169 protein-coding genes, 1 tRNA gene and 11 pseudogenes are annotated in these 218263 nt (G+C 71.2%); 82 read left to right on the top strand and 99 right to left on the bottom strand.

Annotation, left to right across the window (positions count from 1 at the left end):
* The first annotated feature begins 417 nt into the window (after positions 1-417).
* The 4 genes from ACZ4Z5_RS21465 (at position 418) to ACZ4Z5_RS21450 (ending at position 5880) form a co-directional block, all read left to right on the top strand.
* Positions 418-1182 (top strand): IclR family transcriptional regulator, encoded by a 765-nt coding sequence (locus ACZ4Z5_RS21465; protein WP_468265026.1) that lies wholly within the window; start codon positions 418-420, stop codon positions 1180-1182.
* 731 nt (positions 1183-1913) lie between these two features.
* Positions 1914-2702 carry an MIP/aquaporin family protein gene (locus tag ACZ4Z5_RS21460; protein ID WP_468265024.1) on the top strand — a complete coding sequence of 263 codons (789 nt, stop codon included), beginning with the start codon at positions 1914-1916 and terminating at the stop codon, positions 2700-2702.
* A 37-nt stretch (positions 2703-2739) separates the two neighbouring features.
* On the top strand, positions 2740-4266 hold the full coding sequence (gene glpK / locus ACZ4Z5_RS21455) for a glycerol kinase GlpK (RefSeq protein WP_468265022.1): 1527 nt from the start codon (positions 2740-2742) through the stop codon (positions 4264-4266).
* Between the two features lie 6 nt (positions 4267-4272).
* Complete coding sequence (locus tag ACZ4Z5_RS21450) at positions 4273-5880, top strand: glycerol-3-phosphate dehydrogenase/oxidase (protein WP_468265020.1); 1608 nt, start codon at positions 4273-4275, stop codon at positions 5878-5880.
* Positions 5881-6383: 503 nt separating this feature from the next.
* On the opposite strand, the pseudogene ACZ4Z5_RS21445 reads toward ACZ4Z5_RS21450, so the two are convergent.
* Positions 6384-6830 (bottom strand): annotated as a pseudogene (locus tag ACZ4Z5_RS21445) (phospholipase); the annotation flags it as partial.
* Positions 6831-7306: 476 nt separating this feature from the next.
* Between ACZ4Z5_RS21445 and ACZ4Z5_RS21440 the strand changes: the two are divergent.
* The 7 genes from ACZ4Z5_RS21440 to ACZ4Z5_RS21410 all read left to right on the top strand — a co-directional run bounded on the left by ACZ4Z5_RS21440 (position 7307) and on the right by ACZ4Z5_RS21410 (position 15489).
* Positions 7307-8614: a VWA domain-containing protein gene (locus ACZ4Z5_RS21440; RefSeq protein ID WP_468265018.1), complete on the top strand. Its 1308-nt coding sequence runs from the start codon at positions 7307-7309 to the stop codon at positions 8612-8614.
* A complete protein-coding gene (locus tag ACZ4Z5_RS21435) occupies positions 8614-9393 on the top strand; it encodes a hypothetical protein (RefSeq protein WP_468265016.1) in 780 nt (259 codons plus the stop codon). Before ACZ4Z5_RS21440 ends, ACZ4Z5_RS21435 begins: the two co-directional genes overlap by 1 nt.
* A gap of 174 nt (positions 9394-9567) precedes the next feature.
* Positions 9568-9780: a hypothetical protein gene (locus ACZ4Z5_RS21430; RefSeq protein WP_468265014.1), complete on the top strand. Its 213-nt coding sequence runs from the start codon at positions 9568-9570 to the stop codon at positions 9778-9780.
* Positions 9781-9856: 76 nt separating this feature from the next.
* A complete protein-coding gene (locus ACZ4Z5_RS21425) occupies positions 9857-11422 on the top strand; it encodes an ATP-dependent DNA ligase (protein WP_468265012.1) in 1566 nt (521 codons plus the stop codon).
* Between the two features lie 344 nt (positions 11423-11766).
* Positions 11767-13149, top strand: a complete 1383-nt coding sequence (locus tag ACZ4Z5_RS21420) for a pyridoxal phosphate-dependent decarboxylase family protein (protein ID WP_468265010.1) — start codon at positions 11767-11769, stop codon at positions 13147-13149.
* Positions 13150-13547: 398 nt separating this feature from the next.
* Positions 13548-14633, top strand: coding sequence for an ADP-ribosylglycohydrolase family protein (locus tag ACZ4Z5_RS21415; protein ID WP_468265008.1), 1086 nt, complete (start codon positions 13548-13550; stop codon positions 14631-14633).
* A gap of 61 nt (positions 14634-14694) precedes the next feature.
* Entirely contained in the window at positions 14695-15489 is a 795-nt protein-coding gene (locus tag ACZ4Z5_RS21410) for an N-formylglutamate amidohydrolase (RefSeq protein ID WP_468265006.1), read from the top strand.
* 124 nt (positions 15490-15613) lie between these two features.
* Here the strand turns inward: ACZ4Z5_RS21410 and ACZ4Z5_RS21405 are convergent, their stop codons facing one another.
* Positions 15614-15772 (bottom strand): hypothetical protein, encoded by a 159-nt coding sequence (locus ACZ4Z5_RS21405; RefSeq protein WP_468265004.1) that lies wholly within the window; start codon positions 15770-15772, stop codon positions 15614-15616.
* 500 nt (positions 15773-16272) lie between these two features.
* Here ACZ4Z5_RS21405 and ACZ4Z5_RS21400 point away from each other — a divergent pair, with 500 nt between their 5' ends.
* From ACZ4Z5_RS21400 to ACZ4Z5_RS21375, 6 genes are all read left to right on the top strand, one after another.
* Positions 16273-18222: a M20/M25/M40 family metallo-hydrolase gene (locus ACZ4Z5_RS21400; RefSeq protein WP_468265002.1), complete on the top strand. Its 1950-nt coding sequence runs from the start codon at positions 16273-16275 to the stop codon at positions 18220-18222.
* A 15-nt stretch (positions 18223-18237) separates the two neighbouring features.
* Entirely contained in the window at positions 18238-21324 is a 3087-nt protein-coding gene (locus ACZ4Z5_RS21395) for a hypothetical protein (RefSeq protein WP_468265000.1), read from the top strand.
* Between the two features lie 624 nt (positions 21325-21948).
* On the top strand, positions 21949-23832 hold the full coding sequence (locus ACZ4Z5_RS21390; protein ID WP_468264998.1) for an FHA domain-containing protein: 1884 nt from the start codon (positions 21949-21951) through the stop codon (positions 23830-23832).
* 297 nt (positions 23833-24129) lie between these two features.
* Positions 24130-24456 carry a hypothetical protein gene (locus tag ACZ4Z5_RS21385; RefSeq protein ID WP_468264996.1) on the top strand — a complete coding sequence of 109 codons (327 nt, stop codon included), beginning with the start codon at positions 24130-24132 and terminating at the stop codon, positions 24454-24456.
* 93 nt (positions 24457-24549) lie between these two features.
* Entirely contained in the window at positions 24550-27372 is a 2823-nt protein-coding gene (locus tag ACZ4Z5_RS21380; RefSeq protein ID WP_468264994.1) for a SpoIIE family protein phosphatase, read from the top strand.
* Between the two features lie 276 nt (positions 27373-27648).
* On the top strand, positions 27649-28737 hold the full coding sequence (locus tag ACZ4Z5_RS21375; RefSeq protein ID WP_468265060.1) for an ABC transporter substrate-binding protein: 1089 nt from the start codon (positions 27649-27651) through the stop codon (positions 28735-28737).
* Between the two features lie 200 nt (positions 28738-28937).
* Here the strand turns inward: ACZ4Z5_RS21375 and ACZ4Z5_RS21370 are convergent, their stop codons facing one another.
* The 5 genes from ACZ4Z5_RS21370 to ACZ4Z5_RS21350 form a co-directional block, all read right to left on the bottom strand.
* Entirely contained in the window at positions 28938-29195 is a 258-nt protein-coding gene (locus ACZ4Z5_RS21370; RefSeq protein ID WP_468265058.1) for a transposase, read from the bottom strand.
* 55 nt (positions 29196-29250) lie between these two features.
* Entirely contained in the window at positions 29251-30168 is a 918-nt protein-coding gene (locus tag ACZ4Z5_RS21365) for an RNA polymerase sigma-70 factor (RefSeq protein WP_468264992.1), read from the bottom strand.
* A complete protein-coding gene (locus tag ACZ4Z5_RS21360) occupies positions 30165-31358 on the bottom strand; it encodes an NAD(P)/FAD-dependent oxidoreductase (RefSeq protein ID WP_468264990.1) in 1194 nt (397 codons plus the stop codon). Before ACZ4Z5_RS21360 ends, ACZ4Z5_RS21365 begins: the two co-directional genes overlap by 4 nt.
* A 100-nt stretch (positions 31359-31458) precedes the next feature.
* Positions 31459-31863, bottom strand: coding sequence for a helix-turn-helix domain-containing protein (locus ACZ4Z5_RS21355; protein ID WP_468265056.1), 405 nt, complete (start codon positions 31861-31863; stop codon positions 31459-31461).
* A gap of 106 nt (positions 31864-31969) precedes the next feature.
* The gene (locus ACZ4Z5_RS21350) at positions 31970-32878 is read right to left on the bottom strand and encodes an aldo/keto reductase (RefSeq protein ID WP_468264988.1); all 909 of its coding nucleotides are present in this window, start codon (positions 32876-32878) and stop codon (positions 31970-31972) included.
* A 722-nt stretch (positions 32879-33600) separates the two neighbouring features.
* Here ACZ4Z5_RS21350 and ACZ4Z5_RS21345 point away from each other — a divergent pair.
* The 5 genes and pseudogenes from ACZ4Z5_RS21345 to ACZ4Z5_RS21325 all read left to right on the top strand — a co-directional run bounded on the left by ACZ4Z5_RS21345 (position 33601) and on the right by ACZ4Z5_RS21325 (position 40249).
* A complete protein-coding gene (locus ACZ4Z5_RS21345; RefSeq protein ID WP_468265054.1) occupies positions 33601-33939 on the top strand; it encodes an ArsR/SmtB family transcription factor in 339 nt (112 codons plus the stop codon).
* An 82-nt stretch (positions 33940-34021) separates the two neighbouring features.
* Positions 34022-34796, top strand: a pseudogene (locus ACZ4Z5_RS21340) (IS5 family transposase); the annotation flags it as partial.
* Positions 34797-35897: 1101 nt separating this feature from the next.
* Entirely contained in the window at positions 35898-36563 is a 666-nt protein-coding gene (locus ACZ4Z5_RS21335; protein ID WP_468264986.1) for a hypothetical protein, read from the top strand.
* An 878-nt stretch (positions 36564-37441) separates the two neighbouring features.
* A pseudogene (locus tag ACZ4Z5_RS21330) lies at positions 37442-37991 on the top strand (helix-turn-helix domain-containing protein); the annotation flags it as partial.
* A gap of 65 nt (positions 37992-38056) precedes the next feature.
* On the top strand, positions 38057-40249 hold the full coding sequence (locus ACZ4Z5_RS21325) for an MMPL family transporter (protein ID WP_468265052.1): 2193 nt from the start codon (positions 38057-38059) through the stop codon (positions 40247-40249).
* A gap of 136 nt (positions 40250-40385) precedes the next feature.
* Here ACZ4Z5_RS21325 and ACZ4Z5_RS21320 read toward each other — a convergent pair.
* Positions 40386-40523 (bottom strand): annotated as a pseudogene (locus ACZ4Z5_RS21320) (ABC transporter ATP-binding protein); the annotation flags it as partial.
* A 391-nt stretch (positions 40524-40914) separates the two neighbouring features.
* Here ACZ4Z5_RS21320 and ACZ4Z5_RS21315 point away from each other — a divergent pair.
* On the top strand, positions 40915-41085 hold the full coding sequence (locus ACZ4Z5_RS21315; RefSeq protein WP_468264984.1) for a hypothetical protein: 171 nt from the start codon (positions 40915-40917) through the stop codon (positions 41083-41085).
* Between the two features lie 438 nt (positions 41086-41523).
* Here ACZ4Z5_RS21315 and ACZ4Z5_RS21310 read toward each other — a convergent pair whose 3' ends face one another.
* Both ACZ4Z5_RS21310 and ACZ4Z5_RS21305 read right to left on the bottom strand, forming a co-directional pair.
* Entirely contained in the window at positions 41524-44415 is a 2892-nt protein-coding gene (locus tag ACZ4Z5_RS21310) for an ATP-binding protein (protein WP_468264982.1), read from the bottom strand.
* A gap of 284 nt (positions 44416-44699) precedes the next feature.
* Entirely contained in the window at positions 44700-47390 is a 2691-nt protein-coding gene (locus tag ACZ4Z5_RS21305) for a LuxR C-terminal-related transcriptional regulator (RefSeq protein WP_468264980.1), read from the bottom strand.
* Between the two features lie 1060 nt (positions 47391-48450).
* Between ACZ4Z5_RS21305 and ACZ4Z5_RS21300 the strand changes: the two genes are divergently transcribed.
* On the top strand, positions 48451-49044 hold the full coding sequence (locus ACZ4Z5_RS21300) for a DUF1349 domain-containing protein (RefSeq protein ID WP_468264978.1): 594 nt from the start codon (positions 48451-48453) through the stop codon (positions 49042-49044).
* A gap of 323 nt (positions 49045-49367) precedes the next feature.
* Positions 49368-49979, top strand: a complete 612-nt coding sequence (locus ACZ4Z5_RS21295; protein WP_468264976.1) for a hypothetical protein — start codon at positions 49368-49370, stop codon at positions 49977-49979.
* Between the two features lie 179 nt (positions 49980-50158).
* Here the strand turns inward: ACZ4Z5_RS21295 and ACZ4Z5_RS21290 are convergent, their stop codons facing one another.
* The 4 genes from ACZ4Z5_RS21290 to ACZ4Z5_RS21275 form a co-directional block, all read right to left on the bottom strand.
* Complete coding sequence (locus ACZ4Z5_RS21290) at positions 50159-51397, bottom strand: IS256 family transposase (protein WP_468264974.1); 1239 nt, start codon at positions 51395-51397, stop codon at positions 50159-50161.
* A gap of 416 nt (positions 51398-51813) precedes the next feature.
* Positions 51814-52182 carry a hypothetical protein gene (locus ACZ4Z5_RS21285; protein ID WP_468264972.1) on the bottom strand — a complete coding sequence of 123 codons (369 nt, stop codon included), beginning with the start codon at positions 52180-52182 and terminating at the stop codon, positions 51814-51816.
* Positions 52183-52548: 366 nt separating this feature from the next.
* Positions 52549-54303 (bottom strand): serine/threonine-protein kinase, encoded by a 1755-nt coding sequence (locus ACZ4Z5_RS21280; protein WP_468264970.1) that lies wholly within the window; start codon positions 54301-54303, stop codon positions 52549-52551.
* 1254 nt (positions 54304-55557) lie between these two features.
* Positions 55558-58248, bottom strand: coding sequence for a LuxR C-terminal-related transcriptional regulator (locus tag ACZ4Z5_RS21275; protein WP_468264968.1), 2691 nt, complete (start codon positions 58246-58248; stop codon positions 55558-55560).
* Positions 58249-58355: 107 nt separating this feature from the next.
* On the opposite strand from ACZ4Z5_RS21275, the gene ACZ4Z5_RS21270 reads away from it, so the two are divergent.
* Positions 58356-58898 carry a recombinase family protein gene (locus tag ACZ4Z5_RS21270; protein WP_468265050.1) on the top strand — a complete coding sequence of 181 codons (543 nt, stop codon included), beginning with the start codon at positions 58356-58358 and terminating at the stop codon, positions 58896-58898.
* Between the two features lie 383 nt (positions 58899-59281).
* Here ACZ4Z5_RS21270 and ACZ4Z5_RS21265 read toward each other — a convergent pair whose 3' ends face one another.
* Together ACZ4Z5_RS21265 and ACZ4Z5_RS21260 are read right to left on the bottom strand one after the other, a co-directional pair.
* A complete protein-coding gene (locus ACZ4Z5_RS21265) occupies positions 59282-60205 on the bottom strand; it encodes a hypothetical protein (RefSeq protein WP_468264966.1) in 924 nt (307 codons plus the stop codon).
* A 260-nt stretch (positions 60206-60465) separates the two neighbouring features.
* Complete coding sequence (locus tag ACZ4Z5_RS21260; protein ID WP_468264964.1) at positions 60466-61422, bottom strand: proline dehydrogenase family protein; 957 nt, start codon at positions 61420-61422, stop codon at positions 60466-60468.
* A gap of 133 nt (positions 61423-61555) precedes the next feature.
* On the opposite strand from ACZ4Z5_RS21260, the gene ACZ4Z5_RS21255 reads away from it, so the two are divergent.
* Entirely contained in the window at positions 61556-62560 is a 1005-nt protein-coding gene (locus tag ACZ4Z5_RS21255) for a GlxA family transcriptional regulator (protein WP_468264962.1), read from the top strand.
* A gap of 102 nt (positions 62561-62662) precedes the next feature.
* Positions 62663-62743, top strand: a pseudogene (locus ACZ4Z5_RS21250) (transposase); the annotation flags it as partial.
* A 63-nt stretch (positions 62744-62806) separates the two neighbouring features.
* Here the strand turns inward: ACZ4Z5_RS21250 and ACZ4Z5_RS21245 are convergent.
* The 4 genes and pseudogenes from ACZ4Z5_RS21245 to ACZ4Z5_RS21230 all read right to left on the bottom strand — a co-directional run.
* Positions 62807-62983: pseudogene (locus ACZ4Z5_RS21245) on the bottom strand (DUF1349 domain-containing protein); the annotation flags it as partial.
* Positions 62984-63052: 69 nt separating this feature from the next.
* Positions 63053-63250, bottom strand: a pseudogene (locus ACZ4Z5_RS21240) (helix-turn-helix domain-containing protein); the annotation flags it as partial.
* A 31-nt stretch (positions 63251-63281) separates the two neighbouring features.
* The gene (locus tag ACZ4Z5_RS21235) at positions 63282-65258 is read right to left on the bottom strand and encodes a right-handed parallel beta-helix repeat-containing protein (protein WP_468264960.1); all 1977 of its coding nucleotides are present in this window, start codon (positions 65256-65258) and stop codon (positions 63282-63284) included.
* A gap of 176 nt (positions 65259-65434) precedes the next feature.
* Positions 65435-66532, bottom strand: coding sequence for a S1 family peptidase (locus ACZ4Z5_RS21230; protein WP_468264958.1), 1098 nt, complete (start codon positions 66530-66532; stop codon positions 65435-65437).
* Positions 66533-67570: 1038 nt separating this feature from the next.
* Here ACZ4Z5_RS21230 and ACZ4Z5_RS21225 point away from each other — a divergent pair.
* Positions 67571-67729: pseudogene (locus tag ACZ4Z5_RS21225) on the top strand (IS256 family transposase); the annotation flags it as partial.
* 58 nt (positions 67730-67787) lie between these two features.
* Complete coding sequence (locus tag ACZ4Z5_RS21220; RefSeq protein WP_468265062.1) at positions 67788-67973, top strand: hypothetical protein; 186 nt, start codon at positions 67788-67790, stop codon at positions 67971-67973.
* 152 nt (positions 67974-68125) lie between these two features.
* Here the strand turns inward: ACZ4Z5_RS21220 and ACZ4Z5_RS21215 are convergent, their stop codons facing one another.
* The 3 genes from ACZ4Z5_RS21215 to ACZ4Z5_RS21205 all read right to left on the bottom strand — a co-directional run bounded on the left by ACZ4Z5_RS21215 (position 68126) and on the right by ACZ4Z5_RS21205 (position 71346).
* Positions 68126-69544, bottom strand: a complete 1419-nt coding sequence (locus ACZ4Z5_RS21215) for a DEAD/DEAH box helicase (protein ID WP_468264956.1) — start codon at positions 69542-69544, stop codon at positions 68126-68128.
* Positions 69545-70142: 598 nt separating this feature from the next.
* A tRNA-Leu gene (locus ACZ4Z5_RS21210) sits at positions 70143-70227 on the bottom strand.
* A gap of 174 nt (positions 70228-70401) precedes the next feature.
* Positions 70402-71346, bottom strand: a complete 945-nt coding sequence (locus ACZ4Z5_RS21205) for a beta-ketoacyl-ACP synthase III (RefSeq protein WP_468264954.1) — start codon at positions 71344-71346, stop codon at positions 70402-70404.
* 293 nt (positions 71347-71639) lie between these two features.
* On the opposite strand from ACZ4Z5_RS21205, the gene fdhD reads away from it, so the two are divergent.
* Positions 71640-72533, top strand: a complete 894-nt coding sequence (gene fdhD / locus ACZ4Z5_RS21200; protein WP_468264952.1) for a formate dehydrogenase accessory sulfurtransferase FdhD — start codon at positions 71640-71642, stop codon at positions 72531-72533.
* A 184-nt stretch (positions 72534-72717) separates the two neighbouring features.
* Here fdhD and ACZ4Z5_RS21195 read toward each other — a convergent pair whose 3' ends face one another.
* Together ACZ4Z5_RS21195 and ACZ4Z5_RS21190 are read right to left on the bottom strand one after the other, a co-directional pair.
* Complete coding sequence (locus ACZ4Z5_RS21195) at positions 72718-73119, bottom strand: (2Fe-2S) ferredoxin domain-containing protein (RefSeq protein WP_468264950.1); 402 nt, start codon at positions 73117-73119, stop codon at positions 72718-72720.
* Positions 73116-73637, bottom strand: a complete 522-nt coding sequence (locus tag ACZ4Z5_RS21190) for an isochorismatase family protein (protein ID WP_468264948.1) — start codon at positions 73635-73637, stop codon at positions 73116-73118. The genes ACZ4Z5_RS21195 and ACZ4Z5_RS21190 overlap by 4 nt, the downstream gene beginning before the upstream one ends.
* A gap of 327 nt (positions 73638-73964) precedes the next feature.
* On the opposite strand from ACZ4Z5_RS21190, the gene ACZ4Z5_RS21185 reads away from it, so the two are divergent.
* Complete coding sequence (locus tag ACZ4Z5_RS21185; RefSeq protein WP_468264946.1) at positions 73965-75785, top strand: AMP-dependent synthetase/ligase; 1821 nt, start codon at positions 73965-73967, stop codon at positions 75783-75785.
* Between the two features lie 265 nt (positions 75786-76050).
* Positions 76051-76878: an aldo/keto reductase gene (locus ACZ4Z5_RS21180; RefSeq protein ID WP_468264944.1), complete on the top strand. Its 828-nt coding sequence runs from the start codon at positions 76051-76053 to the stop codon at positions 76876-76878.
* 57 nt (positions 76879-76935) lie between these two features.
* On the opposite strand, the gene ACZ4Z5_RS21175 is transcribed toward ACZ4Z5_RS21180, so the two are convergent.
* Positions 76936-79002: a SpoIIE family protein phosphatase gene (locus ACZ4Z5_RS21175; RefSeq protein ID WP_468265048.1), complete on the bottom strand. Its 2067-nt coding sequence runs from the start codon at positions 79000-79002 to the stop codon at positions 76936-76938.
* 468 nt (positions 79003-79470) lie between these two features.
* Between ACZ4Z5_RS21175 and ACZ4Z5_RS21170 the strand changes: the two genes are divergently transcribed.
* On the top strand, positions 79471-80622 hold the full coding sequence (locus tag ACZ4Z5_RS21170; RefSeq protein ID WP_468264942.1) for a DUF1266 domain-containing protein: 1152 nt from the start codon (positions 79471-79473) through the stop codon (positions 80620-80622).
* Positions 80619-81764 carry a DUF1266 domain-containing protein gene (locus tag ACZ4Z5_RS21165; RefSeq protein ID WP_468264940.1) on the top strand — a complete coding sequence of 382 codons (1146 nt, stop codon included), beginning with the start codon at positions 80619-80621 and terminating at the stop codon, positions 81762-81764. The genes ACZ4Z5_RS21170 and ACZ4Z5_RS21165 overlap by 4 nt, the downstream gene beginning before the upstream one ends.
* A 30-nt stretch (positions 81765-81794) precedes the next feature.
* Here the strand turns inward: ACZ4Z5_RS21165 and ACZ4Z5_RS21160 are convergent, their stop codons facing one another.
* Positions 81795-82100, bottom strand: coding sequence for a 4a-hydroxytetrahydrobiopterin dehydratase (locus tag ACZ4Z5_RS21160; protein WP_468264938.1), 306 nt, complete (start codon positions 82098-82100; stop codon positions 81795-81797).
* 180 nt (positions 82101-82280) lie between these two features.
* On the opposite strand from ACZ4Z5_RS21160, the gene ACZ4Z5_RS21155 reads away from it, so the two are divergent.
* Positions 82281-83588: a polysaccharide deacetylase family protein gene (locus ACZ4Z5_RS21155; RefSeq protein ID WP_468264936.1), complete on the top strand. Its 1308-nt coding sequence runs from the start codon at positions 82281-82283 to the stop codon at positions 83586-83588.
* Between the two features lie 30 nt (positions 83589-83618).
* Here ACZ4Z5_RS21155 and ACZ4Z5_RS21150 read toward each other — a convergent pair whose 3' ends face one another.
* Positions 83619-85562 (bottom strand): transglycosylase domain-containing protein, encoded by a 1944-nt coding sequence (locus ACZ4Z5_RS21150; protein ID WP_468264934.1) that lies wholly within the window; start codon positions 85560-85562, stop codon positions 83619-83621.
* A 355-nt stretch (positions 85563-85917) separates the two neighbouring features.
* Here ACZ4Z5_RS21150 and ACZ4Z5_RS21145 point away from each other — a divergent pair.
* A pseudogene (locus ACZ4Z5_RS21145) lies at positions 85918-86243 on the top strand (helix-turn-helix domain-containing protein); the annotation flags it as partial.
* A 186-nt stretch (positions 86244-86429) separates the two neighbouring features.
* Here the strand turns inward: ACZ4Z5_RS21145 and ACZ4Z5_RS21140 are convergent.
* The 3 genes from ACZ4Z5_RS21140 to tdh all read right to left on the bottom strand — a co-directional run bounded on the left by ACZ4Z5_RS21140 (position 86430) and on the right by tdh (position 89700).
* A complete protein-coding gene (locus ACZ4Z5_RS21140) occupies positions 86430-87344 on the bottom strand; it encodes a LysR family transcriptional regulator (RefSeq protein WP_468264932.1) in 915 nt (304 codons plus the stop codon).
* Positions 87345-87348: 4 nt separating this feature from the next.
* On the bottom strand, positions 87349-88542 hold the full coding sequence (locus ACZ4Z5_RS21135) for a glycine C-acetyltransferase (RefSeq protein ID WP_468264930.1): 1194 nt from the start codon (positions 88540-88542) through the stop codon (positions 87349-87351).
* Between the two features lie 129 nt (positions 88543-88671).
* Positions 88672-89700: an L-threonine 3-dehydrogenase gene (gene tdh / locus ACZ4Z5_RS21130; protein ID WP_468264928.1), complete on the bottom strand. Its 1029-nt coding sequence runs from the start codon at positions 89698-89700 to the stop codon at positions 88672-88674.
* A gap of 277 nt (positions 89701-89977) precedes the next feature.
* Between tdh and ACZ4Z5_RS21125 the strand changes: the two genes are divergently transcribed.
* Together ACZ4Z5_RS21125 and ACZ4Z5_RS21120 are read left to right on the top strand one after the other, a co-directional pair.
* Positions 89978-90862: an SIS domain-containing protein gene (locus tag ACZ4Z5_RS21125; protein WP_468264926.1), complete on the top strand. Its 885-nt coding sequence runs from the start codon at positions 89978-89980 to the stop codon at positions 90860-90862.
* A gap of 157 nt (positions 90863-91019) precedes the next feature.
* A complete protein-coding gene (locus ACZ4Z5_RS21120) occupies positions 91020-91745 on the top strand; it encodes a maltokinase N-terminal cap-like domain-containing protein (protein ID WP_468264924.1) in 726 nt (241 codons plus the stop codon).
* 127 nt (positions 91746-91872) lie between these two features.
* Here ACZ4Z5_RS21120 and ACZ4Z5_RS21115 read toward each other — a convergent pair whose 3' ends face one another.
* The 3 genes from ACZ4Z5_RS21115 to ACZ4Z5_RS21105 all read right to left on the bottom strand — a co-directional run bounded on the left by ACZ4Z5_RS21115 (position 91873) and on the right by ACZ4Z5_RS21105 (position 96532).
* On the bottom strand, positions 91873-93381 hold the full coding sequence (locus ACZ4Z5_RS21115; RefSeq protein ID WP_468264922.1) for an amino acid permease: 1509 nt from the start codon (positions 93379-93381) through the stop codon (positions 91873-91875).
* Between the two features lie 74 nt (positions 93382-93455).
* Entirely contained in the window at positions 93456-95636 is a 2181-nt protein-coding gene (locus ACZ4Z5_RS21110) for a phage holin family protein (protein WP_468264920.1), read from the bottom strand.
* A gap of 491 nt (positions 95637-96127) precedes the next feature.
* Positions 96128-96532, bottom strand: coding sequence for a hypothetical protein (locus ACZ4Z5_RS21105; protein WP_468264918.1), 405 nt, complete (start codon positions 96530-96532; stop codon positions 96128-96130).
* 311 nt (positions 96533-96843) lie between these two features.
* Between ACZ4Z5_RS21105 and ACZ4Z5_RS21100 the strand changes: the two genes are divergently transcribed.
* Both ACZ4Z5_RS21100 and ACZ4Z5_RS21095 read left to right on the top strand, forming a co-directional pair.
* Positions 96844-97626 (top strand): MBL fold metallo-hydrolase, encoded by a 783-nt coding sequence (locus tag ACZ4Z5_RS21100; protein ID WP_468264916.1) that lies wholly within the window; start codon positions 96844-96846, stop codon positions 97624-97626.
* A gap of 29 nt (positions 97627-97655) precedes the next feature.
* Positions 97656-98273: a DedA family protein gene (locus tag ACZ4Z5_RS21095; protein WP_468265046.1), complete on the top strand. Its 618-nt coding sequence runs from the start codon at positions 97656-97658 to the stop codon at positions 98271-98273.
* Between the two features lie 227 nt (positions 98274-98500).
* Here ACZ4Z5_RS21095 and ACZ4Z5_RS21090 read toward each other — a convergent pair whose 3' ends face one another.
* The 4 genes from ACZ4Z5_RS21090 to ACZ4Z5_RS21075 all read right to left on the bottom strand — a co-directional run bounded on the left by ACZ4Z5_RS21090 (position 98501) and on the right by ACZ4Z5_RS21075 (position 102484).
* Positions 98501-99559: an MBL fold metallo-hydrolase gene (locus tag ACZ4Z5_RS21090; protein WP_468264914.1), complete on the bottom strand. Its 1059-nt coding sequence runs from the start codon at positions 99557-99559 to the stop codon at positions 98501-98503.
* Between the two features lie 64 nt (positions 99560-99623).
* Complete coding sequence (locus tag ACZ4Z5_RS21085; protein ID WP_468264912.1) at positions 99624-100841, bottom strand: aminotransferase class I/II-fold pyridoxal phosphate-dependent enzyme; 1218 nt, start codon at positions 100839-100841, stop codon at positions 99624-99626.
* Positions 100842-100938: 97 nt separating this feature from the next.
* Positions 100939-101733, bottom strand: coding sequence for a SigB/SigF/SigG family RNA polymerase sigma factor (locus ACZ4Z5_RS21080; RefSeq protein ID WP_468264910.1), 795 nt, complete (start codon positions 101731-101733; stop codon positions 100939-100941).
* A 160-nt stretch (positions 101734-101893) separates the two neighbouring features.
* Positions 101894-102484 carry a TIGR03086 family metal-binding protein gene (locus ACZ4Z5_RS21075; protein ID WP_468264908.1) on the bottom strand — a complete coding sequence of 197 codons (591 nt, stop codon included), beginning with the start codon at positions 102482-102484 and terminating at the stop codon, positions 101894-101896.
* A 154-nt stretch (positions 102485-102638) separates the two neighbouring features.
* On the opposite strand from ACZ4Z5_RS21075, the gene ACZ4Z5_RS21070 reads away from it, so the two are divergent.
* The 3 genes from ACZ4Z5_RS21070 (at position 102639) to ACZ4Z5_RS21060 (ending at position 104530) form a co-directional block, all read left to right on the top strand.
* Positions 102639-102809 carry a hydrophobic protein gene (locus ACZ4Z5_RS21070; protein WP_468264906.1) on the top strand — a complete coding sequence of 57 codons (171 nt, stop codon included), beginning with the start codon at positions 102639-102641 and terminating at the stop codon, positions 102807-102809.
* Positions 102810-103004: 195 nt separating this feature from the next.
* Positions 103005-103814, top strand: coding sequence for a class I SAM-dependent methyltransferase (locus ACZ4Z5_RS21065; RefSeq protein ID WP_468264904.1), 810 nt, complete (start codon positions 103005-103007; stop codon positions 103812-103814).
* Positions 103815-104110: 296 nt separating this feature from the next.
* Positions 104111-104530 carry a CBS domain-containing protein gene (locus tag ACZ4Z5_RS21060; protein WP_468265044.1) on the top strand — a complete coding sequence of 140 codons (420 nt, stop codon included), beginning with the start codon at positions 104111-104113 and terminating at the stop codon, positions 104528-104530.
* A 109-nt stretch (positions 104531-104639) separates the two neighbouring features.
* Here the strand turns inward: ACZ4Z5_RS21060 and ACZ4Z5_RS21055 are convergent, their stop codons facing one another.
* Positions 104640-105200 carry a GNAT family N-acetyltransferase gene (locus ACZ4Z5_RS21055; RefSeq protein WP_468264902.1) on the bottom strand — a complete coding sequence of 187 codons (561 nt, stop codon included), beginning with the start codon at positions 105198-105200 and terminating at the stop codon, positions 104640-104642.
* A 318-nt stretch (positions 105201-105518) separates the two neighbouring features.
* Here ACZ4Z5_RS21055 and ACZ4Z5_RS21050 point away from each other — a divergent pair, with 318 nt between their 5' ends.
* Together ACZ4Z5_RS21050 and ACZ4Z5_RS21045 are read left to right on the top strand one after the other, a co-directional pair.
* Positions 105519-106277: a GntR family transcriptional regulator gene (locus ACZ4Z5_RS21050; RefSeq protein WP_468264900.1), complete on the top strand. Its 759-nt coding sequence runs from the start codon at positions 105519-105521 to the stop codon at positions 106275-106277.
* 146 nt (positions 106278-106423) lie between these two features.
* Positions 106424-107512 (top strand): adenosine deaminase, encoded by a 1089-nt coding sequence (locus tag ACZ4Z5_RS21045; RefSeq protein ID WP_468264898.1) that lies wholly within the window; start codon positions 106424-106426, stop codon positions 107510-107512.
* Between the two features lie 25 nt (positions 107513-107537).
* On the opposite strand, the gene ACZ4Z5_RS21040 is transcribed toward ACZ4Z5_RS21045, so the two are convergent.
* The 5 genes from ACZ4Z5_RS21040 to ACZ4Z5_RS21020 all read right to left on the bottom strand — a co-directional run bounded on the left by ACZ4Z5_RS21040 (position 107538) and on the right by ACZ4Z5_RS21020 (position 113804).
* On the bottom strand, positions 107538-108488 hold the full coding sequence (locus tag ACZ4Z5_RS21040) for a S66 peptidase family protein (protein WP_468264896.1): 951 nt from the start codon (positions 108486-108488) through the stop codon (positions 107538-107540).
* On the bottom strand, positions 108485-110476 hold the full coding sequence (locus ACZ4Z5_RS21035) for a dipeptidyl-peptidase 5 (protein ID WP_468264894.1): 1992 nt from the start codon (positions 110474-110476) through the stop codon (positions 108485-108487). The genes ACZ4Z5_RS21040 and ACZ4Z5_RS21035 overlap by 4 nt, the downstream gene beginning before the upstream one ends.
* Positions 110477-110487: 11 nt before the next feature.
* Positions 110488-111834, bottom strand: a complete 1347-nt coding sequence (locus tag ACZ4Z5_RS21030; RefSeq protein WP_468264892.1) for a M20/M25/M40 family metallo-hydrolase — start codon at positions 111832-111834, stop codon at positions 110488-110490.
* Positions 111827-112660 carry a M55 family metallopeptidase gene (locus tag ACZ4Z5_RS21025; protein WP_468264890.1) on the bottom strand — a complete coding sequence of 278 codons (834 nt, stop codon included), beginning with the start codon at positions 112658-112660 and terminating at the stop codon, positions 111827-111829. Before ACZ4Z5_RS21025 ends, ACZ4Z5_RS21030 begins: the two co-directional genes overlap by 8 nt.
* Before the next feature lie 700 nt (positions 112661-113360).
* Positions 113361-113804: an SRPBCC family protein gene (locus ACZ4Z5_RS21020; RefSeq protein WP_468264888.1), complete on the bottom strand. Its 444-nt coding sequence runs from the start codon at positions 113802-113804 to the stop codon at positions 113361-113363.
* Between the two features lie 149 nt (positions 113805-113953).
* Between ACZ4Z5_RS21020 and ACZ4Z5_RS21015 the strand changes: the two genes are divergently transcribed.
* The 4 genes from ACZ4Z5_RS21015 to ACZ4Z5_RS21000 all read left to right on the top strand — a co-directional run bounded on the left by ACZ4Z5_RS21015 (position 113954) and on the right by ACZ4Z5_RS21000 (position 117805).
* Positions 113954-114982 carry an Rv2578c family radical SAM protein gene (locus ACZ4Z5_RS21015; protein ID WP_468264886.1) on the top strand — a complete coding sequence of 343 codons (1029 nt, stop codon included), beginning with the start codon at positions 113954-113956 and terminating at the stop codon, positions 114980-114982.
* A 202-nt stretch (positions 114983-115184) separates the two neighbouring features.
* Entirely contained in the window at positions 115185-116762 is a 1578-nt protein-coding gene (locus tag ACZ4Z5_RS21010; RefSeq protein WP_468264884.1) for an alpha/beta hydrolase, read from the top strand.
* Positions 116763-116822: 60 nt separating this feature from the next.
* Positions 116823-117224 (top strand): RidA family protein, encoded by a 402-nt coding sequence (locus tag ACZ4Z5_RS21005; RefSeq protein ID WP_468264882.1) that lies wholly within the window; start codon positions 116823-116825, stop codon positions 117222-117224.
* A 2-nt stretch (positions 117225-117226) separates the two neighbouring features.
* On the top strand, positions 117227-117805 hold the full coding sequence (locus ACZ4Z5_RS21000; RefSeq protein ID WP_468264880.1) for a GNAT family N-acetyltransferase: 579 nt from the start codon (positions 117227-117229) through the stop codon (positions 117803-117805).
* Here ACZ4Z5_RS21000 and ACZ4Z5_RS20995 read toward each other — a convergent pair.
* Positions 117754-118335, bottom strand: a complete 582-nt coding sequence (locus tag ACZ4Z5_RS20995; protein WP_468264878.1) for a HEAT repeat domain-containing protein — start codon at positions 118333-118335, stop codon at positions 117754-117756. The two genes, ACZ4Z5_RS21000 and ACZ4Z5_RS20995, sit on opposite strands and share 52 nt — an antisense overlap.
* A 393-nt stretch (positions 118336-118728) precedes the next feature.
* Here ACZ4Z5_RS20995 and ACZ4Z5_RS20990 point away from each other — a divergent pair, with 393 nt between their 5' ends.
* The 9 genes from ACZ4Z5_RS20990 (at position 118729) to pssA (ending at position 129899) form a co-directional block, all read left to right on the top strand.
* Entirely contained in the window at positions 118729-120510 is a 1782-nt protein-coding gene (locus ACZ4Z5_RS20990) for a 3-hydroxyacyl-CoA dehydrogenase family protein (RefSeq protein WP_468264876.1), read from the top strand.
* 115 nt (positions 120511-120625) lie between these two features.
* On the top strand, positions 120626-121471 hold the full coding sequence (locus ACZ4Z5_RS20985; protein ID WP_468264874.1) for a TetR family transcriptional regulator: 846 nt from the start codon (positions 120626-120628) through the stop codon (positions 121469-121471).
* A gap of 645 nt (positions 121472-122116) precedes the next feature.
* A complete protein-coding gene (gene ccrA, locus ACZ4Z5_RS20980; protein ID WP_468264872.1) occupies positions 122117-123454 on the top strand; it encodes a crotonyl-CoA carboxylase/reductase in 1338 nt (445 codons plus the stop codon).
* Between the two features lie 8 nt (positions 123455-123462).
* Positions 123463-125475 (top strand): protein meaA, encoded by a 2013-nt coding sequence (locus ACZ4Z5_RS20975; RefSeq protein WP_468264870.1) that lies wholly within the window; start codon positions 123463-123465, stop codon positions 125473-125475.
* Positions 125472-126500, top strand: coding sequence for an HpcH/HpaI aldolase/citrate lyase family protein (locus ACZ4Z5_RS20970; protein ID WP_468264868.1), 1029 nt, complete (start codon positions 125472-125474; stop codon positions 126498-126500). The genes ACZ4Z5_RS20975 and ACZ4Z5_RS20970 overlap by 4 nt, the downstream gene beginning before the upstream one ends.
* Before the next feature lie 5 nt (positions 126501-126505).
* Positions 126506-127018 (top strand): MaoC family dehydratase, encoded by a 513-nt coding sequence (locus ACZ4Z5_RS20965; RefSeq protein ID WP_468264866.1) that lies wholly within the window; start codon positions 126506-126508, stop codon positions 127016-127018.
* Positions 127019-127020: 2 nt separating this feature from the next.
* Positions 127021-128226, top strand: a complete 1206-nt coding sequence (locus ACZ4Z5_RS20960) for an acyl-CoA dehydrogenase family protein (RefSeq protein WP_468264864.1) — start codon at positions 127021-127023, stop codon at positions 128224-128226.
* Between the two features lie 169 nt (positions 128227-128395).
* Positions 128396-129043 carry a phosphatidylserine decarboxylase gene (locus ACZ4Z5_RS20955; RefSeq protein ID WP_468264862.1) on the top strand — a complete coding sequence of 216 codons (648 nt, stop codon included), beginning with the start codon at positions 128396-128398 and terminating at the stop codon, positions 129041-129043.
* A 67-nt stretch (positions 129044-129110) separates the two neighbouring features.
* Positions 129111-129899: a CDP-diacylglycerol--serine O-phosphatidyltransferase gene (gene pssA, locus ACZ4Z5_RS20950; RefSeq protein WP_468265042.1), complete on the top strand. Its 789-nt coding sequence runs from the start codon at positions 129111-129113 to the stop codon at positions 129897-129899.
* 326 nt (positions 129900-130225) lie between these two features.
* On the opposite strand, the gene ACZ4Z5_RS20945 is transcribed toward pssA, so the two are convergent.
* Together ACZ4Z5_RS20945 and ACZ4Z5_RS20940 are read right to left on the bottom strand one after the other, a co-directional pair.
* Positions 130226-131377: a glycerate kinase gene (locus ACZ4Z5_RS20945; RefSeq protein WP_468264860.1), complete on the bottom strand. Its 1152-nt coding sequence runs from the start codon at positions 131375-131377 to the stop codon at positions 130226-130228.
* Positions 131378-131499: 122 nt separating this feature from the next.
* Entirely contained in the window at positions 131500-131727 is a 228-nt protein-coding gene (locus ACZ4Z5_RS20940; RefSeq protein ID WP_468264858.1) for a hypothetical protein, read from the bottom strand.
* 100 nt (positions 131728-131827) lie between these two features.
* Between ACZ4Z5_RS20940 and ACZ4Z5_RS20935 the strand changes: the two genes are divergently transcribed.
* A complete protein-coding gene (locus tag ACZ4Z5_RS20935) occupies positions 131828-132925 on the top strand; it encodes an ADP-ribosylglycohydrolase family protein (RefSeq protein ID WP_468264856.1) in 1098 nt (365 codons plus the stop codon).
* Between the two features lie 14 nt (positions 132926-132939).
* The gene (locus tag ACZ4Z5_RS20930; RefSeq protein ID WP_468265040.1) at positions 132940-133443 is read left to right on the top strand and encodes an NUDIX domain-containing protein; all 504 of its coding nucleotides are present in this window, start codon (positions 132940-132942) and stop codon (positions 133441-133443) included.
* Here the strand turns inward: ACZ4Z5_RS20930 and ACZ4Z5_RS20925 are convergent.
* The gene (locus ACZ4Z5_RS20925; protein WP_468264854.1) at positions 133418-133618 is read right to left on the bottom strand and encodes a DUF2191 domain-containing protein; all 201 of its coding nucleotides are present in this window, start codon (positions 133616-133618) and stop codon (positions 133418-133420) included. The genes ACZ4Z5_RS20930 and ACZ4Z5_RS20925 overlap by 26 nt on opposite strands.
* 308 nt (positions 133619-133926) lie before the next feature.
* Here ACZ4Z5_RS20925 and ACZ4Z5_RS20920 point away from each other — a divergent pair, with 308 nt between their 5' ends.
* Positions 133927-134715 carry an SIR2 family NAD-dependent protein deacylase gene (locus ACZ4Z5_RS20920; RefSeq protein WP_468264852.1) on the top strand — a complete coding sequence of 263 codons (789 nt, stop codon included), beginning with the start codon at positions 133927-133929 and terminating at the stop codon, positions 134713-134715.
* A gap of 312 nt (positions 134716-135027) precedes the next feature.
* On the opposite strand, the gene ACZ4Z5_RS20915 is transcribed toward ACZ4Z5_RS20920, so the two are convergent.
* Together ACZ4Z5_RS20915 and ACZ4Z5_RS20910 are read right to left on the bottom strand one after the other, a co-directional pair.
* Positions 135028-135525, bottom strand: coding sequence for a methylated-DNA--[protein]-cysteine S-methyltransferase (locus tag ACZ4Z5_RS20915; RefSeq protein WP_468264850.1), 498 nt, complete (start codon positions 135523-135525; stop codon positions 135028-135030).
* 12 nt (positions 135526-135537) lie between these two features.
* Entirely contained in the window at positions 135538-137007 is a 1470-nt protein-coding gene (locus ACZ4Z5_RS20910) for an AlkA N-terminal domain-containing protein (RefSeq protein ID WP_468264848.1), read from the bottom strand.
* Positions 137008-137252: 245 nt separating this feature from the next.
* On the opposite strand from ACZ4Z5_RS20910, the gene ACZ4Z5_RS20905 reads away from it, so the two are divergent.
* The gene (locus ACZ4Z5_RS20905) at positions 137253-137951 is read left to right on the top strand and encodes a hypothetical protein (RefSeq protein WP_468264846.1); all 699 of its coding nucleotides are present in this window, start codon (positions 137253-137255) and stop codon (positions 137949-137951) included.
* 96 nt (positions 137952-138047) lie between these two features.
* Here the strand turns inward: ACZ4Z5_RS20905 and ACZ4Z5_RS20900 are convergent, their stop codons facing one another.
* The 11 genes from ACZ4Z5_RS20900 to ACZ4Z5_RS20850 form a co-directional block, all read right to left on the bottom strand.
* Complete coding sequence (locus ACZ4Z5_RS20900; RefSeq protein WP_468264844.1) at positions 138048-138557, bottom strand: O-acetyl-ADP-ribose deacetylase; 510 nt, start codon at positions 138555-138557, stop codon at positions 138048-138050.
* Positions 138554-139975, bottom strand: coding sequence for a phytoene desaturase family protein (locus ACZ4Z5_RS20895; protein WP_468264842.1), 1422 nt, complete (start codon positions 139973-139975; stop codon positions 138554-138556). Before ACZ4Z5_RS20895 ends, ACZ4Z5_RS20900 begins: the two co-directional genes overlap by 4 nt.
* 333 nt (positions 139976-140308) lie before the next feature.
* Entirely contained in the window at positions 140309-141130 is an 822-nt protein-coding gene (locus ACZ4Z5_RS20890; RefSeq protein WP_468264840.1) for an inositol monophosphatase family protein, read from the bottom strand.
* A 136-nt stretch (positions 141131-141266) separates the two neighbouring features.
* The gene (locus ACZ4Z5_RS20885) at positions 141267-142742 is read right to left on the bottom strand and encodes a type 1 periplasmic-binding domain-containing protein (protein WP_468264838.1); all 1476 of its coding nucleotides are present in this window, start codon (positions 142740-142742) and stop codon (positions 141267-141269) included.
* Positions 142743-142746: 4 nt separating this feature from the next.
* The gene (locus ACZ4Z5_RS20880; RefSeq protein WP_468264836.1) at positions 142747-144747 is read right to left on the bottom strand and encodes a hypothetical protein; all 2001 of its coding nucleotides are present in this window, start codon (positions 144745-144747) and stop codon (positions 142747-142749) included.
* A 453-nt stretch (positions 144748-145200) separates the two neighbouring features.
* Positions 145201-146199 (bottom strand): TIGR03842 family LLM class F420-dependent oxidoreductase, encoded by a 999-nt coding sequence (locus tag ACZ4Z5_RS20875; protein WP_468264834.1) that lies wholly within the window; start codon positions 146197-146199, stop codon positions 145201-145203.
* Positions 146200-146210: 11 nt separating this feature from the next.
* A complete protein-coding gene (gene hydA / locus ACZ4Z5_RS20870; protein WP_468264832.1) occupies positions 146211-147611 on the bottom strand; it encodes a dihydropyrimidinase in 1401 nt (466 codons plus the stop codon).
* A gap of 20 nt (positions 147612-147631) precedes the next feature.
* Complete coding sequence (locus tag ACZ4Z5_RS20865) at positions 147632-148882, bottom strand: aspartate aminotransferase family protein (protein ID WP_468265038.1); 1251 nt, start codon at positions 148880-148882, stop codon at positions 147632-147634.
* Positions 148883-148920: 38 nt separating this feature from the next.
* Positions 148921-149763: a nitrilase-related carbon-nitrogen hydrolase gene (locus ACZ4Z5_RS20860; protein ID WP_468264831.1), complete on the bottom strand. Its 843-nt coding sequence runs from the start codon at positions 149761-149763 to the stop codon at positions 148921-148923.
* A gap of 179 nt (positions 149764-149942) precedes the next feature.
* Positions 149943-151229 (bottom strand): hypothetical protein, encoded by a 1287-nt coding sequence (locus ACZ4Z5_RS20855; RefSeq protein WP_468264829.1) that lies wholly within the window; start codon positions 151227-151229, stop codon positions 149943-149945.
* 226 nt (positions 151230-151455) lie between these two features.
* The gene (locus ACZ4Z5_RS20850) at positions 151456-151860 is read right to left on the bottom strand and encodes a PPOX class F420-dependent oxidoreductase (protein ID WP_468264827.1); all 405 of its coding nucleotides are present in this window, start codon (positions 151858-151860) and stop codon (positions 151456-151458) included.
* A 137-nt stretch (positions 151861-151997) separates the two neighbouring features.
* Here ACZ4Z5_RS20850 and ACZ4Z5_RS20845 point away from each other — a divergent pair, with 137 nt between their 5' ends.
* Complete coding sequence (locus tag ACZ4Z5_RS20845; RefSeq protein ID WP_468264825.1) at positions 151998-152738, top strand: PP2C family protein-serine/threonine phosphatase; 741 nt, start codon at positions 151998-152000, stop codon at positions 152736-152738.
* 660 nt (positions 152739-153398) lie between these two features.
* Positions 153399-154067 (top strand): TetR/AcrR family transcriptional regulator, encoded by a 669-nt coding sequence (locus ACZ4Z5_RS20840; protein ID WP_468265036.1) that lies wholly within the window; start codon positions 153399-153401, stop codon positions 154065-154067.
* A 308-nt stretch (positions 154068-154375) separates the two neighbouring features.
* On the opposite strand, the gene ACZ4Z5_RS20835 is transcribed toward ACZ4Z5_RS20840, so the two are convergent.
* Both ACZ4Z5_RS20835 and ACZ4Z5_RS20830 read right to left on the bottom strand, forming a co-directional pair.
* Positions 154376-155038, bottom strand: a complete 663-nt coding sequence (locus ACZ4Z5_RS20835; protein ID WP_468264823.1) for a response regulator — start codon at positions 155036-155038, stop codon at positions 154376-154378.
* Entirely contained in the window at positions 155013-156185 is a 1173-nt protein-coding gene (locus ACZ4Z5_RS20830; protein WP_468264821.1) for a sensor histidine kinase, read from the bottom strand. Before ACZ4Z5_RS20830 ends, ACZ4Z5_RS20835 begins: the two co-directional genes overlap by 26 nt.
* 175 nt (positions 156186-156360) lie before the next feature.
* On the opposite strand from ACZ4Z5_RS20830, the gene ACZ4Z5_RS20825 reads away from it, so the two are divergent.
* The gene (locus ACZ4Z5_RS20825) at positions 156361-158631 is read left to right on the top strand and encodes an MMPL family transporter (protein ID WP_468264819.1); all 2271 of its coding nucleotides are present in this window, start codon (positions 156361-156363) and stop codon (positions 158629-158631) included.
* A gap of 176 nt (positions 158632-158807) precedes the next feature.
* On the opposite strand, the gene ACZ4Z5_RS20820 is transcribed toward ACZ4Z5_RS20825, so the two are convergent.
* Positions 158808-159458 (bottom strand): serine hydrolase domain-containing protein, encoded by a 651-nt coding sequence (locus tag ACZ4Z5_RS20820; protein WP_468264817.1) that lies wholly within the window; start codon positions 159456-159458, stop codon positions 158808-158810.
* A gap of 243 nt (positions 159459-159701) precedes the next feature.
* Positions 159702-160019 (bottom strand): DUF6191 domain-containing protein, encoded by a 318-nt coding sequence (locus ACZ4Z5_RS20815; RefSeq protein WP_468264815.1) that lies wholly within the window; start codon positions 160017-160019, stop codon positions 159702-159704.
* A gap of 231 nt (positions 160020-160250) precedes the next feature.
* Between ACZ4Z5_RS20815 and ACZ4Z5_RS20810 the strand changes: the two genes are divergently transcribed.
* Together ACZ4Z5_RS20810 and ACZ4Z5_RS20805 are read left to right on the top strand one after the other, a co-directional pair.
* A complete protein-coding gene (locus tag ACZ4Z5_RS20810; RefSeq protein WP_468264813.1) occupies positions 160251-160607 on the top strand; it encodes a hypothetical protein in 357 nt (118 codons plus the stop codon).
* A 277-nt stretch (positions 160608-160884) separates the two neighbouring features.
* Positions 160885-163050, top strand: a complete 2166-nt coding sequence (locus ACZ4Z5_RS20805) for an FUSC family protein (protein WP_468264811.1) — start codon at positions 160885-160887, stop codon at positions 163048-163050.
* Here ACZ4Z5_RS20805 and ggt read toward each other — a convergent pair.
* Positions 163047-164855, bottom strand: a complete 1809-nt coding sequence (gene ggt, locus ACZ4Z5_RS20800) for a gamma-glutamyltransferase (protein ID WP_468264809.1) — start codon at positions 164853-164855, stop codon at positions 163047-163049. The two genes, ACZ4Z5_RS20805 and ggt, sit on opposite strands and share 4 nt — an antisense overlap.
* A gap of 103 nt (positions 164856-164958) precedes the next feature.
* Between ggt and ACZ4Z5_RS20795 the strand changes: the two genes are divergently transcribed.
* The gene (locus tag ACZ4Z5_RS20795; RefSeq protein WP_468264807.1) at positions 164959-165684 is read left to right on the top strand and encodes a hypothetical protein; all 726 of its coding nucleotides are present in this window, start codon (positions 164959-164961) and stop codon (positions 165682-165684) included.
* Here the strand turns inward: ACZ4Z5_RS20795 and ACZ4Z5_RS20790 are convergent.
* A complete protein-coding gene (locus ACZ4Z5_RS20790; RefSeq protein ID WP_468264805.1) occupies positions 165647-166909 on the bottom strand; it encodes a cytochrome P450 in 1263 nt (420 codons plus the stop codon). The two genes, ACZ4Z5_RS20795 and ACZ4Z5_RS20790, sit on opposite strands and share 38 nt — an antisense overlap.
* Complete coding sequence (locus ACZ4Z5_RS20785) at positions 166906-167679, bottom strand: alpha/beta fold hydrolase (protein WP_468264803.1); 774 nt, start codon at positions 167677-167679, stop codon at positions 166906-166908. Before ACZ4Z5_RS20785 ends, ACZ4Z5_RS20790 begins: the two co-directional genes overlap by 4 nt.
* Before the next feature lie 446 nt (positions 167680-168125).
* On the opposite strand from ACZ4Z5_RS20785, the gene ACZ4Z5_RS20780 reads away from it, so the two are divergent.
* On the top strand, positions 168126-169718 hold the full coding sequence (locus ACZ4Z5_RS20780) for a CocE/NonD family hydrolase (RefSeq protein ID WP_468264801.1): 1593 nt from the start codon (positions 168126-168128) through the stop codon (positions 169716-169718).
* Positions 169719-169846: 128 nt separating this feature from the next.
* On the opposite strand, the gene ACZ4Z5_RS20775 is transcribed toward ACZ4Z5_RS20780, so the two are convergent.
* The 12 genes from ACZ4Z5_RS20775 to ACZ4Z5_RS20720 all read right to left on the bottom strand — a co-directional run bounded on the left by ACZ4Z5_RS20775 (position 169847) and on the right by ACZ4Z5_RS20720 (position 181177).
* Entirely contained in the window at positions 169847-170590 is a 744-nt protein-coding gene (locus tag ACZ4Z5_RS20775; RefSeq protein ID WP_468264799.1) for an amino acid ABC transporter ATP-binding protein, read from the bottom strand.
* Between the two features lie 154 nt (positions 170591-170744).
* Positions 170745-171194, bottom strand: a complete 450-nt coding sequence (locus ACZ4Z5_RS20770; RefSeq protein WP_468264797.1) for a DUF6278 family protein — start codon at positions 171192-171194, stop codon at positions 170745-170747.
* 96 nt (positions 171195-171290) lie between these two features.
* Positions 171291-172070 (bottom strand): exodeoxyribonuclease III, encoded by a 780-nt coding sequence (locus ACZ4Z5_RS20765; protein WP_468264795.1) that lies wholly within the window; start codon positions 172068-172070, stop codon positions 171291-171293.
* A 30-nt stretch (positions 172071-172100) separates the two neighbouring features.
* Positions 172101-172739 carry an MBL fold metallo-hydrolase gene (locus tag ACZ4Z5_RS20760; protein ID WP_468264793.1) on the bottom strand — a complete coding sequence of 213 codons (639 nt, stop codon included), beginning with the start codon at positions 172737-172739 and terminating at the stop codon, positions 172101-172103.
* Between the two features lie 12 nt (positions 172740-172751).
* Complete coding sequence (gene pcaDC, locus ACZ4Z5_RS20755; protein WP_468264791.1) at positions 172752-174026, bottom strand: bifunctional 3-oxoadipate enol-lactonase/4-carboxymuconolactone decarboxylase PcaDC; 1275 nt, start codon at positions 174024-174026, stop codon at positions 172752-172754.
* Positions 174027-174062: 36 nt separating this feature from the next.
* Positions 174063-174653, bottom strand: coding sequence for a hypothetical protein (locus ACZ4Z5_RS20750; RefSeq protein ID WP_468264789.1), 591 nt, complete (start codon positions 174651-174653; stop codon positions 174063-174065).
* Positions 174653-175807, bottom strand: a complete 1155-nt coding sequence (locus ACZ4Z5_RS20745) for an ROK family glucokinase (RefSeq protein ID WP_468264787.1) — start codon at positions 175805-175807, stop codon at positions 174653-174655. The genes ACZ4Z5_RS20750 and ACZ4Z5_RS20745 overlap by 1 nt, the downstream gene beginning before the upstream one ends.
* 140 nt (positions 175808-175947) lie before the next feature.
* Positions 175948-176862, bottom strand: a complete 915-nt coding sequence (locus tag ACZ4Z5_RS20740; protein ID WP_468264785.1) for an ATP-binding cassette domain-containing protein — start codon at positions 176860-176862, stop codon at positions 175948-175950.
* Positions 176859-177899, bottom strand: coding sequence for an ABC transporter permease (locus ACZ4Z5_RS20735; protein ID WP_468264783.1), 1041 nt, complete (start codon positions 177897-177899; stop codon positions 176859-176861). Before ACZ4Z5_RS20735 ends, ACZ4Z5_RS20740 begins: the two co-directional genes overlap by 4 nt.
* Before the next feature lie 82 nt (positions 177900-177981).
* Positions 177982-178995: a sugar ABC transporter substrate-binding protein gene (locus ACZ4Z5_RS20730; protein WP_468264781.1), complete on the bottom strand. Its 1014-nt coding sequence runs from the start codon at positions 178993-178995 to the stop codon at positions 177982-177984.
* Positions 178996-179106: 111 nt separating this feature from the next.
* A complete protein-coding gene (locus ACZ4Z5_RS20725; RefSeq protein ID WP_468264779.1) occupies positions 179107-180099 on the bottom strand; it encodes a sugar ABC transporter substrate-binding protein in 993 nt (330 codons plus the stop codon).
* A gap of 358 nt (positions 180100-180457) precedes the next feature.
* Positions 180458-181177 carry a GntR family transcriptional regulator gene (locus ACZ4Z5_RS20720; RefSeq protein ID WP_468265034.1) on the bottom strand — a complete coding sequence of 240 codons (720 nt, stop codon included), beginning with the start codon at positions 181175-181177 and terminating at the stop codon, positions 180458-180460.
* A 143-nt stretch (positions 181178-181320) separates the two neighbouring features.
* Here ACZ4Z5_RS20720 and ACZ4Z5_RS20715 point away from each other — a divergent pair, with 143 nt between their 5' ends.
* Positions 181321-182325 carry a Gfo/Idh/MocA family protein gene (locus ACZ4Z5_RS20715; protein ID WP_468264777.1) on the top strand — a complete coding sequence of 335 codons (1005 nt, stop codon included), beginning with the start codon at positions 181321-181323 and terminating at the stop codon, positions 182323-182325.
* A 79-nt stretch (positions 182326-182404) separates the two neighbouring features.
* Here the strand turns inward: ACZ4Z5_RS20715 and ACZ4Z5_RS20710 are convergent, their stop codons facing one another.
* From ACZ4Z5_RS20710 to ACZ4Z5_RS20700, 3 genes are all read right to left on the bottom strand, one after another.
* The gene (locus ACZ4Z5_RS20710; RefSeq protein ID WP_468265032.1) at positions 182405-183568 is read right to left on the bottom strand and encodes a cytochrome P450 family protein; all 1164 of its coding nucleotides are present in this window, start codon (positions 183566-183568) and stop codon (positions 182405-182407) included.
* Between the two features lie 225 nt (positions 183569-183793).
* Positions 183794-184972 (bottom strand): cytochrome P450 family protein, encoded by a 1179-nt coding sequence (locus ACZ4Z5_RS20705; protein WP_468264775.1) that lies wholly within the window; start codon positions 184970-184972, stop codon positions 183794-183796.
* Positions 184973-185248: 276 nt separating this feature from the next.
* Positions 185249-185866 (bottom strand): dihydrofolate reductase family protein, encoded by a 618-nt coding sequence (locus ACZ4Z5_RS20700; RefSeq protein ID WP_468264773.1) that lies wholly within the window; start codon positions 185864-185866, stop codon positions 185249-185251.
* A 219-nt stretch (positions 185867-186085) separates the two neighbouring features.
* Here ACZ4Z5_RS20700 and ACZ4Z5_RS20695 point away from each other — a divergent pair, with 219 nt between their 5' ends.
* Together ACZ4Z5_RS20695 and ACZ4Z5_RS20690 are read left to right on the top strand one after the other, a co-directional pair.
* The gene (locus tag ACZ4Z5_RS20695; protein WP_468264771.1) at positions 186086-186865 is read left to right on the top strand and encodes a lytic polysaccharide monooxygenase auxiliary activity family 9 protein; all 780 of its coding nucleotides are present in this window, start codon (positions 186086-186088) and stop codon (positions 186863-186865) included.
* A 149-nt stretch (positions 186866-187014) separates the two neighbouring features.
* Positions 187015-188202, top strand: coding sequence for a pyridoxal phosphate-dependent aminotransferase (locus ACZ4Z5_RS20690; protein ID WP_468264769.1), 1188 nt, complete (start codon positions 187015-187017; stop codon positions 188200-188202).
* 392 nt (positions 188203-188594) lie between these two features.
* Here ACZ4Z5_RS20690 and alc read toward each other — a convergent pair whose 3' ends face one another.
* Positions 188595-189707 (bottom strand): allantoicase, encoded by a 1113-nt coding sequence (gene alc, locus ACZ4Z5_RS20685; protein WP_468264767.1) that lies wholly within the window; start codon positions 189705-189707, stop codon positions 188595-188597.
* A 4-nt stretch (positions 189708-189711) separates the two neighbouring features.
* Complete coding sequence (gene allB, locus ACZ4Z5_RS20680) at positions 189712-191055, bottom strand: allantoinase AllB (protein ID WP_468264765.1); 1344 nt, start codon at positions 191053-191055, stop codon at positions 189712-189714.
* A 544-nt stretch (positions 191056-191599) separates the two neighbouring features.
* Between allB and ACZ4Z5_RS20675 the strand changes: the two genes are divergently transcribed.
* Entirely contained in the window at positions 191600-192397 is a 798-nt protein-coding gene (locus tag ACZ4Z5_RS20675) for an IclR family transcriptional regulator (protein WP_468264763.1), read from the top strand.
* A 10-nt stretch (positions 192398-192407) separates the two neighbouring features.
* Here ACZ4Z5_RS20675 and ACZ4Z5_RS20670 read toward each other — a convergent pair whose 3' ends face one another.
* Both ACZ4Z5_RS20670 and ACZ4Z5_RS20665 read right to left on the bottom strand, forming a co-directional pair.
* Positions 192408-193094 carry an ABC transporter ATP-binding protein gene (locus ACZ4Z5_RS20670; protein WP_468264761.1) on the bottom strand — a complete coding sequence of 229 codons (687 nt, stop codon included), beginning with the start codon at positions 193092-193094 and terminating at the stop codon, positions 192408-192410.
* On the bottom strand, positions 193091-194182 hold the full coding sequence (locus tag ACZ4Z5_RS20665; protein WP_468264759.1) for an ABC transporter permease: 1092 nt from the start codon (positions 194180-194182) through the stop codon (positions 193091-193093). Before ACZ4Z5_RS20665 ends, ACZ4Z5_RS20670 begins: the two co-directional genes overlap by 4 nt.
* A gap of 112 nt (positions 194183-194294) precedes the next feature.
* Between ACZ4Z5_RS20665 and ACZ4Z5_RS20660 the strand changes: the two are divergent.
* The 3 genes and pseudogenes from ACZ4Z5_RS20660 to ACZ4Z5_RS20650 all read left to right on the top strand — a co-directional run.
* Positions 194295-195467: pseudogene (locus tag ACZ4Z5_RS20660) on the top strand (sensor histidine kinase); the annotation flags it as partial.
* Positions 195468-195781: 314 nt separating this feature from the next.
* On the top strand, positions 195782-196408 hold the full coding sequence (locus ACZ4Z5_RS20655) for a response regulator (protein WP_468264757.1): 627 nt from the start codon (positions 195782-195784) through the stop codon (positions 196406-196408).
* A gap of 191 nt (positions 196409-196599) precedes the next feature.
* Positions 196600-198339 (top strand): ricin-type beta-trefoil lectin domain protein, encoded by a 1740-nt coding sequence (locus ACZ4Z5_RS20650; RefSeq protein WP_468264755.1) that lies wholly within the window; start codon positions 196600-196602, stop codon positions 198337-198339.
* 147 nt (positions 198340-198486) lie between these two features.
* Here the strand turns inward: ACZ4Z5_RS20650 and ACZ4Z5_RS20645 are convergent.
* Together ACZ4Z5_RS20645 and ACZ4Z5_RS20640 are read right to left on the bottom strand one after the other, a co-directional pair.
* Positions 198487-198762: pseudogene (locus tag ACZ4Z5_RS20645) on the bottom strand (DUF5955 family protein); the annotation flags it as partial.
* A gap of 142 nt (positions 198763-198904) precedes the next feature.
* Positions 198905-200785: a serine/threonine-protein kinase gene (locus ACZ4Z5_RS20640; protein WP_468264753.1), complete on the bottom strand. Its 1881-nt coding sequence runs from the start codon at positions 200783-200785 to the stop codon at positions 198905-198907.
* Positions 200786-200879: 94 nt separating this feature from the next.
* On the opposite strand from ACZ4Z5_RS20640, the gene ACZ4Z5_RS20635 reads away from it, so the two are divergent.
* Positions 200880-201491, top strand: a complete 612-nt coding sequence (locus ACZ4Z5_RS20635) for a nucleotidyltransferase family protein (protein ID WP_468264751.1) — start codon at positions 200880-200882, stop codon at positions 201489-201491.
* 291 nt (positions 201492-201782) lie between these two features.
* Positions 201783-203405 (top strand): malate synthase A, encoded by a 1623-nt coding sequence (aceB, locus tag ACZ4Z5_RS20630; RefSeq protein ID WP_468264749.1) that lies wholly within the window; start codon positions 201783-201785, stop codon positions 203403-203405.
* Between the two features lie 123 nt (positions 203406-203528).
* Here the strand turns inward: aceB and ACZ4Z5_RS20625 are convergent, their stop codons facing one another.
* The 4 genes from ACZ4Z5_RS20625 to ACZ4Z5_RS20610 form a co-directional block, all read right to left on the bottom strand.
* Positions 203529-204764, bottom strand: a complete 1236-nt coding sequence (locus ACZ4Z5_RS20625; protein ID WP_468265030.1) for an AI-2E family transporter — start codon at positions 204762-204764, stop codon at positions 203529-203531.
* A 239-nt stretch (positions 204765-205003) separates the two neighbouring features.
* Positions 205004-205411 carry a hypothetical protein gene (locus tag ACZ4Z5_RS20620; RefSeq protein ID WP_468264747.1) on the bottom strand — a complete coding sequence of 136 codons (408 nt, stop codon included), beginning with the start codon at positions 205409-205411 and terminating at the stop codon, positions 205004-205006.
* A 324-nt stretch (positions 205412-205735) separates the two neighbouring features.
* On the bottom strand, positions 205736-206191 hold the full coding sequence (locus ACZ4Z5_RS20615; RefSeq protein WP_468264745.1) for a transglycosylase SLT domain-containing protein: 456 nt from the start codon (positions 206189-206191) through the stop codon (positions 205736-205738).
* 49 nt (positions 206192-206240) lie between these two features.
* A complete protein-coding gene (locus ACZ4Z5_RS20610; protein WP_468265028.1) occupies positions 206241-206783 on the bottom strand; it encodes a fibronectin type III domain-containing protein in 543 nt (180 codons plus the stop codon).
* A 536-nt stretch (positions 206784-207319) separates the two neighbouring features.
* Between ACZ4Z5_RS20610 and ACZ4Z5_RS20605 the strand changes: the two genes are divergently transcribed.
* A complete protein-coding gene (locus tag ACZ4Z5_RS20605; protein ID WP_468264743.1) occupies positions 207320-208504 on the top strand; it encodes a GDSL-type esterase/lipase family protein in 1185 nt (394 codons plus the stop codon).
* 58 nt (positions 208505-208562) lie between these two features.
* Here the strand turns inward: ACZ4Z5_RS20605 and ACZ4Z5_RS20600 are convergent, their stop codons facing one another.
* Both ACZ4Z5_RS20600 and ACZ4Z5_RS20595 read right to left on the bottom strand, forming a co-directional pair.
* Positions 208563-208781, bottom strand: coding sequence for a hypothetical protein (locus ACZ4Z5_RS20600; RefSeq protein WP_468264741.1), 219 nt, complete (start codon positions 208779-208781; stop codon positions 208563-208565).
* Positions 208782-208916: 135 nt separating this feature from the next.
* The gene (locus ACZ4Z5_RS20595) at positions 208917-211127 is read right to left on the bottom strand and encodes a hypothetical protein (protein ID WP_468264739.1); all 2211 of its coding nucleotides are present in this window, start codon (positions 211125-211127) and stop codon (positions 208917-208919) included.
* A 297-nt stretch (positions 211128-211424) separates the two neighbouring features.
* Between ACZ4Z5_RS20595 and ACZ4Z5_RS20590 the strand changes: the two genes are divergently transcribed.
* Together ACZ4Z5_RS20590 and ACZ4Z5_RS20585 are read left to right on the top strand one after the other, a co-directional pair.
* Positions 211425-212009, top strand: coding sequence for a hypothetical protein (locus ACZ4Z5_RS20590; RefSeq protein WP_468264737.1), 585 nt, complete (start codon positions 211425-211427; stop codon positions 212007-212009).
* A gap of 95 nt (positions 212010-212104) precedes the next feature.
* Complete coding sequence (locus tag ACZ4Z5_RS20585) at positions 212105-212710, top strand: 3'-5' exonuclease (RefSeq protein ID WP_468264735.1); 606 nt, start codon at positions 212105-212107, stop codon at positions 212708-212710.
* 141 nt (positions 212711-212851) lie between these two features.
* On the opposite strand, the gene ACZ4Z5_RS20580 is transcribed toward ACZ4Z5_RS20585, so the two are convergent.
* From ACZ4Z5_RS20580 to ACZ4Z5_RS20565, 4 genes are all read right to left on the bottom strand, one after another.
* Positions 212852-213220 (bottom strand): DUF742 domain-containing protein, encoded by a 369-nt coding sequence (locus tag ACZ4Z5_RS20580; RefSeq protein WP_468264733.1) that lies wholly within the window; start codon positions 213218-213220, stop codon positions 212852-212854.
* 3 nt (positions 213221-213223) lie between these two features.
* Entirely contained in the window at positions 213224-213646 is a 423-nt protein-coding gene (locus tag ACZ4Z5_RS20575; protein ID WP_468264731.1) for a roadblock/LC7 domain-containing protein, read from the bottom strand.
* A complete protein-coding gene (locus ACZ4Z5_RS20570; RefSeq protein WP_468264729.1) occupies positions 213639-216410 on the bottom strand; it encodes a sensor histidine kinase in 2772 nt (923 codons plus the stop codon). The genes ACZ4Z5_RS20575 and ACZ4Z5_RS20570 overlap by 8 nt, the downstream gene beginning before the upstream one ends.
* Before the next feature lie 226 nt (positions 216411-216636).
* Positions 216637-218040 (bottom strand): nucleobase:cation symporter-2 family protein, encoded by a 1404-nt coding sequence (locus tag ACZ4Z5_RS20565; protein ID WP_468264727.1) that lies wholly within the window; start codon positions 218038-218040, stop codon positions 216637-216639.
* Between the last annotated feature and the right edge of the window lie 223 nt (positions 218041-218263).

Here is a 218263-nt window from a genome sequence, read left to right as displayed (position 1 = left end):
AACTGCTCGAAATCCTCCAACGACGGATCCTGCGCCTGCAACATCGTGCCCATCGCACCATCCGCCACCACCACACGCGAAACCAACGCCTCGCGGAGTGCTGCGGCTCGGGTCCTGCTGTCCGCGGACGCAGAGGCGGATACGGAAGGGGTCGGCAACGAGGCCATGGATGTGCTCCCTGGAGTGCGACGGCTGTCGGCTTTGCGGCTTCCACGAGGAAGGCGCACGTCGCCAGCCTAGCCAGAAGAGGGTCGGCCCCGCGCGGGCGTCCCACGGGCCGGACGGCATCCTTACTCCCGGAGGGCGGCCCCTCCCGCTCCGATCCCACTCCGCCATCGTGTGCACAGGGAGCAGCGCGGGTCGGCATCGACCGATAGTGTTCAGCATTGTCGAACTGATTGGGAGGTGGGCAGAGCGATGGCGAAGAACATCCAGTCGCTCGAACGGGCGGCTGCGATGCTGCGACTACTCGCGGGCGGGGAGCGCCGGCTCGGACTGTCCGACATCGCCTCCGCGCTCGGCCTGGCCAAGGGCACCGCGCACGGGATTCTCCGGACCCTCCAGCAGGAGGGATTCGTCGAGCAGGACTTCACGTCGGGGCGCTACCAGCTGGGTGCGGAGCTGTTGCGCCTGGGCAACAGCTATCTGGATGTGCACGAGCTGCGGGCCCGGGCGCTGGTGTGGACGGACGATCTTGCGCGGTCCAGTGGCGAGGCGGCGTACCTGGGTGTGCTGCACCAGCAGGGCGTGCTGATCGTGCACCACGTCTTCCGGCCGGACGACAGCCGCCAGGTGCTGGAGGTCGGTGCCATGCAGCCGCTGCATTCGACCGCACTGGGCAAGGTGCTGTCGGCATTCGACCCCGTCGCGCACAGCGAGGTCATGGAGGTCGAGCGGGACGCGTTCACGCCGCGCACGGTCACGGGGCCGGACGAATTCGAGGACGTGCTCGACCTGACCAGGGCGCGCGGCTGGGCGGCGGACGTGGAGGAGACCTGGGACGGCGTGGCGTCGGTCGCCGCCCCGATCCACGACCGGCGCCGGATGCCGGTGGGCGCGGTGGGCATCACGGGTGCGGTGGAGCGCGTGTGCCCCGGCGGAGAGCTGCGGCCGGAGCTGGTCGCCGCGGTACGGGACTGCGCACGCGCGGTGTCCAGGGACCTCGGCGCGGGACGGTTCTGAGCCGGGGGAGTCCCGAGGCAAGAGGTGCTTCGACCGGGCCGGTTCCGACCGGCCCGTTCCCGTCTCCGTCTCCGTCTCCGGGGAGCCCGGAACGGCTTGACCACGGACCCGGCGCGGCTTGACCACGCGCCCGGAACGGCTTGACCACGGGCCCGGCGCGGCATGACCACGTCCGGAGCGGCATGAACGCCGTACCGCGCCGACTCGTCGAGCCGCCCCCGGAGCCGTCCGGTCAGCACTCCGCAGCCGTCCACCCCGTGCGGGAGCCCCGTACGCCCCCAGGCGCCCCCGGGAGCGGAAACGGCCGGACGCGGCCTGTCGACCCCCTGAACGATCCGCTGCCGTGCCGGTACCCGATCCGGCCCGCCCGGCTCGTTTCCGTTTTGCCCGCCGACCGCACGTCCACCGAGGGCGGGCATCTCCGGCACACCCCTTCCGACCTGGGCTTTCCCTGCACGGATATGGCGGTGAGCGGACCCGTATGTCCGCTCAGCGAGTCTTCCGGTTCCGGCGCCGCGATAACGATAGGGATACCGGGGCCACAACTCTTGACGGGCTCCTTACGGCGAACAAAACTGCCGTTCACCGGTCGGCATTGTCGAACACCTAACGGCAATACGCGCTAGAGTGTGGCGACGCCAAGGGCCGGCACCGCCCTCAACCGAGGGCACGAACCACCGGTGGGACCCGGGGGTTCGCCTTCCCCTGGAAGAAGGACAAAGGAGTCGCGCGTGTCCAGCTCCGACATCTTCATCGGCGAGACCATCGGCACCGCCGTACTGATCCTCCTCGGCGGCGGCGTCTGTGCCGCCCTCACCCTCAAGAGCTCCAAGGCACGCAACGCCGGCTGGCTCGCCATCACCTTCGGGTGGGGTTTCGCGGTCCTGACCGCGGTCTACATGACCGGCTCCCTCTCCGGTGCCCACCTCAACCCGGCCGTAACCGTCGGCCTGGCCCTCAAGGACAACGACTGGAGCAACGTCCCGGTCTACGTCGCCGGACAGATGCTCGGCGCCATGATCGGTGCCGCGCTGGTCTGGGTCACGTACTACGGACAGTTCCAAGCACACCTCAGCGACCCCGAGATCGTCGGTGACATCGCCGACAAGCCGGCCGAGGGCCCGCACGAGGGCAACGGTCACGCAGGCCCGGTCCTCGGCATCTTCTCCACCGGCCCGGAGATCCGTAACGTCTGGCAGAACCTTGCCACCGAGATCATCGGCACCGTGGTGCTCGTGCTCGCCGTCCTCTCCTTCGGTCTGAACGACGGAGGCAAGGGACTGGGCACCCTCGGTGGTCTGATAGTCGCACTGGTCGTCGTGTCCATCGGTCTGTCGCTCGGCGGCCCGACCGGATACGCGATCAACCCGGCCCGTGACCTGGGCCCGCGCATTGTGCACGCCCTGCTTCCGCTGCCGAACAAGGGACGCTCCGACTGGGGCTACGCCTGGATCCCCGTCGTCGGCCCGCTTGTCGGTGCCGCCATCGCCGCGGGTATCTACAACATCGCGTTCGCCTGAGCCGTACGTCCTTCCACCAGACTCCCAGGAGCACACTGTGACCGACGCACACACCGCCGGCCCGTTCATCGCCGCCATCGACCAGGGCACCACGTCCAGCCGCTGCATCGTCTTCGACCGGGACGGCCGCATCGTCTCCGTCGACCAGAAGGAGCACGAGCAGATCTTCCCGAAGCCGGGCTGGGTGGAGCACGACGCCTCCGAGATCTGGACCAACGTCCAGGAGGTCGTGGCGGGCGCCATCGAGAAGGGCGGCATCACCGCCGCCGACGTCAAGGCGATCGGCATCACCAACCAGCGCGAGACCACCGTGCTGTGGGACAAGAACACCGGTGAGCCCGTCCACAACGCCATCGTCTGGCAGGACACCCGTACCGATGCGCTCTGCAAGGATCTCGGCCGCAACGTCGGTCAGGACCGCTTCCGCCGGGAGACGGGCCTGCCGCTCGCCAGCTACTTCTCCGGCCCCAAGGTCCGTTGGCTGCTGGACAACGTGGAAGGTCTGCGGGAGCGCGCCGAGCGCGGCGACATCCTCTTCGGCACCATGGACAGCTGGGTCATCTGGAACCTGACCGGCGGCGTCGACGGCGGCCACCACGTCACCGACGTGACCAACGCGTCCCGCACCATGCTGATGAACCTCCACACCATGGAGTGGGACGACAAGATCCTCACCTCCATGGAGGTCCCGGCGGCGCTGCTGCCCGAGATCCGGTCCTCCGCCGAGGTGTACGGCCATGTGAAGGGCGGCGTCCTGGACGGCGTCCCGGTCGCCTCCGCACTCGGCGACCAGCAGGCGGCCCTGTTCGGCCAGACCTGTTTCTCCGAGGGCGAGGCCAAGTCGACCTACGGCACCGGCACCTTCATGCTGCTGAACACCGGTGAGAAGGTCATCAACTCCTACAGCGGCCTGCTGACCACGGTCGGCTACCGGATCGGCGACCAGAAGCCGGTCTACGCGCTGGAGGGCTCCATCGCCGTCACCGGTTCGCTGGTGCAGTGGATGCGCGACCAGATGGGCCTCATCAACTCCGCGGCCGAGATCGAGACGCTCGCGTCCTCGGTCGAGGACAACGGCGGCGCCTACTTCGTCCCGGCCTTCTCCGGACTGTTCGCCCCGTACTGGCGCTCCGACGCCCGCGGTGTGATCGCCGGCCTCACCCGGTACGTCACCAAGGCGCACATCGCCCGCGCCGTGCTCGAGGCCACTGCCTGGCAGACCCGCGAGATCACCGACGCGATGACCAAGGACTCCGGCGTCGAGCTGACCGCGCTCAAGGTCGACGGCGGCATGACCTCCAACAACCTGCTGATGCAGACCCTCTCGGACGTCCTGGACGCACCCGTGGTGCGCCCGATGGTCGCCGAGACCACCTGCCTCGGCGCCGCCTACGCCGCCGGCCTGGCCGTCGGCTTCTGGCCGGACACCGACGCCCTGCGTGCCAACTGGCGCCGGGCCGCCGAGTGGACCCCCCGCATGGACGCTGACAAGCGTGAACGCGAGTACAAGAACTGGCTCAAGGCCGTCGAGCGGACCATGGGCTGGATCGAGGACGAGGAGTAAGACGAAATGAGCACCCTGCAGAGCGTCCCCGCCCTTGGGACGCACCCGGCTGCCGGTTCCCTCCCGAGCCGCGCCGAGACCAGAGAGCGGCTCTCGAAGGCGACGTACGACCTCCTGGTGATCGGCGGTGGCATCCTGGGCATCTCGACGGCCTGGCACGCCGCGCAGTCCGGACTGCGGGTGGCCCTGGTGGACGCCGGCGACTTCGCCGGCGCCACCTCCTCCGCCTCCTCCAAGCTGCTCCACGGCGGACTGCGCTACCTGCAGACCGGCGCGGTGAAGCTGGTCGCGGAGAACCACTTCGAGCGGCGGGCGGTGTCCCGGGACGTCGCACCCCACCTGTCCAACCCGCTCACGTTCTACCTGCCGGTCTACAAGGGCGGACCGCACGGCGCCGCCAAGCTCGGCGCGGGAGTCTTCGCGTACTCGGCACTGTCGGCGTTCGGTGACGGCATAGGCCACGTCATCAGTCCGGCCCGTGCCCAGCGCGACGTCCCCGAGCTGCGCACGGACGATCTGAAGGCCGTCGCGGTCTACGGCGACGACCAGATGAACGACTCCCGTATGGCGCTGATGACCGTACGAGCCGCGGTCGACGCGGGGGCCACGGTCCTCAACCACGCCGAGGTGACCGGGCTGCGCTTCACGCGCGGCCGGGTCACCGGAGCGGACCTCAAGGACCGTACGGACGACACCGAGTTCGGTGTCGACGCCCGGCTGGTGCTCAACGCCACCGGTCCGTGGGTGGACCACCTGCGCCGGATGGAGGACCCGGATGCGGCCCCCTCCATCCGCCTCTCCAAGGGCGCCCACCTGGTCCTCAAGCGCACCTCCCCCTGGAAGGCGGCGCTGGCGACCCCGATCGACAAGTACCGCATCACCTTCGCCCTCCCCTGGGAGGACATGCTGCTGCTCGGTACGACGGACGAGGAGTACGAAGGCGACCCGGCGGACGTCGCGGTCAACGAGAAGGACATCTCCCAGATCCTGGACGAGGCCGCCTTCTCCATCCGCGACCAGCAGCTCAGCCGCGATCTCATCACCTACTCGTTCGCGGGTCTTCGGGTGCTGCCGGGCGGTCCCGGCGACACCTCCAAGGCCAAGCGCGAGACGGTGGTGACGGAGGGCCGCGGCGGCATGCTGTCGGTGGCGGGCGGCAAGTGGACGACCTTCCGCCACATCGGCCGCACCGTCATGAACAAGCTGGCGACGCTGCCCGGCCGTCCGCTGGGCGAGGACATGGAGCCGATCTCGCAGCTGCCGAGGAAGCTCCCGCTGCCGGGTATCGCCAACCCGCGTGCGGTCGCCCACCGGCTGCTCGTCGACGGTCCGGCTCCCGGCCCGCGCATGGCCGCGGACACCGCGCGCCACCTCGCCACGCACTACGGCTCGCTGTCCTTCGACATCGCGCGCCTGGCCAACGAGGACCCCGCGCTGGCCGAACGCGTCCACCCGGACGCGCCGGAGATCTGGGCGCAGGTCGTCTACGCCCGTGACCACGAGTGGGCCGAGACGGTGGACGACGTACTGCGCCGCCGTACGACCCTGACGATCCGCGGCCTGGCCACGGACGAGGTCCGCGCCAAGGTCCAGGGCCTGCTCGACCGGCGCTGACGCAGAGACCGAGAGGGCCGGCTCCTGGAGGGAGGAGCCGGCCCTCTCACTGCATCCGGCCGCGCTCTGAGGCAGGGGCGGCCGGGGACAACGCCCATTGCCGACGATGGCCCTCAGCGGTCGGCGAGGACCTTTTCCAGGCGCGGGAGCACGACTTCCGCGACGCCCGGGACGAGGGCTGCCGCGCGCTTCGTCCCTGCCTCCGCCGTGGCGGCGTCCGAGGCCGCCGTGGCTGCTTCCGTCGCCGCCGTGAGGGCCTCCGACGCCGGCGCGGGGAGGATCGCGACGTCGGGTGCGGGGAGGATCGCGGCGTCCGGCGCAGTCCCCGGAACCGGCAGGATCGCGGCGTCCGGCGCGGGCAGGACCGGGGAGTCCGGCGCCGCCTCCGGAACCGGCAGGATCGCGGCGTCCGGCACCATCTCCGGCGCGGGCAGGGTTTCCGGCGCGGGCAGGGTCAAGGCGTCCGGCGACGTCGTCGATCCGGGTGCCGTCGGCGAAGGCCGGCCGAACAGCACCACCGCCTCGTAGTACATCCAGGCGGTTCCCTCGCAGGACGTGCGCTCCGACCCCGAGTAGGCGGTGCACACGCGCAGCAGGTCGGCGTGGAACGCCCTGTCCAGCCGGTCCTTGTGTGCGGCGAAGGTGCCCGCCGCGTGGTAGTTCCGGTATCCGAAGTCGTGCCGCGCACAGGCGGAACCGAACGGGAACCCGAACGGGTCGTCCGGGGAGGCCGTGCAGTTGTCGGTGGACCAGTCGAACCCGTAGGCCCGCCAGGCGTCCTGATGCGTCCGGGCGGCGTTCCACGAGGCGTAGCTGACGGCGCCGACGTCCGTCCACGTCCGCAGCACGGCATCCTTGTCGGCGGGCACGGCGGCCGCTTCGGTGACGGGGAGCGCCCCGGCGACGAGGGCGATCAGAGAGACGGCGAGCGAACGGGCGCGACGGCGCATCGGTACCTCCGGGGGCAGGTCGGGGATGACGGCCCGCCGGAGGATTCCGCTCGCGGACGGACCGGCCACAGCCTGCCCTTCCGTCCCCGTCGTCCCCGCCCGTAAGGGCGCACGCCACGCCGCATTCGCCCGGACGGGGCAGACCCGCCCCGGACCAAGGGCGGATGACGCCAGGGGTCCGGTCCGTCGCGGCATCCCCTTGCGACGAGGGCGAGTCGGCCGCCACGCCCGGGAAAAATCCCCGGGCCGGGCCTGTTCCGCCGAGCGCACACAAGGGGACGGGACAGGAACGCGACAGCCGCCACGGCACCACGCGCCGCACCAGAACCGGCGTCGGCGTCGGCGTCGGCGTCGGCGTCGGCGTCGGCGTCGGCGTCGGCGTCGGCGTCGGCGTCGGCGCACGATGACACGGTGCACGGACCACGCTCGCGGTGGCCGGGTTGGGGAGCCCGCGGAACGGTCACTATGATCCGCCGATGATCACACGAAAGCGACTGGCGGCCGGACTCTGCGGCCTGCTGGTCACGTTGAGCGGTGGGCTCGCCCCGGCCACGGCGGTGGCCGACGACGAGCCGGCCGCCAAGAAGGAACCGCCGAAGGTCGAACTCGTCCTGGATGTCAGCGGCTCGATGCGGGCCCGGGACATCGACGGACAGTCACGCATGTCCGCCGCCAAGCAGGCGTTCAACGAGGTGCTGGACGCCGTGCCGGAGGAGGTGCTGCTCGGCATCCGGACGCTCGGCGCCAACTACCCCGGCAAGGACCGGAAGACCGGCTGCAAGGACACCCGGCAGCTGTACCCGGTCGGCAAACTGGACCGCACCGAGGCGAAGACCGCCGTGGCGACGCTCGCGCCCACCGGATGGACACCGATCGGTCCGGCCCTGCTGGGCGCGGCAGACGACCTGGAGGGCGGGGACGCCACCCGGCGGATCGTGCTCATCACCGACGGCGAGGACACCTGCGCACCGCTCGACCCCTGCGTCGTGGCGCGGGAGATCGCCGCGAAGGGCATCCACCTCACCATCGACACGCTCGGGCTCGTCCCGGACGCCAAGACCCGCGCACAGCTGATCTGCATCGCCGAGGCGACCGGCGGCACCTACACATCCGTACAGCACAAGGACGAACTGTCCGACCGGGTCAGCCAGTTGGTCGAACGGGCCGCGGAGCCCGTGGTCACGCCGGTGGCGGCCAAGGGCGCGGACCGTTGCGCCGACGCGCCGCAGCTGAAGGCGGGTCTGTACACCGACCGCGAGTCCTTCGGCCAGCACCGCTGGTACCGGGTCGACGTCCTGCCCGGCCAGGAGCTGCGCGCCTCGGTGAGCATCGCGGCGGACCGGGCGGTCAACCGGGACCACGGGGTGATGCTGCGGGCATCGACGGTGCACGGCCGGGAGATCGTGCGCGGTGAGGCGACCGGCGCGGGCCGCACGGACGTCCTGTCGACGGGCCTGCGGTATCCGAAGCCCGACACCGACGGCGCGGGCGGGGATGCCGTCCTGGATTCCGGCTCCGGTGACGACAAGCCGGCCGCCGAAACCGTCTGTCTGCGGGTCAGCAACGCCTTCTCCGCCCCCGCGTCCGTCAAGACCACACCCGGCCTGCCCCTGGAGCTGACGATCGACGTCGTCGACGGACCGGACGAGGCGTCAGACGCGGCGTTCCTCGGTCTCGGCCACGGCTGGTGGCTGCTGATCGTCCTGGCAGTGGTCGGCTTCGCGGCCGGTCTGCTGTGGGGCTGGATCTCGCGCTGGCGCATCTCCGTCTGGAGGACCACCTGATGCGTACCGTCCGTATGCTCACCGGCCTGCTGCTCGCCGCCGCGGCCCTCGTCGCCGTGCCGGGCACGGCGGCGGCGGCGCCCAGCCCTTCCCCGAGTCCGACGGACGACGGGCCGTCCGCCGCCCCTACCGAGGCCGGTACGTCGTTCCGCACGGCCACGGTCGTCCGCCCCGGCCAGCGGGCCACCGCGAACGCGTCGACCGGTGACTACCTGTACTGGCAGTTCCCGGCGGACGCGGGTGAACGGGCCACCGTGCGGGCGACGGTGAAGCTCCCCGAGTCGTCCGCCCGGCACGGCGGCCACACCTGGCAGCTCGACGTCTACGACGGCCTGCGCCGCCGCCAGGCCTGCCGGTACGGCAGCAACACCGTCACCGCCCGGCAGGACGCCACGTCCGTGGAGCTGTCGTGCGCGCTGCGCACGGTGCGGTCCTGGTCCGAGCCCTGGGCCAACGACCCGCTGCCGGGCACCTACTACATACGTCTGACCGTGACGAGCGCCCCCACCGAGGACCTCGGCCAGCCCGTCGACGCGGCGGTCGACGTCGTCACGTCCGACGCGGGCGGCGCGCAGGCGGTCGACGGCTCGCTGTCCGAGCCGCTGGTTCCCGCGGCGGGCCCGTCCGTGGAGCCGGAGGGCGGCTGGTCCTCCGGCTGGTGGTCGTCGCGCTGGCTCTGGACGGCGGGCGGCGCGGTGGTGGCGGCGCTGGCCGGCATCTGGGGCCACAGCCTGACGCGCGGCCGGGGACGTCCGGCGCACGTGCCGCCGGGCGTCTGACGGGCACAACGGCGGCGACGGCAGGCGACGGCCGTCCGCGGGCCATGTCGGATCCCGTGGGCGGCCGTCCCGGCCGCAGACCGTTGCCAGTGTGCTCGGCAGGAACGGACGGACACCGCCCGTCCGTTCCCCAATGCCCACGCGGGCCTTCCGCAGGCCGAGCGGCGCAAGGCGGTGAGCCGCGCCGCGGGCTGGATCTCCCCGGTGGTGGTGCACCGGGGCCGGGTGGACGGCGTAGGGGACTTCACGCCCGACGGGACCGTGGACGTGCGGGTTCTCTGCTCGGAGAGCCCCGAGGTGCCGAAGGAGGCTCCGGCGGCCGAGGCGGCCCATCCGGCCCTCTGCACGGGCCGCCCGGCGTACGGGCTGTCCATACGGACGGACTGAGGCCCGCGGGACGGCGGGCGTTCCGCTCACCGGGCGATCGCGCGCACCCGGACCCCCCTCGGGGAAGGATGGGGCCATGAGACTCGCCGAGCTCGCCCGGGCCTCCCGGGACATCGCCGCCGCGTCCGCGCGGACGGAGAAGATCGCGCTGCTGGCCCGGCTGTTCGGCGCCGCCGAGCCGGCCGAGGCACCGGTGGTGATCACCTATCTGGCGGGGCGGCTGCCGCAGCGCCGCATCGGGGTGGGGTGGAGCACGCTCAGGGAGCGGCAGGCACCGGCGACGGAGTCCCGGATGGAGGTGCTGGAAGTCGATGCGGCGCTGAGCCGGATCGCAGCCGTCTCGGGCAAGGGCGCCCAAGGCGAGCGCAGGCGGCTGGTGCGCGAGCTGATGGCCTCCGCCACCGAGGAGGAGCAGGTCTTCCTCATCCGGCTGATCAGCGGCGAACTGCGCCAGGGCGCCCTGGACGCCGTGGCTCTGGAGGGGCTGGCGGCGGCAGGCGGGGCACCACCGGCGGACGTGCGGCAGGCCGTCATGCTGAGCGGTTCCCCGGCCGCGGTGGCACAGGCTCTGCTCGCCGAGGGCCCGGCGGCCCTGGGACGGTTCCGGCTGACTCTCGGCCGGCCCGTGCTGCCGATGCTCGCGCACACCGCGAAGTCGGTCGGGGAAGCGCTCGACAAGGCGGGCCCGTGCGCGCTGGAGGAGAAACTCGACGGCGTGCGCATCCAGGTGCACCGGGACGGCGGCACCGTGCGGGTCTTCACCCGTACGCTCGCCGACATCACGGCACGGGTTCCCGAGGTGGTCGCCACGGTCCTCGCACTGCCGGTCGAACAGGCCGTGCTGGACGGGGAACTGCTGGCCCTCGACGCGCAGGGGTGGCCGCGGCCGTTCCAGGAGACGTCCGGCAGGGTGGGCTCCACGCTCGACGTGACGCTCGCGCGGTCCGCGGTGCCGCTGTCCCCCGTCTTCTTCGACGTGCTGTACGCCGAGAGGCAGGACCTGCTCGCCGCTCCGACGGCCGACCGCCACGCCGTGCTCGACCGGATGCTGCCCGAGGCGCTGCGGGTGCGGCGCCTGGTCGTCGGCGACCCGTCCGCGGCCGGGGACCGGCACGCCGCGGAGGAGTTCGCCGCCGCCGTCCTCGCCCGAGGCCATGAAGGCGTGGTCGTGAAGGCACTGGACGCGCCCTACAGCGCGGGCCGCCGCGGCGCGGCGTGGCTGAAGGTGAAGCCGGTGCACACCCTCGACCTGGTGGTGCTGGCCGCCGAGTGGGGGCACGGGCGGCGGACCGGGACGCTCTCCAACCTGCATCTGGGCGCCCGCCGTCGCGACGGCGGATTCGCCATGCTCGGCAAGACGTTCAAGGGCCTGACGGACACCATGCTGGCCTGGCAGACGAAGCGGCTGCGGGAACTGGCCGTCGCGGAGGAGTCCTGGGGCGTACGGGTACGTCCCGAACTGGTCGTGGAGATCGCCTTCGACGGAGTCCAGCGGTCCAGCCGCTACCCCGAGGGTGTCACCCTCCGATTCGCGCGCGTGGTGCAGTTCCGTGAGGACAAGCCGGCGGCGGAGGCGGACACCGTGGAGAGCGTGACGGCGCTTCTCGACGGTCCGGACACCGCAGGCGATCACCACCCGTAGCAGCCGGTCCACGGAGTGGAGATCCGACCGGACGCCGCCGCCTGTCAGGGAGCGGTGGTCGCACTGCACCCGGGCTCGCGGTGGGGCGGGCCGGACTCCGGGGGCCGGCCCTGGGGGGCAACGCCTCATGGGTGCGGGCCTGCCCGGGTCCGCCGTGCACAGCGAGGACCGGCACGGTGTGTGCCGGCTCGCGACGCACCGTGCCCGCCCCGGGGCGCCCGCCAGGGCGGGGGTCGTTGCGCTGCGGGCCCGCCGTCCGGGGGACGACGTCATTCACCGGGGAAGGCCGGGGCAGGGCCCGGAGCGTGTTGCGCGGCCCCGGCGGGGGGTTCATAGTCCGAAGCATGGACGCGCGCGAGGCGGCGCTGCAGCGGGCGCACGAGCATGCCGTCCGCTGGCTCGCGAGTCTCTCGGACCGGCCGGTACCGGCCCGTGCCTCGGTCGACGAGGTCGTACGGGCGCTCGGCCCGGAGCTGCCGGAGGAACCGAGCCCGCCCGCGGACGTCATCGACCTGCTTGCCACCGCCGGCGAGCCCGGCCTGACCGCCTTCCCCAGCGGCCGGTTCTACGGATTCGTGGTCGGCGGCAGCCAGCCGGCCGCCCTCGCCGCCGACTGGCTGGTGAGCGCATGGGACCAGAACTGTGTGATGCGTCTGGTCTCCCCGGCGCACACCGCCGTCGAGGACATCGCCGGGGCCTGGCTGCTGGACCTGCTCGGCCTTCCCCCGGAGAGCGCCGTCGGATTCACCACGGGCGCCACGATGGCGAACTTCACCTGTCTCGCCGCCGCCCGCGACACCGTCCTGCGGCAGGCGGGCTGGAACGTCGTCCGTGACGGTCTCACGGGCGGGCCGGGCGTACGGGTCCTGACCGGTGAGGCCCGCCACATGGCCGTCGACCTGGCGCTGCGCTATCTCGGTCTGGGCGAGCCGCAGCTCGTGGAGGCGGACGACCAGGGGCGCATCGTCCCCGGGGCGCTGCTGCACGCCCTGGACACCGGTGGCGCCCGGCCGACCATCGTGGTACTCCAGGCGGGAGAGATCCACTCGGGGGCGTTCGACTCGTTCGGGGAGACGATCGGGGCCGCCCACCATGCGGGCGCCTGGGTGCACGTCGACGGTGCCTTCGGGCTCTGGGCCGCCGCGTCCCCCGCGTACGCGCACCTGACGGCAGGCTGCGAGCACGCCGATTCCTGGGCGACGGACGCCCACAAGACGCTGAACGTCCCGTACGACTGCGGCGTCGCCGTCGTACGGGACGCCTCGACCGTCCAGGCGGCCATGGGCCGTCAGGGCGAGTACCTCATCCACCACGAGCACGGCGATCCGTTCGACAAGGTGCCGGAACTCTCGCGCCGGGGCCGGGCCTTCACCGTCTGGGCGGCGCTCCGTTCCCTGGGCAGGTCGGGCGTCGCCGCACTCGTCGAGCGTCTGTGCCGTCATGCCGCGGCGTTCTCGACGGGCATCGCGGACATCCGCGGGGCGCGGGTGCTCAACGACGTGGTGTTCACCCAGGTCTGCGCCGACTTCGGCGACGACGAGCGCACGGACCGGGTGCTCGCCCTGCTGCTCGCCGACGGCACGGCCTGGATCAGCGGCTCCACCTGGCACGGTCACCGGGTGATGCGCATCTCGGTGAGCAACTGGTCCACGACCGAGGAGGACGTGGCCCGCACCCTGGACGCGATCCGCCGCGCCGCTGCGGCGGCCGACGTCAGTGTCCTGTGACCACGGAACCCTCGCGGCTTCCGACGGCGCGTCCGGTGTCCCCTTTTTCCGGCGGCCCGTCGAGCCGCGTACGGCGAAGGGGCCGGTCCCGCCCTCCGTCGTCCCGGTTCGTGAAGGGCGCCCACCTCCCCCACGGGTGAGCGCCCTTCACCGGGGCCTCGCGACGCACCACCATGCGGCTCCCCCCTGGTGCGCCGCGACGCATGACGATCGTCCCGCCCGCCGGAGGGCCGCCGCATCGTTCGCCGGAACGAGCCGCCTCCGCCGGACAGCGGAGTCGACATCACGCCACATCGGAGCGCCCCGCGCCCGTCCTCCCGCGCCCGTTCTGCTGCGCGTTGCCGGTTGTCGTCGCCCCCGGGTTCCGGCTCACCGCCGCCGTGATGTTTGCTGATCACATGAACTACCTGAAGGCAGACCCGGACAAGGTCCGCGCCGGCAGGACCTCGTCCGGCACCCGGGGGCTGTTCGTCGGCCTGGCGCTGGGCGAGACGCTGGGAGCCGCACGCGGCGCGGTGCCGGCTGCGGGACCGCTGCAGGCCGGTGTCTGCACCCAGTTGGCGTGCTTCACGGCCGAGGGCCTGGTGCGGGCAAGCGTACGCGGGAACCACAAGGGCATCTGCCATCCCCCTTCGGTGCTGTGGCACGCCTACTGCCGGTGGGCGGCCCTCCAGGGCATCGAGGCCGAACGCCTGCGGGAGCGCTGGACCATGGGGCTCGACCGGCCGTGGCCGACCGGCTGGCTCGCGGAGGTGCCCGCGCTCGCCGAGCGCCGTGGTGACGCACCGGCGACCGTGGCCGCGCTCTCCCGGATCGAGCAGGGCACCGTGGCCGAGCCCGCCACGAACAGCGGTGGCTGGCACGCACTCGGACGCACGCTCCCGGCCGCCGCGGTGTCCGGTTGCCAGGCCCAAATGCTCCGGGACTTCGCGGCGCTGACGCACGGCGCCCCCGCTGCGCAGTCCGCCACGGTTCATGCCGCGCTGCTGGTCCGCCGGTGTCTGGCCGGGGGCGGCGTCCACGAGACGCTCACGGCCGCGGTGTCCGCCCTTCCCGGCCTCGACGAGAACACCACCGCAGAGGACACCAGGCGCCTCGCCGCGGTGCTCCGCCTGGCGGTCGAACGGCCGGGGGACCAGGCCGAACTGATCCGCCTCGCTCCCGGCCCGACCGCCCTCTCGGCCCTCCACGGCGGCCTCTACGCCGCCGCCTCCTTCCCCGGCCGCGAACACGTCGAAGCCGCGCTCCGTTTCGCCTCCGGGGCCCCGGAGGGCACCGCGGTCGCCTGTGTCGCTGGGGCGTTCCTGGGCGCCCTCCACGGGGTGGAGGCGCTGCCGGTCCGGCTGGTCGGCCGCCACGAACTGTCCTGGGTCCTCGACGCCCTGGCGCGCGATCTCGTACAGGAGTTCACGCACTCCCCGGGCGGGGGCGAGTACCAGGAGGCGTGGGACCCGCAGTGGTGGTACCGCTATCCGGGCTACTGAGCCGTATCCGGCGCCCCTCGCCCACGCCCACACCTCCGTTCCCGCTCGGCAGAGGATCACCGTGAACCGCTCCCCCGAGTCCTTCCAGCTCGTCGCCGGCGCCGATGAGTCCCCCGTGATCCTGCACGTACCGCACTCGTCGCGGATGATCCCGGAACACGTCCGGGCCGGCATCGTGCTGGACGACCGGGCCCTCGAGTCGGAGCTCGACCACATCACCGACTCCCACACCGCTCGTATCGCCGCGGCCGCCGCGGACGCCGCCCGGGTGACGCCCTGGCGGTTCGTCAACCAGCTGTCCCGGCTGGTCGTCGACCCCGAACGCTTCCCGGACGAGCGGGAGGAGATGCTCGCCGTCGGCATGGGCGCGGTGTACACCCACACCACTCACCGGGAGCGTCTGCGTCCCGCCGGGTTCGATACGCGGCCGCTGGTCGACGGCTTCTTCCACCCGTACGCGGAGGCCGTGACGCGGGCCGTGGAGGAACGTCTGGCGGCCGTCGGGCGGGCGGTGGTCGTCGACGTCCACTCGTATCCGACGGCGGCCCTCCCCTACGAGCTGCACGGGGACGGCCCGCGCCCGCCGATCTGTCTCGGGACGGACGCCTTCCACACCCCCGCCGGCCTTCTCGCCGCCGCGGAGCAGGCCTTCGCCGGCTTCGGCGGCACCGGGATCGACAGCCCCTTCGCCGGCACCTACGTGCCGCTGCGTCACTACGGAAAGGACGCTCGGGTCGGAGCGCTCATGGTGGAGATCCGCCGGGACGTCTACATGCGGGAGCCGGGCGGTGCCCCGCACCAGGGACTCGACGCCCTCGCCGGTGCGCTCGCGGCGCTGGTGGACGCGGTGGGGTGAGCGACCCGCCCGCCGGGGCCCTCGCTTCAGGACGGCAGACGCTCCACCTCTCGCCAGAAGGCGTCGACCCTGGCGTTGAAGGCCTCAGGCGCTTCCTGGATGGCATGCACCTCCGCCTCCATGGTCACGTCCTGGTGCTTCCACTGCCACGGCAGAGGGCGGACTTCCTCGCGTCGGCGACGGAGGCGAACGGGAGGCCTCGGGCCGGGGTGCTCGTACCGGCGAGGGTGACACCGGCCGGAGCGAGGAGCACACCCATCACACGTATGCGCATCGTCACCATGCGCCCCGACGTCCTGACGTCACGTCAGGACGTCAGCGGGGCGGCGGCGGACCGCCGTCTCGGGCGGACGCCGTTCACCAGCGGACGCCCCTCACCGGTGGACGCCGATCACCGGCGGCCCGCGCGTCACCGGTGGCCGTGGTCACCGGCGGACCGCTCTCCCGCGCGTCACCGGCGGCCGGCACGTCCCGGCGGCGGGCCCTGACCGGGCCCGGGCCGGCCCGGGGTCCGCCGGCCACAAGTTGCAGCGGCCACGTTCCTGGTTCATGGTGTTGCTCGGAGAACCACGTCGAGAGCACTCCGTGAACAGCGCCGGATGAACCGCACGCGCGCACCGCGCGCAGGTCGCGTCATCGACGCCGCGCCATCACCGGGTGCGCACCGCATGGACTGTATCGGAGCCCGATCCGGCTTCGCGGAACGGCGGCCGTGCGGCTCGTTTCCCTGATCAGCCGGCTCATCGCCGCGCCTTCGCGCGGCTGCCCGGGAGGACCCTATCCATGGCTGAGCATTCGGGCAGTGTCGCCTTCTTCGACATCGGGAACACCCTGGCCTCCGTGCGGGTATCCGCGGACGGGACGGACATCGAGAGCATGACGGTGTTCCCGCACGTACCACCCGTGCTGGAGGAACTCCGCGAGAAGGGGGTCCGGCTCGGCATCATCTCGCACCGCGGCTCCATCCCGGAGGAACGCGTCGACGCGGCCCTCGACCGCGCCGGCCTGCTGCCGTTCTTCGAGCGCCGGTTGATCCTCTACGGGCCGAAGGACTCCACCCTGATCTTCGAGCAGGCGGCGGCGGAGGCAACGGAGCGGAACGGCCCGGACGGCCGGAGACCACGGCTGCTGTTCGTGGGCGAGGACGCCACCGAGCGTTCCTTCGCCCTCCTCGCGGACTTCCTCGTCGCGCCGCATCCGGACCTCGCGGCGAGCGTGCTGGACCAGCTCGCGCCGCTCAGGTTCCTGCGCATCGGCGTCGCTCCCTCGACGAACGGATCCGACTGGCGGGCCGTCCTGCGGGAGCAGCCCCTGGTTCCGCTGCACATCGCCGCGGACCGCGGGAGTCCCGGGTCGGTCGAGGTGTACGCGGTGGCGGACGCGGCGACCGCGCTGCGGCTGGACGACCTCGGATTCTCGGTGGACCGGCTGGGCGAGGAGGACGAACCGCTCACCACGGACCTCTACCTGCTGCGCGACGACCGGCAGAGCGAGAGCGGTTTCGGATCGGCGGCCGGCAACGCCTTCGACCTGTTCGCCGGTGACCGGTCGGCGCGGCGGGTGCTCAGCTCCACCAAGGAAGGGCTGTTCGTCGCGATCCCCGCGGGGCGTTCGGTGGAGAGCTACCACTTCGCCGGAGCCCGCCACGGCCACAATCTGAAGCTGCAGGCCTCACCCTCCCTGCTGGACCTGCCCGGCAACGGCTCCGGGAGGCCGTCGGCGGCCGCACCCGCGCTGCTCCGCGAGGACGGGGCGTTCGCCCCGGAACTGACGGCCGCGGAGAAGGACGTCATCGCGTCGAACATCACGACCGAGCGGATGGGCCGCGAGGTCGCCCGCTACTCCGGAGCGCATCCGGCGTCCGGGGACGTCACCATCCGCAGCCGCCACATCCACCACCCGGACAACGCGGTGGCCGTCCGCGCCCTGGTCGACGACCTGACCGCCGCCGGGGCCGGCCGGCTGACGGTCCGTACCCACCCGTTCGTCCACGAGGGCCGACTGCTCCAGAACGTGGAGGCCGTCCTGCCCGGTTCCGGAGTCGACGGCGTCGTCCTGGTCACCGCGCACATGGACTCGACCGGGGCACGGCAGGCCGGATACCGCGCGCCGGTCGACCCGGCCCCCGGCGCGGACGACGACGGCAGCGGTGTCGCGGGCGCCCTGTGCGCGGTGCGGGCGGTCCTGGCGCTCGCGTCCGAAGGCGCCGCGCCGCGGCGGGAAGTGCGGTTCGTCTTCTTCAACGCGGAGGAGCACGGACTCGTGGGCAGCCACGCCTACGCGCGGGACCAGGCCATGCTCGGTACCGACATCGTGGCGGTGCTGCAGATGGACATGATGGGCTTTGACGTACAGCCGCCCGCCGCCTTCGAACTCCACGCCGGATTCACGCCGTCCGCCGACGTGGAATCACGTTCGGTGCGGCTCGCCCGGCTGATCGCCGCCATGACGGAACAGGTCTCCCCGGGGCTTCCGGCCCCGCAGATGTATCCGGGCCCCAACGGCGACGGCGACCCCGCCGAGGAACGCAGCGACCACTACAGCTTCCAGCTCCACGGCTACGCGGCCTGTCTCGCCTCGGAGGACTTCTTCGCCGGGCCGGGCCCCACGGCGCCGGGCCACGAACCCAATCCGAACTACCACCTGCCCGCCGACAAGAAGATCAACGAGGGCTACGCGAGGGACATCGCACGGGCTGTGACCGCGGCTGCGTGGGTTTCCGTCACCCGCTAGCAGGAAGGAACCATCGTGGTGTTCGAGCTCACGGAGAACGTCCACAGCGAGAACAACGGCAAGGTGCAGCACCTGGAGCACTTCCAGCAACCCTACGTGGCGGTGTCACCGGCGAGTCCGGAGCTGGCGGAGCGCGACGGCATCTCCCGGGTGCCCGCGGCGACGGCCCAGGTCCTCGCCGAGAGCTATCTGCGCGAGGTCGCCCCCGTCTACGGCATCAGCGAGTCGATGCTCCCGGGGAACGGCAGCGGCGAGTCGCTCGCCGGCCGCGGCGCCGCGGCCCCGGCACAACCCGTCCACAGCCGACTGGAGCTGACGGAGGAGAAGGAGGTGATGGGCACCACCATCGTCTCCTACCAGCAGAAGTACGACGACCTGCCGGTGTGGGAGGCCGGGGTCAGCGTCACCATCCAGCCGGAGCCGATGCGGGTGACGGCGTCGCAGAGTTCGGTCCGCCCGGAGGTCGCCCTGCCGGAGGAGTCCTTGCAGGCCGGGCCGTTCGGTCCCGGTGACATCACGCCGGGAGTGCTCAAGTCCCTGCTGGGCCTGCGGGCCCAAGAGAACCCGACGCTCAACGGGACACCGCGGCAGCTGGTGTACCAGTACGATCCGGACCGGAGGTTCGACCCCGAGGCGCGGACCACGCCCGACGAACGCCTGGAGGAGTCGCCTCCCACCCTGCCGCTCCCACCCGTACCGGCCGCCGTCGTCCCGCAGGGGTTCTACCGGGTGACCGAGGTGCTGTTCACCCTGTCCGTCCCCGGATTCGAGGGCCTCAACTGGCGCGCCTTCGTCGAGTCCACGACCGGGGCGGTCGTCTACCTGCGGGCGCTGACCGCCTGTGCCACCGCGCTGGTCTTCCGCAGGGACCCGCTGACCGCGGGAGCCCCCGCAGCGCCGCCGACCGGCCCGGCAGCCACCCTCAACCCGTTCCGGTCCTCCGTGGTCCTGCAGGGACTGACGAACGGGAACCCGCAGAAACTCAAGGGATCGTTCGTCGAGCTCGTCGACACGGCTCCGCCGACGATCGCACCGCCGGGTGCCGCCAACCCCCCGGCGAACTTCTTCTTCGACGCGCCCGCCAGGGAGTTCGCCGCGGTGAACGCGTACCACCACTGCGACTGGCTCTTCCGCCAGATGCAGGGGATGGGCTTCAACCTCGCGACCTACTTCGACGGGACGGACTTCCCCGTCCCCGTGGACGCGTGCGGCTTCAGCGACGCGATCAACGCCCGGGCGCCGGGCAATGTGACGGGCACGGGTTCCGGCGGATTCGAGTTCGGTCTGGCAGGCGCCCCCTTCCCGGCCGTGAGCATCGCCGCCGACCTGCGTGTCGTCCTGCACGAGTTCGGCCACACCGTCCTCTGGGACAGCGTCCACTCCCCGAACTTCGGCTTCGCCCACAGCGCCGGGGACAGCCTGGCCGCGGTGTTCATGGATCCCGAGTCGTTCCTCAGGACCGACCCGGTGCGCCGGTTCCAGACCTTCCCGTGGATCCTCCCGGACCGCAACCACGGCCGTGACGTGGCCACGGGCTGGGCATGGGGCGGTACGAACGACCAGGGCGGCTACAAGAGCGAACAGATCCTGTCCACCACCCACTTCCGGCTGTACCGGTCCCTCGGCGGGGACTCGCCGGACGTGAACCGGCGGAAACTGGCGGCCCGCCAGACGATGTTCCTGATCTTCAAGGCGATCGGCTCCCTGGCGAGCAACCCCGTCACTCCCACGCCGAACCCCAAGGTGTTCGCCACGGCCCTGATGAACGCCGACATCGGCACCGGCGACTTCGAGGGCCATCCCGGCGGGACGTACCACAAGGTGATCCGCTGGAGCTTCGAGAAGCAGGGGCTCTACCAGCGGCCCGGCACACCCGGTCCCGTGACGGCGCCCGGAGCACCGCCGGACGTCGACGTCCACATCGACGACGGGCGCCACGGCGAGTACGCCTTCCAGCCGTTCCACTGGGAGTGCACCGACATCTGGAACCGGCTGGCCCCGAGTCCCGGCGGCGCCGGCGGAGCGCACGAGACGCCCGTCGTCGGACAGGTGAACCACGCCTACGTACGCGTGCGGAACCGGGGCACCAAGCCCGCCCGGAACGTGGTGGTGCGGGGCTACTCGGCCGCTCCCGGCGTCGGCATGTCCTGGCCCGGGGACTGGCTGCCGATGGACACGGCGCAGATCAACCCGCCCCAGGAGATCCCGCCGGGCGGCAGCACGGTCGTCGGCCCGTTCCGCTGGCGGCCCCGGGCGGTCGGGCACGAGTGCATGTTCATGGAGGTCAGTGCCACCGGCGACCTCAGCAACATCGACCCCGGCACGTTCTTCCCGTGTGCCACCGGCCCCACCGCGGAGTGGCGCCTCGTACCCTTCGACAACAACCTCGCCCAGCGGAACGTCGCACCGGTTCCGGGCGGCGGTGGCCTGCGCGGGCTGCTGTCGGGCTTCGTGGACCGCCGGTTCACGGTGCGCAACCCGTTCGGCGGACAGGTCCGCGTCGCGCTGAAGGGCGAACTGCCGCGGTTCCTCGCCGACCGGGGCTGGCGGATCCTCATCGACAACAACGAGTCCGAGGTGGCCCTCGGGCTGGCGCCCGGTGCAGAGCGCGAGGTCGACGTGAGCCTGCGCGGCGGGCGGGACTTCACCCGGGAAGAGGTCCTGCAGGCGGGCAAGGCGCTGTCGATCCGCGTCCTCGCCTCGGCCGACGGGATCGCCATGGGCGGCATGACGTACCGCCTCGACCCCGACCTGACCCGGGCACCTGCCGAGACGGCGGGAGGCATGCCCGTCGCCCTCGACGACCCGGAGATCGAGGCGGCGATCGACGACTCCCGTCCGCACGACGCCGAAGCCTCGGCCACCGGCGGCCCCGCCGGGGCGCCCGCCGCCACCGGTGCGACAACGCCGCCGACGGGACACCCGGAGCAGCCGGCCGTGGACGGTGACGTCAAGCACCTGCTCGACCAGCTCGGCTCCTCCGAGGCGCTGCACGACCGGATCCACCGGGTCACGCTGCGGGAGATCGACATCGAGCTGGACGCGCCGCAGGAGCGGGACCGGGGCCACGAGCGAGGCATGGGCCACGACGGCACGCCGTAGGCGCAGGCGTCGCCCCGCCCGAAGACCGCACCGTGCCGGCCGGGGAGTCCCGGCCGGCACCACCTCGGGCGGCCGCACGTCCGGGAACAGCCCAACGGCCCCGTGTTGAGAGGTTTTGCGCCCCTGCCGGGTGGAGAGTACTCCATCCGGTGGGGTCTCGCTCACGCTGAGCAACGGTGGGCGGGAGGCGGCTGCACCGGGCTCGGCCCGGCTCCGGTGCCAGGTCGGAGCGTGACGGCGGACGGCATGGGCGGGGGGCGACGAGATGCGGTCGAACGGACTCCGGCTCCGGACTTCGTGGGCGCACGGGGTGGCATACGCACAGGGGGGCGTGCGCGCCCAGGACAGGTACGGGGTGCCGGGCGCGCCCCTGCTCGTCCGCCACAGGCCTCCGTATGCGTATGCGCCGCACACCCGCGGACGTGCCGTCCCCTCGTACACCGGCACACACCGACGGCACACACGGCTGGGTGACACAGGGTCAGGTGCTCCCCCGTGCGGCGTCCGTGTCCCGGCACGTCGTCGCGGTGCCGGCGGGCCGGCCGTCCGGGCGCGGACGACCTGACGGCCGGACAACGGCCCGTGGCGCAGACGATCGGTCGCGAGAGAAGGGGTGGGTGACCCATGCCGGCTGAGATTGTGGGGCGTGAAGGTCCACTGGCCGGAAGACGATTCCCGGTCGACGACACACCGGTCACCCTCGGCCGCAAGAGCGACTGCAGTGTGGTGATCGCCAGCCGGCGGGCTTCGCGCATCCACGCGGAGGTGCGCCCGGAGCCCGAGGGGTTCGTCCTCCACGACCGGGAGAGCCGCAACGGGACGCTGGTCAACGGGGAACGCGTCACCTCGCACGTGCTCCGGCCCGGTGACGTCATCACGATCGGCGACGAGACGTTCTCCTTCGAGACGACCGACGTGACGGAGACGATCAGGGACCTCACCGTGATCGGCCCCCTGGAGCGCTCCGGCCTCCGGCCCGCCCCGGCGCCCGAACCCGGGCCGGTCCTGAACGTCACGGTGTCGGGTGGCGGCCCGGTCGGGCTGAGCTTCGCGCTGCTGCTCGACCACCTCATGGGACCACGCGTCGCGATCACCATGTACGACGAACGCTGGACAGAGGACGGGTCGCGGGTCGTCTGGAAGAACGAGTCGCAGGGCAACGTACGCCGGCAACAGGTCGTGACGATCCAGAGCCGGCAGTACCTCAACCTCCCCGCGGCGGTGCAGGCACGGCTGTTCACCCCCGAGGCGTACACCGAGATGTGGCCCGCCGGCCCCGATTCGATCCGTGGGCAGAAGCCGCGGAACATCCGGATCGCCTACATCGAGGACGTCCTGCTCGAGATGGCGAACGAGAAGTCGGACCGTATCCGCCTCGTCCCGGCCCGGTTCGATCCCGTCGAACACCGCGAGGCCGCGGCGCAGAGCCATGTGCTCACCATCTGCGAGGGAGGACGCTCCCGCACCCGGGAGCACTTCATCGACCGGTTCGGCAAACCCGATACGTCCATCTACTCCCTGGACGGTCACCATCTGCAGGACGTCGTACTGGGGTTGCGGGTCAAGTCCGCCCTCCCGGACGCCATGACCGTGCTGTTGACCGTGGCGCAGAACCGGTTCCTGCTGAACTCCCTGCGCGGCGAGGGATTTCTGAACATGCGCCTCACCGACGCGGAGGCCAGGGAGGTCATCGGCATCGATCCCGTCCGGCAGGTGTTCGAGCAGTGCATCGCCTCCCGCCCGTGCGTGATGGCGCGGGACGACCACGGGGACTTCCACTGCTCGACCCACAGCACGCTGTTCCTGCCCGCCCTGGTCAGGAGCTCGGCACTGTGGAAGCGCGTCAAGGAGGGGCTGGTCCTCTTCGGTGTGGCCGAGCAGGACCTGAGCGCCGTCACCGCGTTCCGGCTGGACATGGTGCAACGGCCGCGGTTCACGGCCCAGTTGCACTCCGCGACGTCGTCCACCCCCGGGACGTACGGTTTCCTGCTCGGAGACGCGGCCAACGCGATCCACTTCTGGCCGGGGCGCGGCCTCAACAGCGGACTCGGATCGGCCATCTCGCTGGCCCGCTCCCTCAGCAGGACCTGGAGCGGCAGACCGTTCCGCGATGCCGACTTCAGCCGCCACGAGGCGGCCATGTCGATGCTCCAGTACCGGCACAAGAGCCGTGCGTGGAAGGCGATGGTGACCACCGACGTGCAGGGGGTGAGCTTCGCGATCAAGGAGAAGATAGCCCACAGCATCGAGGACGCCGCGAAGGAGGAACCGGACAGGGACGCCGACATCGACGCCCTCATGGAGCAACTGCGGAACATCCGCGGCCGTCTCGCACCGCGCGTGCCGGGCATGCCCGACGACGCGACCCTCAGGAACCACCTGCGGACGCTGCAGAGCGAGACGGTACGGACCCTGCTGGCGAGCGGGGCGTGGGACACGCTGGTCGTCGGCGGCGAGGAGGTCGACATCGACATCTTCTACCGGCAGGACTCGCCGGTGGCGCGGTAGCCCGGTCCGCGGCCGTCCGGGTGGTACGCGCACGGGGTCACGGGGAGCGCCGACTATGACCGACACCTCACGGGCCGCCCCGTGGCCCGACGGGGTGCTGTTCGTCGACGAGGCGTACGCCTTGATCAATACCGGCTACCACGGCGGCGACGCCTTCGGGAAGGAGGCCGTGCAAGTCCTCCTCAAGCGCGCCGAGGACGAGCGCCACCGGCTGGTGACGGTGCTCGCCGACCACCCGACGAGATCGCCGAGCTCCTGTCCAGCAATCCGGACCTCGCTTCGCGGTTCGTCACCCGGGTGGACCTCCCCTCGTACTCCGCGGAAGAGCTTCCGCTCATCGCCCAGCGGTTCGTCGACGCCCAGGGCGACGTCCTCGCTCCGGACGCGGCGGTGGCGCTGAGGACCTGCTGCGACCTCGTGGCGAGCGACGGACGGATCGACGCACCGGACACCGGGCGGTCCGTACGGGAACTGTGCCGGAAGGCCGCCGCCCTCCGGGATCTCCGGCTCCACGAGCTCCGGCAAGAGGTCCGGGAGCTGACCCGCGAGCAGATCACGAAGCTCGACATGGGCGAGGTCATGGATGCCTGCCGGGAGCTGGTGGCCGCCGCGGATCCCGCCTGAGCGGTGGGCGGTGGCGTCGTACGAGCAGCCCTTCGACACAGTCCGTGTCCCCGCTCCCCCGCACTCGGGCGCCAGGGGCGATAGAAATGCGTTATGCATGGCGTTTCGCCCCATCGCGGAAAAGTGCTGCGGCTGCTGCGGTACGTGGCCTCTCTGCTGAGCGTGCGCACCCTCGCCGGACAGGTGTTCCTTCTGCAGCTGGGGATCGTGGTGCTGCTCGTCAGCGCGGCGCTGGTCGCGCTCGTGGTGCAGGCCCGGCGCGACAGCATGGAGGACGCGCGGAACCGGACGCTCTCCGTCGCGCAGACGTTCGCGAACTCCCCGGGGGTCCTGGAGGCCCTCCGCAGCGACGACCCGACCTCGGTGCTCCAGCCGAGCGCCGAGGCCGCACGGAAGGCGGCGGAGGTCGACGGCCTCATCGTGTACGGGCTGAACGGCATCACCCTCACCCACAGCGACCCGGAGCAGATCGGGAAGCACGTCGTCGGCCCGTTCGCCGAGGCGGCGCGGGGCAAATCCTTCACCAGGACCTTCGAAGGCTCCCTGGGCCGCTCCGTGATCTCGGCGGTCCCCGTCAAGGACGCCGACGGCGAGGTCGTCGCCATCGTCTCGGCGCCGGTCAGGGTCCAGAAGGTCGTCGGCGCGGTCAACGAGCAGCTGCCGGTCCTGTTCGGGAGCGCGGCCGGGGCGCTCGTGCTCGCCGCGGGCGGGGCGGCACTGGTGAGCCACCGGTTGAACCGGCAGACGCACGGTCTGGGCCCCGCCGAGATGACCCGGATGTACGAGCACCACGACGCCGTGCTGCACGCGGTGCGGGAGGGCGTACTGATCACCGAGAGCGACGGACGGCTGGTGCTGGCCAACGACGAGGCCCGGCGACTGCTGGATCTCCCGGCGGACGCGGAGGGCCGGCACGTCACCGGCCTGGGACTGGAGGAGGGCCTCGCCGGGCTGCTGGCCTCCGACCGCAAGGCCACCGACGAGGTGCACCTGGCCGGCGACCGCCTGCTGGCGGTCAACAAACGGCCCACCGCCCCCTACGGGCCCGCCAGCAGCGTGGTGACGCTGCGGGACACCACCGAGCTGCGTGCCGTCGCCGGCCGCGCCGAGAGGGCCCGGGAGCGGCTGAGGCTCCTCTACGAAGCCGGAGTGCGGATCGGGACCACGCTGGACGTGACGCGCACCGCCGAGGAACTGGCGGAGGCGGCGGTCCCCCGGTTCGCCGACGTCGTCACGGTCGCGCTGATGGATCCGGTCCTGCGCGGTGAGGAGCCGTCCGGTACGGGCACCGAGATGCGCCGCGCCGCCACCGTCGGGCTGGAGGAGGACCAGACCCTCTTCCCGGTCGGCGAGCGGGTCCGCTCCGCACCCGCCGCGCCCGCCGGCGCAGCGGCGGCCGACGGCGGCCCGGTCCTCCAGGCCGAGCTCGGCGCTGCCGACGGCAACGCGTGGTGGGCCGGGGAACCCCGTCCGGAACGTGCCCGGCGGATCCTGGACCACGGCATCCGTTCCCTGGTCATGGTGCCCCTGCGGGCCCGCGGGATGGTCCTGGGGACGGCCGCGTTCTGGCGGACCGAGACCTCCCCCCGCTTCGACGAGGAGGACGTGTCCTTCGCCGAGGAGCTGGCCGCCCGGGCGGCGGTGTGCATCGACAACGCCAGGCGCTACACCCGCGAGCACGCCATGGCCGTCACCCTGCAGCGCAGCCTGCTGCCGCGCGCGCTGCCGGAGCAGACAGCCCTGGACGCGGCGTACCGCTACCTGCCGGCCCGGGCCGGTGTGAGCGGCGACTGGTTCGACGTCATCCCGCTCCCCGGCGCCCGGGTGGCCCTGGTGGTCGGGGACGTCGTGGGCCACGGACTGCACGCCGCGGCCACCATGGGCCGCCTGCGCACCGCCGTCCACAACTTCTCCGCCCTCGACCTGCCCCCCGAGGAGCTGCTCGGCCATCTGGACGAGCTGGTGACCCACATCGACACCGACGAGGCCGCAGGCGAGGACGACGGGCCGGGGATGGTCACCGGGGCCACCTGTCTGTACGCCGTCTACGACCCCGTCTCCGGCCGGGTGACCGCCGCGACCGCCGGACACCTGGGGCCGGCCGTGGTCCGTCCCGACGGGGTGGTGGCCTTCCCCGAGCTGCCGGTCTCCCCGCCCCTGGGCCTGGGCGACAGCATGCCGTTCGAGAGCGCCGAGCTGACCGTGCCCGAGGGCTCCCGGCTGGTGCTCTACACCGACGGGCTGGTCGAGGACCGCGACCGCGGACTGGACACGGGCCTGGAGGAGCTGCGCAGTGCCCTGGCCGGGCCGGACCGCACCCCCGAGGAGACCTGCGCCGCGGTGATCGAGGCACTGCTCCCGGCCCGCCCCAGCGACGACATCGCGCTGCTGGTCGCGCGTACCCGCCGACTGGACCCCGAGCGGGTGGCGGAGTGGGAGGTGCCGCGCGATCCGGCGGCGGTGGCCCCTGTCCGCAACTCCTGCGTCCGCCGGCTGACGGAGTGGGGACTGGAGCACATCGCCTTCACCACCGAACTCGTCCTCAGCGAGCTGATCACCAATGCGATCCGCTACGGTGCCGAGCCGATTTCCGTCCGGCTGCTCCACGACCGCACCCTGATCTGCGAGGTCTCGGACGGCAGCAGCACCTCACCACGGCTGCGCCGGGCGAAGAGCACCGACGAGGGCGGGCGCGGTCTGTTCCTGGTCGCGCAGTTCACCCAGCACTGGGGGACCCGCTACACCCCCAACGGCAAGATCATCTGGGCCGAGCAGGCCGTCTCCGGCGCCGCCGCCCCCGGCTGGGAGGGCCTCGGCGAGCTGCTCCTCGACATCGACGAGGACACCGCCGACGGTCCCGCGGGGTCCGCCGGCCCGGGCGACACCCCCGGAGGAGGGGAGGACGGGTCCTCGTGACGGTGATCGCCGCGGTCGCCCAGGACTCCCCCGCAGGCCCCGGGTACGCTGGCATCGAAGGGCGTTTCATCGACACCGTAGACCCGAGGACGCACGGCGACTGCGCGCCGCCCGACCTGCGTGGACGTCCGCCGCACGACCTCCGCAGACCTTTCCGCAACGGCACAGGCGCCCGCCGGTGGTGACGACTTGTCCCGACCACCCTCACATCTCCCCGCCACCCCCGGGACCGCGCCCCGGGTCCGCGCCGCGGCCGTCCTCGGCTGCCTCGCCCTGATGGCGGTGGCACCGGTGGCCTGTGGCGGCACGCCGCCCGCCGCGCCCGAGAAGCCGTCCGTGGCCACCTCCGCGGAGCGTGCCGGGGGCATGGACGCACTGGTCGCCGCGGCGAAGGCCGAGGGCAGGCTCAACGCGATCGCCCTGCCGCGTGACTGGGCCAACTACGGCGCTCTGATCGACGGCTTCGAGAAGAAGTACGGGATCGAGGTCACGGTCGAGAACCCCCAGGGTTCCAGTCAGGACGAGCTCGACGCCGTCCGCAGGAGCGGGGCCCGGCCGAGCGCCCCCGACGTACTCGACATGGGCGACACGTTCGCCCGGACGGGCGCCCGGGAGAATCTGCTCGCACGCTACGAGGTCGCCGCCTACGACGCGATCCCGGAGAACCAGAAGGACCGGCATGCCCGCTGGGCCGACAACTACGGCGGCTACATCTCGATCGGCTGCGACGCCGCACGTGTCAGGACCTGCCCCCAGACCTTCGCGGATCTGCTGAAACCCGAGTACAAGGGCAAGGTCGCGCTCGACGGCGATCCCACCCAGTCGAACTCCGCGTTCTCCGGCGTCTACGCGGCCGCCCTCGCGAACGGCGGATCCTTCGACGACATCCAGCCCGGCCTCGACTTCTTCTCCGAACTGCAGAAGACCGGCAACTTCAACCCCGTCCACTCCACCGCGGCCACGATCGAGACCGGCGAGACACCGATCAGCATCGACTGGGACTACATCAACCTCGGCTACGCCGGCCAGCTGCGCGAGAAGGGCGTGAAGTGGCAGGTCGCGATCCCCTTCGACGGCAACTTCGCCCAGTACTACGCGCTGGCCGTCAACAAGAACGCCCCCCACCCCGCTGCCGCCCGCCTCTGGCAGGAGTACCTCTTCAGCACCGAGGGCCAGAACCTCCGCCTTCCGGGCTACGCCCGCCCCGTCCTGATGCAGACCATGGCGGAGGAGGGCACCCTCGACAAGGCCGCCGCCGCGAAGCTGCCGACGGTCGAGGGAACACCGGAGTTCCCCACGGAGGCGCAGCTGGAGCTCGCGCGGGAGACGGTGAACGAGGGCTGGCCCAGGGTCATGTCGGGCTGACCCCGGGTCGGGCTGACCCGGGTCGGGCGGCAACCGGCGACGCGTTGGCCCTCCGTCGAGTTGTCCGTCCAGTCGGGGCCGTCAGGGTCCGCGAGCGCTGGGCTCACCGCGCTCACGGGCACGTCATGACCCGTGCCCAGGTGGTCTGGGCCTCTTTAACCTCTTTAAGTGGTCGACGCTCGAAGTCCTTCGGGGGTTGATCAAGCCGCCAGTGCGACGGAGGATTCTACGGGCCGGCACGTCACCGGGAAGTCGTTGGGTGAGACGACTTTGCGCTGCACCACGGAGAAGAAGATCTCCACCTGGTTCAACCAGGAGGCATGCACCGGGGTGTGGACCAGCATGGCGTTCGGGAACGCGGCCACAAGACGGTCCGCTGCGGCCTTGCCGCGGTGGGAGGAGCCGTTGTCGACGATCCAAAACACGCGCTTCGCGCTCGCGTAGGGCTCCTGGCGCATCACCTGGGCGACCAGGGCCAGTGATTCCGGAGTGCGTCGACAACGATCAGGCGGCTCAGGAGAGTTCGTGCCGAGTTCCGTCGGCGACTGCGTGGAGCTTGTCGGGGTTGGCCACGTTGTGGATGGTCGAGATGCGGCCTTCCGGATCGAAGTCGAAGGTCAGCGTGGCGACCACGCGGTCCGGGCCGCGGAAGACCACGCCCGGGCCGCCGTTGATCCAGGTGAGCTCTGCACGCATCCGCCCGGGCTCGATGCCCTGGTAGGTCGCGGTGCCGAGCGCGGCGAACCACCGGGCCACGGTCTCCAGGCCGACGACCGGCTTGAGGGCCTGGCGGACCTTGCCGCCGCCATCGGTCCACAGCGTCACGTCCGGGGAGAGCAGCTCCATGAGGGTGTTGATGTCGCCGCCCGCCGTCGCCGCGAAGAAGCGCTCGGTGACGTCGCGTTGGCGGGCGCGGTCCGCGGTGAAACGGGGCCGGCGGGCCTGGACGTGCTCGCGGGCGCGGTGCGCGGCCTGCCGGACCGCAGCCTCCGAGCGTTCCACCGCCTCCGCGATCTCCGCAAGGCTGAAGGCGAAGACCTCCTTCAGCACGAAGACGGCGCGCTCCAGGGGACTCAGCGTCTCCAGCACAACCAGCAGGGCCATGGAGACCGAGTCCGTCGTGGCAACACCGTCAGCTGTGTCCGGGCCGGTGAGGATCGGCTCGGGGAGCCATGGCCCGACGTAGGTCTCGCGCTGGTGGCGAGTCGAACGAAGCCGCTCCATCGCCAGGTTGGCGACGATCCGGGTCAGGTAGGCCTTCGGGTCGACGACCTGGGAACGGTCGGCCGCCGACCACTTGAGCCAGGCGTCCTGGACCGCGTCCTCGGCATCGGCGGCGGTGCCGAGGATGCGGTAGGCGACGGAGAAGAGCAGGGTGCGGTACTGCTGGAAGGCAAGCTGGTCGGGGCCCGCCTGCTGCGGCTGGGTCACTTGGCGCTCCGAATCCGGGTGTAGCGGCCGCCGTGCGGCCAGAACGCGCCCGAGGCGGGCATCTTCTTCATGCGGGCGAAGGTCGGCCACGGCGCGGCGGTGACCGTCTCCTTGTACTTTGCGGCTCGCTTGCCGGTCAGCACGATCCGGCGCGGGCTGTCGTCGGGGTGGGTGAACTGCACGACGGCGTCGTTCCGGCCCAGGCTGACAGGTGTGTGGTAGTAGCCGAAACGGAAGGGCTTGGGCTCCTTGCCGGCCAGCACCCGCAGGATCGAGAGGGCCGCGTGCACGCCGGTGGGCATACCCCCCTGACAGGTCCCGTGCATCACGCCGTAGCCCTGACGGATCGCCGCCGCATCGCCCACGGCGTAGACGTCCGGGTGGGAGACCGAGCGTAGCGCGCTGTCGGTGACCACACGGCCGCGCTCATCGACGGTCAGGCCTGCGGCGGCAGCCAGCGGCGAGACACGAGTGCCGCTGGTCCACAGCACCGCGCCCGCCGGGATGCTGGAGCCGTCCGCGAGCTCGACACTGTCCGGCAGCACCTTGGCCACCTCGACGCCGCTGCGCACCCGCACGCCGAACCGGGCGAGCGCCGCGTCCAGGTAGGCCTTGGCCTTCGGGTGCATGCTCGAGCCCGGCTCCTGCCGGCCCAGCAGCACCACCTCGAGCTCCGGGTGCCGATCGGCGATCTCCGCGGCGGCCTCGACGCCGGTGAGGCCGCTGCCGCCGACCACGACGGTCCCACCGTCGAGCCGGGTCAGCCGGTCGGCGAGGATGGCGGCGTCCTCCGGGCTGTTGAGGGTGTAGGCGTGGTTGTCCACGCCGGGGACGGCGACGGTGTCCGCGATGCTGCCCAGGCCGTAGACCAGGGTGTCGTAGCGCAGGACCCGGTCGTCGTCGATCCGGACGGTCTTCGCCTCGGCGTCCACGGCGGTGACCCAGCCGCGGACGAAGCTGGCGCCGGTGCCGTCCAGCAGCTCCGGGATGTTCATCTCGGCCGTCTCCTGACCGGTGGCGGTCATGTGCAGTCGGAGCCGCTCGGTGAAGGTGTCGTAGGGGTTGACGAGCGTCACTCGCAGGTTTCCGCGTTTCCTGGTGCGGGCCGCGAGCTGGATCGCGGCGGAGAGCCCGGCGTAACCGGCGCCCAGGATCAGGACCTTGTGCTGCTGCGCTGCTGTCGCCATCATCGCTCTGCTGTCTCTTTCGTGTCGGTCGTTCCCGCCGTGCGGACGACCACCAGACGCAAGCTGCCCTTCCGTTCGTGACATGGCGCCGACGTGACTTGCATCACGACTGCCAAGGCTTGAGCGCGTCCTGACGAAGCCAGCGACGCACGGTGGACGCCGAGACGGTGTCGGTAACGCCGCGCGCTGTCAACTCGGCGGCCGGTTCCGGGCACGACCAGCGGGCCAGCGGTACCCCAGTCTCGGCCGGGGGTTGGCAGGCCAGGGCCTTGGCCTCGGCGACCTGCACGGGGGTGAAACGGGCCGGGCGCCCGCTGCGCCTGCGGTCGGCCAGGGCCGGCAGGCCGCCGTCGGCGAACCGGCCCCGCCAGGTGCGCACGGTGTCCACGTGCACTCCCACCTCGACAGCGAACCGCGCGTTGGACCTGCCCCGAGCCGCCAAGAGCACGATCTGTGACCGGATCCTGATCTGGCGCGGAGTCTTGTGACCGTAGGCCGCCCTCTTCAACCGTTGCCGCTCGGCGGCAGTCAGGGTTATGGGGCGGGCGGCAGAAACTGGCAAAACAGACAGGCCGATCAGCAGAAGTGGATCACATTGCCAAAGGAGGTCTTGGTCATGCGGTTTCGTGGTGGAGTGCGTCCAGGGCAGTGAGTTCGTCCTCGGACAGGCGCAGGGAGCCGACAGCGACGTTCTGGGCGAGGTGGTCGAGGTCGCCGGTGCCGGGTATGGCCAGGACATGAGGGCCCTGGTGGAGTGTCCACGCGAGCCGGATCTGGGCGGTGCTCACGCCGTGGGTGCGGGCGATGGCGTGCACCTCCGGGCTGCGGTCGGTGGTTGCGCCTCCTTCGCGTCCGGTGCCGGCGATCGAGTAGAACGGCACGAACGCGATGCGTTGTTCTCCGCAGAGGTGCAGAAGCTCCTTCTGCTCTGGGGATGCGCCGATGCCGTACATGTTCTGCACGCAGACCACGGGCGCGATGGCCTGTGCCTCGGCGAGGTGGTGGGGGCGGACGTTGGACAGGCCCAGCTGCCGGATAAGTCCGGCCTCACGCAGTTCGGCAAGTGCGCCGAAGCGTTCGGCGATGGAATCGGTGCCCACGATGCGCAGGTTCACCACGTCGAGGTGGTCGCGACCGAGCTGGCGCAGGTTCTCCTCGACCTGGCCGCGCAGCTGCTCGGGGGTGGCGTGCGGCAGCCACTGGCCCGAGGGATCACGACCGGGTCCAACCATGGTGGTGATGACGAGGTCGTCCGGGTAGGGGGCCAGGGCCCGGTTGATCAATTCGTTGGCGGAGCGCAGCGGGGAGAAGTAGAACGCGGCGGTGTCGACGTGGTTCACACCGAGCTCGACCGCTCGGCGCATCACACTGATGGCCTGGTCGCGGTCCCGTGGGACGGCATCGGCCGCAAACGCCTCGCCGTGCTGTGACAGGCGCATCGCACCGAAACCGATTCGGTTGACCGTGCGGTCGCCGAGTTTCCAGGTGCCTGATGCCGGCGCGGTGATCGTCTGTGAGGTCATGGCGGGATGATCTGCGCACGGTAGGCTGGCGTGCTATTGATTCATACATGCGTGAATCCATTGAGGAGTGGTCGTTCTGGCAGAGCTGGCGTTCTCGGCGGGTGATCTGGCTCAGGTGCGGTTCGCCGTCTCGCCGATGTGGGAGGTTGCGCCCAGCTTCCGGCTCTTGAGATCCGACACCGCGCATCCCATCCACCGCGCCTGGGTCGACCAGGTCCGCCCGCGCCTGGTGGCCGCCGGGCTGGACCGGGGCTGGCTCTCCGAATTGATCCCGCCCACCGGCTATGTTCCCGACTTCCTCAACCCGGCCCCCGCCGGGCCAGCCCCCACGCTGGCGGCGGAGCGGGATGCAATCCTCGCCGCGCCCGTCGACCGGGTACGCCAGGACCTCCACCACCTGGCCCGCCACCAGGGGAATCTCGGGCCCCGGATACGGACCTTGCACGCCGACCCACAGACCCGCCTGTCCAAGGTCACAGAAGAGATCGAAACGTACTGGGAACTGGCGCTCGCCTCCTACTGGGCACGCATCCAGGCAGTATTGGACACAGACATCCTCTACAGGGCCCGCGCGATTACCGAGCACGGCGCGGGCCGTCTCTTCAACGACCTGCACACGTCGGTGAACTGGGACGACAACGTGCTGCAGCTGCACCGCCGCAAACAGCCGCTGACCCGTACCACGGCAGGCACAGGACTGCTACTGATCCCCTCGGCCTTCACTGGTCCAGGACTGCGCACCCGGACGACGCCACCGGACCCGCCCCAACTCGCCTATCCCGCACGCGGAGTCGGCTCATTGTGGAGGCGGCCCTCCCCCCCGGGCCGACACCCTCGCCGCCGTACTGGGCCGCTCACGGACCCTGCTGCTGACCGAACTGGAGACCCCAGCCTCAACCACGCAGCTGGCCCACCGCACCGGACTCTCCCCGGCCGGGGTATCCCAATACCTCACCGCGCTACGCAACGCGGGCCTCGTCAGCGCCCATCGTGCCGGCCGCTCCGTCCTCTACGCCCGTACCGCCGCGGCCGACACCCTTCTCCAAGCCGCCTCCGTCTGACCTCACGTCAACCCCCGAAGGACTTCGAACGCAGACCGCTAAGACACCGTTTCTGATGGCGTGATCGCTCGTTGAGCCGTGCATGACGGATCTGGTGGAGCGGTTGGTCCCGGACGAGTTGTGGACGCTGTTTCGGCGGGTGGTCCCGCCGACAGAGGTCATACGCCCGCAGGGCGGCGGCAAACGGAGGGCCGGTGACCGCGAGTGCCTGGCCGCGATCATCTTCGTGGCCACCTCGGGCTGCACCTGGCGGCAGCTGCCGCCGGTGTTCGGGCCGGCCTGGCCCACGGTCTACCGTCGCTTCGCCCAGTGGAGCCGACAGCGGGTCTGGGCCAGACTCCACCGGGTCGTCCTGGACGAACTCGGCGCCCGGGGCGAACTGGACTGGTCGCGATGCGCGATCGACTCCGTCAGTGTTCGCGCGGCAAAGGGGGGCCACTGACCGGACCGAATCCGACCGACCGCGGCAAGTCGGGATCGAAAATCCACCTGATCACCGACCGGAGCGGACTGCCCCTGTCACTGGCATCTCCGGCGCCAACATGCACGACAGCCTCGGCCTGAAGCCGCTCGTGCGCGGCATTCCGCCCGTCCGCTCCCGCCGCGGCCCACGCCGCCGACGCCCGGCCAAGCTCCACGCAGACAAGGGATACGACTACGACCACCTGCGCCGATGGCTGCGCAAGCGAGGCATACGCCACCGTATCGCCCGCAAGGGCATCGAGTCCTCCACACGACTGGGCCGCCACCGCTGGGTCGTCGAGAGGACGGTCTCCTGGCTCGCCGGATGTCGCCGCCTGCACCGCCGCTACGAACGCAAGGCCGAACACTTCCTCGCCTTCGTCGGCATAGCCGCTGTTCCAACACACCGCCGTCCGGTGAGTACACCGCCGTGTACTCACCCTCCGACACGTCAATCGCCTCGAGGTAGTTCGCGGCATGCTCGATGGACTCGAAGACACTCAGGTCCTCGTCCCGGTCAAAGATGAGCACGGTGTCCGAAGGGAGGTCCATACCGATCACTGTGACAGCCGCTCTCCTCATGCTGCACCAAAATAAACGACGTCTAAGTTACCGGTATTGAGGTTAGCCCTTACCGGCGCGAGAATGTGCTCCGCTTCGGCGACTACACCACCGACCATCTCCACGTACCCCCAGCCGCATACAACCCCGCTCTGTACCTGGAGCCATGAGCTCGGCCCTATCTCTGGCCAGAAGATCTTCAACGAAAGTTTTGCGGGATGACAACGATTGCAGTAACAGGCCATGTGAACATCACTCAGGCGAGTATCCCGTTGATCAGAAGGGATTTGCTAGCGCTGCTTGCCCATTACCCAGCATCAGAGCTTACCGGGGTTTCCTGCCTGGCTGCAGGAGCGGATGCGGTGTTCGCAGACGCTGTTCTCATCGCTGGTGGGCGGCTGATAGGGGTGCTCCCATCGGCGGACTATCGACAGCGCATGGTGGATGCTGGTTATGCCGCTGAGTTCGACCGCCTTTGTCGAGCAGCTGCGGAGGTCAAAGTCATGCCGTACCAGAGGGCCACCACGAGTGCTTACGCTGCCGCCAACCGTTTTCTTCTCGGCCGTGCTCAACTGCTGGTAGCGGTTTGGGACGGTCAACTGAGCAGTAGGCAAGGCGGGGCGGCCGAGCTTGTAGCTACAGCCCGCGCTGAAGGGCTCCCTGTGGAAACTATCTGGCCTGCCGGCGCCGCTCGACAACAGCAGAAACGGGACCGGACACGGAAGCGGCGCTGTTAATCAAGCACTCGAACCTCCTTGAAAGCAGAGGGGATTCAAGGAGTTGCCGGATTGACCAGTGGGCTGCACTCCGGTTGGTGTCGGTCTGGGAAGACCGGCAAGCATAGTGCCGTCCGGAAGGCGATGGCCGGGCTGAGGAGATCCGGGGCAGCAAGGGGTCAGCGGCTCGGCGGCGGCAAGGCGCCACAGGCGCACCCCGTGGTCGTACTCGACGACGGCCGTGGTTCGGTGGGGGCTGATCGTGATGCCGTTGACGAGGCCGTCGTCGCGGCCCGCGACATGCAGAATCTTGAGCGGTTCCAGGCAGTACCAGACGAGGCGTCGCCGGTAGGCGATCATGCAGGTGCTGCCGGTGTCGTCGACGGCGATGGCTTCCGGCCACCCCCAGGCCTTGAAGTCGGTTTCAAGCTGCCCGAGCACCAGCGGGTGCTTTTCGGTATTGGGATCGGCAACGCGGAGGACCCACCCGTGGGTGTCGTCGCAGTCGTAGAGCAACAACTGCCCGTCCGGCAGGCTTCGGTGGAGGGGATCCGCCACTGGCGCCCGTGGGTGATGCTCATCGTCGTGACGCCGTCGGTATTGACCGCGATGTGCGTGCCGTCGGGCGACCAGGTCAGGGTGGGACAGGACAAGACGCTCGACCCGCTGAGCAGTAGCCGCCATGGTCCGTCGTTCACACGGCCGACGAGGGACCACCGGCCGCCGTGGTCGACGTGCACGACCATGCAGCGTGACTGGCCGTGCCAGGTGATCTGTCTTGGAGTGGTCGCGCCGGGCCGGGCCGCCGGCACTGTGCCGGTCAGGGCGGAGAAATCCGTCAACGCCGCATGGAGCCGCGGGTGCTTGAGCCGTATGCGCGGATGACGCGCACGTACAGTACCTGCCGAACGCTGGCCCTCGAAGGACGCCTTCGAAGCCTTGTGGACGGCCACCGGCTGCCGCCTGTGCACCTGACCGCCCGATGCCCTACCCGCCCGGGGACCCCGGAGACACGCGCCACCGGGACGGCCACCCGGCGATCACCCATGCCCACCACCGATTACCAGGAAACACCCACCGGAATCCACCCGGTGGATCCAAGCTCAGGACACGAACCGCTGCTGGAGTATGAGCCACACGGTTCCGCCTCTATTCGGTGACGGCACTGATGTGTGAGTAACTCCTACTCTGTGGATGTCTCCGCAGGGCGGACACAATGAGTTGAGCGCGAAAGCAGAGCTCGGGAATGCTCGGAATATCCGGTGGAAGATCAGTACCGCAAATCACTGCGGTTCACTTACCCAAGGAGAATCATGCGACCACTTGTCAGGCGTTGGGCCACAGTCCTCGGCACGATGATACTGGCTGCCGGGTCCGCCCTCGCCCTCGCACCCTCGGCGTCGGCCTACACAACGCCCAGCGGTGCCCTCAACTGCACCGAGTCGTCGTTCAACACCAATGGCGGGGCCTGGGGGTACAACTTCGGGTCGGCTACCTGCAGCGTGAATCCCGGATACATCGGACACAAATGGAGGGTTGCGGTCTCCTGCACGGCCGGCTTCACGTACCGAAGCGCGTACACGACTACCTGGTACCCATACAGGGAGTCACTCACGGCACCCAATTACGGCAGCGGCTGCTACTGGGGCGTTTCAGATATCTGGATAGAAGAAGCCGATTTCTGAACCTGGATCCACCGATCGGTGACCACAGCCACCCGGCGATCACCCATGCCTACCAGCGGAAACCCGCACCGGAACCCCGTCACTCGTGAGGGTGACCGCCGCTGCAAGCTCCCGCCGCACCAGCGGGCTCTCGTCGGTCTGGTCTACCTCCGCAGGCACGACACCCTCGCACAGATCCCCGTCGGCGTCGGCTTCGGCATCTGCGTCGGCACCACACACGCGAATGCCACCGCCGTCATCGACCACCTCTCCCGCCGTGCACCTGGCCTGCACCGCCTCCTGAGGCCGATCCCGATCACTTCCTAGCTCGACGGAACACTCGCGGAGTGCGACCGAGTCGGCGACAGCCGGGCCGACAACTCCCACAAGCACCGCCGACACGGAGTGAACGTGCAGGTGGTGACCGACTCAGCCGGACATCTGCTGTGGATCTCACCCGCACTGCCCGGCCGCGCACCTCACACCGACCCAGAGATCCGTCAACTGAGCGCTGTCCGCTGCATTGCGCACCGGTCGGCACGGCGTCGCGCGACTGAAGGCGTGGCGGATCTTCCGCAGGTGCCGGTGTAGCCCGAATCGAATGTCGTCAATCTCCGCCGCCGTCCTCACTCTGGAGCGGCAGCGCTGAAAAGGCTCATTGCTAACGCCGTAAACATCGGCGGGAACGCAAGGGGAGGACCCCCGTTGACCAGTATCGCCGCGCTTGCATTGCGCCGCGCGCGCCTCGTACTCGTAGTGGCCGCGGCAGCGGTCGCCGTCATGGCCGTGCTCGGGACCGGAGCATTTGGCAAGCTGCTCGGAGGCGGCTTCGACGACCCCGATGCGCCTTCGACACGGGCCCAGGCCCTCATCGACAAGGAGTTCGGCGGCCAGGCCGACCTCGTCTTCCTGGTCTCACCCGACGGATCGGCGGACGCGCGCCTGGCGTCCCCCGCCGTCGAGGCGCGCGGGCGCGCCATCGCCGAGGGGCTCAGGAACGACCCCACGGTGACCAATGTGGTCTCGTACTGGGACGCCCGGAGCCCGCAGCTCGCATCCGAGGACGGCGACGAGGCGCTCGTCGCCGCTCATGTCACCGGCACGGAGGACGAGCGCACCGACCGTGCGCGGAAACTGACCGACACGTACGCGGGTGACCGCGACGGGGTCTCGGTGCGAGCGGGCGGGCTGGCCGCCATTGGGAACGACGTGACCCGCCAGGTCGGCAAGGACCTGGCGATCGCCGAGGCCATCGCCGTCCCTGTGACCCTCGTGCTGCTCGTGCTCGCCTTCGGCAGCCTCGTCGCCGCCCTGCTGCCGCTGGTCATCGGCCTGATCGCGATCGTCGGGACCTTCGCCGAGCTCGCCGTCCTCGGCTCGCTCACCGATGTGTCGGTGTTCTCCATCAACCTCACCACCGCGCTCGGGCTCGGGCTCGGGATCGACTACGCACTGCTGCTCGTGAGCCGCTTCCGCGAGCAGCTTGCGGCCGGTGATGAGGTCGAGGACGCCGTGGTGACTACCGTCCGAACGGCGGGCAGGACCATCGTGTTCTCGGCCGCCACCGTGGCCGGGGCACTCGCCGCGCTGCTCGTCTTCCCGCCGTTCTTCCTGCGCTCCTTCGCGTACGCGGGCATCGGCGTCGTCGTGGTCGCGGTGCTCGCCGCCCTCTTCGTCGTACCGCCGCTGCTGGTGCTCCTCGGACACCGGGTCAACAAGGGTCGGCTGCCGTGGACTGCGCCGGTGCAGCGGCCCGACGCGCCCTTCTGGGGACGCCTCGCGGGCGCCGTCATGCGCAGGCCCGCCCTGACCGCGCTCCCGGTGCTCGCCGTCCTGCTGGTGGCCGCGAGCCCGCTGCTGGGCGTCACCTTCGGTACCCCGGACGAGCGGGTGCTTCCCGAGAGCGCGGCGAGCCGTCAGGTCGCGACCGCCGTCCAGCGGGACTTCGCGGGCGACGACACCGGCTCCGTACAGGTGGTGACGACGGGGCCGGTCGCGTCCGGGCAGCTCGCCGCGTACGCGACCGAGCTGTCCCGGCTCGACGGCGTCGTCCGCGTGGACGCGAGCAGCGGTACGTACACGGACGGCGCGAGTGGGCGGGCCACCCCGCAGAACGCGCCACTTGGCCGCCCCGACGCCGAGCGCCTGGTCGTCGTCACCTCACTTGCACCGAAGTCGGACGCGGTCCAGGACCTCGTCCGCGACATCCGCGCCGTGCCCGCGCCGGCGGGCACCGACGCCCTGGTGGGCGGCGACGACGCGCGGCTGGTCGACTCCAAGGCGGCCATCTCCGACCGGCTCCCGCTCGCCATCGGCATGATCGCGGTGTCGACCTTCGTGCTGCTCTTCCTCTTCACCGGCAGCGTCGTGCAGCCGCTGCGGGCGCTGCTACTGAACATGATCAGCCTTTCCGCGGCCGTCGGCGCGATGGTGTGGGTCTTCCAGGACGGCCACCTCGACTCGCTGCTCGGCTTCACGCCGATGCCGCTCGACACCTCGATGACCGTCCTGCTCTTCTGCGTCGCGTTCGGTCTCTCGATGGACTACGAGGTCTTCGTGACCAGCCGGATGAAGGAGCTGCATGACACCGGGGCGGACCGTACGACCACGGTGACGGCAGGCCTGTCGCGCACCGGGCGGATCGTCAGCATGGCTGCCGGGCTGCTCGCGGTGAGCTTCTTCGCCTTCGGGACCAGCAACATCAGCTTCCTGCAGATGTTCGGGATCGGCAGCGGGCTGGCCATCGTCATCGACGCGGTCGCGGTGCGCGGGGTGCTCGTCCCTGCGGCGATGCGTCTGCTGGGGCGGCATGCCTGGTACGCCCCCAAGGCGCTGCGCAGGCTGTACGCACGGGTGGGCCTGCGCGAGGCCCCCACGGAGGAGCCGCGGACCCCGGTCGCCGTCTGACGCCTCGATCGCCTGACGGGGCTCGTTCGTTCTGAGCCCCGCCGGCGATCGAGGACGGATACACGGGTGGACGGTACCGGTCACGTCCCCCGGGGCCTGGGCCCCAGATGCGGGCCCACGAGAACCGGGAGTTACTCCCGGTCTCCTTCTCCCACGCCTTGATGACCTCGTCCGTCGGGCCGTCCATCAGCAGCTCGCCCTTCTTCGGCCACAGGACGCGGTCGCAGGGGCCCCTGGTCGACTTGTTGCTGTGGCTGACCAAGAAGACCGTGCCGGGCGGGCTTCCTCCGATGAATGTCCGGGCTCCGGGAGACACGCTTTCACTGCCGCCGGGGATCGGCCACAGTCTTCGATGAGGGTGGTATTGCTCACCCACGAGAGCATGGCGTCTGTCGGAGTGCCCTTCGTGGATGCCCGGGCCCTGCTGATCGCGGAACTGCCGGAAACCGTCGAGGTCGCCACGGTGATCGCGCCTGCACTCACCTACATGGAGAATCTGGCTGCTTCCTGGTCGGCCCCGCGGGTGGGTGCCGGGGAAGTCGCCTACCCGCTGCCCGCAGAACAGCCGGTCCCCTGGGTGGCACTGGATGACCTGGGCGCCGCCATCGCCGAGCTCAGCACAGCCGTTGCCCCGCCGACCCTGCAGATCGTGGGGCCCTCAAGCCATGACCGGGGAACAAGTCCCCACCGAACTCGCCGCCGCGCCGGGGCGCGAGCTGCGATGGAGCAGCATCGACCCCGGCGAATACGAACAGATGCTGGCCCGCACCTCGGAGCCGAAGCCGCCGCTGGCATCGCTGCTGCCTACACCCCACCCCCGCAGGAAGCACCACTAGCTCCGGCACCGAACTCGGCCGTGGTCAAGGTGGGGACCACGGCCTTGCGCGACTGGGCGATGCGACAGGACTGGCACCGCCCTTGACCGACCAGCTGCCCTCAACTGAGAGTGGCCCGTGCTGCCCGGACGGGGAACGCGACGGCCCCGCCCGGACACCCGGCCGCGTTCACCGACCCAGTCGTACGCCTCCGTCCTCCGGCGGGCAGCCCTCTCATCGCCGCTCAGCAGGTCACTCACCTCCCCCCGCCCTGCGGCGCCGCCGACCTGTCGGCGGTGCGCAGTCAGATGACGGGTGATGTGGCGCCGGTCCTCTGCGGAGAGATGGATCGGAACGGTCGGACGAGCGCACAACAGGTCCGAGAGGGCTCACTCCTACCCTGCGGAATGCAATGATTGCGGCAGCGGCTTCGGTGTCACATGCAACGATCTGGCACTGCTAGGCTGGGGGGTGCGTGCCGCCATGGCGCAAGTCCTTGGCAATGAGTTGCCGCCGTGTGACGTGCAACTTGCGATACACCGCCGCCAAGTGTGCCTCGACGGTCTTGGGTGTGATGAATAGCAAAGCGGCTATTTCCTGATTGCTCAAGCCTTCAGCAGCCAGTTCGGCGACCCGCCGCTCGCGCGGTGTCAGGGACGACAGGCCGACAGACGCCACTCGGGGTGGGCGCCCGCCGGCGAGCCGCAGTTCTCGCCGGGCCTCCTCGGCCAACGCCGAGGCCCCGCAGGACTGGGCCTCTTCCAGTCCCAGGGACAGGAGGCGGCGTCCTTCCTTGCGCCATCCGCCGTCACGCAACGCAATTCCTCGTGCCACGTGGGTTCGGGCCCGCTCCAATCGTGCAGCTGAGCCTGTGAGTACGCGTTCGGACTCTTCGAGGAGCTCCAGGGCCTCTTCCTGCGGTCGCAGGGCTGCAAGGCGTCGCAGAGCGCGCCCCGACGGCCCGGGGGCGCCCCAGCGGTGCGCGGCCTTTGCTTCTTCCTCGCCCAGGTAGCGGGCTTCCTCAAGGCGCCCCAGCTCACGCAAGCATTGGGCTGCGGCCGAACGCCAGGGGAGTACGGCGGGGTTGGCACCGCCGACTGCGGCGTATGCGGCACCCAGCGACTGCCAGGCTTCGGCCGAGGCCTTCCATTCCCGGCGTGCCTGCAGCACTCTGCAGTGAGTCCCCTTCACGAGAGCGGTGTAGATGGTGAACGGAGAGGAAACGGCGTCGCTCACCGGCGGGGCGGACAGCAACTGCGTCTGATCCAGCTGTCCTCGCTCAATGGCGGTTTCCATGCGCACGTGTGCGGCGAGCAGGTACATGAAGGGGCTTTGGGCGGAAGTCGCAGCGCGCATCGCCTCTTCGGCGTCGCTCTCCGCCGCGATTACATCTCCCCGGAACAGCGCAGCCAGGGCTCGCGTGGCGCGGACGGCCGCCATCGTGCGTACCGCTCCGTGACGAGTGGCCTCGCGCAGTGCCGTCTCGAGGTGGAGGGACACGCTGGGGTCCTCGGCGACGATGAGAGTGAACCAAGCGGCATACACGGCACCGTCGCCTCCCCACTGGAGGAGTTCCCTTCCGCGGAGCGCGCGCTGAGCGCGTTCGATGGCCGCCGGGGACCCTGTGTGAGCCTCTACGGCCGCCAGGACGGCGTCCAGCGCTCGCCCGCCCCATCCGGCTCGTGGAGGTTCCTGCTGGAGCAAGGCCAGCGAGCGCCGGTGCTGCGGTTCGCTCTCCCCGAAGAAGGAGGCGGCGACCACGGCTGCCTGGAGGGCATCACGGAAGGGACGGACCTCTGCTGGGCAGCCCGCGAGTTCGTCCACTGCCTGCTGAGCCATGCTTCCGAGTTCGCACCACTGACCGAGGCTCGACAGCGCGTTGCTGGTACGGCATGCGAGAGTGGCCCGCTCGACCGGGTCCCTGGTCATGGCGAGCAGCTCCCGCAGGTAGTGGATGGCAGCAGAGACATCAACGAGCTCGGCTGCGGCAACGAGCTGCCTCAGGAGTGCTGGCGTGTCCTCATCCGGGGAGGATGCGGCCCGGCAACGCCTGAGATACTCCAATGCGGCGTGCGGAGATCCCCGACGCATTGCGTCCGCGGCGGCGGTGCGCAGAATCTGCGCGTGGGCCGGTGAGCCGGTTCCGGCGGTCAGGAGCAGGTGAGCTGCCGCACGCTCCGCAGGCGTGCCTTCGCGCTGCAGGACGTCAGCGGCGTCCAGGTGCGCCTTCGTCCGCGGTCCGAGCGGGATGCTCTCATACACGGCGGCCTGGACCAGCGGATGGACGAACTCGATCACCGGGGCGTCAAAGCCATACGAAGGGCGAGCGGGAGCCTTCGTCAGCTCGGCGCGCTGAAGTGCCTCCGCCCCGTTCATCGCCTCGGTGACGTCCACAGCGGCCAGGGTCTCGACCCGGCTGAGGGTGGCATCACCTCCCAGGATCGCGGCGGCGTGGGCGACACGGGTGGCCGCCTGGGGCAGTCGGGCAAGCCAGAGTTCCACCCGGCGGCTCACCGCTGAGGCTCCGAGCCTCATGGCCGCCTGGGCGTTCTCCTCTGTCGGCGCCAGGCCTTCGGCCTTCAGCACGCGTCCGAGTTCCGCAAGCAGCAGTGGGTTGCCGCCCGTCGCCTGGTGGCAGAGCTGCATGAAGCCGGCCTCGGGAGCATGGCCCACAGCCTGTTGCAGCAGCGCGGTGGCGGCGCTGAGGCTGAGCGGGCGGGGCCGCAGGACCTCGCAGACGGGGTCGCTGATCAGGTGCGCGAGCACCGTGTCATCCGTGTCGCTCGCGGGCCGGGTGCTGAGGATGATCAGGGCAGGGACGGAGTCGATGCGAGGCAGGAGGTAAGCGAGGAACCGCTGCGATGCGGCGTCGGCCCAGTGGAGATCATCGATGATGAGTGCTGTGGTTCCCTGCGTGGCCACGAGTTGCTGGAGGAGCAGGTAGAGCGAGTGCATGACGGCGAAGTCGCCTTCGGCCCCGTACCGCTCGTTGGCCATGGCCAATGCCGCGAGGGCCGGCTTCAAAGCATCTTCATGGATCCAGGGCTCGTCGGTCGCCCGTCGGTGCCCACGTGGCCGCTCCAGTAGCTGGCGGACTACTCCGAACGCATAGTTCCGCTCGAGGTGCGTGCTGCGTGCTCTGAGGATCTGCACCCCTGATGCGGCCGCCGTGCGAGCCGCCTCCTTGAGCAGTTCTGTCTTGCCGATTCCGGCAGCGCCCTCGACGACCACGACGCGACCTTCGCCGGCACAGGAGGATTCGATGGCCTCTCTCAGCGACTCCATCTCGGTGTCGCGTTCCCACAGCGGCATGCTGCCTTCCCAGGACGGGCGCTTGGTCTTGCTCGACATGTTCAGCCTCTCCACCATCGAGGCAAGGGGATCCGGATGCCGTGGCGCTGGGCTGCTCCGCGACTCGAAGCAGTGGGCGAGGGCGTGGGCAGCGGCTTTCGGCGGTGACTCTGAGGTCGACCCACGGGTTCAGTGTATGGACTCGCATGAGCACGGCAGCCCTGAACACACTCCGCAATGGACGGTGCGCGATCTGGCACGACGGTCAGTGCCGGGGCGTGGCGGGTGCTGATGCCTCGCAGGAACTGTGGCGGCAGGACGGCTGCCTTATCCGCCGTCGCTGCTCAGGCACCACGCTTGTCCGGGGCGACGCAGGCTCGCTCGAATCGGCCGAGCGCTCCCACGAGGTCCCGCCGACGCGTGACGCCCAGCTTGGTGTACACGCGCGAAAGGTGATTGTCGACGGTGCGCACCGACAGCACCAGGCGCGCCGCGATCTCCTTGCTCGATACGCCGTGGGAAGCCAGCAGCGCGATCTCGCTTTCCCGCTTGGTCAGGGCCACCGGGGTTCCCGCCATGCGCAGGAGCGGAGTGAGGGCGCCCTGACAGCGGTCGGCAAGAGCACCGGCGGTGCCCGCGGCTGCAGAGGCCTGTCGGGACCAGCCTCGGGTACGCAAGACCTGAGCGGCCCTGGCCGAGGCCTCAGCTGCGAGGAGTACGGCGCCGATGGCTTCCAGCTCCCGCGTTACGGCGATCAGCGCATCGGCGTCGGCCATGGCCAGACCGGCGACGAACCGGGCTCGTGAGGTGGTGAAGGGCCCGTCACACTGGTCGGCCAGCTCGTCCATCCGCTCCGTCACCGCGGTGGCTCCACCGAGACGTGCGACATCGGTGAGCAGCATGGCCTCCGAGGTGACGTTCTGACTCTCACGGGCTCGCACGGCAGCCTCGAGCAAGACGGAGCGAGCCGCCCGGAGATCCCCTTGCGCTGCCTGGAGCCACGCTGCGCCCAGACAGTCCTCACCTGTGAGTAGGGCAAAGGAAGGATGCGGGGCGAAGTTGTCCACGACCGACTCGGCGGTGGTGATGTCCCCGGCCAACGAAGCCGAGGCGGCGAGACCGGAGGCAGCGAGGGCAAGCACGATCGACATGCCCAGATCCTCGGCGACAGCGAGCGTTTCGGCGTACCAGCGACGTGCGTCAGCCGCCCGCCCGGCCAGCAGGTGGGTCCTGGCAAGCACGTAGGAGAGCCAGACCCCTGACTGGACTGCTCCCGCCGAGACGGCCATGGCATGACCACGCTCCGCGGTCTTGCGGGCCTGCTCGAGATCTCCATGGGCGGCGAACGCGAGAGTGAGCGCGGAGAGCGCTGCCGCCGGCTGAGGACGGACGGTCGCCTCCCAGGTGGGCACGTGTGCCTCGCAGATCTGCCTCCCCAGGTGTACAGCTGCGGTTGTACGGCCCATCGTCCCCAGCGCCAGGACCTTCAGGCACAGTCCGTACGACCGGATCTCTTCCTCTTGGATCTGCCCGGCGTCGGTCAGCAGGGCGAGCCCGTGCTGTGGCCGACCCGCGATGACCTGTATGGCGCCCTCGTTGACGGTCAACGCTCGCCGTATGGTGGGGTCGGCCGTCTGGGCACGTGCTTCGGCGTTGACGTCGAGCGCTTGCCGGATGCGGCCCGGGCCCCACAGAAGGTTCTGGGTGCGCCTGATCGTCAAGACGAGTCGAGACTCTTCTCCTACCGTGTGCGCGGATGCGTCGGCGAGGAGGACTTCTGCTTCCTCAAAGCGACCGAGTTCGCACAATGCCTCCCCGGCGAGCAGTTGAGTAGCCACATTGCGCTGCTCCTGGGGGAGCATGTCCAGAAGCGTCAGCGCCTTGGCGTGGTCCCGGCTGTGATGGGCCGTCACGGCAGCTTGTGTGATGCTCTCCGGATCTGCGGTACCCGTCGTTGCCATTTGCCAGGTCGCCTTGCGCACCGGGTCCTCTCGCCGCCGCGCTCCGCAGGTGCTGACCCGTTCGGTGAGAGCGGACAGCAGCGTGTGGCGCACGGCGGTCGGCAGGTGCTCCCGGAGCACCTGTCCGAACAGGGGCTGGGTCAGTGACACGGCGGTTCTGCGACCGTCAGACCGCACCCTGACGATGCCGGCGGCCTCGAGCTCATCCAGGGCTTCAGCATGGGCCAGGCTTGTCAGGTCATTCAGGCTGAGCGGTTGTCCAAGGGCCAAGAACTCCAGGATGCGCCGCCCTTCTGCACCGAATCCGTCCAGCTGCTCCTCGATACGGTCGGCAAGCCATGGCGTCCCGGTGAGCGGTCCCGTGAGCCGCCAGACTTCACCGCTGCGCGTGAGACGTCCGGCTTTCAAAGAGCTGCACACCAGTTCCCGCAGTATCCGCAGATCGCCCCCACTCGTCTCGTGCAGCAGGAGACTCGTACGATGCTCCACGGGGCCACCGAGAGCGGCGGTGACAATCGACTCGCTATCGCGGTGATCCAGAGGCGCCAACTCGATCCGCGTGGTGCTGTCCACGTTGTCCAGAGCCGAGACCGCTGCAGACGGGCCTTCTCCGGTGCGCGCGGTTGCCACAAGGAACAGCGCTCCCGCGTGGCACAGGCCGGCGAGCAGTGTCGCAGACGGCGAGTCGAGGAGATGGAGATCGTCAAGCAGCAGAACGTATCTGCCGCGACGCCCTCCGCCGCCCAGCGCGGCAGATGCATGATGAACGGCGGCTGGAGCGTCGGAGAGGTCCAGGCCGGGCGGGAGAAGGTGGGCGATCGCGCCCAGCGGGATGGCGGCAGCCGCCCTCGTCGCCGTCGCTCTGCCACCGCGACGGCCGGACTGCATGGCCCCGGCCCAGACCACCTCAGCCAGTCGTGACTTTCCCACCCCGGCGATGCCGCGGATGACGATTCCTTGGCATCGTGGCGAACTCAGTGCTGTGCGAGCGGCGTCAAGCTCTGCTTCACGGCCGACATAGGGCCACTGCCCTGTCACCGGATCCGACTGAAGCCGTGCGGACAAGGTTGCCATGCTCCTTGGATTGATTCGGCTGAGTACGTTCAGAGCGCGGCGCGATCTCCGTTGGACGCTTCCCAGGCTTCCGGTGGCGCCGATGACCAAGACGGTCTTCCTCGTGGTGAGTCCTCGTGAGGCTGCGGCTCTTGTGCGCCCTGCACGGGTGGGACGAAACAGAGGACGGCGATGTGACAACCGTCTGTCCCGGTCCGTGCCGCGGCCCCACCCCGTCGACGAGTCCTCGTGCTTGGGCGTATCGGCGAGGCGGAGGAATGTCTCCCTGCCGACAGAGGCGTTTCATTCGTCTCGGTGGGTCGCGTGATGGATTCGGGGGAGACGCTCCCAGCCTTCGGCGCGGACACTATGAAGCGTGATCGACAGGTCGTTCGTGGCGAAATCGTCGGCATGGCTCTCAAACGCGGGGCTCATTCTTCATGATCCTTACAGCAGTTCTCCTGATTCGGGTGAGGCATCAAGTCGGTGGTATTCAGGCGAAGCGTGCCAACTGCTCGGCGAACGGTTCCCACGGTGGCCTGAGGCGGCGTGGCAAGCATCAGGGAAACCCCCAACACTGACCCCGAGGTCTCGTGGCTGCCGTCCCCATGCTCTCGGCGCCCCAGATCGTGCGTCCGTCGCGGACGCACGTCCGAGTCGGGAAGAGCCATATGCACACCCGCCAGGCGCACGCGCAGGTGGGTCAGTGAAACGAAGAGCGTCACCTACGTTACTCAACGTAGCGCAGCGTGAAAGCCGCCATGCGTCGAGGCGACAGGCACATGTTGGGGGTGACCCTGATGCCTTGCATCCCCTGGGAGCGCAGGGTGTGGACGGCCGACAAGCCGGCACGGACTCGGCCCCTGGTTGAAGTCGCCTTCCTTGTCGTCTCTGAGATCGTGACCGACCCCTGCCGCAAACGCGGAAGGCCTCGAGGGCCTGAGGGAACTGGTGCGGCGGAACACTCCTGCGCGGGGCGATGACGACCCCACCGGAGAGGCAGGGGCTGTAGCGCCGGAGGATCGGCGGGGCGTAGCGGGCGTCATGCCGGCCCCAACGACTGACTCGAACCGGAGACGAGATGACTGGAATACGGCGGGTGGCCTGGACTCAAGGGGCATGGCTGAACCGCCCCCCGTTCGTGGCCGAGGACGACGGCGATCTGATTGTCAGCACGGCCAGTGGCGGCGACTTTTGGCGTCACACGTCCTACGGATTCGTCCGGGACGACGGGCATGCGCTGCTCAGGGATTTCCCTCTTGACACGGCCGTGGAAGTCACCTTCAAGACTGACCTCGAAGCTCTCTACGACCAGGCTGGGCTCATGATTCGCGTGAACGACGAGGTGTGGACAAAGGCCGGACTGGAGTTCACGGACGGTCTGGTCCATGTTGGGGCAGTGGCTACCCGCGACGTGTCCGACTGGTCATTGGCTCCTGCCCCTGATTGGGCGGGAAAGTCAGTGACCGTCCGCGCCAGCCGTTCTGGTGACGCGCTGATCATTCGAGCGCGCGCTGCGAACGAACGTTGGCGACTCATACGGGTGGCGCCCCTCGAGCCCGATGCCATGGCGGCGGCGGGTCCGTTCTGCTGTTCACCGCAGCGCGGCGGGCTGACGGTCCGATTCACCGGCTTTGACGTGGGTCCGGCCGACAGGGCGTTGCACAGCTCCTGAGCGCGCCTGCGCTGCCCGGCATCGCCGGGCAGGCGCATTCTCATTCGCAGGGCCCGTCGTGCTGTCGTGTAATCAGCGTCATCCCGTTGAGCGGGTGCACGGGCTCCAGTTGAGTAACACATGCTCATCAGTTCGGGATTGGTCTCCGGCAGGCTCGTCACTCAGCAGAAGCGCGTCAGGGATCGCTTCTGTATCAGGCAAATCAAACCTATGGAGGAGCCTTGAGAACCCGTGTCATGGCCACCGCAATGGGGGCCACTGCCGTCCTTTGTGTCGCAGGCGCTCAGCCGGTCCTGGCTGCAGACCAGCCTAGTGACAGGGAGGTGGCCACTGCCATCCAGCATGCCGTCAACGGCAAGGCCACGGCGGCCGACCTTGAGATCATCAAGAACGATGCGCAGCTGTCCAGGTCTGTTCCGGTTTCGCTGGAACGGGGAACGCCGACGGTCACGAAGGCCGCAGCGCCGACCGGGAAGACTGCGGCAGCCACCCGAATGTCCGCGACCGTGAACTCAGCTGATCTCGCGAGCTTCCAACAGATGTGTCGCTCGGTGGACTATCCGCTCACACTGTGGAGCTACCTGGGGACCAAGATCTACACCTGGCACCACAAGTTCTCATGGTGCACGGCGAACCAGGTCTCCGGGAACGAGGCGACTCGGGTCATCACCTACGGTCCCTACGATCGACTGGATTACTTCACCGACAAGTCCTCCGTCGTCTACCCGCAGGGCCTGCTCACCGACGCGGTGTTCGCGCCTGTGGGCAGCCCGGTGAACTCCTGGAGCGGCTACGGATCTCCCTACTACTCGCACATGGCGCGCTCCGTGAATCTCTGCTTCGCGCAGTGGTCGTGTTACGCCAGCAATCTGCCGCAAAGCAAGCTCGCCATCGGAAGGGACAGTGTGTGGCCTCAGATCGCTTCCGCGGGGTGATCTTCTAGCTCTGTCGGAATGGGCTTTCCGCCGTCGGCTCCAGCACGCCTAGCAGCCCCTTTCACCTCTCATCGGCCCACGGGCGGCCGCCCCTGTAATCGTCCTGCGGGGCCGGGGGCATCCAGGTCACGTCCGCTGGAGTGGTGTATCGACGGCCACTCGGTGATCTCGTTTTGAGGCTATGCGGTGAGTTCGGTCGGGATGGTGGGTTCGTCGGTTTCTGACTCGATCGGGTGGAGTCGGGCCTTGGCGAGGAGCTCGCGGCCCATGTAGCGGCGGGCCTCGGTCCACTCGTCGTTCTGCTCGGCCAGGACTGCCCCGACGAGCCGGATGACGGCGGTGCGGTCCGGGAAGATCCCGACCACGTCGGTGCGGCGGCGGATCTCCTTGTTCAGCCGCTCCTGCGGGTTGTTCGACCAGATCTGCCGCCAGATCTCCCGCGGGAAGGCGGTGAAGGCCAGCAGGTCGTGCTGGGCGGCGTCCAAGTGGGCAGCGGCCTTGGGGAACTTGGCCTCCAGCGCGTCCAGGACGTGCCGCATCTGTGCTTGGACCGCGTCGGTGTCGGGCTGTTCGAAGACCGTCCGCAGCAGCGTGGTCACCCAGGGCTGGGCCGACTTCGGCTCCTGGCTCAGCAGGTTCCTCGCGTAGTGGGTGCGACAGCGCTGCCACGACGCACCGGGCAGCACTGCGCCGATCGCATCCACGAGGCCGGCGTGGGCGTCGGAGATGACGAGCTGGACGCCGGAAAGGCCGCGGGCGATCAAGGAGCGCAGGAAAGCGAGCCAGCCGGCGCCGTCTTCGGCGGTAGCGACGTCCAGGCCGAGGATGTCGCGGTGGCCGTCGGCGTTGACGCCGACCGCGATCAGCGCGTGGACGTTGATAATCCGGCCGCCCTCGCGGACCTTCTGGGTGAGCGCGTCGACCCGGACGAACGAGTACGGGCCGGCCTCCAGGGGCCGGTTGCGGAAGGCGGCGACCTGCTCCTCCAGGTGCTCGGCCATCGCGCTGACCTGGGACTTCTTCAGTTGTGTCACCCCAAGGGACTCGGCGAGCTTCTCGACCCGGCGGGTGGAGACGCCGAGCAGGTAGGCGGTGGCGACCACCGAGATCAGGGCCTGCTCGGCCCGGCGGCGGCGCTCGAGAAGCCAGTGCGGGAAGTAACTGCCCTGCCGCAGCTTGGGAACGGCGAGCTCGACGGTCCCGGCGCGGGTGTCCCACTCGCGCGGGCGGTAGCCGTTGCGGTGATTGACCCTCTCGTCGCTGACCTGCCCGTATTCGACGTTGCAGAGGGCGTCAGCCTCGCCGGACATGAGGGCGTCGGCGAACGTCTTGATCATCGCGCGCAGCAGATCGGGACTCGCCGCGGCGAGATTCTCCTCGGCGAGGGCGTGCAGGGGCAGACTGTCGGGTGCGGTCATCGTGCTGATCTCCTTCGAGCTTCGACATCTCGAAGATCAGCCGGTGGCCGTTCTCATATCCGAGCCCTCACTCCGACGCCAGGCCAAACGCCCGGATCAGGTGGGAACCCGTAGACCACTTCCCAAGACGCAACCCACCCCGAACCGACAGCAGCGGAGTGCCGACCAGTGCCTGGCCACTTCAGACCAGAGCCCGTTCATCCGCATGGAGCCGAGCACCTTCCCCCGGGTACGCCGACGAGGGACACTGCGGCCGACGGGGGAATGGGGGTGGGCCGCACAGGTCGCGTGGCCGCCGCCCCGCACGGGTCACGGGATGGCGCTGCCCCGCGGGGCGGTGCGGCCTCACAGCCAGACCAGCCAGCCGCATGGCGAACGGCGGCTCGGTCCCCTGAACGCGGCGAGAGACACGGGTCTCAGCGGCAGCGGTAGGCGAAGGATGCCGAGGCCGTGTGCGGTGTGGGGGACAGGATGTCGACGACGGCGCGGGCCTGCTGTGTCCCCCGGCCGTCGAAGCTCCAACGCAGGATGAGCCGCGCTTCCTCTTGGCCGGTTGAGACGGACTGGGACAGCGCTCCGGACACGGTGCCGTCGCTGCGCACCCAGCGGTAGCGGATCACGCCGGGGGCACCGTTGGTCCTCGCCGTGGCGACGACCTCGGCGGTGCCGTCGCAGCCCACCTCGGTCGGCTCGGCATGGACGGTGACCCCGGTGACAGCCGGCTCCGGCGAGGCGCGCAGCCAGAAGACGAGCGCGGTCACGGCGCCGGCAAGCAGGATCGGCACTACCCACCGCCGTATCCTCGAGCTTTTGGGGCGCCGATGCGCAGGGCTGACCGAAGGCCCCTCCCGCCAGACAGTGGTGACCGGGTCGTTGCCCCGTTCCTCGTCGGGCAGGCGCAGCGTCGGCCCCTCTCCGTGGCCGTCAGGGTTCAGGGGGTACACACCCGTCTTCCACACCGTCGTGGCTGTCGAGACCTCGACGTTGGGCGGGGCGGCGGAGCCGCTGGAGCCGATGCTCCAGCCGGTCGTCAGGTACTCCGGGCCGTCGTCGGAGGGGCCTTGCGGCGGCGGATGCGCCGGACAGAGACCAAGGCGCTGTGTGGGCCAGTCGTGGGAATCTTGCATCGCAGCCAACTCCAGGTACGGCGTTCAGCCCAGCTCGGGCAATTCGATGATGCAGGCGAGTGCGTCCGTGTCCTGATACGCCTGGCCCGATGCGGCCCCTGGTGTGGTGGATACCCGCAGGCCCCAATGCCGCGGGCATCTGTCGGAACGGAACGTGTGCTGATAGGAGAGAGTGTAGGAGGTGCGTCCCGAAAGGACGTGGGTCTCTGTGACGCCGTCCTGCTCCCCCGGGGTGCCGCTCACGTCGCTGTTGTACCAGGTCAAGGCGAGGGTGACCGGTTCGGTGCTGGTCGTGGTGACGGTGAGCCCGGCGTCAGCCGCCCGCCCCGAGGCCGCTCGCAGGGAGGTGATCTCCGCACCCGTGACGGCCAGGGAGTCCCTCTCTGGCGTCGGCTGTCCCGTGGTGCTGCTCGTCTCTGCCGGAGCGGTGGTGTCCGTGGAGGATGCCGAGGACTCTCGGGGTTGGGCCGCCTCGTCGGGGATGCCTCCCCCCACGGGGACCGCACCCGCTGCGCCCGAGGAAGACCCGGAAGGAGCGGATACGGAGGGGGACGTCGAGGAGGTGGTTCCTGATGCCTCCGCGGAGGGGCCCGTACCGGACGGCGACGGGTCCTCGTCGGTCACCGGCGCGGTAGAGGACTCGGGTGGCGACGACGACGCCACCTGCGTGGAGGAGCCACCGCCCACCACGACGGTCGTCAACGCGGCCACCCCCAGAAGCACCCCGGCGCCCACGAGCGCGGGGACACGCAGGCGACGTCCCGTCATGGCGCTGCGGCCGGGAAGGACGCTGTGATCCTCGGCCGGGTGTCCGGGATACCTGCCGAACCGCCGGCCGTCCCCACCATCCTCCGGCCCCTCGAGTTCGGTGGTGGCAAGCGACGTGGTCGCTGTCTCGCCCCCGCCCTGGTACAGCTGGGACAACCCCAGCGCCAACCCGGCGGTGCACAGCGCGAGCGTGCGGCGACCCCGCTCGTGCCAGTCATCCCCATAGGCCGCCGCGGCCAACTCCTCCAGTTCGGCCAGGAAGTCCGCCGCTGACGCCGGCCGGTCCACCGGCCGCTTGGCCATACCGCGCACGACCAGGGGACGCACCGGCTCGGGGGCGGCATGGGCTGGTACCTCCGCAGACAGGTGCTGCACGGCTACCTCCGCCAGATGCCGACCGTGGAAAGGCCGCGACCCCGTCAGGCACTCGAAGAACGTGACGGTGGCGGCGTACACATCCGTGGCCGGGGAGGCCGCCTGCCCCTGCCACTGCTCGGGCGCCATGTACATCGGGGTACCCGCACCCGCGGGGGTGCTCCCATCGCGGGCCGCGATCCCGAAGTCCACGAGCTTTGACACGCCATCGACCGTGACCAGCACGTTCTCGGGCTTGTAGTCACGGTGTACGATCCCTGCGTCGTGTGCGGCCGAGAGACCGAGCAGAGAGCCCTTGAGTACCGCCAGGGCGGCTTCTGGGCTGGTGGCTCCCTCCTGCCGGAGCAGCGTTCGCAGTGACGGGCCGTCAATCAGCTCCATCACCAGCGCGGCGCCGTCCTCGCTCTCCACATACTGGTGGAAGCGAACCACGTGCGGAGACCGCAGATCCCTGAGCAGTCCCGCCTCGGCGCGGAAGGCCTCGAGAAAGTGGGCTTCCTCCGCCAGGCGCGCATCGAGATACTTGATCGCCACCAGGCCACCCGTGGACTGGTCGACGGCCATCACGACGCGTCCGCTGCCACCGGACCCCAATTCACGAGTCCCGACAAACCCGGGGATGGACCAAGAGTTCACGATGTGCCTTCTGCCTTTCTTCACTTCGCCCCGTGGCGGGCGCGGCGGGCCCCCTGGTCCCGTCGCGGTGATGGAGGCCGACGGGCACAGGGAACCGGATCAGTCTCATCGCCTGCCCGCGGGATCACATGAGTGATCGTTACTCACTTTTCGGCGAGCCGGACGGTAGGTAGCCGGCGCAGCCAAGGGTTGGGGCCGGGCATGATGGGAAGAGGGCGCTTCTGGTGCAGCCGCCCAAGGCGCCGGCCCGTCACCAGATCAGGAAGCGGCGGTGCACGGTCGACTTCGATGCTCCTGGAACACGGTGGAAGGGCCGGCAAGGGCCAATGCCGTTGCGTTATGGGTCCGAGGCGGCTGGGGTGTGGATGACGATGGCTTCAGCCGGTGTCGTGGTCGGCTGGGGCTGGTGTCCCTGCTCGGGTCTCTTGAGTCGGTGGTGGGACATTTTGCTTTTCACCACGCGAGGCTGGCTGTGGAGTCGGCGTTGTGGCAGAAGCGGTGCCAACAGGTCGTCGCGGAGCCGCACCAGCGCGGTAACCGGTTGCTCAGGCGGAAGATCCCTGATGAAGCGGTAACGCTGCGGCGGGCGGCCCGCAGGGTGTCGGTGAACCTCGGCGCGCCTTCGGGCGCAGCCGCCACTACCCCGTCCATCGCACGGAATGCATACCCGAATCTCCGGTAACCAAGGATGGGGAACCCGTATCGGGACCGGACGATGGCTGGTCCGAGCTGAGTGCGTCTGGAGGCCGCTCTACGCGGTGAGTTCCGGCGGGGGACGCCGTACCGGACGTCGCTGAAGACGTCGTATTGGCCTGCGGGGCCAGCCGGGTACGGGCGGATGGCCGGACCCGAAAGGGTGCTGACGGAGGCCAGGTGAGCTTGTGGAGAGACGAAGAGAACGATGCCGGAACCGAAGGACAAGTTAGACGCCATGGCGAACGTGCAGGCGCAAGCCGACGCGGACGAGATGGCGAACGGACCGGAGGGCGACGTTCTCGAATGGCGCGACATCAACTGGCGCGCCACATCGAGTGGCCCGGACATAGCTGTAGTCGATCACGCCCGGGACCAAGTCCAGCTGCTTGGCGAACCGAAGCTTCGCCAGCAGGACGGCGTGAGGTCTGTCTCACACGCCGGCCTCGTTCCACGTGGCAAGCCGCCGCCAGCAGGTCATCCCGGACCGGTCTCTACCGCAGGGTGGAGGTGGCCGTACCCAACGCGGGGGCACTGCTTGTGATCGGGTGCGCGATTCAGTCACCGACGTCGGGCCCCCGCGGTCTTCCCCAGCCGTTCCGCGAGCTCCCGGCGGTTCGTGATGCCAAGCTTCGCGTAGACACTCTGCAAGTGGTTGTCCACGGTGCGGACCGAGAGGGTCAGACGGGCCGCGATGTCCTTGCTGGTGAGGCGCTGGGACGCCAGCAGGGCGATCTCCATCTCCCGGGAGGTCAGCGGCGTTGGGGTCTGCGCCGCCAGGAGTGCTGGTGTCCTTGCACCTTGGCATCGCTCTGCACAGGCCGCTGACGTGGCGGAGGCTGCGGCGGCGCGGCGCAGGTCTCCAGCCCGTTGCCACAGCGTTGCTGCGGTGCTCGCCGCTTCGGCGGCGAGCAGGTCCGCGCCCTGTTGCTCGAGATCCGCCGCCACATCGATGAGCGCGGCCGGGTCCTCGGCGGCCAGTGCCGCGGCGAACCGGGAGCGGAGGGCGACGAACGGAGTGTCGTGGCCCGATCCGGCCAGTTCCTTGAGCCGGCCCGCTGCCTCCCACGCCCCATCGAGCCGGGCCAGCTCGGTGAGGAGAATGGCCTCGGTCCCGTGGAGGCGTCGTTCCTCGGCGTCACCGGCGGCCGCCCTGAGGAGCGCGCGCCCCCGGCTCAGCTCGCCTTGGGCGATATGCACCCAGGCTTCGGCGATGCGCTCCTCCGGAAAGTCCACCTGGCGCGGGATACCCCGGTACTCCTCCAGGGCCGAGTGGGCGGCCTCGACATCGCCCTGCATGGCGGCGGACGCGGCCAGTCCCGCCGTCGCGATGGACCGGGAGATCATGGTGTACGAGCGGAGTGCCCGGAGGACCTCTGCGAACCACCGGCGTGCGGATGCCAGGTGACCGGCGAACAGCTCGGCGCGGCCCATGTGCAGGGCCACGAGCGTGCGCTGGAGGTACGCAGGGGTTCTGGTGAGCTCTTCGTACACCCGCTCGCCGAGTGCGCGAGCCTCGGTCAGCCGGCCGCTCTCCGCCAGCGCGAGCACACGCAGGGACTGGATGGCTGAGGGGTCCGTGGCCAGCGAGTACTGCTCGCTGTCGGCTTGCTCGCACACGACCAGGGCTCGTTCCGCCCAGACCAGTGCCTCGGGACCGCGCCCGAGGAATGACAGCACCATCGACTTGGTGGTCGCGGCCATCAGCCACCTCGGCAGGTCGGGCACCGCTGTGCCGTCGCTCTCCACGTCTCCCAGCAACGCGAGGCTGCCGTGGAAGTCGAGCCCGCTGAACCTGATGCTGGCCTCGTTGGCCGCCAGCATGCGCAGGCCGCACCGGCCGGTCACCCGATCGCGAGCGGCGTCGTTTGCGGCCAGCGCGCGGTCCATGGCCGACCCCAGACCCCAGATCAAGTTCTGGGTGCGGACCAGCGCGACGGCCAGCGCCTCGTGCTCACTGTGGGCGAGGGCGTCGGCCCGCGCTAGAGCGGTGTCAGCCTGTGCCGCCTCGGCCATCTCGAAGAGCGTCTTGCCGAGCAGCAATTCGACCTGCCAGGTGCGGTGCTCCTCCGGCACCGCGTGCAGGAAGTCCAGCGCCCGGGGGTGGTCGCGGGCGTGGACGGCGATAGCGGCCGCCTGCACCAGCAACAAGGGATCGGCGGTACCGGTCGCCGCCAGCCGGTACGACGCCAGGTGCATGGCATCCTCCCGGCGGCGGGCCCCCGACTTCTCCAGCATCTCCGCCTGACGCAGCAGGATTTCCCGGCGCCTCAGCATGGGCATGTCGGCGCGCAGCACCTCTCCGTACAGCGGATGCGCAAGCCTCACCGAGGTCCGCCGCCCGTCCCGGACCGCAACGATCAGTTCGGACCGCTCCATCGAGTCCAGGACGCCCGGCTCCACGTCGACCGTCAGACGTTCGAGGGACAACGGCTCGCAGAGCGCGATGGTGTCCAGCACCTGGCGGCCGGAAGGGGAGGCTCCGCAGAGCCGTCGGCGGATGAGGTCCGTCAGACGGCTGCCGACCGGTATCTGGTCGCAGGGCGTCATCGCCCAGAGTTCGCCATTGCGGACGAGCTGGCCGGCGGCCATCATGCCCTGCAGCAGCTCCCGTAGGTAGAGGGCGTTCCCACCACTCGCGTCATACAGGGACTGGAGGGCGAGCCGCTGCACGGGCCCGCCGAGCACCGTCTGGAGCAGGATCTCGACGTCGTCCCTGCCGAACTCCGCCAGTTCCACCGGGTGCGCCGCATCGCCCTGAGCCAGCGCCTCCACTGCGTCCCCGGCAGGCGTTCCTGAGCGCACCGTTCCCAGCAGGAAGATCACCCGGGCGTCGATCATCTGCCGCAGCAGCATCGTCGACGCCCGATCCAGCAGATGCAGGTCGTCGACGAGCACGACGAACCGGGAAGGAAGATGGGAAGGTTTCGCACAGGTCTGGGAGAGCAGTCGGGCCGTCGCCGTGAAGCCGGACACGGGATCGGACAGATCCACCCCGTCGGGCACCAGGTGGGCGATGGCCCCCAGCGGCACCTCGGCCCCGGCGGCCGTGGCCACAGCCCTGCGGGTCGCGTACCCGGCGGCCTCCGCACGTGCCAGGCACTCCTCGGCGAGCCTCGTCTTCCCTACCCCGGCCGCACCAAAGACCACGAACCCGGAGCACCCAGGGTCCGCCAACACCTTGTCGAACTCGGCCAGTTGCCGCTCACGGCCCACCAGCGGCCACCGCCGTGGCTGCACCTGCGCGCTCATCGTCTCCCCCCGCTGCCGCAACGCCCATGCCGCGGACACTGCCGGTCGCGTCGAGGAGTGGCCGCTGAAGGCCGGCACCAACGGTTCCCGTACGTCTCGCTACCGGGATCTTCTTCGAGAAGATCTCCACCCGCGCCACCCAGCGCCCCGAACTGGACAAGGCCGTCGCGCTCGCCAGCGAACTGCGTGCCTCCGGGGTGCGCGTCACGCTCGTCGTCCACAAGGACAAGCGGCTCGGCCGCGGCATCGAACTGGCGACCCTGGCCGAGGAACTGAAGGCGAGTGACGTCGGCGTGGGGTTCCTCACCGGTGAGCTCCAGGGCTCGCACGACCCCTCCGTCATCGTGTACACCGTGCTGGCTGCCCTGCCCGGCATGGAACGCGAGTACATCCGCGACCGCCACCCTCGAAGGCCACGAGTCCGCCCGCAAGCGCGGCAAGACCATCAGCGGCGCGGGCGTCACCAACGACCAGATGCTCTCCATGGCCCTCCACCTGCGCGAGCAGGAGATGAGCCTGCGCGACATGCCGCCCGGCTCGTCATCACCACGGGCAAGAAGAAGGGACAGCAGCCCTCGCCCGCAACCGTCATGCGCATGCTGCGTGAACACGACGGGCAGACGGCCGCAGATGGAGCCAACCCGCGGTGAACTACGGCTCCAAGACATGCTGCTTACGCTTCCGGCTGCACCTCGGCCCCGGCCCTCATCAGGCGACGCCGGATCATGATCGTTCATTAGCGTTCAATCCAGCAGCATTACCGGCGGACCCGCTCACCACCCACATGCGTAGCGGCGTAGCACCAAGAGCAGGATTAAATTTCCTCCTGCCATGCAGTCGAGGGCTCCGGCCATCGCCACATCACCCCGCCGCACACAGCGCAATCCACGAGCGCATCCTCACACGCTCACGCACACAGCCACTAACCCCTGACCGGCCGCGACTTACCAAACCCTCCCGCCGGGACAAAACACTCTTTTAGGGATCATTGACGAAGAGTCGCGGCCCTCATCGTCCGGACTTTCTGATCCCGTCAGCTGTTCCGGGCTGCGGCGAGGAGCCCACGGAACTCCGAGATGAGAAATCGGGTTGAAGGGCCGTCATCGACAGAGAGGTTCAAGGTTGACGCTTCGGCAGAACCGAGCCAAGCTGAGAAGATCCCGAGATGCGGACCCAGTACTTCCTCACCGAACCGAGATTCGTTCAGAACTGTTTGCTGGAGGCTTGCGACGTATGCCCTCGCCTCACCGCTGCCGGTCACATACAGGATCAAGACCAGTTTCTCAGTAAGGACGCACACCTCGATGAGTGACTGATACTGAGTCTCGCACCTTTCAAAGCGTGTTTCGAAGCAGAGTTTGGCCTGATTGCGGAGATCTCCTAGCGAATACCTGTGTACTGCATCTTCCAACAGGGTGAGCACGCTCCCGTCAAAATCCGGAAGCTCGCACAGTCGCGAGAACCGCTTCCTTGGCTTCCCTGCCGCCTCAGTGGCAGGAATACCGGACAACAGTGCTTCAATCCCCATTATTGCCAATTCCCGGTTGTATCGCAGCTTAAGGAAAGTAGGCAACGCGCCGACAGCGAAAAGCGCCGTTCCCACCAACAGGGCGATCGGATCTCCATGCTCAACGCCGGCTGACAGAAATCCAAAGCCGAGAGCAGCAGGGATCATAACAGGGACGACAGAGAGTGCCCCGGCGAAGAAAACTGAGAAGAGCACGCTGCAGAGCACACCGAGGGCGAGACATACCGGAAAAACCGCCAGCCATTGCCCATCTGAACCACTAAGAAGATGGAATACGAAGGAGGCGAGTGCATAGCCGCCGACCATGTACAGCAGCAGAACTATTGCTCCGCCAAGGGCGATGAGTTTCGATTTCCTCATATGGATGGCACATTCCCTCTTGGACGTTCGTGAATAACTACTGTCACCCATGCGTATGTCGAGTTTCATGAGTAATGGATACTCAACCTCGATTCTTCAGCGGCCGTGAATGCATGACCGTGCCGCCGGTTCGCCCTGTTTGTTCCGCGTAATCGCGGGCGGCGCGCTTGATCTCTGCATAGAGAACAGAAATGATCACGCGTTCGACAGTGAGGCAGCAGCGGCCGGATCTGTCGTTGCGGTGGATCGGCTCTGGCTGCCGGGTCGCTGGCGCTTCGCAGGGCGGTGTGCTGAGGAGTGTTGACGTGAGCCCGGATCGGGTGGTCTGGTCATGCGGACGCGTCGACCAGGGCTTGGAGCAGGCGCTGGGGGTCTTCGGCGATGCGGTTGCAGACGTAGAGCCACCATTCCGTGCCGAAGACGATGTACTCCCGGGTGGGGTGGCCGCGCTCGGCCATGGCCTGGAGGCGGTCGGGCCCGAGGCCGAGGAGGGTCTCGAACTCCCAAGCATCGGAATCGTGACCCTTCCCTCCGAGGTGCTGGTCAACGCGGTTGATCAGATCCCAGTCGTGGGTGGCGAAGGAGCACAGATGGCCCGAGTCGGCCAACTGTTGCGCGTACGCAAGATAGGCGGCGGTCAGGGCCGGGGCCTCGCGCGGGTGGGCGATGGCCTCAGGTTCGAGGAAGGCGCCCTTGACCAGGCGGATGCGGCCGGGACGGGAAAGCAGCTCCGGCAGGTCGTCTGCGGTGCGATATAGGCGTGCCTGGACAGTGATGCCCACATGATCGAACCGCTCGCACAGCTTGCGGTGCAGGGCAAGCACCTCGTCGGTACGGTTGGAGCCTTCAGCCGAGATCACCATCTCCCGCCCGGTGTCGGCGGTGGCCTGGGCGATGCGGGAGGCGTTGGCAAGGGCAAGCTCCGCATCGACGGCCAGGCCGATGTGGGACAGGTCCAGGGAGATCGAGCACCCGGGTGGCAGTAGCCGGGCCGCAGAGAGGAACGTGTCGGTCTCTTCCGTGGCTCGCCGCGGGTCACGGCAGCTCTCGCCCATGTACTCGACGTTCACGCGGTGGCCGACAGCCAGGACCTGCTGCGCCCGGTCCAGGGCGTCGGGCAGGGTTTCACCGGCCACGTACCGCCGCGCAACTTTGCGGGCCAGAGGGCCCAGGATCGGGTCACCTGGGACACGCCACTTCAGCTCCTCGTCTAGCGCGAGCCCACGTAGGACTTGGGCAGCCTGTGACGAGAGGGCGGCGTTGGTGGCGGGGATCTGCGTGGTCATGCGCTGTGCCTAGCTGTTCGCGGGAGGGATGAACGCCTGCGAGCCTTCCAGACCGGTGCTCCCACCTGAGAGTGGCAGAGACGACAGGTAAGCTGAAATTCCTGCCATTGCCGTAAGAGGGGATCGGGAACCGATGCTTCACGACGTCGCCGTCCTGGCCCTCCAGGGTGCCCACGCATTCGAGCTGGGCGTGTTCTGTGAGGTCTTCGGGATCGACCGCAGCGACGATGCGCTGCCCGTGTACGACTTCGCTCTTGTCTCGGCCACCGGCGACAGCGTGCCGACCCGCCACGGCTTCGAGGTGCGGGCCCGGCACGGCCTGGAGCGGCTGGCCTCGGCGGACCTCATATGCGTCCCCGCCTACGACCTCAATGTGCACCAGCCGGACCACCTGACCGAGGACCTGCGGGCTGCTGTGAAGCGTGGCGCTCGGGTCCTGAGCATCTGCACCGGGGCCTTCCTCCTGGGCGAGGCCGGGCTGCTCGACGAGCAACGCTGTACCACGCACTGGCGCTACACCGACGAACTCGCCCGCCGCCACCCGCGTGCCGGGGTCGAGTCGGACGTGCTCTACGTCGACGAGGACCCGATCATCACCGGCGCCGGCACCGCCGCCGGCGTCGACACCTGCCTCCACCTCATCCGCAAGGAGCACGGCAGCGCCGTCGCCAACGCAATCGCCCGCCGCATGGTCACACCCCCACACCGTGACGGCGGCCAGCACCAGTACCGCCAACGCCCCCTCCCCCGGGAGGGGACCGGGTCCCTCGCCCCTGTCCTGGCCTGGGTGGAAGCCAACCTCGACCAGGACCTGACCGTCGACGCAATGGCCTACCGTGCCCACCTCTCCCCACGGACCTTCGCCCGACGCTTCCGTCAGGAAACCGGGACCACACCACTGCAATGGCTGACCGGACAGCGAGTCCTGCTCGCGCAGCACCACCTGGAGACCACAGACGACCCAGTAACCGCGATCGCCCACCGCACAGGCTTCGGCACCGTCGACAACCTCCGCCACCACTTCGCCCGACACCTCGGCACGACGCCCCAGGCATACCGGCGCGCGTTCAGGACCCTGCCCACCAGCCGACGATCCGCGCCCCTCACAGTTTCACAATGGCCGCGCAGTACTGACTGATCGCTGTCCGGTCTTGAGAACAGAACCAGGTCGGCAAGCCCGTCACTCACCGTGACTACACGTCAGTGGCCCAGACGCTGCGCACCGCTCAAGATCGAAGACCCCGTCTCCCACGCCATGCGCGAGCTGATCGCCGAGCGCGAGTGGCTGACGGTGTTCCTGCTCCCCGCCTACTCGCCCGACCCGCGTGTCGCCGGAGCGGCTGGCGCGCACGGTGACGGGCTTGCCGGCCCACTCGGTGACTGGGGCCAGCGACCAGTCCGAGGTGTCGTGGGTAACCACGGCCCCCAGATGCGGGGTGCCGTCCGTCGCCTCGACGCCCGCCTTCACCCAGGTCCGCTCGTCCACGCGGACCATCACCCCGGCCTGGTCGTACAGGGCAGTGAGGTCGGCTTCGAAGGTCACTTCGACCGCGGTGCCCACCGGGAATCCGGCGAGCAGGGCGTGCCCGTCGTCGCGGATGAACCCGTAGGGTGCGGCGCCAGAAATCGCGATGAGTTGATGGGCCTCGGGCGACAGCCGGAACACCGCGCCCCTCACGCTCGAGCAGCACGGTCCTGGTCTCCCGCTCCAGCTTGGCGATTGGTGGGACACCGCGGACGGCGTGAAGCCCAGGGCGGAGGCGGCGGCGCCGACACTGCCGTACACGTCCGCTTCTTCCGCCGCTGGCCGCGGCCCAGCAGTATGCAGTGGCGCCTGCGCCGGGAATGATCGGATGGAGTCAGGTGGTGGTGCGCTGTGTCTCCTGCCAGATACGCGCAGTTGTACGGATGAATGTGAGCGTGGTCGTCGTTGACGGGATGGCTTCGTCGAATGGTGTGGCCAGATGGAACGATGGGTCCCACCGCACGGGCGTGGACGTCGAGTTGGGGTTGGTAATCTCGAAGGCAATGGTCATGCCGATGGTGTGGTCGCGGGTGTCGAGGATCTGCACGGGGCTCTCAGCGCTGATCACGGCGCAAGAGACCGAGCCGCCTTGGACTCTGACCTGTGCGGGCGAGGGGTAGGTGACCCGTCGGCCCGCCCGGTTGATGCGAATAGCGGGGTCGGCGCAGACGCTTGCGTCGGGTTCGACGATCGCGACGCGTCGGGCAGGTGCTGGAAGGGCGGGATCGACGGTGAAGGCGTTGGGGTCGTAGGTGAACTCCGAGTCCCGGATCGCCGCTGCTATTTGAATGCCGACTCCTGTGCTGGTCAAGGTGATGTTCTCGAGAACATGCCGGCTTCCGTTTTCGTAGAGGATGCCCGTCGAAGCGCCAGCGGGGTGAACGTTGGCGATGTGAATGTTCTTGAGATGCGTTCCTTCCCCACTGGCCCGGATGTCCGGTCCCGAGGGGAACGTGTTGCGGCGTACCTCGAGGCTTACGTCCTCCATGCGGGTGTCTGTGCCGGCGAGGAGTATGAGCTGGGTGGCGGACGGCTCGGCCATGCGCATGGTCAGGCCGCGGAAGGTTATGTTCCTCGACGCGGGATCTGCCACGGCGAGGGATGCGGCATAGCGGTTGTAGTCGTCGAGAGAGAACAGGTTGGTGAACACCATGTCCTCGCACTGTCCGGTCGACAGCAGCGAATCGCAGCTGATGGCGGAACAGTCGCTGACGGTGGCGCCGCGAATGCCCCCGAACTGGAAGGCCGAGCCGCCGCGGACATTCTGGGCCGTGCAGTTCTCAACGGTGACGTTGCTGGACAGTGAGGGGCCGGGACTTGTGGTGCTGCCTGACATGTAGATGAGGTGCGGCGGAGCCGGGTAATAGGGGAAGACCTCACAGGAGGAACTGGTCGCGCGCCTGATGACGAGGTTGTCCTGCGCGGTGGTGAGTACACCGAAGGCGACAGAACTGACGTGGACGTCCTCGACGAGGTTGTTCACCCGGGTACCGGTGTAGAGCCTTGTGGCCCGGTCGTAGTTAGTCAGCTTGACTCCCGAGAGGAAGCCGCTGACCGAGATGCGGCGGATGGTGGTGCGGTTGCCCGAGGCCTGGATTCCAGCGCTGTACGTCGGGCCATTGGCTCCGACGGGGTAGGTACCCGGTTGGGCTCCGGGAATCGCGTTCCGGTCAGCGTCGCCCATGACCAGGGACAGGTCCGAGATGCTGACGTCGTTGGCGTTGTAGAAGTCGAAGACCGGCGCTCCCCAGGACTGTTGCAGGATGACGGTGATCGCCTCGCCCGCTCCCCGGATCCTGGTGCCGTCATGCGTGATGATGACGGGCCGGGTAATCCAGTATGGCTTGTCGGCTCCTGAGGGCGGGAAGTAGACGCCGTCGTTGCGGTAGCGGGCAGCGGCCCTGAACGCCGCATCCAGGAAGTCGTCATTCGCGGTTTCACCGCTGCGTGCGCCGAACCACCTGACGGACAGTTCGCCACTCCACTGGCGCACCCATCGCCCCGCGGCGCCTCCGGCCGGGGCGATGACAAGACCCAAATCGTCGGCTTCGGTGCTCGACGGATTCCAGACGAAGGTCCCGCCGCCCCCGTCGCCCTCCTCGTAGTAACCCCTCACCGCAATACTGGCCGTCGGCGTGGTGGGCCTTACGGCTCGCAGGTGCTTGATGCTCTCCACAGAGGCCGGTGTGTCCGCGACAGCTGCGGGCGTGCCGAGGAAGGGGGTTGCAGCGACGGCGGCCCCGGCCCCCCAGGCGAGCAGCGCCCTTCTGCCAGGCAGGACTCCCGCAGCCGGGTTGTTCTCGTCAGTCATGGTCTGCTCCCGTCTATTCTTGAGGTGGCGCTCCATCACAAGGGCTCCGAGTCTGCTGCGCGCGCGAAAGCGCGAGGCTAGGGCTACGGGGCCCAGAGGAAATGACCGCTGCGTCCTCCCCCTTGGGAATGGAGGAAGCAGCGGCCAGATCTGCGGCCCGGTGTGACCGCCCTCGATCAGGAGGTGGTGCGGAGTGTCACTCCGTGGTAGCTGAGTGCGGGGCCGATGGGCTGGAACGTGGCCACGTTGGGCTGGCCGACCTTCTGACCGCAGACGCTGCTGGCTCCGTAGGTCACGCTGGAGCTGTTGAGTCCTGCGGCGTAGTTGCCGACCAGGACGGGCCCACCGCTGTCGCCGGGTTCGACACAGAGGTTCGTCTGGACCTGACCGTACTTGGTGCCGCTGGGCGTTGTGGCGGTGACATTTGTGGCTGTGACAGTGCCACAGGTGAGGTGCGTCGTACGGCCCGACTTGCAGACGTAGGAACCAACCAGCGTGTTCGACCAGCCGCGCACGTTGCTGACGTAGCCGTCATACCGCCACACGCTCGGCTGGGGAACCCAGTTGATGGTGTTGGTGTAGATGATCGCGTGGTCCGCGCCGGTGTGCGTGTAGTTTGTGACACGCCCGACGTGGTTGGAGTTGCGGTACCAGTTCAGGCGGGAGTCATCCGTCGAGCCGTACATGCAGTGTCCGGCCGTCATGACGTACTGGGGCTTGAAACCGAAGACGTTGGTGGGACCCTCCACGTTGAATCCGGTCGAACACAGGCCCATCCCGTTCGTCATCTCGAGCCCTGCGTACAGGTTGTCGGCCGCGTCCTGCAGTGCCCTGCTCGCGTGCTCGATACGCACCTGGGACCCGGCGGCCCTGGCCTGCTTGACCAAAGCCAGCGACTTGGTCTCCCGCGCCTTCTCGGGTGTTACGACGACGACCTGATTGGCCTTGACGTCGATGTACCAGCGGCTGCCATCTGCCACATCTAGCTGCCCCGCCAAGCGGTCCAGCTGTTGCTTGGTCTTCTCCAGTGTCTTCAGCGAGTGCCTGACCGACCGAGGAGTCGCTCCCGCGGCCCGGACCTCGGTGGCGGCGGAGCCATCGACGACGTTGATGACCAGCTTCCCAGTGGACTGGTCGATAAAGGAGCCTGCGCCTCGTGTGCCGAGACTCTTCGTGAGCCGCTCGCCGAGCTTCACCTGCCGGTCCTGGGCCGCCAGCCGGCTCCGGGCCTGGTCCCGCGAGACGCCGAAGTCCTTGGCGAAGGCATTGGCCATGTCTGTATCGATGCTGCTGACGTGCGAGGTCCCGTCAGTGCCAGGTGACGCTGCCGCGGCCGATGACGCGCCAGTTCCTGCGGGCAGAGCACATATGACGCCCACCGCGGCTCCAACGAACATTAGGCGACGATTCACTAGTTGACCTGCGCTTCCGCGACAGGGGTGCTACGAAGCCCCCGTTACCGATGATGAAGGTGTCACCGACCTCCTCCCTTGAGTAGGCCGGAATCATTAGCTGGCCTCTGTCAAGTGAAGGTGCAGCAACGCGTGTTCAAGGTACGATCACCGCACTTTTCGCGTCGTGAGTAAGAACTGCTCAAGCTCGATCGGTGCTACGTGCCAAATGTGCTTTGACTCCTGAAACTGAAAAAGCCAAGGCAGGGAAACGAGAAATGCAGTGAACACGGGAACCATCCGGTCCTATCTCCCTGGTGACGGGCAGCCAGTCCGCTGCTGGGGATAGGCGCATCGACCGCTGAACGGGCCGGGTGGGGCGGAGCCGCCGTAGTACTCCGAGCCGGGGAGAGCCCGGCACATGGGGAAGGGCGGCAGCGGTATCGAGAAGGGAGGAGGCTGCAATGTCGAGAGAGGCACCGCTGAACAGTGGCGCTCTGCTGGAGACGGCCCCGGTGGGGCCGCGCCAGCGGGTATCGGAGATGCAGGCCAAGCTTCACCGTTGGGCGGTGGCCGATCCCGGCCGCCGGTTCGACGATCTGTTCAACCTCGTGCACGACCGGGCGACGCTGATCGTGGCGTTCGACCGGGTCGCTGGCAACCGGGGAGCCGGTTACACCTGGCGTGGACGGTCTGACCGCTGCCGAGGTCGAGGAGACGCTCGGCTTTCCCGGGTTCCTGGACGACCTGCGCGCCCGTCTCAAGGCGGGTGCGTTCCGGCCGCTGCCGGTGCGGGAGAAGACTATTCCGAAGCCTGGCGGGTCTGGGAAGGTCAGGCGGCTGGGGATTCCCACGATCGCCGACCGGGTCGTCCAGGCCGCGCTGAAGCTGGTGCTGGAACCGATCTTCGAGGCCGGCTTTAAGCCGGAGCTCGTCGCCTTGGCCGACGGCTACCGCGAGTCCACCGAAGCGTGAGCCGGGCTGCTGCGCGACTGCGCCCGCCGAGGCATGCGTGCCCCGGTCCTGGCAGTCGGCGACGGGGCGCTCGGGTTCTGGAAGGCCTTGCGCGAGGTCTTCCCTTGGCCTCTCCGGGATGCCCGCCGCACACGGGGGTGTATCGGGCGGGAAGGAGATCAGGATGGCCCGGCTCCAGGACGCGAAGGACGGGGTCATTCATCTGCGGTCCGCGGGGGTGGACCTGGGGAAGCGGTTCTTGCGAGCAGACCACTTCACCCGCCGTGATCCCGAACGCGCTATGCGCCGCATGATCAAGGAAGCCAACAGCCTCGGGCTGACCATCCGCTTCGAACCGATCACCGCCTGACCCACCCGATCAAGGGGGTCATCTTCGTGTCAGCCCCGCTCGACGACCATTACGGCTACCGCCTCGTCGATGCCGGCCCGCACCCCAACCGGGGCCTCCCCCGCCGCAAAGAGTCACCCGCCACCTCCCCGCCCCGGCAGGTTCGTCCGGCGTCAGCGGCCCTTGCGTACCCGGGCCGCTGCGCGGGCTTCTGCGGTCTTGCGGGCCTCGGCGGCTTTGCGGGACTCCTTCGCGGGGCGGCCCGGACGGGTGCCGAGGCCACGGAAGGGGGCGTTGCCGCTGCTGGTCTTCCCCCCGAGAGGCGGGCGCTTCGCCCCCGTGATGGTGGTCAGCTTCTCCTCGCCGGAGCGCACCTGTGTGACAGTCGGCCGAATCTCGCCGTCGGACATCATCCGGTTCACATCGCGCCGCTGATTGGGGGTGACCAGGGTGACCACATTCCCGGACTCCCCGGCGCGTGCCGTGCGCCCACTGCGGTGCAGGTAGTCCTTGGCATCGGCTGGCGGGTCGACGTTGACGACAAGGTCGAGCGCGTCGATGTGAATCCCCCGCGCCGCGACATTGGTGGCCACCAGCACAGTGATCTCACCGTTCTTGAACTTGGCGAGCGTGTGCGTGCGCTGCGGCTGCGACTTCCCGCTGTGCAAGGCAGCGGCCCGTACGCCGCTGGCCCGCAAGTGACGGGTGAACTGGTCGACGCCGGCCTTGGTGTCCAGGAACATCAGTACCCGGCCGTCGCGCGCGGCGATTTCGGTAGCGGTCGCATACTTGTCGGCGGCGTGGATGTTGAGTACGTGGTGCTCCATCGTGGTGACCGAGCCCGCCGCCCTGTCGACCGAGGCGAGCACCGGGTCGTTCAGGTAGCTCCGTACCAGCTGATCGATGTTGCGGTCCAGCGTGGCCGAAAACAGCAGCCGCTGCCCGTCAGGGCGGACCTGGTCCAGGATCTCCGAAACCTGCGGCAGGAACCCCAGGTCGCACATTTGGTCCGCCTCGTCCAGCACCGTGATCCGCACCTGATTCAGGTGACAGTCCCGACGCGACGCCAGGTCGGCCAGCCGCCCTGGCGTCGCGATGACCACGTCGGCGCCGGTCCGCAGCAGCGCCGACTGTCGGTTGATCGACAACCCGCCGACCACCGTCGCAAGTCGCACATTCAGCGCCTGCGCGTAGGGCGCCAGCGCGTCGCTCACCTGCTGCGCGAGTTCCCGAGTCGGCACCAGGATCAGTGCGAGCGGCCGCTTCGACTCCGCTCGCAGGCCTGCCGTCCGGACGAGCAGCGGAAGCCCGAAAGCGAGCGTCTTGCCGGAACCGGTCCGCGCACGGCCCAGGACGTCGCGGCCGGCCAGCGCGTTGGGCAGGGCCGCCGCCTGGATCGGGAAAGGCTCCTTCACCCCGAGGCCGATCATCGTCTTCATCAGCTCCGGCGGCAGCCCGAGTGGGCCGAAGGACTCGACCGGTGGCAGGCCCGGGACCACCGTCCGGGGCGTCGATAGTTCCCCCTGCGGCGCTGTCGCACGCCGGGGCTTGCCGGCACGGGAGAGTCCAGGGGTCGACGGCTGCGCGTTCATGGGGAAACCTTCCTCGGTCTGGCGCCCAGAACGCACCAGAGCCCATACCCGTTGGTATGGGCCCGGCGGTGTCGAAGCGTGCCCCCAAGTTACCAGCGCGGACGTCTACCGGTCCGGCCGACCGGCACCGGGCGACGGGGCATGGCCGCCTCACGAACGGCAGGCGGCTGATCGTCCGGGCGCACCAGCAAGCCGCCGGCCAGGCCCTGTCCGGGCGATCTTGCAGGGCTCGTGCACCTCGGCCTGCCGTCACCCCGCCCGAGCCACCCGATGTACCACCCGTCCCGGCCAGGCACCCCGTCGGCCAGAACGGTGAATCGAGCACCGCATGCCCAATCAGCCCGCCAACCGGAAGCGGCGCAGAAGAAGCTCGACACGCTATCCCCTGTCACCCGGAGAACGGAGCTACAGCTCACTGCCGACCAGATCCGGGTGATGACTGAGAAGGCTCGGAGGTATCACAGAAAGCATCCACGGTGTGGACGCCGAGAAGGAAGGCCCGCTCTACGAAGCACTGGGCATCACCATCAGCTACGAACACGAAACGAGGACCGCGACCGTAAGGTCGAGGCCCTCGTCCGCGTATCGTCAGTGGTTGTGTCCGAGGGGGGACTTGAACCCCCACGCCCGATAAAGGGCACTAGCACCTCAAGCTAGCGCGTCTGCCATTCCGCCACCCGGACTAGGTGATCTTGCCGCTTCCGGGGTGTTCCCCTCGGCGACGTGGATAACTCTACCAGGGGTTTGAGGTGGTCATGAACCACGTTTTCCGTGGTCAGTGGGCCGGCGGAGCAGTGCGCGGCAGGGCGTGACCTCTCGTGCGCGCCGAGGATCGCTGCCTGTTCTCCGGGGCCGGTTCAGAGCCCCGGGACACGGATGACCTGGCCCGCGTAGGACAGGTTGCCCCCGAAGCCGAAGAGGAGCGCGGGGGCGCCCGGCTCGACGGCTCCGCGTTCCACGAGCTTGGACAGGGCCATCGGGATGCTGGCGGCGGAGGTGTTGCCCGAGTCGACGACATCGCGGGCGATCACGGCGTTCACCGCCCCGATCTTCCGGGCAAGCGGCTCGATGATGCGCAGGTTGGCCTGGTGGAGGACGACCGCGGCGAGGTCCTCGGGGGCCGTCCCGGCACGTTCGCAGACCTGACGGGCGATGGACGGCAGCTGGGTGGTGGCCCAGCGGTAGACGGTCTGGCCCTCCTGGGCGAAGCGGGGCGGGGTGCCCTCGATGCGGACCGCGTGGCCCATCTCGGGGACGGAGCCCCACAGCACCGGGCCGATCGCCGGCTCGTCGGCGGCCTCCACGACCGCGGCGCCCGCCCCGTCGCCCACCAGGACGCAGGTGGAGCGGTCGGTCCAGTCGGTGACCTCGGTCATCTTGTCCGCGCCGATGACGAGGGCGCGGACGGACGAGCCGGCGCGCACCGCGTGGTCGGCGGTGGCCAGGGCGTGGGTGAAGCCCGCGCAGACGGCGTTGATGTCCATCGTCGCCGGCGACGCCATGCCGAGCCGGGCCGCGACCCGGGCCGCGGTGTTGGGCGAGCGGTCGATGGCCGTGGAGGTGGCGACCAGGACGAGATCGATGTCGGCAGGGGTGAGTCCGGCCGCGGCGAGGGCCTTGGACGCGGCGTGCGCCGCCAGTTCGTCCACGGGCTCGTCGGGGCCGGCGATGTGGCGGGTCCTGATGCCCACGCGGCTGCTGATCCAGGCGTCGCTGGTGTCGACCATGGCCGCCAGGTCGTCGTTGGTGAGCACTTTGGCGGGCTGGTAGTGACCGAGGGCCACGACGCGCGAACCGGTCATGGGCGGATCTCTCCTGATTGAGCGCCGTACGGGTTGAAGGACCCAGTGTTCTCGGCGACCGACGGGTAACCGTCCGAGTGATCCAACAGGATCGGGGCCCGGTCTTTGGAGACTTCGGCCTGCGGCCCGGCACCGGACCGGTCCATCCGCTCCGTCCCCTCCGTCCGCTCCGTCCGCTCCGTCCGCCAAGCCGACGGTGCCGGGCCGGGTCGCCCCGCGGAGGTGCCGGGGACGTCCCCAAATGCAGGACAATGGCGTGGGCAGCCGATCGACGTCGTGGGAACAGGTGGGACATGGGACGGGTCACGGAGCGCCGGCGCGTCATCCGGATCCGGGACGGAGCGGTGTCCGCCCGCCCGGACACCCTGGTCGCCGAGGAACCCCTGGAGATCCGGCTGAACGGCACACCTCTCGCGATCACCATGCGCACGCCCGGCGACGACTTCGCCCTCGCCGCGGGGTTCCTCGTCAGCGAGGGCGTGGTGGGTTCCCCGGACGAGGTGCAGAACATCGTCTACTGCGCGGGCGCGACGGAGGACGGCTCGAACACGTACAACGTGGTGGACGTCCGGCTGGCACCCGGCGTACCGGTGCCCGACATCGGCCTCGAGCGCAACGTCTACACCACGTCGTCGTGCGGACTGTGCGGCAAGGCGAGCCTCGACGCGGTGCGCACCACGGCGCGGTTCCCGATCACCGACACTCCCCCGGTCCGTCTCGGCCTCGCGCTCCTGGCCGGACTCCCGGGCCGGCTCCGCGCGGCTCAGCGGGTGTTCGACCGGACCGGCGGGCTGCATGCGGCCGCGCTGTTCTCCGAGGAGGGCGACCTGCTCGACGTGCGGGAGGACGTCGGCCGGCACAACGCGGTCGACAAGCTGGTGGGCCGGGCCCTGCAGGAAGGCGGGCTGCCGCTGTCGCGGTCGGTGCTGCTGGTCTCGGGGCGTGCGTCGTTCGAGCTGGCCCAGAAGGCCGTGATGGCCGGCATCCCCGTGCTCGCGTCGGTCTCGGCGCCGTCGTCGCTCGCCGTCGACCTGGCCGCGGAGACGGGACTCACCCTCGTCGGCTTCCTGCGCGGCACCTCCATGAACGTGTACGCGGGCGAGGAGCGGATCGCCCTGCGCGCGGAAGGCGACGAGACGGACGCCCCGGGGAGCCGGGGCTCCGCCGAAGGGCCGGGGCTCCGCTGAGGAGCAGTGGCCGCCCCGCCTCGACGTCGGGGCCCGACGAAGGGTGACGAGGCGGACGCCCCGGGGAGCCGGGGCTCGGCCGAGGGATCGGGGCTCCGCTGAGGAGCCGTGGCCGGTCGGCCTCGACGTCGAGGCACCGTGACCCCATGTGCACGGGCCGCCATCGAGACGACGTCGCCCGAGGTCAGCGCCCCCGGCGTCTGCGGGTCTCCGCGGGGGCCTCGATGAGCTGGAGCTCCAGCGTGGCGGAGGGCGGGGCGACGCCCGGGCCGCCCGCCGCGACCCAGTCCAGGATGTCGTCGGTGCAGTCGTCGTCCATGGCCCAGCCGATCCAGGTGGGCCGGCCGCCGCGGCGCCGGCCCTCGGTGGAGGGCTGGACGACGATCACGTTCGCCTGGCCGCAGGGCCCGAGGCAGTCCGTGGTGCGGACTGCGAGACGGCCGCCGGATTCCGCCGCCGCGCCGCGCAGCCGCTCCAGCTGCCCCTGGTGGTCGGAGCCGGGGTGTTTGCGGGCGTTCCCGCAGCAGCAGCCACGGCATACGACGAGGGTGCAGGGGCGGGGCGCGGTGGCCCGTATCCAGGTCACCGGGAGCCCCCGAGGGTGATGCCGGCCGCGGGCAGGACGGTGCCGAGGCGGGGGAAGTCCAGGGTGATCGAGGCCTGGTGCTCCTCCGCGTTGAACGCGGTCATGGCGTCTTCGGCGAAGACCAGGTCGTAGCCGAGGTCGCGGGCCGCACGGACGGTGGACTCCACGCCGAGGTTGGTGGCGATGCCGCCGAACACCAGGGTCCGCACGCCGCGTTCGGTGAGCCATTCGTGCAGGCCGGTGCCGTGGAAGCCGCCGATGGTCCGTTTGACGACCACCAGGTCCGCCTTCCTCTCGAGCCCGGGGACCAGTTCGCTGCAGGGTGGCTGCTCGGCGGCCCCGGGCCGTTCGACCCGGATGAGCACGACGGGCGCCCCGGCCGTGCGGAACGCGTCGGCCAGCGCCGCGGAGGCGGCGAGGGCATCGTTCCCGGTGCGCGGCGCGAACGGCAGGGCGACGATCCGTTCCATCAGGTCGAGGAGAACGAGCGCGGTGCGCGCCGGGTCGAGAAGGGGCATGACGGTACGTTATCGGGTCACGTGACGAGGGTTACGGCCGAGCGGCACGGCCTCGGCGGCCGACGGCGCGTCATCGGGTTCGCCCGGCTGTTCCGGGGGCGGCGTGGGCCGGTCCGTGGCAGCCGCGTAGGGATTCGGTGGAGATTCCGCCCGCGCCTACTTACCCCGGAGTCAGCAAGGCCCAGTCCGCGGCCCGATCCACCTCTCCGCTCAAGTGCTGACCTGTGACGATGTGGTTACCGACGAGTTTTGCCGGGGCTCTCCCGCACGGCCACTCAGTGGGGTACCGTCACCGGCGCTGTGCACAGCGCCACAAGGAGCAAGTCATTGCGCGAGTTCACTGTCCCACCCATGGCGACGACGCCCCAGGTGGGCGGACTCGCGGACTCCGTCTTCGACCACGCTGCGGAGGACCCCGGCCGGGTCGTGCTGGGGCGCAAGACCGACGGCGTGTGGACGGACGTCACGACCGCCCTGTTCCGTGACGAGGTCCTGGGCCTGGCGAAGGGGCTGCTGGCCCAGGGTGTGCGTTTCGGCGACCGGGTCGCCGTGATGTGCCGCACCCGCTACGAGTGGACCCTGTTCGACTACGCCCTCTGGACCGTCGGCGCGCAGACCGTACCGATCTACCCCACCTCGTCCGCCGAGCAGGTCTGGTGGATGCTGCACGACGCCGATGTGACTGCCTGCATGGTCGAGCACGAGGACCACGCGATGACCATCGGCTCGGTGGTCGACCGCCTGCCCGGTCTGAAGCGGCTGTGGCAGCTCGACCGGGACGCGGTGGGTGAGCTGACGGCGGCCGGCGCCCACCTCGCCGATGACGTGGTGCACCGGCACCGGCGGGCCGTGACCCCGGATTCCGTGGCGACCGTGATCTACACGTCCGGCACCACCGGCCGCCCCAAGGGGTGCGTGATCACGCACGGCAATTTCATGTACGAGACCGACACCCTGGTGGCCCGCTGGGAGCCGGTCTTCCACTCCGTGAAGGGGGACGAGCCGTCCACACTGCTGTTCCTGCCGCTGGCGCACGTCTTCGGACGGATGGTGCAGGTCGCGGCGATCAGGGGCCGGGTGAAGCTGGGGCACCAGCCGGTGATGGCCGCACCGGAACTGCTGCCCGACCTCGCCGCCTTCCAGCCGTCCTTCATCCTGGCCGTGCCGTACGTCTTCGAGAAGGTCTTCCACGCCGCGCGGCGCAAGGCGGAGACACAGGGCAAGGAGGGGCCGTTCGACAAGGCCGTGGACGTCGCCGTGCGCTACGCGGAGGCGATGGAACTGAAGGCCTTCGGCCAGGGGCCGGGACCGTCGGCGGGGCTGCGGATGCAGCACCAGCTCTTCGAGAAGCTGGTCTACGGCAAGGTGCGCGAGGCGATGGGCGGCCGGGTGCGGCACGCCATGTCGGGCGGCTCGGGGATGAGCCGGAGGCTCGGGCTGTTCTTCGAAGGGGCGGGGGTCACCGTCTTCGAGGGGTACGGGCTCACGGAGTCGACCGCGGCGGTGACCGCCAATCCCCCGGAGCGCACCCGGTACGGCACCGTGGGTCTGCCGATCCCCGGGACCACGATCCGCATCGCGGAGGACGGGGAGGTGCTGGTCCGCGGCGCGCAGGTCTTCTCCGGCTATCTCAACTCGCCCGGTGCGACGGCGCAGGTGCTGAAGAACGGCTGGCTGGCCACCGGCGACCTGGGGCGGCTCGACGACGACGGCTTTCTGACGATCACCGGCCGCAAGAAGGAGATCCTGGTGACGTCGGGCGGCAAGAGCGTCTCGCCGAGCCTCCTGGAGGAGCGGGTGCGGTCCCACCCGCTGGTGTCCCAGTGCCTGGTCGTGGGCAACGACCGCCCGTACATCGCGGCGCTGGTCACGCTGGACCCCGAGGCCGTGGAGCACTGGCTGGCGATGCGCGGCAAGCCCTCGATGACGCCCGCCCAGCTGGTCCGGGACCCGGATCTGGAGACGGAGATCCGGCGCGGTGTCGTGGCGGCCAACACCGCCGTGTCGCAGGCGGAGTCGATCCGTACGTTCCGGATACTCGGCCAGCAGTTCACCGAGGAGCACGGACTGCTCACGCCGTCCCTGAAGATGAAACGCCGCAAGATCGAAGAGGTGTACGCGACGGAGGTGCAGGCGCTGTACCAGTGAGCTCCGGCGGCCGATACGCACGCCCGTCGGGGCGGGGATGCGCACGCCCGTCGGGGCGGGGATGCGCACGCCCGTCGGGGCGGGGATGCGCACGCCCGTCGGGGCTGAGGCCTGCACGCCTGCCGGGCCGGGGACGTGCGCCGGGCCGCGCCGGTTCGGTGGTGGGAATCACCCGATGCGATGGCGGGAATCACGCGATCGGCCGAATCGTTGAGGTAACACGTACGCAAGGAACACCGGCCGACGACGCAAGGAACGACCGCACGTGAGCAAGGTTCCCGCCATCACCCTCAACAACGGCGTCGCGATGCCCCAGCTCGGCTTCGGCGTCTGGCAGATCTCCGACGACGAGGCGACCCGGGCGGTCGGTACGGCCCTGGAGGCCGGTTACCGGAGCGTCGACACCGCCGCGGTGTACGGGAACGAGGCGGGCACCGGCAGAGCCGTCGCCGCGTCCGACGTCCCCCGCGAGGAGGTCTTCGTCACCACCAAGGTCTGGAACGACGACCAGGGCTACGACACCACCCTGCGCGCCTTCGACACCTCGCTCCGCAAACTGGGCCTGGACTACGTCGATCTGTACCTGATCCACTGGCCCGCCCCGGCGCAGGACGCCTACGTCGACACCTACAAGGCGCTGGAGAAGATCCACGCGGACGGCCGCGCCAGGGCGATCGGCGTCTGCAACTTCCCGCCCGAACAGCTGCGGCGCCTGATCGCCGAGACGTCCGTGGTGCCCGCCGTCAACCAGATCGAGCTGCATCCGCAGCTCCAGCAGGCGGAGTTGCGCGCCCTGCACGCCGAGCACGGAATCGCCACCGAGGCCTGGTCGCCGCTGGGCCAGGGCCGCGGCCTGCTCCAGGTCCCCGCGATCGTCGCCGTCGCACAGAAGCACGGCCGCACCCCGGCGCAGGTGGTCCTGCGCTGGCACCTCCAGACGGGGAACGTGGCCATCCCCAAGTCCGCGACCCCCTCGCGCATCCGGGAGAACATCGACGTCTTCGACTTCGAGCTGGACTCGGACGACCTCGCGGTCATCGCGGCGCTGGACGAGGGCAGGCGCCTCGGCCCGGACCCGGCCGCCTTCGGCTGACGGCCGGGAGGAACGGCCGCTCCCACCGACCCGGCGGACCACCCGGCCGACGACGTCTCACCGAGCGCCGTGGTCCTGCTGGTGGATCAGGAGCAGGGCGATGTCGTCGTTGCGCGGCGACGCGGACCGGACGGCGTCCGAGACCAGGGTGTCGGCGAGCGCATCCATGGTCTCCTCGCGTGCCCCGCAGAGCCGCCGGGCCAGTCCGGCGATCGAGTCGCCGATGTCCGCGCCGGGAGCCTCCACGAGTCCGTCGGTGTACAGGACGAGCACCGAGCCGGGCAGGAACGGGATCTCCACGGTCGGGTACGCGGCGGCGGGGTCGATGCCCAGCAGCAGACCGGGCTCCAGGTCGAGGACGGTCGTCCGGCCGTCCGGGTGGCGCAGCAGCGGCGGCGGATGGCCAGCGCTCGCCAGCCGGGCGCGGTGGTTCGCCAGGTCGAAGTGCACGTAGAAGCAGCTGGTGAACAGGCCGGTTTCGAGATCGGTGAGCAGCCGGTTGGTGCGCCCGAGCACTTCGCCGGGAGGGGCGCCGGCCATGGAGTGGACGGCGGTGCGGACCTGTCCCATGAGGGCCGCGGCGGTGACGTTGTGGCCTTGGACGTCCCCGATGGCCGCGGCGGCGTTGGTCTCGTCGAGGCGGATCAGGTCGTAGAAGTCGCCGCCGATGTCCATGTGGTGAGCGGCCGGCAGATAGCGGGCTGCCACCTCCAGGCCGGGTATCCCGGGCAGGGTGTGGGGCAGCAGACCGGCCTGCAGGCTGTGCGCCAGCTGGTGCTCGGTGTCGTAGAGGAGCGCTCGGTCGAGGGCCTGCGCGATCAGGCCGGCGATCGACGTGAGCGCGGCACGCTCCCCGGGGGAGAAGTGGTGCGGCCGCTCGTACGCGAGCATCAGGGAGCCGACCGGACGACTGGACGCGGTCAGTGGGAGGTAGCACCAAGCCGCCATGCCGTCCTGGAGGCAGGCGCCGGGATGGGCCTGTTCCAGCTCCGCGGGGTCCGTGTAGAAGAGGGGCAGCCCAGTGGACAGGACGCGGGCCGCGGGCGTGTCGGAGGTCAGGGGGGCGGCGTCGAAACGGGCGATGAGATCGGCGGGATAGCCCCGGCTGCCGATGACGTGCAGTCGGCCCTCCTCGGCCGTCATGAGCGCGAGTGCCTGCGGTCCCAGGCCGGGGACGAGCTGGTCGGCGGTCTGGTCGACCACGGCCTGCACACCGGCGGCTTCGGTGAGCGTCGCGGCCAGGTACATGAGGTGGTACAGAGCGGTGGCACGGCTCGGCCCCGGGGCGGGTGCCGGCTGCTTCCCGTGGCGGGAGGCGGCGGCGTCCGCGGCGGAGGCCGGGGTGATGCGGACGCTGACGCCGGAGTCGTCCGGGTAGAGCCGGAAGTGCAGCCAGTGGTCCGGCGGGCGCAGCACGGTGAAGACCGTGGGCAGCCGGCTGATGACCGCCGACCGGTAGTGGTCCTCGACGGCGGGGTTGTCCATCCACGGCAGCGCCTCCCAGGGGAAGGCGCCCATCAGGTCGGGGACGGCGGCTCCGACGAGCTCCGCCGCGGCGGGGGTGATGTACGTGATCCGGCCGTGCAGGTCCAGGGAACAGCTCCCGCCGGGCAGCCGGTCGATGAACTCCGCGGCCGCCGCCGCCTCGGCGGGGCCCGGAGTGTGTCTGCGCGGTGGCGCGAGCATCAGGGGCCGCCGACCGGCCTGTGGCGGCCGGCCACGGTTCTCCGCCTCCCGCAGCACCAGGCCGAGGCGGCGCAGCCCTGCCTGCATCGCCTCGTGCTCCCGGGCGTCCAGCTGCGTCGGGTGCCAGCCGGGCCAGAGCAGGACGAGCCCGCCGGGGGTGTCGTCGCCGCCCGGAAGCGCCCCGGCGGCCAGTGCGAAGTCGTAGGGCAGCACCAGTCCGAGCCGTGGGTAGCGCCGGGCCATTTCCTCCTGGCTGCCGAGCCAGACCAGGCGCTGCTCGCGTATCGCGTCGGCCACCGGGATCGAGTCGGTCATGGGCACCCGTGACCAGGGGGCGGCGAACTCGTGGGTGACGCCGCCCAGGACCGCCAGGTAGAGCACGTCCTGGCCCGGCGACCGCAGGTAGAGCATGCCGATGGATGCGCCCGTGTCCTCCATGACCTCCGCCACGGCGGTCTTCAGCGCCAGCCGGTCGGCCTTGGTGGCGGCTTCGATGTCGGTGGGGTTCGGCACACGATCACACTCCCCGGCCGGCCCGGAACCGGCGGTCCGCCTTCGGGCCAGAGCCCGGAGCACCGGCCGTCGGCTCCCGTCACTCTGCGTGGTGGAAGCAGGCCTCGGTGCGGCCGCTCCCGCCGGGCGGACCGGCGGTTCCCGCCGTGACGGAGCGCCGGCCCCGGCCTCGGTGCGTCACAGGGCTGCGTACCGACGCCTCACCCATAAAGGGACGATACGCTGACGCCCCCGTGGGTGCATGGTGCATGATCCGCGCCCCCGGGGGCGGCCGTCATGGTCGGGGCGCCTCGCGGAGCCGGATGCGCCGGTCGGTCCACCCGTCGTGGATGGCCCACGGAGGGCGGAGGTCCGGTCGCAGGGCTCCCGGAGCGGATGCTTAGGATCTTGGCTGTGGTCTTCGGTACTCATCCTGGAACTCCGCTGCCGCCGACGGAGATAGAGCGGTCGCTCATGGAGGCGAAGGCGCGGGGCGACTGGGAGTCGGAACTCGACGTGCTCTCGCGCACCCGGCTGTATCTGCTGGTGTCCCGGCTGCACGCCGACACGCCCGGATACGCACCGCCGCTCACCCCGCAGCGCGATCCGGTGACGGGGAAACGGTGCCTGGCCGTGCTCACCCCGGGTGCGCTGCCGCCCTGGCACCCGGACTGGGTGTTCCAGACGATCACGCTGGCCGAGCTGGCGCAGACATGGCCGAACGACAAGTGGTGGCTGGGGGTGAACCTGGGCACGCCGTTCGCGACGACGGCCGAGGCACGGCCGCTGCACCGCGAGGTGTGGCAGGAGGTGTCCGCCGAGACGGGCGGGGTGCCGCGGGGCCGGCTGCTGACGGACTCCGGTGGTCCGCTGCACGGACCGCTCGCCCACGGCCTGGCGTGCGGCGCCCATCTGGCGGTCCACAACGGGCTGGTCTGGAACCGGCTCGGCCCGGTGTACGAGGACTACGCCACCGACGTCGACCGGCTGCACTCCCCGTGGGGCGTGCACCGGCGCGCCGACTACCAGGACACGCTGGCGTCCCTGCTGGAGACGCGGCTGGTGGGCCGCACCCAGGAGTTCGTCCTGACGACACGGCGCAACATGGCGCGGCGCACGGGCCGTGAACCGTTGGCCGAGGAGTGGCGGGAGAGCGTGACGCGCGCGCTGGAACTGCGCCGGGCCGCGCCCGAGGACATCACCGAGGCGGAACAGGCGGTGCGGCTGGTGCTGCACTACGAGGACCGGTTCCGCGCGGACGGGGTGCTCGTTCCGGGCACCCGGGTCGACACGCTCGCCGCGTTCGACCACGGGCGTGCGGTCAACGTGGTGCGGCTGGCGCTCGGCGCCCGCTTCATCGATCCGGTGGAGGCCGAGCGCGCGGTGCTGGCGATCGGGGAGCGGGCGCGGCGCGCGTACGGCTCCTGGGAGGCCTTCTCCCTTGGGTACGGACTGGCCCGGGCCGTCCACTACGACTCCGAGGTCACGTACCGGGAATCGCTCGCCCAGCACCGCATCCTGGCCCTCGATCCCGCGGGCCCCTACCGCAACATCTCGTGGGCATGACGTACTGGACACCTCCTTCCGAGACCGAGCAGCTGTTGTACGAGGCCGGGCTGCGCGGTGACACCGAGGCGCAGCTGCGGGTGCTCGCCGGCGAGGAGCTCTACATCGGCGCGCCCCGGTACGAGGTGGAGGGGGAGCCGGACGCCGTGTACTGGCGCACCCACACGGACCCGGCGGGACGGGTCTGTAAGCCGGTGCTGACCCGCGGGATGCTCCCGCCGTGGAGTCCGGACTGGGTGTTCCACAGCGTGACCCTGGACTGGATCGCACGGGCAACGTGGGGCGATCCGTCGCTGTGGCTCGCCGTGAACGGCGGTACGCCGTGCGCCGTTCACCTGCCGGCCTCGCCGGCCGACCGTGCCGTGTGGCGGCGGTTCTACGCGGAGAACGACCGGCCGGGCGAGAACCGGCTCGTGGCGCTGCGGACGGGTGTCCTGCACGGCCCGTCGGCCCACGGGCTGGCGTGCGGTGCGCATCTGGCGGTCCGCTGCGCGGTGCCGTGGAACGAGGTGGGCACGGTCTACCGCGGTTTCCGCGAGGAGCGGGAGTCACTGAGGGAGAGCTGGGGCATCACCGACCGGACGGGTTGGCAGAAGCAGCTGGGAATTCTGCTGGACGCGTCGAACAGCCCGGCCGCGCCCGAGTTCGCGCTGGGGGTCCGGGAGGCACTGGCTCGTGCCCGCTCCGGTGAACCGCCGTCGCACGAGCTGTGGCGCGACACGGCGGCTGGGCACCTCCAGGACCGAGGGGCGCCGCCGGACGCGGTGGCCGCGATGGCCGAGCTGGTACGGCGCATCACCCGTTACGAGGCACGGTTCCGGGCGGACGGCCTGCTGCCGCCCGAGGGCAGGGTGCGGTCCGCCGTGGCGTACGACTACGGGCGCGCGGTGAACATGGCGCGTTGGGGCCTCTCGGCCCGGCTGTGCCTGCCGCACGAGGCCGAGCAGGCGATCGTGCATGCGGGCGGGCTCGCCAAGTCGGCGTACGGCTCCTGGGAGGAGTATTCGGCCGGCTATGTCCTGGGCCGGGTCCTGCGGTTCGACGAGGAGTACTTCGGCCACTGGTACGAGGAGCCCCTCCTCGCGCACCGGCTGCTCAGCGGAAGCCCCGGCAGCCCGTGGCGCAACCTCCCCTTCCGGTGAGCTCGTGCCGCTGCCGGGGCGACCGGACGCCTACCGGGCGCCGTGTCCGGGGGCGATGCGTTCGACGCGGTGGGCGAGTTCGAAGTCCTTGGCGGTTACCGCCCCGCCGGCGTCATGGGTGTTCACGGTGAGGGCGAGCGTGTTGTAGCCGAGGGTCAGGTCGGAGTGGTGGTTCAGCTCGTCCTGGATCTGGGCGATGTGCACGACCATCGCGGTCGCGGCGAAGTGCGTGCCCAGCCGGTAGGTGCGGGCGATGCGGTCCCCCTCCAGGGACCATCCGGGCAGTTCGCTGAGCCGGTCCTCGATGTCCTTCTGCGACAGCGGCTCCGTGGCCATATCGGGCTCCCTCCGAACGAACGGGGCAACTTTCCGGTCCCGAAACGGAACCAGTATTGCGGGACGAAGGTCAACACTCGTACATGGGCGGGCGCGCCGTACACACAGGCACCCGTTCTATATTCAGTTCGTCACGCCGCCCGAAAGTACGACTTACCCGCCTTGCGAGAGAGCCAGCCGATGACACACAGCACCCGCAGCGAGGCCCGAAGGCGCACCCGGAACCGGAACCGGAAGCGGACCGGTCTGGTGACCGCATCGGTGCTGCTCCTCGCCTCGGTGTCCTTCTACCTGGGAAAGGCGCTGCTGGGCGACGAAAACGCCTCCGCGAGCGCCACCGGGGAGGGCACGACCACCAGGTCCCAGGGCGGCGGGAGCGTGACGGGCGGTAAGCACAAGAAGGACGACAAGCCGTGGGACGGCAAGGTCCGGGTGCTCGGCGACGGCTCCACGTCGTACACCGGACCGCAGCCCGGGCAACTCAAGCCTGAACGCCTTAAACCAGGACAGAAGCCTCCGCAGTTCGTGGTGTTCTCCTGGGACGGCGCACTGGAGGGCGACGACCGGCTGTTCTCCCACTTCCGCCAGGTGGCGAAGGAGAGCGACGCCCATATGACGTTCTTCCTGACCGGCATATACCTGCTGCCGAAATCCAAGAAGGAGGCCTACCAGCCGCCGAAGCACGACCGTGGATCGGCCGCCATCTCCTACCCGACCGAGGAGCACATCAGGACGACGCTGCAGCAGCTGGGCGGTGCGTGGAAGGACGGCCACGAGATCGGCTCGCACTTCAACGGTCACTTCTGCGGCTCCAAGGGCGGTGGCGAATGGAGCACCGAGGAATGGCGGAGCGAGATCCAGCAGTCGTACGACTTCATCAAGAAGTGGAAGACCTACACCGGGTTCACGGATCTCAAGCCGCTGCCCTTCGACCCGGACCGCGAATTCGTCGGCGGGCGTGCGCCCTGCCTGGAGGGCCAGAAGACGCTCATACCGGCCCTGAAGACGTTCGAATGGCGCTATGACGCCAGCTCGCCGGGCGACTTCCAGATCTGGCCGGCGAAGAAGGACGGCATCTGGGACTTCCCGCTGCAGATGCTGCCCTACCCGGGCCGGGAGATCCAGGTCCTGTCCATGGACTTCAACTTCCTCTACAACCAGTCCAAGGGCGAGGTCAACGGCGATCCGGCGATGTACGGGGTCTGGGAGAAGACCACCCGCGAGGCCTACATGAACGGCTTCAACCGCGTCTACAACGGCAGCCGTGCCCCGCTGTTCATCGGCAACCACTTCGAGGAGTGGAACGGCGGCATCTACATGGACGCGGTGGAGGACGTCATACGCGAGATATGCCCGCGCAAGGACGTCGAGTGCGTGTCGTTCCGCGAACTGACCGACTGGATGGACGCCCAGGACCCGAAGGTCCTGCAGCGGTTCCGCTCTCTGGACCCGGGACAGGCTCCCGACTGGAAGGCCCTGGTCAAGTAGCGGACCGGAACCGCCGGGCGGCGGCGCGCCTCACGGGCGTGCCGCCGCCTTCATGTAGTCCTGCCAGATGTCCACGGGGATCGGACTGCCCTGGGTCCTCGCCCGCGAGCCGGCCACCCCCTGGATCGGCAGCAGGTCCAGCTTGCGCAGGTCCATCCGGTACAGCACCACGGCCGTCGACTCCTCCTCGGTGTACCCGACGAACCACGCCGCCTTGTTGTCCTCCGTCGTCCCTGTCTTGCCGGCCAGCTGCACGCCGGGGATCCGGGCCTCGCGGCCCGTGCCCTCCTGGATCACGCCCCGGAGCGCGTCGGTGACCTTGCCCGACACATCGGTGCGCAGTGCGCGCCGGGCGGCGGGCTCCGGCAGACGCAGATCGTCGCCGTTGCGGGTGACCCGTACGACAGAGTACGGCTCGGTGTGCATGCCCTTCGCGGCGAACGTGCCGTAGGCGGAGGCCATGCGGATGGCGCTGGGCGTGGAGTTGCCGAGCGAGAACCCGGGCACCAGCTGCCCCATGCTGGACTCCAGCATCCCGGCGTTCACGGCGGTGCGGCGCACCCGGTCCAGGCCGACGTCCATGCCGAGCTGCAGGAACGGCGTGTTCACCGAGTTCACCATCGCCTGGCGCAGGGTGATGCTGGTGCCCCACGACTTCTCGCCGTCGTTCTTGCCCTTGACCACCTTGCCATTGCGGTCCCAGTAGGGGCCCTCGGGCGTCATCACGGAGGCGTTGTGCTGACCGTTGTAGGTGGTGGAGCCGGTCACCTTCAGGCGGGGTGCGTCACGTTCCCGCAGAACTCCGTCGGCGAGCGCGGAGGCGTACACGAACGGGGCGAACGCGGAACCGGCCGGGACGGTCACGGCATTGGATTCGTTGAAACCCTGCTTGAGGTAGTCGGGGCCTCCGTAGAACGCGAGGATCCGGCCGTCGGTGGATATGGTCGCGGCGCCCGTTCTGACGAACCGGTCCGTTTCGCGTTTCGGGTCGAGCCCTTCCCGCGCCTTCAGGACGGCCTTTTCCAGCCCCGTGACCTTCACCTTGTCGAACGTCGTGTAGATCTGGTATCCACCGAGGTCGAATTCGGCTTCGCTGACCTTTCCGGAACGCGTGATGTAGGACTTGGCGAGTTCCACCAGATATCCCCGCTGGCCGCTCAGATCGGTCTGCTGCGGCGTTTCCTTGGGCTCGGGGAACGTCTCGTACGTGGCGCGCTTCGCCGGCGACAACTCGCCGATCTCGACCATGCGGTCCAGGGTCCAGGCCCAGCGTTCCTCGGCCCGCTTCCGGTTCTCGGGGCCGAGTGCCGGATCGTAGAGGGCGGCGCCCTTCAGCAGCGAGGCGAGAAACGCGCCTTCGCTCGCCGTCAGCTGCGACGCCTCCTTGCCGTAATACGCCTGGGCGGCCCGCTGGATTCCGTAGGTGCCGCGGCCGAACCAGCTGGTGTTGAGATATCCCTCCAGGATCTCGTCCTTGCTGAACTCGTTGTCCATCTTGATGGCGAGCAGCATTTCGGTGAACTTCCGGGAGAGCGTCTGCTCCTGGTTCAGATAGGCGTTCTTGACGTACTGCTGGGTGATGGTGGACCCGCCCTGGGTGTCACCGCCGCTGACCATGCGCGACACGGCGCGCAGGATGCCCGAGGGCGAGATGCCGGGGTCCGAGTAGAAGCTCGCGTTCTCCGCGGCCAGTACGGCCCACCGCACATCCGCGGGGACCTTCTCCACCGGCATCTCCTGCCGGCTGACCCATCCGGTTCTGGCCATTTTCGAGCCGTCGGCCCAGTAGTAGACATTGTCCTGCTGGGTGGCGAACGAGTTCGGGTCCTCGGGGATGTCCGTCATCGCGTACGCGATCCCGATCCCGAAGGTGAGCAGCCCGAAGGCGGCCAGGAACGCCCCTGCCAGCTGGCGCGGCGAGGGAATCCAGCGGCGGTAGCCCTGGCGGTCGGGGCGCGGATAGACGGGCCGCATACGCCGGAGGACTGGACCGGCCTTCTCCAGGAAACGCTGGAGGGGCGGCCAGGACCGCAGGCCGGGACGGGGTTCCCGGCCGCGGCGCCGCGTCCCGGTGCCGACGCTCCGCTTCTGAAGCGGCTCGGACCTGCGTCTCTTACCCACGGACCACCACCGAACCGGGCATGACGACACACCCCATCGCCAATTGCGGCATTACAACCCCCCAAGAAGTGCACAGGGCGCCGGATCGCCGTTCCCCAACGGCCAGCCGACAGGGCCCACCCTACGTAGCGCTGCTGCGTAGGGTGGCATCGCCCCCGTCACAGCGGAGCGCTGTGACGACATCCTTGATGTATTACCGGCCTCTCTCATGTCAACTGTCGTGCTCGGCACAGGTGTGGGCCCGCTGCTGCGAAGCTGGCGGGAACAGCGCCGGCTCAGCCGGCTGGAACTGGCTCTACGGGCGGATTCCTCGGCCCGGCACATCAGCTTCATCGAGACGGGCCGGGCCAGGCCGAGCGAGGACATGGTGCTGCGGCCGGCCGAGCACCTCGACGTCCCGGTACGGGAACGAAGCGCCCTGCTGCTGTCCGCCGGACACGCGCCGCGCTACACGGAGCCCTCCTCGACGATCCCGCGCTGGGGTCGCTGCGCGAGGGCATCGAGCGGATGCTGCGCGGGAACGAGCCGCGGCCAGTTGCCGGCCTCCGCCGGTTTCTGCAGGGACTCCGTACGTTCCGGTGCGATCCCCGTCCCGCCGATTGCGGGGTCGTTGCCGCCAGAGCATCTGCCGGGCGGCCGGGCTGTTCATCTGCCGTGCGAAGTCGTCGGGGACCGGGATGAAGTGGGCGAACCATCCGACCCTGATCCACCGGCTACCCCCTAGTCGTGCTGGACCCGCGTCGCCGCCGCGCCCAGCGCGTCCAGCACCGGGCGGAGCAGCGGATGCTCCTCGGAGCCGCGGCGCACCGCGGCGAAGACGCGGCGGGTGGGGGTGCTGCCGTCGAGACGGCGGACGACCACATCGGTCAGGTCCATGCCGCGCAGCGCCGAGCGGGGCACGAGTGCCACTCCGGCGCCGGCGCCGGCGAGGGCGACGACGGCGCGGAAGTCGTCCGAGGAGTGCTCCATGGCGGGCTGGAAGCCGGCGTTCTCGCAGGCCAGCACGACCACGTCGTAGCAGGGGTTGTTGGGGTACGGCCCGATCCAGGGGTCCTTCGCCAGATCCGCGACGGTGATCCGTCCGGTGTCGGCGAGCGGGTGTCCGACGGGCAGGACGGCGTCGAACGGCTCGGCGTACAGCGGGACGCGGGTGATCCGCTGGTCGTCCTCCCGGGGCGCGCCGCGGTAGTCGACGGCGACGGCCAGGTCGACGCGGCCGTCGAGGACCAGGGGCAGGCTCTCGTCGCCCTCGGCGTCCCGGACGCGGACGCGGATGCCTTGCGCGCTGGAGGCCAGCTCGACGATGGCCGGTGCGACCACCAGGCCGATGCCGGTCGCGAAGGAGGCCACGGTGACCTGGCCGGCGGCGCCGGAGCGGTAGGCGGCCAGTTCCGCCTCGGCGCGGTCGAGCTGGGCTAGCACGGTGTTGGCGTGGCTCAGCAGGATCTCCCCCACCGGGGTGAGGCGCATCCCGCGGGCACTGCGTTCCAGCAGCTGGTGACCGGTTTCCTGTTCCAGGGCGGCGAGCTGCTGGGACACGGCGGAAGGGGTGAGATAGAGCGCGGCGGCCGCGGCAGTGACCGTGCGGTGGTCCGCCACAGCACGGAAGATGTGCAGTCGCCGCGCATCAATCACACGGTCATCCTGCCAAGGCCGCCCGGGCGTCCACAAATGCGTCGACCGCGCGGTTGACGTCCTCCGTGGAGTGGGCGGCGGACAGCTGCACCCGGATCCGCGCCTGGTCCTGCGGCACGACGGGGTACGAGAAGCCGATCACGTACACCCCGCGCTCCAGCAGCAGCTCGGCCATGCGGGCCGCCTCCGACGCGTCGCCGATCATGACTGGGGCGATGGCGTGGTCGCCCGGGAGGACGTCGAAGCCTTCCTCGGTCATGCGGGAGCGGAACAGCGCGGTGTTGGCGTTGAGCCGCTCGCGCAGGTCGCCGGCGCCCTCCAGCAGGTCGAGGACCTTGAGGGAGGCGGCCGCGATCACCGGGGCGAGGGAGTTGGAGAACAGGTACGGGCGGGAGCGCTGGCGCAGCAGGGCGACGATCTCGGCGCGGGCCGCGACATAGCCGCCGGAGGCGCCGCCGAGGGCCTTGCCGAGGGTGCCGGTGATGATGTCGACGCGGTCCATCACCCCGTGCAGTTCCGGGGTGCCGCGGCCGCCGGGGCCGACGAAGCCGACGGCGTGCGAGTCGTCGACCATCACCATGGCGTCGTAGCGGTCGGCGAGGTCGCAGATCTCGGCGAGCGGCGCGACGTAGCCGTCCATGGAGAACACGCCGTCGGTGACGATGAGCCGGCGCCGCGCGTCGGAGGCCTCCTTGAGCCTGGCCTCCAGCTCCCCGAGGTCACGGTTGGCGTACCGGTAGCGGCGGGCCTTGGAGAGGCGGATGCCGTCGATGATGCTCGCGTGGTTGAGGGCGTCGGAGATGACCGCGTCCTCCTCGCCGAGGAGGGTCTCGAAGACTCCGCCGTTGGCGTCGAAGCAGGAGGAGTAGAGGATCGTGTCCTCCTGGCCGAGGAACGCGGAGATGCGGGCCTCCAGCTCCTTGTGGACCTCCTGCGTCCCGCAGATGAAGCGGACCGAGGCCATGCCGTAGCCCCAGCGGTCCAGGGCCTCCTTGCCGGCGGCGATGACCTCGGGGTGGTCGGCGAGGCCCAGGTAGTTGTTGGCGCAGAAGTTCAGCACGTCGCCGGGGCGGCCGCCGGCGGTGACTGCGACGGTCGCGCTCTGCGGGGTGCCGATCACGCGCTCCGGCTTGTGCAGGCCCGCGGCGCGGATCTCGTCGAGGGTGGTGCGCAGGTCGTCGCGCACGGAGTCGAACATGACAGGAAGCTCCCTCGGTGGGTCCGGCCCCGGTGTGTCCGGCGGGACCGGTCTGTATGGCTGGGTGGTGTCTGGCTGGAGTGGGTGCGGGGACCCGCGGCTGCCCGGCGGGGGGTCCGCCGGCGGGGCTCAGGAGGTCCAGTCGAGGATGATCTTGCCGCTGCGGCCGCTCGCCGCGTCGTCGAAGGCGGCTTCGAAGTCCTGGTGGGAGTAGCGGCCGGTGATCACCGGCGCGAGGTCGAGTCCGCCTTCGAGGAGGACGGACATGGCGTACCAGGTCTCGAACATCTCACGGCCGTAGATGCCCTTGATCGTGATCATGGAGGTGACGATCCGGGACCAGTCGACGGCGAAGTCGTCGGCGGGCAGGCCCAGCATGGCGATGCGGCCGCCGTGCGTCATGTTGGCGATCATGTCGCGCATCGCCTCGGGGCGGCCGGACATCTCCAGGCCGATGTCGAAGCCCTCGCGCAGTCCGAGAGAGCGCTGTCCCTCGGCGATGCCGGTCTCCGCGACGTTCAGGGCGAGGCTCACGCCGATCTTGCGGGCGAGCTCCAGGCGCGGCTCGCTGACGTCGGTGATGACGACGTTGCGGGCGCCGGCGTGCCGGGCGACGGCCGCGGCCATCAGGCCGATGGGGCCGGCGCCGGTGATCAGGACGTCCTCACCGACGAGGGGGAAGGACAGCGCGGTGTGAACGGCGTTGCCGAAGGGGTCGAAGACGGCCGCGATGTCGAGGTCGACCGGCACCCGGTGCACCCAGACGTTGCTCGCGGGCAGTGCGACGTACTCGGCGAAGGCACCGTCCCGGCCGACGCCGAGACCGACGGTGGCACGGCAGAGGTGACGGCGGCCGGCCAGGCAGTTGCGGCACTTGCCGCAGACCAGGTGACCCTCACCGCTCACCAGGTCGCCGACCGCGATGTCCTGGACGCCGGCGCCGATCTCCGCGACCTCGCCGACGAACTCGTGGCCGACGACGAGCGGCGTGCCGATGGTCTGCTGGGCCCAGCCGTCCCAGGCACGGATGTGCAGGTCGGTGCCGCAGATCCCGGTGCGGAGCACCTTGATCAGGACCTCGTCGGAGCCGATCTCCGGCTCGGGCACGTCCGTCAGCCAGAGTCCCGGCTCTGCCTTCTGCTTCACGAGGGCCTTCATAAGGCAGCGGCTCCTGTACGGGTGAGGTCGCCCGGGTCGGCCGGATCAGGACGTACCGGGGCGAGTCGAAGGGGGATACGGAAAGAATCTTGCTCGGCGCGGCCCGCCAGGTCCATCGAGGTTTTCTTAAGCCGTGCCTCAGTTGTCCTTCACGCCCCACCCGTACCGGCAAACCGGCACGAAGGTCGCGCCCCCTGCTCCGAACGGCGCCCCCGCGGCATGCCGACAGGGCAGCATGCACATGTGGACGGCAGGGACACGGAGGGACGGGTGGCGCATGACCTACGCGGCGGAGGAGACGGCCGGACAGCCGGAGTGCTGGCGGCGGACGGCGGCAATGGCCGCGTCGGCGCCGGAGGGACTGCCGGCGACCGGCGACAGGATCGCCGTCGTCGGCTGCGGCACCTCGCTCCACATGGCGCAGGCTTACGCGACGCTGCGCGAGGGGACCGGGCAGGGCGAGTCGGACGCCTTCGCCGCGTCCGAGTTTCCACACGGACGGCGGTACGACCGGGTGCTCGCGCTGACCCGTTCGGGGACCACGACCGAAGTGCTGGAACTGCTGGCCCGACTGCGCGGAGCGGTCCGGAGAACCGTGATCACCGCGGGTCCCGGCACCCCGGTCGCGGACCTCGCCGACGACCTGGTGCCGCTGGACTTCGCCGACGAGCGGTCGGTGGTGCAGACCCGGTTCGCGACGACCGCCCTCACGCTGCTCCGCGCGCATCTCGGGCTGCACGACGCGTCGGTGGTGAGGGACGCGGAGACGGCACTCGCACAGCCGCTTCCGGAGGGACTCCCGGAATGCACCCAGTTCACCTTCCTGGGGCGAGGGTGGACGGTGGGTCTCGCCCACGAGGCGGCCCTGAAGGTGAAGGAGGCCTCGCTGTCCTGGACCGAGTCGTATCCGGCGATGGAGTACCGGCACGGCCCGATCAGCATCGCCACCCGGGGCACGGCGACCTGGATGCTCGGGGCGGCCCCGGCCGGCCTCGCGGACGAGGTCCGCGCCACCGGCGCCCGCTGGGTCGCGTCCCCCCTCGACCCGCTGGCCGAACTCGTACGGGTGCACAGGCTGGCGCTCGCGCTGGCCGCGGCACGAGGCCTGGACCCCGACCGGCCGCGGCATCTGAGCCGCTCGGTGGTCCTCGGCGCCGACTGAGCCGACGCGGCGCCGGGCAGGCCCGGGAAGACCCCGGGGAAGGCGACCCGGGGAGGAGGTTCGGGGATGAGACGCGGGGACGAGACCAGGCAATGAGACCGGACCGATCAAGGGAGGGAAGCAGGAACCACCCGGGTCGGGACGGCGTTCACGGAATATGGCTCTCATCCACAACACCACCATGGAACCGACCAAGTTGGAGCTGCTCACGGCCTGGCTCCCCACTCAGCCGTGGTACGTCGACACCGGCCGCGACCCGCAGCTGACGAAGGCCGGCGGCTTCCGGCTGGACGACCCGGACGGCGAGGTGGGCATCGAGTTCATGGTGGTCACCGACGGATCGGGCGACCGGCCGGTCTCCTACCACATCCCGCTCGGCTACCGCGGCGCACCGCTCGACGGGGCCGACGGGGCCGCCCTCATCGGCACGTCCGAGCACGGAGTCCTCGGGCGGCGCTGGGTGTACGACGGGACCCACGATCCGGTGGTCGTCGCGCAGGTGCTCGCCCTGGTGCAGAACCTCGCCGAGCCGCAGGCCCAGAGCCTGACCGGCACACCGGATCCCACCGTCACCGGCCACTTCGGCGGAGCGGCGTTCCCGACCGCCGTCGCGTCGCTGACCGTGGCCGACGGGCGGGACAACACCGACGTCCTGGTGCGGACCACGGCGGGAGCGGCGCCGCAGGGCGGGCCGGAGGAGGGCCTGACGGTCAGGGTGACGCGGGTCCTCCGGCCGGAGGGGCAGCCCTCCGAACCCGGGACGGGTACGGGGACGGGGACGGGGACGGGGGCGGCACGGGGACACGTCACCGCAGGCTGGCGCGGCCCGGACGGCGGGGAGCGCCGGGGCACGTTCCTGGCCGTGTCCGACACGGCGCGCTGACCAGGTGTCGCACCCGGCACGCTGACGGCGTGCCCCCGCCGGGCCTGTGGGAATGCGGGCCCGTAGGAATGCAGGCCCGGCGGGGGTAGGCGCGGGACCGGTCCGGCCGGCGCCTGCGGAGGACGGGTCAGACGGCCGCCGGCTCGGGGGTGTCCGCGATGTCCCCGGCCTTCGGTGCGGGGGCGTCCGCAGGCTCCCCGGCCTTCGGCTCGACGGCGTCCCCGGCGTCGCCGGCGTCCCCGGCCTTCGGCTCGCGGTCCGCCGCCGGTTCCTCGGCCGGCGTCGCGGCAGCCGCGCGGGCGTTCTTGCGGGCGGCCATCCACGCGTAGACCGGCACGCCGGCGAAGAGGAACAGCACGCCCTGGTAGACCGCCGCGTACCCGGAGCCCGCGACGAGCCACATGGAGAACCCGAACGCGACGGCGGCGAGGACGGCGTCGCGGACGAGCCGGCCGCGGTCGACCCGGTCGGCCCGGCCGGAGGCGAGGAAGTACAGCTGCGCGGCCGTGGCCAGCAGGTAGGGGACGGTCGCGGTGAACGTGGTGACGAGCACCAGGACTTCGAAGACACCCGCGGGACCGGCCGTGTAGTTGTAGAGGGTCAGCAGCGAGGCGAGCACCACGGTGACGGCGACGCCGACGGTGGGCACGCCGCGCCGCTTGTGGGCGAACACAGCAGGGAACAGGCCGTCCTTGGCGGCGGCGTAGGGCGTCTGTGCGCTGAGCAGGGTCCAGCCGTTGAGCGCGCCGGTCATCGAGACCAGTGCCGCGACCGCGACGGCGGTGCCGCCCCAGGTGCCGCCGAACATGGCGTTGACGGCGTCGGTGAACGGCGCGCTGGAGCCGACCAGTTCGTCGTGGGCGACGGTACCGAAGACGGCGAGCGTGCCGAGCAGGTAGACGACGGCGGCACCGAGGGTGCCGAGGACGGTGGCGCGGCCGACGTTGCGCGCCGGATCGCCCACCTCACCCGCACTGACCGCGGCCGACTCGACGCCCAGGTAGCTGAAGAGCAGGATCGCGGCCGACGCGGAGACCGCACCGAGGGCTCCCCCGTCACCGGCCTGGAAGGGACCGAGGTTGTCGGCGTCGAAGAAGAACAGGCCGCCGACGGCGACCAGCAGCAGCGGGGCGAACTTCAGCACGGTCGCGACGAGCTGTACGGCGCCCACGTAGCGGGTGCCGGCGAAGTTGGCGAGCGCGGGCAGCCACTGGATCACCAGCGCGGCAGCGATCATCGTCCCGGTGTGGCCGTCGACCGGCACGAGGACGTCGAGGTAGCCGACGGCGGCCACGGCGAGCGCCGCGTTCGACACCCAGGCGGTGATCCAGTACGACCATGCGGAAAGGAATCCGGCGAAGTCGCCGAAGGCCTCGCGGGCGTACACATACGGGCCGCCGGTCTCCGGGTGCCGCCGCGCGAGCCGGCCGAAGACCAGGGCGAGCGCGATGGCGCCGACCGTCAGGATCCCGAAGGCGAGGAGGCTGATCGTGCCGAACGGGGCGACGGACGCGGGCAGCAGGAAGATGCCGCCGCCGATGATGTTGCCCATGACCAGGGCGGTCGCGACGGGCAGTCCGAAGCGCCGGACGTGTCTGTTCTGCTGGTCTGGGGCGGTGCTGTCCTGCGTGGCCATGCGGGTGGTGCGTCCTTTTCCGTCTCCGTGCGGCAAACCCGACCATGGTGAGCGACGGATTCCGGCCTACCAAATCAGCCGGATTCGTCCCGCAGATGACGTCCGATTACCGGAATAGTTCCTCCGGAATCCGGATACGACCGCGGATTCTCCTCCGACCCCTCCGGCCTCTCCGGCCCCTCTGGCCCCTCCGGCCCCTCCGGCCCCCGGTGCTCGCCGAGCCACCCGCGGAACAGCTCGTACATCCGTTCGGCACCGACCGGTCCCCTGCCGTCCTCGGCCGGCTCGGGCAGCTCCAGCGGTGACAGCAGGAACGGCCGGGACTGCTCTCCGCCGAGCCCCCCGTGGGAGCCGATCTGCGCCTCGAACGCGTGGACCTCGCCGGTCAGCGGATCGTACGAGGAATTCACCATGATGTCCGCGACGTGCGGGAACGAGTCGGTGCGGCGTACCGTGGCCGCCACGCCCGGGCCGAACCGCGCGAACGGCTCCCGGGCGTCCGCCTCCTCGTCCCGGAGTTCGGCGAGCCGCAGCTCGGTGCCGCCGGAACCGAGCACGACGGGTCCGTGCCGCTCGCTGCGGACGAGCAGGAACCCGATGCCCGGGTGATTGGCGAGGGTCCCCAGCAGGGCGGGGTACCGGCGGTCGATCTGCTCACGGGTCATCCGGCCCGGCACGTCCGGGAAGGACACCAGTCCGAGGTTCCCGGAGGCCAGCACCACCGGTTCGGAAGGCGCCGGCGCGGACGCCGCCCGCTCGCCCCCGCCGACCGGGACGTGAAGCGCCACCTTGACGGCGTCCCGGGCCTCCGCGCCGCTCGCGGTGCGCCCGGCCCGCCGTGATACGGGCAGTCCGCAGGCAGCCCGTACGAGGTCCCTCAGCCGGAGTCCGTAGGCGTTCTCGAACGGCTCCCCCGGGCTCTGACCGTGGTCGGAGAGCAGCACGATCCGGTACGGGCGCGGCGCGTGGGCGGCGGCCTTGGCGATCAGCGCGAGGGAGCGGTCCAGGCGCGCCAGGACCTTCCCGGCGTCCCGGCTGTGCGGACCGGAATGGTGGGCCACCTCGTCGTACGCCACGAGGTCGGCGTACACGGCGGTGCGGCCCGCGAGCAGGTCGCCCATCACGGCGGCGACCACGACATCCCGCTCGACGACCGTCGCGAAGGCCCGCAGGAACGGGTAGAGGCCGCCGCGCCGCACCCGGGGTGCGTCACGGCGCAGCCGGGCCGCGGTGGACTGGCCCACCTCCCGTGCGACCTCCGCGACGAAGGACACCGCGGTCCGGACGGCGTTGGCCGGGTCGGCGAAGTAGGCGAAGTATCCGGCCCGGGAACGGTTGCTGCGGTCCCGGCGGGCGGACACGGACAGCACCAGGGCGAGCTGGCCGGCACCGCCGCTGAAGAGGCTGCCGCGGCTCGCCCCGTCGTGGACCAGCAGCCCGCCGTCGCCGGTACGCCGTGCGGCGCGGCGCTGGAGTTCGGCGGCGCTCGCCGGCCGGTTGCAGACCATGAGGGCGCCGGTGTCCTTCTCGTACCAGCGGAAGGCCGGTACGTCATGGCTGGAGCCGTGCAGGATGCCCAGCTGGACTGCGCCGGTCTGGCTGGACCACTCGGTGCGCCACGGGGTGAGGCGGTGCGTGGGTCCGTCGGCGCTGCCGTGGCCGAGCCAGCGCGCGACGGTCGGCATCAGGCCAGCGCCGACGGCGTTCCGCAGGACGTCGTGGCCCACCCCGTCGAGCTGGAGGAACACCGTGCCGGGGGTCGCCGGTCCGTCGTCCGGTGCGCCGGCGCGGCCGCGTCGGCGCCGGTGGGCGAGGCGCGAGAGACGGCGGCGGTAGGCGTTGTCGTCACGGACGGCGAGCGCCGTGGAGGTGGCGGAGGCGACGGCGGACATGACTGCGGCGACGAGCACGGCGGTCTCGGGCGCCGCCTCGCCGCGGCCGTCGGGTATCAGGTCGAGCGCGACCAGCAGCAGCGACCCGTTGAGGAAGAACACCAACAGGCCCAGCACCAGGGCCGGTACGAGCAGCAGCGCGCGGACGAGCACAGGCCAGACGAGAGCGCTCAGCAGACCGAACGCGCCGGCGCCCCAGGCCGCGGCGAAGGCGGTGTCGGTGAGGCTGTCGCCGTCGTCCGACTGGAGCCGGAAGTCGGGGAGGAGCGCGGCGAGGGCGAGCATCGTCAAGGTGGACACCGCCCACACCACGACCACTCGCAGCACGGCTCCCCCGGCACTGCGCCATCGTCCGCCGTCCACGCCGCCACCTCGCGTTTCTCGCGCTCCTCGCGCGCCCCGCCGCCGCTTCGTGTGTCGCCGCCCGCCGGTGGATGCGGGCCTGCCTTCCAGCGTGTCACAGGGCCGCCGATCGCTCGCGGTGCACGGGCGGGGGCCGACGCCGGCAGGCGCCCGGTGCCCGACATCGGCATGGGCCCGGTGCCCGGCGCCGTCGTGGGCCCGGGACTGACCCCGACCGCCCCGGGACCGGCACAGTGGGCTCGCGTCGGGGTCCGGCCGACGACACGCCGACACCGCGACTCGCTCCGGTGGGTCGGCGCGGTCCGGGAGCCTGTCCGGGCATGGCCCCGGAGACGGGACCCGGGCGTGTCCCGGTGGACCGGGCCCGCGCGTCCTGGTGGACCTGGCCTGGGCGTATCCCGGTAGACGGGACCCGGCCGTGTCCCGGTAGACCGGATCCGGGAGTACCACCGGGAAACCGGAAGCAGGGTGACCTGGGAAAGCAGCCCGCTCTAGCAGCCGTCGTAGCCGGCCGTCGGCATGGACAGCCGACGGTGGATGCTGGCCTTCATGGCGGCGTCGTAACACGGTTCGTCGAGGCCCGCGGTCTCCAGTCGCACGCCGCGCCGCGCACATTCCGCCGAGAACTCGCCGACGGAGGTCACCGCCCGCTCCAGGACCCGTTCGTTGGGCGCCACGAACCCGTCCACCTCACCGGCGTCGACGTCCGCCCACAGCCCGCGGTGGTCGTGCCTCAGTCCGTGGACTATCAGCTGACGGGTGACCACATAGCCCTTGTCCTCGGCCCAGCGGGCGCACATCGCCTGCTGCCCCCGGGTGTCCACCAGGAACGGATCGCTGTCCAGTTCCTCGAGCGGAGTGAGACTCGCGATCACCGCCACCCGTACGTCACCCATGACCGTCCCCCCTGATCGTGGCCCCTGTGCCGCCGACACTACTCCGATCGGGCTGCCCGGAGGAGGCGCGCATCATGGCGGACTGGAGTATCCGCACACGTGGCAGATCTTCCAGCCGTCCTGGCTCACCGCCAGCACTCCGCCACAGCGTGGGCACGTCCGCGCGATCCCGGTCATGGCTCCGCCCTCCCGATCCCTCACGCCATGGTTACCCGAGTCACCCGGCAGGCACCCGCGGACGCTTACGCTCGTACGAGGGGTGTGGTCCCGGCGTCCCCCGGGCATGGGCCCGGCCGGAGCGAGGAGGCGTCGTGACGGTGGAGATCACCTGGTGGGGTCACGCCACCTGTACGGTCGAGGACTCGGGCGTGCGCGTCCTGACCGATCCGGTGTTCACCGCGCGGCTCGCGCACCTGCGGCGCAGAAGGGGGCCCGCTCCGCGGCCCGAGGCGGCCGTGGCCGATGCCGTGCTCGTCTCGCACCTGCACTCGGACCATCTCCATCTGCCGTCGCTGGCCCGGCTCGCGCCGGGGACACTGCTGGTCGTGCCGAAGGGCGCCGTGCGTGCGGTCCCGGGGCTGCGGCGACTGGTGGCGGTCCGGGGCCTGCGGACCGCCGAGGTCGGGCCGCGCGAGGAGGTGCGGGTGGCGGAGCTCCGGGTGCGGGCCGTGCCCGCGCTGCACGACGGCCGGCGGCTGCCGGTGGGCCCGCACCGTTCACCGGCGCTCGGTTATGTGATCGACGGTGCCGCGCGGACGTACTTCGCCGGGGACACCGGGCTCTTCGACGGCATGGCGGACGCGGTGGGGCCGGTGGACGTCGCGCTGCTGCCGGTGGGCGGCTGGGGCCCGTACCTCGGTCACGGTCATCTGAACGCGGAGCGCGCGGTACAGGCGCTCGTGAGGCTCTCGCCGCGCGCCGCGGTGCCGGTGCATTACGGGACGTACTGGCCGATCGGGCTGGACGCCGTGCGGCCGCACGAGTTCCACTCGCCGGGCGACGAGTTCGTACGGAAGGCGGCACGGCTGGCCCCCGACGTCGCCGTGCACCGGCTCGGGCACGGCGAGAGCGTACGGCCGGAGGTCACGCGGTGAGCGCGACGGCCGCGGCGCTCCAGGAGTGGATGCGGCAGGTGCCGCCGGAGACCACGCAGCGGGCGGTGGGCTACCCGACCCTGTTCGTGCTGGTTGCGCTGGGGTCGCTGGTGCCGGTGATTCCGACGGGGGCGCTGGTGAGTTCCGCGACGGTGGTCGCGCTCCATCACGCGGCGCCGTTCTCCCTGGCGCTGGTGTTCGTGGTGGCCGCGCTCGCCGCCTTCCTCGGCGATATCACCCTGTACTGGCTGGGGCAGCGCGGCGTGGGATCGGCGAACGGCTCGCGCTGGCTCCGGAGGCTGCGCGAACGTGCGGCGCCGGACCGGCTGGAACGGGCACGGCACCGGCTGGTGACTCACGAGGTCGAAGTGCTGGTGGTGTCGCGGCTGATCCCCGCCGGGCGGATCCCGGCCATGCTGGCCTGCCTGCTCGCGGAGCTTCCGCTGCGCCGGTTCGTCCGTGGTGACGTCCCGGCGTGCCTGGCCTGGGCCCTGCTCTACCAGCTGATCGGGCTGCTGAGCGGGTCCCTCTTCCCGGAGCCCTGGCAGGGCGTGCTGGCGGCGGTGGTGCTCGCCCTGCTCGTCGGCGCGGCACCGGCGGTCTGGCGCCGGGCCCGCGAGGGGCGCGCGGGCCGCGCGGGCGGCTGACGGTCGCGCGCAGGGGGTCGCCTTCGGATGGGCCGGCCGTCACGTTCGGGCGGCCTCAGTTCGGGCGGCCGTAAGTTCGGGGCGGGCGCGTGGTCGCCTGCGGACCGGCCGTGGACACCCCGGAAAAGGCCGCGGTCACGTGCGGACCGGCCATGGACCCCCCGAAGGGGCCAGGGATACGGACGGGCCGATCCTCAGACAGGACGTGGCTTCGGACCGGCCGTTCTTCAGACGGGCCGCGTCCGCTCCCCCGGGACCCTGTCCTCGTCGAGGACGCGGGAGGCGCCGACGGGCAGGTCCCACAGCTCCTCGCGCGGGCGGCCGGTCGCCGCCCAGGCCGCGCGGACACGGGTCAGCGGTTCGAGGACGGGTTCGGCGGACAGCAGGAAGGTGCCCCAGTGCATGGGGGCCATATTGCGGGCCCCCAGGTCCTGGCAGGCGCGCACCGCCTCCTCGGGGTCCATGTGGACGTCGCGCAGCCACCAGCGCGGCTCGTACGCGCCGACGGGCAGCAGGGCGAGGTCGATTCCGGGGTGGCGGCGGCCGATCTCGGTGAACCAGTGGCCGTAGCCGGTGTCCCCGGCGAAGTGGATGCTGCGTCCCCGGGTGTCGGTGAGGACCCAGCCGCCCCAGAGCGAGCGGCAGGTGTCGAGCAGGGTGCGCTTGGACCAGTGGTGCGCGGGGACGAAGGCGAACCCGACGCCGCCGAGTTCGGCGGCCTCCCACCAGTCCAGTTCGGTGACGTGGTGGAAGCCCCGGCGGCGGCACCAGCCGCCGAGGCCCGCGGGCACGAACAGCGGGGTGTGCCGCGGCAGCCGCCTGAGCGTCGGCGCGTCCAGGTGGTCGTAGTGGTTGTGGCTGATGACGACGGCGTCGACGGGCGGCAGGTCCTCCCAGCGGACGCCCACGGGGGTGATCCTCGCGGGGGTGCCGAGGATCTTCCGGGACCAGACCGGATCGGTCAGCACGGTGAGCCCCCCGATGCCGAGCACCCAACTGGCGTGCCCCACCCAGGTGACGGCGACCGTGCCGGGATCCGCGGCCGGCAGCGGACCGGGGGCGAAGGGCAGTTGCGCGATGTCCCGCAGGCCTTCGCGTCCGGGGCGCAGGGCGCCTTCGCGGGCGAGCCTGGCGAGCGCCCGGACACCCGGCAGCGGGGCGGTGAGACGGTCCGCGAAGGTACGCGGCCACAGCCGGGCCTCGCCGATCCTCCGGGTGGGCAGTGCGCGCCCCGGCACGGCCCGGGTGGAGGCCCGCTCTTCTGTCTTGTCCGACTTTTCCGTCATCGAGGAGGGCTCCGTTCGGCGGCGGGGCGGCAGGGCGATGTGCGGGTGCGGCGTGTGCGGTCGGTCAGCGCAGTTCGTCCAGGGCGGACGCGAAAATCGTCAACGCTTCGGAGACGTGCGGCAATTCCAGGGGCTCCGGCGAGGTGAGCGACTCCAGCCGCTGTTCGGGTGTCGTGCCGAGCAGCGGCCCGGTGGCGATGCGCACGCGAAGCGCGCCCAGCTCGTCGCCGAACCGGTGCCCGCCGGGCGCCGGTACGCCGAGTCGCGCCGAGAGATACTCCTCCAGTTCCATCGAGTCGGTGACACCGCGATCGGCGAGCCGGGTGCGCAAAGGCGCGAGGTCGGCGTAGAGATGCCGGCCGGCTTCCGGCGGCAGGGCCAGGGCACCTGCCCGGAGCACTGCCTCGTGTGCAGCGGCGGCGACGGTGGCGTGCAGCTCCGCGGTCCGCGCTCTGCGTTCCCTGACCCCGGCGGGCTCGCCGAGAGCGTGGGCCGCGGCCGCGGCGACCGGTCCGGCGACGAGGGCGCCCAGGGCGGTCAGGAAGTCCAGGGCGCGTGCGCGGCGTGCGGCGGCGTCGGCGGTGGCGGGGAAACGGGCCGTCGCGCACGGCCATCCGAGTGGGACGAGCGCGCCGGCCAGGTCGGTCAGCACGGTGACGTCGTCCGGGAACATCTCGGCGGGGCTCACCAGGACGGTCACATGGCGGCGGTGCAGGGTGTCGCGCCAGGTCTCGTCGCTGATGATGTGCATGCCCTCGGAGACGGCCGCCTCGCAGGCCTCCAGGACCACCTCGGGAGGGGCCACGGTGGCGGTGGGGTCGTCGGGCACGGAGAGCAACAGCACGCGGGGGGTACCGCCCTCGGCCCGTACTCTGCGCACGGTCTCCAGCAGGGCGTACGGGTCGGGTACGCCGCCGCACTCCGCCGGGGTCGGCACGTGGTAAGCGGGGCGTCCCAGCAGCCGGGCCTGCGGGGTCCACCAGGCGGGACAGGGCCGGGGCATGAGCACGTCCCCGCCGTACGCGGCCAGCAGGGCGAGCAGCAGTGGCTGGGCGCCGGGGGCGGCGGCGATCCGGTCCGGTTCGCCGTGCAGTCCGCGCCGCTGCCAGTAGCCCAGGGCGGCCCCGCGCAGGGCCGGGCCGCCACCCGGCGGTTCGGGATCGGTGCGGCCTGCGGCGTCGGCGAGGACTGCGGCAAGCTCCGGTAGCACCGGAAGTCCGGGACCGGGTGCGGACGGTCCGTACCGGACGGGACCGCGTCCCTCGTCTGCAGCCCGCCGCATGTCATCACCTCCGCCCGCTGTCAGCGAGGGCTTCGCCTGAGCTCTTTATACGGAGGATCGCCGACTCTCGCCGTTCGAGTGCGGGCGCCGCCCGGGCCTACGGCACCTCACGGAGCGCCTGTGCGCGCACCCGGCCGCAGGACCGGCTGATCAGACGCGACACGTGCATCTGGGAGATGCCGAGGTGGTCGGCGATCCGGCGCTGCGTCATGTCGGCGAAGAACCTCATGTAGATGATCTTGCGCTCGCGTTCGGGAAGGCCGCGCAGGCACGGTTTGACGGATTCCCGGTCGACCACGACGTCCAGCGCGGGGTCGGGTGCCCCGAGGCTGTCGCCGAGCGTGTGTCCGGCGTCGGCGTCGGGCGGTTCGGCGTCGAGGGAGAGGGCGTTGATGCCGCGCAGCGCCTCCAGCCCGGTCGCCGCCTCCTCCTGGGTCAGACCGGCGCGCTCGGCGATCTCGGCGAGGGTGGGGGCGTGTCCGGGCCGGTCTCCGGCGGGGGCGAGATCGTGCCGGGCGGTCCGGACGAGGTTGCGCAGTTCCTGGATCCGGCGCGGCACGTGCAGGGTCCAGAGGTGGTCCCTGAAGTGCCGTTTGATCTCACCGGTGATGGTCGGTACGGCGAAGCTCTCGAAGGCCCCGCGGTGCGGGTCGTATCGGTCGACGGCCTTGACCAGGCCGAGTGCGGCGACCTGACGGAGGTCCTCCAGCGCTTCCCCGCGGTCGCGGTAACGGCCTGCGAGCCGGTCCGCCATGGGCAGCCAGGCCTCCACGATGTCCCGTCGCAGGCGGTCCCGTTCGGGGCACTCGGGGAGGTGGTGCATCCGGCGGAACGCGTCGCCGGTGTCGGGGGCGTCGTCGTGCGGGTGCTTCGTCTGGGCGTGGGTACGCATCGTCTGCGCAGCTTCCTCAACGACTCGGGTGGACTGTGTGTCCTGCACGCCCTGCGCGTGCCCGGGCCTCCGCACCCCAAACCGACCGGTGCCGGACGCCCGTTCGCCCGCCGGTGCACCGATGCCGGGGTTCAGCCGCCGGTCAGCCGCCGGCCGGGGTTCAGCCGCCGGCCCGTCGGCCGAGGAGCGAGAGCAGCCGGGTCTGCGCATCTGCTCCCGGCGGGGGTTCGACGGGGGCCGCGAACATACCGGTCTTCTCCAGGTCCTCGACGTAGGGGCCGAACTCACGGGCCGTGAAGTCGACGAGTGTGCCGGGAAGGTGTTCGTCGGCACCGATGGCCCGCGCGAGGTCCCAGGAGTGGACCACCGCGTCCGCGATCATCTGCGCGCAGTAGGCCTTGGCCGGGCTGGGACCTGAGGACAGGTTGACGGCCCCCTCCAGCCCGCCGGGTGCCGCGAAGGCCTCCTGGGCGGCTCGGGCCGCCGAGTCCCACACCGCCATGGGGTCGTCCCCGAGGACGTCGCCGTCGAAGGCGTCGCCGATCTCGGCAATGGTCTGCCGTTCGGCGACCAGGGGACCCACCCAGAGCTGTTCCACGGTGAGATGGTTGACCAGATCCCGGACGGACCAATCGGTGCACGGGGTCGCCGCGTCCCACTGCTCGGGGCGTACGGCGTGCACATGGCCACCGAACAGGGCGAGCGCGGCGCGATAGTGGTCGAGGAGTGCGTTCCGGTCGAGGGCTGCCATGGGATCCACTCTTCACCGGGCCGTGCGGGGGCGCGATGTGCCGTCCGCCGTACGGGTTGCCTCCGGATGCGGCGGGCCGCCGCTCGGGGCCGCGCGGCCGGGATGCGTACCAGTGGCGTTTCGGGGCACCCGCAGCGTCAGGAGGTGCACCGAAATGGTTCCGATCCTGTTGGTTCTTCTGCTCGCACTCATCCTGTTCGGCGCCGGGTTCGCCGTGAAGGCCCTGTGGTGGATCGCCCTGGCCGTCCTGGTCGTATGGCTGCTGGGCTTCCTCCTGCGGTCCACGTCGTCGGGTGGCGGCAGGTCCACATGGTACCGCTGGTAGCGACCCCGATCCGAGTCGGGGCACACCAACACCCTGCATCGGGAGGCGAGTTCACCCGCTCGCGGTCCACATAGAGAGACGGGAGTCTCATGATCCGGGCTGCGCGCGTACGCTCGGACCACCGGCCGCCGGCAACCGCCGGCGGCCCGGCGTATGAGCCGGCGTATGAGCCCGGCTAGGAGGAGGGGCGACCGCATGCCGAAGGAGACCGCCGTCTACACGCACGGCCACCACGAGTCCGTACTGCGCTCGCACCGCAGCCGTACCGCCGCCAACTCCGCGGCCTATCTGCTGGGCGAGCTGCGCCCCGGACTGGACGTCCTGGACGTCGGCTGCGGGCCCGGCACGATCACCGCCGACCTTGCCGCTCTGGTCGCCCCCGGCACCGTGACGGCGGTCGACGCGGCTGCGGACGTGCTGGAGGAAGCACGGCCCGTGGTGGCGGAGCGCGGTCTGGACAACGTCCGGTTCGCCGTGGCGGACGTCCACGCCCTGGAGTTCCCCGACGACTCGTTCGATGTGGTCCACGCACACCAGGTGCTGCAGCACGTGGGCGATCCGGTGGCGGCGCTGCGCGAGATGGGGCGGGTCTGTCGGCCCGGAGGTGTGGTCGCGGCCCGCGACAGCGACTATTCCGCCATGACCTGGTACCCCGCGTCGACAGGCCTGGACAAGTGGCAGGAGCCCTACGGGCGGGTGGCCAGAGCCGGCGGCGGTGAACCGGACGCCGGACGCCGCCTGCTGTCCTGGGCCCGCCGGGCGGGCTTCACGGACATCAAGGCCACGGCCTCGGCGTGGTGCTTCACCACACCTCAGGAGCGGGAGTGGTGGACCGGACTGTGGGCCGACCGCACGACGGATTCCGGCTACGCCACGCTCGCGGTAGCGGGCGGCCATACGACGTGGGAAGAGCTGTCCGAGATCGCCGACGCGTGGCGGGAGTGGGGGCGGCACGAGGACGCCTGGTTCATGGTGCCGCACGCCGAGATCCTCTGCCGGGTCTGACGGTCTTCCGACGGTCTTCCGGCCGGCGGTCCTCAGGCCGGCGGTCCCTCACCCCGGCCGCCGACGGTCCGCGCCCTTCCGGGCCCCGGGCGCGCGACCCCCGCGTCGCCAAGTGCCGGGCGGCGGGTGGTGCTCCGGCCGCCAGTCCTCCGCCCGGCAGCCCTCCTGTCTGCGTCCCTCTTCGAGGTCGACGCCCCTGCCCGGTACCCGGCCGCGGTCGCGCACCCGCGCGATGGCGCCCACGATGGGAGGCGGAGCACACAACCCGAATGGACGTCACCCAGGAGGTGTGGGCCATGACCACGGCTGCGGACATCATGCATCCGGGAGCCCAGTGGATCGCCAGGACCGAGACGCTGGACCGCGCGGCCCAGCTCATGCGCCGGCTGGAGGTGGGCGCACTGCCGATCAGCGACGAGAACGAACGCCTCTGCGGCATCGTCACCGACCGGGACATCGTCATCAAGTGCGTCGCCCTCGGGCACGACCCGTCGAGGATCACCTGCGGCGAACTCTCCCAGGGAACCCCCCGCTGGGTGGACGCGGGAGCGGATGTCAGCGAGGTGCTCAACGAGATGCGGGACCACCAGATCCGGCGGCTCCCGGTGATCGAGAACAAGCGGCTGGTCGGCATGATCAGCGAAGCGGACCTGGCACAGCATCTGTCCGAGGAACAGATCGCCAGCTTCGTCGAGGGCGTCTACGCCCGCCGGTGACGATTCCGCTCCGCACGGCCCCGTGTCCCGTCCCGGAAGGGACGGGGCCCACGGGGCCGCCGACGTGAGCGGCCGCCTGCGGCGCCATGCGTGGGGTCACCGGCGTTCGTCACCGGCACCAGTCATCGTCGTCCCGGGCCGGGGCAGTGATCGCCCAGCGTTCGTGATCGCGCCAGGCGCCGTCGATGTGGAGGAAGTCCGGGGAGAATCCCTCCAGACGGAATCCGGCGCGGTGGACGAGGGTCACGCTCGCATGGTTCCCCGGCTGGATGTTGGCCTCCAGCCGGTGCAGGCCCAGCGGCCCGAAGGCATGGCGGAGGACCAGTCCGAGGCCTTCGATCATCAGACCGCGCCCGGCGGCGTGTGCGAAGGCGCCGTATCCGAGCGCCCCGGAGAGGAACGCGCCCCGGACGATGTTGTTGATGTTGATGAAGCCGGCGATGCCGCCGCCGGTCCGCTCGCAGACCAGGAATCCGGCGCGGTCCGGCGCCTCGATGAGCCGGCCGGCATAGACGGCGTAGGTGTCGGCGTCCTCCGGCGGGAAGAGCCAGGGATGGTGCAGGTCCCTGCTTTCCCGGGCCCGTGCGGTGAACTCCTCGGCGTCACCGAGGCTAAACGGGCGCAGGCCCACCCGGGGCCCCACGGCCAGATACGTCGCGCTCTGCTGCATCTTCGCAGGCTACGGGGGGCGGTCCCGCCGTGCTCGGGGGTGCGCGGGTGCCGGCTGCTGCGGCTTCACGTCGCCCACCGGTGACCTTCGGCGGACACCGCCATTCGCCTCACGCAGTTCACAGACGCTCACGGACGCCATACTTGTCAGACAAGCAGGTGTCCGGAGGGACCGGGTTCCGTGAACGGCCAGGTCAGGAGCCGACCGCGCGATATGCGCCCGCCGCGGGATCTCACAGGTCGGAAGCAGGAACGGTGCAGATTGCCGAGGCCCGCCGGCTCCTCGTAACTTGCTGACAACCGAACCGAGGAGGCGGCCGTGGCAGTCGGCGGACAGCAGCGCAGACCAGTGGTCGTGCTCTACGAACGCATCGCCGACGCGATCCACGACGGCACCTACCCGCCCGGCTCGACGCTGCCGTCGGAACCACGGCTCGCCACCGAACTGGGGGTGAGCCGCCCGGCGCTGCGCGAGGCACTCCTGCTGCTCCAGGAGGACGGGCTGCTGTCGGTGCGCCGGGGGGTGGGCCGCACGGTCAACGACAGTCCCCCGCGGCGCGGCTTCGAGCAGATCCAGCCGCTGGAGGAGTTGTTGTCGGCCGGGACGCCGCTGCGGGTGCGGCCACTGCTGCGGACCGTGGAGGAGCCGACGGACTTCACCACGCAGCATCTGCTCGCCCCGGCCAGGGCCGAGCTGAGGTTCTGGGAGTCGCTGCTCACGGGCGAGGGGACGGCCGCGGCGCTCAGCCACGAGTGGGCGGCGGCCGAGGACGTGCTGGACCGGGCGCACCCGGCGTTCGCGGAGGCGCTGCGCGGCGCACCGCAGTCGGAGCGGACGGCCTGCCCGTCCATGCTCGCCGTGCTCGTGTCCGCGTCCCGAGGTGTGCCGTTGACCGCGCACAGCAGCGTGACCGCGACGCTGCTGGGCCAGCGGAGGGGCGAACAGCTGGGCCGGCCCGCCGACACCCCCGCCGTGCTGATCACCCAGGTGGTCCGCACCGAGGGCACGCCCGTCCTGGCGGCCAAGCACATGCTGCCGACCGGCGCGCCGGCGCTGCCACTGCTCCAGACCGGCTGACCGGCGGGCAAGCCCCCGACCGGCAGACCGGCGGCGGGCAAACCCCTGACTCGGCGGTCCGGCGGTGGATTCCGCTTTCCGTACTCCGTCGCCGCGAGCCCGTACTCCGTCGCCGCGAGCGCTTTCGTGGCGTACACTCCCGCCCCATGCACTCGCACTTGTCTGACAACGTCGCCGAATGGATCCGCAGCGCCCCCAAGGCGGTCCTCCACGACCACCTGGACGGCGGCCTGCGGCCCGCCACGATCATCGAGCTGGCCGGGGCCTGCGGCTACACGGCGCTGCCCACGGAGGACCCGGCGGAGCTGGGCGTGTGGTTCCGGGACGCCGCGGACTCCGGGTCGCTGGAGCGCTACCTGGAGACCTTCGCGCACACCTGCGCGGTGATGCAGACCCGCGACGCGCTGTTCCGCGTCGCCGCCGAGTGCGCCGAGGACCTGGCGGCGGACGGCGTCGTGTACGCCGAGGTCCGGTACGCACCCGAGCAGCACCTCGAGGCGGGTCTGACCCTCGACGAGGTCGTCGACGCGGTCAACGAGGGCTTCCGTGAGGGCGAGCGGCGGGCCGATGGCCGGATCACGGTCCGCGCGCTGCTGACCGGTATGCGGCACACGGACCGTTCGAAGGAGATAGCCGAGCTGACCGTGGCGCACCGCGACCGCGGTGTCGCCGGCTTCGACATCGCCGGTGGCGAGATCGGCAACCCGCCCGCCCGTCACCTGCCCGCGTTCCAGTACCTGAAGCACCACAACTGCCACTTCACGATCCACGCGGGCGAGGCGGTCGGCGCGGAGTCGGTGCACGAGGCGGTGCAGGTGTGCGGTGCCGAGCGGATCGGCCACGGTGTGCGGATCACCGACGACATCGTGGTCGACGAGGACAGCGGCGCCCGCCTGGGCCACCTCGCCTCGTACATCCGTGACAACCGGATCGCGCTGGAGGTCTGTCCTACGTCGAACCTGCAGACGGGCGCCGCCAAAGACTACGCGAGCCACCCCATCGACCTGCTGCGCCGGCTCGGCTTCCGCATCACGCTGAACACGGACAACCGTCTGGTGAGCGGCACCACCATGAGCCAGGAGTTCCAGCACATGGTGGACGCCTTCGGCTACGGCCCGTCCGTCTTCGAGCAGTTCACGGTCGCCGCGGTCGAGGCCGCGTTCCTGCCGCTGCCGGAGCGCCGCCGCATCATCGACGAGCTGATCCGGCCGGGCTACGCGGCGCTCGCCGTCTGACCACGGACCGGCGTCACCAAGGGCGTCACCGGAGGGCGGGCACGTTCAGGGTGATCGTGCCCGCCTCCGCGTCCAGCACCGCGGGCAGCCCGAGCGGAACGGTCAGCGCCCTCGGGCAGTGCCCGAAGCCCAGCTGTTCGACGACCGGCACACCGAGCCCGCCGAGCCGGTCACGCAGGACGGCACGCACCTCCTCGTAGGGCCCGCACTCCTCCCAGGAACCGAGCGCGATCCCGGAGACGCCGTCGAGCACACCGGCGCGCAGCAGCTGGGTGAGCGCCCGGTCCAGCCGGTAGGGCTCCTCCCCCGTGTCCTCGAGCAGCAGCAGGCCGCCGCGGGCGGTGGCGCGGGCGTGCGAGGTGCCGAGCCCGGCGGCCAGCAGGGACAGGCAGCCGCCGAGGGTGAAGCCGGAGGCCCGGCCCGGCACCAGGGGGCGGGCGGTCTCCAGGCCGAGGGTGCGGACCGACTCCGGTGCGAAGAGGGTGGCCCGCAGGGCTTCCTGGGTGAACGGCTCCTTGAGGAAGGACTCGGTCGCCACCATCGGCCCGTGCAGGGTCGACAGTCCCATGTTCATCGCGAACGCCTCGTGCAGGGCGGTCACATCGCTGAAGCCGACGAACGCCTTGGCGCCGGCGGCCCGCATCGCCGCCCAGTCCAGCAGATCGGCCATGCGCTGGGCACCGTAGCCTCCGCGGGCGCAGAGCACCGCGGCGATGTCCGGGTCGCACCAGGCGTTCTGGAGGTCACGGGCCCGGACCGTGTCGTCGCCCGCGAGATGGCCCAGGTCCCGGTGGACATCGAGGACGTGCGGCATCGCGACCGGGTCGAGGCCCCAGCCCCGCAGGATGTCGAGCCCGGCGGTGAGCCGCTCCGCGGGAACCGGGCCGCTGGGAGCGACGACCGCGACCCGGGCGCCCGGCCGCAGCCGGTTCGCGCGGACGAGCGGAACCGGCCCTGGACGTCTCGTCCCGGTCATGTCCGGAACTCCAGCAGCGGTACGTCGTTCCGGTCGATGCCGAACGTCGTGACGTACAGGGCGAGTTCGGTTTCCAGGGCCTGCCGTATGGTGTCGGCCCTCCGGAAGCCGTGCCCCTCCCCCTCGAAGGCGAGGTAGGCGTGCGGGACCCCGCGGCCGGCCATCCGCGCGAGGAAACGCTCGCACTGTTCGGCGGGACAGATCACGTCGTCCAGACCCTGCAGCAGGACGAAGGGGACGGTGATCCCGTCCGTGTGCTGCGCGGGCGAGCGGTCCCGGTACCGGGCGGGGAACTCGGCGAAGGATCCCACCAGACCCTCGGTGTAGCAGGACTCGAAGTCATGGGTGCCGTCGGCGCTCAGCCATTCCGTCAGGTCGAGCACGGGGTAGACGACCGTGCCGCAGGCGTACACATCGGTGGTGGCGAGGGACAGCGCGGTGGTGAACCCCCCGGCGCTGCCGCCGCGGATGGCGAGCCGGTGGGGATCGGCGGTGCCCTCCTCGGCGAGGGCCCGGGCGACGGCCGCACAGTCCTCGGTGTCCACGACGCCCCACTGCTCGCGCAGCCGCTCCCGGTACTCCCTGCCGTACCCGGTGGAACCGCCGTAGTTGACCACGGCGACGCCGATGCCACGCGAGGTGAAGTACGCGATGGAGAGGTTGAGGACGAGGGGGGCGCGGCTGGTGGGACCGCCGTGGACCCACACCACATAGGGCGGCAGTTCCTCCGCGGGTGCTATGTGGCCGGGATTGTGCGGCGGATGGACGTGGGCGTGGATCTCCCGGCTGTCGGGGCCGGTGAAGGTGCGGATCTGCGGTTCGGGGTAGTAGGCCGGGTCGACGGCGTCCTGGTGCGCGTAGCCGACGACCCGGGTGCGACCGGTGCAGGTGTCGAGTTCCACCACTTCGTATCCGGTGCGGGGGCTGGCGGCGACTCCGACGACACGGCTGCTGTGGACGGCGAGCGTCGGCTGCCACTCGGTCCAGGGTCCGGCGGCGTCCACCACGTCCCCCGTCTCCGGGTCGAGGATGCCGAGGGCCGTGGTCCCCTTGCCGTGGATGACGGCGATCAGCCCCGAGTCGAGAGGCCGGAACCAGGTGAGCCCGATCGTCCACAGCGGTCCCGCGAACTCCTCGTCGCGTGGACACAGGGCCTGAGGATCGGCCGAGTCGCCGTCCGGGTCCAGCCGGTAGAGGTTCCACCAGCCGGTGCGGTCCGAGGCGACGAGCAGCCGGCCGTCGGGGGTCCAGTCGACCTGGGCCACGGATTCCTCGGGGCCGCCGAACACCGGCCGCTCCCCGTGGAACGTGCCGTCCTTGCGGATGTCGGCGAGCATGACCTCGGTGCCGTCCCACGGCATGCGGGGGTGGTCCCAGGCGATCCAGGCCGCTCTTCGTCCGTCGCGCGAGACACAGGGGCCGGTGACGAAGCGGTGCCGGGCGTCGGACAGTTCCCGGACGGCGCTCCGGTCCTCCGCGGCCGATCCGTCGAGCGGCACGGCGACGATGACCCTGCGCACATCGGTGGGGGACTCCCCGGTGAACTCCTCGAGGACGCACCACACCTCGCCGGTCTCGGGCCGTACCTGGAGATCCGCCCACCGCAGCCCGCCGCCGGCCGGTGACACCGGGGTGAGCGGCCGGGGTTCGCCACCGGAGTCCGGTTCGTAGGCGTAGAGCCGCTGGTCGCCGAAGTGGGCGAAGACCAGCAGGGGCCCGCCCCCGACGCGCGCGACCGCCGCCCAGGGGTGTCCGCCGTATTCGACGACCCTGCTGCCCACGTTCCAGGGGGCGGGCAGCACCGTCGTCTCGGTGCCGTCCGGGCTCAGCCGGACCAGTGCCCGCCGCCCCGCCTCGGCAGGGCGTGGCTCGGTCCACCACACCTCGTCACCGACCGTGCCGATGTATTCGGGCCAGCCGTTGTGGCGGGCGGCCAGCCCGGCGTCGATGGGCGACGGCCAACTGCCGTAGGGCCCCGTCGGAACCATTCCCCACTCCCCTATGCGGTCTGCAGATAGTGATCGAGCACCCGGACGCCGAAGTGCAGGGCCTCGGCCGGTACGCGTTCGTCGACGCCGTGGAACATCGCCGCGTAGTCGTATCCGGGCGGCAGCTTCAGCGGCGAGAAGCCGTACCCGGTGATGCCCAGGCGGGAGAACTGCTTGGCGTCCGTCCCGCCCGACATGCAGAACGGCACGACATGGCCGTCGGGCGCGAAACGCTCCACGGCGGCACGCAGTCTGCCGAACGTCGGCGAGTCGACAGGTGCCTCCAGCGCCACCTCGTGGTGGTGGAACTCCCAGTCGACGCAGGGGCCCGTGAGCCGGTCCATGGTCTCGCGGAACTCGGTCTCGCCTCCGGGCAGACAGCGCCCGTCGATGTAGGCGGTGGCCTCGCCCGGAATCACATTGATCTTGTAACCCGCTTCCAGCATGGTCGGGTTGGCGCTGTTGCGGACCGTCGGCTCGACGAGTGCGGCGGAGCGGCCCAGTTTCTCCAGGAGGCGGTCGACGTCGAAGTCCGGGGCGTCGGGGTCGGCGACGATCCCGTGCAGCGCGGCCAGCTCCCGCAGGGCGGCCCGCACGACCGGGACGAGCCGCACCGGCCATTCGTATGCGCCGATCCTGGCGACGGCCTCGGCGAGGCGGCTCACGGCGTTGGCGCGGTTGATCCTGGAGCCGTGGCCGGCCGTGCCGCGAGCGGTGAGCTTCAGCCAGGCCGTGCCGCGCTCGCCCGCCCCGATGGGGTAGACGGTCATGCCGGGCGCCGCATGGAAGCTGAACGCCCCGGCCTCGCCGATGCCCTCGGTGCATCCGTCGAACAGCTCCGCGTGGCGTTCCGCGAGAAAACCCGAGCCGTCCTCCGCGCTGGCCTCCTCGTCGGCGGTGTAGGCGACGACGATGTCGCGTCGGGGCCGGACGCCCGCCCGCGCCCAGGCACGGACGACGGCGAGGACCATGGCGTCCATGTTCTTCATGTCGACCGCGCCGCGTCCCCAGACGACGTCGTCGCGGATCTCCCCGGAGAACGGGTGCACGGTCCAGTCGGCGGCCTCGGCCGGGACGACGTCCAGATGACCGTGGACGAGCAGGGCGTCGGCCGACGCGTCCGTGCCCTCGATCCTGGCCACCACATTGGTGCGTCCGGGAGTCCGTTCCAGCAGCACCGGCTCCAGGCCCGCGTCCGCGAGGCGTTCGGCGACGTACTCCGCGGCGGGGCGCTCACGGCAGTCCCCCGACCCCCGGTTGGTGGTGTCGATCCGGATCAGGTCGGAGGTGAAGCGCACCACCTCGTCGAGGGCCGTCGCGTCGACGATGGGGCTCCCGCTGCCGGTCATGTCAGCCATACTGCTCCTCCACTGCCGCCGAGACGATCGTCGTGACCGCTTTGAAGGTGCGAATGGCCTCGTACATCGTGCCGCTCGTGAAGGCGATCCGCCGCTCGCCGGACGGCGCCACGCCCGGCACCACGGTGGCCGCGGCCGCCAGGTGCTCGGCGTCGAACTCCAGCTCGACGGTGAACGGCCCGCCGCGCACCGGCTCGTGACGCACCGCCAGGGCCGCGGCCTCCTTGGCGGCACCCCTGATCGCCTCGGCGGTCCTCGCGGGAGGACGGCACACCGCCGCGTAGCGCGACACATGGTCCTTCACGGCCACCTTGCGGGCGTCCGGCGCGTAGCCCTCGGCGTCCGCACAGGTCAGGTCGTCACCGGTGACGAGGACGACCGGCACGCCGTACTCGGCGACAACATATGCGTTGAGCAGGCCCTCGCTCGCGCGGGTGCCGTTGACCCACACCCCGGTGATGGAGTTGGCCAGATAGGTGTGGGCGAGCACGCCCTCGCTGCCCGCCCCCGTGTGGTAGCCGACGAACGCGATGCCGTCCACGTCACCGTGCTGTACGCCTTCGACCATGGAGAGGGACTTGTGCCGGCCGGTGAGCATCTCGGCCCGCTCGTCGATGCGCTCCAGCAGCAGATTGCGCATGGTCCAGTGCGCCTCGTTGATGAGCACCTCGTCGGCGCCCCCGTCGAAGAAACCCCGCACCGCCGCGTCCACGTCCGAGGTGAACATGCCACGGCACCGCTCCCACTGCGGAGTCCCCGGCAGCACGTCGGCGGGCCAGGTGACACCTGTGGCGCCTTCCATATCGGCGCTGATGAGGATCTTCATGCCTGGAAACCGTACGCGCTGCCGGTCACCCCTGCCAGGCCTGTGGACAACGCGCCGCCGCCGCCGTCGCGGAGATCACCCGTCCCGCCCTGCAACCGGCCATGCGGAGGGCAACTCCGGGGATTCGCCGCCCGGTCCGCGCTCCGGCGCCCCGAGCCGGAGGGCGCCGACGGCCGGCGGCACTGCCGGCCCGGCCGGTGCGGAAGATGCCCGCCGGCAGGGCACCGGACGGCCGGCGCCCCGTCGTAGTGACCGAACCCCGGGACGGGACAGGGAAGTTCCAGCACGCGGGCGCCGCTCCGGAGCGGACTCCCGGACGCTCGCACCCGACAGGATTCCCGGGGAGCCACCGGACGAGGCAGTCGCCGCCCTCGTGATCGCTGCTCGGCCCGAACACCCCGGCGCGATGCGCCACGCCCTCCGAGCGCGGGCCCGGCGGGCGGATCACCGCCGGTGCCCGCCGGGTGGACGAGCCCGGCCGCGTCCGCCGCCGGGCACCGGCAGCCATTCGTCCACGGGCACCGGACGGCCGGCGGAGGCGCGGCCACCCCACGGAGGCCGGGTGGCGGCGGCCCGCCACCGACAATCGACGATCGACAACCGGCGAACGGCGTGCGGCCGGTATCCGCATCACCGGCATCGGCGACCGACGGCCGCAAGCCGCCGACGCCCGCCGAAGTCCACCCGATCCGGTGATCGACTACTTCGCGACCTCGGCCGCGAGCCCGGCCAGCACCGCGTCATAGATACGCGCGAGACCCTTGGGCGCGAAGGTGCGCTCGAAGAAGCCGCCGATGCCACCCGCGCCGTTCCAGACGGTGGTGACGACGACCCTGGTGCCGGCCGGTCCGGCCGGGGTGACGGTCCAGGTGGTCACCATCGACGAGTTGCGGTCCTTCTCGACCAGGCGGCCGTCGGACGGCTCGGTCACCTCCAGCAGGCAGTCACGGACGCGCTTGCTGGTGGCCTGGAGCTTCCAGTGGACGAGGGTGCCCTCACCGTCGCCCCCCTCGCGGACCTGGTACTCGCTGAAGTGCTCGGGCAGGAGCTTCGCACGGGTGTCCTTGTAGTCGGCCAGCGCGTCGAACACCGTCTCCGGGTCCGCCTCGATGATCCGCTCCGTGGTGGCCTCGACCTGCGCCATGGTTCTCCTCTTCCAATACGTCCGGGTCCCCGTACGCGCGGTACGTCGGACAGGTACGGCCATCCCACCACAGCCGACCACCGCATCGCTTCATGCGAACGAATGTTCTATTCTCCTCACAGGGGGTCGGGCCCGGCCGAGGAGGCACCATGCGTTGGGACAATCTGGGCGAAGGCCGCGGCAGCACGGCAGCCGCGGAGCTCTTCGGCGCCGACCAGGTGGTCACCCGCACCTTCGACACCCCGGAATTCCGCGGGATCACCTTCCACGAGATCCGCGCCCGGTCGATCGTGAACCGGGTCCCGGGCGCCTCCCGCATGCCGTTCGAATGGACCGTGAACCCGTACCGCGGCTGCACCCATGCCTGTGTCTACTGCTTCGCCCGGAAGACCCACGGCTATCTGGACCTCGACACCGGACTCGGCTTCGACTCGCAGATCGTGGTCAAGGTCAACGCCCCGGAGCTGCTGCGCCGCAGACTCGCCTCGCGCGGCTGGCAGGGCGCGCACATCGCCATGGGCACCAACGTCGACTGTTACCAGCGCGCGGAGGGCCGCTACCGACTGATGCCCGGCATCATCGGCGCACTGCACGACCACGCCAACCCCTTCTCCATCCTGACCAAGGGAACGCTGATCCTGCGCGACCTCGAGCCGATCGCCCGGGCCGCCGAGGTCACCGAGGTCGGCGTGTCCGTCTCCGTCGGCTTCCTCGACACCGGGCTGTGGCGGACGGTCGAGCCCGGCGCACCCTCACCGGCGCGGCGTCTGGACGTGGTCCGCGCCTTCACTGACCGCGGCCTGGGATGCGGGGTGCTGATGGCCCCGGTCATCCCCTTCCTGAGCGACGACCCCGGGCAACTGCGGGCCACCGTACGGGCGGTGGCGGAGGCCGGGGCGACCTCGGTGACGCCGCTGGTCCTCCATCTGCGGCCCGGCGCACGGGAGTGGTTCACGGCCTGGCTGGCCCGGCACCATCCGCACCTGGTGCCGCGCTACGAACGCCTCTACGCGGACGGGGCGTACGCCCCCACCTGGTACCAGCGCCGGATCACACGGCAGGTGCACGAACTGGCCGCGGAGTTCGGCATCGGGCCTGCACAGGACGGCGGCAGCCGGCACATCCGGAGGACCACGGAGCCACAGCCGACCGGGCCCACCCAGCTGACACTGCTGTGAAGCAGCCCGCCGGGATCCACCGGGCCCGGCGGGGACGTTCACCCGCACAGTGCGCCCGAACTGACCATTGTCTCCCCTGAAAGGGCGTCATTCGCCGACATGTCCCGTTTCCCGGGCGTGGTTTCCGGGACGATGCGGCGGACGGGGGCCCGGCCCGCGCCCTCGCACAGCCGCGTTCCCTCCACGCTCAGGGGAGACCACTTTGATGCAACGCGCAGCAGTTCTGTTCGCCGTCGCCACGGCCGTCGCCGGGACGGTCACCGCCGTACCGCCCGCCGCTTCGGCCGAGTCCACCGCCGGCCGGACGGGGCCCGTCTGGTCGAACTGCGCCACGAAGGACTATCCGACCCTGCAGTGTTCCTCGGTGAAGGTGCCGCTGGACCACGAGAAACCGGGAGGCCGGCAGATCACCCTCGCGCTCTCACGCGTTCCGCACACCTCCGCGACGTACCAGGGGCCGCTCCTGGTCAACCCCGGCGGTCCTGGCGGCACGGGGCTCACCCTGGCGGGCTTCGTCGCCCGGTCGCTGCCGAAGGACGTGGCCGCACAGTACGACGTGATCGGCTTCGACCCGCGCGGCGTCGGCAAGAGCGAACCCGCCCTCGACTGCCGCCCCGGCCACTTCGACACCGTGCGCCCCGACTCCGTGCCGTTCGACGCGTGGACCGAACGCGACAACCTCGCGCGCGCCAGGGCGTTCGCCGAGGCCTGCCAGGCACGGCACGGAGACCTGCTGCCCCATATCGACACCGTCAGCACCGTCCGTGACATGGACGCCGTCCGGGCCGCCCTGGGCGCCGAGCAGATCAACTACCTCGGCTACTCGTACGGCACCTACCTCGGGGCGCTGTACGCCAGGTTGTTCCCGGAGCGGGTGCGGCGCGCGGTGCTGGACTCCGTCGTCGACCCGACCGGTGTGTGGTACCAGGACAACCTCGGCCAGGACTACGCCTTCGACGCCCGCCACAAGGCGTTCATGGCCTGGGTCGCCGCCCATGACGACGCGTACCGGCTGGGCACCGACCCCGCCCGGGTCGAGGCGAGGTGGTACGCGATGCGCGCGGCGCTGCGCAGGGATCCCGCGGGCGGCAGGGTCGGTCCCAGCGAGCTGGAGGACACGTTCCTGCCCGGCGGCTACTTCGACGGCTACTGGCCGCACCTCGCCGAGGCGTTCGCCGCGTATGTGAACGACAAGGACCCGGAGCCGCTCGTCACCGCGTACGAGAATCTCGGCGCGGTCGACGCGAAGGGCGACAACGGCTACTCGGTCTATGCCGCCGTGCAGTGCCGGGACACCTACTGGCCGAGGGACTGGAACGTCTGGCGTCACGACAACTGGAAGGCGTACGTCAAGGCGCCGTTCATGGCATGGAACAACGCCTGGTACAACGCTCCGTGCGCGTTCTGGAAGACCCCTCCGCACGAGGCGGCCCCGGAGGTGGCGAACAGCGAGGTGCCGCCCGTACTGATCTTCCAGGCCACCGAGGACGCGGCCACCCCCTACCAGGGCGGTGTCACGATGCACCGGGAGATCCGCGGTTCCAGCCTCGTCGTCGAGCAGGGCGGCGGCAACCACGGCATCACGCTGAGCGGCAACGACTGCCTGGACCGCCATCTGTCCGACTACCTCGCCACCGGCCGGGTGCCCCGCGGCCAGGGCGAGGCGGACGCCGTCTGCCCGGCGCTGCCCGGGCCGGAGCCGCTGCCGGAGGACGCACCGCTCCGTTCCGCGGGCGGCGCCGGCGGCGTCCTGCACGGTCTGCTCGGCACCCGCCCCTGAGGGGAACCCGAGAGGCAAATCGACGCGACCGCCGGCGGGGGCGTGACGCAGGATGTGCCCATGAGTGATCTCACGCATGTCCGCGCCCCCGAAGGCGTGTTCCCGGCGACCGCCTACACCCATGTCGTCTGGGGAACGGGTCGGTTCATCGCCGTCTCCGGTCAGCTCGCACTCGACGAGGAGGGCCGGCTGGTCGGCCCCGGCGACCCGGCGGCCCAGGCCCGGCAGGTCTTCGAGAACCTCCGGCGCTGCCTCGCGGCCGCCGGCGCGACCTTCGGCGACGTGGTGAAGCTGACGTACTTCGTGACCGACATGGCCCATCTGCCGCACATCCGCACGGTCCGGGAGGAGTTCCTGGGCGCCGACCGTCTCCCCGCGAGCTCCGCCGTCCAGGTCGCGGCCCTGGTCTCTCCCGGATTCCTCATGGAGATCGAGGCGTTCGCCCTCGTCTCGGGAGGGTGACCATGTCCTCGGCTCCCCTCCCCTCGTCCCCTTCCGTCCTGGTACGGGACATGACCGCCGCCGACTGCCGGGCGGTGGCGGGCGTCCGGGTGCGCGGCTGGCAGTGGGCGTACGCCGGACTGGTGCCGCAGACGTACCTCGACGCGATGGACGTCGCCGAGGAGACGGAGCGGCTGCGCGCCCGGTTCGCGGGTGCGGCCGCCGGCGGTATCCACCATCTCGTCGCGGCGCAGGGCGACGAGGTGATCGGCTGGGCCTGCTCCGGTCCGCACCGCGGGGACGGCGCGTCCCCGGGCGAGGCCGAGCTCTACGCCCTGTACGTGCGGCCCGACCGGGTCTCCACGGGGGTGGGCCGGGCGCTTGTCGAGCGGACGCTGCACCTGCTGGGTGCGGACGGGGCGGAATCGGTCGTGCTCTGGGTACTCGAGGGCAACGCCCGGGCCCGTCGCTTCTACGAGCGGGCCGGCTTCGTCCCGGACGGCACGGCCGCGGCGTTCGACGTGGACGGCACGGCCGTGCCCGAAGTGCGCTATGCCAGACGGCTGAGGGCCGAGGCGGCCGCCTCCGACAGACCGGGATGAGTCAGGGCCGCCTCCAGGGCCGGCCGGGCCCGCCGGTCGGCGAGCTCACCGAGTCCCTCGACACAGGCGAGGGCGACGAGGCGGTGCGGGTCCCCCGGCATGAGGCGGCGGCGCAGGGTGGTGAGGAGGGCGGGAACGGACTCGGGGGCGCGGAGCGCGATCAGCAACCGGACGGAGTGCACGGCGTAGGCGACGCGCAGTTCATTGGTGGCGAGGGCGGCCGCCGCGCGGGCGGTGCGGGGGTCGTCGAGCAGTGTCAGGGCGTGCGCGGCGGAGGCGCGGCGTTCGGCGTCCCGATGGTTGAGCAGCAGGACGAGGGGTTCGAAGGCGCGCCGGTCGCCGCGGCAGCCCAGCCGGAACGCGGCGGCTTCGCGCGCCCAGAGCGGACAGTCGGGGGCGGTGAGCACATCGGCCAGTTCGTCGGAGTCGTCCAGGGAGACCAGCCGGTCGAGGGCCGCGGCCGAACCCGCCTCGGAGCGCAGCCGGTCGGTGAGCGAGCGGAGTTCCTCGTCGAGGGGATCCACGTCCATGGCGGCCAGCGTATCGGCGGCGCAGATCACATGCTCCGGCCTTGCCGGAGGTCTGGCGCGCTCGTTACCCGCCGGTTAAGCTCATAAGAGCGCGGGGCACACTCCCCGCCCACTCCCGGTGGCCTGGTGACGCAGCCACCCGGAGGTCCCCCGTTCCGCGAGGACTCGGGGGGATGTCGGTTCGGCAGCCTTGTACGACGTGACTCCGGGACAGAGTCCGTCGCACCGGAGGTCCGCGGTTCTTCCCGGACGCCCGGCCCCTCACCACGACACACAACTCCCGCACGCCGCTCGGCTCTTCGGTATTCCGCAGGCATGTGATGCCCGGTACGCGAAGACGAGGCGCGGTGCGGCTCCCTCCTCAGTCGTCACTCTTTTCTCTGGAGTCCCGTGATGGACACCCCTCTGAACACTGTCGCCGTGGTCGGTCTCGGCACCATGGGCACCGGTATCGCCGAAGTCCTGGCCCGCGCCGGCCGTGAGGTCATCGGCATCGACGTCAGCGAAGCCGCCGCCCGGCAGGCCGTCGCCGCGCTGGAGGCCTCCACCGCCCGCGCCGTGGACCGCGAGCGCATCACCGAGCAGGAACGGCGGGACGTGCTCGCCCGGTTCCGCACCTTCTCCGATCTCCAGGCCGCGGCCGACGCCGACCTGGTCATCGAGGTCGTCCCCGAGTCGTACGAGATCAAGCACCAGGTCTTCGCCGCGCTGGACGGCATCGTCCGCCCGGACGCCATCCTGGCCACCGGCACCAACGCGCTGTCCGTGACCCGGCTCGCCGCCGAGTCCGCACGCCCCGAGCGGGTGCTGGGGCTGCACTTCTTCAATCCCGCCCCGGCGATGAAGCTGGTCGAGATCGTCTCCTCGGTGCTGACCTCCCCGAAGGCCGTCGAAGCCGTCACCGCGCTCGCCCGCGAGCTCGGCAAGGAGCCCGTCTCGGTCGGCGACCGCCCCGGATTCGTCGCCGACGGGCTGCTGTTCGGCTACCTCAACCAGGCCGCGGCGATGTACGAGGCGAACTACGCGTCCCGCGAGGACATCGACTCCGCGATGAAGCTGGGCTGCGGACTGCCCATGGGCCCGCTCGCGCTGCTCGATCTGATCGGCATCGACACGGCCCGTACCGTGCTGGAGGCCATGTACGCGGCCTCGCACGACCGGCTGCACGCGCCGGCCCCGGTCCTCAGGCAGCTCAGCGAGGCCGGACTGACCGGCCGCAAGTCGGGCCGGGGCTTCTACACCTACGAGGCGGCGGGCAGCCCGGTCGTGGTCCGGGACGCCCTGACGCCCCTGGAGCAGGACGAGACGGGCGGCGGCCGGGAGGTCCGCAGCGTCGGCGTCGCCGGCTCCGGCACCATGGCGTCCGGCATCGCCGAGGTCTTCGCCAAGGCCGGCTACGACGTGGTCCTGGCCGCACGCAGCCAGGAGAAGGCGGACACGGCGAAGGCCCGTATCGCGAAGTCCCTCGCCCGCTCGGTGGACAAGGGCCGTTTGACCGCGGAGGCCCGCGACGAGACGCTGGCCCGGATCGCCCCGGCCGGCTCGCTGGACGCGTTCGCCCAGGTCGACCTGGCCGTGGAGGCCGTCGCCGAGGACCTGGAGATCAAGCAGCAGCTCTTCGCGACCCTCGACAAGATCTGCAAGCCGGGCGCGGTGCTCGCCACCACCACGTCCTCGCTGCCCGTGGTCGCCTGCGCCCGCGCCACCTCGCGTCCGCAGGACGTCATCGGCATGCACTTCTTCAACCCCGCCCCGGCGATGAAGCTGGTCGAGGTCGTCCGTACGGTGCTGACCGGCGACGACGTCCACGCCACCGTCCGCGAGGTCACCGCGCGGATCCGCAAGCACCCGGTGGACTGCGGCGACCGCGCCGGGTTCATCGTCAACGCGTTGCTGTTCCCGTACCTCAACAACGCGATCAAGATGGTGCAGGAGCACTACGCCACGATCGACGACATCGACGCGGCGATGAAGCTCGGCGGCGGCTACCCGATGGGCCCGTTCGAGCTCCTCGACGTGGTCGGACTCGACGTCTCGCTCGCCATCGAGAAGGTGCTGCACGCGGAGTTCCGCGACCCGGGTCTGGCGCCCGCGCCGCTGCTGGAGCACCTGGTGGCGGCGGGCTGCCTGGGCCGCAAGACGGGCCGCGGATTCCGCGAGTATGCCCGGCGCTGAGCCGGGGGGCGCGGCCAGGGGAGGGACGGCCGAGGACTGGGGCGGGTTGCTCGAACCTTCGGGCGGCCTGCCCCCGCGGGCGCGGCTTCCCGCCCGTATGCAGTACGTTCGTCACATGTCCCAGCCCGCCACGCCCTCCCGAACGAACGCCGCGCCCGACGCCCCGGAAAGTGCCGCCGGCAGTCGCGCCGCAGCGCAGCGGCTCAAGATGCGCCGGGAACTGGCGGCCGCAGCGATGGAACTGTTCTCGGCGAAGGGGTACGAAGCGACCACCGTCGACGAGATCGCCGCCCGGGCCGGTGTCGCCCGCAGGACGTTTTTCCGCCATTTCCGCTCCAAGGAAGAGGCGATCTTCCCCGACCACGACGACACCCTCGTCCGGGCCGAGGCCGTGCTGAACGCGGCCCCGCCGCACGAGCACCCGCTGGACACCGTCTGCAACGGCATCAAGGAAGTCATGCGGATGTACGCGGCACAGCCCTCGGTGTCCGTGGCCCGCTACAAACTCACCCGCGAGGTACCCACCCTGCGGGAGGCCGAGATCGCCTCGGTGGCCCGCTACGAGCGGCTGTTCACCCGCTACCTCCTCGGCCATTTCGACGAGCACGCCCACCACGACGGCAACGACGATCCGCTGCTGGCGGAGGTGGCCGCATCCGCGGTGGTCACGGCTCACAACCACGTACTGCGCCGCTGGCTGCGGGCCGGCGGCCAGGGCGATGTCGAGGCCCAGCTGGACCACGCCTTCGCGATCGTCCGGGACACCTTCGGCACCGGGATCGGCGCGGGCCGGGCAGGCCGGGCCGCGGCGACGGCCGCGCCCGGGCAGGCGCGCGTCGCCTCCGTGGGCGGGGACAGCGAAGTCCTGGTCACGGTGGCGCGCACCGATGCGCCGCTGGACGAGGTGATGCGCACGATCGAGCAGGCGCTGAAGGACCGGGCGGGCGCGGACCGGCCGTGATCACCGGGCCGTGAACGGCCGACCGGCCGTGGCCGCAGCGCCGCGACGGCGGACCGGCCGTGATCGCCCGGCCGCGCCGGACGACGGCATGAGGCTCCGTACGACCCTGCGGGGGAGCCCGGTGTCCAACCGACGAGCGGAACGTCGCTCGCCGGGAAGCCCTGCCGGACGTGGCGCCCCCGGGCACACCCGCCATTCGACACGCACCACAGCCGGAACCTCCTCGGCGTGACGCAGGGGTGAGCCGCGACCCACGGAACACGGAAAGCATTCGACCGCGCACCTGAAGCAACGGCCGCCTCGTCCGAGGCGGCCGTTGTTGCTCATATGTGCCCCCTGGGTGACATCTGTAAGAAATTCTTGGCACGCAGTGTCTTGCGGGCTGGCACGGGGTGCCATACGTTGATGGTGTCCGGGCGGCCGGCGTGCAGAGCACAGACGTACGCCGGCTGTCCCCACAAGCCACAGGCTTGTGCGCCCGGGCGCCTGCGTCACAGGCAACCTCCGCGCCGACCAAGCGCTGCCACAGCACCACCCCAGCCGAACCGACGGCACACCTCCACCGCAGCACCCGTCCCCCCAGCGTTCCGTGAAAGCGCTTCTCACCCGGCCCCCGGTCCGGGGAGACCCCCTGGAGGCAACACCGTGAAGGAAATCCTGGACGCGATCCAGTCGCCGGACTCCACGTCCGCCGACTTCGCCAACCTGCCACTCCCCGAGTCCTACCGCGCGGTGACCGTGCACAAGGACGAGACGGAGATGTTCGCGGGCCTCACCACCCGCGAGAAGGACCCGCGCAAGTCGCTCCACCTCGACGAGGTGCCCCTGCCCGAACTCGGCCCGGGCGAGGCCCTGGTCGCGGTCATGGCCAGCTCGGTCAACTACAACTCGGTGTGGACCTCGATCTTCGAGCCGCTGTCCACCTTCGGCTTCCTGGAGCGCTACGGTCGGCTTTCCGAACTCACCAAGCGCCACGATCTGCCGTACCACATCATCGGCTCCGACCTCGCGGGCGTCGTGCTGCGCACCGGCACCGGCGTCAACGCCTGGAAGCCCGGTGACGAGGTCGTCGCGCACTGCCTGTCCGTCGAACTGGAGTCCTCGGACGGCCACAACGACACGATGCTCGACCCGGAGCAGCGCATCTGGGGCTTCGAGACCAACTTCGGCGGCCTGGCCCAGATCGCCCTGGTCAAGTCGAACCAGCTGATGCCCAAGCCGAAGCACCTCAGCTGGGAGGAGGCGGCGGCCCCGGGCCTGGTCAACTCCACCGCCTACCGCCAGCTGGTCTCCCAGAACGGCGCCGGCATGAAGCAGGGCGACAACGTCCTGATCTGGGGCGCCAGCGGAGGCCTCGGCTCCTACGCCACGCAGTTCGCGCTGGCCGGCGGCGCCAACCCGATCTGTGTCGTCTCCAGCGAGCAGAAGGCGGACATCTGCCGCTCGATGGGCGCCGAGGCGATCATCGACCGCAACGCCGAGGGCTACAAGTTCTGGAAGGACGAGCACACCCAGGACCCGAAGGAGTGGAAGCGCTTCGGCAAGCGCATCCGTGAGCTCACCGGCGGCGAGGACGTCGACATCGTCTTCGAGCACCCGGGCCGTGAGACCTTCGGCGCGTCCGTGTACGTCACCCGCAAGGGCGGCACCATCGTCACCTGCGCCTCCACCTCGGGCTACAACCACGAGTACGACAACCGCTACCTGTGGATGTCGCTGAAGCGGATCATCGGCTCGCACTTCGCCAACTACCGCGAGGCATGGGAGGCCAACCGCCTGATCGCCAAGGGCAAGATCCACCCCACCCTGTCGAAGGTCTACTCCCTGGAGGAGACCGGCCAGGCCGCCTACGACGTGCACCGCAACCTCCACCAGGGCAAGGTCGGCGTGCTCTGCCTCGCCCCCGAGGAGGGCCTGGGCGTGCGCGACGATGAGATGCGCGCCAAGCACATCGACGCCATCAACCGCTTCCGGAACATCTGAGGTCGTCGATGACAGAGCGTCAGAAGGACCGGCCGTGGCTCATGCGGACGTACGCCGGTCACTCGACCGCCGAGGCGTCCAACGAGCTGTACCGGCGCAACCTCGCCAAGGGGCAGACCGGTCTGTCGGTCGCCTTCGACCTGCCGACCCAGACCGGCTACGACCCGGACCACATCCTCGCCCGCGGCGAGGTCGGCCGGGTCGGGGTCCCGGTCTCGCACCTCGGTGACATGCGCCGGCTGTTCCAGGAGATCCCCCTGGAGCAGATGAACACCTCGATGACCATCAACGCCACCGCCATGTGGCTGCTGGCGCTCTACCAGGTGGTCGCGGAGGAGCAGGGTGCGGACATCACCCGGCTCCAGGGCACGACGCAGAACGACATCGTCAAGGAATACCTGTCGCGCGGCACCCACGTCTTCCCGCCGGGGCCCAGTCTGCGTCTGACCACCGACATGATCACCTACACGGTGGCCAACATCCCCAAGTGGAACCCGATCAACATCTGCTCGTACCACCTCCAGGAGGCCGGCGCCACGCCGGTCCAGGAGATCTCGTACGCGATGTCCACGGCCATCGCCGTGCTGGACGCGGTGCGGGACAGCGGCCAGGTGCCCGAGGAGAAGTTCGGGGACGTCGTCGCCCGTATCTCGTTCTTCGTGAACGCGGGCGTCCGCTTCATCGAGGAGATGTGCAAGATGCGCGCCTTCGGCCGCATCTGGGACCGCGTCACGCGGGAGCGGTACGGCATCGAGAACGCCAAGCAGCGCCGCTTCCGCTACGGCGTCCAGGTCAACTCGCTCGGCCTGACCGAGGCGCAGCCGGAGAACAACGTCCAGCGCATCGTCCTGGAGATGCTGGCCGTGACCCTGTCCAAGGACGCCCGGGCGCGTGCCGTGCAGCTCCCCGCCTGGAACGAGGCCCTCGGCCTGCCCCGGCCCTGGGACCAGCAGTGGTCGCTGCGCATCCAGCAGGTGCTCGCGCACGAGTCGGACCTGCTGGAGTACGACGACATCTTCGCGGGTTCGCACGTCATCGAGGCCAAGGTGGACGCCCTGGTCACCGAGTGCCTGGCGGAGATCGAGCGGATCCAGGGGATGGGCGGCGCCATGGCGGCCGTCGAGTCCGGATACCTCAAGGCGCAGCTGGTCTCCTCGCATGCCGAGCGGCGGGCCCGGATCGAGGCCGGCGAGGAGAAGATCGTCGGCGTCAACTGCTTCGAGTCGACCGAGCCCAACCCGCTCACCGCGGACCTCGACACGGCGATCATGACGGTCGACCCGGCGAACGAGGCCCGTGTGGTGGCCAAGCTCCACGAGTGGCGGGACAACCGCGACGAGGCCCGCGCCCAGGAGGCCCTGGCCGTCCTCAAGGCCACGGCCGCCGGCACCGGCAACCTGATGCCGGCCACCCTGGAGTGCGCCCGGGCGGGAGTCACCACGGGCGAGTGGGCGTGGGCGCTGCGCGACGTCTTCGGCGAGTTCCGGGCGCCCACCGGTGTGTCGTCCGCGCCGGTGGCGGTGCCCGCCGAGGCGGGGACCCCGCTGGCGATCGTCCGTGACAAGGTCGCCAGGACCGCGGAGGAGCTGGGCTCCGGCCGGCTGCGGCTGCTGGTCGGCAAGCCGGGCCTGGACGGCCACTCCAACGGTGCCGAGCAGATCGCCGTCCGGGCCCGCGACGCCGGGTTCGAAGTTGTCTACCAGGGCATCCGGCTCACACCGGAGCAGATCGTGAACGCCGCCCTCGCCGAGGACGTGCACTGCGTCGGGCTGTCGATCCTGTCCGGCTCGCACGCCGAGCTGGTGCCGGACGTGCTGAACCGGCTGCGCGAGGCGGGTGCCCCGGACATCCCGGTGATCGCGGGAGGGATCATCCCCCAAAGCGACGCCGAGGACCTGAAGCGTGCGGGTGTGGCCGCCGTCTTCACACCGAAGGACTTCGGTATCACGGAGATCATCGGACGTATCGTCGACGAGATCCGGAAAGCGAACAAGCTCGACCCTCTGGAGGTCCCCGCATGAGCACGCCTGCCCACCCGTCTCCCACCACCGCCCTTGCGGGGAGCGGCTCCGCCGCGCACCTTCCGTCTCCGGTCAACCGCCTGCGCCCCCGGCGCTCCTGCCTGGCCGTGCCCGGCTCCAACCCGCGCTTCCTGGAGAAGGCCCAGGGCCTGCCGGCCGACCAGGTCTTCCTCGACCTCGAGGACGCCTGCGCGCCGCTCGCCAAGCCGGAAGCCCGGCACACCATCGTGAAGTTCCTGAACGAGGGCGACTGGACCGGCAAGACGCGGGTCGTGCGGGTCAACGACTGGACGACCCACTGGACGTACCGGGACGTCGTCACGGTCGTCGAGGGCGCCGGCCAGAACCTCGACTGCATCATGCTGCCGAAGGTCCAGGACGCCGAGCAGATCGTCGCCCTCGACCTGCTGCTCACCCAGATCGAGAAGACGATGGGCTTCGAGGTCGGCAAGATCGGCATCGAGGCGCAGATCGAGAACGCCCAGGGCCTGAACAACGTCAACGCGATCGCCCAGGCGTCCCCGCGGGTGGAGACGATCATCTTCGGCCCGGCCGACTTCATGGCGTCCATCAACATGAAGTCGCTGGTCGTGGGCGAGCAGCCGCCCGGCTACCCGGCGGACGCCTACCACTACATCCTGATGAAGATCCTGATGGCCGCCCGCGCCAACAACCTCCAGGCGATCGACGGCCCCTACCTCCAGATCCGCAACATCGACGGCTACCGCGAGGTCGCGCAGCGCGCCGCGGCGCTCGGCTTCGACGGCAAGTGGGTGCTGCACCCGGGCCAGGTCGAGGCGTCCAACGAGATCTTCTCGCCCTCCCAGGAGGACTACGACCACGCCGAGCTGATCCTGGACGCGTACGACTACTGCACTTCCGAGGCGGGCGGCAAGAAGGGCTCGGCGATGCTCGGCGACGAGATGATCGACGAGGCCAGCCGCAAGATGGCCCTGGTCATCGCCGGCAAGGGCCGCGCCGCGGGTATGCAGCGCACCAGCAAGTTCGAGATCCCGGAGGCCTGAGCATCATGCAGTTCGGACGCACCTACGAGGAGTTCGAGGTCGGGGCCGTCTACAAGCACTGGCCCGGGAAGACGGTCACCGAGTACGACGACCACCTCTTCTGTCTGCTCACCATGAACCACCACCCCCTCCACATGGACGTGAACTATGCGGAGAAGACGACGGACTTCGGCAGGAACGTCGTCGTGGGCAACTACATCTACTCGCTGCTGCTCGGCATGTCGGTGCCGGACGTCTCGGGCAAGGCGATCGCCAACCTGGAGATCGAGTCGCTGAAGCACGTGGCGCCGACCTTCCACGGCGACACGATCTACGGCGAGACCACGGTCCTGGACAAGTGGCCCTCCAAGTCCAGGAACGACCGTGGCATCGTCCACGTCGAGACCAAGGGCTACAAGCAGGACGGCACCCTCGTCTGCGTCTTCCGGCGCAAGGTGATGGTCCCGACCGAGACGTACATCAAGGAGCGCGGCGGCGAGCAGCCGGGCCGCCCGGAGCCGAAGCAGCAGGAGAAGTAGTCATGGCCCGACTCGCCCAGACCCACGGTCTGACCGAGGTCCAGCAGGAGATCCTGAGCACCGTCCGGGACTTCGTGGACAAGGAGATCATTCCGGTCGCGACCGAGCTGGAGCACCGCGACGAGTACCCCCAGCAGATCGTGGACGGGCTCAAGGAGCTCGGCGTCTTCGGTCTGATGATCCCCGAGGAGTACGGGGGCCTGGGCGAGTCGCTGCTCACGTACGCGCTGTGCGTGGAGGAGATCGCGCGCGGCTGGATGAGCGTCTCCGGCATCATCAACACGCACTTCATCGTCGCGTACATGCTCAAGCAGCACGGTACGCAGGAACAGAAGGACTACTTCCTTCCGCGGATGGCCGCCGGTGAGGTCCGGGGCGCCTTCTCGATGTCCGAGCCGGGCCTCGGCTCGGACGTGTCGGCCATCACGTCGAAGGCGGTGAAGGACGGCGACGAGTACGTCCTGAACGGCCAGAAGATGTGGCTGACGAACGGCGGCACGTCGACCCTGGTGGCCGTTCTCGTCCGGAGTGACGAAGGACACCCCGAGGGTACGGCCCCGCACAAGTCGATGACGACCTTCCTGATCGAGAAGGAGCCCGGCTTCGGAGAGGTCCGGCCCGGCCTCACCATCCCGGGCAAGATCGAGAAGATGGGCTACAAGGGCGTCGACACGACCGAGCTCATCATGGACGGACTGCGCATTCCGTCCAATCGCGTCCTCGGCGGGGTCACCGGCCGAGGGTTTTACCAAATGATGGACGGCGTCGAGGTCGGCCGGGTGAACGTCGCCGCCCGTGGCTGCGGGGTCGCGCAGCGCGCCTTCGAGCTGGGCGTCTCGTACGCCCAGCAGCGCCACACCTTCGGCAAGCCGATCGCGCAGCACCAGGCGATCCAGTTCAAGCTGGCCGAGATGGCTACCAAGGTCGAGGCCGCCCATGCCATGATGGTGAACGCAGCGCGCAAAAAGGACTCCGGGGAGCGAAACGACCTGGAGGCAGGGATGGCGAAGTACCTCGCCTCCGAATACTGCAAGGAAGTCGTCGAGGACGCCTTCCGGATCCACGGCGGCTACGGCTTCTCCAAGGAGTACGAGATCGAGCGCCTCTACCGCGAGGCCCCGATGCTGCTGATCGGCGAGGGTACCGCCGAGATCCAGAAAATGATCATTGGGCGCCGACTGCTCGAGGAATACCGATTCCAGGGGTAAATGTCTTGTTTGGGTTGATACGGCCGCGAAGAAGATCACACCCAGTCATCTTCTTCCGGCCGTCGACTCGACTTCTGGCTTACCCAGTTGTCACCCGTAACCGATAGCATCGCCGGAAAAGCCGCCGTCCCCCGTCAGAGTGCGGCCTCATCCGCTACGAAGGTCATCCATGCCCCACAGCCAAACCTCTGCACCTCGCGGCCGCGTCCGCCTCGCGCGCGGAGCATCGCCGTGGCTCCTGCCGACCGTCGCCACCGCAGCTCTCAGCCTGGCTCGCGCGCGCCGCTCCAAGGGAGCCGCGGCCCTCGCCGTGCCCACCACCGCGCTCGCGGCGGGCATGCTGTGGTTCTTCCGCGACCCCGAGCGTGAGATCGCCCAGGGCCGCGTCATCTCCCCGGCCGACGGTGTGGTGCAGAGCATCATGCCGTGGAAGGACGGACGCACCCGCGTCGCGATCTTCATGAGCCCTCTGAACGTCCACGTCAACCGCGCCCCCCTGGCCGGCACCGTGACGTCCGTGGAGCACATCCCCGGCGGCTTCGTCCCGGCGTTCAACAAGGAGAGCGAGAACAACGAGCGCGTCGTCTGGCACTTCGACACCGAGCTCGGCGACATCGAGATGGTGCAGATCGCCGGAGCAGTCGCCCGGCGCATCGTGCCGTACCTGCCGCAGGGCACCAAGGTGGAGCAGGGCGAGCGCATCGGCCTGATCCGCTTCGGCTCCCGCGTCGACATCTACCTCCCGGAGGGCGTCGAGGTGGCGGTCGAGGTCGGCCAGAAGACCGTCGCGGGGGTGACCCGAATTGACCGTGACTGATCCTGAGACACCGGCCGCCGGCTGGGCGCCGGAGGCCGAGTCCGACACGGACGACGACGGCGAGGAGATGCCGCTGTCGCTCAGGCTGTCGATAGCGGACACCCTGACGCTCGGCAACGCGACCTGCGGATTCATGGCGGTGTACTTCACCACCACCGGAATCCTCATCCCGCACCTCACCGGCAGCGACGAGACCGGCATGGCCCGGCACTCCGCCGCGACCGCGGTGATCCTCATGCTGTGCGCCGCCGTCTTCGACCTGTTCGACGGGCTCGTCGCGCGGAAGCTGCGCAGCTCGCCGATGGGCGCGGAGCTGGACAACCTCTCCGACCTGATCAGCTTCGGGCTCGCCCCGGCGTACTTCGTGCTGGTCTACGGCATGGTCGCGGACGACGCCCACCAGCGGGTGTCGGCGCTGGCCGCGATCGTGGTGCTGCTCGCCGTGGTCCTGCGCCTGGCGAGATTCTCGTGCGTCACGATGAAGGACGGCATGTTCCAGGGCATGCCGAGCCCCTTCGGCGCGCTCACGGTCGTCTCGATCGTGCTGCTCGAGCTCCCGTTCCCGCCCACCCTGCTCGCGATCATCGGTGTCGCCTGGCTCATGGTGAGCCGGGTCGAGTACCCGAAGCCGCGGGGTGTGCTCGCGGTGGCCATGCTCAGCTGGATCGTCTCCGCGATGGGTCTGCTGGCGGCCTGGGCGTTCGATGCGCCCGGCGGTCAGCTGCTGCTCCAGACGGGCTGCGCGCTGCAGATCGTCCTCGCGGCGACCATCCCGCTCTTCGCCACGGCCCGCCGCGTCAACACCTTCCGCGACAACCGTCGCGAGGCTCGCGCGGCGGCGTCCCAGCTGCCGTAACGCTTCACTGCGCCACGAAGGCCCCGGACCGGGAAGGTCCGGGGCCTTGGTGCGTCCGGGACTCGCTTCTCCCGTTTCGCGGTCCGCGGTCCGCACACCGACTTGGTTCGCCGGACCGGTCGGTCGGCCCGGCCTGGCCCTGCCAGGGAGGAGGCGCGGCAGACGGGCAGCCGGGGCGCCCGGAATCCGGCGGCCGTCTGGCCGGTACCCCCGGGGTCCGACCAGCCGACCCTTCGTGCACTCGGGCCCGGGTCCGGTCCGGTCCGGTCCGGTCCGGTCCGGTCCGGTGGGAGCAAAACCCGGGGCCGGTGCCGCGGGGGCCGAGATCAGCTCAGGAAGTCGCGGGCGATGTTCTCCGCCTGGCGCTCCAGGAGAGGGCCGGCCTCGGCGATGCACCGCGCGGTGTCGGGCTCCAGCTCGGTGAGGGGGTAGGCGCGGCGGATGCCCGCGCGGCCCAGCGCCTCCGGCGGCAGCGCAAGACGGCCGCAGACCGCGACGACCTCGACGCCCGCCGTGCGGGCCGCCGCCGCGACCCCCGCGGGGGCCTTGCCGTGCAGGGTCTGCTCGTCCAGCGAGCCCTCTCCGGTGATCACCAGCGTGGCGCGTTCCAGCGCGGCGGCGAAGCCGAGGATGTCGAGCATCACCTCGATGCCGGGCCGGAAGTCCGCGCCGAGGCCGACGAGCGCCCCGTACCCGATGCCGCCCGCAGCGCCCGCGCCGGGCGCCGCGGCGCACTCGGCGGCCCTGGGTCCGACGGCCTTCTCCAGGACCGTGGCGTAGTGGGCGAGCGCCGCGTCCAGGACGGCGACGTCCTCCGGCGTGGCGCCCTTCTGCGGGCCGAAGACGGCTGGCGCGCCGCTGGGACCGGTGAGCGGGTTGTCGACGTCGCTGGCGAGGACGAGCCGTACGTCGCGGAAGCGTTCGTCGAGGCCGGACAGATCCGCCGTCGCCAGATCGCGCAGCGCTCCCCCGCCGGGCCGGACGGGCCGGCCGTCCGCGTCCAGGAACCGCGCGCCGAGGGCCGCCAGCATGCCCGCCCCGCCGTCGGTGGTGGCACTGCCGCCGACCCCGAACACGATGGCGCGGGCGCCCGCGTCGAGCGCCGCGCACAGCAGCTCGCCGGAGCCGTACGTGGTGGCGGTGAGCGGCGCGAAGACGCCTTCGGTGAGGTGCTGGAGGCCGGATGCCTCGGCCATCTCCACGACCGCCGTGGTGCCGCGCAGTGCGAAGGCTGCGGTCAGCCGTTCCCCGAGCGGCCCGGTGACCGGTACCTCCCGGCGTTCGAATCCCGCGGCCACCGCCGCGGCGACCGTGCCGTCGCCGCCGTCGGCGACGGGCAGGGTGTCGACGTCGAGGCCGGGAACAACCCGCCGCAGCCCCGCCGTCACCCGCTCCGCGACCTGCACGGCCGTGAGCGAGCCTTTGAACTTGTCCGCCGCGACGAGCACCCGCGCGGCGGTCGCTGCTCCGTTCGTCACTTGCCATCCCTTGCTTCCGAACAGGCAGTCGCGCCGACCCGACCCTATCGGGCGAACCGGTCGTCTGCCCATGGGCAGACGGAGACGGGAGGGAGCCGGCCGCCGCGGACGGCGGCACCCGGCTACTCCGGGAGGGCCTCGCCCCCGGCGCCGTAGAGCTGGTGGACGGTCCGTCCGCCGTCGCCCATGGGCACGCTGATGTGCTCGGCGACGTCCTCCAGGAGGTCGACGTCACCCGTGGCCAGCAGCGGCCCGTTCACCTCCAGGGCCTGGGCGGCGGGTCCGCCCGCCGCCAGGACTGCGGGCGCCACCGCGAGGCCCACCGCCAGGACCCTCAGGCCACGCCTCATGCGTCGCTCCCCTCGACTGCCGGGCGATGCACCGCCTGCTCCCGGATCCGCCACGCCAATGTGCCACGCCGCCGCAGGTGAAAGCGGGTAGAACCCCCTCATGACCGCTGAAGGCACCCGTACGAGCGACCAGATCCTCGGTGGCTGGCTGGGCAGGATCGCCGGCAACATGCTCGGCAAGCCCGTGGAGCGCGGCGACTACTGGACCAGGGACCGGATCGACCGCTACCTGCGTCTCACGGACGCCCTGCCGCTGACCGACTACCTGCCGGAACCACCGCCCGGGGCGGACGGCTTCGAACTGCGGCCGGAGTGGCGGGAGTGCGTGCGCGGCCGGATCCGCGGGAGCTGCCGTGACGACGACGTGGACTACGCGGTCCTGGGGCTGCACCTGCTGGAGGCGCACGGCCCGGAGTTCACCACCGAACAGGTCGGCGACCTCTGGCTGCTGCGACTGCCCTACCTCCAGACGTTCACGGCCGAGCGGGCCGCCTACCGGAACCTCGCGAACGGCCTCAGACCGCCGCTCACCGCCACGTACGACAATCCGTACCAGGAGTGGATCGGCGCGCTCATCCGCGCCGACGTCTTCGGCTGGACCTCTCCCGGCGACCCGCGGCGCGCCGCCTCGCTGGCCCGCCGCGACGCCGTCCTGTCGCACACCGGCAACGGCGTGTACGCGGCGATGTGGGCTGCAGCGCTGATCGCCGCGGCCTTCACCGCCGACGGTCCGCGCGCCGCCCTGGACGCGGCGCTGGACCGCATCCCGGCGAGCTGCCGACTCGCCCGCGCGGTCCGGCACACCGTCGCGCTCCACGAGTCGGGGACGACCTGGGAGGCGACGCTCACCGAGCTGGAGGCCGAGACCGGCCGGCTGGGCTGGATCCACGCCGTGCCGAACGCCGCCGTGATCACCGCCGGACTGCTCTACGGCGAGGGCGACTTCACCCGCACGATCGCACTCACCGTGCGCGGAGGTCTCGACACGGACTCCAACGGGGCGACCGCCGGTTCGGTCGCGGGGGTGCTCTGCGGGGCGTCGGCGATCCCCGCGCAGTGGACGGAGCCGCTGGAGGACCGGGTGCGGAGCGCGGTGTTCGGATTCGACGGCGCGCGCATCGGCGAACTGGCCGAGCGAACCGCCGCCTTGGCCGCTCCGGTCCCGGTGACGGCGGCGCCCCGTACAGTGGCGGGGTGACTACGGACAACGCCATGTACGCCGCGTACATCGCCGGGCTCCCTCGGGTGCTGGCCGGCGCCGCCGCGATCTTCCGTGACGCCCGGGGGCGGGTGCTGCTCGTGGAGCCGAACTACCGCGAGGGCTGGGCACTGCCGGGCGGCACCGTCGAGTCGGACACCGGCGAGGCCCCCCGGCAGGCCGCCCGTCGTGAGACGGCGGAGGAGATCGGCCTCGACCTGGAGCTCGGCGCGCTCCTCGCGGTGGACTGGGTGCGCGGGCCGGGGCGGCCGCCGCTCGTGGCGTACGCCTACGACGGCGGGGTGCTGTCGGACGAGCAGTTCAAGGCGATCCGGCTCCAGGAGGAGGAGCTGCTGTCGTGGCGGCTGGTGCCACGCTCGGAGATCACCGCCCATCTGCCCGGCGCGCTCGGACGGCGGGTCCTGGCCGCGCTGGACGCGCTGGACGCGGGCACCGGCCCGGTGGAGCTGGAGGACGGCCGTCATGTGGGGTTCACCCCTGCGGGTCCTGCGTCCTGACCTCACCCGCTCGTGGTTCCTCCTCACGGGCGGCCGTCCTGGCCTTGGTGCGATGGCCGCGCGCAATGTAGTCGCGCACTACGAGTTCGACGGCGTCCTGGGGGCTGCCCACACCGGCCAGCACCATGACTTCCACGACGAGTTCGGCATCCAGAGTGACAGTCACCTCGGCCATGCCGACGACGTCGTCACCGGCAATATCGACTCGCCCTGGCCCGACCGGAATGCGTGTCCGCCGGCACCGGACGTGGCTGCCCCCTACGACCGTCACCGCACCCCCGGCAACCGCGCGGATGGTCACGGTGCCCCCTCGTGCGCCCCGCGGGCCGCTACCCCTGTGTGGCGCCACCTTCCAGCGTCCCGGACATCCCGCTGCCAGGAGACGGATACCCCTGGCCTTCGCCAACCAGCGCAGACGGGTGGAGACGGGGCTCACCCCGATATCCGTTCGCCCCGAGCAGGCATACGTCCTACTCTCGGCCCATGAAAAGGCCCCTCGTCGCCATCCTCAGTGGCGCAGGCATCTCCACCGATTCCGGGATCCCCGACTATCGCGGCCCGAACGGGCTGTGGCGGCGGGATCCCGAGGCCGAGAAGCGTGTCACCTACGAGTACTACATGGGCGACCCCGAAATACGGCGGCGCGCCTGGCAGATGCGGCGCAGGAACCGCACGCTCCAGGCCGAGCCGAACGCCGCGCACCGGGCCGTGGCCGAACTGGAGCGCTCCGGAGTGCCGGTCCGGGTGATCACGCAGAACGTGGACGGGCTGCACCAGCTCGCCGGAATGCCCGCCCGCAAAGTGCTCGAACTGCACGGCACCGCCCGTCGTGTCGTGTGCACGAAGTGCCACGCCCGCGGGCCCATGGAGGACGCCATCGCCCGGGTCGAGGCCGGCGAGGACGATCCACCGTGCCTGGAGTGCGGCGGGATCCTGAAGTCTGCGACGGTGCTGTTCGGCGAGCGCCTCGACCCGGTCGTGCTCGGTGAGGCGGTCGCCATCACCAAGGCCTGCCAGGTCTTCATCGCCGTCGGCTCCAGCCTCCAGGTCCAGCCCGCCGCCGGCCTCGTGGGTCTGGCCGCCGACCACGGCGCACGGCTGGTCATCGTCAACGCCGAACCGACGCCGTACGACGAACGAGCCGACGAGATCATCCGCGAGCCCATCGGCGCGGCCCTGCCCGAACTGCTCGGCCGGCTAGGCGCTGAGAGCGAGTGGAACGGGCAGGCAGGATCTCCCTCCGACACGCAAAGGCGAGTGCGCGACGCATGAGTCGGCGCCGGGCCGGCCATGGCAACAGACAGGCAGTGAAGGGCACTTCCGCCTGAAGTCGGCCGGCGTCGCGGTGATCCGACGGCCGCGCGCCCCCGCGCCGTCGTGGTCGGCCCGTGCTCCACAGTGATCCCGGCCGACTCGCCGGCCGGGATCACTGTGGGGCACGGGGCCAGGGGGTGTCCGGTGGAGCATGGCCGGGCCGACGCCGTACGACGGGCTCGCGGACGAGGTGATCCGCGAGCCGATCGGTACGGCGCTTCCCCCAACTGCCGGGCGGTCTCCGGGCGGCGGCGGCGTGGAGACGGATTCCTAGAACAGTACGGAGTCCGCGGAGGCGCCGCGTTCGAAGGCCAGCAGCCGCTGCTTGCGTTCGAGGCCGCCGCCGTAGCCGGTGAGGCCGCCGTTCGCGCCGATGACGCGGTGGCAGGGCACGATGATGCCGATCGGGTTCCGGCCGTTGGCGAGTCCGACGGCGCGGGAGGCGCCCGGTTTGCCGAGGGATTCGGCGAGTTCGCCGTAGGACCGGGTCTCGCCGTACGGGATCTTCCGCAGCCCGTCCCAGACACTGCGCTGGAACGGCGTGCCGTTCATGCGCAACGGCAGGTCGAACTCGGTGAGTTCGCCGGAGAAGTAGGCCTCCAGCTGGCGGATCACATCGCCGAAGGGACGGGGGTCCGGTTCGCCGAAGGTCTCCTCGGGCGGGCGGTGGCGCTGCTCGGTCATGTACAGCCCGCAGAGGACGCCGTCTGTGGCGACCAGGGTCAGCGGACCGCAGGGGCTGTCGGCGACCGTGTGCTGCTTCGTCATGGGCGGGTCTCCTTACGCGGGGAGGCGGTTGATCGGATGGTCGTCGGTCGCCCACAGGTACTGGACGGCGTAGGCCCGCCAGGGGCGCCAGGCGGTGGCGCGGGCGGTGAGCGCCGCCGGGGTGGACGGCAGACCGAGTTCCTGTGCGGCGCGCCGCACACCGAGGTCGGTGGGCAGGAACGCGTCGGGGTCGCCGAGGGCGCGCATCGCGATGGCCTCGACGGTCCAGGGCCCGAAGCCGGGGAGCGCGGCGAGCCGGGCGCGCGCCCGCTCCCAGTCGCTGCCGATGCCGAGCTGGAGGGTGCCGTCGGCGAGCGCCGTCACCAGGGTGGTGAGGGTCTTCCGCCGGGTGCCGGGGAGGGCGAGCGTCTCGGGGTCGAGGGCGGCCAGCGCCTCCGGTGCCGGGAAGAGGTGGGTGAGATCGCCCTCGGGGTCGTCGACCGGCACCCCGTGGGCCGTGACGAGCCGGGCCGCGTGGGTGCGGGCCGCAGCGGTGGACACCTGCTGGCCGAGTACGGCGCGTACGGCGAACTCGGCGGCGTCGACGCTGCCGGGGACGCGGCGGCCGGGGGCCTTGGCGACGAGCGGGGCGAGCAGCGGGTCGGTGCTCAGGCGTTCGTCGACGGCGGTGGGGTCGGCGTCGAGATCGAGCATGCGGCGGCAGCGGCTGATGGCCACGGTGAGATCGCGTGCGTCGGTGAGCGACAGCCGGCACGCGATGTGGTCGGGCCGTGGGGTGAGGGCGACGATGCCGTGGCCGTGCGGCAGGCCGAGGGTGCGCCGGTACGCGCCGTCGCGCCACTCCTCGACGCCGGGGACGGCGGTGGCGGCGAGGTGGCCGAAGAGGTTGTCCGGGGTGAGCGGGGCCCGGAACGGAAGTCTGAGGGAGATCACTCCCGGGGTGGCGGCGGCGGTCCCGCGGGCGGCGCGGGCGCGCAGTTCGCTGGGCGACAGCGCGAACACCTCTCGGACGGTGTCGTTGAAGGCCCGGATCGAGGCGAAGCCGGCCGCGAAGGCGATGTCGGCCATGGGGAGGGCGGTCGTCTCGATGAGCAGCCGGGCCGTCTGGGCGCGCTGGGCGCGGGCGAGGGCGAGCGGCCCGGCGCCGAGTTCGGCGAGCAGCTGGCGTTCGATCTGCCGGGTGGAGTAGCCGAGCCGGACGGCGAGTCCGGGGACGCCCTCGCGGTCGACCACGCCGTCGTGGATGAGGCGCATCGCGCGGGCCACGGTGTCCGCGCGGGCGTTCCACTCCGGGGAACCGGGGCTGGTGTCGGGGCGGCATCGTTTGCAGGCCCGGAAGCCGGCCCGCTGGCAGGCCGCCGCGCTGGGCAGGAACGTCATGTTCTCCGGCTTGGGCGGCACCGCGGGGCAGCTCGGACGGCAGTAGATGCGGGTGGTCAGGACGGCGGTGAAGAACCAGCCGTCGAAGCGGGAGTCCTTCGACTGCACGGCACGTACGCAGCGCTCTGTGTCGGTGTGCATGCCTCAATGATCCGGCAGCGGAGCGTCGAGGACTGGCGGGAATCCGACATCAAGGTTCTCCTGTCAGGGCGGACGCGAATTCCCTGCGCGATGCACCGATGACGTCCTCCGGGCGGCGCAACAGGATTGTCATGATCACGCGACAGACGCGGCTCGGGCCTCGGCGACGCCCTCACCGGCTGCTACGTTCTGCGTCGACCACACACGAGTGGCCCACCGGGGGCCGCCCGGCGCAGGGGGACACCATGGCAGCAGCATCCCGTATCGGCGCGACCCGCCGCAGACCCGCCGGGGCGCGCCCAGCCCGGCTCGCACTCGCAGCCGCAGCCGTCGGCGTGCTGGCCCTGACCGGATGCGGCAGGGGCTCCGGCGCGGACGCCGCACCGGTGACGGGCACGGACCGGGGCGTCTCGGCCGCGCCCGCCGGGGACGCACCGGGCGCCCCCGCCGCCTCCGCCGGCGCGGCCTCCGGGGGCGGCGCATCCGGTTCCGCCGGAACCACCGGCGGCGCATCTGCGGGGGCCTCCGGCGGTGCCAAGGCGCCCGCCAAGTCCACCCCGGCCAAGAGCGCCGGCAGCACCGACACCGAGGGCGAGCCCCAGTGCGAGGAGCAGCGGGCCGTCGAGGACGAGGTCCTGCTGCGCGGCCACACCGTCAAGGGCGACAAGCCGTACCTCACCGTGGAGCGCGGCTTCCGGGGCTGCCCCTCGCACCCGGGTGAGGAACAGCCCTTCGTCACCACGGGCGTGCAGGAGAGCAAGGAGCTCGACGTTGCGGCGGGCATCATGGCCCGGAACCCGGTCGTCGAGTCGGACACCGACCTGCGCGTCGGCGTGCAGGAACTCCTGGACTGGGTGAAGGCCCACCCGGACACGGACGTGGTGTTCCGCTTCGAGAGCAATGCCGCCGGGATGATCACGGGCCTCACCCAGGTATCGGCCTGACGGCTCGGGGCCCGGCCGGTTCTGGTCTGCGGCGGCGGAATCCCGGCCGGTCCGGGGCCCTCACTCGCGAGACCCGGCTCGCGGCGCCCCTCCGGTTCAGCGCATCCGCGCCTCGAACGCCGCGTACGCGGGCTCGTCGAACAGGACGAAGCGCACTTCTTCCACGGCGGTGTCCGTGCCACGCACCGTCTCGACGGCGATACGGGCGCCGTCGTCCATCGGCCAGCCGTAGACACCCGTGGAGATCGCCGGGAAGGCGACCGTACGGGCTCCCAGCTCGTCGGCGACCCGCAGCGACTCCCGGTAGCAGGAGGCGAGCAGCTCCGAGCGGTCCTCCTGACCGGACCACACGGGGCCGACGGTGTGGATCACCCACTGGGCGTCGAGTTTCCCGGCGGTGGTGGCGACAGCCTGCCCTGTGGGCAGACCCCTTCCATACCGGGAGGCGCGCAGGGCACGGCAGGCCTCCAGGATCTCCGGGCCGCCGCGGCGGTGGATGGCCCCGTCGACCCCTCCCCCGCCGAGCAGGGAGGAGTTCGCCGCGTTGACGACGGCCTCGACCTGCTGCCGGGTGATGTCGCCTCTGACGAGCACGATCTCGGTCATGGTTTCACCTTACGCAGGTGCCGCCATACGGCCTTGGCCGCGTGGTGGCCCGACATGCCGTGCACTCCGGGGCCGGGCGGGGTGGCCGAGGAGCAGATGAACACGGAGGGGTGGGGCGTGGCGTACGGGACGCGGGCGAGCCGGGGGCGGATCACGGTCTGGAGCCCGGCGAAGGCGCCGCAGGCGATGTCGCCGTCGACGTAGTTGGCATTGCGCACCGCGAGCCGGGGCGGGCCGGCCACCGCACGGGCCAGGACGAGGTCCCGGAAGCCGGGCGCGAAGCGCTCGATCTGCCGCTCGACGACCTCGGTGGCGTCGCCCTCCCAGCCGGCCGGGACGTGCCCGTACGCCCAGAACACATGCTTGCCCTCGGGGGCGCGGCCAGGGTCCACGAGGCTCGGCTGGGCGGTGATCAGGAACGGTACGGAAGGGTCGGCACCCGAGACCGCCGCGGTGAGCGCTGCGTCGATCTCGGCCGCGGTGGGGCCGATGTGCACGGTTCCCGCGCGTCTCGCCTCCTCGGCGGTCCACGGGACGGGCCCGGAGAGCGCATAGTCGATCTTGAAGCAGCTCGCGCCGTACCGGTAGTGGTGATAGGCGTCGCCCAGGCCCGCGATCCGCGCGAGGGCGGTCGGGGAGGTGTCGAAGACGTAGGCCCGGGCGGGCGGCAGCTCGTCGAGCCGCTTCACCTCGACGCCGGTGTGGATGGCGCCGCCCAGCGCGCGGACATACGAGGCCAGGGCGTCGGAGATCGCCTGGGAGCCGCCGCGCGGCAGCGGCCAGCCCACCTCGTGCGCGGCCAGGGCGAACACGAGCGCGATGCCTCCGGTGGCGAAGCCGCTGGTAGGGGCGATGGCATGGGCGGCGAGACCGGCGAGGAGACCACGCGCCTTCTCGTCCCGGAAGCGCCGGGACAGCCATGTCGCGGGCTGCAGCGCGGACAGTCCGAAGCGGCCCAGCCGGTAGGGGTCCCGGGGCAGTCCGTCCCAGGGTGTGCGCAGGAAGTCGGCCGCCAGGGTGTCCCAGTGCCCGAGGAACGGCGCCACCATCCTGCGGTACGCGCCGGCGTCGCGGGCCCCCAGCGAGAGGGCCGACTCGCCGACGGAGCGGGCGAGGACGGCGGCCGTGCCGTCGGGGAAGGGGTGGGCCAGCGGCAGTTCGGCGTGCAGCCATTCCAGTCCGTACCGGTCCAGGGGCATACCGCGGAAGGCAGGCGACCCGATGCCGAGCGGGTGCACGGCGGAACACGGGTCGTGGCGGAAGCCGGGGAGGGTGAGCTCCTCGGTGCGGGCACCCCCGCCGACGGTGTCCTGCGCTTCGAACACTGCGACCGAGAAGCCCCGGCGGGCCAGCTCGGCAGCCGCGGTCAGTCCGTTCGGACCCGCCCCCACGACAACGGCATCGAGCATCGACGGCACCTTCGGGCTCCTTCGTCCGGCCGACGGTCAGCAGCTCCCAGGATATTCGGTGGCCTCGCCACGCATGGCCCGGGTTCCAGGAGAACTGACGGCTCTTCGGGAGCGCCCGGGCCGTGTCGGGGCCGTTCGGAGCGCATCGCCACGCGGCACGCACGACGGACGGAACCGGCGTGGCACGGCACGCGGACGGACCACGGCGCGGCACGCGAACGGCACCATGAACCACGGACGGCACGAACCGCAGAGGATGCGGACAACGGACGGTACGTACGACGGACGCGACGGGACCGGTACGACAGACCCAGCCGGCGCGACGGACGCGTCGGGGTCGGCTCAGCCCGCCAGCAGCGCGCGTATCCGCTCCGCGGTCGCCGCGTCACGCGCCGCGGTGAAGGGAAGGGCGTTGCCGCCCGTGACACGGAAGGGGTCACCGGTGAGCGTGCGGTGGGCCCCGCCCGCCTCCGTGACGAGGAGCAACCCCGCCGCGTGGTCCCAGGCGTTCTCCCAGCTGAAGGCGACCGCGGCCAGCTTGCCGCGGGCGACCTGCAGGTACTCCAGGCCGGCCGAGCCGCACGGGCGCGGCAGGACGCCGTCGGTGTTCAGCCCGAGGAGCGCGCGCTTCTGGTCCGGGGTGGTGAAGTCGGGGTGCGACGTGGCGATTTCGAGGGCCACGCCGGGCGCGGGCGACCCGGACCGTATCGGTTCGCCGTTCAGCAGGGCGCCTCCGCCCCGCACGGCGACGGCCAGTTCGTCGCTCACCGGCGCGTACGTCCACGAGGCGAGCACCTCGCCGTGCTGCGCCAGTGCGACGAGGGTGCAGAAGCCGGGGTCTCCGTGGACGAACTGCCGGGTGCCGTCGACGGGGTCCACGATCCACACCGGCACGTCGGACCGGATCGCGTCGTAGACGGCGGGGTCGGCGTGCACCGCCTCCTCCCCGACCACCACGGAGCCCGGCAGCAGCGCGGTCAGGGAGGCCGTGAGGTGCTCCTCCGCCAGTCGGTCCGCCACGGTCACCAGGTCGTGCGGACCGTTCTTCTCGACGACCTCGTGCGCCCCGAGCTGACGGAAGCGGGGCACGATCTCGGCGGCGGCGGCCTTGCGGACCGCCTCCTCGACCTCGGGCAGACGTTCTGCGAGAAAGTCTTCGATCATGCCTCCAGCTAACCACGCCGGTCTGACAACCATCCCCCTCGCTACGCCATTCCCCGTTCACCTCGAATTCGCCCTGACGCAAGAAAACCGGGCGAGGGGGCCGGTGCCCGCGGCGGCCTGCCCGGGACGGCGGCTCTCACTGGGCCTCCGCCGGCTTCCCGTGCGCGGCCGACACCTCGACGAACTCCGCGTGGCCCTTGTCGTTCAGCCGCAGCACCGGGACCGCCTTGTTGCGGGGGTTGCCGTTGTTCTGGAACGAGATGAAACCGCTGGCCCCCGCGACCTGCTGGCTGCCGTCCATCTGGTGGAACATCCGGGCCACCGCGTCACCTGCGACCTCGCCCTGCCAGCGGGCCGCCATCTGGATGCCGTGGGCGGCGGCGAGCACCGCGTCGTGTCCCATGAGGGCGCCCCCGTCGTCGCGGGGGTCGTTGGGGAACAACCGGTCGAGCAGCTCGCCCTCCTGGAAGTACGTCGCCGAACGCTCAGACACCGCGTTCGGCGAGGACCGGTGCATATCGGGGTGGGCGAGACCGGTGTAGAGCACCTGCACCTTGGACGCAGCTGCCTGCGCGAGCTGCTTGGCGGTCAGGTTCGTGGTGTCGTCCCCGGCCATCACCGTGAACTTCACGTCCTGGCAGGAGCGGTTGGCGAGGGCATCGAGGAAGTTGGTGAGGTGCCGGCCGCGGCCGGCGAAGTAGACGACCTGCGGCCGCTGGACGCAGAGCTGCCCCGGCATGTAGCGCAGTTCGTTCTGCCAGGCGCTGCTCACCGACGAGTCGTAGGTCATGCGTTCCGCGACCAGCCGGTACTTCCTGGCTTCCGGGAACGCCTCGGTGAAGGCGGTCCCGAGGGTGGTCGCGTACAGGTTCCCCTTGGCGACGTCCTGGACGACGACGGCGGTGCGGACGTCCTTCCGCTTGAGGTAGGCGGCGGCCGCGTAGGCCTCGTCGACATTGGTCGGGGCGACCCGCACGAAACCGTTGATGCCCTGGATGTTGGTGGCGGTCATGCTGGCCGCGACCATGGCGATGCCGTTGTCGGACAGACGCCTTATGGCCGCCAGGTTCTCGTCCGTGCTCGGGCCGAGGCCTGCGACGGCGACGAGCCGGTCCGGGGCGTCCTTGCGGGCGACCAGTTCGTCCACCGCGTGCCGCCAATGGGCTGACCTGCTGCCGGAGTTGGCCACGAGCAGCCGGATCTTGGGGGAGGCGGACAGATCGCCGCGGTTGTGCCGGTACTGGGCGAGGTAGGCGCCCTCCAGCTCGCGCCTGACCGACTCCTCGGAGTTGCTGTCGTCGTCGGTGAGGGTGAAGGACGTCAGATAGGCGACGCTGACGTAGTTCTTGGCGTCGTTCTCGAGGACGAGGGCGTTCTCCTCCCGGATCTTCTTCATCACCCCCTCCAGGTGGGGCGCGAAGGAGTACGAGCCGTCGGTGACGCCCACGCACTCGTCGTCCGGGCCCTGCTCCACGACGCCGTCGGCGCAGCGCGCCTGCCGTTCCTGGAGCCAGTCGACGGCGAACCAGCCCGCCACGGCGAGCACCAGCGCCGCAACGGCCCCGAAGACGACCCGGCGGACGATGTGCAGCGGCCATTCGACTCTGACCACCGGCTCAGCCCTCCCCCACGACGGTCTGCGGATGACGCCAGTGGCGGTAGCGCTCCGCCTCGTTGAAGAGGGCCACGATGTCGTTCCTCCGCAGTTGGGACAGCTGGGTGAAGCCGTCGGCGACCATGTCGTTGAGGCGCATGCCGGGGTCGGCGAGCGGATCGCTCCACACCCAGCGGGCGGTGACCAGCCCGCGGATCGCGGATCCCGCGTCGACCGCGTTCCCCGGGGCGCGCGGTGCGAGGCCGGCGAGGAGCTCCAGCGGGCCGCCCTCGGGCGGCAGCCGGTTGGGGGCGGCCGTGACCGCGTCGAATTCGCTGATCCACTGGAGGGCCGGCACCTCGCCGAAGCGTCGCGTCAGGTGCTCCGCGACCTCGTCGACCCGGCCGAGGGCGAGCCGGTGGTACATCTCCTGGACCGGCCGTACCTGGCTGCGGTAGTGCTCGGCCAGCAGTTCGTGCGCCATGTCCCAGTCGTCCGGGCGGGCGGCCAGCCGCCACAGCAGCAGACGGCGCAGCCAGGGGTGCAGGGTCGGCACGACGGTGCCCGGGCCGGACAGCAGCCAGCGGGAACGGACCTCGCCGAAAAGGGTGTCGCCGGAGCTGAGCAGCCGCGTACCGACGGAGAAGTCCCGTGCCGCGGCGCATTCGGCGAGGGTGGCGCGGTCGGTCTCGTCGAAGTCGCGGAGCAGATGGCCGAGGGCGGTCTCGGCGAGCGTCCGGGTCCGCTCCCCGTGGCGCAGCGACCGGTCGGGGAGGGTGCGCAGCCAGCGGTCCTGCTCCGGTCCGCCGTCCGCCGGGGCTCCCGACTGCCGCAGTACGTCGAGGACCTGGTGGACGGCTCGCGGCAGTCCGCCGGTGAGGCGGTGCACGAAGGGGGTGAGACGGGTGAAGGGCGCGAGGTCGCTGTGCCCGCCGAGCTGGAGTTCGATCCTGATGCGCACTTCGTCGAGGTTGAGGTCGCGCAGGCGTAACGGGTACCACCAGGTGTCCTCGCTGTCCCGGGTCGGCCGGTGCGCGTTCCAGTCGCCCAGCGAGGCCCGGTCGGGGCCGCGCAGCTGCCAGGGCCAGGAGTCCCCGGTGGCCGGACCCCAGCGCGGCAGCCAGCGGTTGGCGCTGGCGACGACGGTCAGCGGGTCGTTGTCCAGGCCGGCGACGACGGTCTCGTCGTGCCGGGCGCGGATCAGCAGGTCGAGGAAGCGCCGCCCGTACTCGGTGTGGGAGTTGTCGAGGAGCAGGAGGTAGGAGCGGGGCATGAAGCTGCGGCCGGCGTTGCGGCGCACGTCCTCCAGGAAGGCCGAGAAGAGGACCCGGTTGAGCCTCTCCTGTTCCGTCTCGTCGCCTTCGTGGCGCCATGAGTTGAGTTCGACCAGCGCCTCCATCGGGTCCTGGTTGCGGGTCAGGGGGTGTCGTCCGTACCAGGTGGCGCCGGCGGTGAGCCGGGTGCCCAGCATGGTGCCGAGCCGTCCGGGGATCCTGCGCCGGCCGCGCCGCAGCGCGTCCTGGAACACGGCGAGCGCGACCGCGGAGGCTCCTTCCGGCATGCCGACGGCGCCCATGCCGACCTCGAAGAACGCGGCCAGGTAGTCGCCGTGGCGGGCTTCGTTCTCCTCCTGGAACTGGTCGAGCTGCCGCTGCACCGCCCGCCGCCCCTCGGCGAGGCTGCGCATCCTCAGCTCCTGGTCGGAGGCGAGCAGGCCGAGGCTGAGCAGCGGGAAGTGGGAGCGGCCGTACCGGGGCAGCTTCCGTTCGAGCTGTCGGGCGAGCAGCGCGAGCGCGTAGCGGGGCAGCAGTGACTGCGTTCCGCCGAAGTTGACGTAGGCGAAGGGGTATTCGGGCCCGAAGCGTTCCATGAGGGCGCTGTGCGCCTCGCTCGCGCCGCTGCCGCGCGGTCCGAGCAGCATGGTGACCGGCCGCTCCGCCGTGGGCGGTTCCTTCAGACACGTGTCGACCAGGGACACGATGCCGCTGCGGCCGCGTAGGCCGATGCCCGTACCGGACTCCATCACGTGCCCGCCCCTCCCCCAGGGTGACCTTCCGGTGTGTCGAGCGTGCCGCTCAGGACCCACGGTCATGGGGGTCTTCCCACGGGCCGGGGCGGTGAAACGGCGGGGGCTCTCCGGGGTTCCTGTGCCGGTGGGAAGCCCCGAAAGGACGTGGGGCGTGCCTGCTTCACCCCGCTGGGGAAGCCCGGACCGGCCGACCCGGGCCGGGCAGTGAGCCGCCCGGTGCCACTTCGGACGGTTCGCCCCGTCGTGGTCCGCGTCAACAGCACGTACAGCAGGAGCGAGGAGACGAGGCCGACCGCCCAGCCGCGGTCCGCGAGGGGTTTCAGTCCGTTTCGGGGCGAAGGGCAGGGTGCGGCGATGCCTGGCGGCGGGTCCTTCGCCGCGCCGGCCCTCCCCGGACCGGGCGGGGGGCGCGCCGGGTCCGGGGAGGGCGGAACGCACCGCCGGGGGCTACGTCAGCGCCGGGATGACCTTCTCCCCGTAAGCGTCGATGACCGCTTCGCGGGCGTCGTGCATCGCGTACACCGCGAACTGGTCCACGCCGAGCTCGCGCAGTGCGTTCAGCTTCTCGATGTGGGCCTCGGCCGGGCCGAGCAGGCAGAACCGGTCGACGATCTCGTCGGGGACGAAGTCGGTGGACGGGTTCCCGGCGCGGCCGTGGTGACTGTAGTCGTAGCCGTGCCGTTCCTTGACGTACGCGGTGAGGGCCTCGGGCACCATGTCGGAGTGCTCGCCGTAGCGGGAGACCAGGTCGGCGACGTGGTTGCCGACCATGCCGCCGAACCAGCGGCACTGCTCACGGGCGTGGGCGAGGTCGTCGCCGACGTAGGCGGGTGCGGCGACGCAGACGGTGATCGCGTCGGGGTCCCGGCCTGCCTCGGCGGCGGCGTTCCGTACGGCTTTGACCATCCATTCGGTGAGGTAGGGGTCGGCGAGCTGGAGGATGAACCCGTCCGCCTTCTGCCCCGCGAGGGAGAGGGCCTTCGGCCCGTACGCGGCCATCCATACGGGCAGCCGGCCGTTCTCGACCCAGGGGATCCTGACGGGCTGGCCGTCGACGAGGGCTTCGCGGCCCTCGGCGAGGTCGCGGATGACGTCGATGGCCTCGCCGAGCCGGGCGAGGGTGTTGGGTTTGCGGCCGGCGACCCGCATCGCGGAGTCGCCGCGGCCGATGCCGCAGACGGTGCGGTTGCCGTACATGTCGTTGAGGGTGGCGAAGGTGGAGGCGGTGACCTCCCATGTGCGGGTCCCGGGGTTGGTGACCATGGGGCCGACGGTGAGCTTCCGGGTGTGTTCCAGGATGCGGCTGTAGATGACGAAGGGCTCCTGCCAGAGCACCACCGAGTCGAAGGTCCAGCCGTAGCGGAAGCCGTTGCGTTCCGCGCGGCGCATCAGGCCGACGACCTCCGAGGCCGGCGGATCGGTCTGCAGGACGAGTCCGAAGTCCACGGCGTGTCCTCCTAGTTCAGGTACTGACAGGTGGCTCGCGGGGTGTACAGGCCGTGTCCGGCCCGTCCCGTGTACGTGCGTTCCTCGATGACGGGGGTGCCGCGGGAGAGGACGGTCTCGACCCGGCCGGTGACCCGTTTGCCCTCGTAGGCGGAGTAGTCGACGTTCATGTGGTGGGTGGCGGCCGACAGGGTCTGTTCCGCGTGCGGGTCGTAGACGACGATGTCGGCGTCGGCTCCGGGGGCGATGGTGCCCTTCTTCGGATAGAGGCCGAACATGCGGGCCGGGGTGGCACAGGCGATCTCGATCCAGCGGCGGCGGGTGATGTGACCCTCGACGACGGCCTGGTGGAGCAGGTCCATGCGGTTCTCCACCCCGGGCAGGCCGTTGGGGATCTTGGAGAAGTCGCCGCGGCCCAGTTCCTTCTGGCCGGAGAAGCAGAACGGGCAGTGGTCGGTGGAGACGACCTGGAGGTCGTCGGTGCGCAGTCCGCGCCACAGGGCCGCCTGGTGTTCCCGGGGCCTGAGCGGTGTCGAGCAGACGTACTTGGCGCCTTCGAAGCCGGGCTCGGCGAGATTGTCGGTGGACAGGAAGAGGTACTGGGGGCAGGTCTCACCGAACACGTTCAGGCCCTTGTCGCGGGCCGCGGCGATCTCCCGCACGGCTTCGTCGGCGGAGACGTGGACGACGTAGAGGGGGGCGCCGGCGACCCGTGCCAGCTGGATGGCGCGGTGCGTGGCCTCGGCCTCCAGCAGTACCTTGCGGACCTCGCCGTGGTAGCGGGGGTCGGTCTCGCCGCGGGCCAGGGCCTGTTCGACGAGCACGTCGATGGCGATGCCGTTCTCGGCGTGCATCATGATGAGCCCGCCGTTGGCCGAGGCGCGCTGCATGGCCCGCAGGATCTGCCCGTCGTCGCTGTAGAACACGCCGGGGTACGCCATGAAGAGCTTGAAGGAGGTGATGCCCTCCTCGATGAGGAGGTCCATCTCCTTCAGGGTCTGTTCGTTGACGTCGGAGAGGATGAGGTGGAAGGCGTAGTCGACGGCGCAGCGGCCGTCGGCCTTGGCGTACCAGGCGTCGAGTCCCTCGCGCAGGCTCTGTCCCATGGTCTGGACGGCGAAGTCGACGATGGTGGTGGTGCCGCCCCAGGCGGCGGCCCGGGTCCCGGTCTCGAAGGTGTCGGAGGCGAACGTCCCGCCGAACGGCAGCTCCATGTGGGTGTGGGCGTCGACGCCGCCCGGGATGACGTACTTGCCGGTCGCGTCGATGGTGCGGTCGGCGGTCCAGCTCTCGGCGACGGTGGATCCGTGTGCGGCGAGCGCCGCGACGCGGCCGTCCTCGACCAGGACGTCGGCATGGGTCTCGTCGGCGGCGGTGATGACCAGTCCGCCGCGGATCAGAGTACGGGTCATGGGTGGGCTCCCTCGTACGACTATGCGGTGCGCAGGGCCTGTTCGAGGATCGCGGCGCCTTCCTCGGCCTCCGCGACCGACAGGGAGAGCGGGGGTGCGATGCGCAGCACGCTGGTGTTGTGGCCGCCGCCCTTGCCGAGGAGCAGCCCGCCCTCGCGGGCGGCTTCGAGGACGGCCGACGCCGTGTGGGGGGCGGCCTCGTCGGTTCCCGGCCGGACCAGTTCGACGCCGATCATCAGACCCCGCCCGCGGACCTCGCGTACCGAAGGGGTGTGGGCCGCGATGGCTCGGAGCCGTTCGATGAGCAGTCCGCCGACGCGCCTGGCGTTGCCCTGGAGGTCGTGTTCGAGGAGGTAGGAGAGGTTGGCAAGGCCGGCGGCCATGGTGACGGGGCTGCCGCCGAACGTCGAGATGGAGTTGGCGTCGAGACAGTTCATGATGTCGGCTCGGGCGACGACACCGCCGATCGCCATGCCGTTGCCGATGCCCTTGGCGAAGGTGAGCATGTCGGGCGGCCCGTTCTCGGCGTGCGCCTGCCAGCCCCAGAAGTGTTCCCCGGTGCGGCCCCAGCCGGTCTGCACCTCGTCGCTGATCCACAGGATGCCCTGCCGGTCCAGGACTTCCCGGAACGCCGCGTACAGCCCGTCGGGCGGGCAGGTGAACCCGCCGACGCCCTGGACGGGTTCGGCGATCAGCGCGGCGACACCGCCGCGGGTCTGGCCGAGAACGTCCTCGAGGTCGGCGACGCAGGCCTCGATGAACTGCGCGTCGGACAGGTGCGCGTACGGTCCGCGGGACCGGACCGCGCCGTGGACGTAGAGGGTCTGGAGCGGTGAGAGGCTGGTCGGGGACCAGCCGCGGTTGCCGGTGATGCCGATCGCCGAGAAGGAGCGGCCGTGGTAGCTGTTGCGCATCGCCAGGATCTGGTTGGAGCGGCGGTACGCGGTGGCGAGCAGCAGCGCGGTGTCGTTGGCCTCGGTGCCCGAGGTGGTGAAGAAGACGCGGGCGTCGGGGATGCCGGAGAGTGCGGCGACCCGCTCGGCGAGCTCCACCATGGGCCGGTTGAGGTAGAGCGTGGAGGTGTGGATGATCCGTCCGGCCTGCTCGGAGACCGCCTTGGTGACCTCGGGCAGCGCGTGCGCCGTCATGGTCGTGAGGATGCCGCCGAAGAAGTCGAGGTAGCGCCGGCCCTCGGCGTCCCACACGTGGCGGCCCTCGCCGTGGGTAATCTCGATCGGGCGGTCGTGGTAGAGCGTCAGCCAGTCGGGCATCACGGCACGGTGCCGGTCGTACAGGGAGTGCGGGTCGGTCACGGCTGCACCAGTCCTTCGTACGCGTCGGGGCGGCGGTCCCGGTAGAACGCCCATTGCTGCCGGACCTCCTCGATGAGGCCGAAGTCGAGGTCGCGGACGACGAGTTCCTCGGTCTTGTCGCCGGCGACCTCGCCGACGAACTGTCCGCGCGGGTCGACGAAGTAGGAGGTGCCGTAGAAGTCGTTGTCCCCGTACTCCTCCTGTCCGACGCGGTTGATCGCGGCGATGAAGTACTCGTTGGCGACCGCCGCCGCGGGCTGTTCCAGCTGCCAGAGGTAGGCGGAGAGTCCGCGCGAGGTCGCGGACGGGTTGTAGACGAGCTGGGCGCCGTTCAGGCCCAGCTGGCGCCAGCCCTCGGGGAAGTGGCGGTCGTAGCAGATGTAGACGCCGACCTTGCCGACGGCGGTGTCGAAGACGGGCCAGCCCACGTTGCCGGGCTTGAAGTAGTACTTCTCCCAGAAGCCCTTCACCTGGGGGATGTGGTGCTTGCGGTACTTGCCGAGGTAGGTGCCGTCGGCGTCGATGACGGCCGCGGTGTTGTAGTAGAAGCCGGACTGCTCGACCTCGAAGACGGGGACGACGATCACCATCCCGGTCTCGCGGGCGAGTTCGCGCATCCGCAGCACGGTCGGGCCGTCCGGCACGGGTTCGGCCCAGCGGTAGTGCTCGGGTTCCTGCACCTGGCAGAAGTAGGGGGCGTTGAAGACCTCCTGGAATCCGATCACCTTCGCACCCTGCCGGGCCGCCTCCCGGGCGTGCTCCTCATGCTTGGCGATCATGGACTCCGTGTCGCCGGTCCAGGTGGCCTGGACGAGGGCGGCGCGTACGACATTGGTCATGAGCTGCTCCTTCGACAGGACGTCAGAGAGCCTCGACGAATTTCTACGCACGTAGATCGCATGCGTAGGTAGGAGAACGTAAGCCCCGCCACACCGCGGGGCAAGACCATCGCCACCAACCCGCAGAGTCGATCATGTTTCGCACCCGAGCAGTCCATACCGGTCCGCATCGGGCACTTTCAAGCTTCGCTCAGTCCCGCCAGTCGCAGGGCGTGCCGTAGATCGCGCACACAGGACGGCGACACCTCCCGTGCCGCGGCCAGCAGTCCCGGCAGCAGCCGCGCCGGGTCCGCCTCGGCGATCCGCACCGCCTCCTCGGCGGACCGCACCCCCAGGAAGGCACCCAGCAGCCTGCGCGCCTCCGCGGCCCGGCCCCCGCTCTCCAGCGCCGCCACGAGTTCCGCGATCTCGGCGGGCGGGCGACCCACCGACTGGCGCAGGACGGTCTCGCAGCACTGCGCACGGCCGGCCGCGGCGAGCGCCGAGGCCGCACCGGCAAGGCCCGCGGACGGCAGCGAGGCCGCCTCCCACAGCAGCGTGGCCCAGTCGGCGCCGAGCCCGGCGCGCTCCAGCTCCACGGCCAGTAACGGCAGACGCTCCGCGGGCCAGGACGCGGCCTGGCAGAGCAGCACATGCGCCTCGCCGCTGCGTCCCTGCGAGCGCAGCCGGATCAGCTCCGCCACCGCGTCCGCCACGGCTCTGCGCGCCTCCGCACCGGTCTCCCGCGGCCCGGCCGCCGCCCCGTCCACCTGCTCCGGGACGGCGCCCCCGAACCGTGCGCCCGTGGGTGCACGCTCCGCCGCGTCCGGGACCGGCGGAGCGGGCACGGGCGATGCCACGGCCGAGTCGTCCAGCCCGGCGAAGCGTGCGCCGCGCGGCCTGCGACGGTGCGCGCTCCGGGCCGCCGCGGACGCCTCGGGAGGGGTCCGGCCCGTCCGTTCGGCCCGGCCTTGCCCGTGCGTCGCGCCCGCACCCGGGGGTGCCTGCGGCGGCTCGGCCCCGGGGCGGAGTGCGGCGAGCCGGGCGCGGTACTCGGCGCAGCGGGCGGCGGCACGGCCGAGGTCGTCCCGGATCCACGGTTCGGCGGGGTCGTCGGCCGCCGTCCCGGCCAGCCGCTGCTCGGCGTACTCACGTTCGCGGACCATCCGGTCCAGCCGGGCCAGCAGCGCCGCACGGCCGCCGGGGCGGAGGTCGTGGGCGGTCACGGACTCGGTGTGCAGGGTCCGGGCCCGGAACTCCTCGTGTTCGGCGACCGCCGGGCCGCTGAACGCCGCGACGTCCTGGAGGAGCGCCGCGACCACGTCCCACGGGGGCACCTCGTCGCCGGCGAGACAGGCGCGCATGCCTTCGGGATCACGGTCCAGGAACACTCCGTACCAACCGCTGCCGGGGTCGATCCCGGCCACCAGCCCGCGCAGGTACCGCGCGAACTCCTCGACGGGGGGCGGGATCCGATTCGCTGCCACCCGCGGCATTCGACACCTGCTCTGTTACGGAAAGGCTACGCAGAGTTTTCGGGCGGCTGCATTGTGGAGGGGCGACCGAGCCATGTGAGCGTTCCCATCCCCAACTCGACCGGATCATTTCGGAGTTGGGGCTTTCGGATCACTCGGGGCACACCGCACGGCTGCTCGTCGGCACCCGCCTCGCGGGCCGGCGTACACGTGTCGGAGGGCCGGGGTACGGTCGGGCTCAGCGACCGGTCAGCTCCACGGCGATGCCGGTGTGCGGCCGCTTCCCGAGGCGGACCAGCGCCGCGGGCACGTCCACCAGCCAGAACCGCCAGCGGTACTTCCGGGCCAGCATCCGGCGCACATCGCGGAGTCCCGACTCGTCGAGCAGCCGGGCGGTTCCCTCGGCGGACGGGGCGCCGGGGGCGATCCGGCCGCGCACATCGCAGGGCGTGACGAGGACCCGGTTGTCCCGGCGGATCCGCTTCACCTTCCAGGAGTCCGACCGGGTCCAGACGAAGAGCTGCCGCCCGTCGGAGACGACCCAGACCGGGGTGGCGACCCCGGTGCCGTCACGCCGGTAGGTGGTCAGGCTGATGTACGGGCTGCGGCCCAGTCGGTCGAGGGTCGTGGTTTCGGGGGTCATGATTCCGAGACTAGAGGCCGACCGGCCCCGCTCCGCCGGACACCCCTTGGCACCTTTCGTCGCCGTGGCCGGAGGGGCGCGTATCGGGGATGCCCGGCCACAATGGGAGGAGAGCCCCGTCGAGGCGAGGACGGCCCATGCCCCACATCGCGGTGACCGCTCTGAGCCACACCGGACTGCTGCGGGACCACAACGAGGACAGTCTGGTCATCGGACCCTGGACGCTGTGCAGCACCGTCACGGAAAGTCCGCAGACCCTGCTGTTCCCCATCGGCACGCCGCTGACGGTGGCGGTCGCCGACGGCCTCGGCGGCCACCCGGGCGGTGAGGTGGCGAGCGCGATGGTGGTGCGCCGGCTGGCCAGGGCCGGTCCGATGCTCGACGACGAGGAAGCCGTGCGGGAGGCGGTCCGCCGCTGCAACCGCACGCTGTATACCGCCGCGGCGGACGATCCGGACCTGCTGATGATGGGGACCACCGTCGCGGGTGTGGTGGTGACGTCCGGTGCGGTGTTCGTCTTCAACGTGGGCGACAGCCGGGTCTTCATGACCGGTCCGGACGGACTGGATCAGGTCAGCGTGGACGACAGCCCCCCGCCCGCACCCGGCCGGCGCACCACGTCGCTCGTGCTGCAGACCCTCGGCGGCGCACCGGAGTTCACAGCCGTCGAGCCCCATGTGGCCACCGTGCCCGCGAAGGTCGGAAGCCGGTTCCTGGTGTGCAGCGACGGGCTGACCGACCCGGTGCCGGAGGACGAACTGGAGGAACTGCTGGCCGCCCACGACGACAGCCGGGCCGCCTACGAGATGTGGAAGGCCGCGATGGAGGCGGGCGGGCCGGACAACATCACGCTCGCGCTGGTCAGCATCGACGCGTAGGCGCGGGGCGGGTGGCGGTGGGGGCCGTGGCCGCGTGGGGTGCGACCGCGTGGGGTATGGCCGACGGGTCGTGCGGGCCCTCTTGATCATGGCGAGGACCTCCGGTGTGGTGGAGGTGTCCAGGCTCCACGCCACACACGGAGGTCTCCACACACAAGGGTGCCGTGTCCCACCGTAAATGCCCGGCTGACCGTCCATGGCACGCGGCTGCTGGTTGACCGGGTCCGTCACGGCCGTCAAGTGGCCCATGTCGCTGCCGAGATGGGCATCTCCCGCACCACGGCCCACAAGTGGGAGATGGCCCAGGAGCCGGAGCGCCAGCGCGGGCGGCAGCGGCCGGCGCGGCTGGTCGGCGCGGATGCGCCGGCCGGTCCTCCATCGGCGCCGAAGCTGCGGCCGCGGAAGGATCGGCTAGGCCCGGCCGCGGCGGCCACGGTCCCGGCCGCCGCGTACGCACGAGCCGGTCCTGTCGTACGGCCGTCCCGGCCGCGGCCGGACTACGACATGGGCTGTGTGCGCCGCCTCGGACGGATTCGCGGATCCGTCGGTGGTCGCGCTGTGCCGGGAGAAGTACAGCGGTTGAGCGCCGGCGCCCCCGCGACCGCTTCACGACCGTGCCCACATGTCCGCACGACCGTACGTTCAGTAGGATGGGTGCTTGTGACGGACAGCGACACACACGTGGACGGACGCATCGAGCGCGGCAATCAAACGCGACGCCTGGTCCTGGGCCGCACGATGCACATCGCCTCGGTGGAAGGGCTGGAGGGGCTCTCCCTCGGCCGGATCGCCACCGAGCTGAATCTCAGCAAAAGCGGTGTCTTCGCCCTGTTCGGCTCCAAGGAGGAGCTGCAGCTGGCGACGGTACGGGCAGCGACCGCGATATTCGTGGAGCGGGTCGTCACCCCGCTCCACGAGCTGCCGCCGGGGCCCGGACGGGTCTGGGCGCTCTGCGACAGGTGGCTAAGGTATTCGGCGGACCGGGTGTTCGACGGCGGGTGCTTCTTCTACGGCGTCTCGGCCGAGTTCGACGCCCGCAGCGGCCCGGTCCATGACGCCATCGCGAAGGCCCGCCAGGACTGGGTGGCCTATGTGGAGCAGACGCTGGACGAGGCCAGGGCGGCGGGCGGGCTCGTCACCGACGTGGACGCACCGCAGCTCGCGTTCGAGATCATCGCGCTGATGGAGTCGGCGAACGCGCAGTCGGTCCTGCACGGCGACCCGTCGGCGTACGACCGGGCGGCCAAGGGCATCCTGCGCAGGTTGCGGGCGGAGGCCACGGACCCGAGTTCGCTCCCGGACCGGCTGCCGCCCGGCGCCCGTTCGTGACGGCATGCCGTCCGGCTGGAGACCGGCCCCGGTGCTCCCCGGGACCGCGCGCCCGAGCAGCTGCCTCCCCGTCAGCCAAGCAGGTCGGCGAGCGCCAGGTGAGGTCTTTGCTCCAGATCATCGAGGCGTGCAGATGGAGACTGGCGAGGTAGCTGTCGGGAGTCTTGTCGTATCGGGTGTCTCACCGTCCCGGTTCCGGCCTCTGGTACGTCACGCTCTGGGGCGGGTGCGGCACGTGGAGCCGACGTGAGCCGACCGGTGCACCGATGTCCGGGCGGGGACTCATGGGACATGGCCCGGCACCCGGCTCAGGTTCCGGGGAGGATACGGCGCGTTTCGTAGACCCACATCGCGATCTCGACCCGGTTGCGGGCGCCGAGTTTGGCCATCAGGCTGGCCAGATGCGTCTTCACCGTGCTGAGGCTGATGTGCAGTGCATCGGCGATCTCGGTGTTGGTCAGCCCGCGAGCGACGGCGAGGAGCACCTGCTCCTCGCGGGCGGTGACGGGGGAGACCGGCTGGGCCACGGGCCGGCCGGCGGGCAGGTCCGCGAATGCCTGGAGCAGACGGACGGTGACGCTGGGCGCGATGAGCGCCTCACCGTCGGACGCCGACCGTACGGCCTGCGCCAGAAGGTCCGGTCCCGTGTCCTTGAGGAGGAATCCACGGGCGCCGGCACGCAGTGAGCCGTAGACGTACTCGTCGAGGTCGAACGTGGTGATGACGACCACGGCCAGCGGGTCGGCGACGCCCGGGCCGGCGACCAGCCGGGTGGCCTCGAGCCCGTCGAGTACGGGCATACGGATGTCGAACAGGCAGACGTCGGGGCGTAGTTCGCGGGCCAGACGTACCGCTTCCCGCCCGTCGGCGGCCTCGCCGACCACCTCGATGCCGGGCTGGGCGTTCAGCATGATCCGCAACCCGGTGCGGATGATCGTCTGGTCGTCAGCGACGAGGACGCGAATGGACACCGCTCTCGCTCCTCGCTCCCGGCAGTTCGGCTTCGACATGCCAGCCCCGGTCGGTACCCGGGCCGGCTCGTAGTGTGCCGCCGAGCAGGGTCGCGCGCTCGCGCAGTCCGGTAAGTCCGTATCCGTCGCGACCCCGGCCGGTGCGCCGGCCGTTGTCGCGCACGCTCACCCGTACCGTGTGCCGTTCCGCGGCGACCCGGACGACGAGCTCGGTCGCGTCGACCGCATGGCGCAGCGCGTTGGTCACCGACTCCTGCACGATCCGGTAGACGGCCGCGTCCACGGCCGGGGGCAGCGCGTCCAGTTCGCCGTCGAGCCCCAGGTCGACCCTGAGGCGACCACCCGGGGTGCGCACCAGGCGCTCCAGATCCGCGACTCCGGCAGGGGGCGCCAGCTCGGCGCCGACCCCGCGGTCGCGCAGCGCGGCGACCATGGCGCGCATTTCCTCCAGCGTGCGCGCCCCTTCCTCCTCGACCCCCTCCAGCGCCTCGACGGCGGCGGACGGGTCGGTGCCCGCGAGCACCCGGCCCGCCTGGGCGATGATCACCATGGCCGACACGTGGTGGGCCACCGTGTCGTGCAGCTCCCGGGCGAGCTGCTCGCGCTCCCGGGAGCGCACCTGCTCCAACTGCCGCTCGCGAGCGGTCACCCGGAACCGCACGGCAGCCCCGACCACGCCGGGCAGCAGCAGGAAGACGAAGCCCACGACCTTTTCGACGACCGGGGTCTCGTCCGTGACGACACACAGCGCGCCGACCGCGAGGATCACCGCGCCGCCCAGCACGATCTCGCGTCCCGATCCCCACCGGAGCAGCGCGTACACCAGCACGAGCACGACCACGCCGGTGTACAGGCCGACGGGCTCGCGCGGTGCGGCGACGAGCGAGGCCACCGGAAGCAGGATCACCGAGCCGAACGCCAGCGTCACCATCGCCAGCGGGCGCGTCCGGCGCCACAGGAGCAGCAGGCACAGCCATACGGTGAACACCACCGCCACCGGCCGCCACACGACGTTCTCGCGCAGGGTGGCCTCCAGCGCCACACCGGCAAGGCCCGCGGCGAGCAGCGCCCAGTCCCGCCACACCCGGGCGGGCGCGTCGGGCGGCCGGGGTTCGGTCCACAGGGTTCGCAGGTCGTCTCGGAGCACGGTTCTCAGCCTAGGGACCGCGGCGGGCCGCGCATCGGCCGAAAGGACGGGTCGTCACTCCGCCCCGGGGCCGACGGATCCGCGGCCCGCGGGCCGATGCCGCGGAGCGCCGTGGCGACGAGCCTCGGCATCGGCGGCCGTACAAGGACGGCCGACGAGGTGGTTGGAGGACCCGATGCTCTCGAAAGCCCTGTTGCGCCTGGGCGCAAGCGCCGCCCGCCATCCCTGGCGGGTGATCGCGGCATGGCTGATCGCCGCCACGCTCGCCGTCCTCGCCGCCGTCGCCTTCGGCGGGCGGACCGCGGACTCGATGACCGCTCCGGGACTGGACTCCCAACGGGCCGCGGAACTGATCGAGCGGGCAGGCACCGGCCAGGAGGGGATGACCGCCCAAGTGGTCGTCACCCCCCTCGACGACGGTGCGACGTTCTTCGACGACGACGGCGCGCGCACCGCTCTCACGCGGCTGCGGGCCGAGGTGAAGCGGCTGCCGCACGTGCTCGGCACGAGCGACCCGGCGGGGGCGCTCGACGCGGGCGGGGACACCGCCGTGCGCGGCGGCCTCGTTTCGGCCGACGGGCGGATCGCGGTCGTCCGGGTGCAGTACCCCGACCAGAGCCGGCTGTCGGCCGAAGACCTCGACGCCCTCGTCGATCTCGGCGACCGGCTGCGCGCCGAACTGCCGCTGCGCATCGAGATGGGCGGGAACCTCTTCTACGCCTTCTCCGACCCCGACGGCGGCGCGAGCGAGCTGATCGGCCTCCTCGCCGCGGCCGCGATCCTGTTCCTGGCGTTCGGTTCGCTCGTCGCCGCCGCGCTGCCGATCGGCATGGCGGTCTTCGGGCTGACCGTCGGGGTCGCCACGATGACGGTACTGGCGGGGGTGACAGAGGTCCCCACCTTCGCAACGGTCCTGGGCAGCATGGTCGGGCTCGGAGTGGGCATCGACTACGCGCTGTTCGTGCTCGCCAGGCACCGGGAGTACCTCGCGTGCGGGCTCGATCCGCAGGCGGCGGCCGGACGAGCGGTGGCAACGGCGGGGCGGCCGGTGGTCTTCGCCGGCGGCACCGTCGTCGTGTCGATCCTCGGCCTGGCGGTCGCGAACGTGCCGTTCATGACGGTGGGCGGGGTCGCCGTCTCGATCGTCGTCCTGACGATGGTGCTCGCGTCGGTGACGCTGCTGCCGGCCTTCCTCGGCGCGGCGGGCCCGCGCCTGGCCCGGGCCGGCCGGATCGGCCGGGCTCTGCAGACCGGGAAGCTGGGCCGACTCGCAGGGCGGCGGGACACGGTGGCGGGCGCCGCCCACGCCGCCGGGTGGCGTCGCTGGATCGGGCACGTCAGCCGGCACCCGGTGCCGTACGCGGTCGGCGCGGCGGGGCTGCTGCTGACCGCGACGCTGCCCGTGCTCGGCCTGCGCGTCGGCCTGCCCGACGACGGCTCACTGCCCCACAGCCGTACCGAGCGCCGGGCCTACGACCTCGTCGCCGAGGGGTTCGGCCCGGGCACCAACGGTCCCCTCGTCATCGCCGCGGACCCCGCCGGTGATCCGGGAGTGCCGGACCGACTCGTCGGGGCGGTCGCGGCGGATCCGGGCATCGCATCCGTCGCGCCGACGCACATCGATCGGGCCACCGGCATCGCGACCCTCGTGGTGTTCCCGACCACCAGCCCTCAGGACAAGGCCACGGCCGACACCATCGCCCGGCTGCGCACCGACGTGCTGCCCACGGCGATCGGGCACGGCCCGGCCAGGGCCCACGTCGGCGGCGCCGCCGCGAGCCTGTCCGATGTGGGCCAACGCACCAGCCAACGCCTGCCGGTGTTCGTCGCCGCCGTGCTGGCGATGTCGTTCCTGCTGCTGATGCTGGTCTTCCGCTCGATACTCGTACCGCTCAAGGCGGTACTGCTGAATCTGCTGAGCATCGGCGCTGCCTACGGCATCATGGTCGCGGTCTTCCAGTGGGGCTGGGGAGGCGCACTCATCGGGCTGGAAGCGACGGTTCCGATCGTGTCGTTCATCCCGATGTTCCTCTTCGCCATCCTGTTCGGCCTGTCGATGGACTACGAGGTGTTCCTCCTCTCCCGCGTACGCGAGGAGTACCTGCGCACCGGCGACAACGGCACGGCGATCGTTGAGGGCGTCTCGCGCACCGCCCGGATCATCACCTCGGCCGCCCTCATCATGGTGGCGGTCTTCCTGTCCTTCGCCGTCGCCGAGGACCCCTCCACCAAAATGTTCGGGCTCGGCCTGGCCACCGCGATCTTCATCGACGCCACGGTCGTACGCATGGTGCTGGTACCGGCGACCATGACACTCCTCGGCCGGACCAACTGGTGGCTGCCGAAGTGGCTGGACCGGATGCTTCCCCGCGGCCCGGTCGGCACCGACGACACCGACGTGGAATCCACGGGTGAGGCCCCGCGTCCACGGCTGGTTGACCGTTGACTCAACTCCTGCCCGCCCTTGGCGTCCGGCACCTCAGCGCGTCACCCAGGGGCATATCGAGTCGTGATCAACGGGTGGTCCTGGTGAGGTCCTTGATCCAGATCATCGAGGCGCGCGGGTGGAGACCGGCCCCTGGGTGGTGATCAGCCGGGCCCGGTCGCCGTACACCCCCACGATCACCCTCGCCTGGGCGATCGGCACCACGTCGTCGCCTTCGTCATGGAAGAGCAGCACTGGCTCGACGAGCTCGAGAGGTCGACCAGCTCCTGCGGGGTGAAGACGCGGTTGCGCACGGGCTCGAAGCCGGGAACGGTCCTGGCGAACATGTCGTTCGTGTAGTCGTGGAGACCGCTGTGGTGGTTGAGCAGATGCCTCAGGGTGATCCGCTCGTCCTTGAGCAGGCCGGGCAGATGACGGTTCACCGGGTCGTCGAGCCCTGCCCGGCCCTCCGCGACGAGCTGCAGCAGCACCACGGTGGTGAACGGTTTCGTGACGCTGCCGATCCGGAACCGGCTGGAGGGTGTGATCGCCGCGTTCGCCCCGCGGTCACCGACACCCACCCCGACTCGGTACGAGCGTCCGCCGGCGTCGTAACGGGCCATGGCACCCGGCGCACCCTGCGCCACGGCCTTCTTCAGTACGTCCTGCAGCGCCTTCGCGGTCGCGCCGGTCAGCGCCGCGTTGCGTGCCGCGGCTGCGGAGGCCGCGGCCTCCGCAGCCGACACCGGCGCCGGGTCCGCAACGGCGTACGGTGCGCCGCCCAGCGGCGCGACAGTCAGGAGAACCGCCCCCAGTGCGGCGAAGCCGCCGGCCTTCCCTCGTAGCATCTGCTCCCTCGATCTTCTCTTGTCCGTGAGCCGTCCGGCACGCACTCGGGCAACGCCGCCCTTCCCGCGCCGGACGCGGTCCCACCGCGCGTTACGGCCTGAGAGGCCTCTCGGCGGCGTCGGCACGCGTGGCCAACTCGGCGTGTCGTGTGGCGCGTTGAACGGGCGTCGAACACGTGTTGAACGGACGCGAGGCCGACTTGGCGAGCAGCGGTCGCGGCCCGGACGGCGGGCGGCGGCGATCTACCGGTCGGATCGCGGCAGGCGGACGACCGCCGTGCCGTTCCGGAGGCCGACCGTGGTGCGGTGGGGCGGCGCTCCGTCCTCCTCGTCGTCCCGCATCACGAGCGCCGACTGCCGTTCCTTCAGCTCGTTCCGCTTCCCCGGCGAGAAGCTCGCGGGGAGCTGTTCGAACCCCGTGGCCGACACCTGGCCCTGCCGGGCCGCATTGCGCCACGGCAGGACGCCGGCCCGGCCCGCACGCAGCAGCTGGTCGGCGAAGGCCGGCACGGTCAGCAGGATGACGAGTCCGGGCAGGGGCATGAAGACGGCGAAGCTCATGCACCGAGGATCGGGCCGCGCCCGTGCGGCGGGACACGGTGTCGACCGTAGGCCGGTGGAACCGGCGGCGCCGCGGCCCGTGTTGTACACCGGCCCGGGCACGGGGCAGGCGTCTCGGCGCAGGATAATCACGGTCGTGGGTCCGGGCAGGCGCGAGGCCGTCCCGGACCGGCGACAGTGAACGAACGACGTGCCGCGCCGACTCAGGGCGCGGCAGGAGACGGAGCCCCGATGGACGTCCAGCAGAGCCTCGAGCGGATCACCGCGTTCATCGAGGCGCGGCTCACCCCGCTGTTCGACGCCGAGACCGGCAGCGAGCACGGGTTCGGCATGGACGACACCTCCCGTGCGCTGCGCGCGCTGCGGAACGCCGTGCTGGAGGCGTCGGCGGTCAAGGGGCTCGTCGCCAAGCGGGCGACGGCCGAGCCCGCGATGCGCCGCGTGATCGACCAGACGGTGGCGCACAACTGGGACGTGCTGCGCGGCATCGCGCGCCAGTGGGAGGACCACCCCGACTTCCTCAAGGAGTTCAAGCGCCACTCCTGGGAGCTCGACGAGGCACCGGTGACGGCCGCCACGGAGGGGTGAGCGAGCCGGGACGCCGGTCTCGGCGGGTACGGCCCGACAACGGCTTCACCGCGCCGAGCCGTGCGGTCGTGCCAGCCCCCCAGAAGAAGCGGGGGGGGGGGGAACAGGGGCCCCAGGACGGGGCCGGGTCCTGCTCCGGACGTTCGATCCGACGTCCATGAGCAGTGGTCGCCCTCGTTTTCCAGCGTGTGCAAAAAACGGGCTGCGGTGCCCCGGGGCCGAGCCCACAATGTGGAGGAGGACGCACGCCCGGCTCCCGACGAGAGGAACCGTGCCCATGCGCGAGCGGCGGATGAGCGGGCCCGCGTGGTTCCGGCGGCTCGTCGGCCGGCTCACCGGCGGCGAGGGGTCCGCCGAGGTCGTGCACCGTGCCATTCGCATCACGACGGCCGCGTGCGTCGGCTTCTACCCGCTCCTGTACGGGCTGGACCAGCCCGTCATGGCGGTCTATGCCCTGTTCGGGGCGGTGGCGCTCGGTGTCCTCGCGCCGATTCCGGGTTCCGGGCCGCAGCGGTCGGCGGAAGTACTGCGGGTGCTGCCGCTGGGCTGGGCCCTGGTGGCTCTGGGAACCGCACTGGCCATCAGCACCTGGGCGGCCGTCGTCGGCATGCTCGTCGTCGGGTTCGCCCTCGCCTTCGCGCCGATCGCCGGACCCCGGCAGGCCGGGGCGGCGCCCGGTCTGCAGCTCTTCTACATCCTGGCCTGCTTCCCGCCCTACGCACCGGAGTCGCTGTGGCAGCGGCTGGGCGGCGTGACCGTCGGAGTGCTGCTGCTGGCGTTCATGGAACGCTTCGTGCTGCCCGCCCCGGCCACCCCCACCTACCGCGGCATCCTCGCGGAAGCGGCCGCCTCCGCGGGCCGGTCCCTCGCTCCCGGTTCGGACACCGCCGTCCCCGTCCCGGACGCCGCCGTGCTGCGCGAGGCCGGGGACCGGCTGCGTCTGTCCCGGCTGCCGGCCGCCGAGCGTCCCACCGGCCCCGGCCGACGGGAACGGGCGATGGCGCAGGCGGGCAGCGCGGCCCGCAGGCTGATGGACCAGCTGGCTCGGCGGAGCGACGAGGCGCCGCCGCATGTGGTCGAGGACAGCACGTCGGCGGAGCTGCTCGGCGAGGTGGCCGCCGCGTGCACCGAGACCGCGACGGCGCTGCGCGAGGGCCGGCCGCCCCCGGTGTCCACGCTGCCGCCCGCGATCTGGGCGTTCCAGGCGGAACGGACCGCCCGGCCCGGCAGTCTCGCTACGCTGCGAAGGCAGGCCTCGGTGCTCGCCGCCGCCGAATCCGCGCGGATCCTGGAGACGGCGGTACGGGTCGGCCTCGACGGCCGCCGCACACCGCCGATCCCACCCCGCGAGCTGTTCTGGTACGCCGACACCTCCGCGCCCGTCCTGTGGTGGAAGCGCCTGGCCGGCAATCTGACCTTCCGGTCGGTGGCCTTCCAGAACGCCCTGCGGACCGCGCTCGGCCTCGGCATCGCGCGGCTCGTGGCCGGGTCGCTGGAGCTGACCCACGGCTTCTGGGTACTGCTCGCCGTGCTGACCCTGAGCCGCACCACGGCCGTGCAGACCTGGTCGGCGGTGCGCCAGGCGCTGCTGGGCACGCTCGTCGGCGCGCTGGCGGCGGGCGGGCTGCTGGTGGCACTGGGCCAGCACCACGGCGCGTACGCGGCCATCATGGTCCCCACGTTCCTGGCGGCGTTCGTGCTGGGCCCGCTGCTCGGGATCGCCTACGCGCAGGGGCTCTTCACCCTCGCCGTGGCGGTCGCGTTCGCCCAGCTCGGACCGGCCACCTGGCAGGTCGCCCAGGCCAGGCTGGTGGACGTGCTGATGGGGAGCGCCGTGGGGCTGCTGTGCGGCCTGCTCGCCTGGCCGATGGGGGCCCGCCACGAGGTGCAGCGGGCCATGGCGGCGCTGCTGCACTCCTTCGGTCCGGTGATCACGGGCACGGTGGCGGCGCTGCTGAGCCCGCGGAGCGGGAGCGGGCCGAACACCGCGCCGGTGGAGGCCACCCGGCACACCCTGCACCTGATGCGGCTGGCCGAGGCAGCCTATCTGCAGTTCCGCAGCGAGCCGGGGCCGTCGGTGCAGGCCGACTGGCACGCGGTGCTGATCACGGCGAACCACGTGCTGCTGGGCGCCCATTGGCTGCCCCGGCTCGACCAGCCGTCCGGGCGGGCCGGAGCCGAGTCCGAACCCGCCCGGGCAGCCGCGGCCCAGCTGGCCGTCGCGGCCGGTGTGCTCGGCGACTGCTGCGCCCGCGGCCGTCCGCCGCCGTACCCGCTCGCGCTGCCGCCGCGCGACACGGCGGCCGACGCCGTGCAGGGCGCGGCCGACCGTCCTGCGGTGCCTTGGCTGCCGATGCTGGTCGACCTGGAGCACTGGCTGAGCACCCTCACCGTGGACCTGGAGCACATCGACGCCTCGCTGCGCGCCGACGAGACCCCCTAGGACCGTCCGGCAGGGTGCACCACCATCGCCGAGCCGCCGCCGCGGCGGGTCTTCTCCGCCGCGGCGAGCCAGCGGCCGTCGGGAAGGCGTTGGACGCCGGTGGCGGCGCCGATCTCCGGGTTCTGCCGGAATCCGTGGCCGAGGGCTTCGAGTCCGGTGTGGAGGGGGCTGTTCCAGAGGCCCGGTTCGAGTTCGGTGGTGGTCTGGTTCCGCTGGCTGGCGCGCGGGGCGGCGATCGCCTCGACGAGCGGCAGGCCGCGGTCGAGGTGGCCGGTGAGGGTCTGGAGGACCGTGGTGATGATCGTCGCACCGCCGGGGGAGCCGAGCGCCAGGACCGGCCGGCCGTCGCGCAGCACGATCGTCGGGGACATCGACGAACGGGGGCGCTTGCCCGGGCCCGGCAGGTTCGGGTCGTGGACCGCGGGGTCGGCGGGGGCGAAGGAGAAGTCGGTGAGCTCGTTGTTCAGCAGGAAGCCGCGGCCGGGCACGGTGATGCCGCTGCCTCCGGTGGACTCGATCGTGAGGGTGTAGGCGACGACGTTCCCCCACCTGTCGGCGACCGTCAGATGGGTGGTGTTCTCGCCCTCGTAGGTGGTGGGCGCCGCCTTGCCGCCGGTTCCGCAGGGGACGGGGTTCCGGGGGTCTCCCGGAGCGAGCGGGCTGGTGAGGGCCTTGTCGTCCTTGATGAGACAGGCCCGTGAGTCGGCGAAGCGCTGGGTGAGGAGCTGCCGGGTCGGGACGTCCTCGAAGGCGGGGTCGCCGACCCAGCGTCCCCGGTCGGCGAACGCGATCCGGCTCGCCTCGATGAAGCGGTGGAGGTACTCGGCCTGGGTGGCCCGGGAGAGGTCGGTGCGTTCCAGGATGTTGAGTGCCTCGCCGACGGTCGTGCCGCCTGACGAGGAGGGGGCCATGCCGTACACGTCGAGACCCCGGTAGTCGATCCTGGTGGGGGCCTGCAGTTTCGTGGCGTAGGCCCGCAGGTCCCACCGGGTCAGGTCGCCGGGGCGCACCACCCGGGTCGCACCGTCGCGCACGGGCGGATTGCGCACGGTATTGACGATGTCTCGGGCGATGGGCCCTTCGTAGAGGGCCCTGCTGCCCTTGCGGCCGAGTTCGGCGTAGGTGCGGGCGAGGTCGGGGTTCTTGAGGACGCTGCCGACGACGGGGAGCCGGCCTCCGGGGAGGAACAGTCCCGCGGTGGCAGGGAAGTCGGCGAAGCGCTCCTGGTTCGCCTCGGTCTGGGCGCGGAAGGTGGCGTCGACGGTGAATCCGTCGCGGGCCAGCCGCTCGGCGGGCTTGAGCAGTTCGCGCAGGGACTTGCTGCCCCAGGCGCGCAGGGCGGCGTCCCAGGTCGCGGGCGTGCCCGGGGTGCCGACGCCGAGTCCGCTGGTCATGCCCTCGGCGAACGGGATGGGTTTGCCGTTCTCCAGGAAGAGGTCCTGTCCCGCGGTCAGCGGCGCGGTCTCCCGGCCGTCGATGGTCTGTACGGTGCGCCTCTTCGCGTCGTAGTGGACGAAGTAGCCGCCCCCTCCGATGCCCGCGGAGTACGGCTCGGTCACGCCGAGCGCGGCCGCGGTCGCGACCGCGGCGTCGACCGCGTTGCCTCCGCGTGCGAGCACCTCGATGCCTACAGCCGAGGCGTCGGCGTCGACGCTGGCGACCGCGCCTCCGTAGCCCACGGCGACGGGCGACTTGACGGGCGTGGGGTGTGGCGGCGAGGTGGTCGGGGCCGCGGCTCCGACCGACGACACCAGGGCCGCGGCGACAGCCACCAGCGAGAGCTTGCGAACCGTTCTCGGGCGCATGCATACCTCCAGTCGACGACTGTCAGCGCAGCGTAACGGCCGCGCGCCGCCTCGTCAGGACCGCCTCGTCGGCTGTCCGGCGGTGCCGATACGATCCCCGGCCATGACTGACGACGTGCGTGACATCGTGCTCGGGGTGATAGCCGCCGCCGTGAGCGGTTCGATCGGCTGGCTGGCCCGTACGTACCTCTGGAAGCGCAGGTTGCGCCTCCGCCGGAGGTTCCTGGGCCTTCCCTCCGGGTCGGAATGCATGCTGGTCGTGAACCGCAAGGCGAACCAGAACCAGAACCACGGGGTGCACCAGCAGGACGTGTTCGCGCTGCTCGAACTGTCGGCCCTGATCAAGGATTGCGGGGCCCATGCCCGCATCGTCTCACACGACGCGGCGCAGCAGGGCTTCGGCGAGCGGACCGAGTTCTGTCTTGGCGGCCCGACCTCGAATCAGCGGACGGCCGCGCACCTGCGCTCGCTGCTGCCGGGTGTGTCGGTCACCACGGACGCCGAAGCGATCGCGGACCGTGCGATGTTCCGGATCGGCGACGACGAGTACCGGATGGAGCGCGGCGAGACCGAGTACGTGCTGCTGGCGCGGCTCGTCATGGAGGCCGGCACCCGGCCGGTGTTCCTGTTCTGCGGGCAGCGCGCAGTGACGAACCAGGCGGCGGCCCGCTACCTGGCCCGGCACCATGAGCGTCTGGGCAGGAAGTACGGGGACGAGTCGTTCTGCCTGCTGCTGAAGGTGGTCAACTCCGAGGCGTACGGGCCGGATGTGGTGGAGCTGGTCGCGGACGTCACCCGAGTCGCACGGGCAGAGCCTTCAGCCCGTTGACGAAGTTGGAGACGAGCCGGCGCGGCGGGCCGGAGAGGGACACGGCGGGCAGGGTCCGCAGTGCTTCCTCGTGGAGCACGCGCAGTTGCAGCCGGGCGAAGTGCGCGCCGAGGCAGACGTGCGGCCCGTCGCCGAACGAGACGTGGGGATTGGGATCCCGGGACAGGTCGAGGCGGTGCGGGGCGTCGAAGACCCGCTCGTCGTAGTTGGCGGAGCCGTGGAAGACCACGACCTTGTCGCCGGCCCGGAGCCGCTGCCCGGCGAGTTCGGTGTCCCAGCCGGCGGTACGGCGGAAGCTGAGGACGGGCGGGTGCCAGCGCAGCAGTTCCTCGACGGCGGTCGCCACCCGTACCTTGCCGGAGCGGAGTCCTCGCTGCTCTCCGGGGTGTTCGGCGAGGGCCAGGAATCCACCGGGGGCCGCGCTGCGGACGGTGTCGTTGCCGGCGACGGTGAGCAGGAAGAAGAACATCTCCAGTTCGCCGTCGTCGAGTTCGGCCGCGGCGAGAGAGGTCATGACATCGTCGCCGGGGTGCCGCCGTTTGTGTGCGGCGAGTTCCCGGGCGTACTGGAACATCTCGCCCAGCATCGCGGGGGAGCGGGGGTTGACGGGCGCCCCGTCGGGGCCGAGCACGGGTGACTCGTCGGGGTCCTGGTAGCCGATGACGCGTTCGGTCCAGTCGAGGAGCAGTCCGCGGTCCTGCTCGGGCACGCCCAGCAGGTCGGAGAGGTTGAGCAGGGCGTACTCGTCGGTGACCGTGCGGACGAGGTCCACGGTGCCGTCCTCGGCGGCCGACCGGGCCGCTTCGAGCAGCGCCCGTGCCCGCTCGCGAGCCGACCGTTCGAAGCGGTCGACACGGGCGGGGGTGAAGGCCGCGCTGACCAGGCGGCGCAGCCGGCCGTGGCCGGACGCGGGCTGCCCGGGGGTGCGGGGGACGGGGTCCTGGTTGAGCATCATGCGCCGGATGAACGGCAGGTCGGCCGGGTCGGGGTCGCGGATCTGGGTGGCTCCGAGGTGGGACGAGAAGACCCGGGCGTCCTTGAGGACCCGGACCACGTCCTGGTGCCGGGTGACGGCCCAGAATCCGGGCCCCGCGGGCCAGCCGAGGACCTCGTACTCCTCCTGCCGGGCCACCGGGTGCCGGTCGCGCAGCTCCCGGTAGGCCCCGTGGGGCAACCCGCGGGCGTAGACCCGCGGGTCGAAGACATCGGGGACCGGGTCGGTCATCCGGCGTCCGCGCGCAGGAAGTCCTCGACCGCGCGGACCAGGTCGAGGGGGGCCTCGTCCATGGCGTAGTGGCCGGCGCCCGCCAGTTCGACGAGTTCGCCCTGCGGGTACCAGGCCAGCCAGGTCTGCCGCATGAGGTCGGCACCGAGTGCGGGGTCGAGGGCGCCGACGACGGCGAGGGCGGGGACGGTGCTGCCCTCGACCTCGCTGTGGAAGTCCTCGCCCGCCCAGGAGTCGAGCCAGGCGCGGAACGCCTTGGGGTCGCTGCAGTCGAGGGAGCGGCGCACCATGCGGTCGAGCCAGGCGCCGGGCCGTACGCCGCCGGTGGTGGTGTCGATGATGATCCGCCGGTTCTCGGGCCGTTCGGCCGCCTCGGCGAACAACTCCCACTGCTCGGGCGGCATCGGCAGTCCGCTGGCGGGGACCGGCGAGACGCCCACGATGCGGCGGACGCGCTGCGGGGCGATGGCGAGGATCCGCTGTGCGACGGCTCCGCCCATCGAGTGTCCGACGACGGAGAAGCGGTCCCAGCCGAGCCGGTCGGCGAGTGCGAGCACGTCGTGGGCGGCCTGCCCCGTGGTGTGGGCGCCGCCGGCGTCCCGGGCCTCGCCGTAGCCGCGCAGGTCGACGAACGCGTAACTGAAGGAGTCCGGATCGAGGTCGTCGCGTACGGGGGCGTAGGCGTCGCGGTCGGCGAGCCAGCCGTGGACGGCGACGACCCGGTGGGGTCCGTCACCGAGCAGCAGGTGGGGCGGTACGAAGGGGGCCACGGGCGCTCCGATCGGAGGGGTGGACGGCCGGACGTCGATAGCCTGGCCCGCCGGGATCCGCGTCACACCTGACGGCCGGGGAATTCCTCCTTCGCCGGCGCACCACGATGACGATCGGACGATCAAGCCCGGAGCCGGCGGCGATGCGCGCCCCGACCGGCTGTGAGGGGATTCGCCGAGCCGTCCGCGGCCGACGGGCTCGCCCTCGCCCGCCTCGCCGGTACCGCCTTCCGCGTCACCTGGGGTCCAGGCCTAGTCCAACTGCCTGGCCGACTACGGCCGTTGCCGGGTCCGGCCGCGCGAGAGGTCCGCCAGAACCTCCTGACGATGGACAACTGACGCCGTTTCCAACATCGTTACCCTCACGTAACTTACCGACCAGTTACCTTCGGTAAGGCTTTGGGGTTACCTTCGGGTCACTTTGCACGGACGCGAAGGAGCGTTTCATGGCATACCCCCACACGACCGCCGCGGCGATGGCGGTTGCGGCGCTGCTCGCCGGGACCGCCCTCACCTCCGCCCCGGCCGCGACGGCCGCCCCGTCGGCCTCGGACACCGGGTCGGCCACGGCTTCGGGGCTGACGTTCCACGACATCCCCGGGTCCGGCGGCGTCACCCTGAAGGGCAATGTGTTCACGCCTTCCGGAGCCGCCGTACGGACCACGGGACGCCATCCGCTGATCGTGCTGCCCAGCAGCTGGGGCCTCCCCCAGTTCGAATACATCGTGCAGGCACAGAAGTTGGCCGATGCCGGCTATGTCGTGGTCAGCTACACCTCACGCGGCTTCTACCTGTCCGGCGGCAGAATCGAGGTCGCCGGCCCCCCGGACACCGCCGATGTCTCGGCCGTGATCGACTGGGCTCTCGAACGCACCCCCGCCGACCCTGACCGCATCGGGGTGGCCGGGGTGTCCTACGGTGCGGGCATCTCCCTGCTGTCCGCGGCCCGCGACCCGCGCATCAAGGCGGTCGTCGCACTGAGCGGCTGGGCCGACCTCGTCGAATCGATCTACAGCGGCCGGACCCAGCACCGCCAGGCCGTCGGGGTGCTCTACGGGGCAGGCAAGGTGACGGGCCGTCCGAGCCCCGAACTCGACCGGATCATGAAGGACTTCCTCTCCTCCGACCTGACCAAGGAAGAGGAGATGAAGCAGTGGGGCCGCGTCCGCTCCCCCGCCGCCCACCTCGACTCCATCAACCGCAACGGCGCCGCCGTCATGCTGGGCAACGCCTGGGGCGACACCATCTTCCCGCCCAACACCTACGCGGACTTCTACGAGAAGCTCACCGGGCCCAAGCGGCTGGAGCTCCGCCCCGGCGACCACGCCACCGCCGAGATCACCGGCCTGTTCGGCCTGCCCAACGACACCTGGACCAACGCCCACCGCTGGTTCGCCCGTTACCTCAAGGGCGAGCGCAACGGCATCGACACCGAGCAGCCGGTGCAGCTGAAGTCCCGCTCCACCGGTGGGTACGAGGGCTACGACTCCTGGAAGGACGTGCCGAAGGGCACGGAGAGGATCGGCCTCGACAGCACGAAGAAGATCCGCGCCAACCTCGACTCGGGTGCCAACGGCGGCACGACGCTGCTCTCCAACACCATCGACCAGGTGCTGAAGGTGCCCCCGCTGGTGTCCGTGCCGCTGCTGCCGCGGCCGTTCGCCGCCGTCTGGCAGTCCGAGCGCTACGACTCGCCCCGCCGGATCCGCGGTACGGCCGAGCTGCACACCACGGTCACCAGCACCAAGGAGAGCGGCACCTTCATCGCCTACCTCTACGACGTGGGCCCGCTCGGCGTCGGCAAGCTGGTCACCAACGCCCCCTACACCTTCCACGGCCGGACACCGGGCGAGCCGTTCTCCGTGGACCTGGACCTGTTCTCCACCGCCTACGACGTACCGGCGGGCCACCGGCTCGCCGTGGTCGTCGACACCGTCGACCCGCTCTACATCGAGCACAACCCGTCCGGCGCGAAACTGACCTTCTCCTCACCGGAGGCGGACCCCTCCTGGGTGTCGGTCCCGCTGCGCGAGAAGTGAGCTCCGGCTGCTGCCGGGCGGACCGCCCGCCCCGCCCGACAGCAGCCCCGCCCGGCCGCCGCACGGTCCCGTTGCCCGCTGCCGCACGGTCCCGCCGACGGGCCGCGGCGCGGGCCACCCCGTACCGGTCAGTGCTTGAGGATCTTGGACAGGAAGTCCTTGGCGCGCTCGCTGCGCGGGTTGACGAAGAACTCGTCCGGCGGCGCCTCCTCCACGATCCTCCCGTCGTCCATGAACACCACGCGATGGGCGGCGTACCGGGCGAAGCCCATCTCGTGCGTGACGACGACCATGGTCATCCCGTCCCGGGCGAGCTGCCGCATGACCGCCAGCACTTCGTTGATCATCTCGGGGTCGAGGGCCGAGGTCGGCTCGTCGAAGAGCATCACCTTCGGGTCCATCGCCAGCGCACGGGCGATCGCGACGCGCTGCTGCTGACCGCCGGACAGCTGGGCGGGGAACTTGTCCGCCTGGTCGGCCAGCCCCACGCGGTCCAGCAGCTGCCGGGAATGCCGGTCCGCCTCGGCCCTCTTGCGCTTGCGCACCTTGATCTGCGCCGTGGACACATTGGCCAGCACGGTCTTGTGCGCGAAGAGGTTGAACGACTGGAAGACCATGCCCACGTCGGCGCGCAGCCGGGCGAGTTCCCTGGCCTGGTGGGGCAGCGGCCGCCCGTCGACGACGATCGTGCCGGACTGGACCGGCTCCAGACCGTTGATGGCGCGGCAGAGTGTCGACTTACCCGACCCGGACGGGCCGATGACGACCACCACCTCGCCACGGGCGACGGTGAGATCGATGTCCTGGAGAACGTGCAGCGAGCCGAAGTACTTGTTGACGTCCCTCAGCTCGATCAACGGCTCGAAGGCCATGGGCCCTGCCCCTCTGCGCTGTGTCGAGGTCAGCGCAAACTATCCGTCCCGGGCCCGTACCTCACTCGTGACACGCACGACCCGCGACACTCACGAGCCCCTCATACACACGGCCCCGGCAGTCACGACGGAAACCGAAGGGACCCGGGGGCCATCAGGCCTCGGCCGCCTCCGCGTACACCTGGGACAGCTCGGGTGCCCCGGAGGCCGCCCAGTCCAGGCCCGCCTCCACCACGTTGATCTCCCGGCCGGAGGCCAGCCGGACCACCGGCTGCCCGCTCGGCCAGAAGGCCCAGGCCGCGCCCGGGACCGTGCGGACGATCACCGTGCCCAGGTACAGCCCGGCGTCATTGCCCACCCAGGGCAGCTCCTCCGGGTCGTCGCGCCAGCGCGGCGGCAGCTGGTCGAGCGCCTGCAAGGACGCCGCGGAGTCGTCGAGTTCGAGCCCGTACCGGCCGGCCCGCTGACGCAGGAGCTCGCACTCGCCGAGGAGCTCCCCCACCCCCTCGGGATCGGTCTCCACCGCCTCGGCCAGCGTGGCCGCGGCGGCCGGTTCGGCCGGTTCACCGCGCTTGCGCCAATTATCCAAGAAAGGGATGTTCATACCGGTCAGCCTCCCATTCCCGACAACCGGCTCACCATCCGGCGCGCGGGCCCGGCGGCCCGTGGGCCCCGCGACGGCCGGTCCGGGGCCGAGGGCTCAGACGTCCAGGTCGACGACCACCGGGGCATGGTCGGAAGCGCCCTTGCCCTTGCGCTCCTCGCGGTCCACATAGCTGTCCTTCACGGCCTTCTTGAACGGCCCGTTGCCGTACACCAGGTCGATGCGCATACCCCGGTTCTTGGGGAAGCACAGCTGACGGTAGTCCCAGTAGGTGAACGGCTGGTCGTACTTGAGCGGCCGGGGCACCACGTCCGAGAGTCCCGCTTCGCGCAGTGCCGCGAGCGCCGCCCGTTCCGCGGGCGTCACATGGGTCATACCCTCGAAGAACCCCGGATCCCACACGTCCTCGTCGGCCGGTGCGATGTTGAAGTCGCCGAGCAGGGCGAACGGCCGCTCCCCCACGGTGTCCACGACGGTGGCCGTGCGCAGCGCATCGAGCCAGTCCAGCTTGTAGCCGTAGTGGTCGTGGCCGATCTCGCGGCCGTTCGGCACATAGACCGACCAGACACGGACCGGTCCGCAGGTCGCGGCGATCGCCCGGGGCTCCTGCACCCCCTCGTAGTCGGGACCGCCGGGCAGGCCCTTCACCACGTCCTCCAGGCCGACGCGGGAGACCACCGCCACGCCGTTCCACCGGCCGGTGGCGTTGACCGCCGATTCGTAGCCGAGCTCGCGCAGCTCGGCGGCGGGGAACTGCTCCTCGGTGGTCTTGGTCTCCTGGATGCAGAGCACGTCCGTGCCGGTGCTCTCCAGCCAGGCCAGCAGCCTGGGGAGACGGGCGGTGATCGAGTTGACGTTCCACGTGGCAATCCGCATGTACGCAAACCTACCGCCCGCCGCCGACACTCAGAGTTCGGTCGAATCCCCCGGGATCAGCCGGCCGTGGTCGCTGCCGCCCAGCTCCCCGATCTGCCGGTCGTAGATGGGCCGCGCGAGATCCGTGAGCAGCGCGTCGTGGATGTCGATGGCCCGGCGCGGGGCGACCTCCCGCACGTAGTCGATCACTTCGGAGATCTTGTTCCAGGGGGCCATCACGGGCAGCATCAGCGTGTCCACCGGCCGGTCGGGCACGGTGAGCGCGTCCCCGGGGTGGAAGACCGAGCCGTCGACCAGGAAGCCGACATTGGTGATCCGCGGGATGTCGGGGTGGATGACGGCGTGCAGCTCGCCGTGCACCTCCACCTCGAACCCGGCCGCGGTGAAGGTGTCGCCGTGGCCCACCGTGTGGACCCGGCCGGGGAAGGCCGCCGAGATCCGGTCGGCGACGCTGCGCAGCGTCCAGATCTCCGTGTCCGGCCGGGCGTCCATGGCGAGCCGCAGCCGCTGCTCGTCGAAGTGGTCGGGGTGCTCGTGGGTGACGAGGAGGACGTCGGCGCCGGCGGCCGCGTCCTCCTCGCTGAAGGCGCCCGGATCGATGACGAGCGTGCGGCCGTCCTTCTCCAGACGGACGCACGCGTGCTTCTTCTTCGTCAGCTTGATCGTCATGGGACCATCCTGCTACGCGTGCGGCGTCGTCTCCTGCCGGATGACGTCCCCGGCCACCCTGAAGGCGGCGCCCGCGGCCGGTGTGCCGCAGTACACGGCGGTCTGCAGCAGCACCTCGCGGATTTGGGCGGGCGTGAGACCGTTGCGCAGCGCGGCCCGGGTGTGCACGGCCAGCTCCTCCAGGTGGCCGCCCGCCACGAGGGCGGTCAGGGCGATGCAGCTGCGGGTGCGCCGGTCCAGGCCCTCGCCGCCCCACACCTCGCCCCAGGCGTAACGGGTGACCAGTTCCTGGAATCCGGCGGTGAAGTCGTCGCCGGGGTCCATGACCCGGTCGACATGGGCGTCGCCGAGGACTTCCCGGCGGATGCGCAGTCCGGTGTCGTACGGGTCGGGGCGGCTCTCGGCGGGTGCCGGGCCGGCCGGTGGCACCGGTGGTGCGTCTTCGGCGGCCGGAGCGCCGCCCTGCGCCGGCAAGGCCGGTGCCGGCACGACGGGGAGGACGCCCGTGGTGTCCTGGGGGGCGTCGGCGAAGTGTTCGGCCAGGAGGTCGGTGACGGCTCCGGGCTGTTCCACGGGCGCGAGGTGGGAGGCGCCGGGGACGACGGCGAGGCGGGCGTCCGGGATGCCCGCGACGAGGGTGCGGGCGTCTGCGGGGCCGGTGATCCGGTCCTCGGAGCCGACCAGGACCAGCGTCGGCACGCCGATCCTGCCGAGCTCGGCGCGGATGTCGAAGGCGGCCAGCGCCTCGCAAGCGGCGATGTAGCAGCCCGGGTCGGTGGCACGGACCATCTGTAGGGCCCAGTCGACGATGGCGGGCTGGGCCGCCGCGAACGCTCCGGTGAACCACTGCTCGGGCGCCGCCCGGGCGATGGGTTCCAGACCGTGGGTGCGGACGATCACGCCGCGCTGCCGGAGCTCGTCGGCCGTGCCGAACCGGGGCGAGGCGGCGACGAGGGCGAGCGAGGCGACGCGGTTCGGATGGCGCAGTACCAGGTCGGCTCCGACCGCGCCGGCGATGGAGCAGCCGGCATAGCCGAAGCGCTGGACGCCGAGTTCGTCGAGGGTGGCGAGCAGCCGGTCGCCGAGTTCCTGGACGGATGCGGCGGGATGGGCGGGTGCGCCGCCGTGGCCGGGGAGGTCGAAGCGGACGATCCGCCGTCCGGTGGCGAGCTCGGGTATCTGCCGGTCCCACATGTGACCGGTGGTGCCGAGCGAGGGGCCGAGCACGAGGACGGGGGCGTCGTCCGGGCCGTCGATCCGGTACTGGAGGGTCTGGGTCTCACTCACCCGCGTCACCCTAACGACCGGCACGGCTACGTGCGGTCAGGGGGTGGCGGTGGAGACCACGTACACGACGGGTCCGTCCGGGTCGGTGCGGTCCACGGTGATGGCCTGGCTGGGGAGCGGATCGGCCTGCCGGTGAACCGTGCCGGCCCACTGGCGCCCGGGACCGAAGCTCCAGCCGACCGTGTGCGCGTCGGACGGTTTGACCGTCACCTGTCCCGGTTCCAGGGCGGCGGTGCCGGTACCGACGTCCTTCAGGAAGCGGTCCAGGCCGTCGGGGGTGGTGCGGAACCGGACGTGGAGGCGGCTGACCTTCCAGTTGTTGGTCTCGTAGTAGACGACGGCCTCGGCGCCCTTGGGGACCGGCACCTCGTAGATCCTGCGCTGGACCGTGGAGGGCCAGCCGGCCCGCAGACCGTGCACGGCGACCTTGCGCGCCTTGTCGCGGCCGCTGTCCCGGCTCTGCTCTGCGGAGATCACCAGATAGCCGGCCGGGATGCCGATGAGGAGCACGATGACGCAGGCGGTCCGGAAGCGCCGGCGGATCATCTGCCGGCGGTCCTCGGCCGGCCCGGTCCGGTCCGGCCGGGTGGACTGGCGCGGCACGGTGGGGCGGTCGGCCGGTGTCATCACGGGGATCCCTGGGTGGTGCGGTCACTGCTGAGGGCGCGGGCGGCCCGGGCGTAGCGCTCGTGGCGCTCCACCCGTCGGCGGTTGGCTCGGCGGAACCGGCGCGCCACCATGCGGGCCAGGTCGGCCGCGCCGACCATACCCGCGTCCGGGCCGAGCTGTGCTCGCGCGATCCGGGCCTCGGGACGATAGCCGCGGCCGGTCAGGTGCCGCCGGAAGGCGTCGCGGGCGGGTCCGATCAGCAGGTCGTCGGCGGCACTCACACCGCCGCCGATGACGAAGCAGGACGGGTCCAGGGCGGCGGCGAGGTTGGCGATGCCGACGCCGAGCCACTGGCCGATCTCCTGGAGCAGTTCGACGCACATCGCGTCGCCCTCGCGGGCGAGTTCGGTGATGAGCGGGCCGGTGATGTCGGAGACGTTGCCCTTGACCCGCTCGATGATGTTGTAGGCGACCGGGGAGTCGGCTGCGGCCAGTTCGCGGGCCTCCCGCACCAGGGCGTTCCCGGAGCTGTACTGCTCCCAGCAGCCGCGGTTCCCGCACGGGCAGCGGTGGCCGCCCGGCACCACCTGCATATGACCGAATTCACCCGCCACCCCGTACTTGCCGCGCTTGACCTCGCCGTCCTGGAGGATCGCGCCGCCGATGCCGGTCCCGAGGGTGATCATGACGAGGTGGTCCTCGCCCCGGCCCGCCCCGAAGCGCCATTCCGCCCAGGCGGCGGTGTTGGCGTCGTTGTCGACCATGACGGGGACGGCGAGCCGGCCCTGGAGTGCGTCGCGGAGCGGCTCGTTGCGCCAGGCGAGGTGCGGTGCGAACAGCACGCGGTTGCGGTCGGCGTCGACCCAGCCGGCCGCGCCGATGCCGACGGCGTGCACGTCGTGGCGGTCGGAGAGGTCCAGGACCAGTTCGACGATGGTGTCCTCGACGACCTTGGGGCTCTTGGACTTGTCGGGGGTCTCGGTGCGCAGCTTCTCGAGGATGTTGCCGTCGGCGTCGACGACTCCGGCCATCACCTTGGTGCCGCCGATGTCGATGCCCACGGTGGGGACACGGGGGGCGGTCAGGAGGGAGCGGCGCTCGCGGGTGCCGACCGTGCGCAGGACCGTCGCCCGGGCCGCCCCGCGGTGGGTGAGTTCGCGGTAGGTGCTCATCGGGCGGCCCCCGATCGGCCGGAGGCGGTGGATCCGGGTGCGCGCACGAGTCTTGTCGTCCCTGTGGGTGTCGGGGCCGGGCTGGCGGCGGGGGCTGCCCGCTGTGACCGATTCTGCCACCGCCGGCCCGGCCGGGTCGGCTAGGGAGTGTCCTGCGGATCTTGGCCGTCCGGGTGGGCGCCGTGCTGGTCCGCACGGCCACCGTGCCCGTGCCGGCCGTGCTCCTCCGGGCCGCCGAGGTGGCGGGGCACGGGGGCGCGCTGCAGTTCGTGGCTGAGCTCCTCCAGTTCGCTGCCGCCGGCCATCTGCCGGGTCAGTTCGTCGAGGCTGATGCCGTCCTTGGTGTGGCTGCCGACCATGGTTCCGCGCTTGAGCAGGACGAACCGGTCGCCGACGAGATAGGCGTGGTGCGGGTTGTGGGTGATGAGCACGACTCCGAGTCCGGCGTCCCGGGCGGCCGCCACGTACTTCAGGACCACCCCGGACTGCTTGACGCCCAGGGCGGCGGTCGGCTCGTCGAGGACCAGGACCTTGGCGCCGAAGTACACGGCCCGGGCGATGGCCACGCACTGCCGCTCCCCACCGGAGAGGGTGCCGATGGGCTGGTCGACGTCGCGCAGGTCGATGCCCATGCGGAACAGTTCGGCGCGGGTGGTCTTCCGCATGAAGCCGACGTCGAGCCGCTTGAGCGGGCCGATGCCCACGGTCGGCTCGGAGCCGAGGAAGAAGTTCCGCCAGACGGGCATCAGCGGGACCACCGCGAGGTCCTGGTAGACGGTGGCGATGCCCAGGTCGAGGGCTTCGCGGGGCGAGGAGAGCGTGGTCTCCTCGCCCTCGATGCTGAGCGTGCCGGCGTCGTGCCGGTGCAGACCGGAGATGATCTTGATGAGGGTGGACTTGCCGGCGCCGTTGTCCCCCAGGACGCAGGTGATCTCGCCGGCGTGCACCTCCAGGGAGACGCCTTCGAGGGCACGGATGTGACCGTAGTGCTTGCTGACGTCGTCCAGCCGGACCAGTGCGGCCGCCTCGTGGGTCTGCTGCGTGGTCGCTGTCATGCGCTCGCCTCCGCCCGCTTGCGGACCCATGCGTTGAGCAGGGTGGCCAGGAGGAGCATCGCTCCCAGGAAGAACGTGAACCAGTCGGGGTTCCACTCGGCGTAGACGATGCCCTTGCTCGTCATGCCGAAGATGAGGGCGCCGACGGCGGAGCCGATCGCCGAGCCGTAGCCGCCGGTGATCAGGCAGCCGCCGATGACGGCCGCGATGATGTAGGTCAGTTCGTTGCCGACGCCCTCGCCCGACTGGACGACGTCGAACGAGAAGAGCAGGTGCTGGCCGGAGATCCAGGCGGCGAGGGCCACGCCCATGTACAGCCCGATACGGGTCCGGGTGACGGGTACGCCGACCGCTCGCGCCGCGTCGGAGGCGCCGCCCACGGCGAAGATCCAGTTACCGGCCCTGGTCCGGAGCAGCACCCAGGTGGCGACGGCCACCAGGGCGAACCACCACAGGACGGTGATCTTCACATCGACGTCCCCGAAGGTGAGCTGGGAGGCGAAGACGGCCTTGGCGGAGGCGAAGCCCTCCATGTCGGCGATGCTCTTGGTGGACACGGTGCCGCTGATCAGTTTGGTGAAACCGAGGTTGAGCCCGGTCAGCATCAGGAAGGTGCCCAGCGTGATGATGAAGCTCGGCAGCTTCGTACGGGTGAGCATCACGCCGTTGAAGAAGCCGATGGCGAGCGTCACGAGCAGCGAGACGCCGACCCCGACCCAGACGTTGGCCGTCATCTGGTAGCTGGCCATCGACGAGACCAGCGCGGAGCTCGTCACCATCACGCCGGCCGACAGGTCGAACTCGCCGCCGATCATCAGCATCGCCACCGGCACCGCCATGATGCCGATCACCGACGAGGCGTACAGGACGGTGGACAGGCTGGACGGCTGGAGGAAGGTGTCCGCGACGAGCGAGAAGAAGACGAAGACGGCGGCGGCGCCCACGACCGCGCCGAGTTCGGGCCTGCTCAGCACGCGGCGCAGCGGTGAGCGGTGCAGCAGCCGCTCGTCCGCGGGTGGTGGTGCCGTGGTGGTCACTGGTCCACCATCCTTTCTGCGGGCGCCAGTCGGATGCTCGTGGTCGGATGCCGGTGAGAGCCGGGGTGACGGCCTGGGGTGGTCATCGGGTCCCCCGCTTCGTGTAGTCCTCGAGCTCGGCGGCGTCGTCCTTGGTGATGATCTGGGGCCCGGTCAGCACCGGACGGCCGCCGCCGAGCACATCGGCGTTGTACCTGTGGAGCCACAGCAGGTCGATGGCCTCGTAGCCCTGGAGGTAGGGCTGCTGGTCGACGGCGAAGCCGAGCGTCCCGTCCTTGAGGGCGGCCGCGACCTTGGCGTTGAGGTCGAAGGTGTCGATCTCGGCCGCGCTGCCCGCTCCCTCCTTGGCCTTGACCGCGGCGTCGGCGAAGGGCGCGCCGAGGGTGACCACGGCGTCGATACCCTTGTCCGCCTGGAGTTTCGCCTCGACGGCCGCCTGGACGTCGGGCATGTTGGTGCCGTCGACGTAGAGGTTCTGCAGTTCGCCGTCGAAGGTCCTCGCGGCGCCGGCGCACCGCTGTTCATGACCGACGTTGCCCTGTTCGTGCAGGACGCACAGGGCCTTCTTGCGGCCGCGGCGGTCCAGTTCGTCGCCGACGGCCTCGCCGGCGACCGTCTCGTCCTGGCCGATATGGGTGAGGGCGCCCAGCTGCTTCGACTCGGCGGAGCCGGAGTTGACGGTGATCACCGGGATGCCCGCCTTGACGGCCTTGGCGACGACGTCCTTCAGGGCGTCGGGCTTGGCGAGGCTGACGACGAGTCCGTCGACCTTCTGGTCGATGGCGGCCTGCACCAGCTGGGCCTGCTGCTGCGCCTCGTCGTTGTGGGAGTACAGGAACTTGATGTTGTCCTTGACTGCGGCCTGCTTGGCACCGTTCTGGACGATGTCCCAGAAGGTGTCGCCCTCACCGGAGTGGGTGACCATGGCGAAGGTCCAGCGCGGGGTGTTCACGGCGGAGCGGCCCTCGGCTGCGGCCCGGGCCGCGCGTTCCTCGGCGCGCTTGCCGCCGGTGCTGCTGCACGCCGTCAGCGAGGCTCCGAGCACCGCCGCCAGCACGGCTCCGACCGTACGTACTCCTGTCCTTGTCCTTGCCACGACGCCGAGCCCTTCTTGCCGTACCGCTCCATGGGGCCGAGAACGGAGCAAACCGGACCCGGCCGCCCAAGTATGGTTCATCGGTGATCTCCGGCGGTTCATGGGGCAGGCTCATCGGGTGCCGCGGGCGGTGTACTTCTCGAGGGCCGGCACGTCCTTGCCGGTCACGATCGCCGGACCGGTGAGCACGGGCTTGCCGCCTCCGAGGACATTGCCGTTGGTCCTGTTGAGCCACAGTTCGTCGACGGCGAGGTAACCCTGGAGATAGGGCTGCTGGTCGACGGCGAAGCCGACCTCTCCGGCCTTGAGTCGCTTCACGACCTCGGCGTTGAGGTCGAAGGTGTCGATCTCGGCGGTGGAGCCGGCGCCCTGCCGGGCCTGGACGGAGGCGGCCGCGAAGGGCGCGCCGAGCGTGACGACGGTGTCGATGGCCTTGTCTGACTGGAGTTTCGCCTCGATGGACGAGGTGGAGGCCGGCATGTTGGTGCCTTCGACGTTGAGGTTCTCGACCGCGCCCTTGAAGGCCTTCTTCACCCCCGCGCAGCGCTCCTCGAGGGAGACGTTGCCCTGTTCGTGGATGACGCAGAGGGCCTTCTTCCGGCCGCGCTCGGTCAGTTCCTCCCCTACGGCCTCGCCCGCGACGCCCTCGTCCTGGCCTATGTGGCTGAGCGCGCCGAGCGTCTTGGAGTGCTGGGCTCCGGCGTTGATGGTGACGACGGGGATGCCCGCCTCGACGGCCTTGGCGACGACGTCCTTGAGGGCGTCGGGCTTGGCGAGGGTGACGATCAGTCCGTCCACCTTCTGGTCGATGGCCGTCTGGACGAGCTGCGCCTGCTGACCGCCTTCCTTGTCGGCGGAGTAGAGGAACTCGACGTTGTCCTTGGCCGCGGCGGCCTTGGCGCCGTTCTGGACGATGTCCCAGAAGGTGTCGCCCTCACCGGAGTGGGTGACCATCGCGATCTTGAGCCGGGGCGTCTTGGCCGCGGTGCCGCCTGCCGTGGCGTCGCCGCCCTCCTCGGACGCCTTGCCGCCCGAGGAGCTGCACCCGGCGACGCCGAGTGCCAGTGCGGTGAGCAGAACTGCTGCCGTGCGGGGTATGCGCATGGTGGGTCCGCCTTCCCTCCCAGCCGCCGGTTGCGGCTGGGGGAGATCTAACGGCGGTACCCGCGGGCCCGTCAATACTTTGTCCGAACATTCTTACGTGGGGAGACGGGGAGATGTCGCAAACACGCCTCCCGGGGACCTTCGCGAATCGCCCGGCACCGGCCGGACGGGCACGACCGCACCCGCACGGCCGAACCAGTACAGGGCGAGCGGGTGCCGGCCCGGCCGGGCCCGGCCATGGTCCACCGGACACCCCCTAACCCGATACCGCTGACATTGCGGGCTTCCAGGGCATGCCGATCGGAACATCGTTGCAGGTCAGCGAATCGCCAGCCCTGTCAAGTCAGCGGCATCGCCCCTAAGCCCTGACCAGGAGCTGGAAGTCGAAGGAGTAGCGCGAGGCCCGGTACAGGTGCGATCCGTATTCGACGGCGCGGCCCGTGTCGTCGAAGGTGGTGCGCTGCATCGTGAGCAGCGGCGCGCCCGGCGCCTCGGCCAGCAGCTCGGCTTCGTCCGGCTCCGCCGCACAGGCGCCGACCGACTGGCGGGCGCTGTGGAGGGTGATGCCCGCGGCCCGCATCATCCGGTACAGACCGGTGTTCTCCAGCTGCTCGGTGTCCAGCGGGAGCAGTCCGGCGGGCACGTGGTTGCGCAGGTGCGCCATCGGCTCGCCGTGCGCGTAGCGCAGCCGCTCGATGCGCTGCACCTCGCTGCCCTCCGGAACCCCGAGGGCCGCGGCCACCTGGGCCGTGGCGGGCTCGGGGACGTTGCGCAGCACCCGGGTGGTGGGCCGCTGCCCGGCCGCTTCGAGGTCGTCGTAGAGGCTGCTCAGCTCCAGGGGGCGGCGGACCTGGCTGTGCACCACCTGGGTGCCGACGCCGCGCCGTCTGACCAGCAGGCCCTTGTCGACGAGCGACTGGATGGCCTGGCGCACGGTCGGCCGGGACAGTCCGAGCCGGCCGGCCAGCTCGATCTCGTTGCCGAGCAGGCTGCCCGGGGTGAGGACTCCCTGCTCGATGGCCGATTCGAGCTGCTGGGACAGCTGGAAGTACAGCGGAACCGGACTGGTGCGGTCCACACTGAGCGGCAGGGACGCGGCGGGATCGGCGGGCTTGGACACCCCAGGAGCCTATCCGGCACGTCAGGACCATCGGAAGACCGGTCATCCGGTTGTCAGGACATTGCCTTGACAGCCCACCGGTCCCCGGCCACCTTTGGGCCATGCGCATCGGACTCATCGGCACCGGCCGGATCGGTTCCTTCCACGCGGCGGTGCTCGCCCGCCACCGCGACGTGGGTTCTCTGGTGGTGACCGACGCCGATCCGGCGCGCGCCACCGCGATCGCCAAACGGCTCGGAGCGACCGCGGCCCCGTCAGTCGACGAGATCTTCAAGTGGGGCATGGACGCGGTGGTGATCACCTCCGCGACCTCCGCCCATGCCGACCTGATCGGACGGGCGGCCCGCGCGGGGCTTCCCACGTTCTGCGAGAAGCCCATCGCCGTCGACCTGGCCGGCACCCTCGCCGCGCTGCGCGAGGTCGAGGAGGCCGGAACCGTGCTCCAGCTCGGCTTCATGCGCCGCTTCGACGTCGGGTACGGGACCGCCCGCGCACTGGTGCGCGCCGGGAAGCTCGGCCGGCTGCACACGGTGCGCGCGATCACCTCCGACCCCGCGCCGCCGCCGGCCGAGTACCTTCCGCTGTCCGGCGGCCTCTACCGGGACTGCCTGGTGCACGACTTCGACATCCTGCGCTGGGTGACCGGGCGTGAGGTGACCGAGGTGTACGCGACGGGTTCGGACGCGGGCCCGGCGATGTTCCGGGACGCGGGGGACGTCGACACGGCCGCCGCCGTGCTCCGGCTGGACGACGGCATCCTGGCCACCGCCACGGCGACCCGCTGCAACGGCGCGGGCTACGACGTCCGGATGGAGCTCGCGGGTGAGCTGGACCAGGTCTCGGTGGGCCTGGACGACCGCACGCCGATCACCTCCACCGAACCGCAGGGCCCGCCCGCGGCCGAGAAGCCCTGGCCGGGCTTCCTGGAGCGGTTCGCCGCGGCCTACGAGGCCGAACTCGACGCCTTCGTCCGCCTGATCCACGGCGAGGTGGAGAACCCGTGCGACGGCCGGGAGGCGCTCCACGCGCTGCGCATCGCCGAGGCGTGCGAACGCTCGCGCGCGGAACACCGTCCGGTACGGCTGGAGGAGATCCCCTCCGGGTGAGCCGGGCCCGGGCGGCGCCCGGCGACGGTTCCGCGCGGACGGACGCGGACGGACATGTGCCGAGCCGGCGGGTGTGCGGCTACCAGCGCACCGGGAGCCGCTCCGGCCCGCGGATGAGCATGCCGCCCCGCCAGGTCAGGGCTGCGGGGTGGGCGTCGAGCGCCAGGTCCGGGCAGCGCTCCAGCAGGGAGCGGATCGCGATCCTGGCCTCCAGCCGGGCCAGCGGGGCGCCCAGGCAGTAGTGGATGCCGTGCCCGAACGCGACATGGCCGCGTGCGTCGCGCCGGATGTCGAAGCGGTCGGGCTCGGGGAACCGGGCGGGGTCGCGGTTGGCGTCGGCTATGGCGACCAGCACGAGTTCGCCGCCGCCCGGAACGACCGTGCCGCCGATGTCGACCGGGTCGACGGTGAAGCGGTACGTGGGGGTCTCGACCGGCCCGTCGTACCGCAGCATCTCCTCGACGGCGTTGTCGAGCAGACCGAAGTCGGCGCGGAGTGCGGCGAGTTGCTCGGGGTGCGTGAGCAGGGCGAGGACGCCGTTGGAGATGAGGTTGACAGTCGTCTCATGGCCGGCGACGAGCAACAGCCAGGCCATCCCCATGAGTTCGTCGCCGGTGAGCCGGTCGCCGTCGACGTCGGCGGTGTGGATGAGGGCGCTCAGCAGGTCGTCGCCGGGTGCCTTGCGCTTGTCGGCGAGCAGCTGGGAAAGATACCCGGTCATCTGCCTGGCCGCCTCGCCGCGGACGGCGACATCGCTGTGGGACAGGGCCGTGTTCGACCAGTCCCGGAAGGATTCCCGGTCCAGGTCGGGTACGCCGAGCAGCTCCCCGATGACGGTGATCGGCAGCGGGAAGGACAGCTGCTCGACGAGGTCGGCGGACCTGCCGGGCAGCGCGAGCATCGCGTCCAGCATGCCGTCGGTCATCTCCTGGACTCGCGGCGCGAGCGCGTCGATCCGCCGCGGGGTGAACTCCCGGGTGACCAGTTTGCGCAGCCGGGTGTGGTCGGGCACGTCCGAATTGAGCATGGTCTGACCGGCGGCGAGCGAGGACAGGCCCAGGTTCGGCGAGGCGTTGCACCACCTCTTGGACAGCCTGGGGTCGGCGAGGGCCGCGCGGCCCTCCTCGTAGCCGACGACCAGCCAGGCGTCGGCGCCTTCCGGCATGCGGATCCGGTGGACCGGGCCGCGGGCGCGCAGCTCCGCGTAGATCGGGTACGGATCGCGGGTGAAGTCCTCGCCCATCCGGGCGAGATCGACTGTGGATTCGATGCTCAACGCCGTCCCTTCGGGTACGTCGTGTGGGAGGTGTTCGTGCGGCCGTGTCCCGCGTCGGGCGCGGGTGTTCACGGCAGCTGTCGGCATCGATCTCACCAGCGGGCCTCGGGCCACGGCCAGGGTTGCGCGCCGTAAAGTCTTGATATTTCGGCGAGTGGGCGGGTTCTCTCGGTCGGCCTACGAGCAGTCGGCCTACCAGCGGACGGGCAGGCCGCGCACTCCGCGCATCAGCAGCCCCGGCAGCCAGTCCAGCGGCCCGCCCGCCGGGTCGAGGGCCAGACCGGGGCAGCGCTCCAGCAGGGTGCGGATCGCGATCCGGGCCTCCATGCGGGCGAGGGGCGCACCCAGGCAGAAGTGGATGCCGTGGCCGAAGGCCAGGTGCCCCTGCGGGGCGCGCCGGATGTCGAAGACGTCCGGTGCCGGATAGCGGTCCGGGTCGCGGTCGCCTGCGGCGAGGGAGACGAGCACCGCCGCACCGGCAGGAATCACGGTGTCGCCGACGGGGACAGCTTCCTTGGTGAACCGGTAGGTGGCGTTCTCCACTGGCCCCTCGTACCGCAGCATCTCCTCCACGGCACCGTCCAGCAGACCGAAGTCGGCACGCAGATCGGCCAGTTGGCCCGGATGCGTGAGCAGGGCGCGTACGCCGTTGGTGATGAGGTTGACGGTGGTCTCATGACCGGCGAGCAGCAGCAGGTACGCCATGGCGCGCAGCTCCTCGGCCGACAGCCGGTCGCCGTCCTCTGCGCGGGTGCGGATCAGGGCGGACAGCAGGTCGTCCGTCGGGCCCGCACAGCGTTTGTCCTCGATGAGCTCGTCGAGATAGGCCGCGAGGGCGAGGACGGCGGGCTGGTCGGCGCCGGGAGCGCTGGGTGCGACGATCTCGTTGGACCAGGCGCGGAAGTCGTCGCGGTCGGCCGTGGGCACCCCGAGCAGTTCGCAGATGATGGTGATGGGCAACGGGAACGACAGGGCGTCCACCAGGTCCGCGCGCCCCGCCGGGAGCATGGCGTCGATCAGCTCGTCGGTGATCCGCTGGATCCTCGGCCGCAGTTGCTCGACCCTGCGCGCGGTGAACTCGCGGGCGATCAGCTTCCGCAGCCGGGTGTGGTCCGGCGGGTCGAGGGTCAGCAGGTTCGACCCGATGACCTCCTCGTCGAACAGCGTGATCCCCATGGTGGCGGGGGACTTGGACAGCCGTGGGTCCGCGAGCGCGGCCCGCGCCTCCTCGTACCCCACGATCATCCAGATCGGGCCCTGGTCGCCGGTGTGCACCAGGTGCACCGGCCCCGTGGCGCGCAGCCGGGCGTAGTACGGGTACGGATCGGCGTTGAACTCCGCGCCGTGTTCGCGCAGATCGATGACGGACATGTATCCCTCCCCCATTCGGACGGTGCCAGCCTACGTCGGGTGTCCACGTCCGTCCGTGCCGCCGCACCGCCGGGCACGCCGATGACGCTCAGGGCGACCTGATCCGGTCAACTCATCGGCTGGAAAAGGCTGGTGGAGAGGTGAGCCGGCGCACCCCGTACAGGCCGTGCCACCCGGATGCCGGCAGTCGGCAGTCGGCAGTCGGCAGTCGGCAGTCGGCAGTCGGCAAGGCTCCGCGGGCCGGACGACTGCCGGCGTCACAGGCCGCCGGACGGCTCAGGCTCCGAAGGTCCCGAACGTGGCCCGCCCGGTCGGCTCGTAGGTGTGGATGGCGACACCGGCACCGGTCGTACGGGAGCCGGCCAGCCGGAACGCGGTCGGAAGGCCGCCGACCGGGAAGAGCCGCTGCCCCCTGCCGAGGACCACCGGGAAGACCAGCAGGGTGAGCTCGTCGACCAGGTCCTCGGCGAGCAGCGACCGGGCGAGCGTGCCGCTTCCGTGGATCTGGAGTTCGCCCTCGGACTGCTCCTGCTTGAGGCGCGCCACGGCTCCCGGGACGTCCCCGGTGATGACGGTGGTGCCCTCCCACTCCGCCCGCACCAGGGTGGTGGAGGCGACGTACTTGGGCCGGGTGTTCATACGGGCGGCGATGCGGTCCTCGGGATCGGTCACCCTCGGCCAGTACGCGGCGAAGATCTCGTAGGTACGCCGACCGAGGAGGAACGCACCGGCCCGTTCGATGACATCGACCATGAAGCGGGTCATGTCCTCGTCGGCGAACGGCACGACCCAGCCGCCGTAGGCGAAGCCGCCGCTCCGGTCCTCGTCGGGGGCGCCCGGCCCCTGCATGACGCCGTCGAGGGTGACGAACGTGGTGAGGCTCAGCTTTCCCATGGCTCTCTCCTTGCGGGTGGACATGGCACGGTCCGCACACGGGGCACGGTGCACTCCGCGTTCACCGGTCAAGACTTCCGTTCCGGCCCGAGGTCACCCCTCCGCGACGCGCGGTCGGGGGCGCACGTTTCCCCCGGCTGCGCTCCCCCGATGAACAACAACCCGTCCGCGCGCGTAGTAGACGGCAGCCGCCCCAGCCGTCAGGGAGGACCGCACAGAATGACCCCGCACCGCTTGGCCCGAGCCCTGCTCATCGGTGTCCTCATGCTGCTGCCTGCCGTACCGGCCGCAGCCCCGGCAGCCGCGCACGGCGCCCCGGCCGACCCGGTGAGCCGGGTCGTCGCCTGCGGCCCCGAGGGCTCCGGCACGTCCGAGGTCTGCCGGGCCGCAGTCGCCGCGAACGGCGGCCGGGGCTTCGACGCGTGGGACAACGTGCGGGTGGCCGGTGTCGCGGGACGGGACCGGGAGCTCATCCCCGACGGCAAGCTGTGCAGCGGCGGCATCACGGCGTACCGGGGCCTCGACCTCCCCCGTGCCGACTGGCCGTCGACCCCGATGACGGCCGGCTCCGAACTCACCGTCACCTACCGCTCGACGATCCCCCACAAGGGAACGTTCAGCCTCTTCCTCACCAAGCAGGGGTACGACCCGGCCGCCCCGCTGCGCTGGTCCGACCTGGAAGACCAGCCGTTCCTGACCGTGACCGAACCGGCCCTGCAGGACGGCGCCTACCGGTTCAGCGGCCGACTCCCTGCGGACCGCACCGGTCGGCACGTGCTCTACACGGTGTGGCGGAACACCGACACGCCCGACACCTACTACTCGTGCTCCGACGTCGTCATCTCCAGCGGGCCGGAGCCGCAGCTCGCCGCCGGGCAGCCCGTGTCGTCCTCCCGGGACTCGGGGGGCGACGTCACACCGCTGCTCGCGGTGGGCGCCGCGGTCCTCGCGCTGCTGGCGGTCGGCGCGTCCGTACTGCTGCGACAGCGCGCCCGCTGACGCACGGCCGGGGAGCGTCCCGGCCTCATGTCCCGCACGGGGCCTCATGAGCCCAGCCCGAGCCTGAGCCCGAGCCCGCCGCCGGAGCCGGGCGCCAACCGATGCGAACGACGGCCCGATGACGGACCGACGACAAGGAGTCCCCTGCCGTGTCACAGCTCAACACCGCCGCGCACAGTCCGTCGTGGGCCATGCTCAACCGCCTGGCCCCGGAGGCGACGGCCATGGACACCGGCACCGGCGCCTTCGCCGGGCAGTCGGACCGCGTCGACTTCTGCATCCCGTGCAATCCGTACTTCCCCACCCCGGAGATGTTCGGGCGGATGCGGGACTCGCTGGAGACGATCCTGAAGTACTACCCGAGCGACGCCGACACGGTGACGGCGGAACTCTGCCGGATCCTCGGTCTCAATGTGCAGACCGTCGCGATGGGGAACGGCTCGACCGAGCTGATTACCTGGATCGACCATCTGCTGGTCAGGGAGAGTCTGGCGATCCCGGTCCCCACCTTCGGACGCTGGACGGACCAGCCGCTGGAGACCGGCAAGCGGGTGGACATGTTCACGCTGCACGAGGAGCAGGACTTCGCGCTGGACCCGGTGGAGTACGTCCGGTTCATCCGGCGGCGCGGCTCGCGGGTGGCGGTGATCTGCAATCCCAACAACCCGGACGGCGGCTATCTGCGGCGCCGTCAGGTGCTGTGGCTGCTCGACGAACTGGCCGACCTGGACCTGGTGGTCGTCGACGAGTCCTTCATCGACTTCGTGGACGCCGAACGGGCCCCGTCGGTCGCCGACGAGGCGGCGATCCGGCCCAACGTGGTGGTGCTGAAGAGCCTCGGCAAGAACTTCGGGCTGCACGGCATCCGCTTCGGCTACATGGTGGCGAACCCCGCGATCGCCGCGAGGTTGCGTGGAGCGCTGCCCAAGTGGAACCTCAACTCCTTCGCCGAGAGCGTGGTGTTCATGCTGAAGGAGTACGCGGCGGAGTACCAGCAGAGCCTTTCGCTGCTCTCCCGCGACCGCGCGAACATGTCGCTCGCGCTGGCCGCGGTGCCCGGTCTGACGGTCTTCCTCTCGCAGGGCAACTTCCTGATGGTGAAGCTGCCCGAGGGCGTCGACGGGGCGGCGCTCCGCGACAGGCTGCTGGCCGAGTACGGGGTGTACGTCCGCGAGTGCGGCAACAAGCTCGCCAGCAGCAGTCGTTTCCTGCGGCTCGTGGTCCGTCCGCAGGAGGACGTGCAGCTGCTCATCACGGGCCTCCAGGCCTGCCTGCCCGGCGCGTCGGCCGCTGTGCCGCTCCAGCCCGCGCGCGCAGCACTCACCTCGGTGCTCTAGCGGGGCAGGCCGGCGCGGGGTGCACCGGCGCTGTCGTCGGACCGGTGCACCCCGCGTATCCACAGCCGTACCCGGCCGGCCGCCGCGGGCCCTCTGCCGGGCGGGGGCGCGGTGTCCAGGAGGTGTCCGGTGGATCAGGGTCGGACAGCCCGGGTCGTCTGGTGCCGTGGATTGCAGGGCGGAGGATGAGGGTCGCCGAAGGCAAGGAGAGGCAAGGAGAGGCAAGGAGAGGCAAGGAGAGGCAAGGGGAGGCAGGAAGAGGCAGGGGGAGAGTCCATGCGGAGCATCGGCGACCGACGACAACGCCGCAAGCCGCGGTGCCAGGCCGGCCGGGCCCGGCCATGGTCCACCGGACACCCCCTAACCGCCCAGGTCCTGGTGGCGGGCGGTGTCTAGCCGCCCAGTTCCTGGTGGCGGGCGGCCAGGCGTGCCACGCCCTGCTCGGTGAGGGAGCCGAAGAGGCGCAGGCGGGAGAAGCCGCCGTCGGGGAAGATGTCGATGCGGACGTGGGTGCCGGCCGCTGGGGCGTCCAGCACGAACCGGTGGGCGGTGTCGGGCCGGAGGCGGGTGCGCGGCAGGAACTCGGTCCATTCGCCGTCCTCCCCGTCCTTGACGGACAGGGCCGCCCAGCCGGCCGCGTTGCCCTTGAGGTACGCGGTGTCGATCTCCACGGCGCGGATCTCGGAGTGGCCGGCAAGCCGGTAGCGGATCCAGTCGTTGCCCCGGTCCCGGCGGCGGGCCGTCTCCCAGCCGTCGTCCATCTTGCGGGAGCGGCCCGGGCTGATGGTGTTGACGGGCGGTGAGTAGAAGCGGTCGGACGCGTCCTCGACGGATCCGCCGTTCTCCAGTGCCACCACGTCGAAGGTGCCGAGCGCGGCCAGCCACTCGGGGTCGGGGACGACCTCGCCGTGGACGCGGAGCCGTGCGATGCCCCCGTCCGGGTGCTGGTTGACGCGCAGGTGTGTGAAGCGCTGCTCGACGGTGACCTCGAAACCGTTGGCGGCGTGGCCGCCGACGGGTGTGCGCGGCACCAGTGTCGTCCACTTCACGCCGTCGCCGAGGAGTTCCTCCGGTGCGGGGGCGCCCCCGACCGAGGTGCCCTCGACGGAGACGGCCTGCGGCATGTTGCCACGGAAGTGGGCGGTGTCGACGACGATGCCGCGGATCACCCCGGGGGCGCCCAACCGTACCAGCGCCCAGTCGTGGTCCTCGGGCGCGGGCCAGGGGTGGTCGGCCGACACGCCGCGCCGGCGTCGGGTCTCCCAGCCGTCCATGATCTTGCCCTTGTGGCCGAAGCGCTCCGGGTCGAACGCGGCGGGCTCGGGGACCAGCAGGTTCTCGCGCTGGGCGAAGAACTCGTCGTTGGCGGCGATGACGCCCGCACCGAGCCGGCGGTCGGCGAGGTTGGCGTAGCCGGTGAACGGGAAGTCCGCGGTGCGGTAGTCGGCGTACGGGTCGCCGCCCGCGTACGGGTTCGCGTTGCCGGTGAAGGACGGTATCGCCACGGTGTCAGTCGTTCCTTTCGAGCAGCCGGCCAGTGGGCGCGGCAACGGTGCCGTTCTCCACGATCCGCGTGCCGCGCAGCCATGTCGACTTCACGACGCCGTGCAAGGTCTTCCCGGCGTAGGCCGTGACCTGGTTGCGGTGGTGGAGTTCGGCCGGGTCTACGGTGAAGGTCTCTTCGGGGGCGAGGACCGCGAAGTCGGCGTCCCGGCCCGGCTCGATGGCGCCCTTGCGGTCCAGTCCGGCCAGCTCCGCCGGTGCCGCCGACATCCAGCGGACGACGTCCTCCAGGGTGCGGCCGCGTCGGCGGGCCTCGGTCCAGATCGCGGGCAGCCCGAGCTGGAGCGAGGAGATACCGCCCCAGGCATCGGCGAAGTCGGGGACCTTCAGGTCGGCGGTGCACGGTGAGTGGTCGGAGACGACGCAGTCGATCGTGCCGTCGACGAGACCCTGCCAGAGGGCGTCCTGGTTCGCGGCCTCGCGGATGGGCGGGCAGCACTTGAACTCGGTGGCACCGTCGGGGACTTCCTCCGCGGTGAGGGTGAGGAAGTGGGGGCAGGTCTCGACGGTGATGCGCACGCCCTCCCGCCGGGCGGCCGCGATCATCGGCAGCGCGTCGGCGGAGGACAGATGCAGTACGTGCACCCGGGCGTCCAGTCGCCGGGCGTGGGCGATGAGGCCCTCGACGGCGGTGTTCTCGGCGTCGCGCGGGCGGGAGGCGAGGAAGTCCGCGTAGCGGGTGCCCCCGCGCTGCGGGGCGGCGGCCAGATGGCGGGGGTCCTCCGCGTGCACGATCAGCAGCCCGCCGAACCCGGCGATCTCGGCCATTGAGCGGGCGAGCTGCCCCTGGTCGAGCTCCGGGAACTCCTCCACGCCGGACGGCGACAGGAAGCACTTGAAGCCGAACACCCCGGCATCGTGGAGGGCCCGTAGGTCCTTGACGTTGTCGGGGACCGCACCGCCCCAGAAGCCGACGTCGATGTGGGCCTTCGCCCGGGCCACGTCCTGCTTGGTGCGCAGGTGCCCGGTCGTGGTGGTGGGCGGGAGGGAATTGAGCGGCATGTCGAGGAGGGTGGTGACGCCGCCGGCGGCCGCGGCGCGGGTGGCGGTCCAGAAGCCCTCCCATTCGGTGCGGCCGGGGTCGTTGACGTGTACGTGCGTGTCGACGAGGCCGGGGAGCAGCACATGGTCCCCGAGGTCCTCCAGCCGGGCCCCGGCCGGGACGTCCGCGTCGTACGGCAGTACGCCGGTGATCGTCCCGTCGGCGACCGCGACCGATGCGGCGCGGGTCCCCTCCGGGGTGACGACCCGGGTCGAGCGCAGCACCAGTTCCACTCCGGATACGGACACCCGTGCCCCTTTCTGCTCACGCGGCCCGCCGCTGTGGCGCGGCCTGGTCCCGCGGCCTTCCCCGTCGGCGGCCTGCCACATCGGTGGGCTGCCGCATCGGCGGGCGGCCACGTCGGTCGCCGCCGCGTCCGCGGTCCGCTGTTTCCTCAGCCGCCCGCTTGCTTCCTCAGCCGACCGCTCCGGCGCCGCTGCCGCCCTCTCGCTTCCGCCACTGCGACGACCGGACGAGATTTCAACGTTCTGTTGACGGAGTTTTCACGGCCGGGGCCTGCGCCGTCAAGGGTTCCCCGACCGAAGTCGCTGCCGGGCAGCAGACCTTGGACGTTTCCACCAAATGGAAGTAGGATTCCACTCCATAGAATGTAGCTCTCGCCATCCAGAAGCCCGCCGTCCTCGGCACCGTCCTGGGCGCCGTCCTCGTGACGCCCCGCAGCTCCCGGAGAGAACAGCTCTGACCGGCCAGGACGTCCTACTGCGGACCCCTGTGCGCCGGACGGCCGCCGGGTAGGCTGCTGCCTTGCCGTCAGCCTGAAAGGAACGCGCCGTGCCGACGTCCCGCGCCAGCACCACCGACGCCTCCAAGCCCGCCGCCGCCGGCGGCGTCCAGTCCCTGGAGCGCGCCTTCGACCTGCTCGAGCGGATGGCGGACGCGGGGGGCGAGGTCGGGCTGAGCGAGCTGTCCGCCAGCAGCGGCCTCCCACTGCCCACGATCCACCGGCTGATGCGCACCCTGGTCGCCTGCGGATACGTACGGCAGCAGCCCAACCGCCGCTACGCCCTCGGCCCGCGCCTCATCCGCCTCGGCGAGTCCGCGTCCCGGCTCCTCGGCACCTGGGCCCGCCCGTACCTCGCCCGCCTGGTCGAGGAGACCGGCGAGACCGCGAACATGGCGCTGCTCGACGGCGACGAGGTCGTCTACGTCGCCCAGGTCCCGTCCCGCCACTCGATGCGCATGTTCACCGAGGTCGGCCGGCGCGTGCTGCCCCACTCCACCGGGGTGGGCAAGGCCCTGCTGGCCCACACCTCGCCGGACGAGGTACGCGCCCTGCTCGCCCGTACGGGCATGCCGGCCGCGACGGAGAAGACCATCACCACCCCGGACGGCTTCCTCGAAGCGCTGGAGCAGGTACGGCGCAGCGGCTATGCGGTGGACGACAACGAGCAGGAGATCGGCGTCCGCTGCCTGGCCGTGCCGGTCCCGGACTCCCCCACGGCGGCCGCGATCTCCATCTCCGGCCCGGCCGGACGGGTCACGGAAGCCGCGACGGACAGGATCGTCCCCGTCCTCCAGGAGGTCGCCCGGGACCTCTCGGCCGCCCTGGCCAGCACCACACAGGCCTGAGGCCGGCACCTCAGACCCTGACCGGTCCCTCCGCGACGCGGCCGTCCGCCATCGGGACCACCCGGTCCGCCACCTCCAGATGGGTCCGGTCGTGGGTCACGACGACCGTCGCCGTCCCCCGCTCGCGTGTCAGCCGGACCAGGAGGTCCAGTATCGCGAGCCCTCGCTCGCGGTCGAGTGCGCTGGTCGGTTCGTCGACCAGCAGGACGGCCGGCTCGTTCATGAGTGCCCGCGCGATGTTCACCCGCTGCCGCTGACCGCCCGACAGCTGGTGCGGGCGGCTGTCGGCACGGTCTGCGAGGCCCACGGCCGCAAGCAGTTCGCGGGCCCGCGCCGGGGCGCCGCGCACCCGGCGGCCGCCGGAGAGCCGGGCCATCACCTCCAGCTGCTCCGCCGCCGTGAGCGACGGCAGCAGGTTGGCCTGCTGGAACACGATGCCGATGCGCTCCCGGCGCAGCACCGCCTTCTCCGCGCGACCCAGCACGCCGGTGTCCGTCCCGTCGACGACGACGCGTCCGGTGTCCGGAGTGACCAGCGTCGCGGCGACCGCGAGCAGACTCGACTTGCCCGACCCCGAGGGGCCGACGACCGCCGTGAGCCCACCGGGCGGCACGTCGAGGCCGATGCGGTCGAGGGCGGTGAGCCGGCCGTCCCCGTCCGGATAGGTGAGGGTGACGTCGTCGAGCAGCAGGGTCATCGGGCGCTCCCGAGGGCGATGAGGGGGTCGACGGCGGTGATCCGCCGGATGGACAGGGCCGCGCCGGCCGCACCGAGGACGACCATGACGGCGGCGGGCCCGAGGACCGTCGAGGGCCCGAGGACGAAGGGCACGTCCCCTCCGGCCACCACCGCGCCGAGACCGGCGGCGAGGGCGGAGCCGAGGCCGGTGCCGACGGCGAGGATCAGCACCGCCTGTCCCAGCGCGTCCTTCAGCAGATACGGCGTGGACGCGCCGAGCGCCTTCAGTACGGCGACGTCGGGGGCCCGCTGGATCGTCCACACCGTGAAGAAGGCCCCGACGACCAGGGCCGAGATGCCGAAGAGGAAGCCGCGCATCAGCTGGAGCGAACCGTTCTCCGAGCGGTACGAGCCGATGGCGTCGAGGGCGTCCTCGACGGTGCGGGTCTCCGTCCCGGCGGCGCGATCGCCCGCCGCGAGGTCCGCTCCTGGCCGGGTGGTCAGGGCCAGCACCGTCGGTTCGGCACGGCCGAGGCGCCGCCAGCTGTCGAGCGGGATCCACACCACGGGCGTGTGGCTGTACGAGGCGTCGCCCGACACCCGGGCGACGGTGAGCCGTACGCCGGATGCGCCGCCCAGGACGACGGCGTCGCCGACACCCACGCCCAGGTCGTCCGCGGCCGGCCCGGTGAGCACGGCGCGGCCGGGCGCGACGCCCGCGGGCGCCGGACCGGACCCGGGCCGCACGCCGAACGCGGAGACGGCCACCCTCCGGTCCCCGGCGGAGCCGACGGCCGGGGCCGCAGCCGCGTTCACGGTCGTGACGCCGAGCGGTTCGGCCCTGGTGACCCCGGGCTGCCGGGCCCACTCCCGCAGGCTCCGCTCCGGCACCGCGGAGTCCGTGAAGGACACGGAACCGCCGGCGGGCGGCCGGGAGAAGACAAGGTGGTCGGCCGGCAGACCGGTCACCGCGGAGACGTTCTCCCGGGCCAGTCCCGCCGTGAGCCCGGACAGCAGCCCCACCAGCAGGGTGATCAACACGATCACGGTTCCCATGAGCGCGAACCGGCCCTTGGCGAACCTCAGATCTCTCGATGCGACGAACATACGGACCACGGTGCGCGGTCCGCGGCCGGTCCGGCATCGCGCGCCGGTTGGCCTTGCGATCAATCTTTCGGTTGAGGGCGGAACGAAATGCTCCGCCTAATCTGGACGGGTCATGGATCCTCGTTCGCTCACCCCCGCCCTGCGCGTGCTGCGTGTCTGCCTGCATCTGCTGATGGCGGCGCTCCTGGCACTGGCCGCCCTTCGCGCGTCGGCGCACCGCCCGGAGACCGCGGCCGCCGTCGTCGCCGCGGCCGTCGTCATGGGCGCCGTCTACGCGGCCGGCTCGCTGCTCCCGGCCGTACGCCGTTCCCCGGCCACCGCCGCGCGGTGGCTCGGCGCGCTCTGCGCGGCCTGGCTGGTCCTGCTGTGGCTCACACCGGACGGGCTGTGGGCGGCGTTTCCGCTGTACTTCCTCCAGCTGCACCTGCTGCCGACGCGGCTGGGCGTACCGGCGGTGGCGGCCGCCGCCGGCGCGGCGATCCTGTCGTACGTCCTCCACGGCGGACCGCTCGGGCCCGGGGCGTTCATCGGCCCCCTGCTCGGTGCGGCCGTCGCCGTCGCCACCGTGCTCGGCTACCAGGCGCTGTACCGGGAGAGCGAGCACCGGCGCCGTCTCATCGAGGAGCTGGTCACCACCCGGGCCGGACTCGCCGCGGCCGAACGGCACGCGGGCACGCTCGCGGAACGCGAAAGGATCGCACGGGAGATCCACGACACCCTCGCGCAGGGCCTGTCGTCGATCCAGCTGCTCCTGCGCGCCGCGGAACGCTCACTGCCCGCCGATGCACCCGCGGCCGCGCACGTCCGGCAGGCCCGACAGGCGGCGCAGGACAATCTCGCGGAGGCCCGCCGGTTCGTCCGCGCCCTCACCCCTCCCGACCTCGAGAACGGGTCGCTGGCCGGCGCCCTGGAGCGGCTGTGCGCCGACACCCACGGCCCCCGCGTGCGGTTCTCGGTGAGCGGCACCCCCGTCCCGCTGCCCACGCCGTACGAGGTGGCACTGCTGCGCGTCGCCCAGTCCGCGCTCGCCAACACGGTGCGCCACGCGGCCGCCGCCCGCGCGGAGATCACGCTGAGCTTCCTCGGCGGCGCCGTCGCACTCGACGTCGTCGACGACGGCTCGGGCTTCGCCCCCGAATCCGTGACGCCCTCGGCGGACGGCGGCTTCGGCCTTCCGGCGATGCGGTCACGTGCCGAGTCGCTCGGTGGCACGTTCACCGTCGAGACCGCGCCGGGTCAGGGCACGGCGATCGCGGTGACCCTGCCGCTGCCCGGCGACGGCGCGGCGCCGGTGAGCTGCGTGGCCTACGACGCCGCGGCCGCGGATGCCTCGACGACGGCCACCACGTCCGCAGGCCCCGTGACCGCAATCCCTGTGACCACGGGCCCCTTGACCACGGATCGCCTGACTCCTGATCCCGTGACTCCTGATTCCGTGACTCCGGATCGCGTGTCCGGGGGCGTCGTGCCGGCGAGGACCGGGACCGGAGGCGCGGCGCCCGGGAACACCGTGTCCCGCGACGACGCGCGCTCCCGCACGGTGCCGCAAGCGGTGGCCGGTACCGTCGCGTTCGACGGAGCCGTACGAGGAAGTGCCGTATGACGATCCGCCTGCTGCTCGCGGACGATCATCCCGTCGTCCGGGCGGGTCTGCGTGCCGTCCTCGACACCGAGCCGGACTTCGCGGTCGTGGCGGAGGCGGCGACCGCCGAGCAGGCCGTCGAGATCGCGGCAGCGGGGGGTGCGGACGTCGTGCTGATGGACCTCCAGTTCGGGGCGGGTATGCACGGCTCCGAGGCGACCGCCGCGATCACCGCCGGTCCGGGGGCACCGCGGGTGCTCGTCCTCACGACGTACGACTCCGACGCCGATATCCTCGCGGCCGTCGAGGCAGGGGCGGCCGGCTATCTGCTGAAGGACGCCCCGCCCGAGGAACTGGCGGCCGCGGTGCGCACGGCGGCCGCCGGAGGTTCCGCGCTGGCTCCGGCCGTGGCACTCCGGCTCATGGACCGTATGCGCACCCCGGCCGAAGCCCTGACCAGACGTGAGCTGGAGGTTCTCCAGCTGGTCGGCGAGGGTCTGTCCAATCTGCAGATCAGCAAGCGGCTGTTCCTCAGCCAGGCCACGGTGAAGTCCCATCTGGTGCACGTTTACGCCAAGTTGGGCGTCGACTCGCGCACCGCCGCGGTGGCCGCCGCGACCGCCCGGCGTCTGATCAGACGTTGAGGGCCCGCCTGCTGCGAAAAGGCCGTTCGCAGCAGGCGCGGCGATATTCGGCGACGCCTTACCCAGGGATACATCTTTTCCGGTCGGTGTCGCTGCCTCACCATGGGCTCTTGTTTCCGGCAGGTAACAACGGTCTGTCTCCGCATGGACAGGCCGCTCCGTCGTGCCGTGACGAGCGAGGAGTCAACAGGGTGACAGAGCTCCACCGGGCCCGTTCGGGCCCCGAGGACGAAGGATCCGCCCATGCCGCCCTGGCGGACGCGGAGCTCACCAGACGCATACGCGCCGGTGCGCCGTCCGCCTTCCCGGCCGTCCAGGAGCTGAAGCGCCGGCACCTGCCCGCCGTCCTCGCCTACGCCCGGCTCTGTGCGTACGACCGGAGCGCGGCGGGCCGGCTGGCACTCCAGGCCTTCGACCTCGCCGTCGAGGAAACCTGCCGGGGCGTCGAACCGCTCGGGACGTGGCGCCACCACCTGCTGATGCTCGTTCAGCGGATCGGCCTCGACTGGGCCGACGCCGGCCGGCGGGACCGGCTCGCACCAGGCTTCGTAGAGTGGGCCGACGCCGATGCCACCGCGGGTCCGGCCGGCCCGTGGGCGCCCGGGCGGCTGCGGTCCGAGGTGTCGGCCGCCATGCTGGCGGGCTTTCACCGGCTGGCGGAGCAGACCCGGGGCGTCCTCTGGTACGCGGTGGTGGACGAGGAGCCGGACGGCGTCGTCGCCGCCTACGCCGACGTACCGCAGGACCTCGTCCCCGAGCTGCGCGACCGGGCCCAGGACGCCCTGCGCCGGACGTACATCCAGGCGTTCCTGGAACGCCGTGGGGACCGGGAGTGCCTGGGCTTCCGGCGCATCATCGAGGCGGCGGCCCGTCCGGGGGACCGACGGCGCAGCGAGGACCTGACGGCCCATCTGGCGGGGTGCCAGGGCTGCACACGGCTGGTGGCGGAGCTGACGCGGATGCTGGACGACCCCAGGGAGGTGTTCGCCGAGGGCCTGCTCCGGTGGGGCGGGGCCGCCTATGCCGCCTCCGATCGCCCGGCCCTCCCGGCCGGCACCGCACCGGACGGGCCCGGCAGGACCGAACCGTCGGCCCTCATGCCCGCCCGCACGCCCGGCCACGTGCCCACCGCCGTGCCCGGACCCGCCGTGCCCGGACCCGCCGCCCCGGGGCACGGTCTCAGCGGCCGGTCCCGACAGCGACCCGCACGGCGGCCTTCACAGCCGGTCCTCCTCGTCACCGCGGCGGCCGCCGGTGCCGTCCTCGCCGGGACGCTCATGGCGACCGCCTTCGAGAACGGGGACCAGGCCCATGTCGTCCGGGCCGAGCAGCGCTCCTTGCCCGAGGGCCCGCCCGTCCTCGCCGCGCCCCCTGCCGTTCCCACGACCGTGCCCTCGGCGAGCCCCTCTCCTTCGCCGTCGGCGAGTCCCTCGCGCTCGCCCCGCCCCACCCGGTCGGCCACCCCCTCCAGGCCCCCGGCCCCTTCGAAGAGCTCCCCGCCACGATCGGTCCCGCTCGTTCCGGGGGGCGGCTACGTCCAGGTCGTCAACGCGGACTCCGGGCTGTGCCTGGACATCGAGAACGGTGTGATGGCCAACCGCACGGACGTCGTGACGGCACGCTGCACCGGCGCACGGACGCAGCGCTGGAGCCTGGACCCCATGGGCCTGCTGCGCAGCGGCGCGGACCCCGCGTACTGCCTGGACTCGCGTGGGGACACCGACCGCGGAGTGGGCATCTGGACCTGTTCCTCCGTCAACGGCAGGAACGGCATGAACCTGCTGTTCACCGTCGACGGATCAGGAGCCGTACGGCCTCGCATCTCCCCCGGTTTCGCCCTCGAACCGCTGGGAGACTCCGAGGGCGCCTCCCTCGGCTTCGACCCGGCCGACGGGGACAGCGACCAGCACTGGACCGCGCGCGCCTCCTAGCGGGGCCGGGGCAGCAGAATGCGGCGGCCAACAGCTGGTCGGGGGCGACCGCTCCGGGACGGGGATCCGTCAACTGCCCCGTCGTTCCTGTGGATTGCGCGGACGAGAGGGCTCCGCCCGGAGCGTGGGCCGCGGCTGCTGCGGGCGGGGTTCGCCGAAGAGGTCGACGGCGTTGCGCACGCCTCCGAGAGCGGAGGCGAGCGCGCTGACCGAGCCGATGGCACCCGCGATCAGCAGCAGGGAGCGGCGCAGCCGGGGCATCTCGGGAGCGCCGCTCACGGCCATCGCGTCCAGGGCGGCCAGTTCGTCGTCGGCGATCTCCCGGTCCCGGAACTCCGCGGGGATCCCGGCCAGTTCGCGACGCAGCCGGGAGACGGCGGCGCGCAGCTCCGCCACCCTCGGGTCCTCGCCGCTCCCGGTCACGGTCGTCAGCTCCACGCCTCGCAACAACGCTCTCCCCCACTCGCACTTCCCTGTGCCGGGCCGCGGCCGGTGGTCAGCCGCCGGGGTCCGTGGCCCAGTTAACGCCACCTCGCGCCACCCCCGCCACACGGTGATAGGAAATTCAGCTTGACGTGTCGACTTCCAAGGCCTTCCGCCACACCGTCAGGTCGAGCTTGATGTACTTGCTCGGGTCCGAGTCGGGGCTGAAGCCCTTGACGGTGAGCAGCCCGACGTTGCCCGCCGGGGTCTGCACACAGATCTGGGCGCCTGCGGAGATCTTCGTCTTGTAGATGTAGTTCGTGAAGCGCGTCTCCGTCCGGCAGGTCTCCAGCGAGCCCTTCTGGCCGCCCTGGAGGAGGACGAGCTCCGTGCCGTTCTGCGTCTTCAGCGCGTCGGAGTCGTAGAACACATCGCCGTCGTCCTCCCGCGGCTTGACCCGATCGTCGGAGAGGGACAGCGCATATCCGCTGGTCAGATCGATCCCGTTGTACGCGACGGGCGGATCGGCCTTCGGGGTCCTCGCCGCGCCCGTCGGGGAGCCCGCTCCAGAGGCGCCGCCGCGGCTCCCCGCCCGGTTCCCCTTTCCGGCGCCACCGGCCTTCACGAGGGCCGCCGTGCAGCTGCCCACGAGTCCGAGGACCACCAGGGCCACGATGACGAGGCCGATCCCCTTGCCCGTGCGGTTGGCGCGCGCTGGTATCTGCACAGCGGCCGGGGGCTGCGGGGGCACGGGAGCCGGGACCTGCAGGGGCGCCGGTCCGTGGGCGTACTGGGGCACGGGCCCGGTGTTGTACCCGGGCTGGGTCGGTACACCGGCACCGTACCCGGGCTGGGTCGGTACACCGGCACCGTACCCGGGCTGGGTCGGTACACCGGTGCCGTAGCCGGGCTGGGTCGGGGCGTACGCCGGCCCGGCGCCCTGGAACGGCGCGGCGAGGACCGGGCCGTAGCCGGGGGGCGGTGTGGCTCCGAAGGCGGGCGCCGGGGCCACCGGCGCAGTGGGCGTGTACGACGCGGCGGGCGTCTGCGCCGGAGGCGCGTCGATTCCCGGCGGCGGAGTTCCGGGAGCCGTCATGGAAGCGGGTGCGGGCGCGGCGATCCGTCCGGTGATGTCCGCGGCCACCGCACCGGGCAGCCAGTCCTCGGGCCTGCGCAGCATGGTGTCGGCGTTGGCCGCCTGGCAGATGCCTATGATCTCGGCGACCGACGGCCTGGCGTCGGGGTCCTTCGCCAGGCAGCGCGTGACCAGCTCGCGCAGCCGTTCCGGTACGCGACCGAGGTCCGGTTCCTCGTGCACGATGCGGTACAGCACACCGTGCGAGGTGCCTTCCCCGAACGCTGGCGACCCCGTCGACGCGTACGCCGCGACCTGACCGAGCGCGAAGACGTCGGTCCCGGGGGTCACCCGGCTCCCCGCGGCCTGTTCGGGCGCCATGAACGACGGGGTGCCTATGGTCACTCCGCTGCCGGTGAGGGACGTGGCGTCGGCGGCGCGCGCGATGCCGAAGTCGATGACGCGCGGGCCGTCTGCGGCGAGCAGCACGTTCGACGGCTTGAGGTCGCGGTGGACGATGCCCGCGCCGTGGATCACCTGCAGGGCCTCGGCGATTCCGGCGACGAGCAGCAGGACGGCGTCCACCGGCAGGGCCCCGTGCGCGAGGACCGCTTCGGCGAGCGAGGGCCCGGGGACGTACGCGGTCGCGAGCCACGGCTGTGCACCGTCCGTGTCGGCGTCGATGACCGGCGCGGTGTACAGCCCCTGCACCCGCTGCGCCGCTTGCACCTCCTGCGTGAACCGCCGCCGGAACTCCGGGTCCTGGCCGAAGTCGGGCCGGATCACCTTGATGGCGACGGGACGCCCGCCCGGAGTGTACGAGAGGTACACCTTGCCCATACCGCCGACGCCGAGCCGCGCGACGAGGCGGTATCCGGCGACGGTCTTCGGATCGTCGTTCTCCAGCGGCTGGAACACGGCGACGCGTTCCGTCTGCCGATCGCTCATGACTCACGTCCCCCATGACGGACTGCGTATCCGGACCGGCAGCCTATCCAAGATCGTCGGCGCGTCCGGCCGCCCGATGCGGTAAGCAGGGTGTATGGGTCGGAATTCTCAAGGACCGCTTGTCACTGGCCTCGTTCTGGCGGCCGGCGGCGGCCGTCGGCTGGGCGGCCGCCCGAAGGCCCTGCTGGAGTACCGCGGCCGCCCCCTTGTCGAGAACGCGGTGCACGTCCTGCGGACCGGGGGATGCGGTCGGGTCCATGTCGTCCTCGGCGCGGCGGCGGAGGAGGTGTTGCGCCGGGCCGATCTGTCGGGGTGCGTGGTGGCGGTCAACGCCGACTGGGAGGAGGGGATGGGCTCTTCGCTCCGCACGGGTCTCGCCTCGCTGGCGGCGTCGGGCGACGAGGCCGAGGCGGTTCTGGTGTCCCTGGTGGACCAGCCCGGCATCGGCGCGGAGGCCGTCGCCCGGGTGGTGGCCGCGTGCGATTCGCCCTCGGCGCTCGTCTCGGCGGCGTACGGCGGCCGTCGCGGTCATCCGGTGTTGTTCGGCGCGCGCCGCTGGGAGGAGGTCGCGGCACGCGTGTCGGGGGACTCGGGAGCCCGGGACTACCTCAGGGAACACGAGGACGCCATCACGCTCGTCGAGTGCGGCGACGTGGCGGACGTCCAGGACATCGACACGCCCGCGGATCTGACCCGTCTGGACTGAGCACGCCGTCGACGCCGGCGATGAGCTCGATGTGCCCGCAGTACTGCTGCGGCCGGACGGCGCGCGAGCGCCCCGTGAGCGGCGTGGCACCGAGCGCCACGATGTGTCGACCCGGAGAATCTCGACATCAACAATCCATTGAACTTCCACTATGAGGAAACTACTATCCACAGCTCAGAAGTACCCGAGATCCCAGACGGCGCCCGCAGCCCGCGTCCCGGAGTTCCGGCACCGAGTGCCGGCACCGGTGACGACGGCCGCACGGCACCGCCGCCGAAGGAGTGACAGCTCATGTCCGCACCAGCGCCGTCCCCGCTGGCCGTCGTCGTCGATGCCGCGCCGCTGCCCCGGCAGGAGGAGGTGCTCACGGACGCGGCCCTGGCCTTCGTGGCCGAGCTGCACCGGTTGTTCACGCCCCGGCGTGACGACCTCCTGGCCCGCCGTGCGGAGCGCCGCGCCGAGATCGCCCGCACCTCCACGCTGGACTTCCTTCCCGAGACCGCCCACATCCGTGAGGACGAGTCCTGGCGGGTCGCGCCCGCCCCGGCCGCGCTCAACGACCGTCGCGTGGAGATCACCGGTCCGACCGACCGCAAGATGACCGTCAACGCCCTGAACTCGGGCGCGCGGGTCTGGCTCGCCGACTTCGAGGACGCCTCCGCCCCCACCTGGGAGAACGTGGTCCTCGGGCAGCTCAACCTGATCGACGCCTACGAGCGCCGCATCGACTTCACCTCGCCGCAGGGGAAGACGTACGCCCTGAAGCCCGCGGAGGAGCTCGCCACCGTCGTGATGCGCCCGCGCGGCTGGCATCTGGAAGAGCGGCACCTGCGCGTCGCGGGGCGTGCCGTCCCGGGGGCGCTCGTGGACTTCGGTCTGTACTTCTTCCACAACGCCAGGCGCCTCGTCGACCTCGGCAAGGGCCCGTACTTCTACCTCCCGAAGACCGAGTCGCACCTGGAGGCCCGCCTCTGGAACGACATCTTCGTCTTCGCACAGGACTACGTCGGCCTCCCGCAGGGCACCGTCCGCGCCACCGTCCTCATCGAGACGATCACAGCCGCGTACGAGATGGAGGAGATCCTCTACGAGCTGCGGCACCACGCCGCCGGTCTCAACGCGGGCCGCTGGGACTACCTGTTCTCCATCGTCAAGAACTTCCGTGACGCCGGGCCCGCGTTCGTCCTCCCGGACCGCAACGCGGTCACGATGACAGCCCCGTTCATGCGCGCGTACACCGAACTCCTGGTCCGCACCTGCCACAAGCGCGGCGCCCACGCGATCGGCGGCATGGCGGCGTTCATCCCGTCCCGCAAGGACGCCGAGGTCAACAGGGTCGCGTTCGAGAAGGTCAAGGCGGACAAGGACCGCGAGGCCGCGGACGGCTTCGACGGCTCCTGGGTCGCCCACCCCGACCTCGTGCCCATCGCGATGGCTTCGTTCGACGCGGTGCTCGGCGACAAGCCCAACCAGAAGGACCGTCTGCGCGAGGACGTCCACGTCTCGGCCGCCGACCTCGTCGACATCGCCTCCCTTGAGGCCCATCCGACCTACGAAGGGCTGCGCAACGCCGTCCAGGTCGGCATCCGCTACATCGAGGCCTGGCTCCGCGGTCTCGGTGCGGTCGCCATCTTCAACCTCATGGAGGACGCGGCCACCGCCGAGATCTCCCGTTCCCAGATCTGGCAGTGGATCAACGCCGGCGTCGTGTTCGACAACGGCGAGCGGGCCACCCCCGAACTCGCCCGCCGGGTCGCGGCCGAGGAGCTGGCGGCGATCCGCGCCGAGACCGGCGAGGAGGCCTTCGCCGCCGGGAAGTGGCAGCAGGCCCACGACCTGCTGCTGCACGTCGCCCTCGACACCGACTACGCGGACTTCCTCACCCTCCCCGCCTACGAACAGCTGGACGGCTGACCGCACAGCAGCCGCCCCTGCCATCTCGGCCCCGCCCCGCTGAACGCACCGTCCCGGGCGCGGGGCCGCCCCGCTGAAGGCACCGCTTCAGGGCGGGCCGGTCCGGTCGGCCGGTGCACGCCCTCACGGCGACAGAGCCCCGCCCGCCCGTCCCTCCGCCGTCCCGTGCGCGGGCCCGCCGGCGACATGCGGTGCCTCCGCCACGGGGTCGGGCGGACGCCGGAGCGCGAGGTAGACCGACCAGAGCACGGAGACCAGCGGGACCGCCACGGCCGCACCCAGCACGCCCGCCGCGAGCGCGCCGCCGACGACGCTCAGGGCGACCACCACGGGGTGGAGCCGGACGGCCCAGCTCATCACGACGGGGTGCAGCACATGCCCCTCGATCTGCCCGATCACCACGATCAGCGCGACGACCACGGCCGCGACGACCGGCCCCTTCGTCGCCAGGGCCACTACCGCGGCCACCGCGAGGGCGATCGGTGAGCCGATCAGCGGGATGAAGGCCGCGAAGAACTCCAGGAGCGCCAGGGGGACGGCCAGCGGCACCTCCAGGACGACGAGCGCGATGCCGACGAGGATGGCGTTGGTCGCCGCGACCAGCACGATGCCGCGGGTGTACCCGGTGAACGTCGACCAGGCCGCGCGCCCCCCGGTGTCCATCCGCTCCCGGGCGTGGTGTGGCAGCTGGCGGCAGAACCAGGACCACTGCCGGTCGCCCGAGTGGACGAAGAAGACGGAGCAGAACAGCGCCAGGGCCAGCACGGTGACGATCTCGACGAGCCGGCCCGCGCCACTGAGCGCCTTGCTGATCAGCGCGGTCCGGTGGCCGGACAGATACGCGCCGATGCGCGACTGGATGTCGCCGAGCGCACTGGGGTCCAGCCGGAACGGCGGCTTCTCGAGCCAGCGCTCGATCGTGTCGATGCCGTCGGCGAACTCCCTCTCGAGTGTCTGCGTCTGCCCCGCGATGCTCGCCCCCACGAGGGCGAAGATCCCGAAGACGACGACGACGCTCCCCACCAGCACCACGGTCACCGCGAGCGGACGCGGAACCAGTCGCGCCAGGAGGTCCGCGAGAGGCCGGAGCAGAGCGGTGGCGACCAGCCCCAGGAACACGGCGATGGCCAGCTCGTGGAACCGCCCGAGGACGGAGAACACGGCGTACACGACCACACCCACCGCGAGCAGCCGCCAGGCGTAGGCGGCGGCCGCGCGGAGCACCCGCGGAACGAGCTCCTCGGTACCGCCCAGCCCGTCGGCGGGCGGCCCACCGCCCGGCGGCTCCGCCTCCTGTGCGGCTCCGGCGGCCGACGCGCCGGGCGCCGGACCGGCGCGGCGACGGTCACCGCGCGACATGCGCGCACCGCGCAGCCAGGGCCACGGCCGCGGTTCGGAGGCCGAACCGTCCCGCTGCGCATCCGATCGCCGGGGCATGGGCGCCGCGCCTTCCCCGCTCGCCGGTACCTGCTCCCGGGCTCAGCGGACGTACAGGGGGTACTCGTACGTCCTTGGTGCTATCACCGCGGTCCGCTCCTCGAACGTCTCCTCGGCAACATTCGCCCGAAGGACGTGCGGCACGCTGCGGCCCGGATGCGTCAGCGGTTGAACCAGGCCTCGCCCTCGGCCGAGGCGAAGGATCCTGCGACGGCGATGGCGATCGCCAGCCCCGGGACGGCGGTCAGTCCGCCACCCGAGAAGATGGTGACCACGGCCCCGATGGCCGTGAGGACCTCGACGATGATCACGGTCATGCGGACCCAGCCGTACCGGCGGGACGCCGGCACCCCGGACGCGATCAACGCGGCGGCGGCCAGAAAGCCCAGGAACGCGAAGGTGCGCAGTATCCCGGCACCCTCGTCCCGGCCGTGCTCGATGTTGTCGCCGACGAGGGCGAGGACGAGTACCGCCGCCAGGACGTTCATCACTCCCTGGAACCACACGCCCACGAGGGCGAATCTGACCTTGCTCGGCATGCGCTCGGGTATTGCCTGATTGCGTGTCATATCCGCTCCCCCCCAAGGCGGGCAGGGGAAGGACGGACACCTGCGGACCCACTGTCAACGGCGCGGTCCGAGCCACCCGGGGACGGTCGGACCGCTTGCCTGGCGGACCGCTCGCCGGCGGACCGTTTGCCGGCCGGACCGCTTGCCGGCCGGTCGGGGGCCGGTGGAGTCCGGGGCGGTGGGGCCGAACTCGGGCCGCATCGGGAGCCCGGTCCGCCGCGGACCGCCCGTCGAACGGCCCCGCCCCTCCGAGCCGCCCCGACCGTCCGAGCCGCCCCGACCGTCCGAGCGGCCACGGCCGCTCAGCGGATCGTGCCCGTTCGATCAGTAGGCGGAGTTCACATTGTCGATGGACCCGTAGCGCTGGGCCGCGTAATTACATGCAGCCGTAATGTTCGCAATTGGGTCATAGATGTCCCAAGACGTACCACCTACGTGGTATGTCCGAAATGTGGGGTCAATGACCTGCATGAGCCCCTTGGACGGAATGCCCTTTTTTGCATTTGAATCCCAGAGATTGATGGCATAGACATCGCCGCTCGACTCACGCATGAGGTTCCGGTGGATCCCGTTATAGCTGCCGGGAATTCCATTCGCCTTCATCACGATGAGCGCGTGCTTGATCCAGGAGTCAATCTGCTGCTGACTGGCGGGAGTTGCGGAGGCCGGCGTCGGCATGACGGCGGCGTTCACACCGAAGAGAACAGCGGCGGCGACAGCGCCGCCCGCGAGCTGCCTGGCGACCGAGGACTTCATTTTCGGGAGAACGGAAAGACGCATGACGCCGCCCTTTCACAGGATTCGTCGGAGGGGTCCCATGCAAGGCGGTTCATCTGGGAATGGGAATTTCCGCCAGGGGTGCTCCAAGCATCCGAATGAAGGGCTTCCACAGCAAGACCCAATTCTGTGATTGCTGCCACAAAGGGTCTGAATCAAGCAGAACCACCTTGTCGTGACTTCTACAGACGGAGCGGATCTTGCATGGCGATGTCGGACATGCCCCTACAGGACGACCACGGTGTGCCGGGCCGGGAAGTCGCCCCACGCATTCACCGCACGACGGCCGTCCCCACGGGCGCGCGACGACGTCGGCCGGGTGGGCACGCCGCGGCCCTCCGGTGTCCGCCCCGGCATGGTGGCGGACACGACGGGCCCGGCCCCGGAGAGGTTCCCTGCCGCGTCGCGCCCGGACGGTGAAGCCGTAGACGTTCCCGGGTGACAGCCGGTCGATGTCGACCATGTGTCCGGCGGCGGAAACCGACGCGACCACGGTCCCGCTCTCGTGGACCTCGTAGCCGGTGACCGCCTCATTGCCGGAGGCCGGCTCCCACATCACATGCACCGAGGCCGCACTGCCGGCCCGTGCGGTCACACCGGCCGGCACGGGCGGGCTCTCGCCGCCTCACTCCCCGCTGCCGCAGTAGGCGACCAGGGGAGTTGCGCAACAGACGAACGCTGCGGCCGCGCAACGGCGTTGCATGTCCGACCTCCATGAAATACAGGATCGGTCCAGACCCGTATCCCGTGGCCCGACGGCCCCGCCAAGACGACGGAACACCTTGGACGCCCCCGGCCCGTCCCGGTGGTGAGTGTCCGTCAACAGCCCCTGATTGCCGCTCACGTGAGCATGTGACGCCTGAACGTCCGTACGAGTCCGCAGGCGGACACGCCACAGCCGGCGTTCGGGCGGTGCCCCGTACGGACGCCCCATACCCCTCGTCCATCCGGCGACCGAAAATCGCCCGTGCCCGCGTGACGAAAAAGAGACCTGCACCTACCTAGCGGTAACAAGCGGCGCTGTGCCACATTCCCGCATGCCACCGGCCGGCGGCCCCCACATCGTTACGCCACATCGCCTGGAGATCGGCTGAATCCCGATCCGGCGTGGCCGACCGCAGGAGTTCCGTCGTGACCGGATTCCGCACCACGCGCGTGTTCCCCACGCGCCACAGACAGACAGGGCGCCTCGTCTCCCTCGCACTGCCGCTCGCGCTCGTGGCCGCTGCCACCGCGGGAACGGGCACGGCCGTGGCGGGTCCCTCGTCGGGGCCCACCGCGATCGTGTCCATGGGGGACAGCTACATCTCGGGTGAGGCGGGCCGCTGGCAGGGTAACAGCCTCACCAACAGCGGCAGCCGCGACGGCACCGACCGGGCGTGGACCGGGAGCGGTTACGACCCGGCGCTGGTGTACGGGACGACGGCCTCGAACGGCTGCCACCGCTCCGACTCGGCCGAGGTGCGCAGCGCCACGGGAACCGCCGAGAAGCTGATCAACATCGCGTGCTCCGGCGCCGTGACGCAGAACGTGTTCCGTGCGGTGAACGGCGGTGTCGCCTACAAGGGCGAGGCGCCGCAGGCGGACCAGCTCGCCGCCATCGCCGCCGCGAACGACGTGAAGGTCGTCGCCCTGTCGATCGGCGGGAACGACCTGGGGTTCGCCGACGTCATCCGTGCCTGCGCGACCGACTACATCGTCTGGTACTCGTACTGCCACGACGACCAGCAGACGGCCGTCGACATGAAGATCGACGGAGTGATGGCGAACGTCGGCAAGGCCGTCGACGAGATCCGCGCCGTGATGGCCGCCGCGGGGTACTCGTCGTCGGCGTACCGGATCGTGCTCCAGTCGTACCCCTCGCCCATTCCGCGCGCCGCGGAGAACCGCTACCCGGAGAGCGGCTGGTCCCGCGTCAGCACCGGCGGATGCCCGTTCTGGAACCTGGACGCGGACTGGGCCCGTGACTCCCTGACGCCGCAGCTCGCCGGCCGGCTCAAGGCGGTGGCCGCGGCGAAGGGCGTGCAGTTCCTCGACCTGCGCGACGCGCTCCAGGGCCGTGAGGTGTGCGCGAAGAGCAGCAGGCTGGTGTCCGCCACGCAGCCTCCGTCCGGGGCGGCGAGCGAGTGGGCGCGCTGGATCGACAGCAACGGCACCCAGGGGCCGGTCCAGGAGTCCATGCACCCCAACTACTACGGACAGCTCGCCCAGGGCCGCTGTCTCACCCTCGTGTACGGCAGGACCACGGGTGACTTCGCATGCCGCAACACACCCGGCTCGGGCCCGTCCGCGATGTATCTGACCGCGCTCCCCTGATCACGCCGCTGCCCGAACGGCTCCGTCTCCTCCGCGGAGCCGTTCGGGCGACAGCGGGTCAGGGGGAGGATTGGACCCAGGTCTGCAGTGCGCCGCCGCGCCAGTCGAAGAGTTCCTCGTCGTCGAGCCGGATCGCGTCGGTGTCCGCTCCGGCCACCCGCAGGAACTCCACGATGTCGCTGGGCTTGAAGGCCCGGCCCAGGATCACTCCGTCGTAGCGCACCCTCCGGGCGCCCTCGTCGTCGGGCGGGTAGACGATCACACGGGGCTCGGCCATAGGTCCAGCGTCACGCGCGCCGGGCGGGCCCGCATCCGCAGCACCGCGCGGTGCGGGGCACGACCCGCTGCTCACGACCGGGCAGGCGTCAGGTCGGCAGACGTCATCTCGACAGACGTCACGTCGGCAGACGGCCTAGCGGCGCTTCCGCCGCTTCACGGCCGGCCTCCGCGGCCGGTCGCCGCGGTGTGCCAGTGCCTGGAGGGCGCGGTTCGCGGCCGTGGCCACCTGGGGGTCCCCGTGCTCGGCGCGCAGGGCGGCCAGGATCCTGGACGCCGCGTGCGGGTCGGCGGTGACGAGGTCCGTGATCAGGGTGGCCGGGCCGCCCGGCCAGGAGGCCGCCGCATCGTCGAAGGCTGAGAGAAGGAAGACTGAACGGCTGTGGGGCAGGGACAGTTCCTCGTCCGCGGCTTCCCTCCGGGCGGACAGCACGCTCGCGCGTCCGTCCGCCCGCCAGCGGTCGGTGAGCCGGTCGAGGGTCCAGGTGGCCCGTGCCGATCGGGGGACGAGGCGGGCGTCCGCGGCCTCGCCGCGGGCCCGTAGGGATTCCTGTGCGCAGGCGCCGATCACCGGGTCGGTGAGGGCGTCCTGCAGGGCTTCGACGGGAGCGCCCGCGGTGTCGAGGGCGTGGAACAGTTCGCGGGTGCCGGAGGCTTCGAAGGTACCGTGGTGGACGGAGCCGATGGCGGTGAGGAGTTCGCGCCAGGCCTCGGCGCTGTCCCCTCGGGCCCGCAGCCATCCGGCGAGCGCGGGCGCGGCGGCGTACTGGGACCAGCCCTCGGCCGCCGCGACCAGGGTCTCGGCGCTCCAGGAGGCGACGGCTCCGCCGTCGGGTGCCTCGATGTGGCGGGCGGTCAGGAGGTAGCGGAGCACGGCCGCGCCGAGAGGGGTGAGGCCGAACGCGTCGCCGGTGCGGAACACCATGCCGGTCTCCGCGAGCCGGTCGACGACGGCGGCGAGCGGCCGTGCGTCCGCGTCGAGGCGGTCACGATCCCCTTCGTCCAGGTCCGGAAGTCCGAACAGTTCGGACAACTGCTGGGGGGACGGGGTCTCGTAGGCGCCGGGCGCCTCGTCGGGAACGGATACGGGGACGTCCTCCAGGGCCGGTGCGATGTCCCAGGAGCCGTACTCCCCCGCTTTGCGCGCGATGGATTCGGGGAGACAGCCGCGCTGGTAGACGGCGTACAGGAGGTGCGGGGCCTCGGCGGCGAACCTGTCGCCCGTCCCGGGGTTCTGCTGGAGCTGTTCGACCACGGCGGCGAGGACGTCGGCGGCCAGCTCGGTGAACTCTCCCGGCGAACCGTCGGTCCAGACCGTCGCGGCAGGCCCTGGGCGTGATGGCTCCCCGTTCCCGGACGGGGCGAGGAACCCGCAGGCCTCGGCGAGTGCGAGTACGTCGTCACCGCCCGGGCCCGCGCCCTGCGCCGTGGCCGCGGCGAGTGCGGACGGGAGCGGCGCGGCGCGCAGCAGCCCGGGGATCTCGTCCGGGGCGGGGAGTGCCGGCGGGGGCGGGGTGGGCACCGCGGAGTCGCTGTAGTAGTCGAGGTGCTGGTCGAGGAGGGTGTCGGCCAGGACGAGGTGCGGGAACGCCTCCGGGCCGGGGGCGAGATGGGCGTAGGGCCCGGCCAGCGCTTCCAGGAGTCCCGCGGCGGTCCAGCGGTCCGACAGCGAGGCCGCGATGTCCCGCAGCCCGCTGTGGAGTTCGCCGCCCCGCGCCCGCAGGTCCAGGAGGCGACCGGCCGGCGAGGGCGTCTGCTCGTCGCGGACGATCGCCGCCAGCAGCGCCTCGGCCAGGACGGCCTGCGCCACGGCGGTCCGGCCCATGAGATCCGAGCGGTGCATGGTGCCGGGCAGGGCGGGACGCCCGGCACCGGGGACGCGGTCGTGGGCGGCGAGCCAGTCCAGGACGGCGGCGGGGTCGTCGCCGTCGACGCCGTCCGCCCGCAGCAGCGCGGCGTACCAGCGCGGCCAGGTCAGATTGCCGGGGTCCGTCATGGCCCGCTCGAAGTCGGGCACGGTGGCCTCGACCGCCGTGACCAGTCGGTCCAGGCGTTTGGCGTTGAGCCGGCCGGCCTCGCGGACCCGGTCGGCGAGCGCGGTGAGGACGGCGGGGAAGAGGGGGAGTTCGTCGGGGGTCGCGCAGACGTGGGCGGGCACATCTTCGAGCAACAGGTGGCGGACGAGGTCCGGGGTGGGCTCGGGGAGCCCGGTTCTGCGGTCCGCGCCGCGCAGGGCGAGCAGGAACAGGACGGCGTCCGCTACGCGCCGGGAGGAGGGGGCGCGGAGGTCCGGGGTGCCGGCGAGGAACGCGTCGAGTCCGGTGTTGATCAGAACGGTCTCATCCACCCTTCCCAGCGTAGTGTCGGCCGGCCACGGAACCGGAGTACCCGGGGACGGTCCCCTCCATCGGGGTACGCCCTCGGATCCATCGGTGTACGCCCGCGGAGCGTGCTCCTCCTCCCGGTGGCTTCGCACCCCCGAGGCACGGGGGCGGTGGCCGGTGAGCGCCGCTTGATGCCGTGCGCCCGTACGCGCCCTCGTGGGACGGCTGCCGGGCCCATAGCTTCGCTGTCGGCAACGCCGTTGTCAGTGGGGGCTGCTTCACTGAAGTCGTCACACTCCGTCACCAACCAAGGGGGGAAGATGACGGATCGTACAACTGTGTCCGGGGCGCGGCGACGGCCGCGCTTTGTGTCGCTGACCGGGCTGCGGCAGCGCGGGTGGACCGATGCGATGGTGCGCGAACTGCTCGGGGAGCCGGATGTGCGCAGACGACATCCGGTGCGGCGGGCCGCACCCCAGTGGCTGTACTCGGTCTCCCGGGTGGAGGCGGTCGAGGCGAGCGAGCCGTTCCTGGCGCGGCACGAGTCGGGAGTCCGCAAGGCGATCGCGGAGCGCAGACGGCAGGCGGTCCTGGCGACGATCCGCGCCGAGCCGCTCCATGTGCCGCGGCTCGGGGAGGAGGCGCTGGCCGCGCGGGCGTCCCGGCACGGCGGCCCGCCACCGGAGCAGACCGGGGACGACGCCCGGGCCGCGCTGATCCGCAGAGAGGTCGACTACTTGCGGTACGCACTCTCGCGGTACGACCGCCTGCTCGACGGTCTGGACGCGTCCGTGGGGCGGGCCGAGGCGGAGGCACTGCTCCGGGAGCGCGTCTACGCGGCCATCGCTGGGGCGTACCCGTCCCTCGCGGCGGAGTGCCGGAGGAGGGCGCCCGGGATGTCGTAAGTGGCGGGCGCCGTACGGGCGGGAGTGACCGTCGGCCGGGGCGGGCGCCGAAATGGGTGCGCGCCCCGGGCGGGCAGCCTGGCATGCTCACAACCGTGACAACAAGCAAAGGCAGGATCAAACCCAGTCTCTACATCTCCGTGGACATCGAGGCCGACGGCCCGATCCCGGGGCCCTATTCGATGATCAGCATCGGCGCGGCGGTGGCCGGGCGCCAGGACGGGGAGAGGTATGTCGCGGCCGACCCCGAGAAGCAGACGTTCTACCGGGAGCTGTGCCCGATCAGTGACACGTACGACCCGGCGGCGCTCGCGGTGAGCGGACTCGACCGGGACCGGCTGCTCGCCGAAGGGGGCGACCCCGCCGAGGTCATGGCGGAGTTCACCGCCTGGGTGCAGGAGGTCGGCGCCGGGGCGCAGCCGGTGATGTGCGGGTATCCGGCCTCGTACGACTGGACGTTCCTGTACTGGTACCTGATCCGGTTCACCGGCGGGAGCCCGTTCGGCCACTCCGGCTGCATGGACATGAAGACGCTCTACGCGACCAAGGCGGGACTGCCGCTGCGGGCCGTCGTGAAGGGCAGGATGCCCCGCGAGCTGCTGTCGCGCCGACGGCACACCCATCATGCACTGGACGACGCGATCGAACAGGCCGAGCTGTTCGGCAACCTCATGCGCTGGGATCCCTCGGCCGCCGGGTGAGCCGCCACCGGCCTCCGCCGGACAGCCGGACCCCGCCTGCGACGGGTGGACGGTCCGCCGTAGCCTTCCACCGGTCGGGCATGCAGCCCGGTCCGGACGACCTGGGCCGGGGCCGGGGCCGGGGCCGGGGCCGGGGCCGGGTTACAACGCCTTGAGCCGTTCCACGATTTCGCGCAGCAGCTCCGGATCGTCGATCCCCGCTCCGGTCGCCGGCGGGGAGATGCGCACCAGTCCGGCCTCGACCAGATCCACCAGCAGCACCCGGACGACCGTGACCGGCAGGTCCGCGTCCGCCGCGATCTCGGCGACCTCCCGCGGCCCCCGGCCCACCAGGTCCAGCAGGGCACTGCGGGCGTGGTCGAGCGGCGGTGCGGCGCCGGCCGTTTCCAGGGCCGTGACGTACGACAGCAGGTCGATGCTGTGCTCCGCGACCGGACGGGTCCGGCCCCGGGTCACGGTGTACGGCCGCACCAGCGGGCCGGACTCGTCCTCGTACCAGTGGTCGCTCACGGGCTACGCGTCGGTGGCCTCGGCAGTCGAGCGCGAGGGCACGGCCATGTGCCGGCCCACCCGCCTGACCAGCAGGGACATTTCGTGGGCGAGCTGCCCGACGTCCGTCTCGATGTCGGAAAGCACGGCCAGCCGGCTGCCGTCGCCGGCCGGTGTGACGAAGAGGTAGGCGTCCTCCAGCATCACCATCGTCTGGCGGACGTTCCCCGCCTCGAAACGGGAACCGACCTCCTTGGCGAGGCTGTGGAAGCCGGCACAGACCGCCGAGAGGTGCTCGATGTCCTTGCGGCCCATGCCTTCGGACGCGCTGATGGCCAGACCGTCGGCCGTGAGCAGGACCGCCTGGCGGACGTGGTCGGTGCGGGCCAGCAGGTCGTCGAGGAGCCAGCCGAGGTCCGACTGGTCGTCATGGCGTTCCTCAGACATCGTCGTCCGTCCCTTCGTCGATCGTGCGGGTGCGTCGCGGCGTGTCGCCGGGTGAGGCCTGGGCGACGGGTTCGCCGCTGCGGCCCCGGTCGAGTCCCCGCTGGAAGGCACCGAAGATCGAACGCATCTCCTCCGGGGTCGTCTCCTTGACCGGCGGCTCGGCCGCGGCAGGCGGCGCGCCGCGCAGCGGGGCGGCCAGGGACGCCTGGCGCACCCGGGTGGGCAGGGGTCGCACGGGCGGCTGTGCTTCCGCGGGCTGCGGGGAGCCGGAGGTCTCCTGCGCGTCCGGCTGCTTCCGGGCACGTTCATGGACCGGCGGGACGCCCGGATCCGATACCGGCACCGGATCGGGCTCCGGACCACGGACCGGTCGTGTGCCGGGCGCGGGGTCCACGACAGGCCCGGGAACGGGGTCGGCGGCCCGGCCGCGAACGGCGTCCCCGACCGGCTCGGCAACGGGCGCGGCGTCGGCGTGCGTTCCGCTGCCGGGCACTGCCTCCGCGACGGGGGCCGGGGCCGGGGCGGCTGCCATGTCGCGCCCGGTCACCGCGCCGAGGGTGGCTTCCGCGCGCGAACCGTCGGCCACGGTCGGGGCGGCGGCCGCGACCGGGGTGGCGGCCGGAACCGGGGTGCCGGCCGGGACCGCGACCGGGAGCACGTCGTGGCCGGCGTCGTCGCCGGTTTCCGGGCCGGGAAGCGTGTCCCGACGCGGGACATCCCCCGGCACCTGGTGCCGCACCGTGCCCTCCGGCGAGCGCCGGGGAGCCGGGGCCACGGCTTCGAGCGGGGCGGACACCGCCGGGGTCACCCGCTGCTCACCGGCCGGCCCGGCCGCGGCCGCGGGACCGGCGGCCACGGGACCGGTGGAGCCGGGCACCGCCTGCTCGACGGGGGCCAGCAGCGAGTGCGGCAGCAGCAGCACCGCCGTGGTGCCGCCGTACGGCGAGCGGGTGAGCGTCACATCGATGCCGTGCCGGGCGGCGAGCCGCCCCACGACGTACAGGCCGAGCCGTTCGTCCTGCACCGGGTCGAAGTCACCGGGCCGGGTCAGCGTCCGGTGTGCCTGGTCCAGTTCCTCGGCGTTCATACCGAGGCCGCGGTCGTCGATCTCCAGCACGAAGCCGTTGCGGGCCTCGCCGGTGCGCATCGTGACCTGGGTGTGCGGCGGGGAGAACACCGTGGCGTTCTCGACGAGTTCGGCGATCAGGTGCACCACGTCGGCCACCGCTTCCGCGGCCACTCCCACCGACGGCATCGGGGGCACCACGACCCTGGTGTAGTCCTCGATCTCGCCCACCGCGGCCGCGACGACGTCGACCACGGGCACCGGTCTGCGCCAGCGGCGACCGGGGGTGGCGCCGGAGAGGATGATCAGACCCTCGGCGTGGCGCCGCATCCGGGTGGTCAGATGGTCGATGCGGAAGAGGTCCTCGAGCGTGTCGGGGTCGGCCGTACGGCGTTCCAGGGTGTCGACGAGCTTCGCCTGACGGTGCACGAGCGCCTGGTTGCGGCGGGCGATGTTGAGCAGTACGGCGAAGACCCCGCGGCGCAGGGTCGCCTGCTTGACGGCCGCCTCGACGGCGGCGAGGCGGGCGGTGTTGAGTGCCTGTCCGACCTGTCCGATCTCGTCCAGGCCGTCCTCCGGGTCGCCGAAGTGCAGCGGCGGCGCGGCCTCGGCCGCATCGACCTCCTCGCCCGCGCCGAGCCGGGCCATGACCTCGGGCAGCTGACGGGCTGCCAGCACATCGGCAGCGTCCCGCAGTGCCTCCAGCCGGCGCGAGATGCGCCGTCCGCTGGCGACGGAGAACCCGATCGACAGGCCCACGGCGACGAGCCCTGCGCCGCCGACGACGGCCGCCTTCGTCATCTCGTCGTAGGCGAACTCGCGTCCGCGGTCGGCGGTGTTGAGCGCGGACTCCGTGCACAGCAGCATGTAGCGCTTGACGGCCCGGTCGGTCGTGGTCCGCCAGGACTCGGCGGCGATGGCCTCGGCGGCGTCGTCCGGGTCCGCCCGCAGCAGGGCGTCCTCGCCGTCGGTCAGCGCGCGGTATTCGGCACCCTGCTCGAACTCCGTGAACAGCCGACGGGAGTCCTCGGGAAGATCCGGTACATAGGTGCGGTGGAAGACCCGCCGGTCCTCGATGGTGCCGGTGAGCGCGTCGTACTGGCGGTCCGTGAGGCGGCCCGCCGCGCGCGCACCCGCCACGAGGGCGTCCTCGCGGGAGACGTACTCACGGACCCGCACCAGTTCGATGACGACCTGCGCCTCCCGCGCCAGGCGGCCGGCCTGGAGCGCGGTGAGGCTGGACTGGACGTCGAAGGTCGGTTCGACGATGCCGGTGTACGCGTCGACGGCACCGTCCCAGGAGATCTTCCGGGCCATCACGCGTTCGCGCAGCCCCTCCAGGCCGTCCGCGGCCTGGAGCATCATGTCGAGCGACTGCTTCTGGCGATCCGACAGGTCACCGCGCCGGTCCTGGTCGTTGATGGCGTCGCGCATGGCGGCGACGGCGCGGTCGGTGGACCGCTGCTGCTGGGTCAGTGCGGCCACCTCGGCCGAGCGGTCCCGGCTCCTGGTGCCGAGGTAGGCGGCGGAGAGGCGGCGTTCGATCTGGATCTGCCCGACGGCGGTGTCGACGGGGGTTCCGAACGCCTCGTAGACGCCCTGGAGTCGGATGAGGGCGCGCAGGTCGCCGGTGACGGACACCACGGCGAACGTCCACAGGGCCATGAGGGCGATGACCGGTATGACCGTCAGGGTCACGATCCGTCCGCGGATCGTGGGGCGGCGGAATCGCCGGAGCATGGTCTCCCCAGAACACATAGAGCAACTGATCGGCGGCGCTTACCCTCCGGTACGCGCAAGCTACGCGACGGGCCGGGGCTGCGCAACGTTTCTGGGGGTAGCAGGGGTTCCGGATCGCCCCCGGGTCCCTCGCCCCGTGCGGTGCCCCGTCCGCACGGTCCGCGGACGGGGGCACCGTGCCGTCTCAGTGGGTGAGAGCGGCGGCCGGTTCGGAGGAGGAGGCCCCGGAACTCCTCCGCGGTCCCAGGTGGTTGAACAGCACATTGAGCAGCACCGCGGCCACGCACCCCGTCGAGATGCCCGAGTCCAGAATGATCTTCGCGGTGCCCGGGAAGGCGTGGTAGAACTCCGGCTCCGTGATCGGGATGATGCCGACGGCCAGGGAAACTGCGACGATCATCACGTTGTCGCCCTTGTCCAGGCCCGCCTTGACCAGGGTCTGAATACCGCTCGCGGCGACCGAACCGAAGAGCACGACCCCCGCTCCGCCCAGCACCGGGCGCGGGACGACCGCGATCAGGGACGCCGCGACGGGGCACAGCCCCATCAGGACGAGGAACCCGCCCCCGACGGCGACCACGAAGCGGCTGCGGATGCGGGTCATGGCGACCAGCCCGATGTTCTGGGCGAAGGCGCTGCACATGAAACCGTTGAACAGCGGGCTCAGCGCGGAGCCGAGGGTGTCCGCACGCAGACCGGCCGCGATGGTCCGCTCGTCGGCGGGCCGTTCGACGATTTCCCCCAGGGCGAGCATGTCCGCGGTGGACTCGGTCATCGAGACGAGCATCACGACGCACATGGAGAGGGTCGCGGCGAGCGCGAACTGCGGCGCGCCGAAGTGGAAGGGCGTCGGGAAGCCGACGAGCCCCGCCTCGGCGACCGGGCCGAAGTCGGTGACGCCGAACGGCACGGCGACGACCGTGCCGATGACCAGCCCGAGCAGGACCGCGATCTGCTTGACGAACCCGCGGCTGAAACGCCGCAGCGCCAGGACGACGACCAGGGTGAGCGCGGCGAGCGACAGATGGGTCGTCGAACCGTATTCCGCCGCCGCGGGATCGGGGCCCTGGGCCCAGCGGAAGGCCACCGGCAGCAGCGACACACCGATGAGGGTGATGACCGTGCCGGTGACGACGGGCGGGAAGAAGCGGACGAGCCGGCTGAAGAACGGGGCGGCGAGGAAGCCCAGGAGGCCGGCGACGATGATCGCGCCGAAGATGACCGGCAGGGCGTCCGCCCTTTCGTCGGTCGTCTCGACGACGGCGAGCATCGGGGCCACACCGGCGAAGGTGACGCCGTTGACGAAGGGCAGCCGGGCGCCGATCCTCCAGACGCCGAGCGTCTGCAGGAAGGTGGCGAGGCCCGCGGTGAAGAGGCTCGCGCCGGTGAGGAAGGTGAGCTCGGTGCCCGAGAGGCCGACGGCGGAGCCGACGATCAGCGGTGGGGCCACCACTCCCGCGTACATCGCGGCCACGTGCTGCAGCCCGCTGGTGATCATCCTGAGCGGGGGCAGCGTCTCGTCGACCGGATGCCTCCCGCCGTCGGGGACCTCGCCTGCTTCGGTACGGACCTGGGGTTGTGCGGTCACAGCGGTTCCTCCGGTCGGGTGGCACGTCGGCGGTGACGTGGGTTTCAAGGAGGTGGTGCGCAAGCACGGGCACGGGCGCGGGCCTTGATGACACCAGCCGGTGATGACACGAGTCACCGGGGCGGGGGGGGGGTGCCGCAGGCGGTGAAACCCCCCCCCCCCGTCTGTGGCTCCCCCCTCTGTCGCCAAAAACCCCCGAGGGACGTACTCCCCCCCCCCCAAC

This window comes from Streptomyces sp. NPDC030222, assembly GCF_055573115.1.
Note: the sequence above shows the minus strand (reverse complement) of the source record. Positions and strands in the feature narration are given on the sequence as shown.

Bases quoted from the DNA above. Each gene is read 5' to 3' on its own strand.
- ACZ4Z5_RS21465 (WP_468265026.1), top strand. From the start codon at position 418: ATGGCGAAGAACATCCAGTCGCTCGAACGGGCGGCTGCGATGCTGCGA.
- ACZ4Z5_RS21450 (WP_468265020.1), top strand. From the start codon at position 4,273: ATGAGCACCCTGCAGAGCGTCCCCGCCCTTGGGACGCACCCGGCTGCC.
- ACZ4Z5_RS21440 (WP_468265018.1), top strand. From the start codon at position 7,307: ATGATCACACGAAAGCGACTGGCGGCCGGACTCTGCGGCCTGCTGGTC.
- ACZ4Z5_RS21435 (WP_468265016.1), top strand. From the start codon at position 8,614: ATGCGTACCGTCCGTATGCTCACCGGCCTGCTGCTCGCCGCCGCGGCC.
- ACZ4Z5_RS21425 (WP_468265012.1), top strand. From the start codon at position 9,857: ATGAGACTCGCCGAGCTCGCCCGGGCCTCCCGGGACATCGCCGCCGCG.
- ACZ4Z5_RS21420 (WP_468265010.1), top strand. From the start codon at position 11,767: ATGGACGCGCGCGAGGCGGCGCTGCAGCGGGCGCACGAGCATGCCGTC.
- ACZ4Z5_RS21415 (WP_468265008.1), top strand. From the start codon at position 13,548: ATGAACTACCTGAAGGCAGACCCGGACAAGGTCCGCGCCGGCAGGACC.
- ACZ4Z5_RS21405 (WP_468265004.1), bottom strand. From the start codon at position 15,772: ATGGTGACGATGCGCATACGTGTGATGGGTGTGCTCCTCGCTCCGGCC.
- ACZ4Z5_RS21400 (WP_468265002.1), top strand. From the start codon at position 16,273: ATGGCTGAGCATTCGGGCAGTGTCGCCTTCTTCGACATCGGGAACACC.
- ACZ4Z5_RS21390 (WP_468264998.1), top strand. From the start codon at position 21,949: ATGCCGGCTGAGATTGTGGGGCGTGAAGGTCCACTGGCCGGAAGACGA.
- ACZ4Z5_RS21380 (WP_468264994.1), top strand. From the start codon at position 24,550: ATGCATGGCGTTTCGCCCCATCGCGGAAAAGTGCTGCGGCTGCTGCGG.
- ACZ4Z5_RS21375 (WP_468265060.1), top strand. From the start codon at position 27,649: ATGGCGGTGGCACCGGTGGCCTGTGGCGGCACGCCGCCCGCCGCGCCC.
- ACZ4Z5_RS21370 (WP_468265058.1), bottom strand. From the start codon at position 29,195: ATGCGCCAGGAGCCCTACGCGAGCGCGAAGCGCGTGTTTTGGATCGTC.
- ACZ4Z5_RS21360 (WP_468264990.1), bottom strand. From the start codon at position 31,358: ATGATGGCGACAGCAGCGCAGCAGCACAAGGTCCTGATCCTGGGCGCC.
- ACZ4Z5_RS21350 (WP_468264988.1), bottom strand. From the start codon at position 32,878: ATGACCTCACAGACGATCACCGCGCCGGCATCAGGCACCTGGAAACTC.
- ACZ4Z5_RS21315 (WP_468264984.1), top strand. From the start codon at position 40,915: ATGACCGGGGAACAAGTCCCCACCGAACTCGCCGCCGCGCCGGGGCGC.
- ACZ4Z5_RS21310 (WP_468264982.1), bottom strand. From the start codon at position 44,415: ATGTCGAGCAAGACCAAGCGCCCGTCCTGGGAAGGCAGCATGCCGCTG.
- ACZ4Z5_RS21305 (WP_468264980.1), bottom strand. From the start codon at position 47,390: ATGGCAACCTTGTCCGCACGGCTTCAGTCGGATCCGGTGACAGGGCAG.
- ACZ4Z5_RS21300 (WP_468264978.1), top strand. From the start codon at position 48,451: ATGACTGGAATACGGCGGGTGGCCTGGACTCAAGGGGCATGGCTGAAC.
- ACZ4Z5_RS21290 (WP_468264974.1), bottom strand. From the start codon at position 51,397: ATGACCGCACCCGACAGTCTGCCCCTGCACGCCCTCGCCGAGGAGAAT.
- ACZ4Z5_RS21275 (WP_468264968.1), bottom strand. From the start codon at position 58,248: ATGAGCGCGCAGGTGCAGCCACGGCGGTGGCCGCTGGTGGGCCGTGAG.
- ACZ4Z5_RS21265 (WP_468264966.1), bottom strand. From the start codon at position 60,205: ATGAAACTCGACATACGCATGGGTGACAGTAGTTATTCACGAACGTCC.
- ACZ4Z5_RS21260 (WP_468264964.1), bottom strand. From the start codon at position 61,422: ATGACCACGCAGATCCCCGCCACCAACGCCGCCCTCTCGTCACAGGCT.
- ACZ4Z5_RS21255 (WP_468264962.1), top strand. From the start codon at position 61,556: ATGCTTCACGACGTCGCCGTCCTGGCCCTCCAGGGTGCCCACGCATTC.
- ACZ4Z5_RS21235 (WP_468264960.1), bottom strand. From the start codon at position 65,258: ATGACTGACGAGAACAACCCGGCTGCGGGAGTCCTGCCTGGCAGAAGG.
- ACZ4Z5_RS21230 (WP_468264958.1), bottom strand. From the start codon at position 66,532: ATGGCCAATGCCTTCGCCAAGGACTTCGGCGTCTCGCGGGACCAGGCC.
- ACZ4Z5_RS21220 (WP_468265062.1), top strand. From the start codon at position 67,788: ATGGCCCGGCTCCAGGACGCGAAGGACGGGGTCATTCATCTGCGGTCC.
- ACZ4Z5_RS21215 (WP_468264956.1), bottom strand. From the start codon at position 69,544: ATGAACGCGCAGCCGTCGACCCCTGGACTCTCCCGTGCCGGCAAGCCC.
- ACZ4Z5_RS21205 (WP_468264954.1), bottom strand. From the start codon at position 71,346: ATGACCGGTTCGCGCGTCGTGGCCCTCGGTCACTACCAGCCCGCCAAA.
- fdhD (WP_468264952.1), top strand. From the start codon at position 71,640: ATGGGACGGGTCACGGAGCGCCGGCGCGTCATCCGGATCCGGGACGGA.
- ACZ4Z5_RS21190 (WP_468264948.1), bottom strand. From the start codon at position 73,637: ATGCCCCTTCTCGACCCGGCGCGCACCGCGCTCGTTCTCCTCGACCTG.
- ACZ4Z5_RS21175 (WP_468265048.1), bottom strand. From the start codon at position 79,002: ATGGAGGACACGGGCGCATCCATCGGCATGCTCTACCTGCGGTCGCCG.
- ACZ4Z5_RS21165 (WP_468264940.1), top strand. From the start codon at position 80,619: ATGACGTACTGGACACCTCCTTCCGAGACCGAGCAGCTGTTGTACGAG.
- ACZ4Z5_RS21160 (WP_468264938.1), bottom strand. From the start codon at position 82,100: ATGGCCACGGAGCCGCTGTCGCAGAAGGACATCGAGGACCGGCTCAGC.
- ACZ4Z5_RS21155 (WP_468264936.1), top strand. From the start codon at position 82,281: ATGACACACAGCACCCGCAGCGAGGCCCGAAGGCGCACCCGGAACCGG.
- ACZ4Z5_RS21150 (WP_468264934.1), bottom strand. From the start codon at position 85,562: ATGCGGCCCGTCTATCCGCGCCCCGACCGCCAGGGCTACCGCCGCTGG.
- ACZ4Z5_RS21135 (WP_468264930.1), bottom strand. From the start codon at position 88,542: ATGTTCGACTCCGTGCGCGACGACCTGCGCACCACCCTCGACGAGATC.
- tdh (WP_468264928.1), bottom strand. From the start codon at position 89,700: ATGAAGGCCCTCGTGAAGCAGAAGGCAGAGCCGGGACTCTGGCTGACG.
- ACZ4Z5_RS21125 (WP_468264926.1), top strand. From the start codon at position 89,978: ATGACCTACGCGGCGGAGGAGACGGCCGGACAGCCGGAGTGCTGGCGG.
- ACZ4Z5_RS21120 (WP_468264924.1), top strand. From the start codon at position 91,020: ATGGCTCTCATCCACAACACCACCATGGAACCGACCAAGTTGGAGCTG.
- ACZ4Z5_RS21115 (WP_468264922.1), bottom strand. From the start codon at position 93,381: ATGGCCACGCAGGACAGCACCGCCCCAGACCAGCAGAACAGACACGTC.
- ACZ4Z5_RS21105 (WP_468264918.1), bottom strand. From the start codon at position 96,532: ATGGGTGACGTACGGGTGGCGGTGATCGCGAGTCTCACTCCGCTCGAG.
- ACZ4Z5_RS21095 (WP_468265046.1), top strand. From the start codon at position 97,656: ATGCGGCAGGTGCCGCCGGAGACCACGCAGCGGGCGGTGGGCTACCCG.
- ACZ4Z5_RS21090 (WP_468264914.1), bottom strand. From the start codon at position 99,559: ATGACGGAAAAGTCGGACAAGACAGAAGAGCGGGCCTCCACCCGGGCC.
- ACZ4Z5_RS21085 (WP_468264912.1), bottom strand. From the start codon at position 100,841: ATGCGGCGGGCTGCAGACGAGGGACGCGGTCCCGTCCGGTACGGACCG.
- ACZ4Z5_RS21080 (WP_468264910.1), bottom strand. From the start codon at position 101,733: ATGCGTACCCACGCCCAGACGAAGCACCCGCACGACGACGCCCCCGAC.
- ACZ4Z5_RS21075 (WP_468264908.1), bottom strand. From the start codon at position 102,484: ATGGCAGCCCTCGACCGGAACGCACTCCTCGACCACTATCGCGCCGCG.
- ACZ4Z5_RS21070 (WP_468264906.1), top strand. From the start codon at position 102,639: ATGGTTCCGATCCTGTTGGTTCTTCTGCTCGCACTCATCCTGTTCGGC.
- ACZ4Z5_RS21065 (WP_468264904.1), top strand. From the start codon at position 103,005: ATGCCGAAGGAGACCGCCGTCTACACGCACGGCCACCACGAGTCCGTA.
- ACZ4Z5_RS21060 (WP_468265044.1), top strand. From the start codon at position 104,111: ATGACCACGGCTGCGGACATCATGCATCCGGGAGCCCAGTGGATCGCC.
- ACZ4Z5_RS21055 (WP_468264902.1), bottom strand. From the start codon at position 105,200: ATGCAGCAGAGCGCGACGTATCTGGCCGTGGGGCCCCGGGTGGGCCTG.
- ACZ4Z5_RS21045 (WP_468264898.1), top strand. From the start codon at position 106,424: ATGCACTCGCACTTGTCTGACAACGTCGCCGAATGGATCCGCAGCGCC.
- ACZ4Z5_RS21040 (WP_468264896.1), bottom strand. From the start codon at position 108,488: ATGACCGGGACGAGACGTCCAGGGCCGGTTCCGCTCGTCCGCGCGAAC.
- ACZ4Z5_RS21035 (WP_468264894.1), bottom strand. From the start codon at position 110,476: ATGGTTCCGACGGGGCCCTACGGCAGTTGGCCGTCGCCCATCGACGCC.
- ACZ4Z5_RS21030 (WP_468264892.1), bottom strand. From the start codon at position 111,834: ATGGCTGACATGACCGGCAGCGGGAGCCCCATCGTCGACGCGACGGCC.
- ACZ4Z5_RS21025 (WP_468264890.1), bottom strand. From the start codon at position 112,660: ATGAAGATCCTCATCAGCGCCGATATGGAAGGCGCCACAGGTGTCACC.
- ACZ4Z5_RS21020 (WP_468264888.1), bottom strand. From the start codon at position 113,804: ATGGCGCAGGTCGAGGCCACCACGGAGCGGATCATCGAGGCGGACCCG.
- ACZ4Z5_RS21015 (WP_468264886.1), top strand. From the start codon at position 113,954: ATGCGTTGGGACAATCTGGGCGAAGGCCGCGGCAGCACGGCAGCCGCG.
- ACZ4Z5_RS21005 (WP_468264882.1), top strand. From the start codon at position 116,823: ATGAGTGATCTCACGCATGTCCGCGCCCCCGAAGGCGTGTTCCCGGCG.
- ACZ4Z5_RS21000 (WP_468264880.1), top strand. From the start codon at position 117,227: ATGTCCTCGGCTCCCCTCCCCTCGTCCCCTTCCGTCCTGGTACGGGAC.
- ACZ4Z5_RS20995 (WP_468264878.1), bottom strand. From the start codon at position 118,335: ATGGACGTGGATCCCCTCGACGAGGAACTCCGCTCGCTCACCGACCGG.
- ACZ4Z5_RS20990 (WP_468264876.1), top strand. From the start codon at position 118,729: ATGGACACCCCTCTGAACACTGTCGCCGTGGTCGGTCTCGGCACCATG.
- ACZ4Z5_RS20985 (WP_468264874.1), top strand. From the start codon at position 120,626: ATGTCCCAGCCCGCCACGCCCTCCCGAACGAACGCCGCGCCCGACGCC.
- ACZ4Z5_RS20975 (WP_468264870.1), top strand. From the start codon at position 123,463: ATGACAGAGCGTCAGAAGGACCGGCCGTGGCTCATGCGGACGTACGCC.
- ACZ4Z5_RS20970 (WP_468264868.1), top strand. From the start codon at position 125,472: ATGAGCACGCCTGCCCACCCGTCTCCCACCACCGCCCTTGCGGGGAGC.
- ACZ4Z5_RS20965 (WP_468264866.1), top strand. From the start codon at position 126,506: ATGCAGTTCGGACGCACCTACGAGGAGTTCGAGGTCGGGGCCGTCTAC.
- ACZ4Z5_RS20960 (WP_468264864.1), top strand. From the start codon at position 127,021: ATGGCCCGACTCGCCCAGACCCACGGTCTGACCGAGGTCCAGCAGGAG.
- ACZ4Z5_RS20955 (WP_468264862.1), top strand. From the start codon at position 128,396: ATGCCCCACAGCCAAACCTCTGCACCTCGCGGCCGCGTCCGCCTCGCG.
- pssA (WP_468265042.1), top strand. From the start codon at position 129,111: ATGCCGCTGTCGCTCAGGCTGTCGATAGCGGACACCCTGACGCTCGGC.
- ACZ4Z5_RS20940 (WP_468264858.1), bottom strand. From the start codon at position 131,727: ATGAGGCGTGGCCTGAGGGTCCTGGCGGTGGGCCTCGCGGTGGCGCCC.
- ACZ4Z5_RS20935 (WP_468264856.1), top strand. From the start codon at position 131,828: ATGACCGCTGAAGGCACCCGTACGAGCGACCAGATCCTCGGTGGCTGG.
- ACZ4Z5_RS20930 (WP_468265040.1), top strand. From the start codon at position 132,940: ATGTACGCCGCGTACATCGCCGGGCTCCCTCGGGTGCTGGCCGGCGCC.
- ACZ4Z5_RS20925 (WP_468264854.1), bottom strand. From the start codon at position 133,618: ATGGCCGAGGTGACTGTCACTCTGGATGCCGAACTCGTCGTGGAAGTC.
- ACZ4Z5_RS20920 (WP_468264852.1), top strand. From the start codon at position 133,927: ATGAAAAGGCCCCTCGTCGCCATCCTCAGTGGCGCAGGCATCTCCACC.
- ACZ4Z5_RS20915 (WP_468264850.1), bottom strand. From the start codon at position 135,525: ATGACGAAGCAGCACACGGTCGCCGACAGCCCCTGCGGTCCGCTGACC.
- ACZ4Z5_RS20910 (WP_468264848.1), bottom strand. From the start codon at position 137,007: ATGCACACCGACACAGAGCGCTGCGTACGTGCCGTGCAGTCGAAGGAC.
- ACZ4Z5_RS20905 (WP_468264846.1), top strand. From the start codon at position 137,253: ATGGCAGCAGCATCCCGTATCGGCGCGACCCGCCGCAGACCCGCCGGG.
- ACZ4Z5_RS20900 (WP_468264844.1), bottom strand. From the start codon at position 138,557: ATGACCGAGATCGTGCTCGTCAGAGGCGACATCACCCGGCAGCAGGTC.
- ACZ4Z5_RS20890 (WP_468264840.1), bottom strand. From the start codon at position 141,130: ATGATCGAAGACTTTCTCGCAGAACGTCTGCCCGAGGTCGAGGAGGCG.
- ACZ4Z5_RS20880 (WP_468264836.1), bottom strand. From the start codon at position 144,747: ATGGAGTCCGGTACGGGCATCGGCCTACGCGGCCGCAGCGGCATCGTG.
- hydA (WP_468264832.1), bottom strand. From the start codon at position 147,611: ATGACCCGTACTCTGATCCGCGGCGGACTGGTCATCACCGCCGCCGAC.
- ACZ4Z5_RS20865 (WP_468265038.1), bottom strand. From the start codon at position 148,882: ATGCCCGACTGGCTGACGCTCTACCACGACCGCCCGATCGAGATTACC.
- ACZ4Z5_RS20860 (WP_468264831.1), bottom strand. From the start codon at position 149,763: ATGACCAATGTCGTACGCGCCGCCCTCGTCCAGGCCACCTGGACCGGC.
- ACZ4Z5_RS20850 (WP_468264827.1), bottom strand. From the start codon at position 151,860: ATGACCCCCGAAACCACGACCCTCGACCGACTGGGCCGCAGCCCGTAC.
- ACZ4Z5_RS20845 (WP_468264825.1), top strand. From the start codon at position 151,998: ATGCCCCACATCGCGGTGACCGCTCTGAGCCACACCGGACTGCTGCGG.
- ACZ4Z5_RS20825 (WP_468264819.1), top strand. From the start codon at position 156,361: ATGCTCTCGAAAGCCCTGTTGCGCCTGGGCGCAAGCGCCGCCCGCCAT.
- ACZ4Z5_RS20820 (WP_468264817.1), bottom strand. From the start codon at position 159,458: ATGCTACGAGGGAAGGCCGGCGGCTTCGCCGCACTGGGGGCGGTTCTC.
- ACZ4Z5_RS20815 (WP_468264815.1), bottom strand. From the start codon at position 160,019: ATGAGCTTCGCCGTCTTCATGCCCCTGCCCGGACTCGTCATCCTGCTG.
- ACZ4Z5_RS20810 (WP_468264813.1), top strand. From the start codon at position 160,251: ATGGACGTCCAGCAGAGCCTCGAGCGGATCACCGCGTTCATCGAGGCG.
- ACZ4Z5_RS20805 (WP_468264811.1), top strand. From the start codon at position 160,885: ATGCGCGAGCGGCGGATGAGCGGGCCCGCGTGGTTCCGGCGGCTCGTC.
- ggt (WP_468264809.1), bottom strand. From the start codon at position 164,855: ATGCGCCCGAGAACGGTTCGCAAGCTCTCGCTGGTGGCTGTCGCCGCG.
- ACZ4Z5_RS20795 (WP_468264807.1), top strand. From the start codon at position 164,959: ATGACTGACGACGTGCGTGACATCGTGCTCGGGGTGATAGCCGCCGCC.
- ACZ4Z5_RS20790 (WP_468264805.1), bottom strand. From the start codon at position 166,909: ATGACCGACCCGGTCCCCGATGTCTTCGACCCGCGGGTCTACGCCCGC.
- ACZ4Z5_RS20780 (WP_468264801.1), top strand. From the start codon at position 168,126: ATGGCATACCCCCACACGACCGCCGCGGCGATGGCGGTTGCGGCGCTG.
- ACZ4Z5_RS20775 (WP_468264799.1), bottom strand. From the start codon at position 170,590: ATGGCCTTCGAGCCGTTGATCGAGCTGAGGGACGTCAACAAGTACTTC.
- ACZ4Z5_RS20770 (WP_468264797.1), bottom strand. From the start codon at position 171,194: ATGAACATCCCTTTCTTGGATAATTGGCGCAAGCGCGGTGAACCGGCC.
- ACZ4Z5_RS20765 (WP_468264795.1), bottom strand. From the start codon at position 172,070: ATGCGGATTGCCACGTGGAACGTCAACTCGATCACCGCCCGTCTCCCC.
- ACZ4Z5_RS20760 (WP_468264793.1), bottom strand. From the start codon at position 172,739: ATGACGATCAAGCTGACGAAGAAGAAGCACGCGTGCGTCCGTCTGGAG.
- ACZ4Z5_RS20750 (WP_468264789.1), bottom strand. From the start codon at position 174,653: ATGACACCGGCCGACCGCCCCACCGTGCCGCGCCAGTCCACCCGGCCG.
- ACZ4Z5_RS20745 (WP_468264787.1), bottom strand. From the start codon at position 175,807: ATGAGCACCTACCGCGAACTCACCCACCGCGGGGCGGCCCGGGCGACG.
- ACZ4Z5_RS20740 (WP_468264785.1), bottom strand. From the start codon at position 176,862: ATGACAGCGACCACGCAGCAGACCCACGAGGCGGCCGCACTGGTCCGG.
- ACZ4Z5_RS20725 (WP_468264779.1), bottom strand. From the start codon at position 180,099: ATGCGCATACCCCGCACGGCAGCAGTTCTGCTCACCGCACTGGCACTC.
- ACZ4Z5_RS20715 (WP_468264777.1), top strand. From the start codon at position 181,321: ATGCGCATCGGACTCATCGGCACCGGCCGGATCGGTTCCTTCCACGCG.
- ACZ4Z5_RS20710 (WP_468265032.1), bottom strand. From the start codon at position 183,568: ATGGGCGAGGACTTCACCCGCGATCCGTACCCGATCTACGCGGAGCTG.
- ACZ4Z5_RS20705 (WP_468264775.1), bottom strand. From the start codon at position 184,972: ATGTCCGTCATCGATCTGCGCGAACACGGCGCGGAGTTCAACGCCGAT.
- ACZ4Z5_RS20700 (WP_468264773.1), bottom strand. From the start codon at position 185,866: ATGGGAAAGCTGAGCCTCACCACGTTCGTCACCCTCGACGGCGTCATG.
- ACZ4Z5_RS20695 (WP_468264771.1), top strand. From the start codon at position 186,086: ATGACCCCGCACCGCTTGGCCCGAGCCCTGCTCATCGGTGTCCTCATG.
- ACZ4Z5_RS20670 (WP_468264761.1), bottom strand. From the start codon at position 193,094: ATGACCCTGCTGCTCGACGACGTCACCCTCACCTATCCGGACGGGGAC.
- ACZ4Z5_RS20665 (WP_468264759.1), bottom strand. From the start codon at position 194,182: ATGTTCGTCGCATCGAGAGATCTGAGGTTCGCCAAGGGCCGGTTCGCG.
- ACZ4Z5_RS20655 (WP_468264757.1), top strand. From the start codon at position 195,782: ATGACGATCCGCCTGCTGCTCGCGGACGATCATCCCGTCGTCCGGGCG.
- ACZ4Z5_RS20640 (WP_468264753.1), bottom strand. From the start codon at position 200,785: ATGAGCGATCGGCAGACGGAACGCGTCGCCGTGTTCCAGCCGCTGGAG.
- ACZ4Z5_RS20635 (WP_468264751.1), top strand. From the start codon at position 200,880: ATGGGTCGGAATTCTCAAGGACCGCTTGTCACTGGCCTCGTTCTGGCG.
- aceB (WP_468264749.1), top strand. From the start codon at position 201,783: ATGTCCGCACCAGCGCCGTCCCCGCTGGCCGTCGTCGTCGATGCCGCG.
- ACZ4Z5_RS20625 (WP_468265030.1), bottom strand. From the start codon at position 204,764: ATGTCGCGCGGTGACCGTCGCCGCGCCGGTCCGGCGCCCGGCGCGTCG.
- ACZ4Z5_RS20620 (WP_468264747.1), bottom strand. From the start codon at position 205,411: ATGACACGCAATCAGGCAATACCCGAGCGCATGCCGAGCAAGGTCAGA.
- ACZ4Z5_RS20615 (WP_468264745.1), bottom strand. From the start codon at position 206,191: ATGCGTCTTTCCGTTCTCCCGAAAATGAAGTCCTCGGTCGCCAGGCAG.
- ACZ4Z5_RS20600 (WP_468264741.1), bottom strand. From the start codon at position 208,781: ATGGCCGAGCCCCGTGTGATCGTCTACCCGCCCGACGACGAGGGCGCC.
- ACZ4Z5_RS20590 (WP_468264737.1), top strand. From the start codon at position 211,425: ATGACGGATCGTACAACTGTGTCCGGGGCGCGGCGACGGCCGCGCTTT.
- ACZ4Z5_RS20575 (WP_468264731.1), bottom strand. From the start codon at position 213,646: ATGTCTGAGGAACGCCATGACGACCAGTCGGACCTCGGCTGGCTCCTC.